The sequence below is a fragment of the Nonomuraea sp. NPDC049714 genome (genome assembly GCF_044465295.1).
In the GTDB taxonomy this organism is placed as follows: domain Bacteria; phylum Actinomycetota; class Actinomycetes; order Streptosporangiales; family Streptosporangiaceae; genus Nonomuraea.
Genome location: NZ_JBITLM010000005.1, coordinates 115,344 through 344,589, shown reverse-complemented (window position 1 = coordinate 344,589; position 229,246 = coordinate 115,344). Strand labels below are relative to the sequence as shown.

The window sequence follows — 229,246 nt, the reverse complement described above, 5'->3', positions numbered from 1 at the left end:
GGCTGACCGCCCCCGGCGATGTAGACGATCATCGTCTCGCCCGCGCCACGGGAGACCGCCAGGATGACGGCCGCCACGATGCCGGAGAAGGCGGCGGGCAGCACGACCCGCACCGAGGTGGTCATCTTGGACGCGCCCAGGGCGAACGATCCCTCGCGCAGCGCCCGGGGCACCGCCGTCATCGCGTCCTCGGAGAGCGAGGCCACGATCGGGATGATCATGAAGCCGACGACGAGACCGGCGCAGAGCGCGTTGAAGATCTCGATCTCGAACGGGAGGACGCTGCGGAGCAGCGGGGTGACGAAGCTCAGCGCGAAGAAGCCGAAGACCACGGTCGGGATGCCCGCGAGCACCTCGAGGACGGGCTTGCAGATCTGCCTGACGCGCGGCCTGGCGTACTCCGACAGGTAGATGGCGGCGCCGAGGCCCAGCGGCACGGCCACGACGACGGCGATGCCCGTGGTGATGAGGGTCGCGCTGACCAGCGGCAGCACGCCGTAGCCCGGCGGCTCGAACAGCGGGCCCCAGTTGGTGGAGGTGAAGAACTCCACCGGGCTGATCTCGCCGAAGAACCTGAGGGTGGGCTCCAGGAGGGACACCACGATGCCGACGGTCGTGGCGACGGAGACCAGGGAGGCCACCAGGAGCACGACCTTGATGACCTGCTCGCCGTAACGCGGGCGCGACCGCGCCAGGGACGGTGAGGTCCCTGGTGCGGTCGCGGAGGGCGGGGTGGCCATCAGCCCTGCGTCTTCAGGGCGGCGTAGTCGGACTTCAGCTTGGCCTCCTGCTCAGGGTTGAGCGGGATGTACTTCGCGTCGGTCGCGATCTTGCTGATGTTGCCGACGTAGAAGTCGAGGAACGCGACGCCCTCGGGCTTCTTGGTGATCGCGGCGGAGGGGTAGATGAACAGCGGCCTGGCCAGCGGCGTGTAGGTGCCGTTCTGCGCGGCCTCGACGCTCGGCGCGACACAGCCGTCGCCGGAGTCGATCTCGACGGCCTTCAGCTTGTCGGCGTTCTCCTCGAAGTAGGTGAACCCGAAGTAGCCGAGGCCGCCCTTGGAGCCGGTGACGCCCTGGACGGTGACGTTGTCGTCCTCGCTGGGGCTGTAGTCCTTGCGGCTCGCGCCCTCTTCGCCGTTGATCTCATCGGTGAAGTAGTCGAAGGTGCCCGAGTCGGTGCCCGCGCCGAACAGCTTCAGGGGCTCGTCCGGGAACTTGGGGTCGACCCGCTTCCAGGTCATGACCTTGCCCTCGGCCGCCGGCTCCCACATCTTCTTGAGCTGGTCGGTGGTGAGGCAGGATGCCCAGGTGTTCTCCTTGTTCACGACCACCGTGAGGGCGTCGGTCGCGACGGTCAGCTCGGTGAACTTGACACCCTTGGCCTCGCACGCGGCCTTCTCCTCGTCCTTGATCGGACGGGAGGCGTCAGAGATGTCGGTCTCGCCGTTGCAGAACTTCTCGAAGCCGCCACCGGTGCCGGAGGTGCCGACCGTCACGTTGATCTTGGGCTGCTCTTCGGCGAAGAACTCGGCCGCGGCGCTCGTCAAGGGGGCTACTGTGCTGGAGCCATCTGCCTTGACCTGGCCGCTCAGTTCGGCCCCCGCGCCCTGGGAGGCGGTCGCGCTGGCGGTGCCGTCCCCGGCCGGCGGAGTGGTGTTGGTGCCGCCACATGCGGCGGAAAGAGCCACAACGATGGCGGCCGTCGCCGCCGCGCTGAGGCGGCGCTGTCCACTGGTCACGGTGTGCGTCCTTCTCCGTAGTAAGAGCTGTTCTTTGCTTCACCCCGATACAAACGGCACAAGGTGAACAGACGGAAAACGGGTCGTGACCACGGATGGAAGGCGTGTGCGGAAAGGTGTGAACCCTTGGTATGGGGGGTTCTCACCAGGGCGGGGGCAAACGTGGACAGCCGACGTTCACGCGGATGTCATGAAGTCTTCAACGCTCGGGAAATGGGCCGGCCCGCGAGTCTCTGCGGACTCGCGGGCCGTGCCGTGGCGTTGGAGAGGGCTGTCGTCAGACGATCTGGCGGAGCAGGATGGTCGCGACGCACGCCGGCTTGGGCGCGTCCTCGACGGTGAAGACCATGGTGATGGTGAGCTGCACCCCGCCGGTGACGTCGGCGACGTTGTCCAGAGTCGCGGTGGCGCGCAGCTTGCTCCCGACGGGGACCGGCGAGGGGAACCGGACCTTCTCGCAGCCGTAGTTGATGGCCAGGCTGAAGCCCGTCAGCTTCATGATCTCCGGGAGGAGCCGGGGGACCAGGGACAGCGTGAGATAGCCGTGCGCGATCGGGCCGCCGAAGGGGCCGTCCTTGGCGCGTTCGGGGTCGACGTGGATCCACTGGTGGTCACCCGTGGCGTCGGCGAACTGGTTGACCGCCTCCTGGGTGACCTCGTACAGGTCGCTCTGCCCGAGGGGCTCCCCGATCGGCAGCGAGCGGACGCCCTCGACGCCGTTGACGATGATGGCCGCCATGTCAGAAACCTCCGAGGTCGAGCGGGGCCGGCTTGAAGTCCTGCAGCCGCCCGGCGTACGGGCCGGCGAACAGGTCGCTGACGGACTGCGGGCTCCACCCGCCGGCCTGGAACTGCTCGTCCACCTCGCCCGGATGGGTCCACAGGGCGATCCGGTCGCCGCCGGCGGCGATGGCCTGGCCGGTGACCGCGTCCGACAGCTTGGAGGCGAGGTAGACGATGACGGGGGCGACGTCGTCGGGCGAGCCGAGGCCCTGGCGCCTGGCCGCCTCGGGGACGGCCTCACCGGCGTCGACCTTGGCCACCAGGTCCGCCAGGCCGGGGATGGTCGCGACCATCCGGGTCAGGGCGGTGGGGACGATCGCGTTGACCGTCACGCCGATCTTGGCGTGCTCGACGGCCCAGGTCCGCATCATCGCCACGATCGCGCCCTTGGAGGCGGAGTACGCGGTCTGCCCGAAGCTGGCCCGCTGGCCGGCGGGCGACCCCACCAGGATCAGCCGGCCGCCCTCGCCCTGCTCCCTGAACCGTGCCGCGGCCGCCCGGCCGCAGGTGAAGGTGCCGCGCAGGTGGCTGTTCACGACCAGGTCGAAATCGTCGTCGGTGGTGTTGCGCAACGTCTTGTCCCGCAGCGCGCCCGCGTTGGTGACCATGACGTCGAGCCTGCCGAACTCGTCGACGGCGCGTCGTACCAGCGTGTCGGCCAGCTCCGCGCTGCCCACCGCGCCGACCACGGCCACCGCGGCGCCGCCCGCGTCGGCGATCGTCCTGACCGTCTCCTCGGCGACGTCGCCGTCCAGGTCGTTGACCACGACCGACGCGCCCGCGGCGGCGAGCGCGCGAGCGTAGGAGCGGCCCAGCCCCCGGCCCGATCCGGTGACCACGGCAACTCTGCCGTCGAGCATGTGTCCTCCCTTGGACCGGCGCTGGGGCGACGGTGAGCGTGTTGACCTGGTTCGACGGTATGGAGTAGCGGCGGCGCGGCGGATGCGGCCGATGACGGCACCGGCGCAGGGCCTCTGGCGTGTACGGGCTACGTCATTTGTCCCATATGGCGCGGGCTGAGACCGTGGATCCGATGCCCCCGAGAATCGATCTCACCGCGTTCCGGAATCCCGCCTTCCGACTGCTCGCCCTGGCGCAGATCGGGTTCGTGCTGGGCGAGCAGATCCTCGTGGTCGCCGTCACCGTCTCGCTGCTCGACGCCGGAGGCGACGCGGCCACGGTGGGGGTCGTGCTCGCCGCCAAGGGCATCGCGTCGTTGAGCCTGCTCCTGGTGGGAGGCGTCTGGTCCGACCGCCTGCCGCGACGGCGGATCCTGGTGATCATGCTGGGCGTCGACGCCGCGGCGGCGATCGTCCCGGTCCTGCTCCTCATGGGCCACCCGTCCGCCTGGTCGCTGGCCGCGGTCCTCTTCGCGGTCGGCGCGGCGGAGTCGTTCATCCGGCCGGCCTTCAACGCCATGCTGGCGAGCACACTGGCCGAGGACCAGCGGGTGTCCGGCCGGGCCCTGGTCAACATCTGCACCCGGGTGGGCGTCATCGCCGGACCGGTGATCGGCACCATGCTGGCGAGCGGCCTCGACATCCTCCCCTACCTGCTGGCGGGGCTCGTCTTCGCGGGCAGCGCCGCCGCGTTCCGCCAGGTGCGGGAGCCGGCGTGGACCCCGGCGGCCCGCCGGTCGGTGCTGAAGGAGGCGTGGGCGGGAGTCGCTGACGCGGGGCGCCGGCCGTGGCTGACGGCGCTTCTCCTCTTCTCGCCCATCAGCCTCATGTTCGTGATCGCCCCGAGCCAGGTCCTGCTGCCGCTGCTGAGCCGCGACACCTTCGGCTCCTACACGGCGTACGGCACGGCACTCGCGTGCTACGGCGCCGGCGGCCTGATCAGCAGCGTCACCATGATGACCTGGCAGCCGAGGCGGCCTGGGGTCGTGGCGATGTGGTCGATGTCCCTGTACGCCCTGGTCCCGCTGGGCCTGCTGTACGCCCCCTCCGTCGGAGTGCTCCTCTGCTGCTACCTGGTGGCCGGCTTCGGCGTCGAGACGTACGCCCTCACCTGGGACGTCGCGATGTACCGGGAGGTGCCCGACCACCTGATCGGGCGGATCACCTCGCTGGCCTGGCTCAGCACCTTCGGCCTCATGCCCTTCGGCCAGGCGCTGACCGGCCCCCTGACCACCCTGCTGGGCACCGACGTCGTCCTCCTGTGCGCGGCGGGGCTGGTGCTGGCGATCCCGCCCGGCCTGCTCCTTGTCCGGGGGATGGCCCAGCTGCGAGGCGCCCGACGTTAGGCGGGCTTCTCGCACAGGTGGTGGCGGAGGCCGGCGAGGGCGGCGTCCAGGAGCAGGGGGAGGGAGGCGTCCTCGCTGTCGAGCCACTGCTCGTACGCGGACAGCGCCATCCCCAGGCTCACGTGCCCCACCGTCCGGGGCAGCAGGTCGGTGGGGGACAGGCCGTACCTCTCGGCGGTGTAGTCGGCGATCACGCCGCGCCACGCGGCGTACTTCAGGGCGGAGTGCGCCTGCAGCGCGGGGGTGGTGAGCAGCAGGCGCATGCGCTCGCGGTGCTGGGGGATCGCGTCGTCGTCCAGGTGGTTGAAGTCGAGCACCGCCTGGTGCACCGCCCGGTGGACCGGGACGTCCAGGGGCGTGGCCCGCAGGAACTCGCGCAGGTGGGCGAGGCCGGCCTCGAACTGGCCCCAGGGGATGTCGTTCTTGGACGGGTAGTAGCGGAACAGCGTCCGTCTGCCGATGCCCGCCGCCTCGGCGATGGCGTCCACGGTGGTGTCCTCGAAGCCTCGGACGGCGAACAGCCGGAACGCCGCCCGCTCGATCGCGCCGAGGTCGGTGGCGGGGCGGCGGCCGGGCGCCTGCCTCTGCGCCTGCCTCTGCGTCTGCTTCGGTCGGCTGCTCACCATCACCAGAAGGTACTCCAAACAGGGCCTTCCTTTTTGGCCCTCGGTGTCATTAAGTAGTTAATGCACTCGGTGCCGCAATTGCGCCGCCCCCGACCGAGGAGTGATCATGGACGAGACGATCATCACCGCCGAGACGGACGAACTCACCGAAGAAGCGCTGCTGGAAGAGGTCTCCATCGACGGCATGTGCGGCGTCTACTAACCGGCGCGCGGACATGACGAGCCCGCTCGACCAGGCCTGGGAGCTCTCCCCCAGCGTCGCCCTGCGGCCGGAGACCTTCGGGGCGATGGCCTACCACTTCGGCAACCGGCGCCTGACCTTCCTCAAACGCACCGAGCTCGTCTCGGTCGTCCGCGCTCTCGCCGACCAGCCCGACGCCCGCGCCGCGCTGGCGCACGCCGGAGTCCCGGCCGCGCACTGGCCCGCCTACGCCGAGGCCCTGCGCGGCCTGGCTGCCACCGACATGATCAGATCACGTACGGGAGCCGTGCCGCCACCGGCGCCCACCCCGGTGAAGGGCGCGGCGACGAGCGGAGCCCTGGTCGGGCGGTTCGAGCGCGGCCTGGCCGCGCCCATCTGCCTGACCTGGGAGCTCACCTACGCGTGCAACCTGTCATGCGTGCACTGCCTGTCGTCGTCCGGCCGCCGTGACCCCGATGAGCTCACCACCGAGCAGTGCAAGGCGGTGATCGACGAGCTGCGCGACATGCAGGTCTTCTACGTCAACATCGGCGGTGGCGAGCCGACCGTGCGGCCCGACTTCTGGGAACTGCTGGAGTACGCCGTCAGCCAGAAGGTCGGCGTGAAGTTCTCCACCAACGGCGTACGCCTCACGCCGGAACGCGCCCGCTTCCTGGCGGACACCGACTACGTGGACGTACAGGTGTCGCTCGACGGCGCGACGGCCGAGGTCAACGACCGGGTGCGTGGCGCGGGATCGTACGACACGGCGCTGCGCGCGCTGGACAACCTCGCCGAGGCCGGGTTCCAGAACGCCAAGCTGTCCGTGGTCATGACCCGGGAGAACATCGGCCAGCTCGACGCGTTCAAGGCCATCGCGGACGTCAGGGGAGCGACCCTCCGGCTCACCCGGCTGCGCCCGTCGGGCCGTGGCGCCGACGTGTGGGACGAGCTGCACCCGACGGCCGCCCAGCAGCGCGAGCTGTACGAGTGGCTGCTGCGGGCGGGCGAGGACGTGCTCACCGGCGACTCGTTCTTCCACCTGGCCGGCTACGGCGAGTCCCTGCCAGGGCTCAACCTGTGCGGGGCGGGCCGGGTCGTCTGCCTGATCGATCCCGTCGGCGACGTGTACGCGTGCCCGTTCGCCATCCATGACCGCTTCCACGCCGGCAACGTGCTCACCGGCGGCGACTTCGCCACCGTGTGGCGCGAGTCGGAGCTGTTCAAGGAGCTGCGGTCGCCCCAGACCGGCGGCGCCTGCTCCGGCTGCGACTTCTACGACTCCTGCCGGGGCGGGTGCATGGCGGCCAAGTTCTTCACCGGACTGCCGCTGGACGGCCCCGATCCCGAATGCGTCCAGGGACACGCCGAAGGCGCGCTCGCCGCCCCCGGCCGTACGGCGCCCAGACCCAGCCAGGACCACTCCCACCGCACCCGTCCCGTCCCGGTGACCATCGGACGCCGGCCCAGCCGGCTCACCCCTGCCGCCCCGCCCGTGAGCGCGTGCGCGCAGAGCCCGCTGGCCGGGTTCCCCACGTCCGGCCGGGAAACGTTCGGCCGGGAAACGTTCGGCCGGGAAACGTTCGGCTAGGAAACACGTCCGGCTAGGAGAGAGGTTCCATGGCGAACGCGTGGTTCGAGACCGTGGCGGAGGCGCAGCGCAGGGCCCGGCGCCGGCTGCCGAAGTCGGTGTACTCGGCGCTGCTCGCCGGCTCGGAAAGGGGCCGGACCTACCGCGACAACCTGGCCGCGTTCGCCGAACTCGGCTTCGCGCCGCACGTGGCCGACCTGCCTGCCAAGCGGGACCTGGCCACCACGGTGATGGGTCAGCAGCTCTCGATGCCGGTGCTCATCTCGCCCACCGGGGTGCAGGCCGTACACCCTGATGGCGAGGTGGCGGTGGCGCGCGCCGCCGCGTCGCGCGACACCGTCATGGGGCTGAGCAACTTCGCGAGCAAGCCCGTGGAGGAGGTCGTGGCGGCCAACCCGCGGACCTTCTTCCAGATGTACTGGATGGGCGGCAAGGAGTCCATGGCCGGGCACATGGAGCGGGCCCGCGACGCCGGGGTCAAGGGGCTGATCGTCACCCTGGACTGGACGTTCTCCCACGGCAGGGACTGGGGTAGCCCATGGATCCCGGACAAACTGGACCTGAAGGCGATGGCCCGGTTCGCGCCGCAGACGCTGACGCGGCCGCGGTGGCTGCTCGGCTTCGCCAAATCCGGCCGGCTGCCCGATCTGACCGTCCCCAATGTGGCCGAGCCCGGCCGGCCGGCCCCGACGTTCTTCGGCGCGTACGGCGAGTGGATGCGGACACCGCCGCCGAGCTGGCAGGACGTACGGTGGATGCGCGAGCAGTGGGGCGGGCCGTTCATGCTCAAGGGCATCGGCCGCCTCGACGACGCCCGCCGGGCGGTGGACCTCGGGGCCACCGCGATCTCGGTCTCCAACCACGGCGGCAACAACCTCGACGGCACCCCCGCCGCGATCCGGCTGCTGCCGGGCATCGCGGACGCGGTCGGCCACGAGATCGAGGTGCTGATGGACGGCGGCGTACGACGCGGCGGCGACGTGGTCAAGGCGGTCGCGCTGGGCGCGCGGGCGGTGCTGATCGGCCGGGCCTCCCTGTGGGGGCTGGCGGCCAACGGGCAGGCGGGCGTGGAGAACGTGCTGGACGTCCTGCGCGACGGGATCGACTCGGCGCTGCTGGGGCTCGGCCGCGCGTCCGTGCACGACCTGGTGCCCGGCGACGTGGTGATGCCGCCCGGGTTCACCCGCGAGATCGGCTGACCACCCCATGAAGCGCCGGCCCACCCCGACGGACGCCGAACGGTCCCGGCTCGGGCCGGTTGAGCGTGGGCTGGCGGGCCTGGCTTGGCCTGCTCTGCCGGGGTCGCCGACCGTTCTGGTGCCGCTCGGCTCTACCGAGCAGCACGGGCCGCATCTACCGCTGGACACCGACACGTCGATCGCGACGGCGGTGGCGCAGGCCGCGGCCGTTCGGCTTCAGGGGGACTCTGTCCTGGTGGCGCCCGCCGTCGCCTATGGCGCGAGCGGGGAGCACCAGGACTTTCCCGGCACGATGTCCATCGGCACCGAGGCGCTGGAGCTCCTGCTGGTCGAGCTGGTCAGGTCGCTGTCCCACTGGGCCGGGCGGATCGTGATCGTCAACGGGCACGGCGGAAACCTGCGCGCCCTGGCCGCCGCCGTGGCGCGGTTGCGGTACGAAGGGCACGCCGTGGCGTGGGCGCCCTGTACGACCGCCGGCGCCGACGCCCACGCGGGCCACGCCGAGACCTCGCTCATGCTGCACCTGGCCCCGCACCTGGTGGACCTGGCGCGGGCCGAGCCGGGCAACCTCGCCCCGCTCGCCGAACTCCTGCCCACGCTCACGGCCGAGGGCGTCGCCGCCGTGTCCCCTTCCGGCGTTCTCGGCGACCCCACCACGGCCTCCGCCGGGGAGGGCCGCCGCCTGTTCGAGCAGATGACCGACGACGTGACCACCCGAATCCGTACCGGCCAGGCGGACCGCACCGGCCGCCTCCTGAAACCGGACGCGTCCGTATCAGGCGTGGAGAGGGGCCGAGGTGAGTGAGGTGACGGCGGTCGCCGGTGGAGGGCGGGTGGCGCTGGTGACCGGGGCGGCGCGGGGGATCGGGGCGGCTACCGTACGGGTCCTGTGCGCCAAGGGGTATCGGGTGGTCGCGGTCGACGGGTGCGCGGGTGATGGGCCGGACCGGGCTGCCGGGGTGACTTACCCGCTGGCGACCAAGGACGACCTGGAGGAGCTGGCGAACGACCATCCCGACGTGGTCGTACCGTATGTCGCGGATGTGCGTGACGCCGACGCTCTGGTGACAGCGGCGGCCCTGGCGGTGGAACGGTTCGGCCGGTTGGACGCGGCCGTGGCCGCTGCCGCGGTCATCGTCGGCGGGCTGCCGCTGTGGGAGACCCCGGCCGCGCAGGTGCGCACCCTGTGGGAGACCGACGTGCTGGGAGTGTGGAACACGGCCGCGGCGTGTGTCCCGCGCATGCTGGCCGGGCCGGAGCCGGGTGGGTGCCGGTTCGTCGCGGTGGCCTCGGCCGCCGGGTCCCACGGGCTGTTCCGCCTGTCGGCCTACACGATGGCCAAGCACGCCGTGGTCGGCCTGGTGCGCGGGCTCGCCGCCGACCTGGTCGGCACCGGCGTGACCGCGGCCGCCGTCTCTCCGGGCTCGACCCGTACGGCCATGCTCAGCGCCACCGCCGACCTCTACGACCTGGACACCATGGACGATTTCGCCTCCTCCCAGCTGCTGCGCCGCCTGATCGACCCCGCCGAGATCGCCGCGACGATCGCGTTCTGCTGCTCCCGCGAAGGAGCCGTACTGAACGGATCGGTGGTGTCTGCGGACGGAGGTTTCACCCCATGAGCGCCGCGATTCCCCCCGCGGCCGGCCCGCTGCCCGCAGGTTTCGCTGTCCGGCTGAACCGGCACGTCCGGGTCCGGGACGGCGGGCGTACCCTCGTCGGCGGTGCGCCGACGAGGGTGCTGTACCTCACCGAGCGCGCCAGGGCGCTGATCGTCGATCGGACCGTACGGGTGTCCGGCAGGGCCACGGCCGCACTCGCCGATCGGCTGCTCGAAACCGGCATGGCCGACCCCATCGTGGCCGAGCTGCCGGACGGCGATCTGTCGCAGGTGACGGTGGTGGTCCCGGTCCGCGACCGCCCCGCCGCGCTGGACCGCTTGCTGGCCTGCTTGGGCGACCAGCATCGGGCCATGTCCACCGCGCCGCCGTCCGCCGCGCCCCGAGCCGCCGCGCCCCGAGCCGCCGCGCCGCTTGCCACTGGGCCGCTCGCCGCTGGGCGGAGGAGGGTCGCGCAGCGGGTGATCGTGGTCGACGACGGCTCCGAGGATCCGAAGGCCATCGCGGGCGTGGCCGCCGCGCACCGGGCCGAGCTGGTCGCGCTGGCCGAGAACGGCGGGCCCGCCGCGGCCCGCAACGCGGGGCTGCGCCGGGTCACCACGCCCTACGTCGCCTTCGTCGACTCCGACGTGGTCCTCGACCCGGACGCGCTGCCGCTCCTGCTGCGGCACTTCGCCGACCCGCGCGTCGTGCTGGCCGCCCCGCGCGTGCTGGGGCTGCGCATGCCCGGCCGGGACCGGTGGATCCGCCGCTACGAGGACGCGCGGTCCTCGCTCGACCTCGGCGTGGAGCCCGGGATCGTCAGGCCCCGCGCGCCCGTCTCCTGGGTGCCGAGCGCCTGTCTCCTGGCCCGTGTGGACGCGCTCGGCGACGGGTTCAGCGCCGGTATGCGCGTCGCCGAGGACGTCGACCTGGTGTGGCGGCTCGCGGACGCCGGCCGCCGGGTCCGCTACGAGCCCACGGCGGTCGTACGGCACGAGCATCGCACGGACGTGCACGACTGGCTCGCCCGCAAGGCGTTCTACGGCACCGGCGCGCACCTGCTCGCCCAGCGCCACGGCACGAACGTGGCACCGGTCGTGCTGGCCCCCTGGAGCGCGGGCTTCGTCCTCGCGCTGCTCGCCCAGCGGCGCTGGTCCGGGCCCGTCGCCGCGCTGTTCCTCGGCGTCGCCGCCGCGCGGATCGCGCGCAAGGTCGAGCGGAGCGAGCACCCACGACGCCTGGGCCTGCGGCTGGCCGTGGACGGCGCGGTGGCCTCGGTGTGGCAGGCCGCCGCGCTGCTGCTGCGCCACTGGTGGCCGGTGGCGGCCGTCGGCTGCCTGTTCTCCAGGAGACTGCGCCGCGCCATGATCGCGGCCACCGTGCTCGACACCGTGGTCGACCTGCGCCGCACGAAGGCGCACCTGGACCCGGTCAGATACGCCGTCGCCCGCCGCCTCGACGACGCCGCCTACGGCTGCGGTGTCTGGTACGGCGCGATCCGCGGCCGCTCGCCCCGGGCCCTCCTGCCGGACGTCCAGTGGCGGGCCCAGGGTCGGCGGCGGGCGGTCAGTCCTCGTGCACGATGACCCCCCGGATGTTCTTGCCGTCGGCCAGGTCCTGGTAGGCGTCGTTCACCTGGTCCAGCCGGTACCGCTGGGTGATGAGCTCGTCGAGCTTGAGGTCGCCCGCGCGGTACAGCCCGAGTAGCCTGGGCACGTCGTACAGCGGGTTGCAGTCGCCGAACAGCGCGCCGCGGATCTGCCGCTGATAGCCGATCAGCAGTCCCGCGCGGAAGCGCACCGCCTGCTCGTCCTTCTTCCCGACGGCGGTGACGGTGACCTTGCCGCCCTTGCCGACCATCTCCGTCGCCGCCTGGACGATCTCCTGGGTGAGCACGCCCGGGGTGAGGATCGCGTGGTCGGCGAGCTGCCCCCAGGTGGTCCCCACCACGAACTCGCGCGCCTCGGCGGCGGTCGCGAAGGTGTGCGTGGCGCCGAAGGTCTTGGCCATGTCGCGCTTGAACTCGACCGGATCGACCACGACCACGTTCTTCGCCCCGGCGTACCGGGCGCCCTGCACCGCGTTGCTGCCCACGCCGCCCGCACCGAAGATCACCACGGTCTCGCCGGCGCGCACCCCGGCCGCGTACACCGCGGAACCCCAGCCGGTCGGCACGCCACAGCCGACCAGCGCGCCGATCTCGAACGGGATGTCGTCGGCCAGCGGGAGGCACGCGTACTCCGACACCACCGCGTACTCGGAGAACGTGCCCAGCGTGCAGAAGCCGCCGAGGTCCTCCTCGCCGAGGTGGAAGCGGAAGGTGCCGTCGAGGAACATGCCCGTGCCGGCGTTGAGGCCCTTGACGCACATGTTCTGGTGGCCGGTCGAGCAGGGCCGGCAGGCGCCGCACGCCGGGATGTAGGAGCAGATGATCCGGTCGCCGGGCTTGACCCGGCGCACGTCCGGCCCGACCGACTCCACCACGCCGGCGCCCTCGTGGCCGCCCACCACGGGGAAGCGCACGCCGGCGTCGCCCTTGGTGATGTGGTCGTCGGAGTGGCACAGCCCGGAGGCGTGGAACTTCACCCGCACCTCGTGCGCCTTGGGCGGGTCGAGCCGGAGCTCGGCCAGCTCCCAGCCGGTGTGCGGTCGGCGGGCGATGGCGGCCCGGGTGGTGAGGCTCATCGATCCTCCTTGAGCTTGGTCGGGCGAGCTCACGGCGCCGCGACCTTCATCGCCGTGACGTGGGGCAGGACCTCGGCGCCGATCAGGGCGATGTGGTCCAGGTCGTGAATGTCGTAGATGTGCAGGTAGACGGTGTCGACGCCGAGGCCGCCGAGCTCGGCGATCCGCGCGGTGAGCATCTCGGTGGTGCCGATGAGCGCGTTGGTCCGGATGAAGTCCGAGCCGATGACCGACCCCCGGCGCTCCCCCTCGGCCTGGGTGCCGCCGACGGCCGTCGGGACGACCGAGGACCGGCGCGGATCGGCCGGATCGCGGCCGATCGCCTCACAGGCCCGGCTGAAGATGTCCAGCCGCTCGCGCAGGTCGCCGCCGAGCGCGGTGTTGAACTCGGACGCGTACCTGGCCGCGATGGCCGGAGTGCGCTTCGGCCCCGAGCCGCCGATCAGGATCGGCGGGTGCGGCGACTGCACCGGGCGTGGCGGGTTGCGGTTGGCCTCGATCCGGTAGTGGGCGCCGTCGAAGGAGAAGCCGTCCCGGTCGCCGGGCGGCGTGCCCCACAGCCCGGTGATGACGGCCAGTTGCTCCTCCAGCCGGTCGAACCTCTCCCGCAGCGAGGGGTACGGGATGCCGAACGCCGCGTGCTCGCGCTCGTACCAGGCGGCGCCCAGGCCGAGCTCGACCCGGCCGCCGCTCATCTGGTCCACCGAGGCGACGATGGTGGCCAGCAGGCCGGGGTAGCGGAAGGTGGCCGCGCCCATCAGGGCGCCGAGCCGTACCCGCTGGGTGTCGCGAGCCAGTGCGCCGAGGGTCGTCCAGCAGTCGGTGGGCTGGTAGGTCAGGTCGTCGGGGACGACGCCGAGCAGGTGGTCGGAGCGGAAGAAGGCGTCGAAACCGGCGTCCTCGACGGCCAGCGCCATCGCCAGGAAGTCGGCGTAGGTCCCGCCGTGCCGGGGCTCGATCAGCACGCGGACCCGGATGCCGTCACCATGTGCCACGCAGCGACACCGCCTTCACCTGGGTGTAGTCCCGCACTGCCTCGGCGCTCATGGTCCGGCCGAAGCCGCTCTTGCGGTAGCCGCCGAAGGGCGCGCCGATCACGCCGGGGCCGAACGCCGCGTTCACCGAGACCTGACCCGCCTGCAGCCCGCGCGCCATCCGCACCGCGCGGCCGACGTCGGCCGTCCACACCGAGGCGACCAGGCCGTAGTCGGTGCCGTTGGCGACCGCCAGGGCCTCCTCCTCGTCGTCGACCGGGATGACCGACAGCACCGGTCCGAAGATCTCCTCCTGGGCGATGCGCATGTCCGGGTCCACCTGGTCGAACAGGGTGGCCTCGACGAAGTAGCCGCGCTCGAACTCCTCGCCCTGGGGCACGCCGCCGCCGAGGACCAGCTCGGCGCCCTCCTGCCGGCCCAACTCGATGTAGCCGAGCACGCGGTCGTGCTGCTTGCCGTTGATCAGCGGGCCCATCCGCACCGGCTGGTGCCACGGCCCGACGGTGACCTGGCGCATCTCCTCGGCCAGCCGGCGCACCACCTCGGCGTGCACCGCGCGCTCCACCACGACGCGGGAGCCGGCCGCGCAGATCTGGCCGGTGTTCAGCGTGATGCCGCGCACGATCGTCGGGATCGCCGCGTTCAGGTCGGCGTCGGCGCAGACGACCTGCGGCGACTTGCCGCCCAGCTCCAGGTGCAGCGGCGTGAGGTTCCTGGCGCAGGCCGCCATCACCAGCGACCCGGTCTCCGGCGAGCCGGTGAAGCTCACCCGGTTGACCCCCCGATGCGCGGGCACGGCCGCCCCGGCCTCGTGGCCGTAGCCGGTCACGACGTTGATCACGCCCGCCGGGATGCCCGCCTCCATCGCCAGCCTGGCCAGCGCCAGCGGGGTCAGCGGCGCGTCCTCGGCCGGCTTGACCACGATCGTGTTGCCCGCGGCGATGGCCGCGCCGACGTCACTGGCGAACATCGGGCCGGGTGCGTTCCACGGGATGATGCTGCCCACCACCCCGTACGGCTCCCGCAAGGTCATCCCCAGCACGTCGGGGGTGTGGGTCGGCATCGTGTGCCCGAGCACCTTGTCGGCCTGCCCGGCGATGAAGGTGAGGATGCGCGGCATCGGCGGCGGCCCCCAGTGCGGGCGGCCGACCTCCTGCGACTCGATCCGGTCGATCTCGGCCTCGTGCCGCTGGATCAGGTCGGCCCAGCGGGCGACCAGGGCGCCGCGCGCGGTGGCGTTGACGTCACGCCAGCCGGGGAACGCCGCTGCCGCCGCCCGGACGGCGTTGTCGACGTCCACGGCGGTGCCGCGCGGCACCCGGGCGATGACCTCGCGGGTCGCCGGGTTGATCACTTCGATGGTCTCGCCGCTTGCCGCGGGAACCCACTCGCCGCCGATCAGCTGCGCGTTCTCGATGATGAGGGGGGAGTTGGTCGCCGACTCGGAGAGGACACTTGTCATGGGAGATACTCCTCAGTGCTGGTGAGCGAATCAGTGCTCGTGCACGATGACGCCCCGGATGTTCTTGCCGTCCAACATGTCCTGATAGCCCTGGTTGACCTCGTCCAGGCGGTAGCGCCGGGTGATCAGCTCGTCGAGCTTGAGGTCACCGGAGCGGTACAAGCCCAGGAGGCGAGGCACGTCGTACAGCGGGTTGCAGGACCCGAAGATGGCGCCTTGAACGCGCCGCTGATAGCCGATGAGCATGCCCGCGCCGGTGTTCAGCTCGCCGCCGCCGACCGCGGTGATGGTCACCTGGCCGCTCTTGCCGACGACCTTGAGCGCGTGGTCGATCACCTCGTCGTGCAGGATGCCGACGGTGATGATGGCGTGGTCGGCCAGCTCGCCCCAGGTGGTGCCGACGATGAAGTCGTGCGCCTCGGCGGCGGTCGCGAAGGTGTGCGTGGCGCCGAAGACCTTCGCCATGTCCCGCTTGAACTCGACCGGGTCGACCACGACCACGTTCTTCGCCCCGGCGTGCCGGGCGCCCTGCACCACGTTGCTGCCCACGCCGCCCGAACCGTAGATCACCACGGTCTCGCCCGCCCTGACGCCCGCGGCGTACACCGCCGAGCCCCAGCCGGTCGGCACGCCGCAGCTCACCAGGGCGCCGACCTCGAACGGGATGTCGTCGTCGACCTTGATGCAGGACCATTCCGACAGCACCGCGTACTGGGAGAAAGTGCCCAGGACGCACAGCCCGCCGAGGTCCTCGCCGTCCTTGTGGAAGCGGAACGTGCCGTCGGGGAACATGCCCGTCCCCGCGTCCTTGCCGGCGTCGCACAGGCCCTGCCGTCCGGTCGAGCAGTACCGGCACGAGCCGCACACGGGGATGAACGAGCAGACGACATGGTCGCCCACCGCCACCCTGGTCACCCCTTCGCCGACCGCCTCGACGATGCCGGCGCCCTCGTGCCCGCCGACGACGGGCATCCGCATGGGGGCGTCGCCCTTCTGGATGTGGTCGTCGGAATGGCACAGCCCGGCGGCCATGAACTTGACCCGGACCTCGTTGGCCTTCGGTTCGTCCAGCTCGACGTCGGTGATCTGCCACGGCTTGCCGGGTTCGTGCAGAATCGCAGCCCGCGTGGTCATGCTCATGTGCGCCTCTTTTCGTGATCTTCACTGTCACTGGCGAGCGGGAAGTGGCAGGCGACCTGGTGGCCGGGGAACGGCTCGCGCATCGCGGGGGACTCCCGCGCGCACCGCTCCTGGGCGAACGGGCACCGGGTGCGGAAGCGGCAGCCGGAGGGCGGGTTGATCGGCGAGGGCGGCTCCCCGGCGGGCGGTGCGGGTCGGCGCACCCGGCCGGTGACCGGGTCCAGGCCGGGGATCGAGTTGAGCAGCGCCGAGGTGTAGGGGTGCAGGGGCCGCCGGTACAGCTCCCCGGCCGGGCCCACCTCCACGAGCCGGCCCAGGTGCATCACCGCCACCCGGTCGCTGACCTGCTTGACGAGCGCCAGGTCGTGCGAGATGAACAGGTACGACAGGCCGAGCTCGGTGCGCAGCCGCTCGAACAGGTTCAGCACCTGCGCCTGGATCAGCACGTCGAGCGAGGCCACCGCCTCGTCGCAGACGATCAGCGCCGGGTTCAGCGCGATGGCGCGGGCGATGGCGACCCGCTGGCACTGCCCGCCCGACAGCTCGTGCGGGCGCCGCCGGCCGTACACGCCCGGATCCAGCCCGACCAGGTCGAGCAGCTCGCGGACGCGCTCGCGGCGCCGCGCCGACGACCGCACGCCGTACCCGAGCAGCGGCTCCTCGACCAGCTCGGTGATCTTCCAGCGGGGGTTCAGCGAGCCGAACGGATCCTGGTAGACCATCTGCATCTGGCGGCGGGCCTCCGTCAGGCCGCGCCGCCCGAGCTTCATCAGATCCGTGCCGAGGAAGCGCACCTCGCCCGACTTCGGGCGGGGCGCCTGGATGACGGAGCGCGCCAGCGTGGACTTGCCCGACCCGGTCTCTCCCACCACGCCGAGCGTCTCCCCGGCACGCATGTCGAACGACACGTTCGACACCGCGTGCACCTTCGCGCCCTTCACTCCGCCAGGGCCGCGCACGGCGAACTCCTGTACGACGTCGCGCACGTCCAACAGCGGGCCGTTCGTCATCCCTGCACTCCGTCCTTGACCTGCGGCGAGAGGTCCTCGGCCGGATGCCAGCAGGCCCACCAGTGCCCCGGCTCGTGCTCCACGAAGGGCGGCGGCTCCGCGCACGCGTCGGTGGCGGCGGCGCAGCGCGGCCGGAACGGGCAGCCGGGCGGCAGCGCCGCCGGGTCCGGCGGCTGGCCGGGGATCACCGGCAAGAGCGCGTGCGGCTCCCGCTCCAGCAGCGGGATCGCGCCGAGCAACGCCTGCGTGTACGGCATCCGTACGTGCGCGAACAGCTCCTCGGCGGAGGTGTACTCCACGGCCCGCCCGGCGTACATGACGACCACGTTCTGCGCGTAGCTCGCCGCCAGCCCCAGGTCGTGGCTGATCAGGATGATCGCCATGCCGAGCCGCTGCTTGAGTTCGAGCAGCAGCTCCATGATCTGGGCCTGGGTGGTCACGTCGAGTGCGGTGGTCGCCTCGTCGGCGATGAGCAGCCGCGGCTCGCCCGCCAGCGCGATGGCGATCACCACACGCTGGCGCATGCCGCCGGAGAGCTGGTGCGGATACTCGTAGAACCGGCGCTCGGCGGCCGGCAGGTGGACCAGCTTGAGCAGCTCCACCGCCCGCTCCGCGGCCTGTTTGCGGCTGAGGGCGGAGTGCGCCCGGATCGCCTCGGTGATCTGGGCGCCGATCCGCATGGTCGGGTTGAGCGACCTGGCGGGGTCCTGAAAGACCATCGCGATCTCCGCGCCGCGCCGGCCGCGCATCTCCCGCTCGGGCAGGCCGAGCAGCTCGGTGCCCGCGAACCGGGCCGACCCGGTCACCTGGGCCGATGGCGGCAGCAACCCCATGAGGGTGCGGGCGCTGACACTCTTGCCGGAGCCGGACTCGCCGATGATGGCCAGGATCTCGCCGGCGTTCAACCGGTAGGACAGCCCGTTCACGGCGTGCACCCGGCGTCCCCCGCGCGAGAAGCGGACCCGCAGGTCGCGCACCTCCAGCAGTTCGGCGCCGGAGCCGGGCGGGGCGAGGGTGAGCACCTCGTTGTCGGTACGTTCTCCGCTCATCGGACACTCCCTTGGGTGCGCAGAGCCTCGCCGAGGAGGTTGAAGGCGAGTACGGAGACGAACAGGGCGAGGCTGGGCCACACCACCAGGTCGGGGGTCGCGGACAGGCTGGCCTGCCCTTGCGCGACCATGTTTCCCCAGCTCGGATCGGGTGCCGGGATGCCCAGCCCGAGGAAGCTCAGCGCCCCCTCGATGATGATCACGATGCCCATGCCGAGCATGCTGAAGGTGATCAGCTGCGGTCCGATGTTCGGTGCGACGTGCCGGAGCAGCACCCGCCACCACGGGGTGCCGCACAGCTGGGCGGCGGTCATGAAGGGCAGCTCGCGCAGCCCCAGCGTGGCCGCCCGGGAGACGCGGGCGAAGGCCGGGATGCTGAAGAACGCCAGCGCGAGGATCGTGTTGGTCAGGCTCGGCCCGAGGCTCTGCGCCACCGCGAGGGTGAGCACCAGCGACGGGAAGGCGATCAGCACGTCCAGCACCCGCATGATCACGGTGTCCAGCGCCCCGCCGACGTACCCGGACAGGGCGCCGAGCAGCCCGCCGACGGACAGGCCGATCAGGTTCACCGCGATCGTGACGATCAGCGACGCCCGCCCGCCGTACAGGATGCGGGACAGGATGTCGTTGCCGTTGGGATCGGTGCCGAGCAGGTGGCCGGGGGAGAACGCCGGGAGGGCCGACTCCAGCACGTTCCCGCCGGTCGGGGCCGGGATCGGCAGCACCAGCGGGCCCAGGAAGCAGCCGGCCAGCACGAACCCGACCAGGCCGACCGGCACGGCCAACGTCAGCTTGCGCACCCACGTCCGGCGGGCCGGGGCGAGGTCGAGCTCGGGTGTCAGTGTCTCAACCGCTGCCATGACGAATCCTCGGGTCGAGTACCGCGTACAGCAGATCGGTGACCAGGTTGGCCAGCACCGTCACGATGGCGAACACGATGACGCACGCCTGCACGACCATGACGTCACGGGTGTTGATCGCCTGCAGCATGAGCTGGCCGAGCCCGGGGATGGCGAAGATCGACTCGATGATCACCGTGGAGCCGATCAGCGTGCTCAGGTTCAGGCCGACCACGGTGATCAGCCCGAACGACGAGTTGCGGAAGGCGTGCCGCAGCAGCACCTGCCAGGGCCCGATGCCCTTGGCCTGCGCGGTGACGATGTAGTCCTGCCCCTGTAACTGGTCGACCAGATCACCCCTGAGAAACCTGGTATAGAAGCAGAACAGGGGGAACGCGATGGCCACGGCCGGCAGCACCATCCCGCGCAGGTTCTCCACCGGATCCTCCGAGAACGGGACGTACCCGATCGCGGGGAGCACGGCGAACCGCACGGCGAAGATCAGCACCAGCACCAGGGCGAGCACATAGCTCGCCACAGACAGCCCGCTGACGCTGACGACCATGCTGATCCGGTCGAACAGCCCGTTCGGCCGGCGGGCCGCCAGCAGCGCCACCGGCACCGCCAGCGCCACCGAGGCGAACAGGGCCAGGCCGGTCAGCTCGGCGCTCACCGTCAGCCTCTCGCCGAGCTGACCGGCCACCTCCTGGCCGCTGACGAACGACCGGCCGAGATCGCCGGTGACAGCGCCCCCGAGCCAGTCGAGGTACCGCGACACCGCGGGCTCGTTCAGGCCCATCTGCTCTTCCAGCGTGCGGATCTGCTCGGGGGTCGCCTCGGCGCCCAGGAGTTGCCGGGCCGCGTTGCCGGGGATCAGATTCAGCACCCAGAAGGCGAGAATGCTGACCCCCAGCATGATCGGGATCGCCATCAGCAGCCGCTTGGCCACCATCCGGAAGGCGGGCGAGCCGAGCAGGCGGGCCGGGACGGTCCGGTGACGCGGGGCTAAGGCGACCGTCAATTCTCCCTCCAGACCTTGTCCCACTCGACGGCCGTGTTGACGGCGAGCGACGGGATCTTCGTGGTCAGCCCGGGGCCGTGCACTCCCTTGACCGCGAGGTTCGCCGGGGCGAAGGCCAGGCCGAACGGCGCGTACGCCTTGTCGCTGACGTACTTGCCCAGCTCCACGTAGAGCGCGTCCCGCTCGGCGGCGTCCACGGTGGCCTCCGCCTTGGCCATCAGCTCGTCGACCTTGGGGTCCTTCACGCCGCTGAACGGCGAGTTGGACCGGAACCGGAAGGCGACGCCCACGCCGGTGGCCGGGTCCCACGCCCCGGCCGTCTGCAGCATGGACTGCCACTTGCCGGAGTTGAACTCCTCGACCAGGGTGGACAGCTGGTACTCCTTGATGGTGACCTCGATGCCGGCCTGCTGCCACTGCGTCTGCAGCGCCACCATCACCTGCTTGGCCACGTAGGCGCCGAGGGTGCCCAGCTCGACCTTGAGCCCGCCCATCTCCTGCACGAGCTGCTTGGCCTTCGCCACGTCATGGGTCCGGTAGCCGGCCACGGTCTCGTGGTGGAACAGGCCGCCCGGCGCGGTGAACGACTGGCTCACCGGGTAGGCGTCCTTGAACAGGCCCTTGGCGATGGCGCCGAAGTCGGTCGCGTAGTAGATCGCCTCACGGGCCTTCTCGTTGTCGAACGGCGCCTGCTGGGTGTTCAGCTGGACGACGTACGGCGACGTCGGCGGCTGCAGGGTCACGGTCAGCCGGTCGTTCTTGCCCGCTTGGTCGATCAGCGGCACGGTGCTCATGCCCTCGTACGCGTGCCCCTGCCCGGCCATCAGCGCCTGGAAGGCGGCCTGGTCGTCGCCGATCGACTTGAACGTCAGTTTGTCGAGGTAGGGCAGGCCCGGCTTGAAGTAGCCGGGGTTGCGCTCCAGTACCAGCTCGGAGCTCATCCGGTTCGTCACGATCTTGAACGGGCCGGCGCCGACCGGGTTCGCCCGGAACTGGTCCGGGCCCAGCTTCTCGACGGCGGTGGGGGAGGCCATCCAGTTGACGTTGGAGATGGGGAAGGCGTTGATGACGGAGGCGTACGGCCTGGTGAAGCGGAGGACGACCGTGTTCGGCTCCTCTACCGTGATGGCGTCCTTCTCCACCAGCGGCCAGCGTGGCGCGCAGGAGCAGGGGGACTTGACCCCGCGTTCGAAGTTGAAGGCGACGGCCTTGGCGTCGAGCGGTGTGCCGTCGGTGAACGTGAGGCCGTCCCGGATCTTGATCTTGACGACCTGTCCGTCTTCGAGGAGTTCGTAGCTTTCGGCCTGGTTGGGCACGACCTTGGCGTCACTGCCGTCGTCGTTTGCCGTGAGAGTGAACAGCCCGCCGTAGATCGCGCTCATCTGAGGGATGTTCGCGGCGCCGGTGGTGTTGGTCGCCGGGTCAAGGCCGGTCGGCCAGGAGCCGGAGAAGGCGCTGCTCTCCAGCACGGTGATCTCGCCGCCCTGCTGCGGGGTCTGCGCGGCGGCCGGCGAAGGGGAGACGGTGGAGGCGGTCTGCGTACTGCACGCGGCAACGCCCAGGAGCGCTGCCAGAAGGACTGTCATCCCTTGCTTCTTCAACGTCATCCGGGTCCTCCTGCTTTGGGATATCGCGACACGGTGACGGCGTCGCGAAGCGCTCCAGGCAAAGACCGAACACACAAGCCGTGGGCCCCCAACCACAACGGCGATGTGGCCTAGCTCACTCACTCATGAGCTAAGGACCTGCGATTCGCTGAGCAAAGCAGGCTTTCGTGAGACGGAAGACAAAAGATTGCCGGAACGCCCGCTGCGCACGGCCGGAACGCCCGCTGTGCACGGCGTCCGGCGGCAGGCTCAGGCGTACAGGCCGATCTGGCGGTAGACGGCCTTGAGATAGACCAGCATGCCGGCGGCGTCCGGCGGGTCCGGCTGGAGCACGCGCCACGTCACCGCCCCGGCCATCATGTCGATCAGCACGTCCAGATCGGCGTCCGCCGCCACCGCGCCGTCCGCCTGGGCACGCCGCAGCATCGCGGACGCCAGCTCGCGGCGGGGCAGGATGTGGTGCTCCCAGTAGACGGCCATCAGCTTCGGATGGCTGACCGCGGAGCCCATCATCCGGGCCACCAGCGCGCGGAACTCCGGGTTCGCGACCATCTCGGCCGCCGCCGGAAGGGCGCGTTCGATGATGTCCCGGGGTGACAGGGCCTCGACCTCGGCGGCGGAGGGGGTCACCTCGCCGCCGACCGACTCCTCGACGGCTTGGGCGATCAGGTCTTCCTTGGTGCTCCAGCGACGGTAGACGGTGAGCTTGCCGACCCCCGCCCGCTTGGCGATCTGCTCCATGCTGGTGCCCTCGACGCCGCGCTCGACGAACAGCTCCAGCGCCGCGCGCAGGATCGAGGCGTCCGTCTCGGGGGCGCGGGGACGGCCACGTCCTCGGGCAGCGGTCAAGCGAGTGCTCCGTCCAGCCAGCGGGTCAGCTCGGCGGCGCCGCCCTGGCAGGCCAGGTGCCCGTCCGGGCGTACGAGCATAGCGGGGAGCGGCCCGTCGGCGGGCCGCAGGAGCACCACGCGATCACCGAGGCGGCTCCGGGCCGCCGCCAGGGCGCTCTCGTCGCCGACGACCGCCCACCGGCCGCGCAGCTCGGCGTGCAGCCGGGTACGCGTGCCGTCGGGGCGCTCGCAGGCCGTGTCGGGAATCCGGTCGCCCGGCCGCGGCCGGCGGCCGCGACCGCCCAGCGGGCCGCGCCGGTAGCTCACCCACAGCTGAGAGGTCGTGTACGTGACCCAGCGCTGAAGCCAGGCGATGCCGAACAGCCGGATCAGCACCTGGTCACGCAGGAACCGGCCGACCGGCCCGGCGGCGATGTTGACCTTGGTGGCGGCGGTGCTGCCACGCAGGACCTGGGTGGCCAGCGGGCGGCGCTCCGCCTCGTACGTGTCCAGCAGGCGGTCGGCGGCCCGGCCGTGGACCACGAGGGCGAGCTTCCAGGCGAGGTTCTCGGCGTCGCCGAGGCCCGTGAGCATGCCCTGGCCGCCGAAGGGCGCGTGCGCGTGCGCGGCGTCCCCGGCCAGCAGGACGCGTCCTCGCCGGTAGGTGTCGGCCAGCCGGCGGTGCACGCTGAACAGCGATGCCCATGAGGCGTCGAGCAGTCGCACGTCACGCAGGCCGGTGCGCTCGGGCAGGATCTGCCGCATCCGCTCGACGATCCGCTCCTCACCCGGCTTGTCCTCGCCGAACGCCGGGTCGTACGCGAGCAGCCGCCACTGGCCGCCGGGCATGGGCATGGCGCCGAGCATGCCCTTGGGGTGCACCCAGCCGCTCGTCCCCGAGCGGTCGAGCGTCGTGTCGAGGCGGGCGTCGACGAGGAGGAAGCGCTCGCTGACCTTGACCCCAGGGAAGCCGATGCCGGCCAGCTTGCGCACCGTGCTGCTCGTTCCGTCGCAGCCGACGAGCCGGCCCGCCCGTACGGTACGGCCGTCGGCCAGCACGGCGTCGACGCCGTGCTCGTCCTGGTCGGCGGCGACCAGGGCGGAGTTCCATTCCGGCCGCACGCCCAGCTCGGCCAGGCGGTCGCGGAGCCGCGCCTCGACCCGTGCCTGCGAGATCACCATCGGGGCGGCGGCGGTCCGCAGGCCGGGGTCGCCGAACCGGATGCGCATCATCGGCCGGTCGCCCGCGTACGTGGTGATCGTCATCGCCCGCACCGACTCCTCGGGCAGGCCGTCGAGCGCGTCCAGCCGGTCCAGCACCTCCGAGCCGCGCGCGTGCACGAAGTTGGCTCTCGACGTGGTGGCCGGGCCCGGGGCCCTGTCCACCACGCGTACCGAGACGCCGTGCTGCAGCAGCGCGCAGGCCAGCGCCAGGCCCACCGGCCCGGCTCCGACCACCAGGACGTCGGTTTCCATGGGACCTCCTTATTTTCTTTACGGAACGGTACCGTAAACAAAATGGAAGGGCGATCCCCTGGCCGGTCAGATCAGCGTGAGGTGGCGCACTCCCGTCATGGTCGGGGTGGGCATGAAAACCACTGGATCATCCGGATCGGTGCCCAGATGGCGGAAGCGATCGAGCAGGATGTTCAGCGCGACCCGGCCTTCCAGTCGGGCCAACGGGGCGCCCAGGCAGAAGTGGATGCCGCGGCCGAAGCTGAGATGCGGGTTGGGGTCACGGCCGGGGTCGAAGACGTCCGGGTCGGGGAACTGCCGGGGGTCTCGGTTGGCCGCGGCCACCCAGGTCAGGAGCATCTGGTCGGCCGGTATCGTCACCCCGCCCAGCTCCACCTCGCGGGTGGTGGACCGGCCGACGGCGGCGAACGGCGTCAGGTAGCGCAGCGACTCCTCGATCACCGCCGGGACCGAGGAGCGGTCGGCCCGGACCTTGTCCTGCTGCTCGGGGAAGGCGTCCAGGCACAGCACGGTGTTGCCGAGCAGCATCGTCGTGGTGATGTGCCCGGCGAGCAGGAGTACGATCGCGAAGTTGACCACCTGGTCGTCGGGCAGGCGCTCGCCGTCCACCTCGGCCTCGACCAGCTTGGTGAGCAGGTCGGCGCGCGGCCGGCTCCTGCGCTCCTCCGCGTGGCCGGCGAGATACTCGGACATCTCCTTCCACGGGCGGAGCGTGGCCTGCACGTCCACGTCCTGGTTCTCGGCGGGCTCGGCGAGCGAGATCTGGGTGTCGCGCTCGAACAGCGCGTCGGCCCACCGCTTGAACAGGGCACGATCGCTGCTGGGCACCCCCAGCAGCTCGGCGATGACGATGACCGGAAGCGGATAGGCCAGATCGGTCACCAGCTCGAACCGGCCCCGCCCGGCCGCCGCGTCGAGCAGTTCGTGGGTGAGTGCGGCGATCCTCGGTTCGAGATCCGCGACGACCTTCCGGGTGAAGGCGCTGCTGACCAGCTTGCGCAGCTTGCCGTGCTCCGGCGGGTCGATCTGCGTGATGAAGCCCGCCATCGAGAAGTCCTCACCCCCCGGCATCAGGCTCTTGGGAACCAGGCGCATGGTGTCGGAGGAGAAGGTCGCCGGATCGCTGAAGACCTCATGCGCTTCCGGATGACCGTAGACGTTCCACATGCCGGTCCCGGCGTCGAACTCGACCGGCTGACCGGTTCGCGGACCGTGCAGCCAGAAGTGCTGCGGGTGAACGTTGTACCGCTCGACGAAGTCGGCCATCGCAACCCCCCATCAGGTCAACAAGTCACGTTACGCTTGTCATGCGCCCGTTCAAAGCATCGCGCCTCTACCTGATGGTGAGCTCCTCCACCAAGGGATCGTCGTGCAGGGCGGTGGCGGTGGCGTCCGGGTCGAGGGCCTCGGCCGCCAGGTGGACGCCGGGAGGCACGGAGCCGGTCAGCACCGCGCGGGTGGCGAGCGCCATCACCACCCCGCTGAGCGCGTACGAGTCCACGGCCGTGAGCAGCACCCGGGTGGGGCCGGGCGAGGCGCCGGGACGGGGCCGGCCGGTGAAGAGCATGACGTAGAAGGCGCCGAGGTCGGCGTTGTCCTGGAGGGAGGCGCGGACCACGGCGTCGGCGTGCGGGGCCAGGGTGGCGGGGCTCAGGGTCGCGGGGTCGGTGTCCGGCAGCTGGGCCCACGACGCGGTCAGTGCCTCGGGGAGGCGTTCTGTGACGAAGACATTGTAGGAGCGCACTTCGTCCGCGCCGGTGTCCATCGCCAGGGTCTGCGCCTCGGTGGTGAGATAGGGCCAGGCGTGGACGGGGACGGGGAAGCCCGGCAGCGTCACGCCGTTCAGCGGTGCCAGCGTGTTGGGCGCCACCCGGCCCGCCCGCCAGGCCGCCATCGGCGTGCCGAATTTCGGCCCCCTGGTGAGCAGCGCGTCCACCGCCGAGAGCGGGGTGAAGACGGCCGCGCCGCCGACGTAGAGATCCAGGCGGCGCAGCGGGCGGCCCTTGGCCAGCAGCCGGGGCAGCAGCCCGGACAGGCCCGGCATCACGCCGGCGGAGAACACCGCCGTCCTGCCTTCGGGCACGCCGCCCGTGCTGAGCGCGTCCTTGGCCGCCAGTTCGCCGCCGATGTCCACATAGTCGGCGCCGGCCGCGAAGGCGGCGCGGGCCACGGTGTCCAGGACCTGGTACGAGGGGCCCGCGCAGTTGACGACGACGCGGCACCCGTCGCAGAAGGCGGCCAGCCGGCCGGGGTCGTTCAGGTCCACCCGCACGGCGTGCGCCGTCCCGGGGAGCGTGGCCGCGAGGTCGGCGGCGCCCGCCAGGTCTCTGCCGCCAACCCGCAGCGGCCCGAGGCCGTAGGCCGTGATGCGCTGCGCGGCCGTCCGGCCGACCGCACCGGTGGCGCCGAGCAGCCCGATCACCGCTGACCCCCGAGCCGGTCACTGGGCTGGTCACTGGGTTGGTCAGTGGGCTGGTCGCCCAGGCGGGAGCGGACGGCGGACGCCACCCCGGCCACCGTCGAGTCGGACAGGAACTCGCGTACCGGCACGGGGATGCCGACCTCCTTGGAGAGCCGGACCACCGCCCGCACCGCGAGCAGTGAGTCGCCGCCGAGGCCGAAGAAGTCGGCGCCGCGGTCGAGCACGGGCACCTCCAGGAGCTCCTCGAAGACGTCGGCGATCGCCTGCTCCAGGTCGTCAGCGGGCGGCCCCTCCGGGTGGCTGACGGCCGATTCGAGCAGCAGGCCGAGACGCAGTCCCTCGTCGTCGGGTACGGGCTCGGCCGCCTCCGGCAGGCCGGGCATCCGGTCCCAGCCCGGCCCGTCGGCGAGGGCGTCGACCAGCTCGACGAACTCGGCGAACGCCGCCGTCACCTGGTCGGCCTCGAACAGCTCGTCCACCAGGGAGAAGACGGCGACCATCTCCGGCCCCAGCTCGAAGCAGCGCACCTCGATCGCGACCTGCGGAGTGCGCAGCTGGTGGAAGTAGTCGGAGGCGACCACCCGGCCCAGCGGCCCGGCGTCCGCCGGCGGGCGGCCGCCCATGGCGGCGTCGACGCCCAGCACGCTCTGGAACACCACCGGCCCGACCGGCCGCCAGCTCCCGCGACGGCGGGCCAGCTCCCGTCCGACCTCCACGCCGGTGATCAGGTTGTGCGCGGCGTGCTCGCCGGAGGTCGTCTGCACGGTGGCGGCGAGCTCGCCGAAGGTGGCGCCGGGGTCGAGGTCGAGCGGGAGCAGCATGGTGGCGGCGAAGGCGCCCACCACCCGCTGCACATCCGGGTGCAGCGGCAGCCGGTTGAGCTGCAGGGAGTTCAGCAGCATCCGGCGATGCCCGGCCCACCGGGCCAGGACCACGCCGAACGCGGTGAGCATGGCGGTCGACGGGGTGACGCCCCGGCCGGTGCACTGCTGCCGCAGCGCGGCCCAGCGGTCGGCGCTCCAGCGATGCTCCCGGTTGCCCATGGTGACCGGCCGCACCTGCTGGGGGTCGGCTGCCAGCGGCAGGGTGGGCGGGGTGGGCAGCGTGTCGAGCCTGGACCACCACCAGTCCCGGTCGGCCTGCCATGCCTCGGTCGCGGGCAGGTCGGCGACCGCGTTGACGTAGTCGCCGAAGTTGATCTCCAGGGGCGGCAGGGCGGCGTTCCAGTCGGCGACGAAGGTCACCAGGTCGCGGCTGAGCACGCTGGAGGACCAGCCGTCGAAGATGAGCAGGCTGAGGCCCAGGTGGAGCCGCCCTTCGCCGCCGGGAAGCAGGGTGAGCCGGATGTCCAGGCCGGGCCCGCGGGTGGGATCCGGTCCGGTGGTGCTCATCTGCTGCCGTACGTCCTGGAGTGTGTCCGCGATCTCCTCGGCGCCGGCCGCGCGCAGGTCGTGCACCCGCACCTGGGGGATGGCGCCCGGCGCGTCGGCGGGCAGGACGTACTGGCGGCCGTCGGAGGTGACGCGGGCGCGCAGGGTGGGCTGGTGCGCGGCGAGCCGTTCGACCGCGTCCGTCAGCGCGTCGGCGGCCTCGTCGCCGTCGACCCCGGTCAGGGCGTAGTCGAGGTAGTAGTGGGCCGAGTCGTAGGACAGCTCCCAGCCGTCCTGCTGGCCAACGAAGTAGCCCTGCTGCAGGGGGAGGAGGGGGAATTCCGCGTGCGGGTCGGGGCGCGGGGTGACCTTGAGCGGCAGGGCGCGGGCCGCCGGCTCGCCCGACGCGCGGCGTCGTACGAGCTCCGTCAGCTCGCCCAGCGTCGTCTCCACCCGCACGTCCGACAGGGCGAGCGCGACGCCGAGGCGTTTGCGCACCAGGGCGGACATGCGGACCGCGAGCACCGAGTCGCCGCCCAGGCGCAGGAAGCCGACATCGTGCGGGATCTCGTCGGGTGGCAGGTCGAGCAGCTCCGACCAGATCTCGGCCAGCTCCATCATGGGCACTCCCATCATCAGGTGATTCAACGGGTGGCGACGAACAGGCGCTGCGACAGCGCGGTCAGCGGGTCCCCCTGGCGGGGCAGGTCCACCTCGACGCGCAGGCCGGCGGTCTCCAGCGCGCTGAGCCACTCCGCCCGGCGCAGGTAGGTGCGGGTGGTGCCCGCGCGGCCGTCGTGCCGCTCGGGCGGGCCGTCCCCGGTGGACAGGGCGAACGGCATCGACGTGAGCGACTGCGGGTGCTCGCGGACGGTCTCGATGAGCAGCACCCGCCCGCCGGGCGCGAGCCGCGCGGCGACCTGGTCGAGCAGGCGGCCGGTGTGCGGGGCGTTGTGGGCCATGGTCGCCGCCACGACCAGGTCCAGGTCGTTCGGCCGGTGCGGCAGGTCGCGGGCGATGTCGAGCAGCTGGTACCGCAGGAAGCCCGCCCCGAACCGGCGGCGCGCGATGTCGAGGAAGAACGGCGACAGGTCCGTGAACAGGTAGAACTCGACCGGACTCCCGGCCAGCGCCGGGAGCAGGTCCGCCGTGGTGGCGCCGATGCCCGCGCCCAGTTCCAGGATCCGCAGCGGCCGGGTGGCGCGCTCGGCCAGGTCCGCGACGACCTCGGCGGCGGCCGTGTTGAGGTAGCGGCTGATCAGGTTGTCACGGTAGACGGCCTCGGCGGTGGCGGGCTCGCCGTCGGGGTAGAGCAGCGCCTGCACGCCGATCTCGTCGCGCAGCAGGGCGGGCAGCATCCGCAGCGAGCGCAGCATCATCTCGGCCAGCTCGGCGGGATAGCCGAGCGCCGGTCCCGCGGACTCCAGGTGCGCACGGGCGGCGGTCAGCTCGGCGCGGCGCGGGCCGTGCAGGTCGTGGTAGCGGCCCGTGTCGTCGCGGCTCACCAGGCCGGCCTCGTGGAGGGCGGCGAGCCAGTGGCCGGCGATCCAGCGGTGCCGCCGGGCCGCGCCGAGGTCGGTCGCGACCGCGTCGGCCTCGTGCGCCCCTGGGCCCCGCAGCCGGGTGCGTGAGCGCAGGTCGGCGGCTATGCCTAGGAGAGCCAGGCGGTCCAGGTGCGCGACCGCTTCGGCGGTGCCGCCGGTGTCGGTCCCGGTGGTCGTGGCCTGCCCTGCGCGGTCGGCTCGGTCGGTCAAGGACGACATAGGGCGAGATCGTACGAGATAACGGAAATCATTTTCAAGATCTAGACAAACACCATGAAAGTGTGTAGGAATGAAAACCGTTTCCATTCTGCTGTTCTGTGGAAGGGGTCTCCCTTGGGTTCCGCCACCGTCGAAGAAGTGCTCGCCTGCCTGGCAGACGTGCTGGAACTCCGGCCTTCGGATCTGGATCCCGACACCCCGCTCACCGCCCTGGGGCTGGAGTCCTTCACCGCCGTACGCCTGCGCCGACGGCTGCTGGAGGAGGCCGGGCTCGACCTGCAGCTGACCGCCTTCCTCGGAACGGCGACCGCGCGCACGGTCGCCGCCGGCATCGAGCCGGACGCGACGGACGTACTGGACGAACCGGCGGGTCAGCCCTTCCCGCTCACGCCCATCCAGACCGCCTACCTGGTCGGCCGTGACCCCGCGTTCCCGCTGGGTGGGGTGGCCACCTTCTACTACTACGAGTACGACCGCTCCGCCCAGGACCTCGATCGGCTGGAGAGCGCCTGGAACCGGCTGGTGCGACGCCACCCCATGCTGCGCATGGTCGTGGACGAGAACGCTCAGCAGCGGGTGCTCGACCAGGTGCCCGACTACGTCATCGCCCGCACCGACCTGCGCGGCGAGAGTCCCGGACGCGTCGAGGAGGCCCTGGACGCGCTGCGGGCCGAGTGCTCCCACCAGGTGCTGCCCGCCGACCGGTGGCCGCTGTTCGACCTGCGCGCCGCGTTGCTGCCGGACGGCCGTACCCGGCTGTTCGTCGGGGTGGACGTGCTGGCCCTCGATCTCATGAGCTGGATGCGGCTGATGCGGGAGTGGGGCACGCTTGTGGCCGACCCCGGCGCGGAGCTGCCGGCGCCGCCGCTCAGCTTCGCGGATCTCGTACGACGCCGCCTGGAAGACCCCGCCGAGCGGCGGCGGCGCGAGCTGGACGCCGCCTATTGGGCCGGCCGCGCACCGAACCTGCCGGACGGGCCCGCGTTGCCGTGGAGCCGAGGCCCGGCCGACCTCAGGGGGCAGCGCTTCACCCGGCACGCGGCCGAGCTGTCCGCCGAGGAGTGGGGGCAGCTGCGCAAGCAGGGGGCGGCGCACGGGCTGAGCCCCACCGGGCTGCTGCTGGCCGCCTTCGGCCTGGTGCTGCAGCGCTGGGGCGCCCGCGACCCCTTCTGCCTGAACACCACCCTGTTCGACCGCGGCGGCGCCGACATCCCGGGCCTGGACGGCGTCGTCGGCGACTTCACCAGCACGGTCCTGGTGGAGATCCCCACTGCGGACCCCGGCCGCTGGTACGGCTTCGCCGGGTATGCCGCGGCCGTCAACCGGCAGTTCTGGACGGACCTCGACCACCGGGCCGTCTCGGGGATGGAGACGCTGCGAACCGCGATCGAGGCGGGCGAGCGCTCCCGGGTGACCGACCCGGCCACCGGGCTGCCCCTGCCCACGCACACCGTGGTGTTCACCAGCGGCGTCGGACTCGCCGGACCGGGCGACGCGCCGGCCGCCTGGCTCGGCACGGAGGTGTTCGGCGTCTCGCAGACGCCGCAGGTGCTGCTCGACCACATCATCTGGGACGAGGAGGGCCGGCTCCGCATCGCCTGGGACGCCGTGGACGAGGCGCTGCCCGAAGGGTTCGTCGACGGGATGCTGGCCGCGCACGCCTCCCTGCTGCGGCGGCTGGCCACCGAGCCCGAGCTGTGGACCGACCCGGCGCTCGGCTGGGACCCGTCGTTCATCCGGGACGAGGAGCCGCCGAGCGGGGCGTTCGACGGCGCCGGGCCGTTGCTGGACGCTCCCCTGCGCGCCGCCGCCGAGCGGGACCCGTCCGCGCCCGCCCTGTTCGAACCGGCCGGTGAGGTGTCGGCGGGCGAGCTGGCCGAGCGAGCCGCGCGGACCGGCCGGGCGCTCGCCGCGCTCGGGGTCGGGCCCGGCGAGCTGGTGGCGGTGGCGGCGGACAAGGGTAGCGCGCAGGTCGCCGCGTTACTGGGGGTCTCGGCCAGTGGGGCCGGGTACGTGCCCGTCGAACCCGGGTGGCCTGCGAGCAGAGTGGCCTCGGTGTGTGAGCAGGCGTCCATCCGGCACGCGCTGGTGTCCCCCGAGGCCGATGTCACGCTCTGGCCGGACCAGGTCACGGCCCACCGGCTGGACGCCGACGGAGTGCTCGCCGACGGGGTGCTCGCGGACGAGGTGCTCGCGTCCGAGGTGCGGCGTGCGGAGCCGGACGATCTCGCTTACGCGATCTTCACCTCGGGCTCGACCGGACGGCCCAAGGGCGTGGCCATCGAGCACCGAGCCGCCCGCACCACCCTGGACGACCTCGCCGAACGCTTTCCGCTGGACGCCGGCGACCGGGTGCTCGCCCTGTCCGCGTTCAGCTTCGACCTGTCGGTCTACGACATCTTCTCGGTGCTCGGCTCGGGCGGCGCGATGGTGCTGCCCGAAGCGCCCCGCCAGCGCGACCCCGGGCACTGGCTGGAACTGATGGCCCGCCACCGAGTCACCGTGTGGAACACCGCTCCCGCCCTGCTGGAAATGCTGGTCGAGTACGCCGAGCTGGAGCCGGAGACGGTCCGCCGGGCGCTGTCCGCGCTCAGGCTGGTGTTCCTGTCGGGGGACTGGATCCCGGTGACCCTGCCCGACCGGCTGCGGGCGCTGGCCCCGCAGGCCGAGGTGGTCAGCCTGGGCGGGGCGACCGAGGCCTCCATCTGGTCCATCTGCCACCCCATCGGCCAGGTGGACCCCTCCTGGCCGAGCATTCCGTACGGCAGAGCGCTACGCGGCCAGTCCTTCCACATCCTCGACGAACACGGCACACCCTGCCCGGTCGGCGAACCGGGCGAGCTGCACATCGGCGGCGACGGGCTGGCCCGCGGCTACGTCGGCGACCCGGGACAGACGGCCGAACGCTTCGTCACCCACCCGATCCTGCGCCGCCGCCTCTACCGCACCGGTGACCTGGGGCGCTGGCGGTACGACGGGACGATCGAGTTCCTCGGCCGGCTGGACCGGCAGGTCAAGATCCGGGGGCACCGCATCGAGCTCGGCGAGATCGAGGCCACCCTGGACCGGCTCCCCACGGTGCGGCAGGCGGTGGCTCGCGCGGTACGCGGGCCCGACGACCGGCCCAGGCTGGTCTGCTACGTCGTGCCCGCCGAGCCGTCGGCGCCCCCGTCGGACGATGACCTGACCTCGGCGCTGCAGGCGAGCCTGCCCGCCTACATGGTGCCCAACCGGTTCCTGTTCCTGGACGACCTGCCGATCACGGACAACGGCAAGATCGACTACAGGGCGCTCACCAACCCGTACCAGCGATCGGCCCACCCACCCACGTCCACCCCGAACACCCGCCCCCTCGCTTCAGGTGGAGAGGGCGAAGCCGGCGGGCAAGCGCCGGACGTCCGGCCCCTCGCCTCGGGTGGAGGGGGCGTTGAGAAGGCGTTGGACGTCGGCCGTGTGTCGGTGGACGCGGTGGGGGCGCGGGCAGTCAGCTCGACGGTGACGCGCGGGTTGCGGCTCAGCATCACCGTGTCTCCCGACGGGGCGATGGAGCTGGTCATCGAGGGCGGCGCCGACGGTGGCGACCCCGCCCCGCGCGCCCTCGCGCAGCCCGGCGACCCGGCTGCCGCGTCCGTTCTGGCGCGGTCTGGCGGCTCGGCTGCCGCGTCCGTTCTCGTACGGCCTGGTGGTCCGGCCGGCGGGTCGGTTCTCGTACGGCCCGGCGGGTCGGTCGCTGAGGAGGCTGGGCTCGGGTCGGTCGCCGGGGGCGGGCCGGTCGTTGGGTCCTCGGTTCGGGAGCAGGGGCGGGTGGGCGCTGATCCGCAGGTGGAGCGGGTGGTGGCCCGGGTGTTCAGTGACCTGCTCAAGGCGCCGGTCGATGTCACCACGCCCTTCTTCCAGCTGGGGGCGTCGTCCCTGACCATCGTGCTCGCGCAGCGCACCCTGCGCGCCGAGCTGGACGAAGGGCTGGCCGTGGTGGACATGTTCGCCCGGCCCACGGTCCGGGACCTGGCCGCGTTCATCACCGCGCGCAGGCAGACGTCCGGGCAGGACCCGGCCGACCCACCACCGCCTGACGGCGCGCGACCGGAGCCCGTCGCGGGACGGGCGGGCGCTCGACGGGCGGCCCGAGCACACGCTGAGGAGCTGGCCGGATGAACGCCAAGCCGACCGATCCCGGCCCGACGGATGCCGGCCCGACGGATGCCGAGCCGATCGCCGTCGTCGGGCTGGCCTGCCGCTACCCGGGGGCGCCGGATGTGGACGCCTACTGGGAGCTGCTGCGCGACGGCCGCGAAGGGCTGACCAGGTTCGCCGACGACGAGCTGGCCGGTCGCGGCGTGCCCGCGCGACTGCGGGCCCACCCGGGTTTCGTACCCGTCGGAGGGCTCATCGAGGGCCAGGCGGACTTCGATCCGGAGCCGTTCGGGTTCAGTGACGCCGAGGCCGCCCTCCTCGACCCCCAGCATCGGTTGTTCCTCGAATGCGCCTGGCACTCCCTGGAACACGCCGGGCACGGCGGCGGACGCGGAGCCGGCGCGGTCGGTGTCTTCGCCGGCGCCATGCAGAGCGCGTACCTGGCCGCCAACCTCGCCGACCGGTGGGACCCGACCGGCGCGGGCCGCGATCCGCTCGGCAGCATGCAGACCGCGATCTCCACCCAGGCCGACTACCTGCCGCTGCAGACGGCGTACCGGCTCAACCTCACGGGACCGGCGGTCGCGGTGGCGAGCAGTTGCTCGACGTCGCTCGTCGCGGTGCACCTGGCCGCGCAGTCGCTGCTGTCCGGCGAGTGTGACACCGCGCTGGCGGGCGGAGCGTCGCTGATCGTGCCGCAGGGTCAGGGGTACGTGCACGTCACCGACGGGGTGTTCGCCGTGGACGGGACGGTACGGCCGTTCAGCGCGCACGGGACCGGCATCGTCTACACGCAGGGCGTCGGGGTGGTGGTCCTGCGCCGCCTGGCGGACGCGCTGGCCGACGGTGACCCCGTGCTCGCCGTGCTGCACGGCTCGGCGATGAACAACGACGGGGCCGACAAGGCGGGGTTCACCGCGCCGTCCGTACGGGGGCAGGCTCGGGCGGTGGCCGAGGCGCTCGCGGTGGCGGGCGTCTCGCCACGCGACATCGGGCTCGTCGAGGCACACGGCACCGCCACCACGCTGGGCGACCCCATCGAGGTCGCCGCGCTGAAGCGGGTGTTCGGGGAAACCGGCCCGGCGTGGTGCGGGCTCGGCTCGGTGAAGGGCAACATCGGCCACACGAACTCGGCCGCCGGGATCGCCTCCTTCATCAAGGCGGTCCTGGCCGTACACCATCGAGTGCTGCCCTCGTCGCTGCACGCGCGTCCGCTCAACCCGCTCCTCGCCCTGGAGGAATCCCCCTTCGAGGTGATCGCCGAGACCAGGGACTGGGACACCCCTCCGCTGGCCGGGGTCAGCTCCTTCGGCATCGGCGGCACCAACTGCCATGCCGTGCTCGGGCCGCCTCCGCAGCGACCGCCGACGCCCGCCGATCCGCGCCCCCAGCTGCTGGTCGTCTCCGCCGCCACCCCCGAGGCGGCGACCGCCACCGCTCAGGCTCTCGCGGCGGACCAGGAAACCGTGGCCGTTCAGGCTTTCCCAGCGGGTCAGGAGGCCGATCTGGCGTACACGCTGGCGGTCGGGCGCTCCCATCAGGCCTACCGGGTGGCGGGTGTGGGCCGGGCCGGGCTGGGCGCGGCGACGCCGGTCAGGGCTTCGGCCGCGCGGGTGGTGTTCGCCTTCCCCGGAGGAGGCAGCCCGTACCCCGGGATGGGCGGCGAGCTCTACCGGGACGAGCCGGTCTTCGCCCAGGCCGTCGACGAGTGCGCGGAACTGCTGCTGCCCCTGCTCGGCGCCGACGTCCGCGACGCCATGGATCCGAGGACAGCCGAGGAGCGCTTCCGCGACGTCGCCTTCGGCGTGCCCGCGCTCTTCGCGGTGTCGTTCGGGATGGCGCGGCTGCTGGAGTCATGGGGGGTACGGCCTGACGCGCTGGTCGGGCACAGTCTGGGTGAATGCACGGCCGCGGCGGTGAGCGGCGCGCTGCCCCTTCCCGAGGCGGCCAGGCTGGTCGCCGCCCGGTGCGAGGCCGCCGTCCGCGCGGCCGGCGGCGGCGCGATGCTGGCCGTGCCGCTGGGCGAGGACGAGGTTCGTGAGCTGCTGGACCGCCATCCCGAGCTCGACCTCGCCGCCGTGAACGCCCCGGAGGCGTGCGTCGTGTCCGGCGTCGCCTCGGCCATCGACGGGCTGGCGGACGAGCTGCGCGAGCGTCACATCAAGAGTACGAGGCTGCGGGTGGACGCCGCGATGCACTCGCGGGCAGTGGACCCGGCGTTGCCCGGCCTGGGCGCGGCCCTGGCCGGACTGACCGGTGGCGCCCCTGCCGTGCCGGTGTTCAGCACGGTCACGGGCGCAGCCATCGGCGCCGAGCTTGCGGAGGGCGCGCACTGGACGCGGCAGCTGCGCCGGCCGGTGCGGTTCTCCGCCGCGCTGCGGGCGGCCCTCGCGGACGAGGCCCTGCTCGTGGAGGTCGGTCCGGGCACCGCCCTGTCCTCCCTGGCCCGCAGCAACGCCCTGCCCGGCCTGCGGTCGGTGCTCACCACGCTGGTGCCTGACGAGCCGGAGACCGCAGGTGTACGGCAGGCGGTCGGCACGCTGTGGGCCCACGGCGTCCCGGTGAATCTGGCGGCCCTGTCCGCACCGGGCAGACGGCGGGTGCACGCGCCCGGCTACGCGTTCCAGCGCCGCCGCCTGTGGATCGACCCCCCGGACCCGGCGCTGTCGGATGGGCGGTCGGCCGTCGATGCGGACGAGCCGCTGCAGCTTCCCGTCTGGACCCAGGTTCCCCCGCTTCAGGCCGCCGAAGCACCGGAAGGCCGCTGGCTGGTGACCGGGTCGGGCGCCCTGGCGGACACGCTGCGCACCCGGCTGACGGCGGGCGACCCGTCCGAGCCGCTGACCGGCCTGGTGGTCATCGCCGCCGAGCAGGCCGAAGCGGCGGGACCAACCGCCGCCGTCGTCGCTGCTGAGCAGGGCGGGGTGGCCAGGGCGACTGCTGCCGTCTCCGCCGCTGTGCTCGCGTTCGGCGAGGTCGCGGCCGTGTCGGCTGCGCAGGCCGAGCAGCCGGCGCTGCTGCTGGTGACGCGGCACGGCGAACAGGTGGCCGGTGATCCGGCGCCGCACCCGGCTCAGGCGGCCTTGCGGGTACTGCCCCGGGTGCTCGGTCAGGAGCAGCCCGGATCGAGGTGGGCCACGCTCGACCTGGGAGCGCCGGCCGACCCCGACGCCGAGGCGCGATCCGTACTGCGCGAGCTCGGCACGCTGATGAGCGGGGAGAACCCGGGAGCGGAGACCGCCTTGCGGGGAGCCACCAGGTGGCAGCGCCGCCTGACCCCCTGGCGCCCGGCCGATGCCGGGGAACGCCCGACCCCTGGGCGCCCGGCCGGCCCTGAGGGGAACGCCGCGCCGCCCGGCAAGGTGCTGATCATCGGTGGACTGGGCGCCGTGGGTCAGGTGTTCGCGAGGCATCTGGCCCGGCGCGGACACCAGGTCGTGGTCACCTCACGCACGGCGGCCCGCCACGGGAGCACGCTCGACGAGGCCGGTGTGGACGTACGAGTCTGTGACGCGGCCGATCACGCGGACACCTCGGCACTGATCGCGAAGCTCTCGGCCGACGGGCCGATCGAGCTCGTCGTGCACGCGGCGGGCGTGGCCGCGGGGGCACGGCTGGACCCGCTGCGGTCCTTGGACCCCGACCAGGTCGCCGAGCACCTGCGGGCCAAGGCGGAGGCCACGATCGCGCTCCGGGACTCGATCGCCGCGCTGCCCGAGGACCGCCGCCCCCGGACCGTGCTCCTCATGTCCTCGGCGACCACTCTGGTGGGCGGCGTCGGCATGGGGCCTTACGCGGCGGCCAACGCCGCGATGGACGCGCTCGCGCTCGCCGCGCCCGGCCCCACCCGGTGGATCAGCGCCGTATGGGACGGCTGGCGCGTTGCCGAGGAGGCCGTCGTGCTCGCCGACGCGCTGGACGCCCGCACCGGCACCGAGGCGCTGGATCGGCTGCTGGCCGCCCGGAACACGGACAGCCTGCCCCCGGCCGTGGCGGTCGCGGCGACCGATCTCCATCCACGGATCGTCGCCGCCGGCCGGCCCCGGCAGGTCGTCGCCACCGGTGACGCCGCCGAGCTGAGCCCGGTGGAGCGGGCGGTGGCCGAGCTGTGGTCGGAGCTGTTCGGTGTCCCGGTGACCGATCCGGACGCCGACTTCTTCGCGCTCGGCGGCCACTCGCTGCTGGGCGTGCGGATGCTGGCCGCGCTGGGCGAACGGTTCGGCGCCCAGCCGGGGATGCGGGACCTGCTGGCCGCGCCCACCGTAGCGGGAGTCGCCCGGCTGATCGGGTCCGCGGACCTCCGGCCGGACCCGGCACCCGGGCCCGTGCCGGCCGAGGACCCCGTCGACGCCGACGGCACCTTCGCGATGACCCGCGTCCAGCACGCCTACTGGGTCGGCCGGGACGGCGGCTACCGCTGGGGGGACCTGCCCTGTCACTTCTTCCTCGAGTACGACTGTCCCGGCCTCGACCTCGACCGCTACGAGCGGGCGTGGAACCGGGTCGTGGCCCGGCATCCCATGCTCCGCGCCGTGGCGACGCCCGAGGGACGGTTCCGGGTGCTGGAGAGCCCGCCGCGTTACCGGATCCGGGTGCACGACCTCACCTCGATGCCGGAGGAGCGCAGGTCGGCGCGGCTGGCCGTACTGCGGGAGAGGTTGTCGACCAAGCCCGGGCCGCCGGATCGCTGGCCGCTCGCGCAGCTGCAGGCGGCCCGGCTGCCGGGAGGCGTGGTCAGGCTGTTCATCGGGGTCGACGTGCTCGTCTGCGACGCGGCCAGCTGGTGGATCATCGAGTCGGAGCTGCGCACCCTCTACGAGGACCCCGACGCGGTGTTGCCGCCGCTCGACCTTCACCCGGCGGCCTGCGTCCCGGAACGGGGCGGCGACCAGCGCGCCGCGCTCTACTGGCGGGAACGGCTCGACACGCTTCCCGGCCCGCCCGCCCTGCCGGTCAGCGACGAGGAGGCGTCCCCCCGGTTCGTCCGGCGCGCGACGCGGCTGAGCCGGGAGGAATGGGCCGGGCTGGTGACCGCCGCCGCCCGGCACCGGGTCACGCCGGGGGTGGTGCTGCTGACCGTCTACACGGATGTCCTGACCCGCTGGGCGGGCTCGGCCGGGTTCTGCGTGACGCTGACCCTGTTCGATCGCCCGCCCATCCACCCGCACGTGAACCGCGTCGTCGGCGACTTCACCTCCTTGATGCTGCACGAGGTCCCCGCCGCGCCCGCCGACACCTTTCTCGAACGGGCCGCCGCCGCGCAGGCCCGGATGTTCGACGACCTGGACCACCGCCGCTTCTCCGCCCTGGACGTGCTCGCCGAGCAGGCCACCAGAAAGGGAGAGGTGCGGTCGGTGCCCGTGGTGTTCACCAGCGCGCTCGCCGTGGCGGACATGGTGGAGAGCGGTGCCGGCCTGGAGTGGGCGGGCGAGCAGGTGTACGCGGTCTCGCAGACCCCGCAGACCTGGCTCGACCACCAGGTGCTCGAACACGACGGCGAGCTACGGCTGCAGTGGGACGCCCTGGACGGCGTCCTGCCCCGCGACGAGCTGGAGGCGGTGATCGCCGAGCACACGGCACGGGTACGGGAACTGGCCACCGAACCGGACGCCTGGACCCGGCCCGAGCCTTTGGCCACGGACGCCGGGACCAGGTCCGAGCCTTCGGCCACCGAGCCGGACGTCCGGGCCCGGCCCGAGGCCCTTTCCCCCGGCTCAGCCGGGTCTGCCGTCCAGGTCGGCGCCGCGCGGGACATCGTGCTGCCGCTGCGTGCCGAGCCCGGCGGATCGGCCCGGCCCACGCTCTACCTCGCCCACCCCTCAGGGGGTGACGTGCTCTGCTACGCCGAACTGTCCAGGCTGCTCGACCCCCGCGTGGACGTCATGGCGCTGGCCGACCCGGAGCTCGCCGGTGGCGCCGGGGCGGGCCCCGAGACCATCGAGGGGATCGCCGAGCAGTACCTGAGCGCGATCGACGCCATCGGCGGTCCGGGGGCGGGGCCCTGGCTGGTCGGCGGCTGGTCCATGGGCGGCACGGTGGCCCAGGAGATGGCCCGGCGGCTGCACGCCGGCGGGCGTCGCACCGCCCTGCTGGCGCTGCTCGACTCCAACGATCCGGCGCTGATCCGCGACGTCCCCGGCCGGGACGCCGACGAGGTCGCCTGGCAGGTGACGGTCCGGCACCTGCACGCTCTGGAGGCGTACCTCGGCATCGACCTGGACGCCGGTGACGCGCTGGCGGCCGTACCGGAACCACGCCGCATGAGCGCGGTCGCCGATCGCCTGCGCGCGCATCGGCTGCTGGGCCGTGGCGAGGACCTGCCGGGACGGCTGGCCGTGTTCGCCAGGCACCTGCGGGCGCTCGCCGCGCACACCCCGGGACGCCTGGCCGACCAGGACACCGCGACGCTGCTGATCCGGGCCGACCGGCCGTCCCCTCGGAACGCGGGCATCGGGATGGGCGTCGACGACACCCCGCCCGGCCAGGACGACCTCGGCTGGGGACGCCACCTGGCCGGGCCCGTCACGGTCGCCGGGGTCGACGCCCACCACTACGGCATGCTGCGCCCTCCCGCGCTGCCCGCCGTGGCCCGGCTGATCAACGCCGCGCTCGACAGAGCATTGGCGCCACGTTGAGAAAGGTCACCATGCACTCCCAGATCCGTCGCCGATCAGCGGCGGTCGTCGCCGCGGTCGCCCTCCTCGCGGGCTGCGCGAGCACCGCGCCCGCCGCCGCGCCCGCCACTGTGCCCGCCACTGTGCCCGCCACTGGCGCGCCTCCCGCCGGCTCCCCGCAGGCGGAGACCGCCACCGTGCGGTACGCCGCGCCCGGCTCCCCCTCCAACGCCGTCACCGATCCGCACGGTCTGCTGCCCGGCGAGAGCGACGTGGTCAGAATGGCGCTGACCTACGACGTCCTCACCCTCCCCGGCGCCGACGGCGTCACCAAGCCGCGCCTGGCGACCGCGTGGCGGCCCGACGCCACCCTGACCAAGTGGCGGATCACCATCCGGGACGACGCGACGTTCTCCGACGGCCGGCCGGTCAAGGCGGCCGACGCGCTGTTCTCGCTGCGCCGGATGGGCGAGAAGGCGGCGGAGAACTTCGGCCGCATGGCCATGTTCGACCTCGACGCCTCCAAGGTGATCGACGACACCACCGTCGAGCTGGTGACCAGGAAGCCGTACGCCGAAGTGGGCAAGGCGCTGGAAGGCGCGACCTTCGTCGTGCCGGAGGGCAGCGCCGACTTCAGTAAGCCGGTCCCCGGCTCCGGCCCGTTCCGGCCGACCGGCAAGGGCGGGGCGCAGGCGGTGGTGTTCGAGCGGAACGACGACTGGTGGGGCCCCGAACCGCCTGCCAAGGTCATCGAGGTACGCGCCGTACCCGATCCGCAGGCCCGCGCCCAGGCGCTGCTGTCCGGCCAGGTCGACCTGGCCGGAGGGGTGCCCGCCACCCTGGTCAAGCAGCACGAGGGCGACACCGCGACGCGCGTCGTCCGCAGGCCGGGCGCGACCTTGTACCCGCTCGTCATGCGGATGGACACCAAACCCTTCGACGACCGCAGGGTACGCGAGGCCGTACGGCTCGCCCTGGACCGCCAGCAGCTCCTGGACACCGTCTTCCTCGGATACGGCGAGCTCGGCAACGACCTGATCACCCCCAAGGACCCCTCCAGCCCGGCGAACCTGCCGCAGCGCACCCGCGACCTCACCCGCGCCAAGGCCCTCATGGCCGAGGCGGGCCTCGCCGGCGGCGTCGACCTGACCCTGCACAGCACCACCGCCTACCCGGGCATGGACAGCGCCGCCACGCTGATCGCCCAGCAGCTCGCCGAGATCGGCATCCGGGCGAAGGTACGCCTCGAACCGCCCGACACCTACTTCTCGGCGGTGTACGCCCAGAAGCCCTTCTACGTCAGCTACCTGGGCGGCATCCCGTTCCTCGACGTGGTCAGGGTGGCGCTCACGCCCGGTTCCCCCACCAACGAGACGGCGTGGAAGGACGCCGCCTGGTCCGCAGACCTGGACAAGGCCCTGGCCGAGCCGGACGACGCCGAGCGGCGCTCCCTGCTCGGTGACCTGCAAGTCCGGCTCCGCGACCAGGGCGGCTACGCGATCTGGGCGCTCAGCGACCGGCTCGACCTGGCCAGGGCCGAGCTGAGCGGCGTGCCCGAGGGGATCGGCTTCGCCTCAGGCTTCATCGACCAGGTGAGCCTGGACGGCTGACGTGCCACGGGTGCCGCGGCCGGTCGCCGCGCTGGCCAGGAGCGGGCTGCTGCTGGCCGCCGCCTCCGTGGTGATCTTCCTGTGCACGGCGGCGCTGCCCGGCGACGCGGCGGACACCCTCGTCGGCGGCCGGGCCACCGCGGCGGAGCTGGACCGGCTGCGGGCGGAGGCGGGACTCGACGATCCCCTGCCTCTCCGCTACCTCGACTGGCTGACCGGCGGGCCCGGGGTCTCGCTCATCACCGGGCGGCCGGTCGCCGAGGTGGTGGCCGAGCGGGCCGCCGTGACGCTCGCCCTGGCCGTCGCCGCGCTGGCGGTGGCCGTCCCCTTGACGGTGGTCCTGGCCTGGACCGCCGTACGCGGCCCCCGACGGCTGCGCCAGGTGGTGAACGCCGTGATCGTGGCCGGCGCCGCCCTGCCCCAGGCCGTGGTGGCCGCCGCGCTGGTCGCCTGGCTGTCGGCGGCGTGGGGGCTGTTCCCGCCGGTGTCGATGCTGCCCGTGGGCGAGCCGCCCTGGCATCGGCCGGATCTGCTGGCGCTTCCCGTGCTCACGCTCGCGCTGCCGACCGCCGCCTACGCCGCCGCCCTGCTCCGGGGGGCGATCGCGGACGTGGTGGACCGGCCGTACGTGCGCGACGCCGAACTGCGCGGCCTGTCACCGGGCGCGATCCTGTTCCGGTACGTGCTCCCGATGGTGGCCGCGCCCGCCGCCCGCCTGCTCGCGGTGAACCTCGGCGGGCTGGTGGCGGGGACAGCGGTGGCGGAGACCCTGTTCGGGCTGGCCGGGCTGGGGGAGCTGCTGGTCACGGCCATCTCGACGCGGGACGTGCCGGTCGTGCAGAGCGTGGCGCTGCTCGCCGCGGCGGTGGTGGTGGCCGGGCTCCTCGCCGCCGACCTGGTCGCTCCGCGCCGCCACCGGCAGGCGGCCCGCCCATGAAGCTGATCTTCGGTCTCGTCGCCGGGGCCGCGCTCCTGATGGCCCTCGGCGGCGAGATGCTGACCGCGCGTGATCCGATCGAACTCGCCGCGGTCCCGTGGGCCGAGCCCGCGCCCGGACTGCCGCTGGGCGCTGACGGTCTGGGGCGGGACGTGCTCGCCCGAGTGCTGGCCGGCGGCCGGGACCTGACCCTGACCGCGCTCGCCGCCGCCCTGATCGCGTCGGCCCTCGGGGTGGCGGGCGGGCTCTGGGCGGGATGGGGCCGTGGCCGGGCCGGCCGGGCCGTCACCGGGGCCGCCGACCTGCTGCTGGCCCTGCCCCTCCTGCTGCTCGCGCTGCTCGCGGTGACCGCCCTGCCGGGGCCGGCCGCGGTGATCGTCGGCACCGTGCTCGGCGGGACACCGCTGACCCTGCGCGTGGTCGCCGACGCCACGGCCGGGGCCAGGCGGGCCGGGTACGTCGAGGCGGCGCTGTCCCGTGGCGAGCGCGGACGCGCCGTACTGCTGCGTGAGGTCCTTCCGGCGCATGCCGGACTCGTCGGCGCGGACCTCGGCCAGCGGCTGGTGCTGGCCGTGCAGCTCGCGGCGGCGCTCGGCGTCCTCGGCTTCGGACCGGCGCCTCCCGCGCCGGACTGGGCCGCCATGCTCCGCGAGAACCTCCAGGGCCTCGGGCTCAACCCCACGGCGACGATCGCCCCCGCCCTCGCCCTCGCCGCCCTGACCGGCAGCGTCGCGGCACTCTCCCACGCCCTCGCCACCCGGGAGGCCGCCTCGTGAGCGGGCTGACCGTACGCGGCCTCACCATCGCCGACCGGGCGGGAACGATGATCGTCGACCGCCTGGACCTGCGCATCCGCCCCGGGGAGGTGCTCGCCCTGGTCGGCCCGTCCGGCACGGGCAAGACGACCATGCTGCGGGCCGTCCTGGGCGCGCTGCCCGACGGCCTGACCCGTACGGCGGGCGTCGTCGAGTGGCACGGCGCTCCGGTACGGGCTCCGCGTCGCTGGCGGCGGCGGACCGTCGGCTTCCTCGGCCAGGACCCGGCCTCCGCGCTCCATCCCCTGCTCGACGCGCGCTCAGCCGTGGGGGAGGGCCTGCCGCGAGCCGTCCGCGACAGCGCCGCGGACCGGGCGCTCGCCGAGGTCGGCCTGGACCCGGCCGCACTCGGCCGGCGCCGCCCGCACCAGCTCTCCGGCGGGCAGGCCCAACGGGTGGCGCTCGCCCGCGCCCTCGCCGCCGACCCGGAGCTGCTCATCCTCGACGAGCCCACCAGCGCCCTCGATCCCGCCGCACTCGCCCTGGTCCTGGAGCTGGTACGCCGTCGCCGCGGCGACGGCCGCTCCGTGACGCTCATCGTCTCGCACGACATGGGCGTGGTGGCCGAGCTGGCCGACCACGTCGTACGGCTGCCTGACCAGGCCGTGCGGCCGGCAGGGGTGGTGCGGTCGGATGAGCAGGTCGTACGGCTGCCCGGCCACGGGGGAGACGACGGTCGGGCCCGGAAGCCGGGTGGCCCGGAGCGGGGCGGTGTGGGGGTGCCTGGCCGGGTGGTGCTGGAGGCGCGTGGGCTGGAGGTCGCGCAGCCGTCCGGTGGTGCGCCGCTGCTGTCGGGCGTCGATCTCACGCTGTCGCCGGGGGAGGCCGTCGCCGTGCTGGGGCCGTCCGGCTGTGGCAAGAGCACGTTGCTGCGGGTGCTCGCCGGGCTGCATCCCGCCGAGCGGGGGCACGCGACCGTGCTCGGCGAACCGCTGCCCTGGGCGGTGGCGGAGCGAAGCCCGGCCGCACTCAGAGCGCTGGCCCTGGTCGGGCAGAACCCCCTCGACGCGCTGAACCCGGCGCGTACGGTGGGCGGCGCACTGCTGCGCCCCTCGCGCGCTCTGCACGGGCTCACACGGCGGGAAGCACGGACGCGGGTGTTCGGGCTGCTGGCCGCGGTCGACCTACCGGCGGAGCTGGCGCGCCGATACCCGGCGGCGCTGTCCGGCGGCCAGCGCCAGCGGGTCGCGCTCGCCAGGGCGCTCGCCGCAGGTCCGGCCGTGCTGCTGGCCGACGAGATCACCGCCGCGCTCGACGCCCGTACGGCCGGCCTGGTCCTGGACCTGATCGACGCCTTGCGCCGCGACACCGGCCTCGCGGTCCTCTCCGTCACCCACGACCCGGCCGTGGCCGCCCGCGCCGACCGCGTGCTGCGGATCGAGGACGGCCGGTCGCACCACGTCCCTGCCCACGTTCCTGCCCATGACGGTGCCCATCACGACGATCGGAGACCCTCTCTTGACGCCCTATGAATCCCTGCTCGCCCACCCGTGGATCGCCCGGGTGGACCACACCGAGGACGGCGGGCTCGTCGTCACCGCGGACCCGGCGGCGCTGGCCGTACGGCATGAGTCAGGACAGCCGCCCGTGCTGGGCGACCTGGTCGCCGAGCACCTGGAGCACTGGGGCGAGGTCTACGACTGGACCTACCGATCCGCGCAGGGCGGCCACCGGCCGGACCTCGACCTGTCGGGCTGGCGCGCCACCGACACGGGCGAGCCGCTACCCGCCGAGCACATGGCCGAATGGGCCGACCGCACCGCCGAGCTGGTGCTGCGCCACCGGCCCTCCCGGGTGCTCGAACTCGGCTGCGGGACCGGAATGCTGCTGCACCGCCTGCACCCGCACCTCAAGGGGTATGTGGGCACGGACATCGCCGACCACGTCGTGTCCCGCCTGGACGGGCTCGGCCTGCCCGGCGTCACGGTGGTGCGGGCCGCCGCCCACGAGATCAACGGCGCCGCGGTCCGCGAGGCGCTGGCCGGCCTCGGCGAACGGCCCGACTGCGTGCTGCTCAACTCCGTCACGCAGTGCTTCCCCAGCGTGGAGTACCTGGCGGCCGTGCTGGGCGACGCCATCGACGCCGTCGCCCCGGGCGGAACCGTGATCGTCGGCGACGTACGCCACTCGGGCCTGCTCGACGAGCACTACCGCCGCCTGGACTCGCCCGCCGAGCCCGTGCCGGGCGGCCGGGCCGCGCGGCGTACCGGGCCGCAGCAGGATGGACGGGCCGCGCAGCGTTCTCCGGCTGCCGACACTGAGCTGCTGTTCGACCCGGCGACCCTCGCCGCCTTGGCCGCGTGCAGCACGCGGCGGGTCACCGTCAGCCTCTTCGCCAAGACCCTCACCGCCGACACCGAGCTGACCCGCTACCGGTTCGATGCCGTTCTGCACGTCGATCCCCCGGTGAGTCCGGACGCCGTGGTCCACGCGTGGGACAGCGTCGGGGCCGATGCCCTGGCCGGACTCGCACGGCAGGGCGGCCCCATCCGGGTGGTCGGCATCCCCAACGGCCTGCTTCGGCCCGCCGCCGGAGCTCCGACGGCGGCGAGCCTTCGTGCGGTGCTGGAGGGAACCGGCGGGGTGGTGCTCCTCGACCCGGACGACCCCATGCGGCTGCAGGTCGCGGTGCCGGCCACGGCCGCCGCCACGCCCGCCGACGCACTGGCGGGCGTCGGCCGGCCGCACGAGCCGCTGGGCGCGTTCGCCCGGACCCGGCTCGCCGAGGTGACCCGCCGGGAGTTCAGGCGCGCGGGACTGCCCATCCCCGGCAAGCTGACCGCGCAGGTCCCGACCGGTGCGGGCCGGGACGCCGCCGCTCTGGCGCTGGACACCGTGGACGCCGACGACGCCGGGCACCTCGCCCTCGCACGCACCGGCGTCACCGCGTCCGCGCGTACCCCGTCCGCGCCCACTGGCGTCCGCGCGTTCGCGCGCAGCGGCGTCACTACGCTCGCCGACATCCCCGACGCCATCCGCCGGTTCGACGAGATCGCGCTGCGCGCGCTGGCCTCGCTGGTCGGCGGGGTCCTGGCTTCCGGCGATGCCCTGACGGCCGACGAGATCGTCGCTGCACTCGGCGCGGCCCCCCGGCACGGCTGGATCGTCCGGCGCTGGCTGGAGGTGCTGCGGGCCGAAGGGCTCGTACGGGTGGACTCCGGCGGCCGGTTCCTCGGCGGCGAGGCTCCGGCGGGGGACGACAATGCGGGACGGGATCCTGTCCGCGCGACGCTCGGCTCGGTGGAGGGTGGCGGGGAGGGCGACAGCGCTGTGCTGGATCGCGCTTGCGCGACGCTCGGGTATCCGCCCGAGATGGCGGTTTTCTTCCGTACGGCTCTCGCTCACCTTCCCGAGCTGCTGCGGGACGAGATCATGGCGCAGTCGCTGCTGTTCCCCGACGGGGATCTGCTGACCTCGCTCAGCAAGGACCAGAAGAACGTGAGCAACACCTACCTGAACGCAGCCATGGGGCACGTCCTGGCGCGGGCGGCGGCCACCCGGGCGACGCCGCTGCGGGTCGTGGAGCTCGGGGCGGGCGCCGGGGGCAGCACCGATGCCGCGCTGGAGGGGCTCGGTGACACGGATGTGGACTACCTGTTCACCGACGTATCCAGATTTTTCACCATCACGGCAGAGGAGCGGTTCGGTGACCGGCTCCGGTACGGCCTGCTGGACATCAACGCCGACTTGGTCGCCCAAGGAGCGGTCCGAGGTGGCGCGGACGTGGTGATCGCCGCCAACGTCCTACACTGCGCGCGGCACGGGGGACGGTCGCTGCGCTGGATGAGGGAGCTGCTGGCCCCCGGCGGGCTGGTCGTGGTGACCGAGGCGATCCGCGAGCACTACCTGGTCCTCGCCACCATGCAGTTCCTGCTGTCGCCGCGGGAGGGGGAGCCGGAGCTCGGCGCCGGTGATCGGCGCGGTGGTACGGGCCGGGTGTTCTTCACCGGCAGGGAGCTCACGGCCGAGCTGGCCGAGGCGGGCCTGCGCCCGATCCTGGAGCTGCCGGGGGCCGATTCCCCGCTCGCGGCGCCGGCCCAGCACCTGTTCGTCGCGGCCGGGCTCTGACGTGCTGGTACGGCGGGCGGATCACCGCCCGCCGTACCCGGCCGGGTCAGCCCAGGGTCACCGGCAGACCGGCCCGGAAGAGCTCCTGCTCCAGCCAGACCGCCGCGCGCACCCCGTCGGCGGCACTCGGCCCCACCAGCGTCACCGGCTCCGGCACCGCCTTCAGATGGGCCGCGTCCCCTGCCGCGTAGACGCCGTCGACGCTGGTCCTGCCGTACTCGTCCACCTCGACACAGCCGTCGGCCAGCAGCGCGCAACCGAGCTGGACGGCCGCCTCGGTGTTCGGCCGGGTGGGCGCCCGGTGATAGATAGCCTCGCGGGTCAGCGTGGTCCCGTCCGTGAAGCGCAGGGTCAGCGCGTCCAGCGCCCCTTCGACGCCCGCCAGCGGAGTCTCGATCACGCGGATGCCACCGGCCTTGACGACGGCGGCCACCGGTTCGGGCATGACGCTGGGTCCGTTCGTGCACAGCACCACGTCGTCGCTGTAACGGTCGGCCACGTACGCCGCGAGCATCGCGTCGGGGCCGTTGCCGATGACGGCGAGCACCTTCCCGTTCGTCTCGTAGCCGTGGCAGAAGGGACAGTGGAACACGCTCGCGCCCCACCGTTCGGCCAGGCCGGGAACGTCGGCGGGTTCGTCGGTCAGCCCACTGGCCAGCAGCAGCCGGGACGCCGCCACGCGATCCCCGTCGTCCAGGGTGATCGTGAAGTCGCCGGACCCGCCCTCCGCCGCGACCACGCGCCCCTGCCTGAACTCGACCGTCGGGTAGGCGGCCAGCTCCGCGCGGCCGTCGGCGAGCAGGCGGGCGGGGGAGCCGCCGTCCCGGCCCAGGTACATGTGCATCTCGGCGGCCGGCGCGTTGCGCGGCCGCCCGGCGTCCACCACCAGAGCACGCCGCCGCTGCCGTCCCAGCACCAGCGCCGCGCTGAGCCCGGCGGGCCCGCCGCCGACCACGATCACCTCGTACATCACGCGTCTCCTCTGTCGACGGCGTACACGCCGGGCTCCACGAGGGCCGGCACGAGGCCGTGACCGTCGAGCTCCACCTTGAGCCGCTGTTCGCTGAGCACCCACCAGTCGTAAGCGACCTGCAGCTCGTCGGCGAGGCGGTCGTCGTGGTAGGTGCGGTAGGTCATGTGCCAGGTGATCCGGCCGGGTCCGGCCGGCTCGGCGCGGGCCCATCCTTCGTACCTGCGCCGGCCGATGCGTACGTCGGCCATCCGGGACTCCGGCACCGCGACCGGTTCGGCGGGCGGCTGCAGGTTCAGCACCGCCCGGCCGCCGGGGGCGAGCCGCTCGCCGAGGAGGGCCCAGATCTCCTGCCGGGCGGCCGGGTCGAAGTGGCCGATGACGTTCATGGCGACGACGGCGCCCAGCCGCTGCGGCAGTTTCGCCTCCAGGAGACCCTCCGGCAGCACGGTCACCCGGTCACGCAGCGCCGCGCTCTCGTGCACGCGGGTCAGCAGCACGGACCGTAACGCCGGTGAGGGCTCGACGGCCACGATCTCGGCGGCGGGCACGGCCTCCGCGATCACTCGCGTGCCGTGCCCGCCACCGGCGCCCACGTCCACGACCGGGCCGGTCACCCCGCGCAGCGCCTTCGCCAGCGGCGGGCCCAGCGCCGCCCAGTGCGGCGCGATCATCACATCGACGAACTCCGCTGATCGCTCGTATTGGTCGGCCATCCCACTCTCTCGTCTTAAAGTGATAATCATAACCATTTTGAGACTAAAGAGAAGAAGGGGAGATCGTCAAGGGCTCAGGGGGGGGGTCGCCGCCATCCGCCGAAGAAGTCCGCCGGGAGGTCCGGCAGCGCACCGCAGGGCTGTGACGGGGGCGGGTCAGTCGTGCCGGGGGATGCCGGAGACCTCATGGTCGGCGTGGAAAAGGGCCTCGTTGATCACGGCTCGGACGTGCGCGTCCCTGGCCCGGTACAGCACCCGGCGGCCCTCGCGGCGGGTCTGCACCAGTCCGGCGAGTCTCAGCTTGGCCAGATGCTGGGAGACCGAGGGCCGGGCCACCCCGATCGCCGTGGCGAGGGAGCCGACGTCGTACTCGCCGGTGGACAGCAGCCACATCAGCCGCAGCCGGGTGGCGTCGCTGAGCATGCGGAAGGCGTCGACAGCGGTCTGCACCTGCGCGCTTGTCGGTTGCTCCTGCGAAGGGGTCGTAGGTGATTCGTTGTCGCGTGCGTACATGACTACATATAATCCACCCAAAGAGGTCAGCGGCAAGCGAGGCACACCGAATGGCGCATCAGGATCCTCCACAACACGGCCACGGACACGGACACGGACACCACCACAGCCACGGGCTCAGGCGGCTGCTGGCGAGAGTCGGCCACGCCGTCACCCCGCACAGTCATGACAGTGCCGACAAGACCGACACCGCGTTGGAGTCCAGCAGCCGTGGCATGCGGGTGCTGGCCATCTCGTTCGCCGTGCTCATGGTGACCGCCGTGGCCCAGGCGGCCGTGGTGGCCGTGTCCGGCTCGGTGGCGCTGCTCGGCGACACCCTGCACAACTTCGCCGACGCGCTGACGGCCGTCCCCCTGGCCATCGCCTTCTCGCTGGGCCGGCGGGCGGCCACCCGCCGGTTCACCTACGGCTACGGCAGGGCCGAGGACCTGGCCGGGGTCGTCATCGTGCTCCTGATCGCCGCTTCGGCGGGCCTGGCCGGCTACGAGGCCGTACAGCGGCTGATCGACCCGGAGGACATCCGGGCGCTCGGCCTGGTGGCCGCGGCCGGGGTGATCGGTTTCCTCGGTAACGAGTGGGTGGCCCGTTATCGGATCAGGGTGGGGCGTGAGATCGGCTCGGCCGCGCTGGTGGCCGACGGCCTGCACGCCAGGACCGATGGGTTCACCTCGCTGGCTGTGCTGCTGAGCGCCGGGGGCGCCGCGCTGGGGCTCCCGCTCACCGACCCGATCGTGGGCCTGCTGATCACCGTCGCCATCCTGTTCGTGCTGCGCGACGCCGCCCGGGAGATCTACCACCGGCTCATGGACGCGGTCGACCCCAAGCTGATCGCGCAGGCCGAACGCATCCTGGCCGGCGTGCCCGGGGTCGAGAGCGTCGGGGCGGTCAGGTTGCGCTGGATCGGTCACACGCTGCGCGCGGAGGTCGAGATCGCGGTACGGCACGACATGTCGCTCATCGAAGCGCACGCGGTGGCGGTGGCGGCCGAGCATCGGCTGATCCACGATCTGCCGCGACTGCGGGCCGCCACGGTGCACGCGGACCCCGACGGCCCGGCCGGCGCCGATCACCACGCCGTTCTCTTCACCCACCGGTAGCCGGGCGCCCGGGCGTCACACCTGGGCCAGGACCGCCTCCACACCGGGAGTCACCGCCGCGCGAAAGGCCAGGTCCAGCTCGGCCGGGGTGGCGGTGATCTCCCCGTCCGCCCATCGGGTCAGCAAGGCCATGAGCGCCCCGACGACACAGGTCACCACGAGGTCGAGCGAGGTCGACGCACGCGCGCCGCGTGCGAGCAGTTCGTCACGGACGAGGGCGTGCAGCAGGCGCTCGCCGTGGGCCATCACCGCCCGGCCGCTGCGCCGCCCGATCAACGCCCGCACCAGCCTGCGCTGCTCCCGCACATGCTCGAACATCGCCGGGCTGAAGGCGAACAGCGGGCCGTCGGCGCTCGCCGCGGGGCGCAGAAAGGTGATCTCGTCCAGGTTGGCGAACAGCACCTCCTGCTTGCCGTCGAAGTGCGCGTAGAAGGTCGAGCGGCCGACGTCGGCGCGGTCGATGAGGTCGGTGACGGTCACCGACTCGTAGCCCTTCTCCAGGATCAGCTCCACCAGGGCACGCTTGATCGCCTGCCGGGTGCGTCGCACCCGCCTGTCCACGTTTCCGGGCAATGCGCCGCTCCCTGTTCGGTAACGCACAGTGGGTCGGAACTGTTGATTGACCCTGGCGAACACACCATACATAACTGAACAGAGTGTTCCGGAAAAGGGAGATGCGATGGGACTGGGCAGACTGCTGCACGATCATGCAGAGCACGCCGACGAGGGAGGGACGATCGATCGCCCTCGCCTCTACGAGTTCGCGGCGGAGGCCGGATTCTTCGGACGGCGGCGCGAGATCTTCACCCGGATGGCCGCCCTGTCCGGAGCCCGGCCGGGTGACCGGGTGCTCGACGTCGGCTGCGGCACCGGCTACCTCACCCGGATCCTGGCCCCTCTCATCGGCCCGGCCGGGCAGGTGACCGGCGTCGACCCGTCGGCGCCCGTGATCGACTACGCCCGGCGCCGCGCCCCGGGCAACTGCACCTATCGGGTAGGAGCGGGCCAGGCTCTCGATCTTCCTGACGCCGGCTACGACGTGGTGGTCTCCAGCCTGGCCGTCCACCACATGCCGGCGGGCGAGCGCGGCACCGCCGTGCGGGAGATGTTCCGGGTGCTCCGGCCGGGTGGCCGGCTGCTGATCGCCGAGTTCCGGCCGCCGGCCCAGCCGCTGCTCGCCCACCTGGTCGCGATGCTGTCGGGCCCGGCGATGCGGCACAGCCCGCAGGAACTGCTCGGCGACCTGCTCCCGCAGGCCGGGTTCCAGGTAGAGGACGAGGGCGACCTGCCGGTCATGCTCTCCTACGTACGGTGCTCGCGCCCTGCCTCTTGATCAGCCCTACCGGCGTTGATGGGAAGCTGGCAGTCCACACCCCTGATGGGAAAGGGACCGAGGCATCATGTCGCGCGCCATCACCTTGATCCGCTCAGCCTCTCTGTCCGCCGCCGAGTACGCCTACGCGGCCACGGCGCCTGCCGAGTCGCGGCTCATCTTCCTCGCCGGCGCGTGCCCGCTGAACGAGGACGGCTCGACGGCGGCGGTCGGGGACTACGCGGGTCAGGCCGCCAAGGCCGTCGAGAACATGCGGGTGGCTCTCGCCGACGCGGGCGCATCGCTGCCGGACGTCATCAGCACGAGGGTGCTCGTCGCGTCCACCCGGCGCGAGGACCTGGTGGCCGCCTGGGAGGTGGTCCGGGAGTCGTTCGGTGAGCATGACGTGCCGAGCACTCTGCTGGGTGTCACCGTGCTCGGCTACGCCGACCAGCTCGTCGAGATCGAGGCCGTCGCCGCCGTGCTCGACTCCTGAGCCGCCCTGTGGGCCGTCACAAGGAACGGCCCCTCAGCGTTGGTGCGCGGGCCTAAGACACGCGTTGAGCGCTCTGGCAGCCTCGATCTCAGCGGTTGAACGACATTCACCGGCGTCGACGGTGAGCCGTTCAGCCAGAGGGAGTGATCGTGGGCTTCGGCGAGCAGCGTGCGGGCGGTGGCGGTCGGCCTCGCCCCGTGGTCCCCCGGGTCGGGGCTCGGCTCAGTTACGGCCTGCACCGTGTCCTCGCCGCCAACCCCCTGTACCGGAGGCTCGCGGCCTGGCTCGAACGCAGGCGGCCGGCCTACCGGTGGTTCACCCGGGTGGAGCGGGTGGCGAAGGAGCAGCTGTACGGATGCCGCATGTGCGGTCAGTGCGCGCTGCCCGACACCGGCTACACCTGCCCGATGACCTGCCCGAAGCAGCTGCGCAACGGCCCCTGCGGCGGCGTGGCGGCCGACGGCCGCTGTGAGGTGCATCCCGATCTGGTCTGTGTCTGGGTGACCGCGATCGAGCGGGCGCAGGGCGCGGGGCACGGCGCCGACCTCGATCTGCTGCAGCGCCCGGTCGATCATCGCGAATGGGACCGCAGCTCGTGGGTGAACTACTGGCAGGGGCGTGACGACGGGCTGGGGGTCGCGTACAGCGAGGACGATCCCCGCCCGCTGCTGCGACGCGAGCTGGGGTTGAGTCCGCGATGAGCGGGCTGCGTGCCGCGTTCGAGGCCGGCAGGTTCGCCGTCACCGCCGAGATCGGGCCGCCCAGAGGGGCCGACGCGGAGGCGGTCACGCGTAAGGCGGACCTGCTGCGCGGCTGGGTCGACGCCGCGAACGTCACCGACAACCAGGGGGCGAACGTCCGGATGTCGAGCCTGGCCGGCAGCCTGCTCGCCCAGCGCGCCGGCGTCGAGCCGGTGATGCAGCTGACCTGCCGCGACCGTAACCGCATGGCCCTGCAGTCGGACCTGCTCGCGGCGGGCGCCCTCGGCATCCCGAACGTGCTGCTGCTGACCGGCGACCACCCCCGGTTCGGCGACCATCCCGAGGCCAAGCCGGTCTTCGATCTCGATGGGGTGCAGCTCGTCTGGACCGCGCGCACCCTGCGGGACGACGGCGTGCTCATCTCCGGCAAGGCCGTCTCCGCCCGCCCGGCCTGGCTGATCGGCACGGTGGAGAACCCGTTCGCGCCTCCGCTGAAGTTCCGGGCCCGCCGGCTGGCGAAGAAGGTGAGCGCGGGCGCGGAGTTCGTCCAGACGCAGTACGTGTTCGACTTCGAGGTGTTCGAGCGCTGGATGGCGGGCCTGCGGGATTTCGGCGTGACCGACCACTGCAAGGTCATCGCCGGCGTCGGCCCCATCCGTTCGCTGCGGGCCCTGGAGTACATGCGCACCGCCGTGCCCGGCGTGCACGTTCCCGACGAGGTCGACCGGAGGTTGCGCGGGGTCCCCGCCGACCGGGTCGCCGAGGAGGGGATCCAGATGTGCGTGGAGGCCGTGCAGCGGCTCGCCACGATCCCCGGTGTCGCGGGCGTCCACCTCATGGCGCTCGGCTTCGAGCACGGCGTGCCCGACATCCTGCGGCGGGCCGGCATCCCCCGGCCGCCGGCCGCGCTTCCCGACCACAACCGCCACCACCCCATGGAGGGCATCGGTCATGCTCGTTGACTTCCGGCCCCACGCCAAACTCAGCGGTACGAGTCCCCTGGACCTCATGACCTCGCTCGCGCCCGTCGTCGAGGCGTTGCGGGAGGTCTCCACGGACCTCGGCAAGGTCCGGCTCGTGTGCGACTGGGTCCAGTACAAGTCGAACTTCCGCGAGGTGGTCGACGTCAGGCCGATCCTGCTGTGCCCGCAACTGAGCGCGGGACCCGGCCCCGCCATCGTGCCCCTGGGCGTCCGGGACGACGCCATCGAGATCGCGGTCGACGTACGACGCAGTGCCGGCATGTCCCTTGAGGAGGTCACCGCCGCCCTGCGGCGGGAGCGGGAGAGCGGCCGGGTCCCGCTGGAGGACTGGGGGCCGGGCAGCGGCAGCTGCGTCTGGGAGTTCAACGCCCGCTACTGGAAGGACCTGGACCTCTGGGAGAAGTCCACCGGCCGGGGATACGAGCAGGCGCTGCCGGGCGGGGAGAGCGACGCGCACAACCACGACGCCGCGCGGGACGTGATCCGTGACCTCTTCGAGGTCTGGGACGCGCTGGCCGACGGCGACGCCCTGCCCGAGGAGCTCTACGTCGTCGAGCTCGGGGTGGGCAACGGCAGCCAGGCGAAGGTCTTCCTGGACGAGTTCCGCGCCCTCGACGCCGAGCACGGGCGCGACTACTACCGGCGCCTGCACTACATGATGTGCGACTACTCCCAGCATGTGCTCGACCTGGCCCGCGAGGCGGTGGGCGAGCACCGGGCGCGGATCAGCTCGTTCGCGCTGGACGCCACGGCGCCGTGCACCTCGCTCGGCTTCCTGAAGTACAAGGTCTTCCTCGTCTACGTCTCCAACGTCTACGACAACCTGCCGACCGACGAGGTCGCCCAGCTGGGCGGGCGGACCTACTGCGTGCAGGTCCGCGCCTACCTCGACGACGCCGGGGTGGCCGGGCTCGCCGAGTCGGCAGGGGTCACGGTGGCCGAGCTGCCGGCTCTGGTGCACAAGCTGCTGCGGCTCGGGCCGGGGCTGCTGGCCGAGGCTGATCCGGCCCGGTTCGCCGACGTGGACGCCGCCGTCGCCTTCTGGCGGGCGGTGTGGGACCTGGTCAGGCTGGAGGAGAGGTACGTCCCGCTGGCCGGGCTCGACCTCTACGCCCTCGCACCGGAGATGAGCGGGGAGCTGCTGCGGCCGCTGCTCGAATCCGGCGCCGACATCCGCATGCACGTCAACAACGGGGCGGTGGCGAGCTTCGCCGACAGCCTGAGACTGCTGCATCCGTTCGGCAGGCTCGTCTGCCATGACCTGTTCGTCACCGATGTGCAGGCGTACCGGACCAACTTCCGGGGCCCCGGCAAGTACGAGGGGTCCGTCGTCAACTGGGTGAACGGACCGCTGCTGGCGCACGTGGGCCGGCGCAACGGCTTCGACGTGCACTACGCGCCCTTCGCCCACCGGGTGGGCGGGAACATCATCACGATGACGGCGCAGGTGAGGGACTGATGTCCGACCTGATGAGCGGGCTGCCGCTGCTCCCCACCAGCGTCGTCGGCTCCTACCCCGTCCCTGAGTGGATGGAACGATTGAAGACCGACTACTACCGCGGCCGGATGAGCTACGCGCAGCTCCGGGACCTGCACGACATGGCGATCAAGGCGGCGCTCCGGGACCAGGAGCTGGCCGGCATCGACATCGTGTCCGACGGCGAGCTGCGCCGCGACAACGACATCGACTACTTCCTCGCCAGGATGCCGGGCATCGACATCCCGCAGACGTCGAAGGACTTCTACTTCGACTACTACGACGCCAGGGTCGCCGAACGGCTGCCGGTCACGGACACGGCGCCGCTGATGCTGGCCGACGACTTCTCCTTCACCGCCGAGCAGACCTCGGGCCCGGTCAAGTTCTCCTTCACCGGGCCGTTCTCGCTGTCGCGGCGGGTGCGGAACGAGGCGTACGACGACCCCGCCGAGCTCGTGCTGGCCATCGCGCGCGTGCTCAACGCCGAGGCGCGCGCCCTGGCCGCGCGCGGTGCGCGGCTGCTGCAGATCGACGAGCCCTTCCTGGCCGGCTACCCCGGCGAGGTGGAGACGGCGATCAAGGCCGTCAACATCGTCACCGAGGGCGTCGACGTCACCTGGGCGCTGCACGTCTGTTACGGCAACCGCTACGCGCGCCCCTCGTGGGAGGGGCACTACGACTTCCTGTTCCCCGCCGTGCTCGACGCCGAGGTGGACCAGCTGGTCCTGGAGTTCGCGCGCAAGGGCTACGCGGATCTGCCGGTGATCGACAAGTTCGGCTGGGACCGCACGATCGGGCTCGGCGTCATCGACGTCAAGTCCTCCGACGTGGAGACCCCCGAGGCGGTCGCGGCCAGGATCCGCAGCGCGCTCGGCCTCGTCCCGGCCGAACGGCTGGTCATCAACCCCGACTGCGGGCTGCGCAACCTCTCCGCGCCCGTCGCCAGGGCCAAGCTCGCGGCCATGGTCGCCGGAGCCGCCGCCGTGCGGTCCGAGCTGACCGGCGCCCGCCCCCTGAACCCGCTCAACCCATCGCACGAGGAGCCTGCGCAATGACCGACGACGACTACGTGTTCACCTCCGAGTCCGTGACCGAGGGCCACCCCGACAAGATCGCCGACGCGATCTCGGACGCCGTGCTGGACGCGGCCCTGACCCTCGATCCCTACTCCCGGGTCGCCTGCGAGACGCTGATCACCACCGGCATGGTCGTCCTGGCAGGGGAGATCACCACGCCGAAGCTGCTCGACTACACGCAGATCGTCCGGGACACCGTCAACAGGATCGGCTACGACGACGGCGCCTACGGCTTCGACGGACACTCGTGTGCCGTCCTCGTGGCGCTCGACAAGCAGTCGCCCGACATCGCGCGGGGCGTCGACCTGGCGCACGAGCATCGCAGCGACCGCTCGGGCGACGAGTTCGACCGCGCCGGGGCCGGTGACCAGGGCATGATGTTCGGCTACGCCACCGACGAGACGCCCGAGCTCATGCCGATGCCGATCGCGCTGGCGCACCGCCTGTCCCGCAGGCTCGCCGCCGTGCGCAAGGACGGGACGCTCGGCTACCTGCGCCCGGACGGCAAGACCCAGGTGTCGGTGCGCTACCAGGGTGACGTCCCGGTCGCCGTGGAGCAGGTGCTGATCTCGACCCAGCACGCCGAGGAGGCGACGCTGGAGCGGATCCGCGAGGACCTCTGGCGGCACGTCGTCGTCCCGGAGCTGCCGGCCGAGCTGTACGACGCCGGCGCGCTGCACCGCAGCCTGCTGGTCAATCCCACCGGCAGGTTCGTGATCGGCGGCCCGGTGGGTGACGCCGGACTCACCGGACGCAAGATCATCGTGGACACCTACGGCGGATTCGCCCGGCACGGCGGCGGCGCCTTCTCCGGCAAGGACCCCTCCAAGGTCGACAGGTCCGCCGCCTACGCGGCGCGTCACGTCGCCAAGAACGTGGTCGCCGCCGGCCTCGCCCGCCGGGTGGAGGTGCAGGTCGCGTACGCCATCGGGGTGGCCAGGCCGGTCTCGGTGCTGGTCGAGACGTTCGGCACCGAGCGGGTGAGCCGGTCGCTGATCCGGTCGCTGGTGGCCGAGCACTTCGACCTGCGCCCCGCCGCGTTCCGCAAGTATCTCGGACTGCACAGCCCCATCTACAGCCAGACCGCCGCCTATGGACACTTCGGGCGTACGGACCTCGACCTGCCGTGGGAGCGGACCGATCGGGCCGACGTGCTCCGCCGGGCGGCAGCGCTGTCCGCCGACGCCGTCCCCGCCACGCTGTGACCGGAACGGCCCCCGACGTCGGCCGGCTGGTCGTGTCCTGCACCGACCGGCCGGGCATCGTCGCCTGCGTCTCGTCGTTCCTGTATCGGCGTGGAGCCAACATCGTGCAGTCCGACCAGGACTCCACCGGGCCCGCCGGCGGCCGGTTCTTCCTGCGCGTCGTGTTCCACCTGCCCGGACTGGACAAGGAGCTGCCCCGGCTGGAGCGCGAGTTCCGGGAGGAGGTCGCGGTCCGCCTCGGCGCGGACTTCCGCTTCCGCGCCGCCTCCGCGCCGACCCGGGTGGCGCTCTTCGTGTCACGGTACGACCACTGCCTGCTGGATCTGCTGTGGCGGGCCCGCCGGGGTGAGTTGCCCATCGAGGTGTGCCAGGTGGTCTCCAACCATCCGGACCTCGCCGACGAGGTGGCCGCGTTCGGGGTGCCGTTCGAGCACGTCCCGGTGACCAGGGCGACCAAACCGGAGGCCGAGCGGCGCCAGCTCGACCTCCTGCGGGGCCGGGTCGACCTGCTCGTCCTGGCCCGCTACATGCAGGTCCTCTCGGGCGACTTCCTGGACCGGATCGGCGTACCGGTGATCAACATCCACCATTCCTTCCTGCCCGCGTTCGTCGGCGCCGGGCCGTACGAGCAGGCGAAGGAGCGCGGCGTGAAGCTCATCGGGGCGAGCGCGCACTACGCCACCGAGGAGCTCGACGAGGGACCGATCATCGAGCAGGACGTCGTCCGGGTGTCGCACCGCGCGAGCGTGCGCGAGCTGACGCGGCGCGGCGCGGACATCGAGCGGACCGTGCTGGCGCGAGCCGTGGCCTGGCACTGCGAGGACCGCGTCCTGGTGAACGGCCGCACCACGATCATCTTCTGACCACATCCACTGAGGAGTAACCGTGCCCGCAGGGACGACCGCGGTGATCGGATCGATCGCCACCGACCACCTGATGCACTTTCCGGGCCGCTTCGCGGACCATCTCGTGGCCGACCGGCTCAACCGGGTGTCACTGAGCTTCCTGGTCGACGATCTCGTCGTCCACCGGGGCGGCGTCGGCGCGAACATCGCCTTCGGCATGGGAGTCCTGGGACAACGCCCGGTGCTCGTGGGAGCCGTCGGCGCCGACTTCGCCGACTACCGGGCGATCCTCGAACGGCACGGCGTCGACTGCGGCGGGGTCCTCACCGTGGAGTCGGCCCACACCCCGCGCTTCACCTGCACGACCGATGACGACCAGTGCCAGCTCGCGTCCTTCTACCCAGGGGCGATGACGGAGACGAAGAACATCGCACTCGCCCCGATCGTGGAGCGGTACGGCATCGACCTGGTGCTGGTCGGCGCGAGCGATCCGGACGCGATGGTGGCGCAGACCGAGGAGGTCAGGTCGCTGGGCGTGCCGTTCGCCGCGGACCCGTCACAGCAGCTGCCCCGCCTCGACGGCGACCAGTGCCGGGCCCTGGTCGACGGCGCCCGCTACCTGTTCACCAACGAGTACGAGCTGGAACTGCTGATCCGCAAGACCGGCTGGGACGCCGACGAGATCACCGGCCGGGTCGGCCTGCGGGTGACCACCCTGTCCGACCGAGGCGTCGACATCGTCGGCCGCGACGGCACCGCGCTGCACGTCGGGGTGGTGCCGGCCCGGACGATCGCCGACCCGACCGGCGTCGGGGACGGGTTCCGGGCCGGATTCCTGGCCGGTGGGAACGGGGGGCTGGGGCTGGAGCGGGCCGCCCAGCTCGGCGCGCTCGTCGCCACGCTGGTGCTGGAGACGAACGGCGCCCAGGAGTGGGTCATCGACGCCGACACCGACGTGGCCCGGCTGCGCGCGGCCTACGGGGAGGAGGCGGCGGCGGACATCGAGCCGGTGCTGCGCGCCGCCCTGACCTGAGCGGCGGTGCCGTGTTTCCCCGGCCGCGTATTCTTGTCGTGGCGCACCCTGTGCGCCGCGAAGTGCGAGGAGATGCGGCATGCGAAGCATCGGATACATCGGCGTGCGGTCCGCGTCGGGGGAGGATTGGCTGGGCTTCGGCCCGCGCGTCTTCGGCTTCGAGACCTACCGGCTGCCGGACGGCACGGTCCGGGTGCGCTGGTGCGACCGGTCCCACCGCCTCGCGATCCACCCGGGCGACTCCGACCGGCTGCTCTACCTCGGCTGGGAGATCGGTGCCGAGGAGTCACTGGAGGGCGTCGCGGCCCACCTGACCGCCGCCGGGTTCGAGGTGACGGCGGGCTCGGCCCAGTTGGCGGCCGAGCGCTCCGTCGAGCGGCTCATCTTCTTCGACGACCCCTTCGGCCTGCGGCACGAGTTCTTCGTCGGCCAGGAGGAGACGGCGGGCTCCTACCAGGGCCGGCGGCCGACGTCGCGGACGGTCACCGGGGCGCTCGGCCTCGGCTTCGTCGTGCTGCGGCTGCCGGACCTCCAGCGGGGGCTCGACTTCTACGCCGGCGTGATGGGCATGAAGGTGTCCGACGCGATCAACCTCGGCGCGCACCTCGGCGAGATGTGGTTCCTCCGGTGCAATCCTCGCCACCACAGCATCGCCCTGCTCGAAGGGGGCGACGCCCTCCGGCTCGAACACCTGATGATCGAGGCGACGACGCTGGAGGAGGTGGAGATCGCCTGGGACCTGGCCAGGAGCGAGATGGACGCCTTCGTCAGCCCCGGACGCCGGCTGTCGGACAACATGTTCCTGTTCCGGGTCCACACCCCGACCGGCTTCAACGTCTGTTACGGGTGGGGTGCGACCCCGGTCGACGACGAGGAGAGCTGGATCCCGCGTTACATAGACTCGTCGACCGGCGCCGGCATCGTCTACTCCGCCGCCGCCGTCGTGACGGCGGGCGATCCTTCCCCCGAGGTCAAGCGCTGACGTCGAGGGCGTCGATGATCTCCAGAGCCACCTGCGCGGCGAGGCGGTCGCGATAGGTGTTCAGGTCCAGGCCGGTGATCTCCTCGATCCGGTGGATCCGGTAGGTGACCGTGTTGGGATGCACGTGCAGCAGCTTCGACGCCCGTTGCGGGCTGTTGTTCTCCCGGAAGTAGCACATCAGCGTGGCGATGAACTCCGAGTGGTGCTTCCTCTCGTGGCGCAGCACCTCGCCGAGGATGTCCGTGGCGAACTCGCGCAGCGTCTCGATGTCGGGCACCTGGAGCAGCAGGCGGCTGATGCCCAGCTTGTCGAAGGCGACCACGGCGCCGCGCTGGCCGAGCCGCCGGATCACCTCGGTGGTCCGCCGCGCCTCCTCGTACGAGCGGGCGATGTGCGCCGGTTCGCGGAACGCGCCGCCGACGCCGATGGACACGCCGACATCGGGGAAGAGCGCCCCGAGGCGTTGCACGCACAGGGTGCCGAGCTGCTCGGCCCTGGTGAACGAGCCCGTGGTCGAGCCCGTCGTGGTGCTCTCGGTCAGCACCACGACCACCTCGTCCGTGCGCACGGAGGTGATCGCGTCCGGGGACTGGGCGATGAACAGGCGCGCCGTCGCGCCCGCGGCGCGTTCGGCGACCAGGGCGCTGCGCTGGGTGTCGCCCGCGGGCGGTTCGAGGATGATCGACAGGACGCGGTGGTCGCGCTCGGTGTCGTAGCCGAGATGCTGCGCCCAGCGGACGACCTCGTCGTTGTCCCGGCCCGACCCGGACAGCAGCCCTTCGACGAGGTCGTCACGCACCTGGCTGGCCGCTGAGAAGATGACGCGCTCGCGGGCCAGGATCACCCCGCAGATCGTCGCGGCATGCTCGGCGATCAGCAGGTCGATGTCCTCGCCCTGGTCCGGGGCCGCCGCGACGAGCGAGACGAGATAGGCGGGCACGGTGTCGCCGACAAGGATCGGGGCCACGATGCGGGCCCGGCCGCGCGCCGGGTCCGGCAGCCGGAGCGGGTGGCGGGACTTGCCGGCGTTGGCGAGCATGTGCGCCAGCCGGGGGTGGATCAGATGGTCGTGGACGTACTGGATGGCGCTTTCGTAGCTCTCGCCGGGCGAGGCCGCGGCGAGGATGCCCATTTTCTGGCTGATGACGGCCACCGTCACGTCTGTCCGGTGGGCGACGAGATGGGCGACCGTGCCGATGTCGGCGTCCTGGAGAGCCAGGCCGGACAGGTGGCGGTAGATCTCCACCAGGTCGCGGAGGTTCCGGTTTTCCTGGGTGATTTCGGTAGAGCCGCTGGTGACACTGGTCAGGCCGGTGAACTGTGACTCTGCGGCCATGAGCGAATCCTAAGGTCGAACGCCGGGGTTGCCATGTGTGTGACGACAAAGAGTACGTCCCCATGCTGTGCTGTGGCCCACAGTGCTACCTCGTCCTGTCGGCTATACGTGGTAACTGACCTGTGCCCGCCGCCGTCTGACCGTGACGGCATTTCGGGTGGTCACCGCCTTGCGACGGGTGTCCGGTAACGATCCCGAAACCGCCCATTTACGCAACGGCTCCCTCTTGACGCCCACGTAGCCGCAGGGCAGCATTGCGTTTACAACTATTGCACATTTTGTCCCATTATCGGACAACGGCGCGGTGGATCGATGTGACACGGACGGAGCCGGCGAGTGTCTCGCCCGGCTCCGACACAGTCTTCGTTCCGCGCAGTGCTGGACGGAGGTGGCGGTGAGCGCAGGCATGGTAATGCGCCGGCTCGGCGGCGGTCTGCTGGTCTTGTGGCTTGTTTCGATACTCACCTTCTTGCTGGTGCAGCTGATTCCCGGCGATGTGGCCGAGGTGATCGCAGGTGAGAACGCCACTGTGGCCGAAGTGGCCAGGATCCGCGCCGAGCTCGGCCTGGACAAGCCCGTCCTGGAGCAGTACGTCAGCTGGTTCTCCGGCGTGCTGCAGGGAGATCTCGGTGACTCGCTGTTCACCAACCGGTCGGTCTCCTCGACGATCCTCGAGGCGGCGCCCCCGACCGTGATCATCACCCTGATGGCGATCGGGGTCGCGGTCGTGGTCGGCGTGACGGCCGGGATCGTCGCGGGCCTGACCCAGGGCAGCTGGATCGACCGGGCCGTGTCGGCCCTGGCCACGCTCGGCATCGCGATGCCCAGCTTCTGGCTCGCGATGGTGCTCGTATCGCTGTTCGCCCTGGCCAACCCCTGGCTACCGGCGACCGGATACGTCGACATCAGGGAGGGATTCGGGGTGTGGCTCTCCCACGTGATCCTCCCGGCCACGTCACTCGGCCTGGCCACCTCGGCGGAGCTCGCCAGACACACCCGGGGCTGCGTCGCCGACGTGCTCACCCGCCCGTACGTGCGCACGGCACGGGCACGGGGCGCGTCGGGAGCCTGGCTGGTCCGCAGGCACATCCTGCGCAACGCGGCCATCCCTGTCGTGACAGTACTCGGCCTGCAGGCCGGACGACTGCTCGGGGGGGTCATCGTGGTGGAGGCCGTGTTCGGCATCTCCGGCCTCGGCTCCCTGGCCATCAACTCGGTGCTGCAACGGAACTACCCGATGATCCAGGGCTACGTCCTGTTCAGCGCCGTCATCGTGGTGGCGATCAACCTCATCGTGGACCTGGCCTACGGCTGGATCAACCCGAAGGTGCGTACGGCATGACCACCACGACGACCACGCCCCCCACCGCCGCCGTCAAGAGCTCGCGCCCCGCGCGTCACGTTGTCCTGACGATCCTGCGCCGGCCGGCCAGCGCCACCGCCGTCGCCTTCATCGCCCTCCTCGTCTTCCTGGCGATCGCCGGCCCGCTCGTCTCCCCGCACGACCCGGAGGCGCAGAACCTCGGCAACAGGTTCGCCGAGCTCAGCTGGACGCATCTGCTCGGCACCGACGAGTTCGGGCGCGACGTCGCGAGCCGGATCATCCAGGCCTCGCGCATCGCCGTCATCGCCCCGCTCATCTCGGTGGGCGTGGCGCTGCTCATCGGCCTGCCGCTCGGGCTGTGGGCCGGCCTGCGCCGCGGTGTCGTCGACGCCGTCGCGGGCCGGCTGGCCGACACGATCCTCAGCCTCCCGGCGCTGGTCGGGGCGCTGGCCATCGTCGCGGTGCTCGGCCCGGGGCTGGTCAACGCCATGCTCGCGGTCGGCATCATCTTCGCGCCCGGCCTGTTCAGAGTCGTACGCGGCGCGACGCTGGCCGTCGCGGAGGAGACCTTCGTCGACTCGGCGGTGGCCATCGGCTCGTCCACCCGGCGCACCCTGTGGGTGCACATCCTGCCCAACATCGCCGCTCCGCTGCTGGTCCAGGTCACGATCCTGATGGGTGTCGCGCTCCTGGCCGAGGCGAGCCTGAGCTTCATCGGCCTGGGCGTCCAGCCACCCGACGCCAGCTGGGGCTCGATGCTCAAAGCCGCGTACACCAACCAGTTCCACTCGCCCTTCTCGGTGGTGCCGTCCGGAATCGCGATGGTGCTGACCGTGCTCGCGTTCAACACGATCGGTGACTCGATCCGTGACGCCGTCGGACTCAGGAGGCGGACATGACAGCAGGACCGGGACAGCGAAGCGACGCCGCCGAGCCGTTGCTGTCCGTCGAGGGCCTCACCATCGATCTGCCCGGCGGTGTCGGGCAGCCCGGACTGGTCGAGGACGTCACCTTCGAGGTGCGCAAGGGGCAGGCGGTCGCGCTGATCGGCGAGTCCGGCTGCGGCAAGTCGCTGACCTCCATGGCGATCCTGGGCCTGCTGCCCGCGGCCGTCCGGGTCTCGGCGGGCTCGATCCGCTTCGACGGGGTCGACCTGCTCACCTGCAGCCGGCGGGAGCTCCGCCGGATCCGGGGCGGGCCGGTCGGCATGGTGTTCCAGGAGCCGATGAGCAGCCTCAACCCGACGATGACCGTCGGCGACCAGATCGCCGAGGTGCGCCGGCTGCACCTGGGCGAGCGGCGGTCGGTGGCGCTCAAGCAGGCGGGAAAGCTGCTGAGCCGGGTCGGCATCCCGAACGCCGAACGCAGGCTCGGGTCCTACCCGCACGAGATGAGCGGCGGCATGCAGCAACGCGTCATGATCGCGGCCGCCATCGCCTGCGACCCGAAGCTGCTGATCGCCGACGAGCCGACCACCGCCCTGGATGTCACCATCCAGGCCGAGATCCTGGAGCTGCTGCGCGATCTGCGACGGGACCTCGATCTGGCCGTCCTGCTGGTCACCCACGATCTCGGCGTGGTCGCGGACTTCTGCGACGACGTGGTCGTCATGTACGCCGGTCACATCGCCGAGCGGACCCCCGTCGACCGGCTCTTCTACGAGCCGCGGCACCCGTACTCCAGCGCGCTGCTCGCCGCCGTGCCGCAGGCGGGCCGGGCCAGGACCAGCCTGACGGTCATCCCGGGCAGGGTCCCGTCCGCGGGGCAGTTCCCCGGCGGCTGCCGGTTCGAGCCCCGCTGCGGGCACAGCGTCGACGACGTCTGCCGGCGACCACAGGCCGACACGACCATCGGCGACGATCGCCGCACCCGGTGCGGGCGCGTCGCCTCCGGCGACCTGATTCTGAAGGGGACCGTCCGTGGCTGAGGATCATGTGGTCTTGCGCGTGCGCGGCCTGACCAAGTCGTTCCCGCTGCGCCGCAGCATGCTGGGCCGGACGCTGGAGAGCGTCCGCGCCGTCGACGGAGTCGACCTGGAGGTACGGGCCGGCACCACGGTCGGCATCGTGGGCGAGTCCGGATCGGGCAAGACGACGGTGGGCCGGCTGATGGCCCGGCTGCTCAAGCCCGACCAGGGCACGGTCGAGGTGGAGGGCAAGGACGTCAGCAGGGCGCGCGGCAGCGAGCTCAAGGAGATGCGCAGCCGGCTCCAGGTGATCTTCCAGGATCCGTACGGCGCGCTCGACCCGACCAAGACGATCGGCCACGCCATCGCCGAGCCCCTCCTGGTCCACGGCAAGATCGGCCGGGGTGAGATGCGTGAGCGCGCCGCCCAGCTGCTCGGCCGGGTCACCCTGGATCCGGCGTTCGTCGACAGGTATCCGGACGAGCTGTCCGGTGGGCAGCGGCAGCGGGTCTGCATCGCCCGCGCGCTGGCGCTCTCGCCGAGCGTCCTCGTCGCCGACGAGCCGACCTCCGCGCTGGACCTGTCCACCCGCTCGGAGATCCTCAACCTGCTGCTGTCGATCCAGCAGGACACCGGGCAGGCGATGGTCCTCGTGTCCCACGACTTCGCCACGGTCAGGCACCTGTCGCACCGGATCGCGGTGATGTACCTGGGCCGGATCGTCGAGGAGGGCACCGCGGAGCAGATCGCGACCGACCCGCGGCACCCGTACACCAAGGCGCTGCTGTCGGCGGTGCCCGTGCCCGACCCGGAGGTGCAGCGCTCGCGCCGCCGCACCGTGCTCAGCGGCGAGCTGCCCGATCCGGCGAACCCCCCGTCGGGCTGCCGCTTCCGCACCCGCTGCCCGGTCGCCCAGGACGAGTGCGCGCACCAGGACCCGCCGCTACTGCGGATCGGCGTCCAGCACAGCGTGGCCTGTGTCCTGCACCAGCCGGACGACGCGCCGGTCAACGAGCCCCAGGAGACATCGCGATGAGCACCCCTGAGCAACGGCCGGGAGCTCTCCGAGGGATCCGCGTCGTCGACTTCGGTCACCACGTCGCCGGGCCGCTGGCCGCGGTCATGCTCGCCGACCAGGGAGCCGACGTGGTGCACGTCGACCGTCCTGGCGTCACACCCCCGGCCCACGACGCGTTCTTCAACCGGGGCAAGCGGCGCATCAGCCTCGACCTGAAGGACGCGGCGGACCTGAGCGTCGCCCGCGACCTCGTCCAGCGGGCCGACGTCCTCATCGAGAACTTCCGGCCAGGGGTGATGGACCGGCTCGGGCTCGGCTGGGAGGAGCTGCGCGCCGCCAACCCGCGGCTCGTCTACTGCTCGCTGCCGGGCTTCGCGGCCGACGATCCGCGCGCCGGGGTCCCCGGCTGGGAGGGCGTCATCGCGGCCGCCACCGGCAACTGCCGGATCCGGGCCGGTCACGCGCCGGACGGCTGGGACGACACCCGGCCGACCTACACCGCGATTCCCGTCGCGTCCAACTTCGCGGCGTTCTGCGGCGCCTTCGCGATCGTGGCGAGCCTGACCGCCCGGCAGCGGACCGGGCGTGGCGACCGGGTCGAGGTCCCGCTGTTCGACGCGATGTTCGAGGCCATCGGGGGGAGCGGCGCCTACCCGGTCGCGCAGGGGCTGCCGCCGGAGCGGGCGATCAGCTCCAACGGCAGCGGCACGTACCGCTGCTCGGACGGCAGGTACGTGCAGTTCAACCCGATCGGCGCGACGCCCCGCTTCCTCGCCTGGTTCCTGGACGCGGCCGGGGTGACCGCCTGGGTGGGCGAGGGTCTGACCGACCGCGCCCGGCTGGATCGCGACCCGGAGCTGCGCCGGCTGCTGCACGACCGGCTCACCGCGCTGTTCCTTACCCGCCCGGCGGGCGAGTGGGCGGAGCTCGCCGGCGTGGCGGGCGTCCCGCTCGCCGCCGTCCGGACGTTCGCCGAGTGGCTGGAGAACGACCACGCGCTCGCCTCCGGGCAGGTCGTCGTGGTCGACGATCCGGAGCTGGGCGCGACGGCGATGCCCGGTTCGGCGGTGTGGCTGTCCGCCACCCCCGCGCTGCCCGGCAGGCCCCGGCACCTGCCCGACGCGGACCGTGCCGAGATCCTCGCCGAGCTCGCGTCACCGGCCGGCTTGTCGAGTGCTGAGCTCGGGTCGCCCGCCGACGCGTCCCCCGCCCGCCCGCTGCGCGTCGAGGCCGATCCGATCGCGCTGCCCTACGCGGGGCGGCGGGTCGTCGACCTCACCCAGATCCTGGCCGGGCCGAGCGCGGGACGGATCCTGGTCGAGTTCGGGGCCGACGTCGTGAAGATCAACTCGCCGCAGCGGCGCGTCGGCGCGCACGGGTTCGTCAACCGCGGTAAGCGGACGATCCTCGTGGACGTGAAGTCGAGCCAGGGCCAGCAGATCCTCTGGCGGCTCATCGACGAAGCGGACGTCCTGACCCACAACTTCCCCGAGCGGACCGCCGAACGCTACGGCCTGGGCTACGAGCACGTCCGGGCCCGCCGCCCGGACATCGTCTACGTCTCCGTCAGCTGTTACGGCTACGGCGGGCCATGGGCGGGCCGCCGGGGGTACGAGACCCAGGGCCAGGCGGCGACCGGGATCATGACCAGGGCGGGCGGCGACGGCCGGCCGGCCGTGCTGGGCCCCTACAACCTCCTGGACTACGGCACCGGCGCCATGGCCGCCTTCGCCGCGGCGGTGGGCATCTACCATCGCGAGCTGACCGGCGCCGGCCAGCAGGTGCGCACCTCACTCACCCAGACGGGCGGCTACCAGCAGGCGAGCTTCGCGGTGCGCCCCGCACGCGAGCTCCCGGCCGTCACGCCAGGTGGGAACGTTCCCACGGCTGAGCCGAGGGGGCCGTCGGCTCTGGGAGTGGGCCCGTGGCACCGGTTCTACCAGGCGGCCGATCGGTGGTTCTTCCTCGGGGCGGCCCGGCGGTCCCTGCCGGTGCTCCGTGAGGTCACCGGCCTGGAGCAGGCGCTGTCCGGCCTCGACGGGTCCGACGACGACGCGGTGGCAGCGGCCCTGGAGACCGCCTTCCGCACCGCCACCGCCCGCGAGTGGACCGACCGCCTCACCGAGGCGGGGCTGGGCGCGCATCCGGTCACGACCCTGGCGGAGCTGATGACCGACCCGTGGGCCCGGTCCAAAGGGCTCACCGTCACCCAGATCTCCGAGGAGGTCGGCGAGGTGGTGATGCCGGGCATCGCCATCCGGGTGCACGGCAACCCGCCGCGCCTGGGCCATCCGGTACGCCGGCCCGGCGCGGACGCGTACGAGGTGCTGGACCGGATCGGGCTCGCCGGCTCGGCCGAGACGCTCGAACAGGCCTGGGCCGTGCAGATGTCCGCGTTGCCCGCGGGCTGGGACCACTTCTGACCCCGAGCCGTCTCCGACCCCAGCCCCTTCCCCACCGCGCCCATTTCCCACCGTGCCCGTTTCCCACCGTGCCCGTTTCCCACCGCGACGAGCAAGCCAACAGCACATCCCCGGCCCGCTGAGCGGGACGCGCCGCGATCCGCGGCACTGACAGGAGGACTGATGAGCGACGACCAGGCCACCCGGTGCGACCTGTTGATCAAGGGCGGCCGGGTCCTGGACCCAGGGCAGGGGCTCGACGGCGTCATGGACATCGCCGTGACCGGCGGCCGGGTCACGGCGGTGGGCAAGGACATCCCGGCGGACTCGGCCCGCCGGGTGATCGACGCGAGTGGCTCCGGGCGCTACGTCGTGCCCGGCCTGATCGACATCCACACGCACGTCGCGCACGGGGCGATCACCCCCGGCGTGGGCATGGAAGGCTGCGACCCCGACGACATCGGCGTGCGGTCGGGAGTCACCACGCTGGTCGACGCCGGATCCGTCGGCGTCGCCAACATCGGCGTCTTCTCCGCCTACATCCAGCCGAACGCCAGGACGCGGGTCATCCCGTACCTGAACATCGGCAGCTACGCGCACACCATGCCCACCATGGTCGACGTCAACGACCTGGCCGAGATCGACCCGGTCGCGATCGCCAAGTGCGTCGCCGCCAACCCGGGGCTGGTCCAGGGGATCAAGCTGCGGCTGGTCGGACCGCTGGTCGCCACGCACGGCAAGGACATCGTGTCCGCGGCCAAGGCGGTGGCCAGGGAGCACGGAGTCCCGCTGATGGTGCACATCGGCGACCTGTCCGCGCGGCGGCGGCCCGATCCGCACCTGCTCGAACCGGCGACCCGCTTCGCCATCGAACAACTCGACGCGGGAGACATCCTCACCCATCTGTGCACGCCGAACCACGGTGGCGTGATGGACGCGGCGGACCGGATGATGCCCGCCCTGCTCGCCGCCCGCGAGCGCGGCATCACCCTGGACTCGGCGCTGGGCAGGGGGAACTTCGGCTACCGGGTCGCGAGCGAGCAACGCGCGCTCGGTCTCCTCCCCGACACCATCAGCAGTGACCTGACGGCGGCGGGCGAGACCTTCCACTCCCTGCTGGAGTGCATGGCCAAGTTCATGGCCGTGGGCTACACCCTGTCCGAGGTGGTCCGGATGACCACGGCGAACGCGGCGCGGGCGATCCGCGCCGAGCATGAGCTCGGTGCGATCGCGGTCGGCCGGGAAGCCGACCTGACGGTGCTCGACCTGGTCGAGGGCGACTTCGAGTTCGTCGACACCAAGCAGGAGGTCTTCCACGGCGGCTTCGGCCTGCGGCCGGTGCAGACCGTACGGGCCGGCGCGCTGGTCTCGCCCGGCTGGGGGACGCACCCGTGGGGCTGGCTGCCGGCGCCGCGTTCCGGGGCGGCGTCATGACGGCGGTGATGCGCGGGCACGGGCGCCGGTTCGAGGTCGACGGTGACTGGGAGCGGCTGCCGGGCGACCTCCAGCACGCGGACGTGGCCGCGGTGGACGTCGACGCCGCCGACCGTGTCTACCTGTTCACCCGCTTCGACGGCCAGGTCATCGTGTACGAGCGCGACGGCACCTTCGTCCGCAGTTGGGGGAAGGGCCTGTTCACCACGCCGCACGGGCTGACCGTCGGGCCGGACGGTGGCGTCTACTGCGTCGACGCGGGCGACCACACGGTCCGCAAGTTCACCCCCGAGGGCGACCTGCTCATGACGCTGGGCACGGCCGGCGTGGCGTCGGACACCGGGTTCGTCTCCGGCCGTCCGGTGCGGGTGCACAGCGTCGAGGGCGTCCGGTACGCGGGCGGGCCGTTCAACCGGCCCACCAACCTGGCCGTCGCCCCGGACGGCGACCTCTACGTGACCGACGGGTACGGGAACAGCCGGGTGCACAGGTTCACCGCGTCCGGTGACCTGATCGGCTCCTGGGGCGAGCCCGGCACCGGCCCGGGGCAGTTCCACCTGCCGCACTGCCTGGACATCGCGGCGGACGGGCGGGTGTTCGTCGGCGACCGGGAGAACGACCGGATCCAGATCTTCACCCCGGACGGCCGCTTCGTCGAGGAGTGGACCGACATCCGGCGCCCGTGCGACCTCACCATCGCCCCGGACGGCTCGGTGTACGTCGTCGAGCTGTGGCGGCCGGAGGGCAAGAGGTCCTTCGTGCACGGCGAGGCGGAGCAGGACCAGCCCGCCCGGCTGACCGTGCTGGACCCGCACGGCCGCGTGGTCGAGCGGTGGGGGGACTCCACGACGGATCGCACGGCGGTCGGCAACTTCATCGCACCGCACGGGATCGCCCTGGACTCCCACGGTGACCTGTACGTCGCGGAGGTGACGTACAGCTTCGCCATCAGACCCGGCTGGGTCGCGCAGTCGAGCGCCCGGCACCAACTGCAGAAGTTCCTGCGCGTCGGCGCGGGAGAAGACATCGTGGCTAGGAGACTCGCATGAGGCGCGAAAACCGGATCCTCACCTCGCACGGCGGCAACCTGCCGCGTCCCAAGGACCTGGACGAGCTGATCGCCCAGGGCGACCGGGAGGCCATCGACGCGCGCCTGCCGGGCGCGGTGGCCGAGGTCGTCGCCCGTCAGATCGAGTGCGGCATCGACACCGTCAACGACGGCGAGTACGTCAAGGCCGCGAACATGGCCGGCTACAGCGGCTACATCCACGCACGGGTGACCGGCTGGGAGACGCTGCCCATCGACCCGAGCGTCCCGCCGAAGCGCGAGTACGTCGCCGCGCGCGACAAGGCGGACTTCCCGGGCACCTACGCCTCCGGCCTGTGGCTGTCGGGAGCCGGTGGGCCGGTCAGGCCCGGCTTCGCGACCCCCGGCGCCGTACCGAAGATGCCGACGTCGGGCCGGGTGTGCACCTCGCCGATCACGTACATCGGCCAGGACGCCATCGCCGCCGACATCGCGGCGATGAGGACGGCCGTCGACGGCAAGGAGGTGGACGGCTTCATCGCCGCGCTGGGGCCGCTCAGCCTGGGCGCGGGCGCGAGGAACGAGCACTACGCGAGCGAGGAAGAGTACATGTTCGCCGTCGCCGAGGCGCTCCGCGAGGAGTACCGGGCGGTCACCGACGCCGGACTGGTGCTGCAGATCGACGAGCCCGAGTTCGCGACCACCTGGCAGTTCCACCCCACGTGGACGGTCGAGGACCTGCGCCGCTACCTCGAGTTCGCGGTCGAGGTGATCAACCACAGCATCGACGGGCTGCCCGCCGAGCAGATCCGGATGCACACCTGCTGGGGCAGCGGTCACCGGCCGCACACGCACGACATCGGCCTCGAACACATCGCGGATCTGCTCATCAAGGTCAACACACAGGCTTACGCCATCGAGTCAGGAAATGTCCGGCACGCGCACGAGTGGCGGGTGTGGGAGGACGTGAAACTGCCCGAGGGCAAGATCCTGGTGCCCGGCGTGGTCAGCCACGCCACCGACCTGGTCGAGCATCCGGAGCTGATCGCCGAACGGCTGGCGAACTTCGCCGGCGTGGTGGGAAAGGAGAACCTGCAGGCGGGGACCGACTGCGGAATCGGATCGCGCGTGGGCCACGAGGAGATCGTGTGGGCGAAGCTCGCCGCGCTCTCCGAAGGCGCCGCGATCGCCAGCAGCCGCTTGTGGGCCGACTAGCCCGCGGCTCAAGACCAGGACCTGGTGGGGGCGGAGTTCAGCGTCACGGCTGAAGACAGGTCGCCGAGAACAACGGGACACGCGGATACGGGCCGGCACGTCGACGACGGAGCCGGGGAGCACCGCGGGTCGCCAGTCAAACCAGCCAAGCTCGCTTCTGAAATATGGAGGCAAAAGCCGTGAAACGAGCAGCAGTCAAATCGGCCAGTGTGGTCCTCGCCACCGGTCTCGCCCTCTCCGGCTGTGGCGCCGGAACGACCGACCAGCCGTCGTCGAGCGCTGCCGGCGCTCCCGACGGTGCGGCCGTCCTGCGCTGGGCCGTGCCGGGCAACCCGACCTCCTTCGACCCCCGTAAGGCCGCCCCGCTGGACCCGGTGTTCCTCGACGTGGTCTACGAGAGCCTGGTCGGCCGGAGCGCGGCAGGCGAGATCGAGCCAGGCCTGGCGACCGAGTGGGAGTTCTCGGACGAGAACAAGGTGATCACCTTCAAGCTGCGCGAGGGGGTGAAGTTCCACAACGGTGAGGAGTTCAACGCCGAGGCCGTCAAGGCGTCGCTGGAGGCGTACAAGAAGAGCGGCGCCCTCGTGTCGTCGCTGTCGGTGCTCGACAAGGTCGACGTGGTCGGCCCGACCGAGGTGAAACTGACCTTCTCCGAGCCTGCCGGTTACATGATCAACCTGCTCGCCGGTGAGGCCGGCATCGTGGTCGCGCCCGGCGCGCTCGACGACCCGACCCTGCCGTCCAAGCCGGTCGGCACCGGAGCCTTCGAGCTCGCCTCGCTGCAGGTGGGAAAGGTGGCCTTCAAGAAGTTCGAGGGCTACTGGAACGCCGCTGAGACGACCATCGGTGGCGTGGAGATGACGGTCTACTCCGACGAGTCGACCCGGCTGCGGGCGGTGGTGTCCGGGCAGGCCGACGGCACCTCGATCACGCCGGGCCAGATCAAGGAGGCCGAGGCGGCCGGCATGACCGTGATCAAGGCCCCCAACACCACCTTCAACGGAATCCTGCTGAACACGGGCGCCGGAAAGCTCGACGACCCGAAGGTCAGGCAGGCGTTGATGTACGCCATCGACCGCGAGTCGATCAACAAGAACCTGTACGAGAACTCCTGCGCCGGATTGGTCCAGCCGTTCCAGGAGGGCTTCTGGGCGAACGTGCCCGAACTGAACGACGTGTCCTCCTACTACGACCCGGAGAAGGCCAAGAAGCTCCTGGCCGAGGCCGGCCTGCCGAACGGCATGGAGCTGACGCTGGAGGTCGGCCCCAACACGTCGTACCAGGTGCTGGCCCAGGCGCTGCAGGCCCAGCTGCAGCAGGTCGGGATCAAGGCCACGATCAAGGTGCTGGAGTTCCAGCAGATGATCACCGCTCGCCGGACCGGCAAGTTCACCGCCACGGTGGCGCTGGTACAGTCCGGGCGGCCCGACCCGAGCCAGTTCGTCAAGGACTTCTACATGAAGGGCGGCTCGTACAACCCGGGCGGCTTCTCCCTCGACGGGGTCGGCGAGCTGCTGGCCAAGGCGCGGGCCAGCGAGGACGTCGCGGAGCGTACGGCCCCGATGCAGGAGATCATCAAGAAGGTCACGGAATCCGGACCGCCGGTGATCCCGGTGTGCGGCGTGACCTACGTGGGTGCCTTCCGTAAGGGCGTCACCGGCCTGGACGTGCCGGTGATCGGTGACTACCACTTCAACACGGTGAAGATCAGCGGATAACGGAGAAAGGAAGCCCATGCGGCTCAACGACAAGGTGGCCATCGTCACCGGATCAGGGCGTGGCCTCGGCCGCGCGTACGCCGAGGCGCTGGGCGCGGCCGGTGCCGCCGTGGTGGTCAACGACATCGACGCCGATGTCGCCAAGGAGACCGTCGAGGCGATCACCGCGGCCGGAGGTCGTGCCGTCGCCGAGGTGTGCGCGGTCGGTGCCACGGAGTCGGCCGACGCGCTGGTGCGGCGGGCGGTCTCCGAGTTCGGCCGCCTGGACGTGATGTGCACGAACGCCGGCGCGCTGCGTGACCGGACCCTGGCCAAGGTCACGGACGAGGAGTTCGACCTCGTGGTGGACAGCCACGTACGTGGCACCTTCACCTGCGGTCGCGCCGCGGTGCGCCAGTTCCGGGAGCAGGGCGGCGGTGGCCGGCTGATCCTGGTCGGCTCACCGGCCGGTCAGTACGGCAGCTTCGGGCAGACGGCGTACGCCGCGTCCAAGGCGGCCATCATCAGCATGGTGCGGGTGTGGTCGATCGAGACGGCGAAGCTGGGCGTGACCGTGAACGCGATCGTGCCCACCGCGCTGACCAGGATGGCCGCGACCATCCCGGCGCTGACCGAGGTCGTCGCCGCGGTCGAGGCCGGCGGGCCGGTCCCGGCCGACCTGCGCCGGCGCGGCATCGGCAAGGTCGAGGACGTGGCGCCGCTCGTCGTCTACCTGGCCTCGGACGAGTCGGCCGGCGTCACCGGGCAGTACATCGGGTTCGGTGGCGACCGGTTCGCGATCTGGGCGCATCCCAAGGAGGCGTTCGTCACGCATCGCGACGGTGGGTGGAGCGCGGAGCAACTCGCCGCCGACTTCGCCGGGTTCTCGGAGCATCTGCAGAGCCACACCCCGCCCCCGAAGTGACCGGCGAGAGCCGCCCCAGCCGGTGCTGGGGCGGCTCGGCCCGTTCGGCGCGGGTGCCGTAGGAGACCTGGTGGTCAGCCGAAGTAGAACGCGTGCGCGGCCAGTGAGATCCGGCGGCGCAGGGCGGGGTCGGGCACCAGGTGGGCGAAGGAGCCGACGGCGTCGCGGTAGGTGACCGGGCGGCGCGCGCCGACGAACGGGGCGTCGCTGCCCCAGAAGACGTGCTCCGGGCCGGCTGCCCCGAGCAGCGTCGCCGCGTGGCCCGCCAGGGTGTCCGGGCTGATGTCGAAGCGGTAGCCCGCGGACAGCTTCACCCACACCCTGCCGGTGTCGAGGGCCCGCAGCAGCGCCGCGCCACCGGCTCCGGTGTAACCGGCGGCCCGGTCCGGATCGCCGAAGTGGTCGACGACGACCTTCACCCCGGAGGCGGTCAGCCGGTCGAGCACCGGCGGCAACCGGTCGCCCTCGATGTTCAGCTCGACGTGCCAGTCGAGGTCCGCGACCCGGAACAGCAGCCGCCGGTACGCCGGGTCGGTGAGGTCCGGCAGGTCGGCGAGCCGCCGCCACTGGAACCGGACGCCCACCACGCCGTCCGCCTTCATCCGTTCCAGGACGTACCGATCGGTGGTGGGCTCGACGATGACGGTCCCGCGCAGCCGCTCGTGCCTGCGCAGCGCGTCGATCGTGTAGTCGTTCAGGTCGCCGAGCAGGCTCATCGCGGAGAGCACGCCGTAGTCGACGCCGTGCTCGTCCATCATCGACAGGAACGTCTCCGCCGTCAGCTCGCCCTCGGGCCGGGTCCACGCCCGCGCCGCGAGAGGCAGCGCGCGGGTGAACAGGTGCACATGCGTGTCCACGAGCGGCACCCCGCCCGACAGATCGCCTGTCACAGTGCCTGTCACGGTGCCTGTCACGGTGCCTGTCCTGGTGCCTGTCACGGTGTCGTGATGCGGTAGAGCGCGGCGGCCGTTCCGCCGAGGACCTGGGCGGCGTCCCGGTCGGACAGGCCGGAGACCGACTCGCGGGCGATCCGGACCATGTCCGCGTACGCGCCGGGGGTCTGGGTGACGTCCGACCCCCACAGCACCCGCTCGGCGCCGAACCGGGACACCAGCCACTCGACCACCACCGACGGCTTGGCGCCCGCCGCGATGATCCGGGCGAAGTTGAGCGTCGTCACCTTGACCAGGACCTGCGGCAGGTCGGCCAGCGCGAGCAGCCCGTCGGCCCCCGGGTAGGGGGCGGCGCGGTCCGTCTCGACGCTCGCGATGTGATCGAGGACCACCGGCGTGCCGGGGAACTCGCGGGTAACCGCGGCGAGCGCCCGCAGGCTCTCGTCGCGGTTCCAGCGGTAGATGTGCAGGCACATCGACAGCCCGAGCTCGCTCGCCTGCCGCCACACCTGGCGGGCCTCCGCACCGGCGAACCAGTCGGTGCCCGGCGTGCCGCCGTGCTGGTTCCCGCCCGGCGAGGTGAGGCGGACGGCCACGGCACCGCGCTCCGCCCAGTGGCGCACGCTCTCCGCCGCGTCCGGCGCCTGCGCGTCGAGGACGCACATGGCGGCGAGCCGGCCGGGGTGCCGCGAAGCCGAGTCCACGACGTAGCTGTTGTCGTAGCCGTACACGTGCGCGCGCTGGACGGCGACCGCGCCCGACAGCCCGTGCTCCCGCAGCGCGGCGAGCAGCCGCTCCGCGGTCATCGGGTCGTTCCGTACAGCCTCGCTGACCGTGCCGCCGGGCGGGTTGAACGGGTAGGCCGGGTCGTCGGTCACCAGGTGCGCGTGGGCGTCGATCATGGTCATCGGATGCGCTCCCAGGTGAGGATGGGGGTCGGCGGCCGGCCGGGGGTTCGCTCGGCGCGCAGGATCAGCCGGTCCCCGTCCACGACGGCGAGGCGGACCAGCTTGGCGCCGATCCAGTTGGGGTAGATCGCGGTCTCCACCTGGTGGATGACGCGGTCGCCGGACCATTCGTAGCGTCCGCCGTACGCGCCGAAGGTCCGTACGGCGGCGAGCTTCTCCGCGTCGGTGGCCCAGCGCCAGTTGTCCGACCGCAGGGGCGGACGGTCGCCCGCCATGTACTGCACCGACATGTGGCCGTCGGGCCCGTAGATGAGCAGGCCGAGCGGGGTGTCCCCGAGGGGGCGCGCGCCGTCGTCGGGCGCCCCCTCCATCACGTAGTCGACCAGCCGCCAGCTGCCGACGATCATGAAGCGCCGCCGATCTGCTCCCGGAACGCCTGCGCCATCGAGTGGGCCGTGCGGGCGAGCATGGTGGCGTCGTTGCCCATGATGAGGAACTGGTGGCCGAGAGCCGCGGTCCGCACGGCCGAGGGCGCGTCCACGCAGGCCGCGCCGCAGGGCTTGCCCGCCGCCGCCGCGGCGGCCCGGGCTCGGTCGAGCGACTCCTTGACCACGGGATCGTTCACGCGGACCCCGAGGGAGACGGACAGGTCGCCGGCGCCCAGGAACACCGCGTCGATCCCCGGCACGGCGAGGATGCCGGCGGCGGCGTCGATGGCGGCCGGGCTCTCCAACTGGGGGATGCAGACGACGTCCTCGTTGCCGATCCGGATGTACTCGTCCCGGGGCGTCAGCCCCCATCTGCCCGCCCGGCTGGTTCCGCCCGCGCCCCGGTGGCCGAGGGGCGGGAAGCGGGTGGCCGCGACCACCCGTTCGGCGTCGGCCACCGAGTCGACGTGGGGGACCAGGATGCCGCGGGCACCGGCGTCGAGGACCCGCTGGATGGTCGAGCCCTGGTGGTCGGGCACCCGGACCAGGGGGTCGACGCCGTAGGCCGTGGCGGCGCTGATCATCCGGGCCGCGAGGGTGAGGTCGAGCGGGGAGTGTTCGAGATCGATGACCACGAAGTCGAATCCGGCGCTGGCCATGATGTCGACGCTCTCGGTGGTCGCCAGCTTGATCCAGGTGCCCAGCCGTGGCGCCTGCGCGGAGGCGTTCGCGAAGAAGGTCATGCCGTCGTGATGTGCTCGGGGGCGGGGTACTCGTCGGCGTTGAGCACCCATCCGGCCTTGGCGGAGAAGTCCGCGCGCGGTGGGCTGAAGATGTCGATGAGCATGTGCGTGCCCTCGCCGACCGCCTGACTGGTGTGCACGGTGGGCGGCGGGATGATCGCGACGGCGGGGCTGCCGACGGCCGCGTGCTCGTCGGCGCGCCACTGCGAGCGCTTCGACGTCCAGGGCGTCCGGACGTGATGGATGTAGTCGCCGGCGACGGTCAGCGAGCACTGCTCGAAGTCGTCGTGGTGATGGGGGGAGAGCCGGTCGGGATCGCGCGGGCCGTTCTTGGGGTCGCCGAAGTTGACCATGAAAGCGCTGGACCGGAAGATGCGGCCGAACCGGCCGGGCTTCAGCGGGAAGTCGGCGTTCCGGTAGACGCGCAGGCGGTGGCCGGCGGGCGGGTCGGGCCACGGCTCCAGCAGGGCGACGCGCGGGTGGGGCTCGGCGTACGCCGAGGCGTTGCCGCAGCGGGCGAGGAGGTCGGTGGTCCGTACGTCGAACAGGCGGACCAGGTCGGCGTCGCCGTGGGCGCTGAGCCGGCTGTCGCCGGGCGGCACGATGACCACGCCGCTCCCGCTCACCTCCTGGCTCTCGGCGCCGGCCGTCACGTCGATCGTGATGTCGTCGTGGGGCAGGATGATGACGTACTCCTCCCGCTGCGCGGCCGCGTCGCGGCGGAGTGTGTCACCGGCGATCAGGCGGGTGAAGGCGAGCACGAAGTTCTGGGCGCGCACGTACCAGGTCCTGCTGCCGAGCTCCGTGACCTCGTCCGGCGGCAGCGTCAGGAACTCGTAGGCGGCGAGCGCGGCGATGGGGGCGTGCGGATCCGTCGTGCTCGTGCTCGTGTTCGTGTTGAGCGCCGCGCGAGGATCGTTGGGGCTGTACATGTGATTCGTCCTTACGGTCAGTCGTCCAGGCCGAGCAGGTACGACGGGTTGACGCGGACTATCTGCCGCAGGTCCTTCTCGGGCAGCCCGAGATCCAGCAGGGCGGACCCGACCCGGATGAAGGAGTCGACGGGCATCGGGCGGCCGACCTGGCCCAGGTCGGAGGCGAGCACGGTGTGCTCCGGCCCGATCCGCTCGATCCAGTCCATCAGCATTTCCGGGCCGCCGCGAGCCTGGGCGACCTCGGAGTCGTACATGCTGGTCTCGTGCTCGATGTAGGCGCCGAGTTCGATGAAGTCCCTGCACTGCGCGGGGTCGGAGCCGATCACGAAGTTCGGATGGCTGACCACCAGTCGCCGGACTCCCGCGTCACGCGCGGCGGTGAAGACCTCCCGGATGTCGTCGGGAGCCATGTGCCCGGCGGAGAGCAGCGCCCCGGTCTCGGCGATGACCTCGATGACCTGGCCGACCTCGGGGAGGAGCGCGCCGTCCGGGCCGCGGACGTCGACCTGGGTGGTGGTCAGCGGAATCGTCGGCTTGGGGAAGCCGCCGCCGGAGTTGTGGTGCGCGACGTGCGCGCTGGAGGAGATGGTGGGGAACCAGACGCATCGTCCGCCCATCCGCAGGCACATCTCCACCGCGTACGGGTTGATGCCGCCGACCTGGTTGTTCAGCGCGATGCCGCCGTAGACGGCGGTGCTCACGCCGGCCAGGCGGTCGCCCATCGCGAGGATGTCCATCACCGTGTTGTGGTGATGGGACTTCGCCAGGAAGGCGCGCATGCCCAGCCGCTCGCCGTCCTTGGCGGCCTGGACGTGGTCGAACGCGCGTGGCAGCGGGTTGGGCCCGGAGTGGCAGTGCAGGTCGACAAGGCCGTGCAGGACTCGCTCGATAGCGGGTCGGGTCATCGTTGTTCCTCCTGCGCGGTAGCCACCGGCCAGGGTGCGATGACCCTTGACAGAAACACCGCCACGATAGCATTGTTACAAATTACGGACTTACTGTACGATAAATGCGACTCGCTGTTCTGACAAGTACTTGTCCCGGCGAGATGTCCAGCGCGATGACCTGCGCTGTCGCTCGAACCCGATTGGGGGCCACGTGCCGGAGGCGACCTATACCTGGGCGGAGATGATGGCGATCTCCATCTCGCACGAGATGGCCGACGGTGCCTTCGGCTCCGTGGGCGCCGCATCGCACATTCCCGCCGCCGGGCTGCGCCTGGCGCAGCTCACGCACGCGCCCAACCTGTCCTTCTTCTGTGGAGGCAGCGGCGCGATGAACCCGAAGATCCAGCGGTTGACCGAGTCCTCGGCCGACTACCGCAACCTCGTGACCAGCGAGTATCACTTTAGCCTCGACGACGTCGTGGACTTCGAGACCGCGATGCGCTTCGACTTCGCGTTCCTCGGCGGCATGCAGATCGACAAGCACGGCAACCTGAACATGGCCATGATCGGCGACTGGCACAAGCCCAAGGTGCGCGGCCCCGGCACCATCGGCCTGATCTTCACCGGCGGCTTCAAGACCAGCTACATCTACACCCAGCACCACACGCCGAAGATCTTCGTCGACAAGGTCGACTTCGTCAGCGGCGCCGGCTGGCTCGACGGCGGCGACGCCCGCTCCAAGGTTTACCGCCCCGAGTCCGACGGCCCCCGGCGGGTGTTCACCCCCTTGGGCGTGTTCGACTTCGAGCCGGAGAGCAAGCGGATGCGCGTGCTCAAGGTGCACCCGTGGAGCAGCATCGAGAAGATCCAGGCGGCGACCGGATTCGAGCTGCTGATCGCCGACGACGTGCAGACCGTCGGCGCCCCCAGCGACGAGGAGCTCACCCTGCTCCGGACCCAGGTCGATCGCGACGGTGTGCTGCGCCGCTACCCAGCCGTGGTCTGAGCGCTCATGAGCTTTCACGATCGGTACGTCGTCGCCGACGGCTGCACGACCCACTATCTGGAAGCCGGGGACGGTCCGCCGCTGATCCTCCTGCACGGCGGCGAGTACGGCGCCTCCGCCCGGCTCGCCTGGGAGAACTGCGTCCCGGCGCTGGCCGAGCACCATCGCGTGCTGGCGCTCGACTTCGTCGGCTTCGGGCACAGCGACAAGCTCCGCGACTTCGGCGGCCAGCGCCGGCTCATGCTGCGGCAGGTCGCCGGCGTGCTGCGCACCCTGCGCATCGACTCGGCCGACTTCATCGGCACCTCACTCAGCGGGCGGATGCTGCTCGACGTCGCCAACCGGCCGGCACCCCAGTGGCCGATCCGCTCGATGGTGGTGGTGGGCACCGGCCTGGCCGCCCCGGTCGCGGAGGCCCGCGCCGTACTGGAGGACTTCGACGGCACGCTCGACGGCCTGCGCCCGTCGATGGACGTCCTCTTCCACGACCCGCGCTGGAAACACAGCGAGGACTACCTGCGCCGCCGCCATGAATACTGCATGGTCCCGGGCGCGTGGGAGACCGCCGCGGCGGGCAGCCTGCGCGCGCCGGGTCGTGACAGCGGCGAACGACGGCCGCACGTGCGCCCGCCCGCCCGCGACTACGGGCGCGTCGCCGTGCCCACCCTCCTCGTCCGGGGGCAGCACGACCGGCTGGTGCCGCCGCTGACCTGGCAGGAACTGGCGGCACAGATCCCGGGCGTGCGGACCGAGACGATCGACGGCAGCGGTCACTATCCGCAGATCGAGCGCTCGGCCGAGTTCGTCGAGGCGGCGCTCGGGTTCCTCGCCCGAACGAAGGCGGAGGCGTGATGGCTGACGTATACCTGGAGTCCGGCGGCGAGGACGGCGGCGCGGACACCCCCGCGGTGCTCTTCCTGCACGGCTCGGGCGCGTCCGGAGCCGTCTGGAAACCTGTGCTGGAGCGGCTCCGCGAGCGCGGCACCCGATGCCGGTGGCTGGTCGCCGACCTGCCGGGGCACGGCCGCTCGGGCCATCGTCAGGACTACTCGCCCGAGGGCTACGCCGACGCGGTGGCCGCCGCGCTCACCGGGGTCCAGGGCCCGGTCACCGTCGTGGGCCACTCGCTCGGCGGGATGATCGGGATGACCCTCGCGGACGGGACTCGCGGCATCACCGTCGGCTCCCTGGCGGTGGTCGCGATGAAGGTCGCCTGGACCGAGGAGGAGCTGGCCCGGCGGGCCGCGACGGCCGAGCGGCCGGTCCGGGTCTTCCCCGGTGAGGAGCAGGCGCGCGAGCTGTTCGGGCGGGTGTCCGGGATGACCGGACCCGCGTTCACCGACGAGGATCGCGCCACCGGGGTCACGGCCCGCGACGGCGGCTACGGGCTCTCCGGCGACCCGGGCATCGCCAAGGCCGGCCCGGCCACCGGTCCGGAGCTGGCCGCGCGCATGCGCCGGGTGACCTGCCCGGTCGAGCTCGCCTGCGGTGACCACGATCCCGGCATCGAGCCGGCGGACATGGCCGAGGTGCTCGGGCACCCGGTCACCGTGCTGCCCGGCGCGGGGCACAACGTCCACATCGAGCGCCCCGACCTCATCGCCGACCTGGTCGAGCGGGCACTCGGCCGCTGACGACCGACGAACGGACACGCATGCGAATCGAGAACCTGCTGCGGCAGAACGCGGTACGACGAGGCCCGCTGCCCGCAGTCATCTGCGACCAGGCCCAGCTGTCCTGGGCCGAGCTGGACATCGAGACCAACCGGCTGGCCAACGCGCTGATCGGGCTCGGATACCGCGCGCAGGAGAGGGTCGCGCTGGTGATGTCCAACTGCCATCACATCGTGACGGCCTTCCACGGCGCGTGGAAGGCCAACCTGGTCACCGTGGGGATCAACACCCGGTTGACCGCGCCCGAGATCGCCCGCATCCTCACCCACTCGGGCGCGTCCGTCATCATCTGTGACACCGCCGCCGCGGTCGAGGCGGCCAGGCAGGTGCCGGGCATCCGCGGCATCTACACCATCGGCCTGGGCGACGACGAGCAAGGATCGGACGAGCAAGGATCCTTCGTGCACCTGGTCGCCTCGGGCGATCCGGGCGAGGTGCCCGAGACGGGCACCGGCGACGAGCTGCGCTCGCTGCGTTACACCAGCGGCACCACCGGCGCGTCCAAAGGCTGCATGGCCACGCACGACCAGCAGCTCGCCAGCACGGTCAACTACCTGTGCGAGGTCAACGTGCCGCGCGGCGGCCCGACCTGGATCTCTGTGCCGCTGACGCTGGGGGTCGGCGCGTCCTTCGTGACGACCACCGCCTACCTCGGCGTCCCGCTGCTGCTGCGCAGGCGCTTCGACCCGGCCGCGTTCGTCGAGGACATCGACAGGTTCGGGGTCGAGCACGCCTTCCTGGTGCCGACCATGCTGGTCGACCTGGTGCGGGCGCTGCCCGAGCTCGACCTCACGCGCGCGAGCGCGCTCAAGCTGGTCGGGTACGGCGGCGCGTCGGTGTCGTGGAGCCTGATCAGGTCCCTGGCGGAGGCGTTGGACCTGGAGTTCTACCACGCGTTCGGGGCGACGGAGGCGGGGGGTTTCGTGGCGTTGCTCACCCCGGACGACCACCGTAACTTCCTGCGCACCGAGGCCGCCTCCATCGTCCCGGTGGGCCGGCCGGCCGCGTTCGCCGAGGTCAAGATCTTCGACGCCGAGGATCGTGAGGTGGCCGTACGGGAGACCGGCGAGATGCGGATCCGGGCGGCGAGCGTGTTCTCCGGCTACTGGAGTCAGCCGGAGGTGACCCGCGCGGTGCTCAAGGACGGCTGGCTCCGGCTCGGCGACATGGCCTGGCGGGACGAGCGCGGCTACATCTACCTCGCCGACCGGGCGCAGGGCGTCATCCGGTCGGGGGCGCAGAACGTGTACGCCGGTGAGGTCGAGGCGGTGCTGCAGGCCTGCCCTGGCGTGGCCCGCGCCGCGGTGATCGGCGTGCCGCACGAGCGGTTCGGCGAGTCGGTCAAGGCGCTGGTGCAGCGGGCGCCGGATGTGGAGCTGACGGAGCAGCAGGTCCTCGACTACTGCGCCGAACGGCTGGCCGGCTACAAGCGGCCACGCGAGGTGGAGTTCGTGACCGACCTGCCGGTCGACGAGGGCGGCAAGATCAGGAGGGCCGAGCTGAAGCGCGTCACTGGGACGCGGCTGCTCGGCGAGGTGACCACCGGCGGCGACGCCGCGGCTAAGGAGTTCAGGCGATGAGCGCGAACAAGGTGACGACCCCCGAGGAGGCGGTCGCCGGCATCCCCGACGGAGCCACGATCGCGCTGGGCGGCGTGCACTCCCACAACGGCCCGATGGCGCTGGTGAACGCGCTGATCCGGCGCGGGGTCAGGGATCTGGAGCTGATCCCGACGCCGAGCGCGGGCGCGCCCGTGGACATGCTCATCGCCGCCGGCTGTGTCAAGCGGCTGCACGTGTCCTATGTCGGGCTGGAGTTCCTCGGCATGGCGCCGAACTACCGCCGGGCCGCGGAGAGCCAGTCGATCGAGATCGTCGAGGGGGATGAGGCGTACATCGTGTACGGCTTCCGCGCCGGGGCGAGCACGCTGCCGTTCCTGCCGCTTCCCCCGCTGTACGAGGGCACCGACCTGCCCAAGGTCAACAAGAACGTCCGGACGACGATCGACCCGTACACCGGGCGTACCGTGACCACGATTCCCGCGCTGCGGGCCGACTATGGGCTCTTCCACGCGCAGGTCACCGACCGGAAGGGCAACGCGCAGATCTTCGGCCAGCGGCGGTTCGAGGACGTGATGGCGAAGGCGAGCGACCACGTCATCATCAGCTCGGACGAGATCCTGGACGAGTACGCTCCGGCCCCCGACCCGCGTCTGGTGTCCATCCCCGGCGCGATCGTGGACATCGTCGCCCACGCGCCCTACGGCTCGCATCCGCTGTCCTCGCCGGGGCACTACGCCTACGACCGGGAGCGGCTGGTGGAGTATCGGGATCTCGCCGTCCAGGACCGGACCAAGGAGTACCTGGACGAGTACGTGTTCGGGGTCAAGGACCACCAGGAGTATCTGGACAAGATGGGCGCCCGGCGTCTGCTGGGTCTCCAGCAGACGTTCCGCTGAGCGGGCCGGTCACCCCGGGGGCCTACCAGGAGTAGGCCTCCGGCGCGGGGCCCGGGCCGGGGAAGATGGTGTCGAGGCGGTCGAGCGTCTTGTCGTCCAGGGTCACCTCGAAGGCGTGGGTGGCGGCGTCGAGCTGGGCCAGGGTGCGCGGGCCGATGATCGGCGCGGTCACGCCGGGGCGGCCCAGCAGCCAGGCCATCGCGACGTCGGCGGGGCTCTCGCCGAGCTCGTCGCACAGGTCCTCGAAGGCCTGGACGGCGGTGCGGTGCCGGTCCAGCTTGATCAGCCGCTTGCCCCGGTGGGTGGCCACGTTGGCGCCGGGCAGCGGGGTGCCCATCTGGTTCTCCCGCTCCTTGCGCAGGATCCCGCCGAGCAGGCCGGCGTCGAGCGGCGACCACGGCATCATGCCGACGCCGTAGTGCGCGCAGGCGGGCAGCACTTCCAGCTCGGCGGTGCGTTCGAGCAGGTTGTAGATGGTCTGCTCGCTGACCAGGCCCATCTGACCGCGCCGGGCGGCGGCTTCCTGACCGGCGGCGATGTGCCAGCCGGGGTGGTTCGAGGACCCGACGTAGACGATCTTGCCCTGGGTCTTGAGGACGTCCATCGCCTCCCAGATCTCCTCCCACGGGGTCGATCGGTCGATGTGGTGCATCTGGTAGATGTCGATGTAGTCCGTGTTCAGCCGCCGCAGCGACGCCTCGCAGGCGCGCCTGATGTGCAGCGCGGACAGGCCGGCGTCGTTCGGCCAGGTGGACATGCGGCCGTACAGCTTGGTGCTGAGCACCGTGCGCTCGCGGCGGCCCCCGCCGGTGGACAGCCACCGGCCGATGATCTGCTCGGTCAGCCCTTCGCCGAACTGCCAGCCGTACACGTCGGACGTGTCGATCAGGTTGATCCCCAGCTCGTGGGCGTGATCCATGATCTGGAACGCGTCCTCCTCAGCGGTCTGGGTGCCGAAGTTGTCCGTGCCGAGCACCAGACGGCTGACGGTCAGACCGCTGCGACCGAGGTGGGTGAACTCCATGGGGTCTCCAGATTCCATTTATCGGACTATGAGTCCTATATTTGAATTTTGATGGTAGCGTTCCGGTGCAGACGAGGTAAAGAGCGCTGGTCCGGCAGGCAGTCACGGTTCTGGCCGCATGTGTACCTGGGCCACGGCACAGATCTGCCCAAGGAGACTCCTCGATGAGCACGAACCCGTCCGAGCACATCGCCGTCCACATCGCCGTCGCGGAGTTGCCGGCGGCGCACAGCTTCGCCGGAGGGGCGCTGCGCGGTGGCGGCGGGGCGGCCTTCCCGACCTGTCATCCGGGCGACGGCTCGCTGATCGCGCAGGTCGAGGCGGCCACGGCCGGGTTCGTCGACGAGGCCGTCGCGGGCGCCGTCGCGGCTCAGCCTGCCTGGGCGCGCACCTCCCCGCACGAACGCGCGCGGATCCTGCGCACGGCCGCCGACCTGATCGAGGCGCAAGCCGCACGACTCGTCCACCTGGTCGCGCTGGACAACGGCAAGACACTGGCGGAGGCGCGTGGCGACGTCTTCGTGGCGGCGGCCCACCTGCGCGCCGCGGCGGGGTGGGCCGCCACCCTCGAAGGCAGCACCCTGCCGGCGGACGGCTCCACGCTGCGGATGACCTTCCGGGAGCCGGTGGGGGTGGTGGCGGCGGTCATCCCGTTCAACACCACGTTCATGTTCGCGGCGCAGAAGGCCGGCCCGGCGCTGGCGGCGGGCAACGCGATCGTGATCAAGGCCCCCGAGCTCAGCCCGCTGGCGGCGCCCGTGTTCGCCGAGATCCTCACCGCCGCCGGACTCCCGGGCGGCCTGGTCCAGGTGCTCCAGGGTGCGGGGGAGGTCGGCCGTCAGCTGGTCGAGCATCCCGGAGTGAGCATGGTGTCGTTCACCGGCAGCACCGCGGTCGGCCGGCAGGTGATGAGCTCGGCGGCGGACGGGATGAAACGGGTGCTGCTGGAGCTCGGCGGCAAGTCCGCGAACATCGTCTACGCCGACGCGAACCTGGACGCCGCCCTGCACGCCACGGTCGGCGGCATCTTCCGCAACGCCGGGCAGCGATGTTTCTCCGGCTCCCGGCTCCTGGTCGAGGAGCCGATCGCGGACGCGTTCGTCGAGCGGGTCGCCGACGTGGCGCGCTCGATCAGGGTCGGCGACCCGTTCGCGCCGGACACCCAGCTGGGCGCGCTGATCTCGACCGGCGAGGCCGCCAGGGTCCGCGCGATGATCGACACGGCGGTGAAGCAGGGAGCGCGCGTCCTGGCGGGCGGTGACCGGCCGCCCGGCGTCCATCCCGGCGGCGCGTTCGTCGCGCCGACCGTGCTGGAGATCCCCGCCGGGCTGCCGCGCGTGCCCGCCATCGTGTACGACGAGGTCTTCGGGCCGGTGCTCACGGTCCAGCGGTTCAGCGGCGCGGAGCAGGCCGTCGCGCTCGCCAACGACTCGCCCTTCGGCCTGGTCGGCGGCTGCTGGACCCGGGACCTGGACCGGGCGCTGACGACCGCCAGAGCAGTTCGATCGGGCTATTTCTGGATCAACTCGTACGGGGCGCTGGCGCTGGACGCCCCCATCGGCGGCGTCGGCCTGTCAGGCGTCGGCCGGGAGCTCGGCCGGGTGGGTCACGAGGCCTACACGGAGCTCAAGACGGTGATCGTGGACACCGCAGCGGCCGACGCGCCCCGCTGGTACTGACCTTCAGCCCGACCTTAGGAGTGATCCATGTCCGAGCACTACCGAGGCGCCGTCGTCCGCGAGGCGCACGGGCCACTGAGCTTCGAGGACATCCCGCTGCGGGACCTGATCGGCGACGAGGTGCTGATCAGGGTGACCGCCTGCGGGCTGTGCCACAGCGACGTGCACTTCATGCACGGCACGTCAGGAACGGACTTCCCCTACCTGGTCGGCCATGAGGTGGCCGGCGTCGTCGAGGCCCTGGGGCCGGCCGCGACGGGCGTCGCGCCGGGTGAGAGCGTCGTCGTCGCGCCGATGGTGGCCTGCTGGGACTGCAAGCACTGCCGCTCGGGACGGCCCGAGGCGTGCGCGTCGAAACTGCCGCGCCGGCCGAAGGTCACCCTCGGCGACGGCGCCGCCGCCACTCCGGTGCTCGGCGTCGGCGGCCTGGCCGAACGGGTCATCGTGCCCGCCCGGCAGGCGATCGCGATCGACCCGAGGGTGCCGCCGCCCATCGCCGCGCTGCTCGGCTGCGGCGTGCCCAGCGGCTTCGGCGCGGCCGTCAACACCGCGGAGACCGGGCCGGCCGACGACGTGGTGGTCATCGGCTGCGGTGGCGTGGGGATCGCGGCCATCGCCGGGGCCGAGTACGCGCGGGCGCGGCGGATCATCGCGATCGACACCAATCCCGGCAAACTCGCCGTCGCCGAACGGTTCGGCGCCACCCACCTCATCGACGCGTCCCAGGAGGACCCCGGCGAACGCGTCCGCGAGTTGACCGACGGCCTGGGCGCGGACGTCGTCCTGGACGCGGTCGGCGGCCCTGCCACCTTCGCGACGGCCGACGGCCTGCGGGCCCCCGGCTCACGGCTGGTGATCGTCGGCGCTCCCAAGCAGGGGGACGTGGCCGAGGTGCCCCTGCGACGGCTGTTCCTGACCGGAGGCTCGATCAGGGTCTCCATCTGGGGAGACTGCGTCGCGGCACGGGACCTGCCGCTGCTCGCGAGGCTCTATCTGGAGGGCCGGCTCCCGCTGGACGAGTACGTCTCGGGGACGTTCGGCCTCACCGACGCGCAGGAGGGTTACGACCGGCTGCTGGCCGGAGAAGCACTGCGCAGCGTGGTCGTTCCCTGAGGTCGTAGTTGACAAGTTGACATCCACCGCCGGACAATCAATTCAAATTCCGGACTACTTGTCCGATAATTGACACACACTGAGGATCAGATGATGGCGACAGCCGATCTCCGCGCACCGCGCTCGCTCAACCACATCGCCTATCCGACGTGGGACTCCCAAGCCACGCACGACTTCTACACCGAGGTCCTCAAGTGCGAGCTGCTCACCGCGATCCAGCTGGACGAGGTGCCTTCCAACGGAGCCCGCACGCCCTACCTGCACACCTTCTTCGGGCTCGGCGACGGCAGCGCCATCGCCTTCTTCGAGGTCGACGACATGCCCAACCCCGGACCTGACTCGGTGCCCTCCTGGGTGCGGCACATCGCGCTCAACGTCGACTCCATGGAGGAGCTCCACGAGTGGAAGGCGCACTTCGCGGCCAAGGGCGTGGAGACGGTGGGCATCGTCGACCATGACGGGGTCTGGGAGTCGCTGTACATCTTCGACCCGAACGGGGTCCGGATCGAGCTGACGCTGCAGACCCGCCCGCTCGACGACGCCGACGCGCGCGCGGGCGCCGAGACGCTGCGGAAGTGGACCGCGCGCCGGTAGCGCACGGCCTGCCGATCCCCACCCTGTCCCCATCCGCGCTGATCAGGAGCCGCCCCGTGCTGTCCCGCGAACTACTCCCCATACCGATGACGCCTGGCGGACGCCTGGACATCAACTCCGGCGTCGCCCGGATGAGCGGGAAGATCTGGGCCACCCTCTGGAAGAACGATCTGCGGCCGCCGTCGACCGCCGTGCTGATCGTGCACCCAGCGTCCAACTTCATCGGTCACTACGCCCTGGAAGAGCTCGCCGCCCGCGGGGTGGCCGCGGTCGGGCTCGCCACCCGCTACGTCGGCAACGACTCCGCGCTCATCATGGAGAACTGCCTCCTGGACATCGGCGCGGCGATCCGCCACCTTCGCGAGCTGGGCTACCAGCGGGTCGTCCTGGTCGGGAACTCCGGCGGCGGCGGCCTCGCCGCGCTCTATCAGGCGCAGGCGGAGAACCCCACCATCACCCACACCCCGGCCGGCGACCCCGTCGACCTGGCCGGGGCCGGGCTCATCCCGGCTGACAAGATCGTCATGGCCATGGCGCACCCCGGGCGTGCGGTCGTCTACACCGAGGGGCTCGACCCGGCCATCACCGACGAGCAGCGGCCCTTCGACCGGGACGCCTCGCTCGACATGTTCGACCCCGCCAACGGCCCGGCCTACAGCGAGGAGTTCGTCGAGCGTTACCGCCTCGCCCAGATCGACCGCAACCGCCGGATCACCGCCTGGGCGACCGAGCAGATAGAAGCGCTGCGCGGGTACGTCCGCGAGTCGGCGGCGGGGGAGAAGGTGGCCCCCGACGACCTCCCCTTCGTCGTGCACGGCACGGCCGCCGACCCGCGCTTCCTGGACCTGGCCCTCGACCCCTCCGACCGGCAGGCCGGCACCCTGTGGGGCAGCCCCTGGGCGGCCAACTTCCAGCCGGCGTCGCTGGGCCACCTCACCAGCCTGCGGTCCTGGCTGAGCCAGTGGAGCTACGACCACAGCCGGGCGAACGCCTACGTCGCCCTCCCCGAGGTGCAGGCGCCGGTCATGGTCGTCTACGGATCAGCCGACTGCGCGGCCTTCCCCAGCCACGCCCGCACCATGTACGAGGCCGTCGCGCACGACAGGCGTGAGCTGGTCGAGATCAAGGGCGCGGACCACTACTTCCAGGGCCGCCCCGATCTGGCCAGGATCATGTGCGACCACATCGCCGAGTGGAGCAAGTGATGGGCATCCTCGACGTGGCCGTGGTCGGCGCCGGCCCGGTCGGGCTCACCGCGGCGCTCGCCCTGGCCAGGCGCGGCGCGTCCGTCACCGTCTTCGAGGAGGCCGACCGGCTCAGCACCGAGTGGCGGGCCTCGACCTTCCACCCCCCGACGATCGAGATCGCCCGCGACCTCGGCGTCGTCTCCACGATGCTGGAGGCCGGCATCGTCGCGCGGAAGTACCAGGTGCACGATCGCCGCGACGGGCTGATCGCGGAGTTCGACTTCGGCATGCTCGCCGACGAGACCGCCTATCCCTTCAGATTGCAGCTCGAACAGTACAAGTACACTCAAATCATCAAGGACGCGATCAACGACTGCCCCGCCCCGGTCGACGTACGGCTGGCCACGGGTGTGGCGGACGTCAGCCAGGACCAGGACGGCGCGGTGCTGACCACCGCCTCGGGAGAGCGGGTCGCGGCCCGCTGGGTGCTCGCCGCCGACGGCGCGCGCAGCACCATCCGCAAGGCGCTCGGGAGCTCGTTCGAGGGGCTCACCTACGAGCACCGCTACCTCGTGCTGAGCATCGACTATCCGGTGGAGACGCTGCTGCCGGGCATCTGTGACGTCAACTACATCGCCGACCCCGTGGAGCACCTGCTGATCCTCCGGGTGCCGGACGTCTGGCGGATCGTCGTCTCGGTGCCGCCGCACGTCACCACCGAAGAGGCCCTGTCCGACCAGTACGTCGCGGACCGGCTGCGCGGTGTCTTCGGCGACCACCCCGAGCTGCCGCTGCGCGAACGGAAGATCTACTCCGTGCACCAGCGGGTGGCCGACACCTTCCGCCGGGACCGGGTGTTGCTGATCGGCGACGCGGCGCACGTCAACAGCCCGATGGGCGGCATGGGCCTCAACGGCGGCATTCACGACGCCTTCGACCTGTCCATCCAGCTCAGCGCGGTGCTCCGCGGCGAGGCCGGCACCGACGTGCTGGACGCCTGGGCGCATCGCAGGCGCAAGGCCGCCGTCGAGGCGGTGCAGGAGCTCACGCACCGCACGACCACCGCCATGGCGGAGCAGGACGAGTCGGAGCGGCGCAAGTTCCAGCTTCAGATGTCGGAGATCGTGGCCGATCCGCTGCGGGCGCACGACTGGATGATGGACGCCGCGATGATCTCCAACGTGCGCGCCCACGACCTGCCGCCGCGAGCCGGATGACCGGCGTACCGAAGGAGAGCCGATGGACTTCGAGCTGAGTGACGAGCAGCGGGACATCCGCGACACCGTGCGCGCCTTCGTCACCAAGGAGATCCTCCCGCTGGAGGAGGACTTCCTCCGGCTGGTGCGCGAGGGCGGCGCGCGGCTGCCCCGGGACGAGGAGCGCCGGCTGCGCGCCAAGGCGCGCGAGTTCGGCTTCTGGGGGCTCAGCACGCCCGAGGAGTACGGCGGGATGGCGCTTCCGGCGGTCACCCAGTCGCTGATCCACGCCGAGCTGGCGAAGACCTGCGTGCCCTTCCGCTTCGGCGGGGAGGCCGACAACATCCTGTACGGCGCGGACGCGGCCCAGCAGGAGGAGTACCTGAAGCCGACGATCGAGGGCGAGCGCCTCGGCTGTTTCGCGCTGACCGAGCCGGGCGCGGGGTCCGACGCCGGGGCGATCAGCACCTATGCGCGACGGGACGGCGACGACTGGCTGATCAACGGCGAGAAGACCTTCATCAGCAACGGCCACGAGGCCGACTACGCGATCGTCATCGCGCTCACCGACAGGGACAAGGGCGCCCGCCACGGCGCGACCGCGTTCCTCGTCGACCGGGAGGCCGGCTGGACCTCCTCGCCGATCAGCACGATGGGCAGCTGGCACCAGCCCGCGTCGCTCTCCTTCGACGACGTACGGGTGCCGGCCGGCAAGGTCCTCGGCGAGGTCGGCGGCGGGTTCCAGCTGGCCATGCGGTGGGTCGGCAAGGGCCGCTACGTCATCTCCGCGCAGTGTGTCGGCATCGCCGAGCGCTGTCTGCGGATGGCGGTGGACTACGCCGGCCTGCGCGAGACCTTCGGCCGCAAGATCGGCGAGAACCAGGCGATCCAATGGATGATCGCCGACTCCGAGACCGAGCTCGAAGCGGCCCGCTGGCTGGCCCTCCGGGCCGCCTGGGACGTCGACCGAGGGGCCGACGCCAGACACGCGTCGGCCATGGCGAAGCTCTTCTGCACCGCGATGGTCGGCCGCGTCGTGGATCGGGCACTCCAGATCCACGGCGGGATGGGCTATACCAAGGAGCTTCCCCTTGAAGGCTGGTATCGCGCCATCCGGGCGATGCGCATCTTCGAAGGCACCGATGAGGTGCAGCGGCTCATCCTTTCGCGCGACCTGTTGCGCGGCCATACCCGAATCGGAGGCCACCTTGCCTGACTCCACCGATCGCAAAATGAGCGTTGCCACGGCCCTGCGCGCCGCGGCCGAAGTGGTGGGCGACCGGCCCGCGATGATCCAGGGTGACCGGTCGGTCGGCTACGCCGAACTGGACGCCCGCTCGTCGCGGCTCGCCGGGGTGCTGGCGGAGCGCGGGGTCGGCCCCGGCTCGACCGTCGCGATCTCCCTGTACAACTCGTTCGCGTACCTGGAGATCATGTACGCCGTGTTCAAGCTGGGCGCGCAGCCGGTCAACATCAATTACCGCTATCTCGCCCCAGAGTTGCACTACGTGCTCAACTACACCGATGCGGCCGCTTTCGTCTATGACACCACCTTGGCCGCCCAGGTTCAGCAGATAGACGGCGACCTCCCCGCGCTGGGCCTGCTCATGGAAACCGGATCGGCTGCCGAGCCGCTCGCACCGGCGGTGTCCTTCGAGTGGGCGGCCGAGCACGGCCCGGTCCACGATGAGGTCGACACCGACTCGCCGCACGGCATCATCCTGCTCACCGGCGGCACGACCGGCCGGCCGAAGGGCGTCATCTGGGACCGTGACGGGCTGCTGGGCATCATCGCCTCGGTCTTCCGCCAGCACGACCTCGCGGTGCCGGAGACGCCGGGCGACGTGCGGGCGCGGGTCCGCGAGCTGCACGAGAGGGGCCTCGCCCCCACCGTGCTGCCGATGTCGCCGCTCATCCACGGCACCGGCCTGCTGCAGACGCTGCGCAGCCTGTACGGCGGCGGCACGATCTGCTTCTGCACCTCCAAGTCCCTCAACGCGGACGAGGTGTGGCAGACCGTGCAGCAGCACGCGGTCACCGACATGGTCATCGTCGGCGACGCGTTCGGCCGCCCCCTGGTGGACTCCCTGGCCGCCGCCGAGAGCTCCGGGCAGCCGTACGACATCAGCAGCCTGCGCAACATGACCAGCTCCGGCGTCATCTGGAGTGCCGACGTCAAGCGCCAACTGCTGCGGCACGGCGACGACCTGACTTTGATCGACAACATCTCCGCCTCCGAAGGCGGCCCGTTCGGGCTGGCCGTGGCGCGCTCGGAGGCCGACCTGGCGGACGGGCGGTTCACGCTGGCCCCCGTGGCCCGGATCCTCGACGAGAACGACCAGGACATCAAGCCGGGCACCGGTCAGATCGGCATCCTGGCCAGCGCCGGAGCGCAGCCGGTCGGGTATCTCAAGGACCCGGAGCGGACGGCCAGGGTCTGGCGGGTCATCGACGGCGTCCGCTACTCGGTGCCGGGGGACCTCGCCTCGCTGGACGCGGACGGCAAGCTGATCCTGCTCGGCCGGGGCGACGGCGTGATCAACACCGGGGGCGAGAAGGTCTTCCCGGAGGAGGTCGAAGAGGCGTTGCTGACCCACCCGAAGATCACCGACGCGGTCATCGTCGGCGTCCCGGACCCGCGCTGGGGCCAGATCGTGGTGGCCGTCGTCGCCCCGGCGAGCGCGCTCGCCGACGTCGAGGACGAGACGCTGAGCGCCCTCGTGGCCGAGCGGCTCGCCGGCTACAAGCGCCCGCGCCGGATCGTCCGGGTCGACTCGCTCCCCCGGAGCCCGGCCGGCAAGATCAACCGCGCGTCGGCCCGTGATGTGGCGACGCGCTACCTGCAAGCAGAGGAGACAGCGTCTTGACCGGCATACCGTTCCCGATCGAGCAGGGCCACGTGCGGGCCTTCGCCCGCGCCCTGGGCGAGGACGCCGACGTGGTCCCGCCGACCTTCCCGATCGCCTTCGCCCAGTTCGACCCGGACTGGGGGCTGCGAATGCGCCCCGGCGCACCCTGGAACGGCTCCGGGGCCGGGCCCGGCGAGTCATCGGGCGGAGGCGGCGGCCTGCACGCCGAGCAGGAGTTCGAGTACTTCCGCCCGATCCGGGTCGGCGAGACGCTGACGGCCCGCAAGCGCGAGGGCCGGACGTGGAGCAAGACCGGCGGGCGCGGCGTGCTCAACTTCGCCGAGCGGCACGTCGACTTCTTCGACGCCGACGAAGAGCTGGTCGCCCGCTCGACCACGGTCTCGGTTACGGTCACCCCCAAGACCGACGACACCCCGGAGGCAGGCCGATGACCGTGACAACCGACCAGGAAGTACGTCAGGTCGTCGTGACTGACCTCAAACGCACGCAGATCGTGATGTACGCCGGCGCCGGCGGCGACTTCAACCCGCTGCACACCGACGAGCCGTTCGCCACCCAGATCGCCGGCCACCCGACCGTCATGGCCCACGGGATGCTCACCATGGGCCTGGCCGGCCGCGTGCTGACCGACTGGTTCGGGCACGAGAACATCCGGCGTTACCGGGCCCGGTTCAAGGCGCCCGTCTGGCCCGGCGACACCATCACCGCGACGGCGACCGTCACCTCGGTGGACACGGTCGACGGGCAGCGGCGCGCCGAGCTCACCATCTCGGCGGTGAACGCGGCGGGCGTGGAAGTGCTGTCCGGCAGCGCCACCGCGATCGTCGCCGACCAGGGAGAGACGGCCTGATGGACATCACCGCGCTCGACGCGATCGACGTGCACACCCACGTGCAGATCTCCGTCCACGACACTCCAGAGTCCGGCGACGACAAGTTCTCGGCGATGGCCGACTACTTCAAGGCCGGGGCGGTCCGGAAGTTCACCGTGCCCATGATCGCCGAGTACTACCGCGAGCGGAACATGGCGGCGATCGTCTTCGGCGTCGACTCCATGCACGTCAGCGGCAAGGAGCAGTCTCCCGGCAACGAGGAGATCGCCGAGCAAGCGGCACTGCACAGCGACGTGCTCATCCCGTTCGCGAGCATCGATCCGCATCGCGGCGCGGCGGGCGTGCGGGCGGCCCGGCGGCTGATCGAGGAGTACGGCGTCCGCGGCTTCAAGTTCCACCCCACCTCGCAGGGCTTCTTCCCGAACGACCGGATGGCCTATCCGCTCTACGAGGTCATCGCCGAGCACGGGCTGACCGCGCTCTTCCACACCGGCCAGACCGGCGCGGGCGCGGGCACCCCGGGCGGCGGCGGGCTGCGGTTGAAGTACTCCAACCCGATGCACATCGACGACGTGGCCGTCGACTTCCCCGACCTGCAGATCATCCTCGCGCACCCGTCGTTCCCCTGGCAGGACGAGGCGCTGTCGGTCGCCATGCACAAGCCGAAGGTGTACATCGACCTGTCCGGATGGTCGCCGAAGTACTTCCCGCCGCAGCTGGTGCAGTACGCGAACACGCTGCTCAAGGACAAGGTGCTCTTCGGCTCGGACTTCCCGATGATCACCCCGGAGCGCTGGCTGGCCGACTTCGCCAAGATCGACATCCGGGACGAGATTCGCCCGAAGATCCTCAAGGAGAACGCGGCCAGACTGTTCGGGCTCGGTTAGGGGAGGTCGCGATGCATCACACCGGTCCCTTCGACAGGACCGTCGACGTGGTCGTGCTCGGTCTGGGCGACGCCGGCGCGGTCGCCGCGGTGACCGCGCACGACGACGGCGCCGAGGTGCTCGTCATCGAGAAGCAGCGGGCCGACGACCACCGGCCCAACAGCCGCTACGCCGCCGGCTTCTTCCTCGTGCCGGAGGACGTGGCCGGCGCGGTGGAGTACCTGTCCGCGATGTACGCGGTCAACGGCGAGCTGCCCCTGATCGATCCCGGCCTGATCCGCACCTGGGCGGAGGAGACGGCGGCCAACCCGGCCTGGCTCGACGCGCACGGCGGCAAGTACCAGAAGCTGAACATCCGCGGCGAGCACCCCTCCCTGCCCGGTCACGAGTCGATCAGGGTCTACAAGGCGCAGCCCACGAGCGGCCCCGACGGCTACACCGGCTGCCCGATGCACGGCTTCCTGCGGAGCCTGGTGGCCGAGCGCGGGATCGAGGTCCGGTACGCGACGGCGGCCAAGAGGCTGCTCACCGACGACCGCGGCGCGGTCGTCGGGGTGGAGACCGAAGGCGCGGGCGGAGTCCAGCGGATCGGCGTGCGTCGCGGCGTCGTGCTGGCGGTCGGCGGTTACGAGGCCAGCGAACGGCTCAAAAAGCACTACCTGCCGGTCACTCCGGTGCATTTCTACGGCACCGAGCACAACACCGGGGACGGCATCACCATGGCCGCCGATATCGGCGCGGAGCTGTGGCACATGAATGTCTGGCCAGGTCATTTCGTGGCACGATTCCCCGATGCCGGATACACCGGGGGAACGGCCGTCGACCTGTGGGGATCAGGCCGGTTCGGACCGGCCGAGGGCGTGACGGCACCCGGCTCGATCTTCGTCGACGGGTCGGGCCGGCGATTCATTCGCGAGCCGGGCAAGCAGCACGCCGCCCATCTGGCGCTTTTGGCGATGGACGCCGATCAGCTCACTTACCCCCGGATTCCGACGTGGTGGATATTCGATCAGGCCCGTTTCGAGCGGGCGACGCTGGTCCCCACCTACTCGGGCCCCGCCGGACCGGTCCAGGACTACACCTGGAGCGCGGACAACGTGGCCGAACTGCGGCGCGGCTGGATCCAGTCAGCCGAGTCGATCCCCGAGCTGGCCGTTGCCTGCGGGCTCGACCCGGACACGCTGGAGCGGACGGTCTCCCGCTACAACGAGCACTGCGCGGCGGGCGTCGACGCCGACTTCGGCCGCGACCCCGGCACGCTCACGCCGATCGGCGGTGATCGCTATTTCGCGGTTCCGCTATGGCCGGGCGGCTCGCATACCGTCGGCGGGCCGCGCCGTGACGCGAAAGCGCGGGTGGCCTCGATTCACGGAGGTTGGATAGACAATCTGTACTCCGCCGGTGAGCTAGGATCATTGCACGGCCTGCTTTATCCGACAGGTGGCGGCAGTATCGCCGAATGTCTCGCGTTCGGCCGGATCGCTGGGCGTAATGCCGCAGCAGACCGGACTGTCGGAAGTTGACTCTCATGCGACGAGTGAAATCAGGCCTGATCAATATCGGCATAATGCGCGTTGTGAAAACCGACAGCGGTAGGGATGGCTTGACGTGAGCACTGGTGATCGCGCCGGGGACGGCGGGAGTCAGGGCAACGGGTCCCAGACCTTGGATCGGGGTCTGAAACTGTTGGAGTTGCTCGCCGTGGAGGACCGCGACATGACCGTCGCGGAGCTGGCCACGTCGTTGGGCATGCACCGCCAGGCGGTCTATCGGCTGCTCACCACGCTCCGCAACCACCGCCTCGCCGCCGAGGGCAGCTCTGGCCGCTACCGGCTCGGCCTGGGCGTGATCCAGCTGGCCAGACAGGCCAACCCGCAGCTGCGGCGCGCGGTCGTCCCCTACCTGCGGACGCTGGCCGAGGAGCTCGGCGTCACCACGCAGTGCGTCGTGTCGGAGGGCGCCGACGCCGTGGTGCTGGCGGTGGTCGAGCCGTCCGACGCGGTCTTCCACCTGTCCCAGCGCAGCGGCGCCCGCCATCCGCTCGACCAGGGGGCCAGCGGCCTGGCCATCATGCTGGCCCGCCCGCCCGAGGCCGACGACCCGGCCGGGGTCGTCGAGGCGCGGGAGCGCGGATACGCGGTGTCACGCGGAAACCTGACACCGGGCGCGGTCGGCATCGCCGTGCCGCTCTACGACGGTGACGGGCAGTCGCTGGAGGCCAGTCTCGGCATAGTGTCGATGGTCGACCTGGACGTCGAGCGCACCGCCAGACGCCTGCTCGCCACCGCGGAGCAGATCACCGCCCGCGAGTAGCGTCGCCTGGAGGAACGGTCGCTCACGAGCGACGATTTCGCCCTGCCGTGGGAGTCACTACTGTGACCAACGGCAGGCGAAGCCCGTGAGCGGCTTGGCCGAGCCGCCACGACCGGCCGCTGCGGACTCGACCGCGGCCAAGGTCACGCACGTTGACGGGACTTCATTCGACATGTCCACAGCAGACCGCCGCACCGCGATATGGGCCCTGATCCACGCCGAGCGCGCCGCGCTGGCGGCCGACCTCACCCAGCTGACCGACGAGCAGTGGGCGACGCCGTCGCTGTGCGACGGCCTGACGGTGCGCGAGGTGCTCGCCCACCTCACTTCCGGGGCCGGCCTCACCCCTGTACGGTGGCTGGCCGGCGTGATCCGCTGCCGGTTCGACTTCGACAAGCAGGTGGCCATGCGGCTGGCCGAGCAGCTCGGCTCGACCCCGGCCGAGACTTTCGAGAGATTCCGCCGCATCATCACCAGCACCACCAAACCACCACTCCCCGTCCTCGCGATGCTCGGCGAGACGATCGTGCACGGGGAGGACATCCGGCGTCCGCTGGGCATCCACCGGGACTACCCGATCGACACCCTGACGCGAGTAGCTGACTACTACCAGGGCTCCGACATGGTGGTGCTCGCCAAGGGGCGCATCGGCGGCCTGCGGCTCACCGCCACCGACGGCACCTTCACCACCGGCGCGGGACCGCTCGTGTCCGGCACCACCCTGGCCCTGACCATGGCCATGACCGGGCGTACCGCTTACTGCGACGAACTGGAGGGCGACGGCGTCGCCCTCCTCCGCGACCGCGGCCAGGCCCCCGCACGATGACCGGGCCGTATTGCCGGCAGTTAGTCCGATGGCGACACTGCGGCGTGCGCCTCGAAGACCATGCGGAACTGATGGGCCATGATTCGCCTGGGCAGGAGTCTTCTCCGTGCCGCCCACAGGACGCTCAGCAGGCGCTTGTGGCGGTCGCCGATTCCGTCCAAGAAGTGATCATGGAGTTGGTCTGGATGGTCTGGCCTGCCTGCGCCACCCACGACCGTGCAGGGCGACGAACGTGATCGTGCCGGCATGGTCCGGGCTACCGATTCATCGCGCTCGGACGACGTACGATCCGTCATGTCTTCATCGCAGCGTGCTCGGTACGCCGAACCAGGGAAGCAAGTCCTCCTTGCCGAACACGGTGATCCGGCTGATGCCGCCCGGCGTGACGGTGAGGACGGCGAGGCCGAAGGCCTCGTAGGTGCCATCGGCACGGCGTAGGTAGGCAGCGGCGGCGGGCTGCCCGCTGGCCCGGACCGGGACCATCCTCCAGGTGCCGGGAGAGCCCAGCACCGGGGCGAGGTAGCGCAGGCAGGTGTCCAATCCTGAGAACCAGGTGGAGTACCCGACCAGCTCCAGCGCGGCGTCCTTGCGCAGGGCCCGCTCCAGAGCCGCCAGATCCGCCTTCTCGAAGGCGGTCATGTACTGCTCCAGCAGGTCCTGGGCATAGAGCTCGGTGGGTTCCTCGTGGATGGTGCCGACCTTGGCCAGGGCCGCGCGAGCGCGTTGCAGCGAGCTCTTGACCGCGGCCGCCGAGGTCTCCAGCATGGCCGCCACGTCCGTGGCAGGGAATTCCATCACCTCGCGCAGCAGATAGACCGCCCGCTGCCGCGGCGTCAGCTTCTGGAGACTGGCCATGAGCGCGAGGCGCAGTTGCTCCCGTGAGGTGACAATGGCTGCGGGGTCACCCGGGCCCGGGGTGACCATCATGTCGGGGATCGGCTGCAACCAGAGCACGTCTCTGCTCGCCGCTTCGAGCGGGGCGTCGGGGTCGTCGCTCGCCGGCCCGAGACCAGAGGGCAGCGGACGCCGGCTGCGTCGCTTCCGCTCGGTCAGGCAGGCGTTGGTGGCGATCGTGTAGAGCCAGGTGCGCAGGGACGAGCGGCCTTCGAACTTCCGGTAGCCGCTCCAGGCGCGCAGGTACGTCTCCTGCACCAGGTCCTCGGCTTCGTGCACCGAGCCCACCATGCGGTAACAGTGTGCCAGCAGTTCGCGACGGTACGGCTCCGCGAGTGCGGCGAACTCCTCGAGCGTGCTCACGGTGGTCCTCTCCCGCCTGTTGTGTGTCGGCTCCTTCTGAGCCGCACCCATGTGGACCATCCAGGGCGGCGAAAGGAATCGCTGCGAACCCGCCCGTGCGCTGCCGGATGGCGCGGATGAGCTTCAGGTGTGCGACCCAGTGCGCCTGGCCCTACGGGTCGAAGCCGCTTCGGGCGCCTCGCGGCGCAGCGATTCCTTCTCAGCGTGAGGCTTGTCTCCCTTGGCGAAGGCATCGACGGAACAGCGCCCGCCCGGGCGAGAAGCCACCACTCAAGGAAACCGATGCCGTCCCCTGACACGCATTCAGGTGGTACGGCTCATACCGGAAAAGGAACTCTGGACATGACCGGCAAGACCGATTGGCTGACCGAGCACTACCGGCAGGTCAACGCGGCGTTCGCGCAGAACCCGCCGATCTCACTGGCAGAGTCCCGCGACCTCAATGACCATTGGAGCGACGCGACCACCGAACCTGGCGGGGTCGACTATGTCGAGGTGGACGCGGGTGGCGTGCCGGCCATGTGGGCGACGCCCAAGGCCGGTGTGGCAGATCGGGTGCTTCTGTGCCTGCACGGAGGTGGGTTCATCGGCGGTTCGATGTACACCCATCGCAAGATGTTCGCGCATATCGCCAAGGCCGTCGGTGCGAGGGCCCTCATCGTCGACTACCGTCTGACGCCCGAGCACCAGCATCCCGCCCAGGTCAACGACACCACCGCAGCCTACGGTTGGCTGCTCGATCAGGGCATCAGGGCCGAGCACATCGCCGTCACCGGCGACTCGGCAGGCGGTGGGCTCAGCGTGCAGACCATGCTGCACGCCCGCGACCGAGGCCTGCCCGTCTCGGCGGCCGTGATGCCGCTGTCGCCCTGGTTCGACATCGAGAACGGCGGCGAGACCCGCACGACCAACCGGATGACGGACACCCTCTTCGGCGGCGAGACACCGATGGACTTGGAGTTCCTGGCACAGATCCTGCTGGGCGAGCACGGGGACCCCAAGGACCCGGCCATCAATGCCCTCTACGCCGCCCTGGCCGGCCTTCCCCCGCTGTACATCCAGGCCAGCAGCACCGAGATGATCCTCGATGACAGCCACAGGCTCGCCACACTCGCCGAGAAGGAGGGCGTGGAGGTCAAGGTGGAGATCTTCGAAGACCAGCAGCACACCTGGCACATGGGCGCCGGTCGTGCCCCGGTCGCCGATGAGGCGATCAGGAAGCTGGCGGAATGGGTGCGCCCCCGGCTCGGCCTTGCCTGACGCCACCTACATGTAAGCCCTGGGCGGTCGTCTTCGCCGGCCGGGATGCCCGCCCAGGCTCCCTCCCCTCTCCGTGAACCGTCCATGACGACAGCAACCGTACGCACGCCGATGCGATCGTCGTCAGTTGATCATGACGGCGCGTCTGACGCTCTCGCGGAGGAAGGCGCGGCGTCGGTCGTGGGTTTCCGGTGGTTCCTCGGCGGTCGCGGTGTAGACGTTGCTGACCGGGGACCAGGTCATGGACATCGCGATGACCAGGGCCATCACGTCGAACGGGTCGCCCGGGACCACCATGCCGGCGGCCTGGGCCTCGGCGATGGCCCGGAGTTTGTGGTCGTTGCGGTGGTCGGCCTCGGCGACGAGGTGGCCGGTCGGGCGTCGCTCCAGGCGGGTCCAGGTGGCCAGCCGGATGAGGTCGGGGCGGCGGAGGTACTCGTCGTAGAGGCGTACGGCCCAGTCCGAGAGGTCGGTGGCGTCGATCGGGACGACGTTGACGATCCGCTCCAGCGAGGCGAAGAAGATGGCGTCGAACAGCCCTTCCTTGTTGCCGAAGTAGGCGTACAGCTGCGCCTTGTTGGTGCGGGCGGCGGCCACGATCCGTTCGATGCGCGCTCCGGCGATCCCGTGCTCGGCGAACTCCCGGGTGGCGACGTCGAGGATGCGAGCGCGGGTGGCGGCGCCACGGGAGGTCAGCGGCTGATCGTCCATACCGGTCAGCCTAGCCAAACAGAACAGTTGGTCTGCTAGGCTGCGAAACAGACCGACTGTTCTGTTTGTTAGGGAGCCAGTATGAGAACCACAGTGGGATGGCGCGCGGACGGCCCGGCGGCGGCGTTGCGGCGGGCGACCGTAGAACGTCGCGACCTGCGCCCCGACGACCTCGCCGTGCGGGTGGACTACTGCGGCGTCTGCCACACCGATCTGCACGCCGTCCACGCCCACACCGGCGGGACGAACCTGGTGCCGGGCCACGAGTTCACCGGGGTGGTGACCGAGGTCGGGCCCGAGGTCACCGGGTTCGCGGTCGGCGACCCGGTCGCGGTCGGCAACATCGTCGACTCCTGTGGCGTGTGTGCCATGTGCCGGGCCGATCAGGAGAACTTCTGCCACGAGTTCCCGACCCTGACCTACGGCGGCACCGACCGCCACGACGGTTCGACCACCCTGGGCGGCTACTCCCGCGAGTACATCGTCCGCGACCGGTTCGCCTACCTTCTGCCCGCCGGGCTCGACCCCGCCGCCGCGGCCCCCCTGCTCTGCGCCGGGATCACCGTGTGGGAGCCGCTGCGCGCACTCGGCGTGGGTCCGGGCAGCCGGGTCGCCGTGGCGGGACTGGGCGGCCTGGGCCACCTCGCGGTCAAACTCGCCGTGGCGCTCGGCGCCGACACCACGGTCATCAGCCGATCACCGGACAAGGCCGGCGACGCCCGCCGGCTCGGCGCCCACGACCTCGTCGACTCCACGGACCCGGATCGGATGGCGGCCGCCCGCGACCGGTTCGACGTCGTCGTCGACACCATCTCCGCCCCCCACGACGTGGGCCCCTACCTGCGACTCGTCGCCATGGACGGGACGCTCAGCCAGGTCGGGTACCTCGGAGAGCTCACCGTGGACACCATGGATCTGCTCGTCGGACGTAAGAAGCTCAGCTCCGCGGGCAGTGGCGGCCGCGCCGCGACCGCCGCCATGCTGGCCTTCTGCGCCGAGCACGGCGTCACGGCCGACATCGAGCTGCTCGCCTCGGCGCGCGTGAACGAGGCCCTCGACCGCCTCCAGCGCAACGACGTCCGCTACCGCTTCGTCCTCGACATGTCCGATCTGTCGTGACCGGTTACTCCGCTTACTCCGCTTACTCCGCGCGGAGCCGCGCGGCGTCCTGGCCGGGAGGGGCGCCGAACAGGCGGCGGTACTCGCGGTTGAACTGCGACGGGCTGTCGTAGCCGACGAGATGGGCGACGCCGACGACATCGCCCGCGCGGGCGACCAGCAACGAACGGGCCTCCTGGAGGCGGATGCGTTTCTGGTACTGCAGCGGGCTCAGGGTCGTGATGGCGCGGAAGTGCCGGTGGAACGCGGACGCGCTCATGCCGGCCAGCCGGGCGAGTTCGGAGATCCGGATGGGCTCGGCGTAGTTGTCGCGGATCCACTGGATGGCCCGGCTGACCTGGGTCAGGTTGCTGTCGGCCAGGCCGATCTGGCGGATCATGGCGCCGTGCGGGCCGGTGAGCAGCCGCCAGAGGATCTCGCGCTCGATCAGCGGGGCGAGCACCGGCGCGTCCTCGGGGCGGTCGAGCAGCCGCAGCATCCGGGCCACGGCGTCCAGGAGGTCGGTGTCGGCCTCGCTGGTCGCGATCGCGGGCTGACCGGCCGGGGTACGGGACCAGCGCCCTGCCGGGATCTCCAGCAGCAGCGGGGTGATGGCGGCCGGGCGCAGCACCAGCGCCATGGCCAGCGACGGGGACTTCGGGCCGGTGTCCAGGAAGTGGCCGGTGACGGGCAGGTTGGCGGTGACCACCAGGCAGTCCCCGGCCCGGTACTCGTAGACCTGGTCGTCCAGCAGGATGCGCTTGCCGCCCTGGAACATGACGACCAGCAGCGGCTCGGTCAGCGAGTGCTCCGGCGCCACCGTTTCGATGCTGGACACCGTCAGCCCGGCGATCGGGGTCGAATAGTCCGGCCGGGCATGGGCCGCGACGATGCCGCGGCATTCGTCCACCAATATGGGGATGGTTCGCACACCTCACGAAACCATCCCCGTCCGTGCCGGGCAAGCGATCACGTCAGAGGCTGCTCCTCCAGTACGCGATCGAGCCGGATCGGAAGTGACCGCTGCCGCGTCCCGGTGGCGTGCCAGACGGCGTTCGCGATCGCGGCCGCGGTGCCGACGTTCCCGATCTCTCCGGCGCCCTTGATACCGAACGGGATGCCGGGCTCATAGTCCGGTACGAAGTCCGCCTCGATGTCGGGCACATCGGCGTGCGCGGCGATGTGGTAACCGGCGAAGTCCGCGTTGACGTGCCGGCCCGAGACCCGGTCCCGTACGCCCTCCTCGTGCAGCGCCATGGACAGCCCGCCGATCATCCCGCCGATGACCTGGCTGCGTGCCATGAGCGGGTTGACCACCTGGCCCACCGCGAACATCCCGAGCAGCCGCCGCACACGAACCTCGCCGGTCGCCGGATCGACGGTCACCTCGGTGAACACGGCGCTGTAGGCGTGCCGTTCCATGGACGGCAGGTCGTTGAGCAACTCGGAGGTGTCGACCGTGACGGTCACGCGTCGCGACGGATCGCGCGGCCGGTCGCGCAGTTGCGCCGCCGCCTCGGTGATCGCCCAGGCCCAGGACGTCGTCCCCCGGGAACCGCCTGCGCTCCAGGCGGGGCCGAGCTCGCTGTCGGAGATGCGCAGCCATACCCGCTCGATGTCGACCGCCAGCGCGTCGGCCGCGATCGCGGTCAGCGCGGTGCGTGCGCCGGTGCCGAGGTCGGTGGCGGCGATGACCACGGTGAACGTGTCGTCCGGCTCGGCGGTGATCGACGCCACCGAAGGAAAGGCCCCGGCACTGAAGGACGTGGCGGCCATCCCGGTGCCGACGAGCAGGTGTCCTTCCCGCCGCATCCTCGGCTTGTGATCACGCGTCGCCCAGCCGAACCGGCGCGCGCCCTCACGCAGGCACGCCACCAGGTTGCGGCTGCTGAACGGCAGGCCGGACACCGGGCCGACGGCGGGCTCGTTGCGCAGCCGGAGTTCGAGCGGGTCCATGCCCAGCCGCTCCGCCAGCTCGTCCATGGCGGATTCGAGCGCGAACGAGCCGGGCGCGGCACCTGGCCCGCGCATCGAGTACGGCGGCAGGATGTCGAGGGGAACCGCCCTGAGCCGGGTGCGGATCGCGGGCGCCGCGTAGAGCGTCTTGGTGAGCTCGGTGCAGCCCTCGATGTAGTCCGCGAGCGGGGAGAGCTCGAACGCCGGCTCGTGCTGGATCGCCCGCAGGCGGCCGTCGGCGTCGGCGCCGATCCGGATCGGCTGATCGGTCGCCGGCCGCATCGCGGTCATCAGGAACACCTGATTGCGGGTCAGCGTGACGCGTACGGGCCGCCGGAACAGTGTCGCGCCCATCGTGGCCAGCACCAGCTGCGGGCCGCACATCCCCTTGGAGCCGAAACCGCCGCCGACGTGCTCGGTGCGGACCCGTACCTGCTCGAAACTCAGGGAGAACAGCGTGGCCAGGACGGTGGCGATGAAGAACGGGCCCTGGTTGGAGTCGATGGCCTGCAGCCGCTCGCCCTCCCACCACGCGGTCGCCGAGTGCGGCTCCATGGCGCTGCAGTGCTCCTCGGGCGTGCGGTAGCGCTCGTCGACCATCACGGCGGACGCGGCCAGCTCCGCCGCCACGTCACCGACGTCCGCCGGCCCGTCGAAGAGCGTCGGCGCCGGCCGGGCAGCCGGGTGATCGGCGGAGAAGTCCGTGTCGTGCGGCTGCTCGTCGTAGGTCACCGGCAGCGCGTCGGCCGCCGCCTTGGCCTGCTCCGGCGTCTCGGCCACCACGAGGGCGACGGGCCGGCCGGCGAAGGGGATCACGTCGTCCTGCAGCAGCTGCAGTCCGCCGTCCGGGCCGAAGAAGTGCCCTGCCTGCGGGTTGAGCCGGGGCGCGTTCCGGTGGTCGATCACACCGAGCACGCCGGGCATGTCCATGACGGCCGAGACGTCGATGTCGACGATGCGCCCCCGGGACACCGTGGATCCGACGACCGAGCCGAAGACCAGGTCCCGCATCGGCTTGTCGGCGGCGTACCGTGCGCTGCCGGTGACCTTGGCCCGCCCCTCGACCCGGGGCCGTGCGACCCCGATGTTGTTCGGGACCGTGCTCCCAGCGCCTGTGCTTCCCGTGACCGCGTTCATGCGTGGATCTCCTTTACTGCGGTCCGCCGGTTCACGACCGGGCCCGATCGGCGAGTTCGGTCAGGACGGCCACGATCAGGTTGCGCGCCAGCGTCACCTTGTATCCGTTGCCGGGCAGCGGCTCGGCGGCGGACAGCTCCGCGTCGGCGGCGGTCCGGAACCTGCCCGCCGTGACGGGACCGTCCAGCAGCACGGCCTCGGCGCGCCGGGCGCGCCACGGCCGCGAAGCGACCCCGCCGAGCGCGATCCGGGCCGCCCCGGTGCGTACGTCCAGGTCAGCCGCGATGGACACGGTGGCGAAGGCGTACGACGCCCGCTCGCGGACCTTCCGGTACCGCGACCGTGGGGAGATCGCGGAGCCCGGGAGGGAGACCGCGGTGATCAGGGCTCCTGGCGGCAGCGCCGTCTCCCGCTCCGGCGTGTCTCCGACCGGCAGGTAGAACTCCGACAGCGGGATCTCGCCGGCGCCGTCGAGCGTCTCGTAGTGCACGACCGCGTCGAACGCGGCCAGCGCCACCGCCATGTCCGAGGGATGGGTGGCCGCACAGTGCTGAGACCAGTCGAAGATCGCGTGGTTGTGGTGCTCCCCGGCGACAGCGGCGCATCCGCTGCCGGGCACCCGCTTGTTGCACGCCTGTGAGGGGTCGGCGAAGTAGGCGCACCGGGTCCGCTGCAGCAGGTTGCCGCCCACGGTGGCCATGTTCCGCAACTGACCCGACGCGCCCGCCAGCATCGCCTCGCTCAACGCGGGATACCGGCGCCGCACCTCGGGATGGGCCGCCGCGTCGCTGTTGGTCGTCGTCGCGCCGATGACCAGCCCGCCGTCCGCCGCCTCACGAACACCGTCAAGCGGCAGGAACCGTACGTCCACCAGCCGTCCGGGCGTCTCCACCCCGTCCTTCATCAGGTCGACGAGGTTCGTGCCGCCGCCGAGGTAGCGGGCGCCGTCGTGCTCGGCCACCAGGGTGAGCGCGTCTCGCACCTGCGTCGCGCGCCGGTAGGCGAACTCCTTCATCCTGCGACCTCCTCGTGAGCACGTCCTGCGACTTCCTCATGCATGGCCGGTCCGGATTCCTCATGCGCGGCCGGCCCGGGTTCCTCATGCGCGGCCGACTCCAGGACGGCGCGCACGATCGACGGGTACGCGCCACAGCGGCACAGGTTGCCGCTCATCCGCTCGCGCACCTCCGCCGCGTCCAGCTCGGGCGCCGGGGCGTCGGGGGAGACATCGGCGGTGACCGCGCTCGGCCAGCCCGCCGCGTGTTCGGCCAGCATCCCGACGGCCGAGCAGATCTGCCCCGACGTGCAGTAGCCGCACTGGAAACCGTCGAGCCGCACGAAAGCCCGCTGTATCGGCCGCAGCTCACCGTCGTCGGCCAGACCTTCGACGGTGGTGATCTCGGCGCCCTCGGCGGCGACCGCCAGTGTCAGACAGGACACCACCCGCCGGCCGTCGCACAGGACGGTGCAGGCGCCGCACTGCCCGTGGTCACACCCCTTCTTCGAGCCGGTGTGGCCGAGCCCCTCCCGTAACGCGTCCAGCAGGGTCGTGCGGTTGTCGACGAGCAGTCGGTGTGTCACGTCGTTGACGCGGAGCGCGATCTCGCCATGGGTGTCGTCGGTCAAAGTCTCGCCTTTCTCGCCACGCGGCCGATCCGCGTGTGTACGGCTGGACGGCAAGGGGGGACAGCCTCTGACCAGCCATGTAAACAGCACGACGAAAGGGATGGTGAGACCAGAACTCGCGCACTCTTGCACGATCCTGCTCGCGTCGGGGCAGGACGGGCGTCACTCGGGGTCGGCGGACGGCTCCTCGGCCGGGAACAGGATCGGGCTGAGCAAGTAGCGCGCCCTGTCGGGGGCGGGCTCGTTCGCCAGCAGGGGCGCGATGGCGGCGCGCAGCTCGATGATCAACGTGTGCAGCTCGTCCTGGCTGAGCCAGACCGCGTGCTGCCGGTAGCCCACGAGGTCGGCCGCCGGATCGGCGTGCTCCCGGTCGAGGTAGGCGTTGAACTCGGCGAGCAGGGCGGCCATGGCGATGGCGAAACCGCGCCGATGATCGTCGCGTGACAGCGACCCGATCGTCTCGGCGTCGAGCGTGGCCCGATCCTGGCGCAGGCGGTAGCGGCGCTCCACCGCGCCGCGCACGCGCCGTTCGTCGGCCACCTCCAGCACGCCGCCGGTCGCGAGCAGGTCGATGTGCCGGTAGAGGGTGGCCTTCGAGACATCGCGGATGCGGGCGCACAGCTGGGAGGTCGTCAGCGTCCGCCCCCCGCGCATCACGTGCACGATGCGCAGCCGCACCGGATGTCCCAGAAGCTCCAACATGTTCACTCTCGTACGATCTCACGACGTGCTACCTTTCGCAAAAGATGAGAAAGGTGGAAATTCATGACCATGGAAACAGACCCGGCGGTGACGGCCGTCGCGGTCGCCGAGCTGGCGCAGCAGGGGCGCTTCGCCGAGATCGCGGAGCTGTTCGCCCCGCCGCTGCGCGCGGCCCTGTCGGCTGAGACGCTCGGAGCCGCCTGGGCGGCCGGGAGCGGGCCGGTCACCGCCATCGGGGAGCCGGTGAGCGAGCGGATCGACGCCGCGCTGGTCCGGGTGAGCGTCCCGGTGCGCGAAGGGCTCGCCCTGGTGATGGTGGTCGGCCGCGACGGCCTGCTGCACGGATTGTGGCTCGCCGCGCCCACCCCGCCCTGGGAGCCGCCGCCGTACGCCGACCCGGCGGCGTTCGCCGAGCATGACGTCACGGTCGGCGACGGGCCTCTCGCCGTGTCCGGCACGGTGACCCTGCCGCACGGGCCTCTCGCCGTGTCCGGCACGGTGAGCCTGCCGCACGGGCCTGGCCCTCGTCCGGGCGTCGTGCTGCTCAGCGGGGGCGGGCCCTTCGATCGCGACGCCACCAGCGGGGCCAACAAGCCGCTCAAGGACCTGGCCTGGGGGCTGGCCAGTCGGGGCGTGGCGGTGCTGCGGTTCGACAAGGTGACCCACACCCACAGTGACCAGGTGGCGGACACGCCCGGATTCACGATGGCCGACGAGTACGTGCCGCACGCGGTCGCCGCCGTCCGCCTGCTCCAGCGGCAGCCGGGCGTGGACCCCGGGCGTGTCTTCGTGCTCGGCCACAGCATGGGCGGCAAGGTCGCCCCGCGAGTCGCGGCGGCCGAGGCGTCCGTCGCCGGGTTGGTGATCATGGCCGGTGACACGCAGCCGATGCACCAGGCCGCCGTCCGCGTGGTCCGCTACCTCGCCGCGCTCGATCCCGGCCCCGCGATGGCAGCCGCTGTGGAGGCGGTCACGCTGCAGGCCGAGGTGATCGGCGGCCCCGGTCTGACGCCCTCGACGCCGGCCGAATCGCTGCTGTTCGGCTGGTCCGCGGCCTACTGGCTGGATCTGCGCGGCTATGACCCGGTCGCGACCGCGGCGGCGGTGGACAGGCCGATGCTCATCCTTCAGGGCGGGCGCGACTACCAGGTGACCGTCGAGGACGACCTGCCGGGGTGGCGGGCCGGTCTCGGGCACCGGAGGGACGTCACGATCCACGTCCACGACGCCGACGATCACCTGTTCTTCCCCGGCGAGGGGCCGTCGACGCCGGCGGGGTACGAGCCCGCACAGCACGTGGACCCGGTCGTCGTCGCCGAGATCGCCAAGTGGCTGGTGCAGATGACGCCATGATGTCACGATGACGCCATGGACGTTTCCTCGTAGAGCTGGAGGCCGTGACGCCACGAGGGCTTGCAATGACGTCAATATAGCGTCATAGTGGCGTCATGGACCTCACGCCATACATCGACGCTCTCCGCCGCGAGCTGATGCTCGCCGCCGAGGCAGGCGATCCGGACGCTCGTGAGCTCGCCGAGCGTCTCACCGCGCCACTCGAATCGGCCGTCCGTCTCACCTTGCTGGAGGCGCTGTCGGCAGCCGCCGGGGAGATCACCCGCGAGCTCGCGCCCGGCTCGGTCGACCTGCGGCTGCGCGGACGCGACCCCACCTTCCTCGTGACCCCCGCGCCGGCCGGCCGGTCGACCGAAGCGGCGCCGAAGGGCAGCTTGCGGAGCGCCCTGGCCGGCGCGGTCGAGGTCGCGATGGGGGTGCGGGCGCCCATGTCCGAGTCAGACGAGGGCGGCATGGCGCGGATCTCGCTCCGCGTCCCCGACCACCTCAAGGCGCGCGTCGAAGAGGCGGCCGGCCTGGAAGGGCTCTCGATCAACGCCTGGCTCGTCCGCGCCGTGTCCGCCGCGCTCGAACCCGGCTCCCACGGCTCCGACCGGCACTACACCGGTTGGACGCGCTGACCCCGCACCCCGCCGCCCATTCCCACGCATTCCCGTACGTCCCCGCGCATCCCCCCAGAAGGAGAAGACCCATGCCCCCCGCGATAGCGGCCGAAGGACTGGTCAAGAAGTACGGCGACGTGATCGCCCTGGACGGGCTGGATCTGTCCGTCCCCGAGGGGACCGTGTTCGGGCTCCTCGGGCCCAACGGCGCCGGAAAGACGACGACGGTGCGGATCCTGACCACACTGCTCAAGCCGGATGCCGGCCGCGCCACCGTGGCCGGGTTCGACGTCGTCGGCGACGCCGAACGGCTGCGGTCCCACATCGGCGCGTCCGGGCAGTACGCCGCCGTCGACGACCACCTCACCGGCGCGGAGAACCTGGAGATGGTCGGCCGCCTCTACCACCTGGGCACCAGGCGCAGCAAGGAGCGCGCCCGCGAGCTGCTGGACCGCTTCGACCTGAGCAAGGCCGCCGACCGCCCGGTGCAGGGCTACTCCGGCGGCATGCGACGCCGGCTCGACCTCGCCGGAGCGCTGGTCGCCAACCCGCCGGTGCTGTTCCTCGACGAGCCCACGACCGGTCTGGACCCCCGGGCCCGCGCGGGACTGTGGGACGTCATCTCCGAGCTGGTCGCGGGCGGCACGACACTGCTGCTCACCACGCAGTACATGGAGGAGGCCGACCGGCTCGCCGACCGCATCGCGGTGGTGGACCACGGCCGCGTGATCGCGCTCGGCACCGCCGACGAGCTCAAGGACCAGATCGGCGGCGACCGGATCGAGCTGACGGTGACGAACGCGGCCGACCTGGAGACCGTGCGGCACGGCCTGGCGCCCCTCGCCGTCGGCGACGTACACCTCGACACCACCGCGTTCCGGGTGACGATCCCGGTCAGTGACGGCGCGGCGTCGCTCACCGCCGCCCTGGGCCACCTCGCCGCCGAGCGGATCACCGTACGGGACGCCGGTCTTCGGCGGCCGACCCTGGACGACGTCTTCCTGACGCTCACCGGACACGAGAGCACCGAGACCACCAAGGAGCCCAGCCGATGAACACCCTCCAGATCGCGATCGCCGACGGCATGACGATCACCAAACGCAACGCACTCAAGATCAAGCGGGCACCGGACCTGTTGGGCGGTGTGGTCATCCTCCCGATCGTGTTCGTCCTGCTCTTCGTGTACGTCTTCGGCAGCATGATCGAGCTGCCCGGCCTGTCCTACCGCGAGTACCTGCTCCCCGGGATCTTCGTCCAGACGATCGTCACCAGCGCCCAGATCACCGGCTACACCCTCACCCAGGACCTGCAGAAAGGCATCTTCGACCGCTTCCGCACCCTGCCGATGTCACCATCGGCGGTGCTGACCGGCCAGACCGTCAGCGACCTGCTGATGAACGTCACCAGCATCGCCACCATGGCACTGGTCGGCCTGCTCGTCGGCTGGCGGATCAACTCGGCCCCGCACGAGGCCGTCCTGGGCTTCCTCCTGCTGTTGCTGTTCGCCTACGCGTTCTCCTGGGTGACGGCCACGGTCGCGCTGGCCCTGCGCACGCCCGAGTCCTTCAACAACATCGCCACCGTCGTGTCGATGCCGCTGGTGTTCACGTCCAACGCCTTCGTCGACAGCGCCCGCCTGCCCGGACCGCTGAAGGCGGTCGCCGAGTGGAACCCCGTCTCGACGTTCGTCCAGGCCGTGCGCGAGCTCTTCGGCAACACCAGCGCGAGCATGCCGGTTCCCGCTGCCTGGCCGCTCCAGCACGCGGTGCTCGCTTCACTGCTGTGGTCGCTGCTGCTCCTGGTCGTGTTCGTGCCGTTGGCCACCCGGCTCTACAAGCGGGCCGTCAGCCGCTGACCCTTTCGCGGGTCAGGACCCCACCGCCAGCGTCCGGACCGGGCCGCCGATGCGCAGCCAGTCGCCGGTGTCGAGGGACCAGCGGCGAACCTCCGAGCGATCCTCGGTGAGGACGTACACCTCCCGCCGGCCGACCCGCACCTCTGCGCCCGCTGGTCCGATGTCGCGCCAGTCCTGTTTTCCGTCGATCCCCGGCTCGCCGAGGATTCGCAGCCGGGTGCGGGACGAATCGGTGGAGAAGAGGCCGGCGGCGCCTCCGTACAGGTCGCCGGCCGGGCCCGCCACGGTGACCCAGGGCAGACCTTCCTTCGGTCGCTCGCCCGTCAGCCGGCGATTGACCCAGGCCCGGTCCGGGGTGAGGCCGTACAGGTGCCTGTCGGTGACTGCGAACGAGGCGCCCGGCGTGCCGACGAAGCTCCAGGGCTTGCCGGGGTCCTCGTACCTGAAGATCGAACCGTTCGGGCCGGTCGCGAACAGCCCGGGGTCGCCGCCGTACAGCCGGGTGGCCGGGCCGCCTATCCGGGTCCATGACGTCCCTTTTCCGTCCCAGAGGTGGACGCTCTGAAGGTCGGTGGCGAGCCGGTAGACGTGGGAACCGCTGATCGCGAAGTCGGCTCCCGGTTCGCCGATGGGGGACCAGACGCCGGGGCGTCCCCCGTACACATAGAACCGGTCGTCCAGTCCGGTCGCGAACAGGCCCATGGAGCCGGCCCAGAGGCGCTTGCCGACGTCGCCGATCTTGGTTCATGGCCAAGAAGCAGGACGTGGGAGACTTCAAGTATTACGCGGGCCCAGTGAAGGTACGGGCCAAGGGCCCGTGCGTCGCCTTCCACGGGTCGATCGCCGACAAGCGAGCGAACCTGCTCCCGTCGCCCTTCGGCGCGCGTGCCGTTGTCGCGAGGGGACACGGCGGTTACGGCGACTGCAGCGGGGAGGCCGGCCGCCGTCGGGCCTCCCGCTGATCCGGAGCTTCTTTCGGCGACTCAGGCCGGGTGTTCCCGTCACGGGCACCCGGCCCGGTGTCACGCGAGTTGCGCGGCCGCCGTGCGCGCCGCCATCCGCCGCTCGAACCACAGCGAGGTGAACGGCGGCACCGCGCAGGCCAGACCCAGCACCACCGCGCCCCGGCTCCAGCCGGCCTCCCGTGCCGAGAGCACCACCCCGACCGCGTACAGCACGAACAGCGCCCCGTGGATCGGCCCGAACACCTTCACCCCGAGCTCGGTGGTCGAGGTGACGTACTTGAAGAACATCCCGATCAGGAGCCCCGCCCACGAGCACGCCTCCGCCACCGCCACGACCCGGAACCAGCGCAGCATGCTCTCACCCTTTCGCCCGAATTGTCGCGCAAACTCTACAGGCTGTAGAGGACGGCGCGAGATGGGGGACCGCTCTGCGCCTGGAATCGTGTCGGCGGCATTCGCGCGACGGCGAGGCGACGTTCCCCGAACGGGTCGGCTCGGCGCGGATCGCCGGGCCGGCGGGGATGCCGCCGTCGCTCAGCCGTCGTCGGATTCGCTGGTCGAGGTCTCGCTGGTCGAGGTCTCACTGTAGGAGTCGACAGGACGGCTCTGAGTGACGCGCGTCGGCCCCAAGAAGTCCCGGTAGGCGTTCACGAACAGCTCGGTCACCTCCGCGCTGACCGGGATCCCGATGAGGTCCGTGACGACCTTGGCGTGGTCGATCGGCGCGCCGGCCTGGCCCTGGCTGCTGATCCACAGGTCGAAGGCGTCAGAGACGTCCTCGTTGGCCATGACATAGGCGTCCTTCGCGGTGGACGTCCAGGCCTTGAAGTAGGCGGCGGTGTGTCCGGTCGTGACCTGGTCGGTCAGCCGCACGATGGCCGTATCCGGATATCGGTAATCGGGAGCCTGGCACGGCAGCCACTGCCCTTGGGCGTGGAGGACGGTGCAGCAGTCCACGTCGGCGCTCAACTTCGCCCAGAGATCGTTGAACAGCACGCAGGACTGGTCCTCCCACACCTCGACCGCGAGTGCGAAACTCACGCAGTCGAGCTTGCCGCTGTTGCCCTCCTGGGTGATCCGTCGGCTGACGCCCGCATGCGCGGCGTTGCACAGCTCGAACAGCGCGCGGTGCAGCATCTCCCAGTAGTGGTTCACCTCAGGATCGAAACCGAAGTCCCCCAGGAGCACCCGGCCGATCTCGATCGTGCCCAGCGCGGGGTTGAAGAAGGCGACCCGGTCGATATCGCTGTCGTCGATGGTCGTGTACTCGCGGTCGATCACCATGACGCACACGCCGGGCGCGAGCGCGCCTTTCAAGGACGCGATGACCATCGGTGGCAGATATGCGTCCTCCGAGTCGAGCGCCGCCAGCATGTCCTGGTACGGCATGGCGTTGCGGGCCACCTGGTCGAGCAGGTCACGGAAGATGTCCTTGGTCACGATGTGATGCAGGGCCTGCGCCAGCGGGTCGTTGTTGCGCGCCGCGATCGGCGTCCGCTTCCCGTTCTGCAGGAGCATCACCCCGCGTGTCCTGGCCGGGTCGCTCAGGTCGGCGCCCGGCCCGATCGCCACACGCTGGTGCTTCGCCGGGGGGCCGCTCTCCTGGTCGGGCGAGTGCTCCGGGACGCCCGGCCTCTGACGAAGCGTGTCGCGCTTGTTCTTCTTCAAGGGCTCGGATGGCTCGGTGGAGCCCCGGTCATTGCCGGCGGCAGGCTTGTTCCTGACCGTCCTGGACTGCGTTCTCCGCGGGGAATCCATCGGACCACCTCTCACCATGACGGCACACGCCTGTGCAGGATAGTTCGATGGGGAACCCGCCACCCCCTGCTGACGTCAGCTGGTGCGGCAGGAGACCGACGGCCAGGTCCAGTTGCCGTTGTGCTGGATGGTGAGGCCGAAGGTGTTGCCGTTGCCGTTCGGGCGCATCGTCAGGACGTTGCCGCTGGGCCAGGACGGGGTGCCGTTCCAGGTGGCGATGACCCGCTGCGGCGAGGTCAGGGTGACGGTGACGATCCATGCGTTCGTGCCCGAGACCGCGACCGACAGGTTGAAGCGGTCGCCCCACTGCTGGCCCTGCGAGATGGTGGCCGTGCAGGTGCCGCCGGTCGGTGGGTCGGTGGGGCCCGCGCCGCCGTCAGGGGCGACGGCCCGGCCGGTGGCGGGGGAGATCATCCCGGCGCACAGGTTGCGGTCGCGCAGGTTCGTGGCGATCTGCGGGATGGCGTTCAGCGTCGTGGCGTACTGGTCATGCATGAGGATGACCTGGCCGTTCTGCAGGCGACCGGCCGCCTGGACGATCTGGGCGGTGCCGGCGCCGTTCCAGTCCTGCGAGTCGACGTCCCAGAGGACCTCGGTGAGGCCGAGCTGCTGCTCCACCGATCTCAGGGTGGCGTTGGTCTCGCCGTACGGCGGCCGGAACAGGCGGGGCGCGGCACCGGTGGCCTGCTGGATGATCTGCTGGGTGCGCTGCAGTTCCGACGTCATCTGCGCGCTGCTGAGCTGGGTGAGGTGCGGGTGGGACCAGCTGTGGTTGCCGATCCACATGCCCGCGTCGCGCTGCGCCCTGACGAGGGACTGGTTGTTCTGGGCGTTCTGGCCGGTGTTGAACATCGTGGCTCGAAGGCCGTTCGAGGTCAGCGCGTTGAGCAGGTTGGCGGTGTTGCCGCCGTTGGGCCCGTCGTCGAACGTCAGCCCGACATAGCCGGCGCTGCAGTCGGCGGCGGCCTGGGAGCGGTTGGCGGCCACGGCGGAGGTGGCGGTGGCGGCCAGGCAGACGGCGAGGATCGCGCCCAGGAGCGCGGCGGTGAGGGCGGAAGTGCGTTTCCGATCGACCATTGCTGATCCCTTGATCGTTGAGGGGTGGCTTCGCCTGCGGTCATTGTGAGGAGGCGGCCGAAACGTGTCAACGATGACCAGAAAGCTTTCGTGTGAGGCAGCTTTGAATGGCCAATGAGAAGCTCTCTACATGCCCTTATGTCGTCCGAAAGATTTCTGGAGGGCAGAAAGTTTCAGCCGTTCCGGCAGTGTCGGCAGCCTCTGGAAGTTCATGAAAAACTTCATGAACTGCGGCGGTAAGCTGGGATTATGGCAGCGAACGAGTTGGCGGCCGTGGTGCTCCGGCAGTTGGTCGACCTCGCCTCCGGGGTGATCAGCGGCATGCGGCCCTGGCTTGAGGAGCTCGACCTGAGCCAGCCGCTCGCCGAGCTGATCTGGACGGTGCCGCCCGACGGGGATCCGATGCCCCTGCGAAAGCTCGCCGCGCGACTGCACTGCGACCCGTCCAACGTGACACTGCTCAGCGCCAAGCTTGAGGAACGCGGGCTCGCCGAGCGCCGTCCGCACCCGCGCGACGGCCGGGTGCGCACCCTCGTGCTCACCGACGCCGGCCGCGACGTCCGCGAGCGCATGGTGGAGATCGCCACCCGGCGCTCCCCGCTGGCGGTGCTCGACGAGGCCGAGCAGCGGCAGCTGCATGAGATGTTCACCAAGGCCCTCGCCGCCCGCTGAGCCGGCTGCACGCCACCTCGTGCCAGGGGTGGCACGAGGTGGTGGTTCAGGACGTCACCGCGAGGCGGGGCAGCCGCGTACGGCGTAGGCGAGGAACTGGGTCACTTCGCGGTCGTCGAAGTTGTCGTCCGAGCCGATCACGAGCGTGCACTCACCGGTGCGGAGGCGGGGGCCCCACGCGAGGCTCTCCAGGTTCTGCGTCGGGCCGTGCCGTTCGCTCAGGTCGAGGAGGAGTCGCTTCCTCACCGGCCGGTACGGCCCGCCGGACGCCAGGCTCTCCCTGTTCAGCACGTTCGTGGCGGGTCGCAGGTCGATCTCGTACAGCTTGACCCGGTAGTTCACGCCCTCGATCCAGGAACGTTCCAGGGCGAGGTAGCGGAAGTCGTCGATGGCCAGGATTTCCGAGACGCCGGTGTCGGTGTGGCCCGTCGGCGGGACGGGGGCGGCGGGGAGCGGGTCGATCGGGTACGCGTACTGGCCCCGGGTGCTGCCGTCGCGGGACCAGACGGTGAAGCGGGCGGGGGCGCCGTGGTCGACCGTGGGGGATTCGCCGTCCTCGAACCGGGGGCCTTCGACGACGGCGGCGATGGATCGCCGGGTGAGGGTGACGCCTTCGAAGCCGAAGTTGCGGCGTGGTCCGGCGTTGGTGCCGGTCAGCTGGAGGTTGCGGGGGATCGGTAGCTCGCCGAGGTGCCGGCCGTTCGCGGTGGTCCAGCGTACGAACAGGTCGGAGACGGGAATGTCGGGATTCCGGGTGTCGGGGCGGTCGCCTTCGTGCGCCCACAGGAGCCGGTGGCTCCAGGGGTCGTACCGGATGCTCTCCGGATCGGCCGACTCGGGTTTTCCGTACGCGGGGTACGGGGTGCCGTCGGCGCGCCGCAGCGTGGTGACGCCCTCGACGCGGACGCCGGTGAACGCGCCCGATCCGTCGAAGTCGAGGCGTCCGGTGTAGAAGCGGGCGGGCTGGTAGCGCCAGCGGTCATCGGAGATGAAGTACCAGGTGCCGGTGTCCGGGTCCTGGTCGATGCCGGACAGGCCGCCGAGGGTGGTCCCGTCGACCTGCATCTTGTGCGGGAGCCGTTGCTCGCCGAGGAATCGGGTGACGCGCAGGCTGGGCTGGTCGGGGGTGGCGGTGGCCGCGCTGCTCCCGATTCCGCCTATTCCGACCGCGGCCACGAATGCGACGGCGATTCTTCCAAATTTTCGCGGAATGTGCATGCGAATCTCCTGTCCCTGAATGGTTGGGCCGGGAATATGAGATCGCGTATTCGCGCTAATGTCACGCCACCTCGAATGTGGCGCTTTTTATGGGTGGGAAAACTTTGGATATCCCCGCATATAAGATGATCCGCATGATGGTGTCTTCGCCTGTCTTTCGGTCTGCCAATGGTTCTCGGCCGACGTTTATGCGAGGGCGCTGCGATTGGCCTGGCCGGCCTCGGTGGCGTACACCGCGATCTTCTGCCTGGTCGAATGGCCACGGCGGCGCTCGGCTCCGCCACATCGGGCGCCCCTGGCACGACCTGGCCGACAGAGGTGACACGCCCGCCGGCGGGCGGAAAACCGTTCGCTCCTCCTGGCCTCCCTGCGGCAGCATGGCGACGGCGGTGTCGGCATTCGGGGAGGGGCGGACGGCTGTGCACGCAACACACGAGGACGCCGGCGACGGTTCGTCCCCACGCAAGTCGGCGGTTCTGCTGGCCCTGCGCCACTACTGCGGTGAGCTGAGACGTCAGTGGCCGGTCGCGGCGCCCGCGCTGATGATGCCCGCGATGGGGAACATCTTCCTGTTCTACCTGGCGCCGCTGATGGTGGCCGCGCTGGTGGGGCGGCTGGCCGCCGGCGGGGACGTCCCCCTCACCGCGCTCCTGCCCTATGTGCTCGGCTTCGGCGCGTTGCTGCTGACCGGCGAGGTGCTGTGGCGGATCGGACTGCACTTCCTGAACCGTACGGACGCGCGGGGCATCGAGCGGCTCGGCGTGGTGGGCATGGACGAGTTGCTGACCAAGGACGCCGCGTTCTTCCATGACAACTTCGCCGGTTCGCTGACCAAACGGGTGCTCGGGTTCTCCTCGAGGTTCGAGGATTTCGTCGACACGCTCACCTTCTCGATCATGGCCAAGCTGGTGCCGCTGATCTTCGCCTCGGTGGTGCTGTGGCAGTATCACCCGCTGCTGGTCCTCGTCCTCGTGGGCCTCATCGTGGTCACCGGATTCCTCATCGCCCCCCTGATCCGCCGTCGCCAGGCGCTGGTCGACCAGCGTGAGGCCGCCAAGGTGCTGGTGTCGGGCCACGTCGCCGACGTGCTGGCCAACATGGAGACGGTCCGCGCGTTCGCCGCCGAGGATCGCGAGGCCGCCGAGTATCGGGCCAGGGTCGCCGAGCAGCGCAGGCTGTCGCTGCGTTCCTGGGACTACGGCAACCTCCGGGTGGACACCGTCGTCGCCCCGATCACGGTCCTCACCAGCACCGTGGGCCTGCTCCTCGCCGTGGCGCTCCGAGGCGGGCTGGGCGTGGAGGCCATCGTGGTGACGTTCACCTACTACGCGAACGCGATCAACATCATGTTCGAGTTCAACCAGGTGTACCGGCGCATCGAGACCGTGCTCACCGAAGCCGCCCAGTTCACCGAGCTGCTCCTCGTCCCGCCCACCGTGGTCGATCCGGCCGATCCGCAGCCGCTGCGCCCGGCCGACGCGGGCGTCCGCTTCGAGCGGGTGAGGTTCGCGCACGGCCATGGCCCGGCCCTGTTCGAGGGTCTGGATCTGGACATTCCCAGCGGCACCAAGATCGGTCTGGTCGGCCGGTCCGGCGGCGGCAAGACCACCCTCACCCGGCTGTTGCTGCGCCTCATGGACGTCGACGGCGGCCGGATCCTGATAGGCGGCCAGGACATCAGCCGGCTGCGCCAAGTAGACCTGCGAAGTCTCGTCTCCTACGTCCCCCAGGAACCCGCCATGTTCCACCGGTCGGTGCGTGACAACATCGCCTTCGCCCGGCCGGGCGCCACCGAGGCCGAGATCCTCCAGGCGGCGCGGGCGGCGCATGTCACGGAGTTCGTCGAATCGCTGCCGGACGGATTCGACACCCTGGTCGGCGAGCGCGGCATCAAGCTCTCCGGCGGCCAGCGGCAACGCCTCGCCCTGGCGCGGGCCATCGTCCGCGACGCCCCGATCCTGCTGCTGGACGAGGCGACCAGCGCCCTGGACTCCGAGAGCGAGATCCTGGTCCAGGAAGCCCTGTGGAACCTGATGCGGGACCGTACCGCGCTGGTGGTCGCGCACCGCCTGAGCACCGTCGTCCGGATGGACCGGCTCATCGTGCTCAACCGGGGACACATCGTGGAGCAGGGCACCCACAGCGACCTGATGCAGGCCGAGGGGCCCTACGCCCGGCTCTGGCGGCACCAGTCGGGTGGCTTCCTGGTCGATGACGACGCCCCGGACGCGCTCCACCGCTGAGACATCGGGACGAAGCTGCGACATCGCTCGGACGCGGCTCGGACACGGGGCGTTGATCGTCGTGGCATGAACGTTGTCGAACAGAGCGGTGTGGCACGCGATACCGGGCGCAGGCAGCACCTGGCCGCGCTCGACGGGCTTCGCGGGGTGGCGATCCTCGGGGTCCTGTTGTTCCACACCGGTCACCTGGCCGGGGGGTTCCTCGGGGTGGACCTGTTCTTCGCCCTGTCCGGCTATCTGATCACTGATCTGCTGCTACGGGAGGTCATCGCGACCGGCTCGGTGTCGCTGGTCGCCTTCTGGGGGCGGCGGATCCGGCGGCTGCTTCCGGCGCTGGCGCTCATGCTGGCCGTCGTCACGCTGCTGGTCACGGCCGTGGGGCCGCCGGACCTGGTCCGTACGACGCTGTCGGACGGCCCGTGGGTGCAGCTGAACCTGATCAACTGGCACCTGCTCGCGGAGTCGGCCGGCTACTGGGACCGGTTCGGCGCGGACCGGGTGTTCGGGCACCTGTGGAGCATCGCCGTCGAGGAGCAGTTCTACCTGGTGTGGCCGGCGCTCGTGCTGGTCGTCGCCAAGATGGGGCGGCGGGTGGCGGGCCGGGTCGCGGTGGTCGCGGTCCTGGCCTCCGTCCTCTCGCTGATCCTGATGATCGCGCTCGTCGACGCGGCGGACCCGACCCGGGTCTACACCGGCACCGACACGCGGGCGTTCTCGCTGCTGCTGGGGGCCGCGGTCGCGACCCGGCCGGTGCGCGACGCACTGGCCCGCGCGCTCGGCGCGGTTGGCGCAGCCGGCACAGGCGGCGCAGGCGTGGGCGGTGCGCGGGCGGGCGGCGTGCTGGTGCTGCTCGCGGCCGGGATGGGCGCGGCGTGGTGGTTCACCGACGGGGTGCGCTCGGGGTGGTTGTTCACCGGCGGCCTCTTCCTGCACTCACTGGCCGGCGCCCTGCTGGTCGGGCTCTGCGTACAGGCGCCGCACGCGCTGGTCGCCAGAGCCCTCGCCTGGCGGCCGCTGCGGTGGCTGGGCCTGATCTCCTACAGCGTGTACCTGTGGCACTGGCCGATCCTGGTGCTGTTCTCCCCAGAGCGGACCGGACTCGACGGCTGGGGTCACACGCTGATGGTGTACGCGGCCTCGATCGGCCTGGCCGCGCTGTCGAAGTACCTGGTCGAGGACCCGATCCGGTTCCGCGCCCGGTGGGCCAGGGGGCATCGCGGGCTGCTGGCGTTCGTCGCGCTCATGCTCGCACTGGTCGTGCTGTGGCTCGCCGTGCCCGCCCCGGCGCCGGTGACCATCGACATCACCGAACTGGGCTGATCACCTGATCAGCGGGCAGGTCCGCAGCTTGTCCGACCCCGGCGTGGCCAAGGTGAAGGTCAGCCGCACCTTGGTGGTCCTCGAACCGCCGCTCTGCACCCACACGCCCAGCGCCGTGCACACGATCTGGTCGATGCCCAGGGGCGTCACCTCGTAGGTCGCCAACGGCACCCGCAGGTGGATCACGTCGGGCGTGGTCTCCATGAAGACCCTGGTCACCCCTGCCGTCGAGGTGATCTCGGTGCGCAGGCCCCCGCCGGGGCCGGTCAGCAGCAGTGCCAGCGCCTCGGGGATCGTGCCCAGGTGATGGGTTCGCCGTCGCTGCGGCCGAAGCCGGTCGTTCGCGTCGACGAAGTACAGGGTCGCCCCGGGTGCCACGCCCGTGGGGGCCTGACCCGCGTCGATGACGCCGGTCGGCTGGATGCCGCAGCCCGCCACAAGCAAGGCCAGCAACGCCGTCAACCAGGTTCGTCGCATTCGTCCTCCAGGGTCCGTGGTAGTCGCAGGACGAAGCGCGCGCCGGCGCCGGGGGCGTTGCCCGCGGTGAGGTCGCCGCCGTGCAGGCGGGCGCTCTCCAGCGCGATGGCCAGCCCGAGCCCGCTGCCAGGAGTCCGGGTCCGGGCCGAGTCGTGCTTGTAGAAGCGGTCGAACACCTGCGGCAGCACGTCCTCGGCCAGGCCGGGCCCGTGGTCGGTCACCACGATCCACACCTGGTGCCGGTCGGCAGAGACGTGCACGAGCACCGGCGGTTCGCCGTGTCGCAGGGCATTGCCGACCAGGTTGGCCACGATGACGTCGAGTCTGCGCCGGTCCAGCCGCAGCCGGATGTCGTGCCGCACCACCAGCTCGACCCGCTCCGCCCAGCCCCGCGCGCGCAAGCAGTTCCACACGGCGCCGGCCAGGTCGACCTCCTCCGCCACCAGCCGGACGGTGCCGGCGTCGAAGCGGGACACCTCCAGCAGGTCCTCCACGAGCCGGACCATCCGATGAACCTCGGTGATCGCCAGCTGCGCGGACTCGCGGGCGTCCGGCTCCATGCCGTCGGCCGTGGTCGCCAGCACCTCCACCACCGCGGTCAGCGTGCTCAGCGGGGTGCGGAGCTCGTGCGAGGCGTCGGCGGCGAACCTCCTGGCATCGGCCTCCATCCGCTGCATCGCCGCCATCGACGACTGCACCGATTCGGCCATCTGGTTGATCGTGACGGTCAGGTCCGCCAGCTCGTCCGCACCTCGGGGCGGTGACCTCGCGTCCAGGTCACCGGCGGCCAGCCGGCGCGCGGTGTCGCGGAGCCTGCGCACCGGGCGCAGCACACTGCCCGCGGCGAGCACGGCCAGCAGCACCGCCAGCGGCAGCGCCAGCGCGGCCGTGCCGACGGCGGCTCGGGTGAGGTCGTCGATCTGCCGCTGCACGCCGGTGAGATCGCGGACCGCGTACACCTCGATGCCGGACGGGGTGCGCTCGCCGTCCAGCGCGGTGATCGTGACGGGCGTGCCGATGAGCAGCCATGCCCGGTCATGGGCGGTGATCCGCTGCACGACGATCCGGTTCTCGTTCCGTACGGCGCCGCGCAGCGCGTCGGTGACCAGTCCGGTGTGGGCGCCCTCCGCGGACCGGAGAGCGCGGTAGGCCACCAGCGTGTCCGGCCCGACGGCGGCGCGCAGCCGATCGAGCGTTTCCTGGTCCGGCGGATAGGTGAGCTGCGGGGCGATCGCGCTGACCTGGTCGGCGATGGTATCGGTGAGCCCCTGCTGCGTCACGGTGACCAGCGCGGCGCTCGCCGACCGGGCGCTCGACCAGGCCGCCGCTGCGGCGCCGAGCAGGGTCACCAGCACGAACGCGACCAGCAGCCGGGGGCGAAGCCCGCGCGGCCACAGCCGCCAGGTCACAACGGCCCGAACCGGTAACCGAACCCGCGTACCGTCTGCACGTACTCCGGGGACGCCGGATTCGTCTCGATCTTCGCCCGCAGCCGCTGAACGCAGTTGTCGACCAGCCGGGAGTCGCCGAGGTAGTCGTGCTCCCACACCTCCTCCAGCAGCTGCTGCCGGCTGAACACCCGGCCCGGAGTGCGGGACAGGGTCAGCAGCAGCCGCATCTCGGTCGGCGTCAGCGGCACCGGCTCGCCCTGCCGCGACACCGTCAGCGCCACGGTGTCGATGCGCAGGTCGCGGTGCGTCCGTACCCCGTCGGGCGGGCCGGGGCTGCGGCGCAGGACGGCGCGGATCCGCGCGTCGAGCACCGCGGGCTGCGCCGGCTTGATGACGTAGTCGTCGGCGCCCGCCTCCAGACCGCCCACGACGTCGAACTCGTCCCCACGCGCGGTCAGCATGATCACCGGAATCTCGGTGATCGACCGGACCCGGCGGCACACCTCCAGCCCGTCGATGCCGGGCAGCATCAGGTCGAGCACCACCAGGTCCGGCATGGACGCCTGCAGCTCGCGCAGGCCGTCCTCGCCGGTCTCGGCCGTGCGCACGTCGTGACCGTGCCTGCCCAGCGCGAGCTGGAGCCCGCGCCGCACCAGCGGATCGTCTTCGATGAGCAGAATCGCCACCACACGTCCAGTATGGAGAACGCCGGCCGGCAGGACGGGGGCGACGGTCGTTGCGACACAGCTGCGACACGGCGGCGGAGATCCTGGGACATGCCGGCGGCACGGTTGAGGCCATGACCAAGACATCAAGTCTCGTACCCGGCCTGATCGGGCTGCTCATGCTGACCACCGCGTGCGCCGCCGCCCAGCCCACCGCGAGCGCCGAGCCCGCCGGCGCCGAGTCCGCCGCGACGGCGGCCGCGGACGGCGAGGGACTGTCCAACGTGCTGTTCCTCGGCGACTCGATCGCCATGGGCGAAGCGCTGCCCCTGACCGAGGCCTTCGCCGCCAGCGACGTCCATTTCAAGTCCCTGGCCGCCGAAGGAGGCGGGAACGTCGTGGGACCGTTCTCCGACAAGAGATGGCAGAAGCTGCCCAAGGAGATCAGCTCCGCCGATCCGTCCCTGGTCATCTACCAGATCACCACCTTCGACTGGGGCAGCCAGAAGGAGCAGCAGGCCGCCTACAGGAAGCTGCTGACCACGGTCACCGGCGCCGGCGCGAAGCTGATCTTCGTCAGCATGCCGCCGATCAAGCCCGACGACTTCTACAAGCCGCACATGGCCGAACTGGAGCGAGCCGGCAGCGCCGCCCGAGCAGTGGCGAAGGCCTCCTCGGGGGAGGCCTTCATGCTCGACGCCAGTGCGGTGTGGGGCAGCGCCTACCAGCAGAAGAAGAACGGCAAGCCCGACCGCAGCGCCGACGGCATCCACACCTGCCCGCAGGGCGCCGCTCGCTTCGCCGCCTGGCTGCTCGACGAACTCGCCGGACGGTTCCCCGGCTTCACCCCCGCCGACCCGCAGTCCTGGGCCAACACCGGCTGGGCCGACGACAAGCACTTCAAGGGCTGCTGACCCCGCTCAGTCCGGGATCCGGAACGGCAGGAAGCACACCACCGCGTCCGTGTGGTCACGCAGGGCGGCGGCCAGGAGCAGGTCCCGCTGCGTGTGCAGGACCCGGTAGCGGGGATGGGGCGGCTGGACCCCGGGGATGACCGCGGCGATCCACCTGCCGTCCGCCTCCTGGCGCCGGACGTACTCGACGATCGGGCGGACCACCGTGTGGCTGGGACCGTCCAGCACCTTCAGGCCGACCCCCGGCGTCCACCGGTCCCATTCGGCGCGCAGGCCGTCGAGTTCCCCGGGGGCGTCGGACACGATGACGGCGGTCACCTCGCCGCCGATGGCCAGCGCCGCGCTGATCGCCCGTTCGGACAGGGCGCTGATCGCGGTGGCCGGGCTGAGCGGCACGATGACCAGCCGCGCGGCCGGGTCGGGGCTGCGCGGCACCGGCTGGGGCCGCCCCAGCCCGAGCGCGCCGCCGACCTTGGCGTAGTAACCCTCTACCCAGGTGAACAGCAGGATCAGCAGCGGAATCGCGACGAGGATCACCCACGCGCCCTCGGTGAACTTCGTGGTGAGCAGCACCAGCGTGGCCACCGTCGTGGCCGCCGCGCCGACGCCGTTCAGCAGCGCCTTGCCCGCCCACTTCGGCGGGCGCAGCCGCACCCAGTGCCGGACGAGCCCGGCCTGGGCGATGGTGAACCCGGTGAACACCCCGATGGCGAACAGGGGGATCAGCCGATGGGTCTCCGCGTCGACCGCGATCAGCAGCGCGGCGGCCAGGACGGCCACCGCGACGACGCCGTAACGGTGGACGGGCCGTTCGGAGCGCAGTGCGAACAGGTGGGGCAGCCGATGGTCCTTGGCCAGCAGGCTCATCAGCACCGGCAGACCACCGAAGCTGGTGTTCGCGGCCAGCCCGAGCGCGAAGGTGACGATGATGTTGGCCGCGTAGTAGAGCCAGCCCGTGCCGTAGGCGCCGGCGGTGAGCTGGGCGAGGATGGTGACGTTCGCCCGGGGGACCACGTCGTCGCGCCGGATCAGCAGGGCTATCCCCACCAGCATCGTCCCCAGCAGCAGGCCCAGCATCAGCTCGGTTCGCTGGGCGTGGCGGACCCTCGGCTCGCGGAACATCGGCACGCCGTTGGCGATGGCCTCCACCCCGGTCAGCGCCGAGCAGCCGGACGAGAACGCCTTGAGGATCAGCAGGACGCTGAGCGCCTCGTAGCCCGGCAGCGGCATGGCCGTCCCGACCACCGCCGCCGGGTGGCCTCGGGCCAGCCCGGCGACGACGATGCCCACGATGCTCACGATGAACAGCAGGGTCGGCAACGCCAGCACCCGCGCGCTGTCGGCGATGCCGTACAGGTTCAGCGCGGTGAGCACGGCCAGTCCCACCAGGCAGGCCCCCAGCAAGTGCGGGCCGAGGGCGGGAAAGGCGGAGGCCAGGCTCGCGGCGCCCGCCGCGAGGCTGACCGCCACGGTGAGCACGTAGTCCACGACGAGCGCGGCGGCGGCCAGGAGGCTGACCTTCGGGCCGAGGCTCTGCTTGGCCACGGCGTAGGAGCCGCCGCCGTCCGGATAGGCGGCGATCACCTGGCAGTAGGAGATCACCAGCAGGATGAGCAGCGCGGCGATGGCGAGCGTGATCGGCAGGGTGTGGCCGACGGCGGCGCTCCCGGCGGCGACCAGGACGAGGGCGATCGCCTCGGGGCCGTAGGCGACGGAGCTGAGTGCGTCCAGGGACAGCGCGACCAGCCCCTGCAGGCTGGTCAGGTGGTGTTTGTCGCCCTCGCCGTGTCGCAGTTGGATCTTCGGCGCCCGCCTGCCGGACAGGGGGCCGCCCGTCGTGGCGACCGCGCGGTCCGCCTGGATGGGGCCCGACGACCGCATGCGTTGTCCCCCCGGTGGATGAGCCGTCCTGCTCGCAGTCCTGGCCTCGGCGTCGGGGAGACAAACGCGGAGTTACCGAGCCTTGCCACTATCCGGGGACGAGGCGACCTGCGGCCGGATGTGGTGACGGCCGATGGGGAGCATCAGGGGGCGGCCGGAGACGGGGTCCTCGATGATGCGGCTGTCGAGGCCGAAGACGGTGCGGACGCTCTCCTCGGTGAGGACCTCGGCCGGGGGGCCCGCGGCGTGGCAGCGGCCGTCGGCGATGGCGATGAGGTGGTCGGCGTAGCGGGCGGCGAGGTTGAGGTCGTGCAGGACCATCACGATGGTGGTGCCGCGGCTGCGGTTCAGGTCGGTCAGCAGGTCGAGGACCTCCACCTGGTGGGCGGCGTCCAGGAAGGTGGTGGGCTCGTCGAGGAAGAGCAGGTCGGTCTGCTGGGCCAGCGCCATGGCGATCCAGACCCGCTGGCGCTGGCCGCCGGACAGCTCGTCGACGGCGCGGGCGGCGAGATTCGTCGTCTGCGTGGCCTCCAGGGCGGCCGCCACCGCGACGTCGTCCTGCTCGCTCCACCGGGAGAACAGCTTCTGGTGGGGGTGGCGGCCCCGGCCGACGAGGTCCAGCACGGTGATGCCCTCGGGCGCGACCGGCGACTGAGGGAGGAGTCCGAGCGTGCGGGCCAGTTTCTTGGCGGGCATCCGGTGCACCTCCTTGCCGTCCAGCACGACCCGGCCCTCGCGGGGGGTGAGCAGCCGGGACAGCGAGCGCAGGAGCGTCGACTTCCCGCACGCGTTCGCGCCGACGATGACCGTGATCTCGCCGGGCGGCACGACCAGGTCGAGCGACTCGACGACCACGCGGTCACCGTAGCCGAGCGTGAGCCGCTCGGTCACGAGGGAGTGGGACGTGGTCATAGCGACCCTCCGGCTCGATGCGTACGAATGATCAGATAGACGAGGTACGGCGCGCCGAGGACGCCGGTGATGACGCCGACCGGGAAGCGGGCGTCGAACGCGAACTGGCCGGCGAAGTCGGCGACGAGGACCAGGAGGGCGCCGACGAGCCCGGCGGGCACGAGCAGCGAGCCGCCGGCGCCGACCAGCCGGGCCGCGATCGGGCCGGACAGGAACGCCACGAACGCGATCGGCCCGGCCGCCGCCGTGGCGAAGGCGATCAGGCCCACGGCGGCGACGATCACCGTGATGCGGGTGCGCTCGACGCGGACCCCGAGCGCCGAGGCGGTGTCGTCGCCGAGCTGCATCGCCGACAGGTCCCGCGCCCGCGACAGCAGGACGGGGGTGAGGACGACCAGCGCGACGAGAGCGGGTAGGACCTGCTCCCACGCGGCGCCGTTCAGGCTGCCGGTCAGCCAGCGCATGGCCTCCTGCAGGTCCCATTCGGCGGCCCTGGACAGGACGTAGGAGGTGATGCTGTCCAGGATCGCGGCGATCCCGATGCCGATCAGGATGAGCCGCGTGCCGGCGACGCCGTCCCGGAACGCCAGGGTGTACACCAGCATGGCGACGACGAGGGCGGAGACGATGGCGAAGACCGACACCTGGGTCCCGCCGAGCGACAGCGACACGATCGCGATGGCGGCCGCGGTGCTCGCCCCCGAGCTGATGCCGATGATGTCGGGGCTGGCCAGCGGGTTGCGGAGCATCGTCTGGAAGGTGACACCGGCCAGGCCGAAGCTGAAGCCCGCGACCACGGCGAGGACGGCACGCGGCAGCCGGAGCCGCCCCACGGTGAAGGAAGCTCCCGGGACCTGCTCGCCGAGGATGACCCGGAGCACGTCGCGCGGCGGGTAGAACGTCTGCCCGGCCATCAGCGTCACGGCGAACGCGGCGACGGCGAGCACCGCCAGCACCAGGATGATGAGGCCGCGCCGGGAGGCACGCCGGCGGCGGCTGCGGGCGACGGCCTGCACGACGGACGGCCGCACGGCGACACCCACCTGTCCGCCCTGCTCGCTGTCCCTACTCACAGGTCACGCACCTTTTGCCGACGGACGATGTGGATGAAGAAGGGCGCGCCGATCAGGGCCGTCACGATGCCCACCTCGAGGTCCTCAGGGCGCGCCACCATGCGGCCGACCACGTCGGAGGCGGTGAGCAGCGCCCCGCCGACCAGGGCGGAGAACGGCAGCAGCCAGCGGTGGTCCACACCGACCAGCAGGCGGCACGCGTGTGGGACTACGAGCCCGACGAAGCCGATCGGCCCGGCGACGGCCGTCGCCGCGCCGCACAGCACGACCGCGCCGAGCGCGGCCGTGGCCCGGATCACGGCCACGCGCTCGCCGAGCCCGGCCGCGAGCTCGTCGCCAAGGGCGAGCGAGTTCAACGCGCGCGCGGACAGCAGGCACACGACGAAGCCGACGGCGATGAACGGCAGGACCTGCCCGATACGCTCGTACGACGCGCCGCCGACCCCGCCGATCTGCCAGAGCCGGAAGCTGCCGGCGATGTCGTTGCGGGGCAGGACGACGGCGCTGACGAGGGACGCGAAGGCCGCCGACGTGACGGCGCCGGCGAGGGCGAGCTTGAGGGGGGTGGCGCCGCCCCGCCCGAGGGACCCGATGGCGTACACGAACACGGCCGAGGCGGCGGCCCCCGTCATCGCGACCCAGATGTACCCGGTGGGCGAGGTGAGGCCGAAGAACGCGACGGCGGTGACGACGGAGAGCGACGCGCCCATGTTGACGCCCAGGATCCCCGGGTCGGCCAGCGGGTTGCGGGTCACGCCCTGCATGACGCCGCCGGAGAGGCCGAGTGCGGCGCCGATCAGCACCGCGAGCAGGGTGCGCGGGATCCGCTTGGTGACCGCCGCCTGTTCGAGTGAGCCGTCCGCGCCGCCGAGGGCGGCCCAGACGTCGGCCCAGGCGACATCGCGCGAGCCGAGGGCGACGGAGGCCACCATGAGCACGGCCAGGACCGCCAGCACGACGAGCAGCCACAGGACCCGGACGCGCGCCGGACGCCGCACGATGGCGGCGTCCGGCAGGCGGTCGGTGCCGACCGCGGTTTCGGGCAGGGTCACTTGACCTTGTCCGCGGCCTCGGCGAGCGCCTTGACGTAGTCCTCCAGCACCCACGAGATCGACAGGGGGGTCGGGTTCGCGGCGGTGCCGAGCGGCTTGCTGTCGGGCAGCAGGTACACCGAGCCACGCTTGACGGCGAGGATCTTCGACAGCAGCGGGTCCTTGCTGATCTTGGCGAGCAGCTCGCCCTTCTCGTCGCCGTACCCGGTGATGATGTCGACGTCGTCGAACAGGTCGATCTGCTCCGCGCTCCGGGTCAGGGAGAACTTGTCCGTGCCCTTGGACGCCTCGGTGATGCTGCCCGGGATCGTCAGCCCGAGGTCCTCGAAGAACAGCGTGCGGGTGTCATGCGTGGTGTAGAAGCCGATCTGGCTCACGTCGTTGGGGTCGACGTGCGTCATGAACATGATCGACTTGCCCTTGAGCTGCGGGTACTTCGCGACGACCGTGCTGATGTCGCCGTCGATGCCGGCGATGAGCTTGTCGCCCTCGGCGGCCATGCCGATGGCCTTGCTGTTCAGCCGGATGATCTCGCGCCACGGGGTGGCCCACGCGGCCTTCGGGTAGGCCACCACGGGAGCGATGTCGCTCAGGGTGTCGTAGTCCTGCTGGGTCAGGCCCGAGTAGGCGGCCAGGATCACGTCCGGCTTCGTGTCGGCGACGGCCTCGAAGTCGATGCCGTCGGTCTCGTCGAACAGCACGGGCGTCTCGGCCTTGAGCTCCGTCAGCCTCTCCTCCACCCAGGGCAGGAGGCCGTCGCCGTCGTCGTCACCGAAGTTCGCGGCGGCCATGCCGACCGGGACGACGCCCAGGGCCAGCGGCGCCTCGTGGTTGGCCCAGTTGACCGTGGCCACCCGCTGCGGCTTCGCCGGGATGGTGGTCGTGCCCAGCGCGTGCTCGATCGTCAGGGGGAAGGCGCCCGCGCTGCTGCTGGTGGTGGTGGCGGTGCTCGTGGCGCTCGCGCTCTCGCTCTTGGTCTCCGACGTGCCACCGCAGCCCGCGACGGCCAGCAGGGCGGCCGCCACGGTCAGGATGCGAAGGCTGTGTGGACGCTTCATCCGTACTCCACTTTCAACGATTGCGACGGTGCCGGCCGTATGCCACAAGCCCCCGACCTGGTTAGGTAAGGCTTGCCTTTGCTGCACTTTAGGAGAAATGGACGAGTTGTCGCAATCATCGCTTTGAGACATCCACTGTCGAGATCGGGACATTCACCGGGAACCTCACCGAGCCCGGAACGCCCCCGGGGTCATCCCGGTCGTCCGTCGGAAGGCCGCGCCGAACGCGCTCGCCGACCGGTAGCCGACCTCCTCGGCCACCACGTCGACCTCCCAGCCCCGGGTGAGCAGCGCGACCGCGTGCTGGGCGCGCACCGCCGCGACCCAGCGCGCGAAGCTGGTGCCCGTCTCGGCGTTGAAGGCGCGGGTGATCGTACGGGCGCTCACGCCGAGGTGGGCCGCCCAGTCCGCCAGCCGGCGCTGATCACCCGGATCGTCGCGGACCGCGTCCGCGATCGGGCGCAGCAGGTCGGAGGTGGGCATGTGCAGGAGCAGCTCGCGGGAGGAGGGGGTGAGCACGTCCAGCACCATCGCCTCGGTCACCACCCGCGAGTACGAGGACAGGCTCGTGTCGCCGAGCCGCTCCAGCAGCAGCCGGAGCAGCGGGGTGATCTCGACGCCGACGGGCGTGGCGGAGATCGAGGTCGTGGTGCCGTAACCGAAGAAGCTGGCCCGGCACCAGGTGCCGGCGATCGCCGAGCCGGAGTGCAGCGTGCCCGCGGGCATCCACAGGCCCAGGGCGGGGGTGACGGTCCAGACCTGCGCCCCGACCACGGCCGTGGACGCGCCCCGCTCGTTCCAGAGCAGCTCGTGGAACCCGTGGGAGTGCTCGTTCCAGGTGGTGTCGCGGGCGATGACCTCGCTCCAGCTCAGGATCACGAACGGCGTCTCGTCCGGCCCCGCCGCGAGGGCGGGCAACGTGCGGGTCTCCCTGGTCATGAGGGTGAAGACTCGGTACGGCGCGACACGAGGGGCATTCCCAGACCCTAGTACTGCCTCGGTCGTGCCCTGGCGGGGGGTTTGCCGGTATTTTCGGGTGGTGAACCATTCTGAGATCCGTACGGTGACGACCGAGGCCGAGCTCCGGGAGATCGTCAAGGAGCCGTCGCAGGGCATCTGGGACAAGGACATCGGCCGGATCGACGAGCACGCGCGCACGATCATCGCCCACTCGCCGTTCATGCTGCTGGCGACCTCGAACCCGGACGGCACCTGCGACGTCTCGCCCCGGGGCGACCCCGCCGGGTCGGTGCTGGTCCTGGACGACCACCGGCTGGTGTTCGCCGACCGGCCCGGCAACCACCGGCTCGACAGCTTCCGCAACATGCTTCGCAATCCCGGCGTCGGCCTGCTGTTCCTCGTGCCGGGGATGAACGAGACCCTGCGGGTGAACGGGCGCGCGACGCTCGTGTCGGACGCGCCGTTCTTCGACGACCTGACGGTCCAGGGCAAGCGGCCGCGGCTGGCGGTCCTCATCGACGTCGAAGAGCTCTACATGCACTGCGCGAAGGCGTTCCTGCGCTCGTCGCTGTGGCAGCCCGGGACCTGGCCGGACCGCGGCAGCCTGCCGACGCTCGGCCGGATCGCCAAGGACCACCTGGGCCTCAAGGACGTGTCCGCGGAGAAGATCGACGCGGACCTCGCCCTGGACTCCGAGAGAAACCGTTACTGACCCGAGGAGACCCCGTGTCGTATCCGCCGCCCCGCTACGAGGGCGACACCGGAGAGGTCAGCGCGGTCTTCCGGGCGCACACGCAGCCCCCGGACCTGTCCTACGGTGGCCGCGACATCCACTACCTCGCCACCGGACGGACCACCCAGGGGGCCTACGGCCTGTATCGCTGGGACTTCGGGCCCGATGAGAGCGGGCCGGGCCCGCACTTCCACAAGACCATCAGCGAGTCGTTCTTCGTGCTGCGCGGAACCGTACGCCTGTATGACGGGCGGGGATGGCGCGAAGGTCGGGAGGGGGACTTCCTGCATGTGCCGCCCGGCGGCGTCCACGGCTTCCGCAACGTCGTGGGGGAGCCGGCCTCGATGCTGCTGCTGTTCACCCCCGGCGCGCCTCGCGAGGAGTACTTCGAGACGCTGGCCGAACTCGCCGCCGGCAGGGAACTGGGCGAGGAGGAGGCCGCGGCCTTCTTCTTACGCCACGACAACTACGAGCCGTGAGCCAGGAGGCGGCGCGGTCACGCGCCGCCGGGCTCGGCGGTCTGCTCCCACATCGACTTGATCTCGGCGAACCCCTGCTCCATGATCCCCACCATGGCCCTGCGGGCCCGCTCGCCGTCGCGCCGCTGGATCGCCTGGGCCACATCGGTGTGCAGCTGTAACGCCAGCTCGTCGGGGTAGTGCGGCATCAGGTGGTAGTGGTGCCGGCCGGCGAGCACCTCGGCGACGATCAGTTGCAGTTTGGCGAACATCTCGTTACCGGAGGCGACCAGCATCCGCCGGTGGAAGTCGATGTCCAGGGTGAGGAAGCGCGCCTCGTCGCCGGCCTTCCCGGCGGCCCACATCTTGGCCGCTATCCCGACCAGCTCGCTCGCCTCGTCGTCGTCGATCCGCTGGGCGGCCAGCCAGGCGGCGTGCGGCTCGATCGCCGTCCGGAGCTCGGTGATCGAGCGCATCTGCGCCATCCGCCCCTCCGAGGCGAGGCGCCAGCGGATCACCTGCGGATCGAAGACGCTCCACGCCTCGGGGGGCTGGATCATGATCCCCACCCGGCGCCGCGTCTCGATGAGCCCCATGGACGCCAGCACCCGCAGCACCTCGCGGATCACCGAGCGGGACACCTGATAGAGGTCGACCAGGTCGTCGATGCTCAGGACCGCGGCGGCGGCCACCTCACCGCTGCAGATGGCGGTGCCTAGGTGATCGAGGACGCGCGCGTGCAGCCCAGCCTCGACAGGGGCGTGCTGGGAGGGCGCGGCCCCTGGGGATGGCTGAGTCACGGCAAAGAGCATATCAGTGAAGACTTCACCTTGAATAAGTCAGCTTTATTGCTCTAGCATCCTCACATTAAGCAGACGTTAAGTGAGTGTGGCGCTCTTCCGGGGGGCGGCGACCATGACAGAGAGGAGAGATGACGTGCGAGGTCGATCGATAGTCGGTGCGTCTCTGGCCGTGGTTGTCGCCATGAGCCTGTCCGCCTGCGGCGGTGACGACAGCGGAGCGTCCAACACGGTCCGGGTCACCCTGGCCAACCATGTGTGGACGGAGAACGTCAAGAAGGCCCTGCCCGCCTTCGAGAAGGAGACCGGGCTCAAGATCGAGGTCACCCAGCTCGGCGAGGATCAGCTGTCCGACCAGTACAACGTCAAGCTGAACGCCGGCTCGTCCGACATCGACGTGATGATGTATCGCCCCTTGCAGGAGGGGAAGCTCTTCGCCAAGAACAAGTACCTGGCCGACCTGTCGGACCAGGTGTCGGCCAACAAGGACTGGAACTTCAGCGACTTCCAGGCCGGCCCGGTGGAGGCCACCACGTACGAGGGCAAGCCCGTCGGCGTCCCGATCATCACCGAGCAGGAGGTCCTCTACTACCGCAAGGACCTGCTCGAGAAGGCCGGCATGGACGCGCCGCCGAAGACCCTCGACGAGCTGAAGGCCGCCGCCGCCAAGATCAAGGAGGCCGAGCCGGGCGTCGCCGGATTCGTCGCCCGTACCGGCAAGTCGGCCGCGGTCACCCAGTTCTCCAGCTTCCTCTACAGCTTCGGCGGCGACTTCGTCGACAGCAGCGGCAAGTCCACGGTCAACAGCGACGCGGCCAAGCAGGCGTACGCCTACTACGGCGGGCTGATCAAGGACTCCGGCCCGGCGAACGTCAGCACCGACATGGGTTGGCCCGAGGCGATGGCCATCTTCACCCAGGGCCAGGCCGCCTTCTACACCGAGGCCAACTCGCTCTACAAGAACGCCACCGACCCGGCCAAGTCCAAGGTCTCCGACCAGGTCGGCTTCGCGCCGTTCCCGGCGGGTCCGGCCGGATCGAAGCCGTACAGCATCCCGTCGTGGGCGCTGGGGATCAACGACAGCTCGGAGAACAAGGCCAACGCCTGGAAGTTCATCGAGTGGGCCACCGGCAAGGACCAGACGCTCGCCCAGCAGAAGTCCGGCGTGCCGGGCGCCCGCAGCTCCGTCTGGGCCAACCCAGAGGGCACCTCGACCTTCCCGAAGGACATGGTGGAGGCCATCGAGGCCAGCACCAAGGGCGGCGTGGGTCATGACCGGCCGGTCGTCGTGCAGGTCGCCGAGTCCCGGGAGATCGTCGGCCAGCCGATCGTCGACGCGATCACCGGCAAGGACGCGGCGGCCTCCGCTGACGCGGCCAACGCCGCCTTCCAGAAGTTCCTGGACGACGAGGCCAAGTAAGCGGCGCACGCGGGTGGCGGGCCGAGTGCCCGCCACCCGCGTGCCGCCCACCCCTGGAGAACGTCATGGCAACGATCACCACCACCAAGGCGCCGCGCAACGCGCCCGCCGCCCCCGAGACACCCGGCTGGGTGCGCTGGGCCAACGCCCACCGCAAGTGGCTTCTCGCCGCACCAGCGATGATCTTCGTCAGTGCGCTGATCGTGTTCCCGTTGGTCTGGACCGGCTACCTGAGCCTGACCGACACCGAGGGATCCGTCCGCGCGGAGAGCGAGTTCGTGGGCTTCCAGAACTACCTTGACGTCCTCTCGGACGTCGACCGGTTCTGGCCCGCCGTGGGGCGGACCGCGACGTTCACCATCGTCGCGCTGCTGTTCGAGCTGGTCCTCGGGATGGCGATCGCGCTGCTGCTCTGGCGGCCGTTCAGGGGGCAGAAGTGGGTCCGGGTCGCCATCCTGATGCCGCTCGTCGCGACCCCGGTCGCGGTCGGCATGATGTGGCGGCTCATCTTCGACCCGAACATCGGCATGGCCAACCAGATCCTCGGCTGGTTCGGCATCGGGCCGCAGCCATGGCTCGCCGGCCAGCACACGGCCCTGCCGACCACGATCTTCATCGACGTGTGGCAGTGGACGCCGATGGTGGTGCTGATCCTGCTCGCCGGGCTCACCTCCCTGTCGGATGAGCCGCAGGAGGCGGCGCGGATCGACGGCGCCAGCACCTGGCAGCGGTTCCGGCACGTCACCCTGCCGCTGCTGATGCCCACCGTGACCGTGGCGATCCTGCTGCGCGGCATCGACGCGCTGAAGACCTTCGACATCCTCTACGCCACCAAGGGGCGCGGCGGCGGCTCGTTCCACGAGGTGGAGACCCTCAACGTGTACGCCTACGGCCTCAGCTTCGACTACAACGAGTACGGCGTCTCCTCCACCGTCCTCATCCTCTTCTTCCTGATCATCATCGGCTCGATGTGGGCCCTGACCGCCCGGCGCAAGGAGGCAAAGCGATGAGGTCCCGTCCCGCGTACCGGGTGTTCCGGGTCGTGGCGCTCGCCGTCGTGGTGCTCTCGCTGCTCGCGCCCCTGCTCTGGATGATCTCCGCGTCGTTCAAGACCAATGTCGACATCTACGACACGAGCAAGGCGCTGGTCTTCTCGCCCACCACGGACAACTACTTCAAGGTGCTCCAGCAGGCGAACTACGTCCAGTTCATCGTCAACAGCCTGTGGGTAGCGGTCGCCGCCACCGTGGCGTCGCTGGTCCTCGGCGTGCCGGCCGCGTACTCGATGAGCCGGTTCAACATGAAGAAGTCCGCCCTGGTGGTGCTGATGGCCCGGGTCATCCCCGGCGTCTCGCTGCTGGTGCCCTGGTACTACGTCTTCGCCAACCTGAAGATGGTCGGCGGCTCCGGGGTGCTGATCCTCAGCCACATGTTCGTCGCGCTGCCGCTGGTGGTCTACATCATGATGGGCTACTTCGACAGCGTGCCGGCGGAGCTGGAGGAGGCGGCGCTGGTCGACGGGACGACCCACCTCGGCGCGTTCCGCCGCATCATGCTGCCGCTGTCCGTGCCGGGCATCGCCACGGCCGGGATCCTGTCCGTCATCTTCTCCTGGAACAACTTCATGTTCGCCCTGGTGCTCTCCGACGCCGACACCAAGACCCTGCCGGTGGCGATCTTCGACTTCGTCGGCTACGCCAGTATCGACTGGGGCGGCCTGATGGCCGCGGCCACCGTGGTGACCGTGCCGATCATGCTGATCGCCCTGTTCGTGCAGAAGTACGTGGTCTCCGGCCTCACCGCCGGCGCCACCAAGGGCTGACCGGCATGCCGGTCATCGCACGCGTCGAGACCTTCCTGGTCGCCCCCCGCTGGCTCTTCGTCCGGGTGGAGACCGACACCGGGATCGTCGGCTGGGGCGAGGCCACCTGCGAGGGGCGCTCCGAGACCGTCCGCGCCGCCGTCGGCCAGCTCGCCGAGCTGCTGATCGGCCGGCCCGCGCTGCGCGTCGAGGACCACTGGCAGGTGCTGACCAAGGGCTCGTTCTACCGGGGCGGCCCGATCCTGGCGAGCGCCGTGGCGGGCCTCGACCAGGCCCTGTGGGACATCGCCGGCAAACACTTCGGCGCCCCGGTGCACCAGCTGCTCGGTGGCCCGGTCCGGGACCGGATCAGGGTGTACGGCTGGGTCGGCGGCGACGAGCCGGGCGAGATCCGCGACCACGTCGCCGCCCAGGTCGAGGCCGGGCTCACCGCGGTGAAGATGAACGCCTCCGGCAGGATGAGCCCGCTCGCCACGGTCGCCGAGCTGAACGGCGTGGTCGCCCGGGTGGCCGCCGCCCGCGAGGTGCTCGGCGACGACCGTGACGTCGCCGTCGACCTGCACGGGCGCTTCACCCTGGCCAACGCCCGCCGCGTGGCGCCGCTGCTGGAGCCGTACCGGCCGCTGTTCCTTGAAGAGCCGGTCGTCCCGGAGAACTCGCACCTCATCGGCGAGTTCGTCCGCTCGACGACCATCCCGGTGTCGACGGGGGAGCGGCTCTACAACCGGCAGGAGTTCCTGCCCGTCCTGCAGGCCGGCATCGCCGTCGCCCAGCCGGACCTCTCGCACGCGGGCGGCATCACCGAGGTACGCAAGATCGCCGCGCTCGCCGAGGTGTACGACGTGCAGCTCGCCCCGCACTGCCCGCTCGGCCCGATCGCTCTCGCGGCCTGCCTGCAAGTCGGCTTCGCCACGCCGAACTACCTGATCCAGGAGCAGAGCATCGGCATCCACTACAACCGGGGCGCCGAGGTGCTCGACTACCTCCTCGACAAGACCCCGTTGACGTTCAAGGACGGGCACATCGAGCGGCTCACCGCGCCCGGCCTGGGCATCGAGGTCGACGAGCAGGTGGTCCGCGCCGCCGACAAGGCCGGGCACGCCTGGCGCGGGCCCATCTGGCGGCACCCGGACGGCTCCTTCGCGGAATGGTGAGCACCGCACCGCTTCCACCTGTAAGAAAGGCACCTGCGTGAAGATCATCGCGGCGGACGTCATCGTCACCAGCCCCGACCGCAACTTCGTCACCCTCAAGATCACGACGGACGAGGGGATCACCGGGCTGGGGGACGGCACCCTGAACGGGCGGGAGCTGGCGGTCGCGTCGTACCTGGCCGACCACGTGGTCCCGCTCCTCATCGGCCGGGATCCGCACCGCATCGAGGACACCTGGCAGTTCCTCTACCGCTCGGCCTACTGGCGGCGCGGACCCGTCACCATGGCCGCCATCGCCGCCGTGGACGTGGCGCTGTGGGACATCAAGGCCAAGGCCGCCGGGCTGCCGCTCTACCAGCTGCTCGGCGGCGCCTCCCGGACCGGGATCATGGCGTACGGGCACGCCTCCGGCCGGGACCTGCCGGAGCTGTTCGACTCGATCCGCCTGCACCTGGAGATGGGGTACCGCTCGATCCGGGTGCAGACCTCCGTCCCGGGCATCAACGCGGTGTACGGCGTGGCCGCCCAGCCCGCCGTCGACGGCAAGCGGTACGACTACGAGCCGGCCCAGCGCACCGCGCTGCCCGCCGAGGAGGACTGGGACACCCGCGCCTACCTGCGTCACCTGCCCGGCGTCTTCGAGGCGGTGCGGGGCGAGTTCGGCCCCGAGCTGCCGCTGCTGCACGACGGCCATCATCGGATGACGCCCATCCAGGCCGCCAAGCTCGGCAAGGCGCTGGAACCGTACGACCTGTTCTGGCTGGAGGACTGCACGCCGGCCGAGAACCAGGAGGCGCTGCGCCTGGTCCGCCGGCACACCACCACCCCGCTGGCCATCGGCGAGGTGTTCAACACCGTGTGGGACTACCAGACGCTGATCAGCGAGCAGCTCATCGACTACGTCCGGTCGGCCGTCACCCACACCGGGGGGATCACGGCCATGCGGAAGCTGCTCGACTTCGCCGCCCAGTACCAGATCAAATCCGGCATCCACGGCCCGACCGACATCTCACCGGTCGGCATGGCCGCCGCCCTGCACCTGGACCTGGCGATCCACAACTTCGGCATCCAGGAGTACATGAAGCACGGCCCGTCGACCGACGAGGTGTTCCAGCAGTCGTTCAGCTTCAGCGACGGCTACCTGCACCCCGGTGAGAAGCCGGGGCTCGGCGTGGAACTCGACGAGGACGCCGCGGCGCGGTTCCCGTACCAGCCGGCGTACCTGCCGTTCAACCGGCTCAAGGACGGCACCGTCCACGACTGGTGAGCACCGCCCCCGGCTAGGCGAGCGCCCAGGCGACGTCCCTGAGCAGGGCGTGCCGCCAGCCCGCTCGATCGTGGCCGGAGGCCGACCGTGCGACCCGCACGGTCGCCCCGGCCTGTTCGGTCAGAGTCTCGACCAGCTCGCAGTGCGGCAGCATCCGCGTCTCGTGCTCGCCCACGTCGAACGCGACCCGCAGGCCGGACAGGTCGGGGCGCTCCCGCAGGCGCGCGGCGACGGCGCCGCCGACCGGGCCGCCCATGGGGTCCGCCTGGCTCGCGGCCTCGGGCGTCCACCAGAACGACGCCGACTGGCAGGCGACGTGCGACACCAGGTCCGGGAACTCCAGGGCCGCGTACAGCGCGCTCAGCCCGCCGAGGCTCTGCCCGGCGACCACCAGCCGGTCCGGGTCGGCGGGGACGCCGCTCCCGGCGACGAGCGGCAGCAGCTCGTCCCGGATCGCCTCCCACAGCTCGGGCCGGCACCCGAACTCGGCCTCCCTGGCCTGGACGGGCACGAAGACGAGCGTGACGGCGGGCATCTCGCCACGGGCGACGGCCGCGTCGAACGCGGTCATGGCCGGGTGCAGGTACAGCCAGTCGTCCCCGTCGAGCAGCAGGACCACCGGCCCGCCGCCGCCCGCCGGGTGGACCCGCACGGTGCGCCGCCCGCCGAGCCGGCCGCCGGTCCAGCGCAGGCGGGTCCGTGGGAGAGGCAGGACGTCGGCAGGGCCGACGGCGGGCCAGTGCGGCTGCGCGGGTGCGTCCGGGGTCGCGGCGATGGACCGGTCGCCGCCCGCGCCGTCCGGGTTGAGCGGGTCGGCGTGGACCGCGTCCTCGGTGCGCATCTGGTACGTCACCCGCAGCCGCGCGGGCATGGCCACCTCGGCGTACCAGCAGTCCGTGTCGCCCCACCGGCGCAGGGGGACCGGCTCCGACCAGCTCTCGAAGTCGATCGTCGCCGGGGACCCGCGCCACAGGAACAGCGTCACCCAGCCGTCGCCGGCGGGCACCGACGCGGGAGCCCCCGCCGCCGCCCAGAACTCGTCGGCGCCGGGTTCACCGGCAAGCCCGAACCGGGCGAAGGTGTTCTCCATGCGCAGTCCCTACTCCATCGTCAGCGGACTAAGGATAGCTTTACCTAAGCGCGGGCAGCCGCTCGCACCGGTGGCCGGTGGCCATGCAACGCAGGCGGATCAGAGAGATAACGTACGTCGACATGGGCACGACTGTGGAGATTCATCCCGCGCCCGGGATCACAGAAGCCCGCGGGAGGCGGGTCGCGGGGCTGAGCACGCTGGTCGTGGTCCTCGTGGTCGCGGCGGCGGTGTCGCTGGCCGTCGGCGCACGCGCGCTGAGTCCCGCCGAGGTGTGGCAGGGGTTGTTCGCGACCCCCGGCTCCGACCAGCGGCTCACCGAGATCACACTCATCGTGCAAACCGTGCGGATACCCCGGACCGTGCTCGCCATCGTGGCGGGCATCGCCCTGGGCATCGGCGGGGCCCTGATCCAGGGGTACACGCGTAACCCGATCGCCGACACGGGCCTGCTGGGGCTGAACGCCGGCGCCTCGTTCGCCGTGGTGATGGTGATCCTCGTGTTCGGGCTCGCCAATCCGTACCAGTACGTCTGGTTCGCCTTTCTGGGGGCGGCGGTCGCCGGTGTCATCGTGTTCGGGCTGTCGAGCATCGGCCGGGGGGCGGGCAGCCCGTTGACGCTTGTGCTGGCCGGGCAGGGGATCGCGGTGTTCCTGGCGGCGATGACCAGGGCGGTCGCGCTGACGGACCAGGCGTCACTGGACGCGCTGCGGTTCTGGAACGCGGGCACCGTGGCCGGGGTCGGGTTCGACGTCATCTGGCCGGTGGTCGCGTTCGTCGTGGCCGGGCTGGTGCTGGCGCTGATCACGCTGCCTGCCGTCAACCTGCTCAACCTGGGTGACGACGTGGCCCGTGGGCTGGGGGTGAACATCGCGCTGACCCGGACCATCGGGGTCGTCGCCATCACCCTGCTCGCGGGCGCGACCACGGCGGCGTGCGGTCCCATCGCCTTTCTCGGGCTCATGGTGGCGCACGTGGCGCGGTACCTCACCGGGCCGGACTATCGCTGGCTGGTGCCGTACGCGGGCCTGCTCGGCGCGGTGATCCTGCTGGGTTGTGACATGGTGGGGCGCGTGGTGGTGCGGCCGGGAGAGCTGGACGCGGGCATCGTCGTCGCTCTGGTCGGCGCCCCCTTCTTCGCGGCGCTGGTGTGGCGCGGAAAGTTCAGCAAGGCATGAACGAGAGAACTGTGGCGCCGGGTGTGCGGCTCGGCCGGGCGTCGTTCGTGTGGCGGCCCTGGATGGTGTTCGTCACACTGCTGATGACGGCGGCGGGCTTTCTGCTGTTCTGCGTGTCCCTCGGCGTCGGGGACTTCCCCATCGGCCTGCCCCAGGTGATCGCCACGATCTTCGGCCAGGGGGAGCGGGTCGACGAGTTCGTGCTCATGGACCTGCGGATGCCGCGCGCCCTGGCCGGGCTCATCGTGGGGATCGCGCTCGGGGTGTCCGGGGCGATCACGCAGTCCATCGCGCGCAACCCGCTGGCCAGCCCGGACATCCTGGGGATCACCGGCGGAGCGAGCGCGGTCGCGGTGTTCCTGGTGACAGTGTCGGGCGGGGCCGCCGCGGCGATCGTCAGCTCCGTGGGCCTGTCCGCGGCGGCGCTCGCGGGCGGCCTCGGCACGGGCCTGCTGGTGTACTTCATGGCCTGGCGGCGCGGGATCGACGGCCTCCGGCTCATCCTCATCGGCATCTCGGTGAGCGCCGTGATGGAGGCGATCACCGTCTGGCTGCTGGTCACGGCCGACATCCGGGACGTGGCACGGGCGCAGGCGTGGCTGGTCGGCTCGCTGGACAACCGGTCGTGGGGCGAGATCTGGATCGCGCTGTGGTGCACGCTCGCCCTCATGGCCGTCGTGGCGTACGTCGCCTTCCACCTCAGGCCGATGCACTTCGGTGACGAGGTCGCGGCGGGGCTGGGGGTCCGTTACTCGATGGTGCGGGCCGTCCTGCTGCTGTGCGCGGTGCTGCTGGCCGGCGTGGCGGTGAGCGCGGCGGGCCCGGTCCCGTTCGTCGCGTTGGTGGCGCCGCAGGTGGCGATGCGGCTGACGCGGTACCCGACGCCGCCGCTGCTGGCCTCCGGGCTGGTGGGCGCGCTGCTGCTGATCGGCGCGGACCTGGTGGCGCGTACGGCACTGCCGGTCACGCTCCCGGTCGGCGTGGTCACCGCCGCGATCGGCGGCCCCTTCCTCGTCTACCTTCTGGTACGAGCCAACCTCAGGAAAGAGATGTAAAGTAAGGCTATCCTAAGCAAAGTGGGGCCTTGTGATCGTGCGAAACACCGAGGTCGCCTCGCGGCTGTCAGCCGAGGGCGTCACCGTCGGATACGGCGGCCGGGTCGTCCTCGACGACCTCGACGTGACGATCCCGCCGGGGGTGATCACCACGATCATCGGCCCCAACGGCTGCGGTAAGTCCACCCTCCTGCGCGCCCTGTCGCGGCTGCTCAAGCCGACCAAGGGGACGGTCGTGCTGGACGGCGAGGACATCGCCAAGCTGAAGACCAGGGACGTGGCGAAGAAGCTCGGCCTGCTCCCGCAGGCCCCCATCGCCCCGGAGGGGCTGACGGTGGCCGACCTGGTCGCCAGGGGCCGCCATCCGCACCAGAGCTGGCTGCGGCAGTGGTCGTCGGACGACGCCGCCGTCGTGGAGCGCGCGCTGGCCATGACCGGCGTCTCCGACCTGGCCGGCCGCCCGGTCGACGCGCTGTCCGGTGGGCAGCGTCAGCGGGTCTGGATCTCGATGACCCTGGCCCAGGGCACCGACCTGCTGTTGCTGGACGAGCCGACCACCTACCTGGACCTGGCGCACGCGATCGACGTGATCGACCTGGTGGACGACCTGCACGAGTCGGGGTGCACCGTGGTCATGGTGCTGCACGACCTCAACCTGGCCACGCGCTACAGCGACAACCTGATCGTGATGAGGTCGGGATCGATCCTGGCGCAGGGGCACCCCCGTGACGTGATCACCTCCGAGCTGCTGCACGAGGCGTTCGGATTACAGGCCAGGGTGATCGACGACCCGGTGAGCGACAGGCCGCTCATCGTGCCGATCGGACGTACCCATGTCCAGGTCAATGAAAGTAAGGTTAGCCTAACCTAATCTGGGCGTGTTACGGTTTCCCTGCCCGTAATGAGGGTTTGCAGCGGATAGTGCGAAAGCAAGGGATTCCCGGATGTTTCTCCAACGAACGACAGTTACCTTGCGACGGTTAACGGTGGCCCTGTCCGCCGTGACCCTCGGCGTCGGCCTCCTCGCGGGATGCGGCAGCGGCCCGGCGGAGCAGCCGAGCGCCACCACCGCGGCCACTACCGGGGCCACCACGGGCGGCCCGTTCCCGGTCACCGTGGAGCACGCGTTCGGGTCCACGCAGATCACCAAGGCGCCCGAGCGGGTCGTCTCCGTCGGCTACACCGACGACCAGCACATCCTGGCCTTCGGCATCAAGCCGGTCGGCATGGTCGACCAGTACCCGAACCCGCCGGGCAAGACTCCCGACATCAACACCCAGTGGCCCTGGGTGAAGGACAAGTGGGGCGACACCCGCCCCGAGGTCATCATGAACAACGGGGACTCCGGTCCCAACTACGAGAAGATCGCCGCCCTGCGGCCGGACCTGATCATCGCGGTCTACTCCGAGATCGACCAGGCCGCCTACGACAAGCTCTCCCAGATCGCCCCGACGGTCGGCCGTACCAAGACCGAGAAGGAGCCGTTCAGCGCCCCCTGGCAGGACAACGCGGTGCACATCGCCAAGGCGCTCGGCAAGGAGGCCGAGGGCAAGGAGCTGGTGCAGGGCATCCAGGACAAGCTGGACGCGGCCAAGGAGGCGCACCCGGAGTTCGCCGACCAGACCGCCGTGGCGGTGTCCTGGTACAAGAACTCGGTCGCGCCGTTCACCACCACCGACGTTCGCGGACGCATGGTGACGGGCATCGGCTTCAAGGGCACGACGGCCATCGACGAGATCGCGGACGGCAGCTTCTACACCGTGCTGTCGCCTGAGCGCATCGACCTGGTCGACGTCGACCGCATCTTCGTCATCGCCGACAAGGCGGACCAGGACGCCCTGAAGAAGTTCAAGTTGTTCGCCAACCTGTCCGCGGTCAAGGAGGGCAAGGTGTCGTACCTGCTGGACAGCGAGGGCCCGGCGATCGGCGCGGCCATGTCGCAGGGCACCCTGCTGTCGCTGCCGTACGCGATCGACGAGCTCGTCAAGTCGGTCGGCTAGGCATCGGTGAACGACTGGTCCCAGGTGTGAGCACAGGTGTGAGCACCACCGACACGCGCGTCACCTCGGCCATCCTGCGCACCGCGACCGGAGGCGAAGCCACCCGATGGGTCGCCGCGCACTGCCGCGAGGTGCCGGGGTTGACGCTCGCCACCGTCCTCACGACGGTGGCGGGGGCGGCGCTCCAGGTGTTGCCGGTGTTCCTGCTCGGCCAGGTGGTCGACGGGGTGGTCGCGGGCGAGCCGCAGTCGATCCTGGTCACGATCGGGGTGCTGCTGGTGGCCGCCGCGCTGCTCGGCGCGGGGGCCACGGCGGCGTCCACGTACCTGATCGGACGGCTGGGCGCGGAGCTGCTCGCGCGGCTGCGGGAGGGCGCCGTCCGGGCGGTGCTCGGCATGCCGAGCGCGCGGATCGAGCAGGTCGGCCGGGGGGACGTGCTGTCCCGGGTCGGTGACGATGTGGCCGTGGTGTCCAAGGGCATCCGGGCGGCCATCCCCACGGTGTTCTCGTCGGGGGTGCTCGTCGTCATCGCCACGGCCGGCATGTTCGGGCTGGACTGGCGGCTCGGCCTGGCGGGCGCCGGCGCACTGCCCGCGTACGCGCTGGCCCTGCGCTGGTATCTGCCCAGGTCCGCGCCGCTCTACCAGCAGCAGCGGCAGGCCCAGGCCGAACGCGCGCAGGCGTTGATCAGCGGTCTGAACGGGATCGGCACCGTCCGGGCCTACCGCCTGGAGGGCGCCTTCCGGGAGAAGGTCACCAGCGAGTCGTGGCGGGTGCGCGATCTCGGCGTCGAGGTGTTCCGGTTCTTCGGCCGGTTCGTCGGCCGGGAGAACCGCGCCGAGTTCATCGGACTGGTCCTGATCATCGTGGTGGGATACGTCCTGCTGGAGGCCGGCGCGGCCACCCTGGGCGAGGCGGCGGTGGCTCCGCTGCTGTTCCACAGGCTGTTCACCCCCCTGGGCGCCATCATGTTCACCTTCGACGAGGCGCAGAAGTCGGGCGCGAGCCTGACCCGGCTGGTCGGGGTCCTGAGCGAGGCCCCGGACGAACAGCTGGTGGGCGATGCGGCCGTCGCGCGGCCGGACGCCGAGGCGTACCCGGTGACGGTCGCTGGGCTGACGTTCAGCTATCCCGAGTCCGAGCGGCCGGTCCTGCTGGACGTCGACCTGATGATCCCGGCGGGCGGATCGCTCGCGCTGGTGGGGGCGACGGGCGCGGGCAAGACGACGCTGGCGGCGCTGATCGCGGGCATCGGGACCCCGCAGGCCGGGTCGGTGCGCATCGGATCGACCGATCTGGCCGAGCTGAACGAGGCCGAAGCGCGGGCTCTGGTGAGCATCCTGACGCAGGAGACGCATGTCTTCTCCGGCGCGCTCGCCGAGGACCTGCGGCTGGCCGCGCCGACGGCGACCGATGCCGAGCTGATCGCCGCGCTGCGCACGGTCGGCGCCGACGCGTGGGTGACGGCGCTGCCCGACGGCCTGGAGACCGTGGTCGGCGAGGGCGGTGAGCGCCTGGACGGCACCAAGGTCGCCCAGCTCGCCCTGGCCCGGCTGGTCCTGGGCAGGGCGCCGGTGGTGGTGCTGGACGAGTCGACCGCGGAGGCGGGCAGCCAGGGCGCGGCCGAGCTGGACCGAGCCGTGTCGGCCGCGTGCCAGGGCCGCACCACGCTGTTCGTGGCGCACCGGCTGACGCAGGCGATGGTGGCGGACCGCATCGCCGTGCTCGACGCGGGACGTGTTGTGGAGCAGGGCACCCACGAGGAGCTGGTCGCTCTGGGAGGCCGGTACGCGCGGTTGTGGCGTGCCTGGCAAGAAGGCAGTTAGAAAACTGACTTATGTGTGGAAGGGACGGCTTCGATGACGGAATCCAGCGTGGCGGAGCGCCTTGCGACCCTGGCCGAGTGGAACGACACCCATGTCGACAGGGTCCGCCCGACCATCGTGGAGATGTTTCACGAGCAGGCTCGGGCCAGGCCGGACGCCGTCGCCATCGTTGACGAGCATCGGTCGCTGACCTACCGGGAAGCGGCCGAGCTGTCCAACCAGTTGGCCCACCACCTGATCGACCGCGGGCTCACCGCAGAACAGGTCGTCGGCATCTCGCTGGGCCGCTCCGCCGAGATGGTGATCGGCCTGCTGGGCGTGCTCCAGGCCGGGGGCGCGTTCGTGCCGCTCGACCCGCAGTGGCCCGCCGCCCGGCGCGCGGTCGTCATCGACGACGCCCGCGTCGTGCTGCAGCTCAACGACTCCGGCGAGCCCCCTGCGGGTGAGCCGGAAGCCGTGGCCGTCGACCTCGGCGACTGGCGCTTCGGTGCGTACCCCACCGAGCCGGCCGAGGTCGCCATCCCCGGCCCCGCCCTGGCGTATGTGATCTTCACGTCCGGCTCGACCGGGCGGCCCAAGGGCGCGATGATCCGGCATGAGGCGATCAGCGAGCGCCTGCTGTGGCAGAGCCAGGAGATCCTGGGCTTCGGCCACGACGACGCGTCGCTGTTCAAGGCGCCGCTGTCGTTCGACATCTCCATCAACGAGATCTTCCTGCCGCTGGTGCGCGGCGGCAGGCTGGTGATTCTGCGGCCCGGCGGCGAGCGCGACCCGCACCACCTGCTGAGCGTGATCGCCGAGCAGCGCGTCACCTTCACCTACCTGGTGTCGTCCATGCTGGACGTGCTGCTGGAGATCGCCGGCGACTCCGGGCGGCTGGACAGCCTGCGGCACGTGTGGTGCGGCGGCGAGGTGCTGACCCCCGAGCTGTACGAGCGGTTCCGCACCCGGCTCGACATTCCCATGTACCACGGCTACGGCCCGGCCGAGACGACGATCGGCGTCTCCCACGTCATCTACCGGGGCGCGGCCGAACGCCTGTCCACGTCGATCGGCAAGGCCAACCCCAACACACAGCTGTACGTACTGGACGAGAAGCTGCGCCCGGTCCCGGTCGGCGTCGGTGGCGAGCTGTACGCGGGCGGGTTCCTGCTGGGCCGCGGGTACGTCAACGCGCCCGGCCTGACGGCGTCCCAGTTCGTGGCGAACCCCTTCGCCACGGACGGCTCCCGGCTGTACCGGACCGGTGACCTCGCCCGGTTCGCCCCGGACGGGTCGCTGGACTTCCTCGGCCGGGCCGACAACCAGATCAAGATCCGCGGCATGCGGCTGGAGATCGAGGACGTCGAGATCGGGCTCGCCGAGCACCCCCGGGTACGGCACACCTGCGTCGTCGCGAAGAAGAACGCGGCCGGCGGCACCTACCTGGTGGGGTACGTCATCCCGGCGGCCGGCAGCGAGGACCTGCGGGCGGACGAGGTCAGGGCGTGGGCCGCCGAGCACATGGTCGAGTACATGGTGCCCGCGCATCTCGTCGTGATGCGGGAGTTCCCCCTCACCGCGAACGGCAAGCTGGACCGGCGCGCGCTGCCGGAGCCGGTGATCGAGACCTCGCTCGTCCCGCCCGCCACCGAGAACGAGCGCGTGGTGTGCGCGGCGGTCGCGTCGGTGCTGCGGCGGGCCGAGGTCGGTGTCGACCAGGACTTCTTCGCGCTCGGCGGCGACAGCATCCTGGCGATCTCACTGTTGAGCGCGCTGCGGGACGCCGGCCTCTACGTCACGGCGACGCAGATCTTCACCCACAGCACCGTGGGCGCGCTGGCGGCGGTGGCGAGCCGTGACGACGTCTCCACCGTGGACCACGGAAATGTCGCGACCGGCTCCGTCGCCGGGTCGCCCATCGTGCGCTGGCTCGGCGAGACCACGGACGCGATCGACGGCTTCGTGCAGTCGGTGGTGCTGAACACCCCGGCCGGCCTGACCGCCGACGCCCTCGACGACATCCTCGCCGCCCTGGTCAGGCGGCATGACATGCTCCGCGCCAAGCTGGTGCGCGGCGACCGCTGGAGCTTCGACATCCCGGAGCCGGACCAGGCCGTCGCAGGATGGCAGGAGAGCGACCGGCCGCTCGGCGAGTGCGTCGCGCTCGCCACCGACGCGCTGGACCCGGACCGCGGCGTGATGCTGCGTGCCGTCTGGCGGCGCGAGGCGCGGCAACTGGTCCTGGTCGCCCACCACGTGGTGATCGACGGCGTGTCCTGGCGGGTCCTGATGGACGACCTGGCCACGGCGTGGCGGCAGCTCACCTCGGGCACACCGATCGAGCTGCCCCCGGTGGGCACGTCGTTCCGGCGCTGGACGCAGGTGCTGGAACGCGCGGCGCTCGACGCGGACCCCGGCTACTTCCAGCGTCCCCTGCCGGGGCCGGACGGCCCGGTGGGCAGGCGTCCGCTGTCCGAAGCCGACACCGTCGCGTCCGAGAGGGTGCGGGCCGTCCCGGTCGACCCCGAGGTCACGGCGGCGCTGCTGGGAGAGGTTCCCGCGCGGTTCCACGCGGGCGTCAACGACGTGCTGCTGACCGCGCTCGCCGTCGCCCTCGCCCGGTGGCGGCGCGACCTCGGGCAGGATCAGACGTTCGCGCACATCGAGCTCGAAGGCCACGGCCGCGAAGGACGGTTCGTGGCGGGCGCCGCCGGCTTCGAGCCGGAGCTGTCGCGGACCGTGGGCTGGTTCACCACACTGTTCCCGGTCATCGTGGACCCCGGCGCGGCGGCCGACCCCACCGCCCCCGAGTACCTGACCGCCGCGCTCAAGGCGGTCAAGGAAGACCTCGCCCGGGTGCCGGGCAACGGCGTCTCCTACGGCGCCCTGCGCTACCTGGCGGGCGTCGAGTTCGACACGTCAGCGCCGCAGGTGCTCTTCAACTACCTGGGCCGTTTCGACGCGGGCGGGGCCGGGGACTGGCAGCTCGCGGGCGCCACCGGGCAGCTGGGCGAGAAGCGCGACCCGAGGATGCGCCTGCCGCGCGCCCTGGAGTTCAACGCCATCGCCGAGCCCGGCCCGACCGGCGAGTACGAGCTGGTCACCACCGTCTCGTGGCCGGCCGGGGTGTTCACCGACGAGGACATCGCGACGATCAGCGCGTACTTCCGCACGGCCCTGACCGGGCTGGCCGCGCTCGACCAGGGCGGGCACTCACCCAGCGACTTCGGCGCGGTGTCCCTCACCCAGGCCGACGTCGACGCCCTGGACGGCCCGGCGCTGCGGGACATCCTGCCGCTGACCCCGTTGCAGGAGGGCCTGTACTTCCACTCGGTCTTCGACGACGACTCGGCCGGCAGCTACGTCGAGCAGCAGCTGCTGACGCTGGACGGCGAGGTGGACGCCGACCGGCTCGCGGCGGCGGCCACCCGGTTGCTCACGCTGTACCCGAACCTGGCCGCGCGGTTCGTGGCACTCGCCGACGGCCGCGTGGTCTCGGTGCTGGAGAGCGGGGTGGCGGCGCCCTTCACCACGCTGGACCGCCCCGGCATCACCGACGAGGAGATCCGCGACCACGCCGAGCGGGACCGCCGCGCCGGGTTCGACCTGGCCACCGGCCCGCTGATGAGGTACACGCTCATCCGCGCGGGCGACCGGAACGTCCTGGTGCAGACCGTGCACCACATCATCGCCGACGGCTGGTCGGTGCCCCCGATGCTGCGCGCGCTGCTGACCGAGTACCACGCGCCGGGGACCGCGTACCCACGCGGCGGCTTCCCCGACTACGTGCGGCGGCTCGCCGGGCGCGACGAGGCCGAGAGCGACCGGGTGTGGCGCGACCAGCTCGCCGGTCTGCCCGGCCCCTCGCTGGTCGCCGAGGGGCACACCCCCTCCGACCGGTTCGCCGACACCGCCGTGCAGCCGGACGACGACATCGACATCGACGCCGCCGTCCGGGCGGCGGGCGTGCCGCTGAGCGTCGCGGTGCACAGCGCGTGGGCGGTGACGCTGGGCGGCCTCGTGCACGGTGACGACGTGGTGTTCGGTTCGACCGTGTCCGGGCGGGACGCGGACGTGCCCGGCATCGAGGACATGGTGGGCCTGCTCATCAACACGATCCCCGTACGCGCCCGATGGGCCGCGACCACGACGGCGCGTGAGCTGCTCGCCTCGGTGCGGGAGCACCAGAGCGCGGTGCTGCCGCACCAGCACGTCTCGCTGACCAGGATCGGCCGCCTGACCGGCAGCGGCCCGCTGTTCGACACGCTGGTGGTGTTCGACGTCGCGACCGATGTCGCCGCCCTGCGCGGGCCCGGCGACGAGCTCGTCATCACCGGGATCGTGAACGAGGGCGCTCCGCACTACCCGCTGACGCTGGTGGTGGAGCGCGCGCTCGACGGCCGCCCGCGCTTCAACCTGATCTACGACAGCGAGCTGCTGCGGGAGACGAGCGCCCGGGCGATCCTGCGCACCTTCGACCGGATCCTGACCGGCCTGCTCACCCGGCCGGACGACCTGGTCGGCGACCTGCGGCCCGACCTGCTGCCCGGCGGCGGTCGACGCCCCGCGCGGGTCATCCCGACGACCCTGGGCAACCTGTTCGACGCCGCCGCGAAGCGCGACCCGGCCGCCACCGCCGTCACCCAGTGCGGTCTCGACGGCGGCGGCCGGTCACTGACCTACGGCGAACTTGCGGGCGCCAAGGACGAGCTCGCCTCGGCGCTGCGCGCGGCCGGGGTCGGACCCGGCCGGCGGGTCGCCGTCGCCGTCCCGCGCTCGCTGGAGCAGGTCGTCGCCCTGGTCGCGATCGTCAGCGCGGGTGGCGCGTACGTGCCGCTGGATCTGGCGTACCCGGACGAGCGGCTGGCGTACATCCTCGCCGACGCCGCCCCGCAGGTCGTGCTCGTGGACCGGGACCAGCGGGACCGCTTCACCGAGCTGGCGGCCAGGGCGGGCGTGGCCGCCCGCGTGCTCGTGCAGGGGGACGAGCCGCAGGGAGAGCAGCTGCAGGGGGACGTGCTGCAGGGAGACGAGCCGCAGGGGCGCGAGCTGCCGATGGACAGCATCGCGCCCGAGGCCGGCCCGCACGACCCGGCGTACGTGATCTACACCTCCGGATCGACAGGCCGGCCCAAGGGGGTCGTCGTCCCGCACTCCAGCGTGGTGTCCCTGCTCGCGAACACCCAGCCGGACATGGACTTCGGCCCACAAGACGTGTGGGTCCAGTTCCACTCCTACTCCTTCGACTTCGCGGTGTGGGAGCTGTGGGGCGCGCTGGCGTACGGCGGTGAGCTGCTGGTGCCGGAGTACGGGCTGACCCGGTCCCCGGTCGACTTCCACCGGCTGGTCCGCGAGCGCGGAGTGACCGTGCTCAACCAGACCCCGTCGGCGTTCTACCAGTTCATCGAGGCCGACCGGCACGCCGGCGAGCCGGTCACCTCGCTGCGCCGGATCATCTTCGGCGGCGAGGCGCTGGACCTCGGGCGGCTGCGCGGCTGGGTCGAGCGGCACGGCACCGGCTCGCCCGAGCTGGTCAACATGTACGGCATCACCGAGACCACCGTCCACGTCACGCACCGGGTGCTGACCGGCGCGGACTTCGCCTCCGGCGACGACGTCAGCCCGATCGGCGGCCCGATCCCCGGCCTGGCCACCTATCTGCTCGACGACCGGCTCCGGCCGGTGCCGCCCGGCCGGGTGGGCGCCATCTACGTCGCCGGCGACCAGGTGTCGCTCGGCTACCTGGGCCGAGCCGGGCTCACCGCGAGCCGGTTCGTGGCGAACCCGTTCGCGGGCGACGGCTCCCGTATGTACCACACGGGCGACCTGGCCCGCCGCACGCTCGCCGGCGAGCTGGAGTTCGCCGGCCGCGCCGACGACCAGGTGCAGCTCAAGGGGTTCCGCATCGAGCTCGGCGAGGTGGAGGCCGCGATCAGGGAGCTCGACGGCGTGGTCGACGTGGCCGTCACCGTGGCTGTCACTGTGGCGGGCGGCGTGGCCGACGGTGGGGATCACCTGGTCGCGCACGTCGTGGGCCGGGTGCCCGGCGACTTCGCCGACCGGCTGTCGGCGAAGCTGCCCGCGCACATGGTGCCCGGCCGGGTGCTGCCGGTCGACGCCCTGCCGCTGACGGTCAACGGCAAGCTCGACCGCAAGGCCCTGACCGACCGCGCCGCCCAGGACGACACCCCGGCGGCGACCACGCTCGCCGCGCTGGTCGGCATCTTCGCCGAGACGCTGCCCGGCTCCGACGCCGATGGCGACACCGACTTCTTCAGGGCCGGGGGCGACAGCATCGTCGCCATCACCGTGGTCAACCGGGCCAGGTCGCTCGGCCTGCCGCTCGCCCCGCGCGACGTGTTCCTGCACAGGACGCCGCGCGCGCTCGCCCAGCACCTGGGAACGCACGCCGCGCTGGATCAGGCGGCCACGCCCGCCCGCCGGGAGGACGGCCCGACGCCCGTCCGCCGCGAGGACGGTCCCCTGCCCCCGACGCCGATCATCTTGCGGCAGCGGGAGCTGGGCGGCTCTCTCGCCCGGTTCGCCCAGGCCAGGACGCTGGTGGCGGCCGAGGGCACCGGGTTCGCCGACGCCGAGCGCGCCGCGAACGCCGTCGTCGCCGCACACCCGGCCCTGCGGCTGCGGCTGCGCGTCGAGCACGGGGTGTGGGCGCTGCGCACCGAACCCGCCCGCGAGGTCACCGTCGTCCGCTCGGACGCGGCCGACGCGACGACGGCGGCGAACGAGGCCGCCGGACGGCTCGATCCCGAGGCCGGGGAGATGATCGCGTTCTCGTGGCTGGCGGCGAGCCGGACCCTGGTGATCACCGCGCACCACCTCGCCGTCGACGCGGTGTCCTGGCTGATCCTGCTGGACGACCTGGCCGCCGCCCTGCGCGGAGTGCCCCTGGCGCCACCGACCACGTCGTACGCCGACTACGCCGAAGCGCTGGCCACCCGATCCGCCCAGGAGATCGACGACCTGGAGCACTGGATCACCACACTCGACGCCCCCGCGCTGCTGCCGACGCTGGAAGAGCCGCGCGACACATCGGCGCGCGAGAGCGCGGCGCGTGAAGTCGCGGTGCGCGAGATCATGGTGGAGGTCGGGGCCGACGTGACCGCCCGCGTGACCCGTACCGCGCCCACCGCGCTCGGCGTCGGCCTCACCGAGCTGCTGTGCGGCGCGCTGCGGGCCGCGTTGACGCATATCCAGCCGTCGCCCACCGATCTCGCCGTCGAACTGGAGCGCCACGGCCGGGTCCCGGTGCTCGAACAGCACGACTACACCCGCACGGTCGGCTGGTTCACCGCCATCGCGCCCGTACGGCTCACGGCGCACACCGATCCCGTCGCGGCGGCGCGCGAGGTCGCCGAGCGCCAGCCGGACGAGCGCGGGCACGTCGCCTACGGCCGGCTCAGGTACCTCAACCCGCAGACGGCCCCCCTACTGAACGTGCGCCCGCAGGTGCTGTTCAACTACCTCGGCCGGGGCAGCGAATCCCAGGCCGTGAACGTCACCGGCGGCGATCCGGGCCGCCCATACGCCGTCGAGGTCAACGCGTGGATCGACGCCGGAAGCCTGCGCGCGACCTTCACCCTCGCCGAGGGCGTCCCGGACGAGCTCACCGAGCACTGGCGGCGCGCCCTGGAGCAGATCGCGGACGCCGCCTCGACCGCCGAGCGGACGGCGCCGGTGACCCCGCTCCAGAAGGGCCTGTTCTTCCAGGCCCAGCTGGCAGGCTCGGCCGGACACTACGTCGCGCAGAGCTACTTCACCTTCGACCGCCGTCTGGACACCGACTCCCTGGCCGAGGCGATGGCGTACGTGATCGCCCGGCACCCGGTCGCAGGCGCCGGGTTCGCCACCGACGCCGACGGAAGCCCGGTGCAGGTCCTCGGGGCGGGCCGGCGCGTCGAGGTCCGTACGGTCGAGCTGTCGACGGGGACGGACGGGAGGACTGACGCTGAGGCGGACGCGAGGGCGGACGCTGAGGTCGAGGCTCTGCGCGCCCGGGACCGTGACACGGGCTTCGACCCGGACGAGCCGCCGCTCATCCGGTTGACCGTGGTGCGGCTGCCCGGCGGCCGCGACGGCCTGCTGCTCAGCTACCACCTGCTGCTGTGGGACGGCTGGTCGCGCGAGATCGTGCTGCGGGATTTGTTCGACGCCTATGAGGCCGCCGTCGCGGGCGAGCCGCTGGATCCGGTCCCGGCCACGCCGAGCTTCGAGGACTACGCCCGCGCGCTCGACGCCAAGGACTTCGCCGCGTCCGAGCGCTTCTGGGCGGAGCACCTGACCGGCCTTCCAGGGCCGACGCTGCTCGCCGGGCCGGCACCGTCGCTCACCGACGCGCTGCCGCGCACGCTCGTGCACACGCTCTCCGCCGGGCGGTCGGAGCTGCTGCGGGAGGCGGCCAAGGCGCACGGCGTCACCCTGAACTCGGTGCTGACCGGCGCGTTCGGTCTGCTGCTGGGCGCGCACACGGGCCGGAGTGACGCGGTGTTCGGCGTGACCGTCTCCGGCCGGGAGGGCGAAGGGCTGGCGGACATCGTCGGCGTGCTGCTCAACACCGTGCCCATGTGGACCCGGGCACGGCCGGACGACACCGTACGCGAGTATCTGTCGGCCGTGCAGGCGGCCAGGGTCGCCGCGATGGAGCACGAGCACCTGGGGCTCGGCGAGATCCAGCGGGCCAGCGGGCACGACACCCTGTTCGACAACCTGTTCGTGCTGCAGAACTTCCTGGACATGGACGCGTTCGCCGAGATGAACAGCAGGCACGGCATCACGTCGGTGCGGGCCGACGACTCCACGCACTACCCGTTCACCTGGGTCGTGACGCCCGGCGACCGGCTCACCGTCAAGCTGGAGTACCGCGACGACGACACCGACGGCGCCCGCCGGCTCCTGGACGACTACCTGCGCGTGCTCGACGACCTGGCCCGCTCGACCGGGCCGGTGGGCGCGCTGCGCGGGCTGGGGCCGGAGCCCGAGCCGGGCGAGCGCACGGAGGTGGGCACGGACACCGTGGTCGACCGGTTCGACCAGGCGGCCGAGCGGGGCCCGGAGCGGGTGGCGCTCGTCGCCCACGGCCGGACCATGACGTTCGCCCAGCTCCGGGAGCGCAGTCGCGCGGTCGCGGGGGTGCTCGCCCGGCGCGGCATCGGCCCGGAGACGACCGTGGGGCTGGCGATCCCGCGTTCGCTCGACTCGATCGTGGCGCTGTTCGCGGTGCTGCGCGTCGGCGCCGCGTACGTGCCGCTGGAGCTGGACCACCCGGACGAGCGGATCGCCGCGATCGTCGCGGACGCCCGGCCGGACGTGATCCTCACCGTGAGCGCCGTCTCTCCCCGGCTGAGCGGCGACCTGATCGAGCTGGATCGCCCGCTGCCGGAGGCCGAGCCGTTCGTGACGTTCGCGCCGGACGACCCGGACCGGCTGCGCCACCCCGCGTACACGATCTACACCTCCGGCTCGACGGGGAAGCCCAAGGGCGTGGTGACCGAGTACGCCGGGCTCACCAACATGCTGATCAACCACCAGCGCCGGATCTTCGAGCCGGTGCTGGCGGAGCACGACCACCGGGTCTTCCGGATCGCGCACACCGTGTCGTTCGCGTTCGACATGTCGTGGGAGGAGCTGCTGTGGCTGGCCGACGGCCACGAGGTGCACATCTGCGACGAGGAGCTGCGCCGCGACGCGCCCCGGCTGGTCGAGTACTGCCTTGAGCACGGGATCGACGTCATCAACGTGACCCCCACGTACGCGCAGCAGCTGGTCGCCGAGGGGCTGCTCGACGACCCCGCGCGGCGGCCCGCGCTGGTGCTGCTGGGCGGTGAGGCGGTCACCCCGACGTTGTGGCAGCGGCTCACCGAGACCGAGGGGACGGTCGGCTACAACCTGTACGGACCCACCGAGTACACCATCAACACCCTCGGCGTCGGCACCTTCGAGTGCGAGGATCCGGTGGTGGGCGTGGCGATCGACAACACCGACGTGTACGTGCTGGACCCGTGGCTGCGGCCGGTGCCGGACGGGGTGCCCGGCGAGCTGTACGTGTCGGGTGTCGGCATCGCGCGCGGCTACCTCGGGCAGCCCGCCCAGACCGCGCACCGGTTCGTCGCGTGCCCGTTCGGCGAACCGGGCGAGCGCATGTACCGCACCGGGGACCTGGTGATCCGGCGGCCCGACGCGAACCTGATGTACCTGGGCCGCACCGACCAGCAGGTCAAGATCCGGGGCCACCGGGTCGAGCTGGGCGAGGTCGAGGCCGTGTTCGCGGCGCACCCGGCGGTCCGGTTCGCCGCCGCGGTCGCCCAGCCGGACCCGCAGGTCGACGGGGCGTACCGGCTGGCCGCGTACCTCGTGCTGGACGGCTCCGACCTGGCGACGGTCGCCACCGAGGTGGGCACGGGGCTGCCGGACTACCTACGCCCCACGCACTACGCCCAGGTCGACACCATCCCGCTGACCGTGAACGGGAAGGCGGACACCGAGGCGCTGCCGGAGGCCAAGCCGCTGGGCGCGCTGACCACGGCGGGCGAGCGCGGCCCGGCGACCGAGACCGAGACCGTGGTGTGCGAGTTCTTCGCCGAGGCGCTGGACCTGGATGATGACGAGGTGAGCGCGGTGAGCGACTTCATGTCCCTCGGGGGACACTCCATGCTGGCGGTGCGGCTGATCGGGCTGCTCCGCCGCGAGTACGGTCCCAGGATCACCGTCCGCGACCTGTTCACCCTGCGCACCCCGGAAGCGATTGCCCGGCACCTCGATGACTGACGAGCGGCGGCCCCGTAGGGGGTCCGACATCCTCTGGACCGCACTGCGGCGCAACGCGGGCCCCATGGCCGGGGGCACCGCCCTCATGGGCATGTACCAGGCGGGGGAGACGGCCTTCCCCATCGCGCTCGGCCTGATCGTCGAGCACACGCTGGCGGACCGCAGCCTCGGCTCGCTCGGCCTGTCCATCGCCGCGCTGGCGGTGATCATCACGACTGTGTCGCTGTCGTGGCGGTTCGGGATGCGGATCCTGCAGAAGGCCAACACGACCGAGGCGCACCGCTGGCGGGTGCTGGTCGCGGCCTGCGGACTCCAGCCGGTGGCCAGGAACGTCGACCTCAAGTCCGGCGAGGTCCTGACCATCGCCACCGAGGACGCCGACCAGACCGCCGACATCATCGAGGTGGTGCCGCTGCTGGTCAGCTCACTCGTCGCGGTGCTGATCACGGCGGTGGCGCTGGGCCTGGCCAGCGTCCAGCTCGGCCTCCTGGTGATCGTGGGCACGACCGCGATCCTGACGATCCTGAGCGTGATGTCCCGGCGGATCGGCGCCAGCACCGGCGAACAGCAGGCCCGGGTGGCGCGGGCGGGCGCCAAGGTCGCCGACCTGATCAGCGGCCTGCGCCCGCTGCACGGCTTCGGCGGCAACCACGCGGCCTTCCTGTCCTACCGGAAGGTCAGCACGGAGGCGAAGACCCAGGCGATCACCGTCGCCAGGGTGAACGGCGCGTACGCGGGCACCGCGCTGGCCCTGAACGCGATCCTCGCCGCCGCCGTGACCCTGACGGCGGGCTGGCAGGCGTTCAACGGCCAGATCACCATCGGGGAGCTCGTCATGGCCGTGGGGCTGGCGCAGTTCATCATGGAACCGCTCCGGCTGTTCTCCGAGATGCCCAAGTACGTGATGATCGCGCGCGCGTCGGCCGAGCGGATGGCGCTGGTGCTGGCCGCGCCGCCGGTGATGACCCCGGGGGAGGAGCGCCCGGCCCCCGGCGGCGACCTGGAGGTGGACGGCGTCCGGTACGGGACCCTGCGCGAGCTGAAGTTCCACGTGTCCGCCGGCGAGTTCGTGGCCATCACCGCCTACCAGCCGCGCGCGGCGGCCGACCTCGCCTCGATCCTCGCCGTGCACGTGCCGCCCGACGCCTACGACGGTGTCGTCCGGGTCAGCGGGCGGGAGCTGGCGGACCTGTCGATCGAGGCGGTCCGCGAGCACATGCTGGTGAACCCGTACGACGGGGAGATCTTCGCGGGCACCCTCCGCACGAACATCGACCCCGCGGGCGTCAGCCGCACGGTCCCCGAGGCCGTCGAGGCGTCCATGCTGACCGACGTCGTCGCCCTCCATCGCGAAGGGCTCGACCACGGCGTCCGCGACCGTGGCGCGAACCTCTCCGGCGGGCAGCGCCAACGGCTGTCCCTGGCCCGCGCCCTGGCCGCCGACACCGACATCCTGGTCCTGCACGACCCGACGACGTCCGTCGACGCGGTCACCGAGCAGCTCATCGCGCGCAACATCGCCGAACTGCGCCGGGGCCGCACCACCGTGGTGCTCACCAGCAGCCCGGCCCTCCTGGACGCCGCCGACCGGGTCCTCGTCCTGGACGACGGCGTCATCACCGCCGAGGACACCCACCGCAACCTCCTCACCGCCGACGAGAACTACTGCCTGGCCGTGGCCCGGTGACCGCTTCCTGACCTGAGGTTTTCCGCAGGGCAAGTGGGTGGGGCGCCGCATTCTGCCGACCGGGCGGCCTTCCATAGCGTTGCGCCCATGATGCAGACGATGATGAACGTGCTGGTGGCGGCGGCCGTCGCGACGGGCGGCCAGGGGCCGGGCGTGCGCCCCGAGCTGGAGAAGATCGTGGCGGGCGACGCGGCGACGGCCGCTCTGGCGCGGGTCAGCGACGGAAAACGTACCTGGTCCGGCGCCGTGGGGGTGCGCGACGTCAAGCGCGGCGGGCGGCCCTCGCCCGGCGGGCACTTCCGGATCGGCAGCGTCACCAAGACGTTCGTCGCGACCGTGGTGCTCCAGCTCGTGGACGAGGGCAAGGTGCGGCTCGACGACCCCGTCGACCGCCACCTGCCGGGCCTCGTACCGGGCGGGGAGCAGATCACCGTCCGTGCGCTCCTCAACCACAGCAGCCATCTGTACGACTACATGAGCGAGCCCGGCCATTCGACCAACCGGTGGCGCGGCGACGCCCGGTTCCGTTCGTACCAGCCGCGTGAGCTGCTGAAGGTGGCCTTCGCCAAGAAGCTCCCCGACGACGGCCGGTGGCACTACTCCAACACCAACTACGTGGTGCTCGGGCTGCTGGTGGAGAAGGTGACGGGCAGGGCGTACGGCGAAGAGGTCAGGCGCCGCATCCTGCGCCCGCTGGGGCTGCGTCACACGGTGGTGCCGGGCGATCGGGCGGGCCTGCCGTCGCCGCACGCCAAGGGGTACGAGCCGATGCCCCGCCTGGTGGACGCGACGCGGATGAACCCCTCGCTCGACTGGGCGGCGGGAGAGATGATCTCGACCACAGCGGACCTGGAGCGGTTCATGTCCGCCCTGCTGGACGGCAAGCTGACCAGCGCCGCCTCGCTGCGCGCCATGCGCACGACCGTCGACACCAAGGTCGGATTCGGCTACGGGCTCGGCCTGCAGGCGTACCCGCTGCCGTGCGGCAAGGTGTGGGGCCACAGCGGCGAGCTGATCGGGTACCTGACGTTCGCGTTCCGCTCGGACTCGGGCAAGTCGCTGACCCTGTCGATCAACCCGTCGACCCGCAACCCTTCCACGGCGGAAGTGATGGGCATCGCCACCAAGGTGTTCTGCGGGTCCGCAGGCTAGGCGCGGGACGGCGCGTGTCCGTACGGGCTGATCGTACGGACACGCGCCGAGATGAGGACCGTCAGTCGCTGCTGTCATGTGTCCAGTTACGCACCGGCGGGGCGTATCGGGCTGGCTTGTCCGCCACCTTGACGTCGGGGCTGATCAGCCAGGCCTGATAGTCGGGCGTGAACATCCGGTAGACCGACGGAGGCGGCGTCGAGCTTGCCTCGTCGAGCCGGGCGCGCAGGTCGGCCGGGAGGTCGAAGTCGAGCGCGGTCAGGTTGGCGTCGAGCTGGGCGACGCTGCTCGCCCCGATGATCGCGGCGGCGACTCCGGGCTGGGTGGCGACCCAGTTGACCGCGACCTGGGCCATCGTCACGCCGAGGCTGCCGGCGACGCTCTCCAGTGTCGCCAGAAGCCGCCACTGCTCGTCCGTCCACGAGCGGCCGGCCGAGCCTCCGTCGCTGAGCCGGCCCTCCCCGACCAGGCCTCGGTCGGCCTGCCGGTACTTGCCGGTGAGGAAGCCGCCGCCGAGCGGGCTCCACGCGGTGATGCCGAGCCCCAGGCTCTGCCCCATCGCGACGTGCTCCAGCTCGATCGCCCGCTCGATGAGGGAGTAGGGCAGCTGCAGGCTGACCGCGGGCACGAGGGAGTGCGCCTCGGCGTAGGTCTGGGCCCGCGCCGCGTACCAGCTGGGCACGTCGGACAGGCCCGCGTAGCGGATCTTGCCGGCTCTGGTGAGGTCGTCGAAGGTCCGCATGACCTCCTCGACGGGGGTGATCCGGTCCCAGGTGTGCAGCATGAACAGGTCGATGTAGTCGGTGCGCAGGCGGCGCAGCGAGGCCTCGACCGCTCTGATCATGTGCTTGCGGCCGTTGCCCCCGGCGTTCGGATCTCCGGGGTCGACGCTGTTGGTGAACTTGGTGGTGAGCACGACCCGGTCGCGCACCTTGGCTTCCGCGATGAGGTTGCCGAGGATGGTCTCGCTCTCGCCGGCGGTGTAGAAGTCGGCGGTGTCGATGAAGTTGCCGCCCGCTTCGAGGTAGCGGTGGAAGATGGGACGGGCCTCCTCTTCGGTCTTGCCGTAGGCGGCGTGGAAACCGCCGGTGCCGAAGTTCATGGTGCCGAGCGCCAGTCGGCTGACGCGCAGCCCGGAACGTCCGAGCAGGTAGTAGTGGTCGAGAGACATGAGGGTGTTACTCCGTTCGGAGGCGCGTTCTTGCCGTTTGAACCTTTCGGTCCATTCAGCTTGCGCATCCTAAATTGGACTGTCAAGTCCAGAAACGTCCTTCACCGCAGGAGTGAGCCTGTGGGCGCGCAGGTGGGCGAGGCCCAGGTCCAGCGCCGCCTCCAGATGCGTGGTCCGGCCGGTGGACAGCTGGAGCAGCACGCCGCCCTGGATGCCGGCGAGCAGGGCGGCGGCCGTGCGGTCGGGGTCGAGGCCGGGGTCGATCTCGCCGATGTCCTGCATGTGTCGTACGCCGGTGGCGATCTCGGCCTGCCAGCGGCGCGTCAGCTCGGTGACCACGGCCTGCGCGCCGGGCGTGGTGTCGCCCAGCTGCGACATGACGGAGTTGAGCGGGCACAGGCGGCCCTGCCTGCGATAGCGGTCGACGACCGTGTCCCGCCACAGCTGCCAGGCGGGCCAGGAGGTGAGGTCGCCGAGCTGGGGTTGCTGGTCCTCCAGCACGCGATCGGCTTCCAGGCGGGCCACGGCCAGCAGCAGTTCCTCCCGCCCGCCCGGGAAGTAGTGGAACAGCTGGCTCTTGCTCGTCGCCGTCCTGGCCAGCACGTCGTCGAGGGTGGTGGCGGGCACGCCGTGCTCGCGGATGTGCGCGGCCGCGCCCTCGAGAATGCGCTGCCGCGTCGCGGCTCCCTTGCTGGTCAGTGAACGCATGGAAGCCTCCATTTCCCTCGTAGGTCGACTTTATGGTGTCAGGCCGACCTCGCTCGTCGTCGGCCAGGCTCTTTGAGGTGATTTGGCAGTACAGATCACTGATCCTCCGTATCGACGGCGCAGGGTCAGTAGGTTGATCCCGTGGCTGACAACGGGGGACCACGGGCGCTTTCCGACCGGTACGTGCTGCTGGATCGGCTCGGCAGCGGCGGCATGGGGACCGTGTGGCGCGCGACCGACCGGCTCCTGAACCGCACCGTCGCCGTGAAGGAGATGCATCTCCTGGCCACCGGCCGGGAACTCACCGAGCAGACGGCCCGGATGCTCCGGGAGGCCCACACCGTCGCCCGGATGTCCCACCCGAACGTCGTCAACGTCTACGACCTCGTGGACCAGGACGGGCGGCTGTGGCTGGTGATGGAGTTCGTGGACGGGCCCTCGCTGCAGGAGCATGTCGCCACGACCGGCCCGATGAGTGCCTCCGCCGTCGCCGGGATCGGGCTGCAACTGCTGTCCGCCCTGGAGGCCGTGCACGCGGCCGGCGTGCTGCACAGGGACGTCAAACCGGGCAACGTCCTGCTGCGCCGCGACGGCAGAGCGGTCCTCTGCGACTTCGGCATCGCGGCGCTGAGCGGGACCGATCCGCTGACCGCTTCCGGCGCGGTGGTGGGGTCCTTCGAGTACATCGCCCCGGAACGGCTGAGCGGCCGGCCCGTGGGGCCGCCGAGCGATCTGTTCTCGCTGGGCGTCACCCTGTGCGTGCTGCTGTCCGGCCGTTCGCCGTTCGCCCGGCCGGAGATCGCCGGCGTGCTGAACGCCGTCATCTGGAAGGACGCCTTCGGGAGCCTGGCGGACGACGGCATCGACGCTGTGATGCGGACGCCGGACGACCCGAAACAGTACTGGGTGTTCTCAGGTGACCAGTATGTCCGGACCACGCTGGACGGCGAAGGACCCGGCGGCGACGTCACCTACGGTCCGGCGAACCTCGACGGCTGGCCCGGCACCTTCGGCAAGGTCCCCGCGTTCAGGCTCAGGGAACGCGGTCGACGACGACCATCATGTCCGGGTCATCCGGCTTCTGCAGCACGTCATCGATCCAGCCGTCCCCGGGGCGGATCCGATGGAAGCGGAACACGACACTGGTGTCGTTCGCCCCGATGACACAGCGAACGGGAACCGGCTCCGGCAGCGCCCGGACCAGGCCGAACACCCTGTCCGCCACGACCAGCCCCAGCCTCAGCAGCCCGGCCTGATCCTCCTGGCTGATCAGAGGCCGGTCATCAAGGCTCGTCACCTGTACGGGCGCGTAATCCTCGAGGTGGAAGGCGTTGACGAACCACTCATAGCCGGACAGGTCCTGCCACCCCATCGTGGCGATCGCCGCCGAAGCGGACTCCGGCATCCCCACCCACTGGCCGACGTGATCGGCGAACACCCAGGCGCCCTCGTTGTACGTCAGCCCGGCCGCGAACTTGTCGAGGAGAGCCTGGCCGAGCTCAGTGACGGGGAAGGGCTGGAGCAAGGGCTGAAGGGCGGATGCCGCCGCTTCGTTCATCCGCATGGCAAGCACCACGGAACGGTACCGTTCCCTCGGCCCCGGGAGGTCACGTACAGGTGCCGTCGATCGAGCAGGCGCCCGGCGGCGTCGCCACGGCCTCGGCGCGTGCGGTGGCCGGGCTCGCGTCGAGCAGGCGGTGCCAGGCGGCGTCAAGCGGTGGCCGGCTGGTGCTCGGGGCAGTCGGTCCGCAGGTCCGTCAGCGGCAACGGCGTCCGCAGCAGGTGGCAGTGATGGGGTGCGGCCGGGTCGGCGTGCGCGCGACCTCCTCGCCGCTCTCGGTCAGGGTGAGCAGCCGCCGGCGCCCGTCCGCGCCCGGCGAGCGCGTCACCAGCTGCTTGCGCTCCAGCGCGCCGACGGCGTGGTGCTCAGGAGCCGGGCGTGGAAGGGCGCCGGGTCGGCTGGTGTGACACCGACCCAGGCGCAGGCGCTGGAGTCGCTGCGCGGGAGGCCGACGAGTCTCGGCGCGCTGGCCGCTCGCCTGGGGTCTCGGCCGCGACCGCGAGCAACGCGGTGAGCACCCTTGTGGACAAGGGGCTCGTGGTGAAGGAGCCCGGCGCGAACAAGCGATCCGTGACGCTGCGTCTCACCGAGGCGGGCGAATCGATGGCGGATCGGGCGAGCGAGTGGCCCGACTTCCTGAGCGGTGCCGTCGAAACGCTCGACTCCCGCGAGCAGGTCGTCATGCTGCGGGCGCTGGTCAAGCTGATTCGCACGTTGCAGCAGAACGGCGACATCCCGCCGCAACGCATCTGCGTGACCTGCCGCTCGTTCCGGCCGCGCGTCCACGCGGATTCCGTGAACCCGCACCACTGCGACTACCTGGACGCGGCCTTCGGGGACCGGGACCTGCGCCTGGACTGCCCCGAACAGGTCGACGCCGCACCCGAGCAGCAGGACCTCGCCTGGCGACGCTTCGCCTCCACGTAACCGCCCTCGTGGCGCTCGCCGGAGCGGCGGGGCGTTCAGTACGCGGCGTCGAGCTTCGCCCGCTGTTCCGCCGTCAACTCCAGGTCCACCGCGGCCAGGCTCTCCTCCAGCTGCTCGACCGAGGAAGCGCCGACCAGCGGGATCATCGGGATCTCGCCGCCCATGAGCCAGGCGAGCACCACCTGGTTCACGGTCGCGCCGGTCTCCTGCGCCACCTCCCGCAGCGCCGCGAGCCGCCGAGGGGTGCCCGCGTGGTCGAACGCGCCGTCGAGCGGCTTGTCCTCGCGTACGTATCCGCCGCCCAGCAAGGGCGAGTAGGCGACGAGTGTGAGCTCGGGCTCGGCTCGCAGATAGCTGAGCAGGTTGCCGCCGACCACGCCGAGGTTGCCGTCCTCGGAGCGCAGCGTCGGCAGATCGGTGCGCGGGCGCAGGTAGGTGTGGTGATACTGCAGGACCTCGTACCCGGGCAGCCCCGCCGAGGCCGCCAGGCTCCGGGCTCGCTCCAGCCGCCACGCCCAGTGGTTGCTCGCCCCGAGCAGACCCACGACGCCGTCCTCGACCAGGCCAGCGAAGGCCTCGACGGTCTCCTCCAGCGGCACCTGTGAGCCTTCGACGTACGTGTGGGCGTACAGAAGGTCCAGTTTCTCCACGCCGAGGCGCTCTCTGCTGCGCGCCGAGGATTCGCGGATCACGGGGGCGGACAGGCCTTCGAGGTCGCGGCTGAGGGTGGTCGCGGGAGCGGTGGGGCGGCCGCCGAGCTTGGTGGCGATGACGATCTCATCCGTGAGGTCGCGACTGCGCCGCCAGCGGCCGAGCAGCGCTTCGCTCTCGCCTCCCTGGGTGCCGTTGACCCAGTAGGCGTAGTTGTTGGCGGTGTCGAGGAAGTTGCCGCCGGCTTCGACGAAACGGTCCAGGATGGCGAACGAGGTCGCCTCGTCGACGGCGGTGCCGAACAGCATGGCGCCCAGGCTGAGTGCGCTGACGCGGCGGCGGGTCTTCGGATCGCTGCCGATCGTACGGTATTTCACGAAAAATCCTTTTTCACGGCCATTGTGGGTGTTAGGTGGGATTTCTTCACCTTGGAGTCCACCCGGCCGCATGTGAAGATCGATAACTGCCATTTATGCTCGTTTATCGGCCAACGGGCCCCAGAGCGTCTAACGCTCACCTGGAGTGACGACACCCGACTCGTAGGCCAGGACCACCGCCTGCACCCGGTCACGCAGCCCGAACTTCGTCAGGATGCGCCCGACATGCGTCTTGACCGTGGTCTCCGACAGGAACAGGTCGGCCCCGATCTCGGCGTTGGAGGCGCCCCGGGCCAGGCCGAGGAAGACCTCGCGCTCACGCTGGGTGAGCGCCTTGAGCACGGCGTCCGGGTCGCTGCCCGCCCTGGCCACGAGCTGCCCGATGAGCCGCCGGGTCGTGGCGGGCGCGATGATCGAGTCGCCCCGGTGCACGTGCCGGATCGCGGCGATGATCTCCTCCCCGGACGCGTCCTTCAGCATGAACCCGCTCGCACCGGCGCGAAGCGCCGCCAAGGCGTGCTCGTCGAGGTCGAATGTGGTCAGCGCCAGCACCTTCGGCGGGTCGTCCAGCCGCTGGATCTCCCTGGTGGCGGTGACCCCGTCCATCCGGGGCATGCGGATGTCCATCACCACCACGTCGACGCGCCGCGCCTCCAGCGCCTTCAGGGCCTCCAGCCCGTCACCGGCCTCGGCGACCACCTCCATGTCGGGCTGGGACCTGACGACCATGGTCAGGCCGTTGCGCAGCAGCTCCTGATCGTCGACGATCATGATCCTGATGATGGGAGACTCCTCGGCTCATAGGGCAGGGCGGCCGACAGTAGGAAGCCCGCGCCGGGCCGCCCGCCGGTCTCCAGGGTGCCGCCCACCATGCTGAGACGTTCGCGCATCCCGGTCAGCCCGACACCGGCCTCTTCCACGGCCGGCCCGGCGCCGTCGTCCGCGATGGTGATGTGCAGTCCGTCCGGGCGCCACGCGAGCGTCATGTCGGCCGTGGCCGTCGCCCCCGCGTGCTTGATCACGTTGGTCAGCCCCTCCTGGATGACGCGATAGGCGGTCAGGTCGACGGCCGGCCGCAGCGGCCTGGCCTCCCCGACCTCCTGTACGGCGACGCGGACGCCCGTACCGCGCACCTGGTCGAGCAGGTCGGAGAGGTCACCGAGGCCCGGTTGCGGCGCGGTGCCGCCGTCGGCGCGCAGCACGCCCAGGAGCCCGCGCATGTCGCGCAGGGCGTCGCGCCCGACGCCGGCGATGGTGGCGAACACGCCCGCCCCTGGTGCGTCCGGATCGGACAGCCTGCCGCCCTCCGCCTGGCTGACCATGACGGCGAGCGAGTGGGACACCACGTCGTGCATCTCGCGGCTGATCCGGTCGCGCTCCGCCCGCGTCGCGTCCGCCCGCTCCCGTGCGCGGTCGGCCTCGGCCCGCTCCGCCTTCGCCCTGAGCTCGGCCAGGAACAACGTCCGCACCCGGCTGAGGCGGCCCAGCGACCAGAGGCACGCGGTCACGGCGACCAGACCGGTCGACAGCCCGATCCGCCAGGGGACCAGGTCGTAGCCGCCCGACGAGCCTCCCCACGAGGCCGGATCCCAGAACCGGGCCACGACCAGGACCACCCCGGCCAGGGCGACGCCCAGGCAGGCCAGGCCGGGCAGGAGATCGAGCCGGCCGGACACCGTATAGAGCAGCAGCCCGAAGACCAGCGAGCTCGGCAGCAGCACCGCCGGATAGTAGGCGCCGGCCGGGTCGTGCAGGGGCGGCAGCAGCACCAGCAGCAGCATCGCCGCGGCGGCCAGGCCGTACGCGGTCCGCGGGCGCAGCCGGCGCGGAACCACGCAGCCGTGCAGCACCAGCAGCCCGAGCCCCGCGAGCAGGCGAAGAGGCAGCGGGCTGTCCGAGGCCCGGAGCAGGCCGACCGAGACCAGGCCCAGGGGCAGGGCGAGCAGGACGGCGAGCACGGCGTCGCCGCTCACCGGATGCCGGCTGAGAAACGAATCCACCGCGGCCTCGGCCGGAGACGGGGACTCTTCCACACCTGACATTATGGTCAGCCCCCGTCAGCGAGGCTCCGGCGGCGGGCGAGGTACGCCAGGGCGGCCACCGCCAGGGCCGCGCCCCACAGCGGCCACAACATCTCCGGCAGCCAGGCGCCCAGCTCCTCGCCGGCCCCGGCCGGGCCGACCTGCTCGCCGCTGACCTTCTTGCGTACGTACATCAGCCCGGCGGACGTGATCGGGAGGGATACGGCCAGTGCCGAACCGGCTGGGAGGCGGGCCGGAATCGGCCGCCCGCGCAGGAACGGCACCCAGCGCGGCCAGGTCTCGCCCCATGGCCGGATCAGGCCGACGGTCAGGACCGCGCCGAGGAGGCCGAGTGCGCTGAGACCGGCGCCGATCGGGGTGATCTCGGCGATGTAGGCGAGGAACTCGTCGCTGACGCCCACGGGAACGCCCAGCAGCCAGCCGAAGCGGGTGACGGCGTACACGACGGGGACGGCGACCGCGACGGCGACCGCGTAGCGCCCGGCCCGGAGCGCGCCCGCGGCGCTGCCGGGCCGCCCCTGTCCCGCGAGCAACGCGCGCGTCCCCAGGACCATCAGGCTGACGCCGGCCGCCATCAGGATCAGCAGGTTGACGCTCGGCCAGGTCAGCATGGACGCGATCATCGAGAACTCGACCTGGCCGGCCAGCGCGGCGGCGAGCATCACCGGCAGGTACCCGGCGGTCATCATGACGCGTACGTCGGGCAGCAGCACCGCCAGGCCGACGCCGGTCACCACGGCCACGACGGCGGCGGCCCGGTTGAGCCGGCCCCCGGCGGCGAGCGCGGCGACGACGCCGGCCACCAGCGCCGCCACCGCCAGCACACTCCCGCCGACCGCCGCCGGATGAGGGTCGAGCAGCGTGTCGCCCGCGCCCGCGCGACCGGCGTCGAAGGGGTATCCGGGCGCTCCGAGAGCCCAGAGAAGGGCGAGGACCAGATAGCTCGCCGACCAGACAGAGATGATCACGACCGTACGGCGGATTCGTGGATGAGAGGTGTTCACCCGGCTCAATCTGCCGCCGAGGCGGTGCCCCGCACATCGTCACCAGGTCTCGGCCGGGTCCTCCGGAGGTCGTGACGCCGGGTCCGCGCGGTGGACGCCGGCAGCACGGATCCGGTGAAGTAGGCGGCGCTCTCCGCGTCCGTCGGGTAGTACGACTCGATCGAGACCTCGTCCAGGGTGATGTCCATCGGGGTGCCGAACGTGGTGGTGGTCGAGAACAGCCGGAGTTCTCGGTCGCCGAAGCGAAAGATCATCGGGACCGCGATCTCGGACTCGATCGGCTGGCTCGCGTCGTCGGAGCCGGGTGCGAGGAACTCCTCGTAGAGCGTGGTGAGCTCGAGGTCGGGAGCCGTGGCGAGCTGGCGTGTGATCCGCGTGCGGAGCACCGAACGCACCTCGGCCAGGTTGACGATCCGGGAGGCGAGCCCGCGCGGGTCCAGTCCGAGCCGCACCAGGTTGATCGGCGGCCGGAGCAGGTCGGGATCGACGTCCGCGAGGAACGGGTCGATGGCGCGGTTGGTCATCACGAGGTTCCAGCGGCGATCGATGACCAGCGCCGGGTACGGCTCGTGCGCGCGCAGCACCTTGGCGATCGCGTCCCAGGCGGCCGACAGCGCGTCCCCGTCGAGCGGCCGTTCGGCGTAGCGGGGTGCGAAGCCGGCGGCGAGCAACAGCCGGTTGCGCTCGCGTAACGGCACGGCGAGCTGATCGGCCAGCCGGAGGATCATGTCGGCGCTCGGGTTGGACTTGCCGGTCTCCACCAGGCTGACGTGACGAGCCGAGACGTCGGCGGCGATCGCGAGATCGAGCTGGCTGAGCCCCCGGCGATGCCGCCACTGCCGCAGCAGTTCCCCCACCGTGTGCATGGCCGCCGATGCTACTCCTCGGCGAGCGGGACGCCATGACATGCGAGTTCATCGACAGCCGTCGCGACGGCGGGAACACTGCTCCGCATGACTGCGAAGAACATGACCACGGACAACAAGAGCATCGTCCAGCGAGCGCTGACCGCACTCGTCGCGACGGGCGACGTCGATGCGCTCGCGCCGTTGTTGAGCGACGATTTCGTCCATCACCGGCCGGATTCCTCCTCGACCAAGGCGGAATGGCTCGCCGCCGTAGGGGCCGCGCTCATCCCGCTCGCCGGCATGCAGGTCGAGATCGGGCACGTGCTCGCCGACGGTGATCACGTGATGATGCGCTCACGGCGTTGGCTGCCCGGCGCCGAGCCGGGGATCGTGGTCGTCGACATCTGGCGGCTCGACGACGGGCTGATCGCCGAGGCGTGGGAGATCATCGAGCCGGTGTCCCAGGCGGCCGCCCATCTGACGTGGTGGGAGCCCGCCGAGCGCTGACCCCGTCCAAGGATCTTGCCGAAAAGGAATTTTTGCATTTTCGGCAAGATCCGTTATGGTGGGGGACATGACGGGAAATGTCGACATCGGGCTGCGGGAGCGCAAGAAGCGGGAGACCCGCGCCGCGCTGAGCCGGGCCACGATCCGCCTGTGCCTTGAGCGCGGGCTGAGCAACGTGACCGTGGAGGAGATCGCCGAGGCGGCGAACGTGTCCGTGCGCACCTTCCGTAACTACTTCTCCAACAAGGCCGAGGCGGTCGCCGCCGGCCACCTGGAGCGGGCGCTGCGGATCGCCGACGAGCTGCGAGCGCGGCCGGTCGACGAGCCTCTGTGGGACTCGATCGTGAGCGCGGTGCAGGCCCAGCTCGCACCGGGCGAGGGCGACGGTGAGGGTGCCGGTGGCGGGTCTCCCCCCGACCGGCGCCGGCAGGACGCGCTCCGGCTCCTGCTGGCCGAGCCGGCGCTGCAGGGCGAGGTCCTCAAGGCGGACGTGGCCGCCCGGGACGAGCTGGCCAAGGCGATCGCCGAGCGCACCGGCACCGACGTGACCCATGACGTCTACCCGAAGCTGGTCGCGGCGGTGGTCGGCGCGGGCAGCGCCGTGGCCGTGGAGCACTGCCTGAGCGCCGACCGGCCGACGCCGCTCGGGCCGCTGCTGCGCGAGGTGTTCGACCGGCTCACCGCGGGCCTTCCCGCCCCCTGAGCCGGCTGAGCCGGCTCACCCCGTCCCCTGAGAACGTGCGAACGAAGGAAACACCGATGATCAGAGATGTCGTCATCGCCGGCGGCGGTCCTAACGGGCTGATGATGGCCTGCGAGCTGAGCCTGGCAGGAGTCCGGCCGATCGTGCTGGAGCGGCTGCCGGAGCCGAGCGAGGAGCCGAAGGCCAACGGACTGCTGGGCCAGGTCGTGATCATGATCGACCGCCGCGGGCTGTACGAACGACTCGGCGGCAGCCCGTCGCCACCGCGGCCGAACTCCGCGTACTTCATGTTCGGCGCGCTGGGCCTGGACCTGAGCCTGCTGGAGGACAGCCCGATCCACACCCTGCCGGTGCCGCAGCGCCGCTTGGTCCAGGTCCTTGAGGAGCGCGCCATCGAGCTGGGCGTGGAGATCCGGCGGGGCCACGAGGTGGTCGGCCTGTCGCAGGACGACGACGCGGTCACCGTCGACGTCACGGGTCCGGGCGAGGCGTACCAGCTGCGGGCCCGGTACCTGATCGGCGCGGACGGAGCCCACAGCACCACGCGCAAGCTCTCCGGCATCGGGTTCCCCGGCGTCACCTACGACCGGATGACCCTCCGCTCGGCGCACGCGACGGTCCCGGCGGACTGGGTCGATCCCGTGACCGGTGCGCTGAACGTGCCCGGTCATGGCGCCGTCCTGCCGTTCCTGCCGCACCGCACCGAGCACGGCGGGTTCTCCTACGCGCCGATGCCGGGCCACCCGCCGCTGATCAGCGTCACGGAGTGGGACCAGCCCGCGACCGACGCCCCGATGAGCCTCGATGAGGTACGGGCGAGCATCCGCCGCGTGCTCGGCGTCGACGTGCCCCTCGGTCCGCCCGACGGCGCAGGGCCGCACGCGCTGCGCCGGCTGACCGGCGGTAACACCCGGATCGCCGAACGGTTCGCCGACGGCCGGGTGTTCCTGATCGGTGACGCCGCCCATGTGTACGCCGCCACGGGAGGCGGCCCCGGCCTCAACCTCGGCCTGCAGGACTCGGTCAACCTCGGCTGGAAGCTCGCCGCCGAGATCCGGGGCAGCGCCCCGCCCGGACTGCTGGACAGCTACGAGACCGAGCGGCGATCAGCCGCCGAGCGCATGGTCCTGAACGCGCAGGCGCAGTCGGCCCTGATCGCCCCCGGCGGCGACGTCACCGGGCTGCGCGAACTGTTCACCGAACTGCTCCGCGACCCGGACACCGTACGACGCCTGGCCGAGCTCACCGCGGGCGCCGACGTCCGCTACGACATGGGCGGGCCCGAGGCGCACCCGCTGGTCGGCCGGTTCGCCCCGGACCTGGAGCTGCGTACCTCGGCCGGGCCGGTCCGGCTGGCCGAGCTGACCAGAACCGCGCGCCCGCTGCTGCTGGACCTGACCGAGGACGCGTCGCTCGCGGAGACGCTCGCCCCGGTGGGGGACCGCGTCGAGATCGTCACCGCCCGACCCCAGCCCCACGCGCCCACGGCCCTGCTCCTTCGGCCGGACTGCTACGTGGCCTGGGCATCGGCCTCACCTCGGCCGGATCCTGCGGAGCTGGCAGCGCTCCGGGCAGCCTTGCAGCGGTGGCTCGGCGCCGTCGAACCGGCCCGAGCCTGACGCGTGCCTACGATCGCCCGGCCGACCCCCGAGCGATCACGAAATGCCGGGCGGATACGGGAAATTGTCGAACATGTCGTCCATCTCCGCCGGAGACGCGTGACGCCACATCTTCACCACGTCGCGGACGCTCCTGTCGTCCAGGTAAGGATTGTCGGCCCCGGCGGCCGGCTTGGTGATCGACTGTATCGTCCAGCCGATTCCGACAAGACGGTTCAATTCAATCCACCGACGTACGTCGATCCCGAGGAACACCGTGGCCCTGACGATCGGGTGCCAGGCGTGCCAGTTCTGCGGCGGCTGGCCGGGCCGGACGTTCATCATGTGCGTACGCGACCCGTACGGCATGCGCGGATCGAACAGGACGCCCTCTCCGAACCAGACGAACGCCGCCGTGAGCCCGCGCCTGTCATGCCCGTAGAAACGGTGGTAGATGTCGAGCTGTAAACGCGACAGATAGGCGAAGGCGTCCCTGGCAGGCGCCATCTCGGCGATGAAGCCGTCGGGATACGTGCCCGCCTGGCGATGCCGCTGATAGAGGGGATAAAGCTTTTCGGGAGAGCCGCCGGCGACTGCCCCGATGGCGGTGTACGCCTCGATGATCTCGGCGGTCGCCTGATATTGGAAGACGTTTTCGTAGGTGTACCACAACTCGTTCGCCCGGCGGTCGCCGCGCATTCCCTCGACGTCCGGGAATTCGGGATCGTGCGGCTGCGGGCGGTAACCTCCGGCGAACGCCGGAGCGGTCGTCGAAAGGCCTGTCCCGAGAGCTCCTAGTGTCACCACGGAGGCCCTCAGAAGGGCGCGACGGCTGGGCTGGCGCATTCCTACCTCATTCTTCCGGTGATTGTCCCAAGGGTTGATGGGGCACGTCATTCGCGATGGCGACGCAGGAACGCGTACCCGGCGATTCCCACGGCGGCCCAGGCCAGGCAGCGCAGCGTGATGCCGGGGAGCGCGGCGAGCAGCGCGTCCAGCCCTTCGTTGGCCGCGGCGGCTCCGGACAGGATCGGCGGGCCGAACCGGGGTTCCTCGACGGCGTCCAGCCGGCCGGCCAGCAGGAGCGCCCCCAGGAACAGCAGGGTGGATCTGCCGGTGGACGGAACGAGCGCGCGGCTGGTCAGGATGGCGAGCACGAGCGCGACGGCCGGTTCGACGACCAGCAGCACCACCCCGCCGAGCAGGGCGCGCGGGTCGACGCCCGCCTGGACGGTCATCCACAGCGGCGGCAGCAGGACGACCACCGAGAACAGCAGGCTCACCCCGTAACCGGCCAGCAGGCGGCCGGCCAGGAGGGCGGCGCGGGAGCGCACCATCGTGGCCGACACCAGCCGATGGGTGTCGGGCTCGGTGTCGAGGACCTGGCGGGCCGCCCACGCCCAGACCGGGATCATGAAGATGCTGAGATATCCCAGAGTCTCCAGGACCGCGCCCTGGGCGGCGCCCGGCGTGTTCGGCGGCGCGCCGGACAGGATCGCCAGCAGGATCAGCGTGGGAACGAGCGGCTGAACGAATCGGTAGGAGTTACCGTACGCTCTGACATAGAACCAGCTCAGGGCCGTGACGCTCACGTGCCGACCTCCGCCGCCCCGCCGATCTCCACGTCATAACCCAGCTCGCGCAGCTGATCGGCAGTGGTGTCGGCGTCCCTGGGGTCGACCCGCACCCGCAGGATCACGCTCGGCCTCTCCTCGCGGTGCGGGGGCGGGTCCGCCGACACGGAGACGGTGCCGCCGCCGACCTCCCACCGCTGTCCCAGGTCTATCCCCCTGAGATAGTTCTGATGGTCGCTCACGATGACGCCGCTGCCCTGCTCCGCCGCCTTCGCCACCGCGCCGGAGACCGCGTTCATGGCGGCCGCGTCAAGCCCGGCGAACGGCTCGTCGAGGACGAGAAGCGCCGGCTCGGCTACGAACGCCTGGATCAGCCCGACCTTCTGCGCGCTGCCCTTGGACAGGTCGCGGAGCCGGGTGGCTGCCAGGTGCTCGCACCGCAGGCGCTCCAGCCAGGCTCCGATCACGCCGCTCCGCTGGGCGGAACGTATCCGTCGGACGCGGCAGACGTGTTCGAGATATTCCCGGACGGTGAAGGAAAGCCCGGTGGGAAAACGCTCGGGTGCGTAACCAACGGTATCCGGCCGCTGTGCTATTTCGCCGCCTGACGGCCGCGCCAATCCGGCGACCAGCCGCAGCAGCGTCGATTTACCGACGCCATTCGCTCCGGTCACCTCGATTATCTGACCTAATGGCAGATCCACGTCTACGCCGCGGAGCACCCACGGGCCGCTGCGTCGATAACGATAGGCGACGTTCCGCAGCCGCACCTGCCGACCTCCATGGAGAGTGCTCCGGTATGCGATGCGCACCGTATCACGCGCGCCTTTCCGGGGCGTCGAGCGTCAGCACGCACGGGACCAGCGCCGGATGGGCGACACGCAGATAACCGAGCCCTATGCCGGCCAGCCCCAGCAGCAAACCAGGAGTACGCAGACCGCGCGGAACGCCGCAGATCCAGCCATAATTCCGCTGTACGGACAGGACCGCGGACGTGACGTTTTCCGCAACCCGGCGGACGCGATATTCGCCGGTTCTCCGGGCGACCGACCAGAGAAAATCCACATTTCCCAGCTCGCCATGGCAAAGTGACAGATTGCGCACCGGGTAAGGGGATACCGCCGTCTCGTAGTAGTCCATGGTCATGGACGCCGCGAGGTCGAGGTCGGCGTCGGTGTCGGTGTCGGCGCCCGGCATGTCCGCCAGTGCCAGCCGGGCGAGGCCGCCTCCCGGCGCTCCGTGGCACCAGGCGACCATCGTCTCCCAGGGGATGCCGGGCCGCAGATCCGGCCAGGCCCGGCCGTGCTCGTCGCGCAGCGACCGCTCGAAACGCAGCGCGGACCGTACGGTGTCGAGGAGCGCGTCGTCACCGGTCACCTGCGCCGCCCTGGCCAGGGCCAGTGCGACGCCGGACGCGCCATGCGCGAAGCCACTCAGCGCGAGGCCGCCGAAGGGTGCCGTCGGCCAGCTGACCCGGTCGCCGTCGCGGACGCCGCGTCCGGCCAGCTGGGTGCTCATCCGGCTGATCAGCCCGGCGAGTTCTCCGGAAGGGGAGACCCGCCAGGCCGCGCAGAGAGCGAGGATGTGCCCGGCGGCGCCGCCGATGACGTCGAGCGCGTCGTCGGCCCGGTAGATCTTCTCCATGTGCGGGGCGATCTCGTCCAGCAGGTCGCCGAGGGGAGTGGTGTCCGCGGTGAGAGCCGCCCAATGCGTCAGAAAGTAGATCGAACCGGTAAGGCCGCCTGACATGCCGAGGGCGAGGAGGGCATTGCCGCGTCCGTCGCGGCGCAGGACTGAGATCGCCCGTCTCATCCGGTCCGCCACGCCATGGGAGATGTCCCGTGCCAGTTCGTGGAACCGCTCCTCGCCTGACACGCGCGCCAGGTAGGCGAAGAACAGTCCGATGCCGCTGTCACCGGAGTACAGGTCCAGCCCCGTCGGGACGATCTGCCAGCCCTCGTCGCCCGTGGCGGAGAGGCCGAGCCAGCCGATCCTCCCCCTGTGCCGCAGCGCGGACCGGATCAGCTCGTCGCCGACGTCGACGGCGTGCCCGGTGAGCGTCCCGCTGTCGAACGCCTCCCGAGGGCCCGTTCTCCGGTGGACCTGGGTGGCATGCGGATCATCGGGAACCGCCGTGGCCGCCGTGGCCGCCGCGGATTCGATGACCCAGCGCTGACGCCGGAGGTCGTCGTCGCCGAAGCCGGTGATGCGCTCGCGTACGGCGCTCATCCCGTCGTGACCGAGCGCGCCGGGCATCACCCGTCCGTCACCGCCGATCAGGCGGGTTCCGTCCGACTCCGCCACGAACACCGGGATGTCACCGGCGGCGAGCTGTGCGCGCTCGGCCGCTGCGATCTCCGCCCCCAGGGCAAGCCCTTGATGACGGGACAGGGCCCGGTCGAGGTACCCGTCCCGCTGCTCGGCGCCGCGCAGGAGATGCGGATGGTAGCTCGACCAGAGGAAGGCGTTGTACGTCTGCGTCGCGCCCAGGACGTGACGGGATCGGGCGCCTCGGAAGGACTGCAGGGGGCCGTCCTCGGCGAGCAGTTCCCCGGCGTTCTCGCGGATGAGCTCGTACATGTGCTCGAAGCCCGACAGGAAGACGTCGAGGTGGTCGTCGAACGGCCGTACCTCGCCACCGAGCCGCGGCAGGTTCGCCGACGGCGGGACGGGGGCGCGAGCGTGCGTCAGCCGCATCGTGTCGGTGCCGACGTCCACCCAGACCGGCATCTCGTCCGCGCCCGACCGCTGCCCGCCGCCGTTGAGCCCGCTGGCGTCCGCGCGCGTCTGCCTGCCGGCCGCGTCCGTCCGGGGCCGGGAGAAGGGCAGCATCCCCACCGCGAGCACGGTCGCGTTGAACAGGCCGCGCATCAGGGCCTCGTCTCCGGCCGAGTCGGCCGGTGCGGGTCTCAGCTCGCCGGTGAACAGGCACTCGAGATCGACATAGAAGGGGTGCTCACCGGCCGCGATGATGTTGTCCATGTGCAGGTCCCGTGCTTGGAGCGCGTGCAACAGGGCCAGATAGCCGCCCTGCCGGCGATAGAACCGGTCGACCGCGGCGGGCGTGTCGCACGGGCCGCTGTGCACGCGCTCCAGCCATCCATGGTCACCGCGGTCGAGGACGCCCATCGTGCGTAACCGTGGTGCGAACCCTTTCTCGTTCACCCACTCGACCAGGGGCTGGAAGCGGGCCTCCATCGACACCGCCCTCGGTTTGTACACCACGCCCCGCGCGCCGAAGCCGACGATCGCCACCGTACGGCCGCCTTCGTGGCCGTCGCCGGCCTCGAAGGACAGCTCGTCGATCTCGCGGATGCCGGCAGGGACGCCAAGGTCCCGCAGACGGCCGATGTCCGCCAGGAGGTGCTCGGCGAACGCGTACCGCGCGCTCACCCAGTGGGAGAGCAACCGGCGGCATTCACCGAGCATCACCGGATAGTCGCGCCAAATGCGCTCGGTGAGGTCCGTCTCCGCCAACAGCCGCAGGAAGGAATTGAAGCGTTCGGCGGGTGTGGCGCCGGGCAGGAGTTCTTCGACCCGGTGCACATTGAGCTCCAGCACGAGGACCCTGAGAATGGTCCTGGCGAGTGCGCGGCGGGGCGGCGCCGAGATGAGGTGTTGGAGGAGCGACTCGATGTCCCGGGAATCGGCGGCGGGGCCGAGACGGGATCTCACTCGTTCGGCGAGATCGGCGCCGGCGGCATCGAGAAGGTCTCCGGGAAATCGGAGTAATGAATCCATGGCATGCTCAGGCGCCATTCTGACCCCGCATCTGAGAAAGCTCGGAGAGCCTGGACGGACAGGTGGCGAGGCGCGGGCATCCGCGCATCGCGGACGCCCGCTCGAGTGTCTCCGCGCATCGTCAGTAGGCGCAGCACTCCGTGTCGCTGCTCCAGGTCACCCAGCACGGGACCCAGGACAGCATGATGGGCTGAACCTGGCCGTCGGCGGCGAAGTCGGCGACCTCCACCAGGTCACCGGCCGGGTTGGCGGGAAGCGCGGACACCTGCTCCGCGGTCAGCGTCGCGGTGAACGCCGGGTCCTTCCACGCCTTGGCGACATCGATCATGTTCGTTTCCTCCTTCTTGAGTGGTCATTCCGGACTATCACATCGAAACCCTTATTCCGGCAAGGCGTTCAACGGCTCGTCACGGTGAGTTCCGGAAAGCAGCCTTCCGTTCACCTCCCCGGAATTTGACGGCGGCGGAGTAGATGGAGTATCGCGTCCTGAGATATTTCCATTACCCGGCGCCCTTTCGAGGCCGGCGGCACCCGTGATATTGCTGAAGTCCGGCGCCGAAGGGAGATTTCCGTGGGTTGCGCCCCCAGGGTCATCGTGGTATCGCCGCCCAAAGCGGGCACCCATGTCATCAAGGAATTAATGCGCGCTCTCGGATACGGCCTCCAAGGAGAGGTGAAAACAGCACCCGGCGAACGGACGGCGCTTGATGAGGACACCTCGTGGAATCTCCTCTCCCAGGTTTACTCCCACGAGGAGTTGCTGCGGATGCGGGTCGCCGACGATCCCGAGCGCTTCGCGGGGCTGGTGGACGTGGCGCGGACATCGGTGATGTGGGCCTGGCTCCACCGGCTGGGCGTTCCGCTGGCCTCGCGCTACCCGCACGAGACGATGCTCAGCGAGCTCGTCGCGCAGACCCTGTGGCGCACCGCCACCCGCACCTTCTCCGACACCCCGCCGAACACCTGCTGGTTCGTGCATGAGATGGATCTCTCGCGCGTCTACGGCAAGTTCGTCAACGACTGGCGCACCACCGGGGAGCCGCGCATCCTGTTCCTGTACCGCGACCCGCGCGACAGCCTTCTCTCCATGGTGCGGTTCCTTACCGACGCGCGCCCTCAGGGCATCGGCAAACTGGTCCGGTTCGGCCTCTACAGCGACATCCTGCGCTCCCTGGAGGGTCTCGACGAGCAGCTCTCCTACGCGCTGCACGACGACCGCTTCCCCGGCCTCGGCGAGCTCCGCAGCAGCCGCTGGCTGGTCGCGCACCCCGCGGTGTGCAAGGTCTCCTTCGAAGACCTGATCGGCCCCGACGGCGGCGGGAGCGCCGAGCTGCAGGAGGCGACGGTCGCCCGGGTGGTCGCGTTCCTGGACGCCGAGGCGGATCCGGCGACGTTGGCCAAGTCATTGTTCAACCGGGACTCCTTCACCTTCCGCGACGGCCGGGCGGGCGCTTGGCGGGCCGCGTTCTCCGAGGCCAACGTGCGGGCCTTCGAGCGCCGCCAGGGGGACCTGCTCGATCAGCTCGGATACGAGCGCCGATGACGGCCTCCCCTTCGGGCACGGCCGCCACCGTCATGGCCGCCCTCAAGCTCAGCAGGCAGGCGGACCCGCGGTTGTTCTCCGTGGCGGTGATCCTGCTTCCGGCCGTCGAAGGGCTGCTCGGCGTCGGCATGTTGCTGCTGTTCCGCGCCGGCATGGGCGTCTTCCTGCAGGTCCCCGGTGGCCCCGAGCAGACGACCCGGTCACTTGTTCCGTGGCTCGCGGGCGCCGTCCTCGTCACCCTCCTCACGCTCCTGCTCGCCAACCTGCGCCACACGCTGAACGAGCTGCTCGTCGAACGGGTGCGCCAGTTCAGTGGCCGCAGGATGCACGCCGCGATCGCGCTGCTCGACCTGGCCGACTTCGACCAGCCGCAGGTGCACGACCGCATCAGCCGGGCCGAGGAGACCGCCGACGCCAAGCCGCGGCAGGTGGTCAGAGGGGTCAACGGACTGGTGGCCTCCGCCTTCCAGGCCACCGGCTTCACCCTGCTGCTCGTCGCGCTGGAGCCCTGGTTGCTGCCCGTCATGGCCGTCGCTGCGGCGCCGATCCTGATCGTCAGCTCCAAGCTCGCCGGCGACCGCTTCACGTTCTTCACCCGGATGACCCCGCTGGAGCGGATGCGCAGGTACGTCGGCATGCTGATCACCGGGCGCGAGGCCGCCGCGGAGGTGCGCTCCTTCCGGCTGACGGAGCACTTCGCGGAGAGGTACGACCAGCTGACGCGCCGCCGGTACACCGAACTCCGCGAAACGCTGCGCGGACAGTGGTGGAGACAGTTGCTGGGGCTGCTCGTGTTCGGCCTGATCCTGTGCGTGATCGTGAGCGTTCTGGCCTGGTTCTACGCCACCGGGGCGATGGACACGGCCACGATGCTCACCACCGTGCTCGGTGTGAGCAGACTGGCCGGCGCGATGGCCGGCATGGGCGGTCCCATGGCCGAGCTGTCGGAGGCCGGGCTGTTCCTCGACGACCAGCGCGCCTTCTACACCCAGCTCAGCCACAGGAGCCTGACCAGAAGCCAGGGCGAGCGGCCCGGCCCCCTGCGCGAGCTGATCGTGCGGGATGTGTCCTTCGCTTACCCCGAGTCCACCCGCCCCGCGTTGCGTGACGTCAACGTGACGATCCCGGCCGGCCAGCTCGTCGCGTTCGTCGGTCAGAACGGGTCGGGCAAGACGACGCTGGCGAAGATCCTCGCCTTCCTGTACGAGCCGTCATCCGGCAAGGTGCTGTGGAACGACGCCGACACCGCGACGCTGTCCCGTGACGGGCTGCGCGACCAGGTGACGACCGTCTTCCAAGACCACATGACCTACCACTTCTCCGCTGGCGAGAACGTACGACTGGGAGACGTGAACCGGACCGCCGGGCAGGCGGAGATCGGCGCGGCCGCCGAGCAGGCGGGCGTCCGCAGCGTCATCGACAGGCTGCCGGACGGGTACGAGACCCCGCTCGGCCCCGAGTTCGGCGGCGGCAGCGCGCTGTCGGGCGGCGAGCGGCAACGTCTGGCCATCGCCCGTGCCTTCTACCGCGACCGGCACCTGGTCATCATGGACGAGCCGACGTCGGCGCTGGACCCACAGGCGGATCACGAACTGCTGGCGAACCTGCGGAGGCTGCTGCGCGGGCGTACCGCGATCGTGGTCTCGCACCGCTTCTCCAATGTCCGGCACGCCGACCAGATCCTCGTGTTCAAGGACGGGCGCATCCTGGAGCGGGGCACGCACGAAAGCCTCATGGCGGACAAAGGCTTGTACGCCGAGATGTACACGTTGCAGGCCGCCGGGTACCTGAGCCCCACCGCGCCGGGCCACGCCTGAACGCCGCCGGGGGACCGCCCCGGCGGCGGACGACCTAACGGCCGACGCGCACCGTGGCTTCGTCGAGGGTGCGCGCGATCCACTCAGGCAGCGGAATGGCCGCGTCCCGCGCCGCGGTGTTCCAGCGCTGTTCCTGCGCGGAGGAGACCTCGACGGAGATCGTCACGCTGGCCTCGTCCGTTTCCTTGATCTGCGCGCGGCCTGCCTGGATCTCCCTGCGTAACCTGCTCTGGGGCCAGCCTTCGCGCTCCGCGCGCGAGAGCCAGATCTCCTGCTCGGCCTCAGGAAGGGCGGCCACTTCGGCGTGATGCTGCAGACTCAGCTTGTCCCGTCGACGGGACACCGGAAACTTGCGGGCCACCCACGCGTAATTACGAAGTGTCTTGTACGACAGCGAGGTCTTGGCGAGGGCAATCCGGTACCGGTCGGGAAAGGACTCCTCCCCGTAGACGAGCCAATCGCCCAACCACCAGGTGGAGGAGTCGGCGATCACACAGAGCTGGTCGCCGATTCGCTGCCACGATTCGAATGACATGTCCTCGGGAAGCCGCAGCCCGAGCCTCTTGGCCTGTACGTGTGAGCCGAGCCCCAATCTTTCCTGCGAAGGGTGCGTGCGCATGCAGCCACCATCCCGGCGGGTGGTGTCACGCGTGTCTCCCTGCGCTGGGACAGCATCGAAAATCGGCATCGCCATTGAGCATCATCCCCTGGTTTCGAAACCCCGTAGAAGAGAGCCGACGCCTGCCCGGCCTCGGCTCCGATGCTTGTGCGTTTGGGCCGGCCTCTGCCGGCCACGACCATGGAGTGCGGGAGAGCTCCGCCCCGCTCCCCGAAAACCGTCACCGTGTGTAGTCATTCATGCTTGGGTCGGATACGCCTTTGTGTGACCCGTCGCGTTTCGCGTGCTGAAGATATGTCGGCGGCAAAGAGCGAATCGATCACCTGCCGGCTCTCCTGAGTGGGCCTTCTGCGAACGGAAGTCAGCAAACACGCCTCGTATAATTTCTATCCATGTCTTACGATGTCAACCTTTGACATGGTAGACGTCGCCGCTGTCGACGGCACGGCTGAGAGGCCGGGAACCAGCGTGGGCGCAGGAGCAGCGTGGGCTCGCCCTGTCAAGCCACAGGCCTTTCATCGCGGCATGTATGTGGAAAGACCGCTACCGTGATCAGGCGTGCCATGGGAATTCCTTCCTTATTGTCAAGGGCTGACAGGTCGGGCGTGCTGTGATATTCGCGCGGGCGAGATGTCATTTGTTTCGGCGTGAATCAATGGCAGTCAACGGCCCGTCGGCCATTAGTTTTAATTCGCCTTGACTGCCAAATGTCGTGTTAGCGTGACGTCGCGACCCCACGGGTTCGAAACCGTTTCCCATTGCGGCTTCAGCAGGCGTGGCTGCGCCTGGGCTGTGGGGTCGGCCCATGAGGAGGAGGTGAAAGACATGACGAAGCAGGCTTACGTCGCTCCGGTCCTGGAGAAGGTCGGCGGTTTCCGCGAGGTGACCAACGGTTACCCCTGGTGGGACTACCGCGACATCTTCGGTGGACGCACGTTCATCGCCCCGTAAGGCGCGATCCCCAGTGTGGGTGAGGCGAGTCACCTCGCCTCACCCACACTGTTTCCCCGCCTCAATTCGCCGGCCGCGTGAGACTCGCACATCAACGATTAGGTGACGTCACGTGAAGTTCTTGACCTTGCCGGACCGAGACGTCGATCAGCGCTTCGCCGACCGGCTCGGCTGGGGCGTGGATCCGCACATCATCCGGCACCCTTCGGGTAAGCCCTGGATCCTCACGGACCACCTGTCGGGCTGGATCGTCCGGGACTTGTCGGACGGTACGCGGATCGCCGTGCCTGGCGCGAGCGAGCAGGCGCTCCCCGCGGCCGAAGGTCTCGCGTCCGGCACGCGTGACGACGACATCGCCGATTCCGGCAGCTTCGTTCTCGCCTCGGCCCAGGGGCAGCAGCGTCTGCAAGGCTCGCTGAGCACCGAGCGGCAGCTCATGTGGGCCGTGGTCGACGGCGTCGCCCTCGCCTCGAACAGCCCCCAGGTGCTGCGGGAGGTGGCGCGACCCCCGGTCGACGAGCGCTGGCTCGCCCTCTCCCTGGTGAAGTCCCTGCCCATCCACGCGTTCGCGTCGCGGACACCGTGGCAGGGCGTGTCCTCGGTGGGCATCGGTGAGTGGCTGAGGATCGATGCTCAGGGGTCCGCCCGATCGGTTCGATGGTGGTCTCCTCCGGCTTCCGGCGAAGATTTCGCGTCGTCGACCGAAGCGGTTCGCGCGTCCCTGCGGGAAGTGCTCCGCGAAGCCGTCCGCGACAGTGGCAGGCGCGTCAGCGCGGATCTGTCGGGCGGCCTGGACTCGACCAGCCTGTGCTTTCTGCTCGCGGACCTGGGCGTCGAGTTCACCACCTACAGAACCTCGTCCATGAGCTCCTGGAATGACGAGACGACTCGCGCCCGCGAGGTCGCGCGGGAGTTCGGGCTGCCCTTGCACGAATTCCCGCCGCTCGCCGACCAGAGCACCGCATTCGACCTGGACCCCGACCCGAACCCGGCGTCCGTCTCCGAAGGTCCGCTCGTCTGGGCCGCCTCCCGCGGCTACCTGGACCTCTTGATGGACGAAGTCGGCCGGACGGGTGCCCACGTTCACTTCACAGGACTCGGCGGCGACGAGCTCTTCGACCTGGTTCCCGGCCTGTTCCGGTCCCTCTGGCGAGAGAGCCCGAGGGCGGCACTGCGATGGATGCGGGGTTTCCAGCTCGGTCAGAAACGGCACCTGGCCCCACTCCTCAGGGGTGCCATGGCCCGCGAGAGCTACCGGCGCTACTTCGCCCGCGTCGCCCGATCGATCGAGCGCGACATCCCCGCCCGGCCCGAGGACGCGTACTCGTGGTTCCCGCCGGTGGTCCTCCCTCACTGGATCACGACGAAGGCGAAGAACCTGATCGTCGAGGCCTTCTCCGACGTGGCGAAGTCGACGCCGGAGCCGTTGGGGCGCGATCCGCTCGCCCACCAGACCGTGGAGTCGATCGCCTTTCAGGGGAAGATCCTCCGCCAGTTCGCCGAGGTCTATCGGCAGCACGACGTTCGCTGGTGCGCCCCCTTCACCGACATCCGGGTCGTGCGCGCGGTGCTCCGGGCCCCGGCCTCCGCGCGGCTGAGCGACTCTGTGGACAAACCACTGCTGGCCGCCGCGTTGAATCGCATCGCGCCCTCCGGCTTCTATGACAAGAGAGGACGAGGAGACTTCACCTCGGATATCTACGCCGAGCACAGAAACCGTCGGGATCGGCTCCTCACCGAATTCAGGGACAGCCGCCTGGTGGAGCGTGGACTCGTGGAGCGCGACCAGATCGAACCGGCCCTCCTTGAACCCCCGGCATCCGACATCGGGCTGCTGGAGCTGGAGAAATTGGTCACCTCGGAGCGATGGCTGCGTGCGGTGGATTGATCGCCGGTGAACCATTTCTCTCGACCCAGGAAAGGAAACGACGTGGCCATTCGCTTGAACAAGGGCGTTGTGCTTCGGGAAGTCGACGGGCAGGCGGTCCTGGTCGGGACCGGACGTGACGCGGCATACTGGCGGATCAACGGCACTGCGCTTCTCATGCTGAAACAGCTGCTTGACGGCGGCAAAGTCGGCGAGGTGATCGACGCGGTCACCCAGGCTCATGACATCGATCGCGATCGGGTGAAAGCGGACGTGGACCAGCTGGTGGGAGCCCTGGTCGAATCCAGGCTCATCGTCGCCGATTCCATGGACTGACCGTGTCGACAACGGTTCATCCCCTCGGATACCGCGTTCAGGCGCGGGTGGCCATCGCCGTCGCACGGATGCTGATCATGCTTTCGCCGGATCGTCTCGCCGCCGTGCTGTCGCGTTTCTGCCGAGGTGCCGTCCACGCCTCGGCGAGGGACGCCGGCGAGGCGCGCGACCTGGTCTGCGCGCTGAGCCGGCGCTGTGCGGGCCAAGGGTGCCTCCAGCGTTCGGTCGCGGTGGTGATCTTGTGTCGACTCCGGGGGAGCGTCCCCGACTGGTGCGCCGGATTCGCTCTGCACCCCTTCACCGCGCACGCCTGGGTGGAGGTGGACGGTCTGCCCATCGGTGAGCCCGGCAAGGTGTCGACCTACCAGGTCGTGCACGCGGCACGCGTACGGCCCCGGCCGGTGAAGCCCGGGTGAAGGCGCCGTTCCGTGAGCCTCAGTCGTGGCCGTCCATCAGCTCAGGCGGGTTCAGCGGGTCTGCTCGACGAGGTTGCTCTCGTAGGCCGCGATGACGAGGTGGGCGCGATCTCGGGCCTGCAGTTTGCTCAGCAGGTTGCCGACATGCGTCTTCACGGTCTTGATCGAGATCTTGAGTCCCGTCGCGATCTCGCTGTTGGAGAGTCCGCGGCCGACCAGGGCGAGGACCTCGGTCTCCCGCTCGGTGAGAGCCGCCAGGCTCGCCGGCCTCTCGCCCGTGGGCTTGGCGATGTAGGCCTCGATGAGGCGGGTGAGGACGCTCGGCGCGAACAGCGACTCACCTTCGTGCACTCGGCGGATCGCGTCCAGGAGCTGGTCAGGGTGGGCGTCCTTGAGGAGGAAGCCGCTGGCGCCGGCCTGGAGGGCGGCGCGTACGTACTCGTCGAGCTCGAACATGGTGAGCACGATGACCTTCACCGATCCGCCGCCCACGTCGGCGACGATGCGGCGGGTGGCCGCGATGCCGTCGGTGCCCGGCATGCGAATGTCCATGAGAACGACGTCAGGACGCAGCTCGGCGTTGAGCCTGACCGCCTCGTCGCCGGTGCCCGCCTCGCCGACCACCGTCATACCGTCATGGGCGTTGATGACCGCGGCGAGGCTGTGGCGCAGCAACGGCTGGTCGTCGGCGATGACGACGCAGATGGCGTTCATGACGGCGTGGTCTCGGGGGTGCGGGCGCCGGCGTGGATGATGTTCATGACGGCGTGGTCTCGGGGATGCGGGCGCCGGCGTGGATGGCGTTCATGACGGCCTCGTCTCGGGGATGCGGGCGGTGACGCGGAACCCGTTCTCGACGTGCTCGGCCCGGAAGGTGCCGCCGATGGCGGTGACGCGCTCCCGGAGGCCTTCGATCCCGTGCCCCGCGCCCGGGTGAGGGGTCCATCCGGGCACGGGACCTTCGTCATGGACGCTGGTGACTATCCAGTCGCCGTCGCGGCGGACGCACACGCTCGCGCCGGTGGGCCCGGCGTGCCGGGCGGTGTTGGTGAGGGCTTCGCGCACGACGGAACAGACCGCGAGCTGCGCTCCGGGGCTGACGTCGTCGACCTCGTCGAGCCTGAGAGTGACGATCGGGCCCGCCCGCTCGGCGTCCTCGACGATGGCCGGCAGGTCATGGAAGGTCTCCGCGGGCCGCAGTGGCGCTGAGGCGTCGGATGAGTCACGCAGCACGTTGAGCATGCGGCGTAGCTCCGTCGTGGTCTGCCGTCCGATGCGCTCGACATCCGACAGCGCCGCGGCGCTGTCGTCCGCCGCGCCGAGGTGGCGGGCCGCGCTCGCCCGGACGGTGATCAGGCCGAGGCCGTGGGAGACGATGTCATGCAGCTCGCGGGCGATCCGGAGCCGTTCGGCCTGCGTCGCGCACGCGCCGGCCCAGGCCGTCAGCCGCGCTTCGTACGCGATCCGCTGGCGGCGTGCGCTGAACACCGCCCACACAGTGGCCGTCAAGGCCAGAACCGCGATGATGACCGGGCCGGCGACCGCGGCGCTGCCGCCGTCGGTGACAGTGAGGAGGGCGAGCAGGAGCACGATGTGAACGGTGATGGCCAGCGGCCAGACCAGCCGCCCGCGTCTCGGAAGTGCCTCGTCGACCTCCACGCTGTGATTCTAAGGAGTCGCCCGCGAATGGCGCATCAGCCCAGGGTCTGAGAGACCGGGGTCCGAGTTGCGCGGACGAAGTCCGGACCCTGGGCCGATGCGCCCGAGGCCGTGGTTCCGATTCCCTTGTCACGTGCTCACGATCGACGATCTCGTCAAGCGGCGAGGCTCCAAAGAGATCCTGACCGGCATCACCTTCCGGGCCCGCCCCGGACGGGTGACCGGATTCCTCGGCCCCAACGGGGCGGGCAAGAGTTCCACGCTGCGCATCCTGCTGGGCCTGGACCGGGCGACCGCCGGCACCGCGCTCATCGACGGGGTCCCGTTCGCCGAGCTGCGTGACCCGCTCGCCACGGTCGGCGCCATGCTGGACGGCTCCGGCGCGCACCGGGCGCGGACGGGCAGGGCGCACCTGCGGTGGGTGGCCCGCTCCGCGGGGTTGCCACGGTCACGTGTCGACGAGGTGCTGGAGGTCGCCGGGCTGACGGACGCCGCGTCCAAGCGGGTCGGCGGCTACTCGATGGGCATGGGGTGCCGCCTCGGGCTGGCGACGGCACTGCTCGGCGACCCCCGGATCCTGATCCTGGACGAGCCGGTCAACGGGCTGGACCCGGACGGCATCCGGTGGATCCGGACCTTCCTCCGCGAGCGGGCCGCCGCCGGCCGGACCGTGCTGCTCTCCAGCCACCTGATGGGAGAGCTGGCGGAGACGGTGGACGACGTCGTGGTCATCAACGAGGGCCGGATCGTGGCCGACGGCACCCTCGGCGAGGTCACCGGCTCACACCGCACTCTCGAGGACGCGTTCTTCGCCCTCACCGCCGGTGGCGGAGCACGATGAGGGCGCTCACGGCGGAGATCTCCAAGCTCGCCTCGCTGCCGACGGTGTGGCTCGCCGCGGCGACCGGCGTGCTCGTGCCGAGCGCGGTCGCCGCGATCACCTCCTTCTCGGCCCGGGGCGGCGAGACGGCGGCCGGGATCGACACCGGCTATCGGGAGCTGGCCTTCGGCGTGGTGGGAGTGATCATCCTCGGCGTCGTCGGCATCAGCAGCGAATACTTCACCGAGAGCGCCGAGTCCGGCGGCGGCCGTCAGATCACCACCAGTCTGACCGCGGTCCCCTCCCGCCTCAGGTTCCTGTACGCCAAGATGTCCGCCATCGCCATCACCGGCGCGCTGCTCGCTATCGTCGCCGCGGTGGCCACCATGGGCGTCGTCCAGGTGGTGCTCGGCGCGCACGCCCCGGCACTGGGGGCGGACGATGTCCCGCGACTGGCCGGTGTGGTCTGCTACTGGGTGTTCACCGCGCTCCTCGCCTTCGGGATCACCGTGCTCACCCGCCATGGGGTCATTCCGCTCGCGGTGCTCATCGCGAACACCTCGGTCGTGACCGTCACCTATCTGCTCACCAGGATCACGCCACTGGCCAACTATCTGCCTGACATGGCCGGAGTGCGGATGTTCATCCGGGAGCTCGACGACACCGGCGTCGAGATCAGCCCGCTCGTCGGATGCCTGGTCATGAGCGCCTGGGTGGCCGCGCTGCTCGTGATCGCCGGCATCACGTTCACCCGGAGGGACGCATGAGCACTGCGACGCGCGCCCGTGGCCGGGAAGCGGCTCAGGCACTCGCGGCGGAGCTGTCGAAACTCAGGTCCCTGCCGGCGACCTGGCTCACGCTCGCAGGCACCCTGGCCGTCAACCTGATCCTCGCGGCCGCCTTCACGGCTGCCGGGCTCAGCGGCTCGACCGGTACGAACCGCGCCACCGACATCGGACTCGCCTCGATCAGTTACGCCCAAGCCGGCTTCGTCATCCTCGGCGTCCTGGCCACCTGCTCGGAATACTCCGGCGGGCAGATCCGCACCACACTGATCGCGATGCCGCGCCGGGGCCTCCAGCTCACCGCCAAGCACCTCGCGCTGGCGATCGTCGTGCTTCCCGCAGCCGCGGTCACGGCCGCGTCCGGAGTCGTGCTCACGACCGTTGTGCTCGGTGACACGGCCGTGCCCACGACCCCGGGCCATGTCGCGCGTGTCCTCACCGGGGCGACCGCGTATCTCGCCTTCATGACGTTGATCAGCGCGGCCGTCGGCGCCCTGGTGCGGCGGACTCTCGCGGCGGTGGTCGTCCTGTTGGGGTACTTCTTCATCGTCGGGCCGCTCCTGCGCGATCAAGCCGACGCGGCGAGGTATCTCCCGGACACAGCCGGGTTCGCCATGTGGTTCCCGGTGGCCGACAGCACGAGCGCGGTGACACCGGCGCAGGGCGCGTTACTGCTCGCGGCGTGGACCGTCCTCCTGATCGCCGGTGCCGTGCTCGGATATCGCCGACGGGACGCCTGAGGCGTCGTCCTCATTCCGCATGCAGCGACCGAACCAACAGATCGGATGGTCAGTATGGGACGTGACAGCGTGGTCCGTTCGTCGTCCCGTGAGCTGCTGGGCCTGCTGAAAGGCAACGGCCGGCTGCTCGCGGCGGCGATCGTGGTCAGCCTGCTGGGGGCATCCGCGTCGCTGCTGCTTCCCATCATCGTCAACCAGCTGGTGAATCAGGTGAGCAGCACCGGCGGCGGCGGAAACCTGTCCCCGCATGTGCTGGTGGCGTGCGCCCTGCTCCTGGCGACAGGACTCCTCAGCGCACTGCAGCAGTACCTCCTCTACCGCATGGGGGAGGGCATCGTCTTCAACGCCCGGCGAAAGCTGATCCGCTCATTGCTGCGGCTGCCGATCCGCGAGTTCGACGAGCGCCGCAGCGGAGACCTGGTGTCTCGCGTCGCCAACGACACGACCGTCATCCGGCTGGCATTGACCCAGGGGATCCTTGCGGGCGCGGGCGGGATCATGACGATGGCCGGGGCGCTGGTCGCGCTGCTGCTGCTCGACGCCTTGCTCTTCGGACTCACCCTGGGCATCGCCGCCCTCTTCGCGGTGATCACCACGGGGATGTCGCTCGCGGTCAGAAAGGCGAGCCGGGACCTGCAGGGAAGTGTCGGCCGGCTGGCATCGGCGCTGGACAGGGCGATCGTCGGCATCAGGACCATTCGCGCCGGGAACGTGACGGACACCGAGGAGAAGGCGATCGTCGGCATCGCCGACGACGCGCGCAAGGCGGGGCTGCGGGTCGCGAGGATCACCTCGTTCCTGGAGCCGATGTCACTTCTGACCATGCAGGCCGCCGTGCTGGTCGTGCTGGGGGTGGGCGGTTTCCGGGTCGCGGCGGGCCAGCTCGCCATCGGCGACATGGTGTCGTTCCTCATGTACGTGTTCCTGCTGATCGCGCCGCTCGGGCAGATCTTCTCCGCTCTGGGGACTCTCGGCTCCTCGATGGGCGCGATCGACCGCATCCGGGAGATCACCGAACTCCCGGGCGAGTCGATGGGCCGACCGGTAACGCGGCCATCCGAACGGCGCGACGGCGCGGCGAGCACGACCTTCAGGAACGTCTGCTTCGACTACGGGGACACGGCGCCCAACGGCTCCGTACGGCAGGGCACCCTTTCGGACGTGTCCTTCCATGTCGAACCAGGCCAGCGAGTCGCTCTGGTCGGTCCTTCCGGGGCCGGCAAGACCACCACGCTCAGCTTGATCGTGCGCTTCTACGAGGTGACCTCCGGCCAGATCCTCATCGACGGAATGGACACGGCACAGCTCCCACACGAAGTCGTACGTGACCGGGTGGCCTACGTCGAGCAGGACTCACCGGTCTTACCGGGGACGATCCGCGACAACCTCATGCTCATCGCGCCGCAGGCGACCGATGCCGACTGCTGGGACATGCTGGACGCCCTGGAGCTCGGGGCCAAGGTCCGGGAGTCGACAGCTGGGCTGGACACGCCAGTCGGCGAACTGGGCGCAACGCTGTCGGGCGGAGAGCGTCAGCGGCTCGCCATCGGACGCGCACTGCTCGCACGGCCCCGGCTCCTCCTCCTCGACGAGTCGACGGCGAATCTCGACGGCCGGACCGAGGCGCTCGTCCGCCAGGTGATCGCCTCGGCGGCGAACGACTGCACCCTCGTGATCGTGGCCCACCGTCTCGCCACCGTACGGGACGCCGACTTCATCATCGTCTTCGACGAGGGGCGGGTCCTGGCACAGGGCAGCCACGACGACCTGATCAAGGAAAGCCCGCTTTACCGGGAGCTCGCACACAACCAGCTACTTGTCGACTGATCCACGAGTTGGCAGGCGATCCAGGCCCCGCGACTTCGGCATGCCTACCACCCTACGAAGGAGAGCCGGGCGGGAAGGCGCGCGACGACGATCGAGACGATGGCGTAGGCTCGATCCTCAGCGGGCTCGGCTACCACCACGCTTAGCGGGTCCGCGTCAACGACAAACGGTGAGGTCGATCGACGACCCCGTCCGTGGCGGGTCCGCCGCATTCTCCATGACCGGCCTGCCGTACGCGGCGTTCGGGCCGCTGTCGGCAGCACCGGCGGACCGGGGCATCCCCCGGCTGCCCGTCTCCGTCAAGCGCGACAGGGACGGCACTTGCACTGCCAGGACCCCACTGCCCCGCCATCGACGCCACCGGAGGCGCCGTGACCCTCAATGCCGGGCAGCAAAGGGGGCGCCCCTCAAGGAGCGCCCCCTCAGTCCATCCCCGCTGTCGGCCCTTGCTAGGCCAGGGGGCGATCAGCGGTAGTTGTGGTAGCCGCCCCAGCCGTAGTGGTTGCTCCAGCCGTAGCCGCCCTTGAACCTGATGTCGTCCACGTTCCGCGGGAAGACGATGGGGCTGCCCTTGTCGAAGAAGCTCTTCGTGGAGTAGCGCTTGTAGTGGTGCCAGTCACCGTCTCGCTTGTAGAAGATGTCGAAATAGGTGAACCCGCGGTCGTGGCGGTCACGGTCCCACAGCTTGAAGTCGAGCCAGTAGTGGCCCCCCTTCCGGCCCCACTGGTACCCGATGCGGCCGTCGCCGCCGCCGGTGTGGAAGTACTTCCAGCCGCCCGAGAACGACTGGGAGGCCACCGAGGTGCTCGCCGTCGTGGCCGTCGCGGCCGAGGCGGCCGGAGCGGCGATGATCCCCGTGGCGAGGGCACCGGCGATGGCGGTGCCTACGAGCAGCTTGCGAAGGTTTTGCACAGTTTCCTCCGTTGTGTGGGCGCCCTCGGGACAAGGACGCCGGATTCCCCGTACCGGACGAGCTTCCTCGTTCCGGACAACGCTGACGCTAGAGGGATCTGGCGTGCCGTTCTGTGGAGGAAGACACACAAGGAGCGAACGTGCACTACTTCACATAAGAGTCGTGACCCGGCGCCGGCATCGCGTGGAGGTCCGCTACCACCAGGCGAAGGCGAGCCAGGCGAGGAGGGGCGCGACGAAGATCGAGATGATGCCGTAGGTGAGAAGCTGGCGGAACAGGCGGGGCCTGGCCGATGGTGCGGCGGCGCCGAGGATCAGCCCTCCGGTGATGCCGAGGGGGTTGATGTCGACCAGCACCGAGGCCAGGGCGAGGGCCAGCACGCCGCCGACCGGGGAGAGACCGCTGGCCACCAGCGGGGGCAACAGCGGCATGGCGGTCACGAACACCGCGATGGAGCTGGCGGCGAACGACGTGACGCCGGCGATGTAGCACAGCACGAGCAGGCTGAGCGCGGTCGATCCCTCGACCTGGAGCAGCTCGCTGATCTCCTTGAACGCGCCCAGATGCTGCATCAGGCCCACGTACGTCAGCAGACCACCGATCAGCAGGACGACGCCCCACGGGATCATCGAGACGATCGCGCCGGGCTTCAGGCCGAGCACCAGTTGCAGGATCATCGCCGCGGTCAGGCCGAGGTAGCCCACGTTCATGTCGAAGCCGACCGAGAGGGAGACGACGGCGAGCAGGCAGAGCACCGTGAGCACGCGGGCCTTGCGGCTCCCCGCCGCCCCCGCCGTCCCCGTCGCCGCGGGCACGGTGGTGACGACAGTCGCCGATCCAGAGCTCCCGGAGCTTGCGGTGCTTTCGGCGCTGCTCGTGGTGCCGGATACGTGGGTCGCGTCCTGAGGGTCCGGCGAGGTGCCGTGCAGCTCGGTGTTTCGGGCGGATTGGGTGGCGGGGCTGTCTGGGGCGGGCTCGGTGGGTGGGGTTGGGGTGGGGGCTCGGCCGGTTGGTATGGCGCCGGTGCGGGAGCCGATGAGCAGGCAGGCCGCGCATACGGCCAGGCCGGTGAGCAGTCCGCCCAGCAGGAAGGTCATCGGGGCCGTGCCGGGAAGGTCGATGCCGAGTTTGGTGCTCAGCTCGCGGGCGGTGACGCCGTACACGGCGAGCGGTGAGAGCAGTCCGCTGATGATGCCGGTGACGCCGAGGACGGCGGCCAGCAGCGGCGAGATCCCGTACCGCGCGGCGAGGCCCAGCGCGATGGGGGCGACGATCGCCGTGGCGGCCGCGGGCAGGGTGCCGACCGCGGTCAGCACGGCGCCGACGATGAAGGGCACCAGCGCCACCAGCAACAGCCGGCCGCCGACCAGGCGCAGCAACAGGTCGAGCAGCCAGTCGAGAGTCCCGTTGAGCTTGGCCGCGGCGAACAGGGCGGTCACCCCGACGATGAGCACGAAGAAGTCGGCCGGGAAGAACCCCGTCACCTCGTTCGCCGGCACACCGGCGGCCAGACCGAGGATGAACGCCGCGGACAGGGCGGCGAGCCCGAGGTCGAACCCGGGTCTCAGGGTCGCCACGAAGAGAGCGACCAGCACGATGATGGATAAGACTGCCATGGTCATGTCAGACCACTCCTCGGTGGCGCAGGTCGTCGATCTCGGGGTCCGTCAGTCCGACGAGATCCCGCAGTACTTCGGTGGTGTGCTCTCCGAGAGCGGGCGCGCCCCGGCCGATGGTGCCGTCGAAGCCGGAGAAGCGGCCGGCAGGCGCCTGCATGAGGCGTGGCCGCCCCGAGCCTTCGTCCGCCACCTCCACCACCGACCCGCGGGCGCGGATGTGCGGGTCGGCGCAGATGTCCGCGGCCGAGTTCACCGGTCCTGCGGCCACGCCGGCCTGGAGCAGCACGGCCATCAGCGGTTCCAGGTCGTGAGCCGCGACGAAGGCGGCGACGCGCGCCTCGATCTCCTCGCGGTGCTTCAGCCGGGCGGTCATGGAGTCGTGGACGGCCAGGTCGGGGGCGTCCATGACCTCGACCAGCCGTCGCCACATCTGCTCGGTCGAGGCGGGCAGGGCCAGCCAGCGGCCGTCGCGGGTGAGATAAAGGCTGTTGGGGCTGATGTGCGGATTCTGGTTCCCCTGACGCTCCCGGCTCGTACCGGTCGCGCCGTACTCGACGACGAAATCCTCCATCATCCGCAGCAACGGCTCGTACAGGGGGATGTCGGCCAGCTGGGCCTCGCCGGTGAGATCCCGTTGACGCAGCGCGAGCAGGGCGGCGAACGCGGCGTAGATGCCGGTGACGCCGTCGGCGACGGGGTAGCCGGCGAAGACCGGCGGCTGATCGGGGTCACCCGTGCGGTAGGTGAGACCGGCGAAGGCCTCCGCCACGCGGGCGAAGCCCGGTCGCTCGGCGTAGGGACCGGTGCGGCCGAAAGCACTGACGTGCACCATCACCAGGTCGGGCCGGTACGCCCGCAGGTCGTCGAAGTCGATGCGGAACCGGCGCAGCGTCGCCGGGCGGAAGTTGGTCACCACGATGTCCGCGGTCGCGGCCAGCCTGCCGACCAGGTCGGCCGCATCGGGGTGGTGCAGGTCGATCGTGACGCTCCGCTTGGTACGGCCGAGCATCGTCCAGGCGGCCGACACGCCGTCCTCCAGCGGTGGGTAGGACCGTGCCGGGTCGCCCTCGGCGGGATGCTCGACCTTGATCACCTCGGCACCGAACTCGCCGAGCAGCGAGGAGGCCAACGGGCCGGCCAGGATCGTCGACACGTCCAGGACGCGTACTCCGCTCATCGGGCCGTTGGACACCAGGTATTCCTTTCACGTCGTGGACCTCGAATCAGGTTCGCATGAGACTCACGTCACTATCTCCCCGTCGTCGGAGCACTGGGAAGGCATGATTAGAGCTCACGGGTGAAAGGTTTTACTTCTATAGTGGGCCGATGCGGGTGGAGCGAGCGCGCTACTTCCTGGCCGCCGTCGAGACCGGGTCGCTGCGTTCGGCGGCCGACCGGTGCGGGGTCAGCCAGCCCACCATCGGCCAGCAGATCGCGCTGCTGGAGGAGGAGCTCGACGTCGTCCTGCTCACGCGCAGCCGGCGCGGCGTGCGGCTGACCCCGGCCGGTCAGGCCCTTCTTGAGCCGCTGGGTCAGCTGGTCGCGGCCGAGGAGGCGGTGCGCGAAGCGGCCATGCGAGCCAGCGGGGTGTACCACGGCCGGGTGCAGATCGGCGGGGTCTCGGTGTCAGCGGAGACGATCATCGCCCCTGTGGTGGGCCATCTCCGGGCGCACCATCCCGGACTGCGGTTCACCGTCCGCGAGGGAGCCTCGGCCGACATCGAGGCCGCCGTGCTCGACGGGGAGCTGGACCTCGGGGTGATCACCATGCCGATGAGCCCGGCTGCGGCCGGGCTGCACCGCGTGCCGCTCGTCTCGGCGCCCGTCGGGGTCTACGCGCGCACCGATCACCCGCTCGCCGGTCGCGACCAGGTCGAGTGGCGCGACCTTGAGACCTGGCCGCTCGTCACCATGCGGGCGGGCACCGTGATGTGGGAGGTGCTGCACCGGCACCTGGCCAGTCCCGGCATCGTCGTCCAGGCCATGTCGGCGCGCACCGTCAAGGTGATGGTCGGCCAGGGCGCCGGGCTCGGCATCCTCGCCCAGTTCGACACCTCGGCCGACATCTCCGACCTGGTCTGGCTTCCCCTACGCGACACGGACCCCGTACACCTGTGCCTGACCCAGCGTCAGGACAGCCGTCCCTCGCAGTCCGCCCTCATCGTACGGAGACTCATCCGGGCCAAGGCCGACGAGCTGAAAGCACGCGCACATCAGGCGTGAACGTGCCCAGGTGGCAGGTCAGGGTTCCGTTTGCCGGGAGATGCCGAGCGTGGCGATGAGGTCTTCGTGCAGCTCGAACCAGACACGATGGCAGGAATCCACGTCAGTACGGTCGACCCAGGCGCTTTCGCCGGCCCGAGCGCGCGCCAGGGCCGCGGCGAATCGCCCGTCGTAGCCCAGGAACCGCGTGAGAACACTCCCGAGCCGGTCCACGAGCGGCGCGAGCGCGCGGTCGATGTCGGCGAGCTCGTGCAGAACCCTGGCGTCCCAGCCGGCATCGGAGTGGTCGTTGACGGCGAGCCGATCACCGGCGGTGGGCCGGAGCTGCCAGTCGGTGCAGGCTCGTAGCAGCAGGGCGTTCAGCGGGAGGAAGTCGCGGTGAACGGCACGGACCTCCTCGACGCCGCCGACGCGTGCGAGCTCGGCCCCGAGCAGGCGCTCGTTCTCGGCCCGGCCGCGTTCGGTCAACGACCAGCCTCCGGAGCCGGCGAAGGCGGCGTGCTCGACCCAGCCGTACGCCTCGGCGTCGTAGAGCAGCTCTTTCGTCTCGGCCGCGTCGAGCCCGAACCGATGCGCGATCACCGGTGTGTCCGCGTAGCCGGTGATGCGCACGGCGTGCAGGACGAGCAGGCCGGGTGCGGAGTCCCGCGTCACGAGCCGGCGTCCTGTCGTGCCGTGAGGCGGGTGTAGCGCTGCTGGCATGCCTGCGGAGAGTTGAACCCCATCGCGTGCGCCATCTGCGCCCAGGTCAGTCCCGCGCTCCGGGCGGTGAACAGCAGGGCGGCCTCGATCCCGTCGACCTCGGCGCGGGCGGCGGGCAGGAGGGTGAGGGCGCTCAGGATGCCCTCCTGGTCCAGGTCGGCCCAGCGCCAGACGGCGAACTGCGTGAGGTCGACCGCCGACAGCGGGGCGGGCGGGGGACGCCACGGACGGGCGTCGAGCGTGTCCGCGCCCAGGCTCAGCAGGCGCTGACGCGCGTCCCGTTCGAGGTGGGCTTGGACGTGGTCAGCGCGCGAGGCGTGAGCGGTGTCCTGCTTGCGTGGCATGCGACTCATGCTCCACAATCAACGAAATGTTGTCAACAATCTGTTGAAAGGCAGGGTGGATGATCGTACCCCTCAGGGAGGCTGCGGCCGATACCTGCGGCGGCAAGGCCGGCGCGCTCGGCGCGCTGCTCCGCGCGGGTCTGCCGGTTCCTGACGGCTTCGTCCTCCCGTTCGCCGCCTACCTCGCCGCCGTCCGCGACCTGGGCCACCGCGACCTGGGCCACCAAGACCTGGGTCACAGCGGCCTGGACCGCCGCGGCCTGGACCACCGTGAGCAGGACGCGACGCGGCGGGGGATCGAGGCCCGCCCGGTCCACGTGAGCGTGATCGACGCGCTGGGACGCGCACTCGGCGAGCTCGGCGACCCGCCCGTGGCGGTGCGATCATCGGCCTCGGACGAGGACACCGGCCGGGCCTCGGCGGCCGGTCAGTACGAGAGCTTCCTCGCCGTGCACGGCATCGGCGACGTCGCCGATGCCGTACGTGCCTGCTGGGCCTCGCTGTTCGCTCCGCGTGCCGTCGGCTACCGCCGTGACGACCGAGTCGATCCGCTGATGGCCGTCATCGTCCAACGCCACGTGGACGCCGAGGTGTCCGGCGTCATGTTCACCCCCTCGGGCCCGGACGACGCCACCCGGATCGAGGCGTCCTGGGGCCTCGGCCCCAGCGTCGTCGGAGGAACGGTCACCCCCGACGCCTACCGCGTCGCCGGCGACGGGCCGGTCAGCCGCACCATCGCAGACAAACGAACCCGCCTCGACCGGCACGGCACGCGGCTCGTCACGCGCGACGCGCCCACCCACACCCGGAACCGGCCGACGCTCGACGACGCCACCGCCACCCGGCTGGCCGAGCTGGGCAAGGAGATCGCCGCCCTGCTCGATGGCCCGCAGGACATCGAGTGGGCGATCGCCGGCGGCCGTACCTGGATCCTGCAAGCACGACCGGTCACCGCCGCACCCCCGGCACCGGCAGCCCGGGCACCGGCAGTCCCGGCACCGGAAGTCCCGGCACCGCCCGACGGCGACTCGGCCGTCCCAGCGGCCACGCTCACCGGAACGCCGGGCAGCCACGGGACCGTGACCGGCGTCGCGAGGATCGTCCGCGGTCCCGGCGACTTCGCGCGCGTGCGACCGGGTGACATCCTCGTCTGCCCTTTCACCGACCCCGCCTGGACGCCGCTGCTGCGCATCGCCGGCGGCGTCGTCACCGAGACCGGAGGCGTGCTCTCCCACGCCGCGATCGTCGCCCGCGAGCAGGCCATCCCGGCGGTCCTCGGCATCGCGAACGCGACGCGCAGGCTCCACGACGCCACCGTCATCACCATCGACGGCACCACCGGGACTGTCACGCCGGCGCACGCGTAATCGATCACTCGTCCCGCAGCTCGAAAGGAGAGGGGACCGGGTCCGTACGGACACCGCGCCCCTGACCACCTATGACGACGCGACACCTCTACCTGGCCCGCCACGGCGCGGCCGACGCGTTCGGGCAGCTCACCGCGATCGGGCACCGGCAGTCGGTCCTTCTGGGCGAACGGCTCGCCGGCGTACCGGTCGACGCCGTGTGGCACTCTCCGCTTCCACGCGCCGTGGCGAGCGCGCAGGAACTCGCCCGGCGTCTCCCGGACGTGCCCGTGGCCGAGGCCGCCGAGCTCGTCGACCACGTGCCCTACGTTCCCAGCGCGGCGGAAGTACCCCCTTCCTGGGCCGGCTTCTTCGACGGCTACGACGACGCCGAGGCCGCCTCGGGCCAGAGGCTCGCCGAGGCTCTGGTCGCCCGGTTCGCCGAGGCCCCCGGCCCGGCCACGGAAGACACCCACGAGGTCCTGGTGACGCACGCCTACCAGATCGCGTGGCTGGTGCGCCACGCACTGGACGCGCCGCCGCCCCGGTGGCTCGGACTGAACAGCGCCAACACCGCGCTGACGGTCATCGAGTACCGAAGCGGCCTGCCGCCCACGATCGTGATGTTCAACGACATGAGTCATCTCCCGCCCGACCTGCGCTGGACCGGGTTTCCCGCAGGCACGAGGCCATGAGAGCTTTCCGTCTGCCCGAACAGGCGCGCCTCGGCCGCGCGCGTCGCGACCGGTGGCGCAGTATCGTGCCCAATAGCGCCAAGATCGAACTGGTCGAGCACGGGGTGCGGGCGCATGGTCGGTAAGTTCACTGTCGATAATCACGGGGTGGTTCGATGCGGATCGGGTTAGTCGTAGATGAGATGGGACCGTCTTTGGAGACGGTCATCGATCAGTCCCAAGCCGCGGCCGAGGCGGGCTTCGCCGGGGTGTGGCTGGCTCAGCGGACCGGCCGGGACGCGCTGACCACGCTGGCGGTGGCCGGCCGGCAGGTGCCCGGGATCGAGCTCGGGACGGCGGTGGTGCCGACCTATCCCCGGCACCCGCTGGCCCTGGCCGCGCAGGCGCTGACCGTTCAGGAGGCCGTGGGGAACCGGCTCACCCTGGGCGTCGGAGTCAGCCACCAGTTCATCATCGAGGACCAGTACGGGTACTCCTTCGACCGCCCCGCCCGTCACCTGCGTGAATACCTGTCCGCGCTGGCCCCGCTGCTGCGCGGCGAGAGCGTCAGCTACCAGGGGGAGACGCTCAAGGCCGTGGGCGCGGTCGACGTGGCGGCGGCCACGCCGCCGTCCGTGCTGGTCGGCGCGCTCGGCCCGGCGATGCTGCGGGTGGCCGGCGAGCTGGCCGATGGGACGATCACGACCTGGGCCACCGCGGCCTCCCTCGCCGATCATGTCGTGCCGGCGATCACCAAGGCGGCGGGCGGGAGGACGCCTCGCGTGGTCGCCAGCACCATCGTGTGCGTCACCTCCGACGAGGACGAGCGCCGGGCGTGGGTCGCCGAGAACTTCGGGATGGTCGGGCAGGTGCCCGTTTACCGTGCCATGCTCGACCGCGGTCACGCCGCCGGCCCCGAGGACACGGTGGTCATCGGTGACGAGGCGGGCGTCGAACGCCAGCTGCGCCGGTTGTTCGACGCGGGTGCGACCGAGCTCGTGGTGGTGCTTCTCGGTTCGGACGAGGAGCAGGCGCGGACCACCGCGCTCCTGGCCGATCTGGCCGGATAGGGAGATCCGGCCGGATAGGGATCGGCCGGGCCACTTCGGCGGTGCTCAGGAGTCGTCGCACAGCACCGCCAGGACCAGCGCCGTCAGGCTTTCGGGGAAGGATTCGTAGCGGGAGACTCGCGGGTTGCGGTAGAGGTCGGTGACGAGGAACAGACCGAGCTGTACGCGCAGCCGGGCCGTTCGGGCGTCGAGGTGCGGCAGGAGGCGTGCCACCAGGGTGCTCCATTCGCCCACGTACTCCCGCTGGGCGGCGAGTGTCGCTGCCACGACTCCCGCTTCGGCGGTGGGGTCGTCCAGGATCGCTGACCATGTTCTCGCGATCCGCACGAACGAGCGCACCACGGCGGTGAGCGCTTCTCCGGGAGAGTCGGCGCTGGTCAGGGCCTCGTCGAGGCTCAGCCACAGGGTGTGGGTGCCGCGTTCGTAGACCGCCTGCAGGAGGTCGGCCTTGCTCGCGAAGTAGCCGTAGAGATTCGGCCCGGTTACGTCGGCGGCGGCGCCGATGCTCGTCATCGACGTCTCGTGGTATCCGTTGCGGGCGAACTGCTCGATGGCGGCGAGCAGCAGCCGTTCCCGGCGCGACACCGGCAGCAGTCCGGCCCGGGGCGTCACCGTCTCCGCTCCCGTCGGGGGCAGCACGGCTCGGGTCAGGGCGTGGATGCCGGCGCGTACGACGGGAAGTCGTACGGACTGAGGGGCGTGGATCGCGCGCCGGCCGACACAGGACGTCAGTGACGGGATGGCCCAGGCGAGCAGTTCCTCCTGCCCCGCGTCGAGCCCCGGCCGCGCTCGCCGCAGCGGGGGGATCAGGCTGCCGGTCCACCGCCGCATCCGGCGCCGCAGCAGCCGCGCCTGCTCGGCGGGCAGATAGCGGACCTCGTGGATCCACAGGTCCGACAGATAGGGCCGGTCGGTCACCCTCGCCAGGACGTCGTCCACGACCTCCGCGAAGCCGGTGGTGTTCAGCGGCTCGTCGATCCAGCCGAAGTTGTCGGCGATGACCGACTCGAGCAACACCGCCTTGGTGTCGAAGTGCCGGTACAGCGCGCCCGCGCGGATGCCCACCTTCGCGGCGATCGTGGACATGGACACGTTGGGGTAGCCGTGCTCGACGAAGAGGTCCCGCGCGGCCACGAGGATCTGCTGCTTGCGGTCGCGTGGACGGCGTCGAGGCTCGTCGGCCGGTCGCACGGTGGCTGTCGACATGGGACTCAGCGTAGGTGGCGCCGGGCCGAAACCGGCCATTGCATTTAAGTGAATGTTGAGTAAGCTCGCGGATGAGCCGCATGGTTAAGACTCCCTGCTAAATGGATCACCAAGCGGCGTTAGGTTCATTTCTGAAGTGGATCGAGGTGGGTGTATGCCCGGGTCCTATACATCGGCGTGGAAGACCGAAAGCGTGCGGGCGGTGTACGACCTCGCCTCGGCTTTCGTGTCGTCGGAGCTTCTGCCCAACCGGGAGAAGTGGGAGGCACAGCACCACGTCGACCGCGACGTCTGGCTCAGGGCGGCGGATCTCGGACTGCTCTGCTGCTCCATCCCCGAGCAGTACGGCGGCGGCGGGGGCACCATCGCGCACGACCTCGCGGTCTGCGAGGCGCAGGCCCGGGCCGGCGAGACCAGCTGGGGCAACATGGTGCACAGCGGCATCGTCGCCCACTACCTGCTGGCCTACGGCACCGAGGACCAGAAGCGACGCTGGCTGCCCCGGCTCGCCGCCGGCGAGATGATCGGCGCGATCGCGATGACCGAACCGGGCACCGGGTCCGACCTGCAGGGCATCCGGACCAGAGCCGTGCGCGACGGCGAGGCGTACGTCATCGACGGCGCGAAGACCTTCATCTCCAACGGACACCTGGCCGACCTCGTCCTGGTGGTGGCCAGGACCGACCCGGCCCGGGGCGTGAAGGGCATCTCACTGATCGTCGTGGAGACGGCCGACTGCCCGGGTTTCGTCCGGGGGCGGATCCTGGAGAAGGTCGGTCAGCACGGCGCCGACACCGCCGAGTTCTCCTTCGAGCGGACGCGGGTGCCTGCGGACCACCTGCTCGGCGGGGTGGAGGGACAGGGCTTCGCGCAGTTGATGAACCAGCTGCCGCAGGAGCGGCTGCTCATCTCGGTCCTCGCGGTCGCCGGCATGGAGGCCGCGATGGAGCAGACCGTCGACTACGTCAAGCAGCGGCAGGCGTTCGGACAGACCATCTGGGACTTCCAGAACACCAAGTTCACCCTCGCCGAGGGAGCGACGGCGACGCGGATCGCGCGCGTCTTCCTCGACAGCTGCGTCGATCTGCACCTTGAGGGCCGGCTCGACACGGCCACGGCCGCGATGGCGAAGTGGTGGCTCACCGAGCAGCAGGTGACGTTGATCGACGAATGCGTGCAACTGCACGGCGGCTACGGCTACATGCGGGAGTACCCCATCGCGCGCATGTACCAGGACGCCCGGGTGCAGAAGATCTACGGCGGAGCCAACGAGGTCATGAAGGACCTCGTCGCACGATCCCTCTGAACCTCAACGAAAGGCAGAAGGACATGACCGAACCAGTGGTCATCTCCGGTCGTCGCGTCTTACCGGTGGCCAGGATGAAGGAGCGCGCGGCTCGCCTCGCGTCGGGCCTGCGACGGATGGGAGTCGAACCCGGCGACAGGTACGCCATCGTGATGCGCAACGAGACGAGCATGCTGGAGGCCACGTTCGCCGCGTCGCTCATCGGGGCGGTTCCCGTGCCGGTGAACTGGCACTGGACCGGCGCGGACCTGCGGCATCTGCTCAGTGACAGCCAGTCCAAGGTGGCGGTGGTCCACTCCGACCTGGTGCCGATCGTGGAGGCGCGGAAACCGGAGCACCTGCGGATCGTCGAAGTCGCGGTTCCGCCGGAGGTGGCCGAGGAGTTCGCGCTGGGCACGGTGGCGCCGACCGGCCGCTACCCGATGGCCGAGCAGCTCATCGAGGACAACGACCCGCCGACGGAGTCGGTGCTCGCCCCGCCCATGTCGGTGATCTACACCTCGGGCACGACAGGGCTGGCCAAAGGCGTGCTGCGCGACCCGATCGCCCCGGACAAGATCGGTGGGGTCGCCGAGATCATGCGCCAGGTGGTGGGCTTCCGGCCAGGCGGCACGGCCGTGATCCCCGCGCCGCTCTACCACACGGCCCCCAACGTGGCCGCGACCTACGCCCTGGCCATGGGGATGAACGTGGTGATCATGCCGAAGTTCGACGCGGAGCAGTTCCTCCGGGTCGTCGGGGAGTACCGGGTCACCGCCGCGCAGATGGTGCCGACCATGTTCGTGCGGCTCCTGCGGTTGCCGCAGGAGGTCCGGACGAAGTACGACCTCTCCTCGCTGGAGAACGTCTCGCACTCCGCCGCGCCCTGCCCGCCGGACGTCAAACGGGCGATGATCGACTGGTTCGGTCCGATCATCACCGAGTACTACGGCGGATCCGAGGGCGGCGCCTGGACCGTCTGCACGAGCGATCAGTGGCTGGCCCACCCCGGCACGGTCGGCGCGCCGGTCGGCGACGCGGCGATCAGGATCTTCGATCCCGACATGGCCGAGGTCCCGGTCGGCGAGACAGGCGTCGTCTACGGCCGGTCCCCGTCGGCCTGGCCGGACTTCACCTACCTCGGCGACGACGCCAAGAGACGCGCCATCGACGCCGGCGACGGCTTCTACACCATCGGCGACGTCGGCCATGTCGACGAGGACGGGTACCTCTACCTCAGCGACCGGCTCAACGACATGGTGATCTCCGGCGGGGTGAACATCTATCCCACCGAGATCGAGAACACCCTGCTGGGGCTGGACGGTGTCGCCGACGTGGCGGTGTTCGGCATCCCGGACGCCGACTTCGGCGAGGCGCTGGCGGCGCATGTGGAGCTGCTGCCGGACGCCACGGTGACCGAGGAGCAGGTGCGCGAGCACGTCGGGCGCAACCTGGCCAAGTACAAGGTGCCCAAGGTGGTGGTGTTCGAGGAACGGCTGCCCCGCGAGGACTCGGGCAAGCTGTTCAAGCGGCGCCTCCGGGAGCAGTACTGGCCGGCCCGTGGCTGACGGGCCGCTCGCGGGCCTGCGGGTGCTGGAGCTCGCCGGCATCGGACCGAGCCCCCACGCGTGCATGATCTTCGCCGACCTCGGCGCCGACGTGATCCGGGTCGAGCGCCCCACCAGGACGGTGGGGGACACGGACCACATGCTGCGCGGCAGGCGGGTCGTCGGGGCGGATCTGAAGGATCCGGCGGACGTCGCCCGTGTACGGGCGCTGGCCGACGAGGCGGACGTGCTCGTCGAGGGGTATCGGCCCGGTGTGGCCGAACGGCTGGGCCTCGGCCCTGACGTGTGCATGGTCAGCAACCCTCGCCTGGTCTACGGCCGGATGACCGGCTGGGGCCAGGAGGGCCTCCTCGCGCAGACCGCCGGGCACGACATCAACTACATCTCGCTGACCGGCGTCCTGGAGAGCATCGGCCGCGCCGGCGAGCGACCGGTCCCGCCGCTCAACCTGGTCGGCGACTTCGGCGGCGGCTCGATGTTCCTCGTCGCCGGCGTCCTCGCCGCCCTGTGGGAACGGGAACGCTCCGGGCTGGGACAGGTCGTGGACGCGGCGATGTGCGACGGGGCCAGCGTCCTGGCGCACATGATGTGGTCCCTGCGCGGCGAGGGCCGCTGGTCGAGCAGACGCGGGACGAACCTGCTCGACGGGAGCCGACCGTACTACGACACCTATGTCTGCGCGGACGGTCGCAGTGTGGCGGTCGGCTGCATCGAGCCGCAGTTCTTCGCGACGATGACGCGGATCCTGGGGCTGGATACCGCCGCGCTCCCCGGGCAGTACGACGACGCGCGCGCCGACGAGCTGCGCGAGGCCATCGCCGGCGTGTTCGGCACGCGGCCCATGGCGGAGTGGGCCGAGGTGTTCGCCGGCACCGACGCGTGCGTCACCCCGGTCCTGACCTACGAGGAGGCGCTGGAGAACCCCCACCTGGTGGAGCGCGGGGTCTTCACCTCGATCGACGGGGTCGACCAGCCCCGGCCGGCGCCACGGTTCTCCAGGACCCCGGCGGCCGAGCCGGTCGCCGCCCGGCGGGTGACCGAGGCGGCCTGGCAGCACACCACTGTCGCAGCGTACGAGATGTGAGGAGCACGTCATGAGCGGCAAGGTCATCGTCGCGGGAGTCGGCATGATTCCCTTCACCAAGCCCGGGAGGAGCGATACCTACGACGTCATGGGCGCGGAGGCGGCACGCCGCGCGCTCGCCGACGCGGGCGTGGAGTACCCAGCGGTGCGGCAGTCCTATGTCGGCTTCGTCTACGGTGACTCCACCTCGGGGCAGCGGGCGCTCTACCACCTGGGTCACAGTGGCGCGCCGGTCGTCAACGTCAACAACAACTGCTCGACCGGGTCGTCGGCTCTGTGGCTCGCCCGTCAGGCGGTGGCGAGCGGGCAGGCGGACGTGGCGCTCGCGCTCGGCTTCGAGCAGATGAACCCCGGCGCGCTCGGCTCGGTGTGGTCCGACCGGCCGGACGTACTGGGCTCCTTCACACAGGTCCGGGACCAGGTGGCAGGGGTCCCGGAACCGGGCACGCCGCCCGCGGCCACCTATTTCGGCGCGGCGGGCCAGGCCTACGTGGACGAGCACGGGATCGACCCGGCGACGTTCGCCCACATCACCGTGAAGTCCCGCAGGCACGCGGCGGCCAACCCGTACGCGGTGTTCCGTGCTCCTCTCACGGTCGAGGACGTGCTGGGCTCACCGCACATCTACGGCCCGCTCACCCGCTACCAGTGCTGCCCGCCGACCTGCGGGGCAGCGGCGGCGGTGCTGGTGTCGCCGGAGTACGCCAGGAAGCACGGCCTGCGCGCCGACGTCGTGATCGAGGCGCAGTCGCTGGTCACCGACCAGCCGGCCACGTTCGAGGGTGACCTGCGCAAGCTGGTCGGCTACGACATGACGGTCGCCGCCTCGCGCCAGGTCTACGAGGAGTCCGGCATCGGCCCTGAGGACATCGGGGTCGTGGAGCTGCATGACTGCTTCACGACCAACGAGTTCCTCACTTACGAGGCCCTCGGGCTCACCCCGGAAGGCACCGCCGAGAAGTTCGTGCTCGACGGAGCCAACACCTACGGCGGCAAGGTCGTCACCAACCCCTCCGGCGGACTGATCTCCAAGGGGCATCCGCTCGGCGCGACCGGGCTCGCCCAGGCGGCCGAGCTCGTGTGGCAGCTGCGCGGCCGGGCGGAGGGCCGTCAGGTGGACGGCGTCGACGTCGCGCTGCAGCACAACCTGGGACTGGGCGGCGCCTGCGTCGTCACGCTGTACAAGAAGGTGAGCGGCTGATGGGACTGGACCGGTCGCTCATCGGCGCGGAAAGGGCCGGGGGCACGCTGCTCGTCACCCGCAGCCGGCTGCGGATGTTCGCCAAGGCCACGGGACAGACCGACCCGGTGTTCGTCGACCTCGACGCCGCCCGGCGCGCCGGGCACCGCGACCTGCCCGTGCCTCCGACGTTCTTCTTCGGCGTCGACCTCGAAGTGCCGGACCCGTTCGGCCACCTCACCGAACTCGGCGTCGACCTGCGCGCGGTGCTCCACGGCGAGCAGGAGTTCGCCTACCACCGGCTCGCCTACGCCGGTGACGAGCTCCGCTCGTCGTCGAAGGTCGTCGACGTGTACGAGAAGAAAGGCGGCGCACTGCGGTTCCTGGTGACCGAGCTCCCGATCACCGACCAGGACGGGACGGTCGTCGTGACGATGCGGAACACGCTCGTGGTCCGCGCACTGCCGGAAGTGAGCTCCTGAATGGCCTTGGACATGCAGCCGGGCAGCCGGCTCGACGACCTGACCGTCCCCCCGATCTCCCGCACCACCCTCGCGCTCTTCGCGGGCGCGTCCGGTGACCACAACCCGATCCACATCGACCTCGACGTGGCCAGGTCGGCCGGTCTGGACGACGTCTTCGCCCACGGCATGCTGTCCATGGCCTACCTCGCGAGGCTCCTGACGGACAACTTCCCGCTGGAGCGGCTGCGGTCGTACAAGGTACGGTTCGCCGCCGTCACGCCGATCCACGGCCGGCCCACCTGCCGGGCCGAGGTCACCGCCGTCGACGACGTCGACGGCGAACGGGTCGCCACACTCGACCTCACGGTGGCACTCGCCGACGGCACGGTGACCCTCACCGGTGAGGCCGAGATCGCGCTCGACTGATCCCTCTGCACGCACAACCTGAGGATGGCAATCATGGGAAAGCTGGACGGCAAGTCCGCCCTCGTCACCGGCGCCGGGCGGGGGATCGGCCGGAGCATCGCGCTGAAGCTCGCGAGCGAAGGCGCCGGCGTCGTCGTGAACGACCTCGACGAGGACCCCGCCCGCGAGGTGGTCGAGGAGATCCGCAAGAACGGCGGCACGGCGGTGCCGTTCCCCGGCAGCGTCACCGGTGACGGCTTCGCGCCGGCGTTCGTCGGCGTGGCGGTCGACACCTTCGGCGGCGTCGACATCATCATCAACAACGCCGGGTACACCTGGGACAGCGTGGTGCAGAAGATGACCGACGAACAGTGGCACGCCATCGTCGATCTGCACCTGAAGGCGCCGTTCGACATCCTGCGCGCCGCCCAGCCGGTGATCAGCGCGGCGGTGCGGAAGGAACGGGCGGACGGGCGCACCGTCCACCGCAAGGTCGTCAACATCTCCTCGGTCGCGGGCCTGTTCGGCAACGCGGGGCAGGCCAACTACTCGGCCGCGAAGGCCGGGATCGTGGGGCTGACCAAGACGCTCGCCAAGGAGTGGGGCCGCTACAACGTCAACGTCAACTGCGTCGCGTTCGGTTTCATCCAGACCCGGCTCACCGAGGCGACGGCGGACGGTGACGCGTACATCGACGTCGAGGGGCGGCAGATCAAGGTCGGCGTCAACCCGCACCTGCTGGAGATGCTCAACCGGGCGATCCCGCTGGGCCGCGCCGGCACGCCGGACGAGGCCGCCGGCTCTGTCGTCATGTTCACCTACCCGGAGTCGGACTATGTCAGCGGCCAGGTGATCGTCACCGGCGGCGGGTTCGAGGGCTGACGGCGTCGAGGACGCGTATCCGGTCAGGGGGCCGGTTCGACCAGCGTCTGGGTGCCGAGAACGAGGGCGAGGGCGAGGCGCTCGGCGTCCTCGGTGCCGGGCTCGGCGGTGTAGACCAAAATGCGGAGATCGTCCAAGGCGACGATGAGCGCGTCGCAGTCGAGCGTGATCCGGCCGACCGCGGGGTGGTCGACGACCTTGCGTTTCCCCGGGTCCGGGAGCGAAGGCGGGGCGTCGGCGTCCCAGAGTTCGGCGAAGCGCCGGCTCTGGTCCGTGAGCTGCGCGATGAGCTGCCGGAGCGCTCGATCGGCGGGATACCTGAAGGCGGTCAGTCGCAGGTCGGCGACGAGCCGCGCCTCGTGCTCGGCCTGTTCCGCCGCGGTCTGCACGGTGCGGGTGCCGGGGCCGAGGAGGTTGCGCCAGATGGCGTTGCGTTCGATCCCGTGCCAGGTGGACGTCTCGCCCATGAGCGCGTCGTACGGCGCGTTGGCCAGGACGAGCGTCCAGGTCGCGTCGTACACGACGACCGGCGTGTGCGACAGCCGGTCGAGCAGCCGCTGCACGCTCGGCGTGACGCGCGACGGAACGACGTCCGGACCGGGCGCGCTGTGCCCGGCCAGCCGGTAGAGCAGGGCACGCTCGGTGTCGGACAGGCGCAGCGCCTGCGCGAGCGCCTCCACCACCTGCGCGGAGGGCGCGGTCGCCCGCCCCTGCTCCAGCCGGGTCAGATAGTCGGCCGAGATCCCGGCGAGCCCGGCCAGCTCCTCGCGCCGGAGCCCGCTCGCCCGGCGTCGCCGGCCGACCGGAACGCCGACGGTCTCGGGCGTCACACGATCACGCCAACGGCGCACCATCCGGCCGAACTCCCACGACTCCACGTGTCCAGTGTGCGGGAAGATGCACCCGTTGTCGTGGCCCCGGTGGTCCTATGACAACAGGACGGCTGGCTGACCGGCCCGCGTTCGCCGAAGCTCGATCCATGACGAGCACACTGATCACCGGCCCGACCCGGGGTCTGGGCCGGGCCGCCACCCTCGCCATGGCGGACCGCCCGGACGGCGAACGCCCCGACCTGCTGCTGGTGGGCCGTGCCGGAAAGGCGCTCACGGAGGTCGCCGCCGAGGCCCGCGCGCGCGGGGCGAACGTCCACGAGATCGGCTGCGACCTGGCCCGGCTCGCCGACGTGCGGGCCGCCGCGGCGGCCGTTCGGGACCTGCTCGACACCCGGACGGTACGGCCCCTACGGGCGCTGATCGCCAATGCCGGCCACATGTCGGTCGACACCCGCGTCGCCACCGCCGACGGCTACGAGAAGACCTTCGCGGTGAACTACCTCGCACACGCCCAGCTCATCGGCGACCTGCTCGGCTCACTCACCGAGCCCGCCCGTATCGTGCTGCTCGGCTCGAACGTCTACAGCGCCAACCTCGGCCGGCGGATCATGGGCGTGCCCGCCGCGAAGTGGCGCGACCCCGTCGAGCTCGCCCGGCCCGCGACTGGGGACAAGCACCCGGGCCTCAACGCCGCCGGCGTCGCCTACGCCAACGCCAAGCTGGCGATCCTCTACTACGCTCACGAGCTCCAGCGCCGCGCCGGGTCCGGCGTCAATGTCTCGGTGTTCGAACCCGGCTGGATGCCCGGCACCGGACTGGGCAGGGAGGCGCCTCCGGCCCTCCAGGCGATCGGACGCGGCGTGGCGCGCCTGCCCGGCGTGGCCACCCCGGAACGCTCCGGGCCCGCGCTGGCCTCGGTCGCACTCGACGACAAGTGGGCGGACCTGCGCGACGGCGCGTTCGTGGTGATCGACAAGGTGACCGAGGTACGGCCCATCGCCCGTGACCAGGAGCGGGAACGCCACCTGTGGGAGGCCACCGCCCGACTCCTCCAAGGAGCGGGCACGCCCGGAGGGAGGTGAAGCCCGCTGCGCCAGGTGCGCCGTCACCGCGAAACGTTCGGCCGTCTCGTCGTCACAGGTTCTGGTGTCATGACGTGGCGGGGTCGAGATCGCTGACGTCCTGGAATCCGGCCTTGCGGTTGAGGCCGCCGGTGATCCGGGCGACCGTGGTCCGGGGCAGCAGGCGCGATGCCCAGGTCCCGGCGCGGTTGAAGGCGCGACCGGGATAGGAGGCGGACCGGCCGCGTGCGAAGTCGTCGAGCGTGTTCGCCGCGACGCTTTGCGGGGTGTCCGCCTTCGGGTCCATGGAGGCGGTCGTACGGCTGAAGAATCCGGTGTCGGTGGCCCCTGGATGCGCTGCCATCACGCGCAGGCCGGTACCTCGGAGTTCTTCGGCGAGCCCCTCGGTGAACGAGAGCACGAACGCCTTGGTGGCGGCGTAACTCGCCTGATACGGCATGGGCTGGAAGGCGGCCGAGGAAGCGACGTTGATGACGCCGCCCTGACCGCGTTGGAGCATGTCGGCGCCCAGAAGGTGGGTCAGGCCCACCAGCGCGGTGATGTTCACGTCGACTGACTGCAGATTGGGTTCGAGGGGGCGGGTCAGGAAGGGGCCGACCGATCCCAGCCCGGCGTTGTTGACCAGGAGGTCGACGTCCAGGCCGAGACGTTTGATCTCGTCGGCCACCGCCTGCGGGGAATGCCGGTCCGAGAGGTCGGCGGCGATCACGTCCACCCTGACGTGGTGCGCGGCCTGGATCTGCCCGGCGAGATCGCGGAGCACATCGGCCGAGCGGGCGACGAGGATGAGGTTCGCACCTCGGCGGGCGAGCTCGCGCGCGTATGCCTCGCCCAGTCCCTTCGAGGCGCCGGTGACCAGGGCTGTGGTGTTCGCGTAGGCGTGCATGAGCGGTCGCTTCCTGTTGGATGCTTCGAGACTCGAATCAAGTTAACACTTCGAGTCTCGAAGTACCAAGTTAGGATGGGCTCATGACCCGAAGCGTCCTTGAAGCGGTAGTGGTGGCGAACCATAAGACGTTCATGCTGACCAGTGACGGGATGGAAGCCGCGCTGGCCGAACATGGCCTGACGCACGCGACCGCTCAGGCCCTCTGGATGATCGATCCGCACGAGCCGCCGCCGTCGATGAAGGTGATGGCCAATCGGCTGTTCTGCAACGCGCCCAACCTCAGCTTCGTCACGAACCAGCTGGTCGACCGGGGGTTCGTCGAGCGGTCCGTCGACCCCGACGACCGCCGTTCACGCGTGCTGACACTGACCGAGAGCGGGCGGCGCGCACGGGCCGCAGTGATCGCGAAGACGCTGGCCACGAGCCCGTTCGCCCGCCTCGGCCCCGAAGACCTGCTGCAGCTGATGAACCTCCTGGACAAGGCGCTCCCACCCGCCGAGCGGTGAGAGATTCAGGACATCCGCCGCGCGCCGGGCTCCGCCGTCGCCTGCTTCGCCAGGGTGACGAGCAGCTCCTTCACCTCCGTCGCGGCGTAGGAGTCGCCGTCGAAGGGGCCGAGGAGCACCGGGCCGTCGGCGGGGTCGTCGGGCAGGCGGCCGTGGCTGCCGCGCACGGGCGCCGGGTTCAGCGGCACCACGTTCATCAGGTAGCGGAAGCCGAGTTTCTTACGGGCCAGGGCCAGCCCGGCGCGGGCCTTCACCAGTGGATCGGCGGGGTCCATGAACAGCTCGGCCGGGTCGTAGCCGGGCTTGCGGTGGATGTCCACGAGCCGGGCGAAGTCGGGCGCGCGGTCGTCGGTGAGCCAGTAGTAGTAGGTGAACCAGGCGTCGGGCTCGGCCACCGCGACCAGTTCCCCCGCCCGCTCGTGGTCCAGGCCGTATCTCGCCTTCCCGCCGCCGTCGAGCACCTCGTCCACCCCGGGCAGCTCTCGCAGGACGTCGCGGGCGCGGTCCACGTCGGCCGGGTCGCGTACGTACACGTGGGCGATCTGGTGGTCGGCCACGGCGAACGCGCGGGAGGCCCACGGGTCCAGATACTCCATCCCGGCCTGGGTGTGCACCTCCAGCAGCCCGGCCCGGCGCAGGGCCCGGTTGACGTCGACCGGCCGCGCGGCGGCGGTGATGCCGTACTCGGAGAGGATCACGAAGGTGGCGTCCTCGGCGAGCAGGGGCGCGAGCGCGGCGTCCACCTCCTTGGCCGCCGCGATGGCCTCGGGGCCGTCGGGGCCGTACCGCTGGAGGTCGTAGTCGAGGTGCGGCACGTAGACCATGAGCAGCCCCGGGCGCTCCTCGCGCAGGATGTGCCGGGCGGCCGAGACGATCCACCGCGAGGAGGTGATGCCCGCGGTCGGCCCCCAGTAGCTGAACAGCGGGAACGTGCCGAAGCGCGACTCCAGGTCGTCGTGCAGCGACGGCGGGCGGGTGTAGCAGTCGGGCGACTTACGGCCGTCGGCGTGGTAGATCGGGCGCGGCGTGACGAGCAGGTCGCTGGCCGCGCCCATCGCGTACCACCAGCAGACGTTGGCGGTCTTCAGACCCGGGACGGCGTCCCAGAGCTGGCCGCCCTGGACGAGGGCGTTGTGCTGGCGCCACAGCAGCACCTCGCCGAGGTCGCGGAAGTACCAGCCGTTGCCGACGATCCCGTGCTCGCGCGGCATTTCGCCGGTGAGCAGGGTGGCCTGCATCGAGCAGGTGACGGCGGGCAGCACCGGCCGCAGGGTGGCCGCGGCCCCGACGGCGGACACGTTGGGCATATGCGCGAGAAGACGCGGCGTCAGGCCGACCACGTCGATGACGACGACGGGGGTCATCACAGCTCCTTCAGTCCGAGGGCGAGCAGTTCCCGCCGGGTCCAGTCGAGCTCCGCGGCCATGCCCTCGGCGAGGTTTCCGCTGCCGCCGCCCTCGGAGGGCAGCACCGACCAGGTGTAGGTCTCGACCTCCAGGTGCCGGGTGCGCGGCGTGGCGCCGCCCAGCAGCGTGCCGAGAAGCCCGCGCAGATAGGGCGAGGTGGTGGTGAGCGGCGGCGGGGCGGCGGCGTGCAGCGGCATGTGGAAGTGCACCCGCCAGGTCTCCTCGGACGGCAGGCCGCCCGCCAGCGCCTCGGCCAGGTCGTCGGTGAAGCCCGAGGCGGAGCGGGACTGGTGCAGGAAGCGCGGCTCGTCGAACGACGCCAGCGCGGCGTGCGCACCGGGCGGGGCCTCGATCGCGCACGACACCTGGAGCTTCACGATCGGCAGGTCCAGCTCGACCGCCGGGTCCTCGAAGCCGACGGCGAGATGACAGGCGTCGAGGCAGACGCCGAGGAAGTCGCGGTCCACGTCCCGCAGGTGACGTGCGGCCTGGGCGGTGGTCTCCACGATGCAGCCCGGTTCCGGCTCGAACCCGACCCTGATCACCTTGCCCGCCCGTCCGGACAGCTCGCGCAGGCCGCGCGCCAGCTCCGTCAGCATGCGCGCCGTCGTGTCCGCCTTGGCGTCCGTCCAGCCGGTACGCCAGGCCAGGGGCAGCGTGGAGATCGTGCCTTCGGTGACGTCGTCCGGAAGCAGGGCGGCGAGGATCTCGGCCAGGGCGAGGGTGTAGCGGAGGCGGTCGGCGCACGCCCAGTCGGGGGAGTAGACTCGATATTTCACGACCTCCTGGTGGAAGCCGCGATAGGGGAAGCCGTTGAGCGTCACGACCTCCAGCCCGAGATCGGTGAGCAGGCCGCGCAGCCGTACCAGCTCGGTGCGATCGGCGAGCAGCGCGTGCGCCGCGTCGTACGGCAGCCACAACCCCACCCCCAGCCGCTGGACGCCGAGCAGGTCGCGCACCCGTGCCGCGAAGCCGGAGAGCTGGGCGCGGATGCCGGGCAGGTCCTCGGCGGGATGGACGTTCGTGCAGTAGGCGAGATGGACGAGCGACCCGTCCGGATGCAGCAGGCGCATCGGCGTCAGCCCCGCTTGATCGTGTTGCCCGCGTACTCGGCGGGGGCCTCGGCAGGGTGATCATCGAGGGCCAGTTTGCCGCTCTGGCCGTAGAAGGCGACCGGGTTGTGCCACAGCACCCGTTCGACGTCGTCGGCGGTGAACCCGGCGGCCGACATTGCGTCGGCGACCTGCCTGGTCTTCAGCGGGTCGCTGCGGCCCCAGTCGGCGGCCGAGTTCACCAGCATCCGCGCGGTGCCGTACTCCTTGAGGATCGCCACCATGCGGTCGGGGTCCATCTTCGTGTCGGGGTAGATGGAGAAACCCATCCAGCAGCCGGAATCGGCGACCATGCCGACCGTCAGCTCGTTGAGATGGTCGACCAGGACGCGCTCGGGCGGCAGGCCCGAGGCGGCCACGACGTCGAGCGTGCGGCGGGTGCCGGCCGTCTTGTCCCGGTGCGGCGTGTGCACCAGCACCGGCAGGTCCGCCTCGGCCGCCATGGTGAGCTGCGCCTCGAAGACCTCCTCCTCCCGCGCGGTCATGGAGTCGTAGCCGACCTCGCCGACCGCGACCACCGCGTCCTTCAGCAGGTAGCGCGGCAGCTCCGCCAGCACGCCCGCGCACCGGTGGTCACCGGCCTCCTTCGGGTTGAGCGCCAGCGCGCAGCGGTGCTGGATGCCGTACTGCGCCGCACGGTACGGCTCCCAGCCCAGCAGGGCGTCGAAGTAGTCCAGGAAGCTGCCCACGTTGGTGCGCGGCTGGCCCTGCCAGAAGGCGGGTTCGACCACGGCGCGCACGCCCGCGGCGTACATGCGCTCATAGTCGTCGGTGATCCGTGACGTCATGTGGATATGGGGGTCGAAGATTCTCATCGGAGCCTCTCCAGCACGTCCTCGGGGACTGTACGGCCCGCCGCCCGCCGTTCGGCGGCGTGGTCGGCGAGCATCCGGGCGAGCTCGGCGTCGTAGCGCCGGTCCAGGCCGGCCACCTCGGCGAGGGGGATCGACATGAACACGCACTTGAGCACGCCCTGGCGGAACGCGTGATCGTCCAGCCAGCGCGAGCCGTACGGGCCCAGCGCGGCGGCGATCAGGCGGGTGTCGTTGGTACGCAGCGCGTCCTCGACGATCGGCAGCGCGGCCGGGCCGAGATCGAGGTCCGGCAGCGCGCGCAGGATCGACAGGCGCTCGCCCGCGTCGCCGTCCCGGTAGAGCGTCATGATCGTCTCGGCGTCCAGCAGGGCCAGCAGCGCCGGGCGCGCCTCCGGCCCGCCCTTCCGCTCGGCCTGGGGGAACAGGCGGCGCACCGACTCAGGGTCTTCCCGCGCCTGCCGTACGGCCCAGGTGGTCCATTCGTTCATGCGCCCTCCTCAGGAAGTCGATCGATCGGCGGGCCACGTCAGGCGCCGCGTGGCCGTGCCGTCCCAGCTCGACCGCGACCTGTCCCCGGTAGCCGTCGAGCGCGGCGAGCGCCGGCGGGAAGTCGATCTCGCCCTCGCCGAACTCCAGATGCTCGTGCACGCCCCGGCGCATGTCCTCGATCTGCACATGCACGAGGTACGGCAGGGCGCGGCGGACGCATTCCGGCACGTCGTACGGCTCCACGCAGCGGCAGTGCCCGACGTCGAGCGTCAGCCCGAGCCTTTCGGGGCCGCCGAGGGTGTCGCGGAGCCGTTCGTAACCCGCGAGGTCGGCCACGAGCATGCCCGGCTCGGGCTCGAACCCGAGCACCACGCCGCTGCGCTCGGCCTCATGGAGCAGGCGCTCGCAGCCGCGGGCCAGCCGCGCCCACGCCTCGTCCGGGGGCAGACCCGCCGGGTTCGCGCCGCTCCACAGGTGCACCACCGGGGCGCCGAGATCGGCGGCGACCCGCATCGCCCTGGTCAGGTAGTCGATCCGGAGATCGGCGGCGTCGTCCAGCAGCGTGGGATGGTGCTTGCGCCGGGGGTCGAGCGTGTAGCGGCCGCCGGTTTCGACGACGGCGTTCATGCCCAGGCGGCCGAGGAGCTCGCCGATCGCCGCTACCTCCCCGGGCAGGCCGGGGGCGTACGGGTCGAGGTGGCCGTGATCCAGGGTGATCGCCGCCCCGCTGTACCCGAGCTCGGCGAGCACCTCCAACGCCTCCGGCAACCGGTGCCCGGAGAACCCGTTGGTGCAGTACGACCAGTTCAGGGCACCGCCCGGGGTGGGTGTGCGGTGGTCGGGCCGGGCGTTCATGAGGTCGCCATCCGGGCGGACAGGGCGCGGCCCGCCGGGAGGGCGGCGAGCAGGGCGGTCGCCTGGGCGATCCGGCCCTGCCGGGCGATCACCGCCGCCTGTAACGGGATCAGGGCGAGGATCGCCGTCCGCACCGCCTCCCGCACGCGTTCGGGACTCGGATCGGCGCGCAGCCCCGCCTGGGTCCGCGCGGCGGCCCCCGCGTACCCCGCCAGCAGCACCCCCGCCACCACCGTGCCGACACCCTCCGCCGTTCTCCCGGAGCGGCCGGCCACGCCTGCCCCTTCCGAGCCGGTACCGGGTCCGGTCCCCTGGCGGGAGCGTACGCAGGCGAAGGCGGTGAGGGTGGCGGCCGTGGCGGTGGCGGTGAGGGCGGCGTTGACGGTGCCGCGCTCGGCGCCCTTCACCTCGGCGCGGCCGAGCACGCTGATCCCGTACGTGTGCGCGCCGATCGCCAGCGCCATCGGCGCGGCTCGTCGGGTTCGTTCCCCGGCGCCGAGCAGCACGTCGAGGGCGCGGCAGGCCGCCATCGCCGCCGGGGCGGCGGCCGTCCCCTTGAACAGCAGGTCATAGGACCAGACGCAGCCCGCCAGCAGGCCCGCGAGCGTCAGGCTCCGACGCCCGCCCGCGAGCGCGGCGGCGGCCAGGCCCCCGGCCGTCAGGCCCACCGCCACACCCAGCGCGGCGCCGGGCGCGACCCGCTCCGACGGGATGGGCCGCTCGGGCCGCTCGACGGCGTCGACCTCCCGGTCGGACCAGTCGTTGAGCGCCATCCCGGCCCAGTACAGCAGCGTCGAGGCGAGCGCCAGCCCGTACACCGCGGGCCGCCGCGCACTGGCCGCCCCCGCCATGGTGTCCCCGGGCACCGACACCGCCGCCGGCGCCCGTACCAGCTCCAGCAACGCCCGCACGTCCGGTCCCGCCCTCAAGCCAGCTCCCCGGCGAACACGCGGAGCCGTTCGTACTGCGTGGCCAGGCCGTGCTCGCTGGAGCCGAGTGGATCCTTGAAGAAGTAGCCCAGGTCGGGGAGCACGCCGACATGGCCCTTCTCGTGTGCCCGTGCCACCAGGCGGGCCAGGTCGAGGACGAGGGGGGCGGCGAGTGCGGAGTCGCAGCCCTGCCAGGTGAACTGCAAGGACATCCGGGTGCCGAGGAAGCCGTCGAAGGTCACGTGGTCCCAGGCGGTCTTCCACTCGCCGAGGTCGGCGACGTAGTCGATGTGGGTTCGTCCCTCGACCTCCTCGCCGAGCACGGCGGGGACGGCGCGTGCCTTGGAGATCTCCTTGCTCGCGCGGGCGGCCGGGTCGGCCAGGGTCGCCCCGTCGCCGCCGCCGAGCAGGTTCAGGCCGGACCAGGAGCGGACCCGCAGCGAGCGGGCGGCGAACATCGGCACGAGCGCGCTCTTGACCAGGGTCTCGCCGGTCTTGCCGTCCCGTCCGGCGTAGGGCACGGACTCGCGGGCGGCGAGCTCCGTGAGCGCGGGGAGCGTCGGTCCGGGGGAGGGGGTGAACTCCACGTAGCCGCAGCCCGCGCGGAAGGCGGCATAGGCGTAGCGGCTGCTCGACGGGAGGATGTCCGCGCCGGCGGCCTCCAGCAGGGCCAGGTCCTCGAACTCCGGGCGGGAGACGGCGGGAGGCTCTGTAGAGGAGACGTTGATCACGACGATCCGGGAGAGGCGGTGCCGTTCGCGGAACTCGACGAGGTCCTCGATGAGCCGGGCCACCGGGACGCCGCCCGGCCTGATCTCCGCGTCGGCGGCGTCGAGATCCCGGCCGAGCCGGGCGGGCAGCGTGGCCGGGACGACGCCGGACTCGCTGAGCCGCTCGGCCCGTTTGCGCAGTGAGATGTCGGTGATGTCGTGGCCGCCCAAGACCAGGTCGGCGATACGAGGGAGAGTGCCCGGGAAGCCGGGTAACTCGGTCACACAGCCTTGGGACGGGACTAACGCCGACCTGATGGCGGCGGCTCCGATCGCGACGGTCGTCGCGACGGAACCGCGCGCGCCGACAAGCCAGACACCAACGGTCACGGGCACCTCCGGACATATGTTGATATTCGGTGTATAGACCCGCTTTTGCCGGAAGTAAAGAGCATTTTGTCATTAGAGATACTTACATGTGCCGATTTCCGCCAAAAGTCGGTTGCGGGAGAGCGGAACGGCAGGGTGCGGCGGTCAGCGCTGGACGGACTGGTCCACGGCGTCGGGGGCGAGGACGTGGTCCACGACCATGGCGGCGGCGCCGGTGACACCCGCCCGCGCTCCCAGGGCGCTGGGGCGGATGTCGAGGCGCTGGGTGGCCAGGGGGAGGGAGCGGCCGTAGATCACCTCGCGGACCCCGGCGATCAGGTGTTCGCCGGCGTCGGCGAGGTCGCCGCCGATCACGATCTGGGACGGGTTGAAGAAGTTGACGATCGAGGCCAGGACCAGGCCCAGCTCCCGGCCGCTCTGCCGCACCAGCCGGATGGCCCGCGTGTCGCCCGCCCTGACCAGCCGTACGACATCGCGCGCGTCGGCCGTCTGGAGCCCTTCCCCGCGCAGGCGCGCGGCCAGCGCGCCGCCGCCCGCGACCGCCTCCAGGCAGCCGATGTTGCCGCAGCGGCACACCACGTCGGACCCGGGCACGCCGATGTGCCCGATGTCGCCCGCCGCCCCCCGGGCGCCGCGGTGCAGGCGGTCGTCGGCGATGATGCCGCAGCCGATACCGGTGCCGACCTTGGCGAACAGCAGGTGACCGGCCTGCGGGCCGGCGGCGGTGTGCTCGCCGAGCGCCATGATGTTCACGTCGTTGTCGACCAGCACGGGAGCGCTGATCCGGGAACCGAGCCAGGTGGTGACGGAGAAGCCGTCCCAGCCGGGCATCAGCGGGGGGTTGACGGGACGGCCGCTCTGGTGGTCGACGGGACCGGGCAGGCCGACGCCGAGCCCGCAGACGTCGGCCAGGCCGTGGCCGCACTCGGCCAGCAGCTTGGTGAAGTTCTCGAGGAGCCAGCCGAGACAGGGCTCGGGGCCCTGGTCGATGGCGAGGTCGCCCGCGTGTTCGGCGAGTATCGCGCCGTGCAGGTCGGTGATGGCGAGGTGGGCGTGGGTGACGCCGAGATCGGCGGCGAGCACGATGCGGGCGAGCGGGTTGAAGGCGAACGCGGTGGAGGGCCGGCCTCCCGAGGAGATCGTGTCTTCGGCGGGCACGATCCAGCGCTGGAGCAACAACGCGTCGAGCCGCTGCGAGACGGTCGATCGGGCCAGGCCGGTGAGCTGGACCAGCTCGGCCCGGGTGCGGGCCTGGCCGTCGCGCAGGATGGAGAGCAGTGCCCCTGGCGAGTCTGCCAACTCCGACCCCTTCCGTCCGCGGTCGAGGGTTACGGCGAATTCTAACTCACTTTTGCTTGACCATCGTCATATGACGGATTTACCATCCCGAAATATGGAGGACATTAGCCGATATTCGGCTGATAACTGTCGGATGTGTATTTCATACGTCCGTCACACCCCCCACCTCCACGGCTGTCCCGCCTCGTTCCCTGTTTCGGCTCCGCCGGCTGTGTCGGCTGTGTCAGCAGGGGAGGAGGCGGCATGCTGAGCATGACCGGCATCGGGAAGAGCTTTCTCGGTGTCCGGGTGCTCGAAAGCGTGAATCTCGCGGTGACCGCGGGCGAGGTCCACGCGGTGGTGGGAGAGAACGGCGCGGGCAAGTCCACTCTGATGAAGATCCTCACCGGGGTCCACTCACCGGACGAGGGCACCATCGAGATCGACGGCCGCCGCGTGTCGTTCGGGCATCCGCTCGACGCCCAGCGTGCCGGGGTCGCGATCATCTACCAGGAGTTCAACCTGCTGCCGGAACGCAGCGTCGCCGAGAACGTCTTCCTGGGCCGCGAACCCGTACGGCGCGGCATCGTCGACCGGGCCGCCATGGACGCGGCGACCGCCCGGCTGCTCACCGAGATCGGGGAGGACTCCTTCGGTCCCCGCCGGCCGGTCAAGCGCCTGTCGGTGGCCCAGCAGCAGGTGGTCGAGATCGTCAAGGCGCTGTCGCTGGACGCCCGGATCGTCGTGATGGACGAACCGACGGCGGCGCTCGCCGAGCACGAGGTCGCGCTGCTGTACCGGTTGGTGCGGCGATTACAGGAGCGGGGCATCGCCGTGCTCTACATCTCCCACCGGTTGCGCGAGGTGTTCGACCTGGCCGGCACCGTCAGCGTCCTCAAGGACGGCAGGCTGGTCACCACGGTCCCCACCCGCGACGTGACCTCCGACGACCTGATCAGGCTCATGGTCGGGCGCGACCTCAGCAGCTACTTCCCGCCCCGCTCCACCTCACCTGGACAGACCCGCCTGCGGGTCAGCGGCGGCGGCAACGACCGATTGCACGACATCGACCTGGAACTGCGCGCGGGAGAGATCCTCGGCGTCGCCGGGCTTCAGGGATCCGGCCGCTCCGAGCTGGCCAAGGCGTTGTTCGGCGCCGAGCCGTTCACCAGGGGCGAGATGACGCCGGTGCGCCCCCGATCGGTCCGCGAGGGCGTGCGCGCCGGGATCGGCCTGGTCACCGAGGACCGGAAGGCCGAGGGTCTGGCCCCCCGCCAGTCCGTACGCGACAACGCGCTCCTGGTGGCCCGCGCGGTGGGCGGCGGTGGCGGCCGCGACGGCATCCGCGAGCTGCTGGACCGGGTGCAGCTCAGGCCGCCCAGCCCCGACCAGGAGGTCCGCTACCTCTCCGGGGGGAACCAGCAGAAGGTCGTCCTCGCCAAGTGGATGACCGTCGCCCCGAAGGTGCTGCTGTTCGACGAGCCCACCCGCGGCATCGACGTCGGCGCCAAGGCGGCCATCCACGATCTGATGCGCGAGCTCGCCGGGGAAGGCGCCGCGATCATGATGATCTCCTCCGAGTTGCCCGAGCTCATCGGTATGAGCGACCGGATCATCGTGCTCAGGGAGGGCCGCGTCGCGGGCGCCCTGCCGGCGGGCGCGTCGGAGGAGGCCATCATGCACCTGGCCGCCGGGGAGGTCGCATGACAGCGCTTCCCGGACGCGGGGCCCGGCTGTCCGCGCTCACCGACCCGACCCGGGTGGTCTTCCTGGCGCTCGCCGGGGTGATCCTGATCGGCTGGGTGCTGGTCGCCATGGCCGGCGGGCAGTTCCTCACCCTGGAGAACATCGTCGGGGTGCAGCAGCGCTCGGCCGCGCTCGGCATCGTCGCCGTGGGCCAGACGCTGGCCATCCTCGCCGGCAGCCTCGACCTGTCGGTCGCCTACCTGATCAGCCTCACCTCGCTGGTCGCGGCCGAGATCATGGCCGGCCAGGATGCGGGCGTCGTGCCCGCGGTGGCCGCGGTGGCGGGGATCAGCGCGCTGGTCGGGCTGGTCAACGGCCTGGTGATCACCAAGCTGCGGGTGCACGCCTTCATCGCGACGCTCGGCGTCGCGCTCATCATCAAGGGCATCGTCGATCACCTCTACGACGGCCCCGCCGGGCGGGTCCCGGAGTCCTTCCAGCATCTCGGCTACGACCGGATCGGGCCGGTGCCGGTCTCGGCGCTGCTGTGGGCGGCGGTCGCGCTCGCCGCCTGGTTCCTGCTCAGCCGGACCAGGTACGGCTACCGCGTGTACGCCGTCGGCGGCGACCCCGACGTGGCCAGGCTCTCGGGCATCCGCACCGACCGGGTAGTGATCGTCACGCACGTGCTGTGCTCGTTGTGCGCGGGGATCGCCGGGCTGCTGCTGGCCAGCAGGCTCGGCGCCGGAGCGCCGACCGTGGGCACCGACGGCGGGTACGACCTCGAGTCCATCGCCGCCGTCGTCCTCGGCGGCACCGCGTTGGCCGGAGGCAGGGGCGGGGTAGCGGGCACGGTGGGCGGCGTGCTGCTGCTCGCCGTCCTGGACAGCCTCTTCAACCAGCTTGAGGTGAACTCCTTCGTCAAGGACGTCGTGCGTGGCGTGGTCATCGTGGCCGCGGTGGCCGTCTACGCGCGCCGTACCGGCATGCTCGGAAGGAGGCGGGCGTGAGACGCGCGCTGCCGATTCTCGCGGTGCTGGCCGTCCTCCTGGCCGCCATCGCCATCGCGAACCCGTTCTTCCTCGAACCGGCGGGATTCCTCGCCTTCGTCCGCCGCGCCGCGCCGCTGGTGATCCTCGCCGTGGGCCAGTACCTCGTGATCGTCTCCGGCGAGTTCGACCTGTCGGTCGGCTCGCTGGTCACCGTCGAGGTGGTCGTCGCCGCCCGGCTGATCGACGGGAACGAGGCGGCCACCTGGCCGGTCCTGGCCCTGCTGATCGCCTTGGGGCTGGTCGTCGGGCTGGTCAACGGTGTGGTGACGACCCTGCTGAAGGTGCCGTCGTTCATCACCACGCTCGGGATGATGCTGGTGCTGTCCGGCGCGGTCTTCCTGTGGACGGGCGGCGCCCCGCGCGGAGCGCTGTCGCAGGGCTTCCGGATGTTCGGCAGGGAGACCGGCTGGGCCGTGCTCATCCTCGGGCTGGTGGCCGTCGCCGCCGTCCTGCTCATGCGGGCGAACTTCGGCAGGACCCTCATCGCCACCGGGGACAACGAGCGGGCCGCAGCGCTGTCCGGGGTGCGGGTCGCCCGGGTGCGGATCCTCGCGTTCGCCCTGTCCGGCCTGGCCGCGGCCGTCGCCGGGATCCTGCTCGGGGGGTTCGCCGGTGTCTCGGCCCAGGTCGGCCAGGGGCTGGAGTTCCAGGCCATCACCGCCGTCGTCCTCGGCGGTGTCGTGCTGGGCGGCGGACGCGGCACGGTCGTCGCCGCCATGGCCGGCGCGTTCACCCTGGAGGCCCTGTTCACCCTGCTCAACCTGTACGGCATCTCCGGGGCCCTGGAGTTCACCGTGCAGGGGGTCATCATCATCGCAGCCGTGGCTGCCGGAGCCGTGAGACTCCCCTCCCTTTTCCGAGCCAAAGGAGACGCACATGCCGCGTCCTAGCCCGCTCGTCCACGCCGCCGTGGCGCTGACGATGCTCGCCGCCGCCGGATGCACCAGCGACAGGCCCGCGACCACCGCGAGCCAGGCCCCCGACGCGTCCTCCTCGGCGGGACCGGCCGCCGGCACGGGGGAACAGTCGAAGTTCTTCGTCCAGGCGGACTACGACGCCCAGCTCGCCATGCGCGGGCAGGCGGCGCAGGGGCCGGCGGACAAGCCGTGGGAGCAGGCCATCGACCCGAAGATGGTCGACACCGCCACCCACAAGAAGGACGGGCCGTACGAGATCTGCTTCTCCAACGCGGCGGTCAACAACCCGTGGCGGCAGGTCGGCTGGCGCAGCATGCAGGCCGAGGTGGCACTGCACAAGGACATCGAGAAGTTCACCGCGCTCGACGCCGAGGGCAAGGACGACAAGCAGATCTCCGACATCGCCGAGCTCCAGGCCAAGGGCTGCGACGCGCTGATCATCTCGCCCAACACCACCGCGACGCTCACGCCGGCCGTGAAGGGCGCCTGCGACGCGCTGCCGGTGATCGTCTTCGACCGGGGCGTGGAGACCGACTGCCCGGTCACCTTCATCAAGCCCATCGGCGGCTACGCCTTCGGCGCCGACGCCGCGGAGTTCCTGGTGGAGAAGGTACCGGCGGGCGGGAAGATCCTCGCCCTGCGGATCAGCCCCGGCGTGGACGTGCTGGAGACCCGGTGGTCGGCGGCGAAGGTCGCCTTCGACGCCAGCGAGCTGGAGGTCGCCGGCGTGGAGTTCACCGACGGCGACGCCGCCAAGAGCAAGGGGATCGTCAGCGACTACATCCAGCGGCACGGCAAGATCGACGGCATCTGGATGGACGCCGGGGCGACGGCGGTGGCCGTCGCCGAGGCGTTCGAGGACGCCGGGCTGCCCGTCCCGCCGATCACCGGCGAGGACCAGCAGGACTTCCTGCGCAAGTGGAAGGACGACGGCCTCACCGCCATCGCCCCCACCTACCCCACCTACCAGTGGCGCACGCCGATCATCGCGGCCCTCAAGATCCTCAAGGGTGAGGAGGTGCCGGAGGTGTGGAACCTGCCCCAGCCGAAGATCACCCAGGAGACCCTCGACGACTACCTCCAGCCCAACATGCCGCCCCTGCACTACGCGCTGTGCGGCTGCGAGGACCTGCCCGGCTTCCCCGAGAACTGGGGCGGGAAGAAGGGATGACGCCGTGTTCCCCATCGGAGTGAACACCTGGGTGTGGACCTCGCCGCTCACCGACGAGGACCTCGCCCGCCTGGTCCCGCGGATCGCCGGTTGGGGATTCGACGTCGTCGAGCTGCCGGTCGAGCGGCCCGGCGACTGGGATCCCCACCGCGCCGCGGACCTGCTGGCGCGGCACGGGCTGGCCGCCTCGGTGGTCCTGGTCATGCCGCCGGGCCGTGAGCTCGTGGCCGCGTCGCCGGACACCGTCGGCGAGACGCAGGACTACCTGCGGCACTGCGTCGACGTGGCGGTCACCGTCGGCTCGCCGGTGATCGGCGGCCCCGCGTACTCCTCGGTCGGCCGCACCTGGCGCATGTCCGCCGACGAGCGGCGGGCCGTCTACGCCGAGCTGCGGCGGAACCTGGAACCGGTCGCGGACCACGCCGCCGGGCGCGGCGTGCGCGTGGCCGTCGAACCGCTCAACCGCTACGAGACCAGCCTCGTCAACACGGTCGAGCAGGCGCTCGACGCCCTGCCCCCCGGGTGCGACCTCTGCCTGGACGTCTATCACCTGAACATCGAGGAGAAGGACCCGGCACGGGCCGTGCGGGCGGCGGCCGGGCGGGTCGCGCACGTGCAGGTCTGCGGCACCGACCGGGGCACGCCCGGCGCCGACCGGTTCGACTGGCCCGCCTTCGTCAAGGCCCTGCGCGACACGGGGTACGACGGGTCGCTCGTCATCGAGTCGTTCACCGCGCACAACCGGACCATCGCCACCGCCGCCTCCATCTGGCGGCCGCTCGCTCCCACCCAGGACGAACTCGCCACGGAGGGCCTGGCGTTCCTGCGCACCCTGTAACCAGCCTGTACAGCTCATCTCCTGCACCCCCCTCTCACCTGGAGATGCGACATGCGTCGTCTGCTTGCCGTCCTTTTTCTCCCGATCCTCTTACTCACCTCCCTGGCGGGGACCGCCCGGGCCGACACCGCGCACCATGAGCCCTTCCGGGCCCTGCTGTTCACCAAGGCCGTCGGATTCGTGCACGGCTCGATCCCCGCCGGTATCCAGATGGTCCAGCAGCTCGCCACCGAGCACGGCTTCACGGTGGTGCAGAGCGACGACTCCAGCGTCTTCAACGACGCCGACCTGGCGACCTTCGACGTGCTGATCATGCTGCAGAACTCCGGCATGATCTGGGAGAACGACGCCCAGCGCCAGGCGATGCAGAAGTACGTGCGCTCCGGCAAGGGCGTCGTGGCCGTGCACAACACGCTCGACATGGGGATCGAGAACGAGTTCCCCTGGTGGGACGAGCTCGTCAACGGCGGCGCCCACATGCCGGCACACTCGCCCGGCACGCTCCAGGGCACGGCGAAGGTCATCGACCGCGTCCACCCCTCCACCAAGACCCTGCCGCTGCGCTGGCAGCGGGCCGAGGAGTGGTACAACTTCGCGCCCAACCCGCGCGGCGACGTGCACGTCCTGGTGACGGCCGACGAGACGACGTACAACCCCGGCGGCTCGGCGATGGGCGCCGATCACCCGATCTCCTGGTGCCGCAACGCCGAGGGCGGCCGGGTCTGGGCCACCGCCATGGGCCACGAGTCCGCCGCCTACTCCGAGCCGCTCTTCCGCGAGCACGTGCTCGGCGGCATCGGCTGGGCCGCCGGCGTCGAGACCGGTGACTGCGGCGGCACGGTGTACGGCAGCTACGAGAAGATCACGCTGGACGACAACACCGCCGACCCGATGGAGCTGGACGTCGCCGCCGACGGCCGGGTGTTCTACATCCAGCGCCGGGGCGAAGTGAAGATCCACAAGCCCGACACGCACACCACGGTCACCGCCGCCACCCTCGACGTCTACACCGGCGGCGAGGACGGTCTGGTCGGCATGGAACTCGATCCCGACTTCGCCGACAACGGCCACATCTACCTCTACTGGTCACCCGCCGACAGCGACGAGGACGTGAACCGGCTCTCCCGCTTCACGGTGAACGGCGACAGCATCGACCCGGCCACCGAGAAGACGATCATCGAGGTGCCCGCCTACCGGGGCAGGACCTACCCCGAGCCCGGCCACACCGGCGGCGCGGTGGAGTTCGGCCCGGACGGCACGCTCTACCTGAGCACCGGCGACGACGTGCCGCCGAACCTCTCGCCCGACTGGCAGGGCTACGCCCCGATCGACTGGCGGCCCGGCCAGCACATGCTCGACGCCGCCCGCACCGCGGGCAACACCAACGACCTGCGCGGCAAGATCCTGCGGATCAGGCCGAAGGCCGACGGCGGCTACGACATCCCCGAGGGCAACCTGTTCGCGCCGGGAACGGAGCGGACCAGGCCCGAGATCTACGCCATGGGCTTCCGCAACCCGTTCCGGTTCACCGTGGACCAGGAGACCGGCCACGTGCACGTGGCCGACTACGGCCCCGACCGCGGCGGGCCCACCACCGACCGGGGACCGGAGGGCCTCGTCGAGTACAACGTCATCGAGGAGCCGGGCAACTACGGCTGGCCGTTCTGCCACGGTGACAACCAGGCCTACGCGCCCTACAACCCCGACACCAAGGTCATCGGCCCCAAGTTCGACTGCGCCGCCCCGGTGAACGACTCGCCGAACAACACCGGCCTGACCGAGCTGCCGCCGCTGAAGCTCCCCGCCCTGTGGTACGGCTACGACACCTCGCCGGCCTTCCCCGAACTCGGCTCGGGCGGCGCCGCCCCGATGTTCGGCCCCGTCTACCGCTACGACGCGGACAACCCGTCCGCGACCAAGTTCCCGCCGTACTTCGACGGGGTCGGCTTCTTCTACGAGTGGTCGCGCAACTACATCAAGGAGATCCACCGCGACGCGGACGACAAGGTCCTGAAGATCAACGACTTCCTGCCGAACGTGCCGTTCGTCAAGCCGATGGACCTCACCTTCGGCCCCGACGGCTCGCTGTACCTGCTGGAGTGGGGCAGCAACTTCGGCGGCGGCAACAACGACTCCGGGCTCTACCGGATCGACTACTCCGCCGGCGCCCGGGCCCCCGTCGCCAAGGCCGCCGCCTCGCGCACGAACGGGCCGGCTCCGCTCACGGTCGAGTTCGACAGCGCCGGGACCTTCGACCCCGACGGCGACCCGATCACCTACGCCTGGGACTTCGACGGCGACGGCGACTTCGACTCCGACCAGCCCAGGGCCACCCACGTGTACGAGAGCGCGGGCAGGTTCACCGCCCAGCTCAAGGCGACCGACTCGACGGGCAAGGAAGGCTTCGCCAACATCGAGGTGACGGTGGGCAACACGGCGCCGACGGTCACCCTGGAGACGCCGATCGACGGAACGCTGATCGAGTTCGGCACCGACGTGCCGTACACGGTGAAGGTCACCGATCCCGAGGACGGCACGATCGACTGCGACGACGTGTTCGTCAACCCCGCGCTGGGCCACGACGACCACGAGCACGAGACCACCGAGATCCCCGGCTGCCAGGGCTCGGTCTCCACCAGCGGCCTCGGCGGGCACCCGGCGGGCGCCAACCTCTACTACGTCATCAACGCGCACTACACCGACAAGGGCGGCGACCCGCTCACCGGCTACGCCAAGGCGATCCTGCAGCCCAAGCGCAAGCAGGCCGAGTACTTCACCTCGATGTCCGGCGTGCGCGTCATCGACCAGGGCGGCGCCGAGAGCGGCAAGCGCATCGGCGACGTCAGCGACAATGACTGGGTCGCGTTCACCCCGATGGACCTCAACGGGATCGACGTCGTCAGTTACCGGGTGTCCACGCCGTTCGGCGGCGGCTCCATCGAGCTGCGCGCCGACTCGCCCACGGGCACGCTGTTG

199 protein-coding genes (2 of these 199 only partly in view) are annotated in these 229,246 nt (G+C 71.1%); 113 read left to right on the top strand and 86 right to left on the bottom strand.

The window, feature by feature from the left end:
* From pstC to ACIBQX_RS22280, 4 genes are all read right to left on the bottom strand, one after another.
* Positions 1-740, bottom strand: partial view of a phosphate ABC transporter permease subunit PstC gene (gene pstC / locus ACIBQX_RS22295; protein WP_397007365.1) — the 5' portion only. It extends 199 nt beyond the left edge of the window; 740 of the gene's 939 nt are visible here — the first part of the coding sequence; its start codon is at positions 738-740; its stop codon lies beyond the left edge, outside the window.
* Entirely contained in the window at positions 740-1,741 is a 1,002-nt protein-coding gene (locus ACIBQX_RS22290) for a PstS family phosphate ABC transporter substrate-binding protein (RefSeq protein ID WP_397007363.1), read from the bottom strand. The genes pstC and ACIBQX_RS22290 overlap by 1 nt, the downstream gene beginning before the upstream one ends.
* A gap of 277 nt (positions 1,742-2,018) precedes the next feature.
* A complete protein-coding gene (locus tag ACIBQX_RS22285; protein WP_397007361.1) occupies positions 2,019-2,480 on the bottom strand; it encodes a MaoC family dehydratase in 462 nt (153 codons plus the stop codon).
* A gap of 1 nt (position 2,481) precedes the next feature.
* Complete coding sequence (locus ACIBQX_RS22280; protein WP_397007359.1) at positions 2,482-3,384, bottom strand: SDR family NAD(P)-dependent oxidoreductase; 903 nt, start codon at positions 3,382-3,384, stop codon at positions 2,482-2,484.
* Between the two features lie 173 nt (positions 3,385-3,557).
* Here ACIBQX_RS22280 and ACIBQX_RS22275 point away from each other — a divergent pair, with 173 nt between their 5' ends.
* Positions 3,558-4,769 carry an MFS transporter gene (locus tag ACIBQX_RS22275; RefSeq protein ID WP_397007357.1) on the top strand — a complete coding sequence of 404 codons (1,212 nt, stop codon included), beginning with the start codon at positions 3,558-3,560 and terminating at the stop codon, positions 4,767-4,769.
* Here the strand turns inward: ACIBQX_RS22275 and mftR are convergent.
* Positions 4,766-5,395: a mycofactocin system transcriptional regulator gene (gene mftR, locus ACIBQX_RS22270; RefSeq protein ID WP_397007355.1), complete on the bottom strand. Its 630-nt coding sequence runs from the start codon at positions 5,393-5,395 to the stop codon at positions 4,766-4,768. The genes ACIBQX_RS22275 and mftR overlap by 4 nt on opposite strands.
* 106 nt (positions 5,396-5,501) lie before the next feature.
* Here mftR and mftA point away from each other — a divergent pair, with 106 nt between their 5' ends.
* Genes mftA through mftF form a run of 6 tightly spaced genes read left to right on the top strand, consistent with a single transcriptional unit; the run spans position 5,502 to position 11,553 of the window.
* Positions 5,502-5,597, top strand: coding sequence for a mycofactocin precursor MftA (mftA, locus tag ACIBQX_RS22265; protein WP_397007353.1), 96 nt, complete (start codon positions 5,502-5,504; stop codon positions 5,595-5,597).
* Positions 5,598-5,610: 13 nt separating this feature from the next.
* Entirely contained in the window at positions 5,611-7,167 is a 1,557-nt protein-coding gene (gene mftC / locus ACIBQX_RS22260; protein ID WP_397007351.1) for a mycofactocin radical SAM maturase, read from the top strand.
* A 29-nt stretch (positions 7,168-7,196) separates the two neighbouring features.
* Positions 7,197-8,366 (top strand): pre-mycofactocin synthase MftD, encoded by a 1,170-nt coding sequence (gene mftD, locus ACIBQX_RS22255; protein WP_397007349.1) that lies wholly within the window; start codon positions 7,197-7,199, stop codon positions 8,364-8,366.
* A 7-nt stretch (positions 8,367-8,373) separates the two neighbouring features.
* Complete coding sequence (mftE, locus tag ACIBQX_RS22250) at positions 8,374-9,171, top strand: mycofactocin biosynthesis peptidyl-dipeptidase MftE (RefSeq protein WP_397007347.1); 798 nt, start codon at positions 8,374-8,376, stop codon at positions 9,169-9,171.
* Positions 9,164-9,988 carry a mycofactocin-coupled SDR family oxidoreductase gene (locus ACIBQX_RS22245; RefSeq protein WP_397007345.1) on the top strand — a complete coding sequence of 275 codons (825 nt, stop codon included), beginning with the start codon at positions 9,164-9,166 and terminating at the stop codon, positions 9,986-9,988. Before mftE ends, ACIBQX_RS22245 begins: the two co-directional genes overlap by 8 nt.
* Positions 9,985-11,553 (top strand): mycofactocin biosynthesis glycosyltransferase MftF, encoded by a 1,569-nt coding sequence (mftF, locus tag ACIBQX_RS22240; protein ID WP_397007343.1) that lies wholly within the window; start codon positions 9,985-9,987, stop codon positions 11,551-11,553. The genes ACIBQX_RS22245 and mftF overlap by 4 nt, the downstream gene beginning before the upstream one ends.
* On the opposite strand, the gene ACIBQX_RS22235 is transcribed toward mftF, so the two are convergent.
* The 15 genes from ACIBQX_RS22235 to ACIBQX_RS22165 all read right to left on the bottom strand — a co-directional run bounded on the left by ACIBQX_RS22235 (position 11,534) and on the right by ACIBQX_RS22165 (position 29,636).
* Positions 11,534-12,652 (bottom strand): NDMA-dependent alcohol dehydrogenase, encoded by a 1,119-nt coding sequence (locus ACIBQX_RS22235; RefSeq protein WP_397007341.1) that lies wholly within the window; start codon positions 12,650-12,652, stop codon positions 11,534-11,536. The genes mftF and ACIBQX_RS22235 overlap by 20 nt on opposite strands.
* Before the next feature lie 29 nt (positions 12,653-12,681).
* The gene (locus tag ACIBQX_RS22230; protein WP_397007339.1) at positions 12,682-13,647 is read right to left on the bottom strand and encodes an LLM class F420-dependent oxidoreductase; all 966 of its coding nucleotides are present in this window, start codon (positions 13,645-13,647) and stop codon (positions 12,682-12,684) included.
* Positions 13,634-15,109, bottom strand: a complete 1,476-nt coding sequence (locus tag ACIBQX_RS22225) for an aldehyde dehydrogenase family protein (protein WP_397007337.1) — start codon at positions 15,107-15,109, stop codon at positions 13,634-13,636. The genes ACIBQX_RS22230 and ACIBQX_RS22225 overlap by 14 nt, the downstream gene beginning before the upstream one ends.
* Before the next feature lie 30 nt (positions 15,110-15,139).
* A complete protein-coding gene (locus tag ACIBQX_RS22220) occupies positions 15,140-16,249 on the bottom strand; it encodes an NDMA-dependent alcohol dehydrogenase (protein WP_397007335.1) in 1,110 nt (369 codons plus the stop codon).
* Positions 16,246-17,259 carry an ABC transporter ATP-binding protein gene (locus tag ACIBQX_RS22215; RefSeq protein ID WP_397007333.1) on the bottom strand — a complete coding sequence of 338 codons (1,014 nt, stop codon included), beginning with the start codon at positions 17,257-17,259 and terminating at the stop codon, positions 16,246-16,248. The genes ACIBQX_RS22220 and ACIBQX_RS22215 overlap by 4 nt, the downstream gene beginning before the upstream one ends.
* Entirely contained in the window at positions 17,256-18,308 is a 1,053-nt protein-coding gene (locus ACIBQX_RS22210) for an ABC transporter ATP-binding protein (protein WP_397007331.1), read from the bottom strand. Before ACIBQX_RS22210 ends, ACIBQX_RS22215 begins: the two co-directional genes overlap by 4 nt.
* Positions 18,305-19,168 (bottom strand): ABC transporter permease, encoded by an 864-nt coding sequence (locus ACIBQX_RS22205; protein WP_397007329.1) that lies wholly within the window; start codon positions 19,166-19,168, stop codon positions 18,305-18,307. Before ACIBQX_RS22205 ends, ACIBQX_RS22210 begins: the two co-directional genes overlap by 4 nt.
* A complete protein-coding gene (locus tag ACIBQX_RS22200) occupies positions 19,155-20,168 on the bottom strand; it encodes an ABC transporter permease (RefSeq protein WP_397007327.1) in 1,014 nt (337 codons plus the stop codon). Before ACIBQX_RS22200 ends, ACIBQX_RS22205 begins: the two co-directional genes overlap by 14 nt.
* Entirely contained in the window at positions 20,165-21,754 is a 1,590-nt protein-coding gene (locus ACIBQX_RS22195) for an ABC transporter substrate-binding protein (protein ID WP_397007325.1), read from the bottom strand. The genes ACIBQX_RS22200 and ACIBQX_RS22195 overlap by 4 nt, the downstream gene beginning before the upstream one ends.
* A gap of 270 nt (positions 21,755-22,024) precedes the next feature.
* Positions 22,025-22,624, bottom strand: coding sequence for a TetR/AcrR family transcriptional regulator (locus ACIBQX_RS22190; RefSeq protein WP_397007323.1), 600 nt, complete (start codon positions 22,622-22,624; stop codon positions 22,025-22,027).
* Positions 22,621-24,081, bottom strand: coding sequence for an FAD-dependent oxidoreductase (locus tag ACIBQX_RS22185; protein ID WP_397007321.1), 1,461 nt, complete (start codon positions 24,079-24,081; stop codon positions 22,621-22,623). The genes ACIBQX_RS22190 and ACIBQX_RS22185 overlap by 4 nt, the downstream gene beginning before the upstream one ends.
* A 66-nt stretch (positions 24,082-24,147) precedes the next feature.
* A complete protein-coding gene (locus tag ACIBQX_RS22180; protein WP_397007319.1) occupies positions 24,148-25,347 on the bottom strand; it encodes a cytochrome P450 in 1,200 nt (399 codons plus the stop codon).
* Between the two features lie 67 nt (positions 25,348-25,414).
* Complete coding sequence (locus ACIBQX_RS22175; RefSeq protein WP_397007317.1) at positions 25,415-26,503, bottom strand: saccharopine dehydrogenase NADP-binding domain-containing protein; 1,089 nt, start codon at positions 26,501-26,503, stop codon at positions 25,415-25,417.
* Entirely contained in the window at positions 26,500-28,509 is a 2,010-nt protein-coding gene (locus ACIBQX_RS22170; RefSeq protein WP_397007315.1) for a phosphopantetheine-binding protein, read from the bottom strand. The genes ACIBQX_RS22175 and ACIBQX_RS22170 overlap by 4 nt, the downstream gene beginning before the upstream one ends.
* 8 nt (positions 28,510-28,517) lie before the next feature.
* A complete protein-coding gene (locus tag ACIBQX_RS22165) occupies positions 28,518-29,636 on the bottom strand; it encodes a class I SAM-dependent methyltransferase (protein ID WP_397007313.1) in 1,119 nt (372 codons plus the stop codon).
* A 114-nt stretch (positions 29,637-29,750) separates the two neighbouring features.
* On the opposite strand from ACIBQX_RS22165, the gene ACIBQX_RS22160 reads away from it, so the two are divergent.
* From ACIBQX_RS22160 to ACIBQX_RS22130, 7 genes are read left to right on the top strand one after another with little or no spacing between them, the layout of a single operon-like run.
* Positions 29,751-33,791: an amino acid adenylation domain-containing protein gene (locus ACIBQX_RS22160; RefSeq protein WP_397007311.1), complete on the top strand. Its 4,041-nt coding sequence runs from the start codon at positions 29,751-29,753 to the stop codon at positions 33,789-33,791.
* Positions 33,788-40,405, top strand: coding sequence for an SDR family NAD(P)-dependent oxidoreductase (locus ACIBQX_RS22155; protein ID WP_397007309.1), 6,618 nt, complete (start codon positions 33,788-33,790; stop codon positions 40,403-40,405). The genes ACIBQX_RS22160 and ACIBQX_RS22155 overlap by 4 nt, the downstream gene beginning before the upstream one ends.
* A gap of 11 nt (positions 40,406-40,416) precedes the next feature.
* Entirely contained in the window at positions 40,417-41,994 is a 1,578-nt protein-coding gene (locus ACIBQX_RS22150) for an ABC transporter substrate-binding protein (RefSeq protein WP_397007307.1), read from the top strand.
* Position 41,995: 1 nt separating this feature from the next.
* Positions 41,996-42,931 (top strand): ABC transporter permease, encoded by a 936-nt coding sequence (locus tag ACIBQX_RS22145; protein WP_397007305.1) that lies wholly within the window; start codon positions 41,996-41,998, stop codon positions 42,929-42,931.
* Positions 42,928-43,707 (top strand): ABC transporter permease subunit, encoded by a 780-nt coding sequence (locus ACIBQX_RS22140; protein ID WP_397007303.1) that lies wholly within the window; start codon positions 42,928-42,930, stop codon positions 43,705-43,707. Before ACIBQX_RS22145 ends, ACIBQX_RS22140 begins: the two co-directional genes overlap by 4 nt.
* The gene (locus tag ACIBQX_RS22135; RefSeq protein WP_397007301.1) at positions 43,704-45,218 is read left to right on the top strand and encodes an ABC transporter ATP-binding protein; all 1,515 of its coding nucleotides are present in this window, start codon (positions 43,704-43,706) and stop codon (positions 45,216-45,218) included. The genes ACIBQX_RS22140 and ACIBQX_RS22135 overlap by 4 nt, the downstream gene beginning before the upstream one ends.
* Entirely contained in the window at positions 45,205-47,814 is a 2,610-nt protein-coding gene (locus tag ACIBQX_RS22130) for a methyltransferase (protein WP_397007299.1), read from the top strand. The genes ACIBQX_RS22135 and ACIBQX_RS22130 overlap by 14 nt, the downstream gene beginning before the upstream one ends.
* 46 nt (positions 47,815-47,860) lie before the next feature.
* Here the strand turns inward: ACIBQX_RS22130 and ACIBQX_RS22125 are convergent, their stop codons facing one another.
* The 3 genes from ACIBQX_RS22125 to ACIBQX_RS22115 all read right to left on the bottom strand — a co-directional run bounded on the left by ACIBQX_RS22125 (position 47,861) and on the right by ACIBQX_RS22115 (position 49,950).
* On the bottom strand, positions 47,861-48,784 hold the full coding sequence (locus ACIBQX_RS22125) for an NAD(P)/FAD-dependent oxidoreductase (RefSeq protein ID WP_397007297.1): 924 nt from the start codon (positions 48,782-48,784) through the stop codon (positions 47,861-47,863).
* Positions 48,784-49,500 carry a class I SAM-dependent methyltransferase gene (locus ACIBQX_RS22120; RefSeq protein WP_397007295.1) on the bottom strand — a complete coding sequence of 239 codons (717 nt, stop codon included), beginning with the start codon at positions 49,498-49,500 and terminating at the stop codon, positions 48,784-48,786. The genes ACIBQX_RS22125 and ACIBQX_RS22120 overlap by 1 nt, the downstream gene beginning before the upstream one ends.
* A 156-nt stretch (positions 49,501-49,656) precedes the next feature.
* A complete protein-coding gene (locus ACIBQX_RS22115; protein WP_397007293.1) occupies positions 49,657-49,950 on the bottom strand; it encodes an ArsR/SmtB family transcription factor in 294 nt (97 codons plus the stop codon).
* Between the two features lie 113 nt (positions 49,951-50,063).
* Between ACIBQX_RS22115 and ACIBQX_RS22110 the strand changes: the two genes are divergently transcribed.
* A complete protein-coding gene (locus ACIBQX_RS22110; protein WP_397007291.1) occupies positions 50,064-51,110 on the top strand; it encodes a cation diffusion facilitator family transporter in 1,047 nt (348 codons plus the stop codon).
* Positions 51,111-51,125: 15 nt separating this feature from the next.
* On the opposite strand, the gene ACIBQX_RS22105 is transcribed toward ACIBQX_RS22110, so the two are convergent.
* Positions 51,126-51,683: a TetR/AcrR family transcriptional regulator gene (locus tag ACIBQX_RS22105; RefSeq protein ID WP_397007289.1), complete on the bottom strand. Its 558-nt coding sequence runs from the start codon at positions 51,681-51,683 to the stop codon at positions 51,126-51,128.
* Positions 51,684-51,789: 106 nt separating this feature from the next.
* Here ACIBQX_RS22105 and ACIBQX_RS22100 point away from each other — a divergent pair, with 106 nt between their 5' ends.
* From ACIBQX_RS22100 to ACIBQX_RS22055, 10 genes are all read left to right on the top strand, one after another.
* Positions 51,790-52,443 (top strand): class I SAM-dependent methyltransferase, encoded by a 654-nt coding sequence (locus ACIBQX_RS22100; protein WP_397007287.1) that lies wholly within the window; start codon positions 51,790-51,792, stop codon positions 52,441-52,443.
* Between the two features lie 67 nt (positions 52,444-52,510).
* Positions 52,511-52,918, top strand: a complete 408-nt coding sequence (locus tag ACIBQX_RS22095; protein ID WP_397007285.1) for a RidA family protein — start codon at positions 52,511-52,513, stop codon at positions 52,916-52,918.
* A gap of 149 nt (positions 52,919-53,067) precedes the next feature.
* A complete protein-coding gene (locus ACIBQX_RS22090) occupies positions 53,068-53,619 on the top strand; it encodes a methylenetetrahydrofolate reductase C-terminal domain-containing protein (RefSeq protein WP_397007283.1) in 552 nt (183 codons plus the stop codon).
* Positions 53,616-54,581, top strand: a complete 966-nt coding sequence (locus ACIBQX_RS22085; RefSeq protein ID WP_397007281.1) for a methylenetetrahydrofolate reductase — start codon at positions 53,616-53,618, stop codon at positions 54,579-54,581. Before ACIBQX_RS22090 ends, ACIBQX_RS22085 begins: the two co-directional genes overlap by 4 nt.
* Positions 54,571-56,061: a hypothetical protein gene (locus tag ACIBQX_RS22080; protein WP_397007279.1), complete on the top strand. Its 1,491-nt coding sequence runs from the start codon at positions 54,571-54,573 to the stop codon at positions 56,059-56,061. The genes ACIBQX_RS22085 and ACIBQX_RS22080 overlap by 11 nt, the downstream gene beginning before the upstream one ends.
* Entirely contained in the window at positions 56,061-57,134 is a 1,074-nt protein-coding gene (locus tag ACIBQX_RS22075; protein ID WP_397007277.1) for a hypothetical protein, read from the top strand. Before ACIBQX_RS22080 ends, ACIBQX_RS22075 begins: the two co-directional genes overlap by 1 nt.
* Positions 57,131-58,360 carry a methionine adenosyltransferase gene (gene metK / locus ACIBQX_RS22070; RefSeq protein WP_397007275.1) on the top strand — a complete coding sequence of 410 codons (1,230 nt, stop codon included), beginning with the start codon at positions 57,131-57,133 and terminating at the stop codon, positions 58,358-58,360. The genes ACIBQX_RS22075 and metK overlap by 4 nt, the downstream gene beginning before the upstream one ends.
* Positions 58,357-59,223 (top strand): formyltetrahydrofolate deformylase, encoded by an 867-nt coding sequence (gene purU, locus ACIBQX_RS22065; protein ID WP_397007273.1) that lies wholly within the window; start codon positions 58,357-58,359, stop codon positions 59,221-59,223. The genes metK and purU overlap by 4 nt, the downstream gene beginning before the upstream one ends.
* Positions 59,224-59,296: 73 nt before the next feature.
* A complete protein-coding gene (locus ACIBQX_RS22060) occupies positions 59,297-60,238 on the top strand; it encodes a PfkB family carbohydrate kinase (RefSeq protein WP_397007838.1) in 942 nt (313 codons plus the stop codon).
* A gap of 79 nt (positions 60,239-60,317) precedes the next feature.
* A complete protein-coding gene (locus ACIBQX_RS22055; protein WP_397007271.1) occupies positions 60,318-61,220 on the top strand; it encodes a VOC family protein in 903 nt (300 codons plus the stop codon).
* On the opposite strand, the gene ACIBQX_RS22050 is transcribed toward ACIBQX_RS22055, so the two are convergent.
* On the bottom strand, positions 61,210-62,556 hold the full coding sequence (locus ACIBQX_RS22050) for a PucR family transcriptional regulator (RefSeq protein ID WP_397007269.1): 1,347 nt from the start codon (positions 62,554-62,556) through the stop codon (positions 61,210-61,212). The two genes, ACIBQX_RS22055 and ACIBQX_RS22050, sit on opposite strands and share 11 nt — an antisense overlap.
* 406 nt (positions 62,557-62,962) lie before the next feature.
* Between ACIBQX_RS22050 and ACIBQX_RS22045 the strand changes: the two genes are divergently transcribed.
* The 10 genes from ACIBQX_RS22045 (at position 62,963) to ACIBQX_RS22000 (ending at position 75,504) form a co-directional block, all read left to right on the top strand.
* Complete coding sequence (locus tag ACIBQX_RS22045) at positions 62,963-63,898, top strand: ABC transporter permease (protein ID WP_397007836.1); 936 nt, start codon at positions 62,963-62,965, stop codon at positions 63,896-63,898.
* Positions 63,895-64,779, top strand: a complete 885-nt coding sequence (locus tag ACIBQX_RS22040; protein WP_397007267.1) for an ABC transporter permease — start codon at positions 63,895-63,897, stop codon at positions 64,777-64,779. Before ACIBQX_RS22045 ends, ACIBQX_RS22040 begins: the two co-directional genes overlap by 4 nt.
* The gene (locus tag ACIBQX_RS22035) at positions 64,776-65,807 is read left to right on the top strand and encodes an ABC transporter ATP-binding protein (protein WP_397007265.1); all 1,032 of its coding nucleotides are present in this window, start codon (positions 64,776-64,778) and stop codon (positions 65,805-65,807) included. Before ACIBQX_RS22040 ends, ACIBQX_RS22035 begins: the two co-directional genes overlap by 4 nt.
* Entirely contained in the window at positions 65,800-66,822 is a 1,023-nt protein-coding gene (locus ACIBQX_RS22030; protein WP_397007263.1) for an ABC transporter ATP-binding protein, read from the top strand. The genes ACIBQX_RS22035 and ACIBQX_RS22030 overlap by 8 nt, the downstream gene beginning before the upstream one ends.
* Positions 66,819-69,227 carry a CaiB/BaiF CoA transferase family protein gene (locus ACIBQX_RS22025; RefSeq protein WP_397007261.1) on the top strand — a complete coding sequence of 803 codons (2,409 nt, stop codon included), beginning with the start codon at positions 66,819-66,821 and terminating at the stop codon, positions 69,225-69,227. The genes ACIBQX_RS22030 and ACIBQX_RS22025 overlap by 4 nt, the downstream gene beginning before the upstream one ends.
* 162 nt (positions 69,228-69,389) lie before the next feature.
* Positions 69,390-70,640: an amidohydrolase family protein gene (locus tag ACIBQX_RS22020; RefSeq protein ID WP_397007259.1), complete on the top strand. Its 1,251-nt coding sequence runs from the start codon at positions 69,390-69,392 to the stop codon at positions 70,638-70,640.
* The gene (locus ACIBQX_RS22015; RefSeq protein ID WP_397007257.1) at positions 70,598-71,689 is read left to right on the top strand and encodes a peptidyl-alpha-hydroxyglycine alpha-amidating lyase family protein; all 1,092 of its coding nucleotides are present in this window, start codon (positions 70,598-70,600) and stop codon (positions 71,687-71,689) included. Before ACIBQX_RS22020 ends, ACIBQX_RS22015 begins: the two co-directional genes overlap by 43 nt.
* Entirely contained in the window at positions 71,686-72,882 is a 1,197-nt protein-coding gene (locus ACIBQX_RS22010) for a cobalamin-independent methionine synthase II family protein (protein ID WP_397007255.1), read from the top strand. Before ACIBQX_RS22015 ends, ACIBQX_RS22010 begins: the two co-directional genes overlap by 4 nt.
* 179 nt (positions 72,883-73,061) lie before the next feature.
* The gene (locus ACIBQX_RS22005) at positions 73,062-74,600 is read left to right on the top strand and encodes an ABC transporter substrate-binding protein (protein ID WP_397007253.1); all 1,539 of its coding nucleotides are present in this window, start codon (positions 73,062-73,064) and stop codon (positions 74,598-74,600) included.
* A gap of 16 nt (positions 74,601-74,616) precedes the next feature.
* The gene (locus ACIBQX_RS22000) at positions 74,617-75,504 is read left to right on the top strand and encodes an SDR family NAD(P)-dependent oxidoreductase (RefSeq protein WP_397007251.1); all 888 of its coding nucleotides are present in this window, start codon (positions 74,617-74,619) and stop codon (positions 75,502-75,504) included.
* A gap of 74 nt (positions 75,505-75,578) precedes the next feature.
* Here ACIBQX_RS22000 and ACIBQX_RS21995 read toward each other — a convergent pair whose 3' ends face one another.
* Genes ACIBQX_RS21995 through ACIBQX_RS21970 form a run of 6 tightly spaced genes read right to left on the bottom strand, consistent with a single transcriptional unit; the run spans position 75,579 to position 80,316 of the window.
* Complete coding sequence (locus ACIBQX_RS21995) at positions 75,579-76,406, bottom strand: amidohydrolase family protein (RefSeq protein ID WP_397007249.1); 828 nt, start codon at positions 76,404-76,406, stop codon at positions 75,579-75,581.
* Positions 76,407-76,438: 32 nt separating this feature from the next.
* Positions 76,439-77,305 (bottom strand): amidohydrolase family protein, encoded by an 867-nt coding sequence (locus tag ACIBQX_RS21990; RefSeq protein WP_397007247.1) that lies wholly within the window; start codon positions 77,303-77,305, stop codon positions 76,439-76,441.
* The gene (locus ACIBQX_RS21985) at positions 77,302-77,712 is read right to left on the bottom strand and encodes a lipocalin-like domain-containing protein (RefSeq protein ID WP_397007245.1); all 411 of its coding nucleotides are present in this window, start codon (positions 77,710-77,712) and stop codon (positions 77,302-77,304) included. Before ACIBQX_RS21985 ends, ACIBQX_RS21990 begins: the two co-directional genes overlap by 4 nt.
* Complete coding sequence (locus ACIBQX_RS21980; protein WP_397007243.1) at positions 77,709-78,476, bottom strand: HpcH/HpaI aldolase/citrate lyase family protein; 768 nt, start codon at positions 78,474-78,476, stop codon at positions 77,709-77,711. The genes ACIBQX_RS21985 and ACIBQX_RS21980 overlap by 4 nt, the downstream gene beginning before the upstream one ends.
* Entirely contained in the window at positions 78,473-79,408 is a 936-nt protein-coding gene (locus ACIBQX_RS21975) for a hypothetical protein (protein WP_397007241.1), read from the bottom strand. The genes ACIBQX_RS21980 and ACIBQX_RS21975 overlap by 4 nt, the downstream gene beginning before the upstream one ends.
* Before the next feature lie 17 nt (positions 79,409-79,425).
* A complete protein-coding gene (locus ACIBQX_RS21970; protein ID WP_397007239.1) occupies positions 79,426-80,316 on the bottom strand; it encodes a DUF6282 family protein in 891 nt (296 codons plus the stop codon).
* Positions 80,317-80,509: 193 nt separating this feature from the next.
* Between ACIBQX_RS21970 and ACIBQX_RS21965 the strand changes: the two genes are divergently transcribed.
* Genes ACIBQX_RS21965 through ACIBQX_RS21945 form a run of 5 tightly spaced genes read left to right on the top strand, consistent with a single transcriptional unit; the run spans position 80,510 to position 85,435 of the window.
* Positions 80,510-81,304 carry a CoA-transferase subunit beta gene (locus ACIBQX_RS21965; protein ID WP_397007237.1) on the top strand — a complete coding sequence of 265 codons (795 nt, stop codon included), beginning with the start codon at positions 80,510-80,512 and terminating at the stop codon, positions 81,302-81,304.
* Between the two features lie 6 nt (positions 81,305-81,310).
* Complete coding sequence (locus tag ACIBQX_RS21960; protein WP_397007235.1) at positions 81,311-82,156, top strand: alpha/beta fold hydrolase; 846 nt, start codon at positions 81,311-81,313, stop codon at positions 82,154-82,156.
* Positions 82,156-82,938, top strand: coding sequence for an alpha/beta fold hydrolase (locus ACIBQX_RS21955; protein WP_397007233.1), 783 nt, complete (start codon positions 82,156-82,158; stop codon positions 82,936-82,938). The genes ACIBQX_RS21960 and ACIBQX_RS21955 overlap by 1 nt, the downstream gene beginning before the upstream one ends.
* A gap of 20 nt (positions 82,939-82,958) precedes the next feature.
* Positions 82,959-84,557 carry a class I adenylate-forming enzyme family protein gene (locus ACIBQX_RS21950; RefSeq protein ID WP_397007231.1) on the top strand — a complete coding sequence of 533 codons (1,599 nt, stop codon included), beginning with the start codon at positions 82,959-82,961 and terminating at the stop codon, positions 84,555-84,557.
* Positions 84,554-85,435 (top strand): CoA transferase subunit A, encoded by an 882-nt coding sequence (locus ACIBQX_RS21945; protein ID WP_397007229.1) that lies wholly within the window; start codon positions 84,554-84,556, stop codon positions 85,433-85,435. Before ACIBQX_RS21950 ends, ACIBQX_RS21945 begins: the two co-directional genes overlap by 4 nt.
* A 22-nt stretch (positions 85,436-85,457) precedes the next feature.
* Here the strand turns inward: ACIBQX_RS21945 and ACIBQX_RS21940 are convergent, their stop codons facing one another.
* A complete protein-coding gene (locus tag ACIBQX_RS21940) occupies positions 85,458-86,459 on the bottom strand; it encodes an aldo/keto reductase (protein WP_397007834.1) in 1,002 nt (333 codons plus the stop codon).
* 164 nt (positions 86,460-86,623) lie between these two features.
* On the opposite strand from ACIBQX_RS21940, the gene ACIBQX_RS21935 reads away from it, so the two are divergent.
* The 13 genes from ACIBQX_RS21935 to ACIBQX_RS21875 all read left to right on the top strand — a co-directional run bounded on the left by ACIBQX_RS21935 (position 86,624) and on the right by ACIBQX_RS21875 (position 99,956).
* A complete protein-coding gene (locus ACIBQX_RS21935) occupies positions 86,624-88,138 on the top strand; it encodes an aldehyde dehydrogenase family protein (protein ID WP_397007227.1) in 1,515 nt (504 codons plus the stop codon).
* A 27-nt stretch (positions 88,139-88,165) separates the two neighbouring features.
* Positions 88,166-89,251 carry a zinc-binding dehydrogenase gene (locus ACIBQX_RS21930; protein ID WP_397007225.1) on the top strand — a complete coding sequence of 362 codons (1,086 nt, stop codon included), beginning with the start codon at positions 88,166-88,168 and terminating at the stop codon, positions 89,249-89,251.
* A 90-nt stretch (positions 89,252-89,341) separates the two neighbouring features.
* Complete coding sequence (locus ACIBQX_RS21925) at positions 89,342-89,845, top strand: VOC family protein (RefSeq protein WP_397007223.1); 504 nt, start codon at positions 89,342-89,344, stop codon at positions 89,843-89,845.
* Complete coding sequence (locus ACIBQX_RS21920; protein WP_397007221.1) at positions 89,827-91,050, top strand: alpha/beta hydrolase; 1,224 nt, start codon at positions 89,827-89,829, stop codon at positions 91,048-91,050. Before ACIBQX_RS21925 ends, ACIBQX_RS21920 begins: the two co-directional genes overlap by 19 nt.
* The gene (locus ACIBQX_RS21915) at positions 91,050-92,249 is read left to right on the top strand and encodes an FAD-dependent oxidoreductase (protein WP_397007219.1); all 1,200 of its coding nucleotides are present in this window, start codon (positions 91,050-91,052) and stop codon (positions 92,247-92,249) included. Before ACIBQX_RS21920 ends, ACIBQX_RS21915 begins: the two co-directional genes overlap by 1 nt.
* Positions 92,250-92,271: 22 nt before the next feature.
* Positions 92,272-93,444 carry an acyl-CoA dehydrogenase family protein gene (locus ACIBQX_RS21910; RefSeq protein ID WP_397007217.1) on the top strand — a complete coding sequence of 391 codons (1,173 nt, stop codon included), beginning with the start codon at positions 92,272-92,274 and terminating at the stop codon, positions 93,442-93,444.
* 16 nt (positions 93,445-93,460) lie between these two features.
* Entirely contained in the window at positions 93,461-95,095 is a 1,635-nt protein-coding gene (locus tag ACIBQX_RS21905) for an AMP-binding protein (protein ID WP_397007215.1), read from the top strand.
* The gene (locus ACIBQX_RS21900; RefSeq protein WP_397007213.1) at positions 95,092-95,529 is read left to right on the top strand and encodes a MaoC family dehydratase N-terminal domain-containing protein; all 438 of its coding nucleotides are present in this window, start codon (positions 95,092-95,094) and stop codon (positions 95,527-95,529) included. Before ACIBQX_RS21905 ends, ACIBQX_RS21900 begins: the two co-directional genes overlap by 4 nt.
* Positions 95,526-95,948: a MaoC/PaaZ C-terminal domain-containing protein gene (locus ACIBQX_RS21895; RefSeq protein ID WP_397007211.1), complete on the top strand. Its 423-nt coding sequence runs from the start codon at positions 95,526-95,528 to the stop codon at positions 95,946-95,948. The genes ACIBQX_RS21900 and ACIBQX_RS21895 overlap by 4 nt, the downstream gene beginning before the upstream one ends.
* Positions 95,948-96,817 (top strand): amidohydrolase family protein, encoded by an 870-nt coding sequence (locus ACIBQX_RS21890; RefSeq protein WP_397007209.1) that lies wholly within the window; start codon positions 95,948-95,950, stop codon positions 96,815-96,817. The genes ACIBQX_RS21895 and ACIBQX_RS21890 overlap by 1 nt, the downstream gene beginning before the upstream one ends.
* An 11-nt stretch (positions 96,818-96,828) precedes the next feature.
* Complete coding sequence (locus ACIBQX_RS21885; protein WP_397007207.1) at positions 96,829-98,340, top strand: FAD-binding protein; 1,512 nt, start codon at positions 96,829-96,831, stop codon at positions 98,338-98,340.
* A gap of 85 nt (positions 98,341-98,425) precedes the next feature.
* Entirely contained in the window at positions 98,426-99,130 is a 705-nt protein-coding gene (locus tag ACIBQX_RS21880) for an IclR family transcriptional regulator (protein ID WP_397007205.1), read from the top strand.
* 172 nt (positions 99,131-99,302) lie between these two features.
* Complete coding sequence (locus ACIBQX_RS21875) at positions 99,303-99,956, top strand: maleylpyruvate isomerase family mycothiol-dependent enzyme (protein ID WP_397007203.1); 654 nt, start codon at positions 99,303-99,305, stop codon at positions 99,954-99,956.
* Positions 99,957-100,256: 300 nt separating this feature from the next.
* Here the strand turns inward: ACIBQX_RS21875 and ACIBQX_RS21870 are convergent, their stop codons facing one another.
* Positions 100,257-101,264 carry an RNA polymerase subunit sigma-70 gene (locus ACIBQX_RS21870; RefSeq protein WP_397007201.1) on the bottom strand — a complete coding sequence of 336 codons (1,008 nt, stop codon included), beginning with the start codon at positions 101,262-101,264 and terminating at the stop codon, positions 100,257-100,259.
* 291 nt (positions 101,265-101,555) lie between these two features.
* Between ACIBQX_RS21870 and ACIBQX_RS21865 the strand changes: the two genes are divergently transcribed.
* On the top strand, positions 101,556-102,473 hold the full coding sequence (locus ACIBQX_RS21865; protein ID WP_397007199.1) for an alpha/beta hydrolase: 918 nt from the start codon (positions 101,556-101,558) through the stop codon (positions 102,471-102,473).
* A 123-nt stretch (positions 102,474-102,596) separates the two neighbouring features.
* On the opposite strand, the gene ACIBQX_RS21860 is transcribed toward ACIBQX_RS21865, so the two are convergent.
* The gene (locus ACIBQX_RS21860; RefSeq protein ID WP_397007197.1) at positions 102,597-103,184 is read right to left on the bottom strand and encodes a TetR family transcriptional regulator; all 588 of its coding nucleotides are present in this window, start codon (positions 103,182-103,184) and stop codon (positions 102,597-102,599) included.
* Positions 103,185-103,265: 81 nt separating this feature from the next.
* Between ACIBQX_RS21860 and ACIBQX_RS21855 the strand changes: the two genes are divergently transcribed.
* On the top strand, positions 103,266-104,303 hold the full coding sequence (locus ACIBQX_RS21855; RefSeq protein ID WP_397007195.1) for an NAD(P)-dependent alcohol dehydrogenase: 1,038 nt from the start codon (positions 103,266-103,268) through the stop codon (positions 104,301-104,303).
* A gap of 22 nt (positions 104,304-104,325) precedes the next feature.
* Here ACIBQX_RS21855 and ACIBQX_RS21850 read toward each other — a convergent pair whose 3' ends face one another.
* The 5 genes from ACIBQX_RS21850 to ACIBQX_RS21830 form a co-directional block, all read right to left on the bottom strand.
* A complete protein-coding gene (locus ACIBQX_RS21850; RefSeq protein WP_397007193.1) occupies positions 104,326-105,192 on the bottom strand; it encodes an AraC family transcriptional regulator N-terminal domain-containing protein in 867 nt (288 codons plus the stop codon).
* 59 nt (positions 105,193-105,251) lie between these two features.
* Complete coding sequence (locus ACIBQX_RS21845; protein ID WP_397007191.1) at positions 105,252-107,375, bottom strand: xanthine dehydrogenase family protein molybdopterin-binding subunit; 2,124 nt, start codon at positions 107,373-107,375, stop codon at positions 105,252-105,254.
* A gap of 31 nt (positions 107,376-107,406) precedes the next feature.
* Positions 107,407-108,390, bottom strand: coding sequence for an FAD binding domain-containing protein (locus ACIBQX_RS21840; protein ID WP_397007189.1), 984 nt, complete (start codon positions 108,388-108,390; stop codon positions 107,407-107,409).
* Positions 108,387-109,001: a (2Fe-2S)-binding protein gene (locus tag ACIBQX_RS21835; RefSeq protein ID WP_397007187.1), complete on the bottom strand. Its 615-nt coding sequence runs from the start codon at positions 108,999-109,001 to the stop codon at positions 108,387-108,389. The genes ACIBQX_RS21840 and ACIBQX_RS21835 overlap by 4 nt, the downstream gene beginning before the upstream one ends.
* A gap of 162 nt (positions 109,002-109,163) precedes the next feature.
* Positions 109,164-109,703, bottom strand: a complete 540-nt coding sequence (locus ACIBQX_RS21830) for a helix-turn-helix domain-containing protein (protein WP_397007185.1) — start codon at positions 109,701-109,703, stop codon at positions 109,164-109,166.
* 63 nt (positions 109,704-109,766) lie between these two features.
* Between ACIBQX_RS21830 and ACIBQX_RS21825 the strand changes: the two genes are divergently transcribed.
* The 4 genes from ACIBQX_RS21825 to ACIBQX_RS21810 all read left to right on the top strand — a co-directional run bounded on the left by ACIBQX_RS21825 (position 109,767) and on the right by ACIBQX_RS21810 (position 113,513).
* Complete coding sequence (locus ACIBQX_RS21825; RefSeq protein WP_397007183.1) at positions 109,767-111,056, top strand: alpha/beta hydrolase family protein; 1,290 nt, start codon at positions 109,767-109,769, stop codon at positions 111,054-111,056.
* Between the two features lie 95 nt (positions 111,057-111,151).
* Positions 111,152-111,676 (top strand): hypothetical protein, encoded by a 525-nt coding sequence (locus ACIBQX_RS21820; protein ID WP_397007181.1) that lies wholly within the window; start codon positions 111,152-111,154, stop codon positions 111,674-111,676.
* Between the two features lie 71 nt (positions 111,677-111,747).
* A complete protein-coding gene (locus ACIBQX_RS21815; RefSeq protein ID WP_397007179.1) occupies positions 111,748-112,713 on the top strand; it encodes an ATP-binding cassette domain-containing protein in 966 nt (321 codons plus the stop codon).
* On the top strand, positions 112,710-113,513 hold the full coding sequence (locus tag ACIBQX_RS21810; protein WP_397007177.1) for an ABC transporter permease: 804 nt from the start codon (positions 112,710-112,712) through the stop codon (positions 113,511-113,513). Before ACIBQX_RS21815 ends, ACIBQX_RS21810 begins: the two co-directional genes overlap by 4 nt.
* A 12-nt stretch (positions 113,514-113,525) precedes the next feature.
* Here the strand turns inward: ACIBQX_RS21810 and ACIBQX_RS21805 are convergent, their stop codons facing one another.
* Positions 113,526-114,215, bottom strand: coding sequence for a hypothetical protein (locus ACIBQX_RS21805; protein ID WP_397007175.1), 690 nt, complete (start codon positions 114,213-114,215; stop codon positions 113,526-113,528).
* A 44-nt stretch (positions 114,216-114,259) separates the two neighbouring features.
* On the opposite strand from ACIBQX_RS21805, the gene ACIBQX_RS21800 reads away from it, so the two are divergent.
* A complete protein-coding gene (locus ACIBQX_RS21800; protein ID WP_397007173.1) occupies positions 114,260-114,475 on the top strand; it encodes a hypothetical protein in 216 nt (71 codons plus the stop codon).
* 60 nt (positions 114,476-114,535) lie between these two features.
* Here the strand turns inward: ACIBQX_RS21800 and ACIBQX_RS21795 are convergent, their stop codons facing one another.
* The 3 genes from ACIBQX_RS21795 to ACIBQX_RS21785 form a co-directional block, all read right to left on the bottom strand.
* A complete protein-coding gene (locus ACIBQX_RS21795) occupies positions 114,536-114,832 on the bottom strand; it encodes a DUF3817 domain-containing protein (RefSeq protein ID WP_397007171.1) in 297 nt (98 codons plus the stop codon).
* A 180-nt stretch (positions 114,833-115,012) separates the two neighbouring features.
* The gene (locus ACIBQX_RS21790; RefSeq protein ID WP_397007169.1) at positions 115,013-116,236 is read right to left on the bottom strand and encodes a hypothetical protein; all 1,224 of its coding nucleotides are present in this window, start codon (positions 116,234-116,236) and stop codon (positions 115,013-115,015) included.
* A 75-nt stretch (positions 116,237-116,311) separates the two neighbouring features.
* Positions 116,312-117,313: a polysaccharide deacetylase family protein gene (locus ACIBQX_RS21785; protein ID WP_397007167.1), complete on the bottom strand. Its 1,002-nt coding sequence runs from the start codon at positions 117,311-117,313 to the stop codon at positions 116,312-116,314.
* Positions 117,314-117,562: 249 nt separating this feature from the next.
* Between ACIBQX_RS21785 and ACIBQX_RS21780 the strand changes: the two genes are divergently transcribed.
* Positions 117,563-117,985: a MarR family winged helix-turn-helix transcriptional regulator gene (locus ACIBQX_RS21780; RefSeq protein ID WP_397007165.1), complete on the top strand. Its 423-nt coding sequence runs from the start codon at positions 117,563-117,565 to the stop codon at positions 117,983-117,985.
* Between the two features lie 54 nt (positions 117,986-118,039).
* Here the strand turns inward: ACIBQX_RS21780 and ACIBQX_RS21775 are convergent, their stop codons facing one another.
* Positions 118,040-119,203 (bottom strand): esterase-like activity of phytase family protein, encoded by a 1,164-nt coding sequence (locus tag ACIBQX_RS21775; protein WP_397007163.1) that lies wholly within the window; start codon positions 119,201-119,203, stop codon positions 118,040-118,042.
* Positions 119,204-119,622: 419 nt separating this feature from the next.
* Between ACIBQX_RS21775 and ACIBQX_RS21770 the strand changes: the two genes are divergently transcribed.
* Positions 119,623-121,446 (top strand): ABC transporter ATP-binding protein, encoded by a 1,824-nt coding sequence (locus ACIBQX_RS21770; protein WP_397007161.1) that lies wholly within the window; start codon positions 119,623-119,625, stop codon positions 121,444-121,446.
* A gap of 66 nt (positions 121,447-121,512) precedes the next feature.
* Positions 121,513-122,766: an acyltransferase family protein gene (locus ACIBQX_RS21765; protein ID WP_397007160.1), complete on the top strand. Its 1,254-nt coding sequence runs from the start codon at positions 121,513-121,515 to the stop codon at positions 122,764-122,766.
* On the opposite strand, the gene ACIBQX_RS21760 is transcribed toward ACIBQX_RS21765, so the two are convergent.
* Genes ACIBQX_RS21760 through ACIBQX_RS21750 form a run of 3 tightly spaced genes read right to left on the bottom strand, consistent with a single transcriptional unit; the run spans position 122,767 to position 125,323 of the window.
* Positions 122,767-123,243, bottom strand: a complete 477-nt coding sequence (locus ACIBQX_RS21760) for a hypothetical protein (RefSeq protein ID WP_397007159.1) — start codon at positions 123,241-123,243, stop codon at positions 122,767-122,769. It lies immediately after the preceding gene.
* Entirely contained in the window at positions 123,225-124,652 is a 1,428-nt protein-coding gene (locus ACIBQX_RS21755; RefSeq protein WP_397007158.1) for an ATP-binding protein, read from the bottom strand. The genes ACIBQX_RS21760 and ACIBQX_RS21755 overlap by 19 nt, the downstream gene beginning before the upstream one ends.
* Positions 124,649-125,323, bottom strand: a complete 675-nt coding sequence (locus tag ACIBQX_RS21750; RefSeq protein WP_397007157.1) for a response regulator — start codon at positions 125,321-125,323, stop codon at positions 124,649-124,651. The genes ACIBQX_RS21755 and ACIBQX_RS21750 overlap by 4 nt, the downstream gene beginning before the upstream one ends.
* A gap of 110 nt (positions 125,324-125,433) precedes the next feature.
* On the opposite strand from ACIBQX_RS21750, the gene ACIBQX_RS21745 reads away from it, so the two are divergent.
* Entirely contained in the window at positions 125,434-126,213 is a 780-nt protein-coding gene (locus ACIBQX_RS21745; protein ID WP_397007156.1) for an SGNH/GDSL hydrolase family protein, read from the top strand.
* Between the two features lie 6 nt (positions 126,214-126,219).
* On the opposite strand, the gene ACIBQX_RS21740 is transcribed toward ACIBQX_RS21745, so the two are convergent.
* From ACIBQX_RS21740 to ACIBQX_RS21715, 6 genes are all read right to left on the bottom strand, one after another.
* A complete protein-coding gene (locus ACIBQX_RS21740; RefSeq protein ID WP_397007155.1) occupies positions 126,220-128,094 on the bottom strand; it encodes an APC family permease in 1,875 nt (624 codons plus the stop codon).
* 72 nt (positions 128,095-128,166) lie between these two features.
* The gene (locus tag ACIBQX_RS21735; protein WP_397007154.1) at positions 128,167-129,006 is read right to left on the bottom strand and encodes an ABC transporter ATP-binding protein; all 840 of its coding nucleotides are present in this window, start codon (positions 129,004-129,006) and stop codon (positions 128,167-128,169) included.
* Positions 129,003-130,079, bottom strand: coding sequence for a FecCD family ABC transporter permease (locus ACIBQX_RS21730; RefSeq protein ID WP_397007153.1), 1,077 nt, complete (start codon positions 130,077-130,079; stop codon positions 129,003-129,005). Before ACIBQX_RS21730 ends, ACIBQX_RS21735 begins: the two co-directional genes overlap by 4 nt.
* The gene (locus tag ACIBQX_RS21725; RefSeq protein ID WP_397007152.1) at positions 130,076-131,131 is read right to left on the bottom strand and encodes a FecCD family ABC transporter permease; all 1,056 of its coding nucleotides are present in this window, start codon (positions 131,129-131,131) and stop codon (positions 130,076-130,078) included. The genes ACIBQX_RS21730 and ACIBQX_RS21725 overlap by 4 nt, the downstream gene beginning before the upstream one ends.
* Positions 131,128-132,189: an iron-siderophore ABC transporter substrate-binding protein gene (locus ACIBQX_RS21720; RefSeq protein ID WP_397007150.1), complete on the bottom strand. Its 1,062-nt coding sequence runs from the start codon at positions 132,187-132,189 to the stop codon at positions 131,128-131,130. Before ACIBQX_RS21720 ends, ACIBQX_RS21725 begins: the two co-directional genes overlap by 4 nt.
* Before the next feature lie 165 nt (positions 132,190-132,354).
* The gene (locus tag ACIBQX_RS21715) at positions 132,355-133,128 is read right to left on the bottom strand and encodes an AraC family transcriptional regulator (protein ID WP_397007148.1); all 774 of its coding nucleotides are present in this window, start codon (positions 133,126-133,128) and stop codon (positions 132,355-132,357) included.
* 100 nt (positions 133,129-133,228) lie between these two features.
* Here ACIBQX_RS21715 and ACIBQX_RS21710 point away from each other — a divergent pair, with 100 nt between their 5' ends.
* Positions 133,229-133,861, top strand: a complete 633-nt coding sequence (locus ACIBQX_RS21710; protein ID WP_397007146.1) for a pyridoxamine 5'-phosphate oxidase family protein — start codon at positions 133,229-133,231, stop codon at positions 133,859-133,861.
* 14 nt (positions 133,862-133,875) lie between these two features.
* On the top strand, positions 133,876-134,361 hold the full coding sequence (locus ACIBQX_RS21705; RefSeq protein WP_397007144.1) for a cupin domain-containing protein: 486 nt from the start codon (positions 133,876-133,878) through the stop codon (positions 134,359-134,361).
* Between the two features lie 17 nt (positions 134,362-134,378).
* Here ACIBQX_RS21705 and ACIBQX_RS21700 read toward each other — a convergent pair whose 3' ends face one another.
* On the bottom strand, positions 134,379-135,140 hold the full coding sequence (locus tag ACIBQX_RS21700; RefSeq protein WP_397007142.1) for a FadR/GntR family transcriptional regulator: 762 nt from the start codon (positions 135,138-135,140) through the stop codon (positions 134,379-134,381).
* 184 nt (positions 135,141-135,324) lie between these two features.
* On the opposite strand from ACIBQX_RS21700, the gene ACIBQX_RS21695 reads away from it, so the two are divergent.
* The 5 genes from ACIBQX_RS21695 to manD all read left to right on the top strand — a co-directional run bounded on the left by ACIBQX_RS21695 (position 135,325) and on the right by manD (position 140,803).
* Complete coding sequence (locus tag ACIBQX_RS21695) at positions 135,325-136,560, top strand: ABC transporter substrate-binding protein (protein WP_397007140.1); 1,236 nt, start codon at positions 135,325-135,327, stop codon at positions 136,558-136,560.
* A gap of 65 nt (positions 136,561-136,625) precedes the next feature.
* Complete coding sequence (locus ACIBQX_RS21690; protein ID WP_397007138.1) at positions 136,626-137,570, top strand: carbohydrate ABC transporter permease; 945 nt, start codon at positions 136,626-136,628, stop codon at positions 137,568-137,570.
* The gene (locus ACIBQX_RS21685) at positions 137,567-138,382 is read left to right on the top strand and encodes a carbohydrate ABC transporter permease (RefSeq protein ID WP_397007136.1); all 816 of its coding nucleotides are present in this window, start codon (positions 137,567-137,569) and stop codon (positions 138,380-138,382) included. The genes ACIBQX_RS21690 and ACIBQX_RS21685 overlap by 4 nt, the downstream gene beginning before the upstream one ends.
* Before the next feature lie 5 nt (positions 138,383-138,387).
* The gene (dgoD, locus tag ACIBQX_RS21680; RefSeq protein ID WP_397007134.1) at positions 138,388-139,536 is read left to right on the top strand and encodes a galactonate dehydratase; all 1,149 of its coding nucleotides are present in this window, start codon (positions 138,388-138,390) and stop codon (positions 139,534-139,536) included.
* Between the two features lie 37 nt (positions 139,537-139,573).
* On the top strand, positions 139,574-140,803 hold the full coding sequence (manD, locus tag ACIBQX_RS21675) for a D-mannonate dehydratase ManD (protein ID WP_397007132.1): 1,230 nt from the start codon (positions 139,574-139,576) through the stop codon (positions 140,801-140,803).
* 13 nt (positions 140,804-140,816) lie between these two features.
* Here the strand turns inward: manD and ACIBQX_RS21670 are convergent, their stop codons facing one another.
* Positions 140,817-141,893: an alpha/beta hydrolase-fold protein gene (locus ACIBQX_RS21670; RefSeq protein ID WP_397007130.1), complete on the bottom strand. Its 1,077-nt coding sequence runs from the start codon at positions 141,891-141,893 to the stop codon at positions 140,817-140,819.
* A gap of 122 nt (positions 141,894-142,015) precedes the next feature.
* Here ACIBQX_RS21670 and ACIBQX_RS21665 point away from each other — a divergent pair, with 122 nt between their 5' ends.
* The 8 genes from ACIBQX_RS21665 to ACIBQX_RS21630 all read left to right on the top strand — a co-directional run bounded on the left by ACIBQX_RS21665 (position 142,016) and on the right by ACIBQX_RS21630 (position 161,555).
* Positions 142,016-143,071: a FecCD family ABC transporter permease gene (locus ACIBQX_RS21665; protein ID WP_397007128.1), complete on the top strand. Its 1,056-nt coding sequence runs from the start codon at positions 142,016-142,018 to the stop codon at positions 143,069-143,071.
* A complete protein-coding gene (locus tag ACIBQX_RS21660; RefSeq protein ID WP_397007126.1) occupies positions 143,068-144,126 on the top strand; it encodes a FecCD family ABC transporter permease in 1,059 nt (352 codons plus the stop codon). Before ACIBQX_RS21665 ends, ACIBQX_RS21660 begins: the two co-directional genes overlap by 4 nt.
* Positions 144,127-144,163: 37 nt before the next feature.
* A complete protein-coding gene (locus tag ACIBQX_RS21655; protein ID WP_397007832.1) occupies positions 144,164-144,997 on the top strand; it encodes an ABC transporter ATP-binding protein in 834 nt (277 codons plus the stop codon).
* A 100-nt stretch (positions 144,998-145,097) separates the two neighbouring features.
* The gene (locus ACIBQX_RS21650; RefSeq protein WP_397007124.1) at positions 145,098-146,126 is read left to right on the top strand and encodes an iron-siderophore ABC transporter substrate-binding protein; all 1,029 of its coding nucleotides are present in this window, start codon (positions 145,098-145,100) and stop codon (positions 146,124-146,126) included.
* Positions 146,127-146,164: 38 nt separating this feature from the next.
* Positions 146,165-147,952 carry an ABC transporter ATP-binding protein gene (locus ACIBQX_RS21645; protein WP_397007122.1) on the top strand — a complete coding sequence of 596 codons (1,788 nt, stop codon included), beginning with the start codon at positions 146,165-146,167 and terminating at the stop codon, positions 147,950-147,952.
* A 33-nt stretch (positions 147,953-147,985) separates the two neighbouring features.
* Positions 147,986-158,716 carry an amino acid adenylation domain-containing protein gene (locus ACIBQX_RS21640; protein WP_397007120.1) on the top strand — a complete coding sequence of 3,577 codons (10,731 nt, stop codon included), beginning with the start codon at positions 147,986-147,988 and terminating at the stop codon, positions 158,714-158,716.
* On the top strand, positions 158,709-160,403 hold the full coding sequence (locus tag ACIBQX_RS21635; RefSeq protein WP_397007118.1) for an ABC transporter ATP-binding protein: 1,695 nt from the start codon (positions 158,709-158,711) through the stop codon (positions 160,401-160,403). The genes ACIBQX_RS21640 and ACIBQX_RS21635 overlap by 8 nt, the downstream gene beginning before the upstream one ends.
* 87 nt (positions 160,404-160,490) lie before the next feature.
* On the top strand, positions 160,491-161,555 hold the full coding sequence (locus ACIBQX_RS21630) for a serine hydrolase domain-containing protein (RefSeq protein ID WP_397007116.1): 1,065 nt from the start codon (positions 160,491-160,493) through the stop codon (positions 161,553-161,555).
* Positions 161,556-161,616: 61 nt separating this feature from the next.
* Here the strand turns inward: ACIBQX_RS21630 and ACIBQX_RS21625 are convergent, their stop codons facing one another.
* Together ACIBQX_RS21625 and ACIBQX_RS21620 are read right to left on the bottom strand one after the other, a co-directional pair.
* Positions 161,617-162,726, bottom strand: a complete 1,110-nt coding sequence (locus tag ACIBQX_RS21625) for an aldo/keto reductase (protein WP_397007114.1) — start codon at positions 162,724-162,726, stop codon at positions 161,617-161,619.
* A 69-nt stretch (positions 162,727-162,795) separates the two neighbouring features.
* Positions 162,796-163,434, bottom strand: a complete 639-nt coding sequence (locus tag ACIBQX_RS21620) for a TetR/AcrR family transcriptional regulator (protein ID WP_397007112.1) — start codon at positions 163,432-163,434, stop codon at positions 162,796-162,798.
* Positions 163,435-163,575: 141 nt separating this feature from the next.
* Between ACIBQX_RS21620 and ACIBQX_RS21615 the strand changes: the two genes are divergently transcribed.
* Both ACIBQX_RS21615 and ACIBQX_RS21610 read left to right on the top strand, forming a co-directional pair.
* Positions 163,576-164,598 carry a serine/threonine-protein kinase gene (locus ACIBQX_RS21615; RefSeq protein ID WP_397007110.1) on the top strand — a complete coding sequence of 341 codons (1,023 nt, stop codon included), beginning with the start codon at positions 163,576-163,578 and terminating at the stop codon, positions 164,596-164,598.
* Positions 164,599-165,505: 907 nt separating this feature from the next.
* Positions 165,506-165,922 carry a hypothetical protein gene (locus tag ACIBQX_RS21610; protein WP_397007108.1) on the top strand — a complete coding sequence of 139 codons (417 nt, stop codon included), beginning with the start codon at positions 165,506-165,508 and terminating at the stop codon, positions 165,920-165,922.
* Positions 165,923-165,957: 35 nt separating this feature from the next.
* Here ACIBQX_RS21610 and ACIBQX_RS21605 read toward each other — a convergent pair whose 3' ends face one another.
* From ACIBQX_RS21605 to ACIBQX_RS21585, 5 genes are all read right to left on the bottom strand, one after another.
* On the bottom strand, positions 165,958-166,950 hold the full coding sequence (locus ACIBQX_RS21605; RefSeq protein WP_397007106.1) for an aldo/keto reductase: 993 nt from the start codon (positions 166,948-166,950) through the stop codon (positions 165,958-165,960).
* 129 nt (positions 166,951-167,079) lie between these two features.
* Entirely contained in the window at positions 167,080-167,721 is a 642-nt protein-coding gene (locus ACIBQX_RS21600) for a response regulator (protein ID WP_397007104.1), read from the bottom strand.
* Entirely contained in the window at positions 167,718-168,983 is a 1,266-nt protein-coding gene (locus ACIBQX_RS21595; protein WP_397007102.1) for a sensor histidine kinase, read from the bottom strand. Before ACIBQX_RS21595 ends, ACIBQX_RS21600 begins: the two co-directional genes overlap by 4 nt.
* Before the next feature lie 14 nt (positions 168,984-168,997).
* Positions 168,998-169,960, bottom strand: coding sequence for a hypothetical protein (locus ACIBQX_RS21590; RefSeq protein WP_397007100.1), 963 nt, complete (start codon positions 169,958-169,960; stop codon positions 168,998-169,000).
* A gap of 41 nt (positions 169,961-170,001) precedes the next feature.
* Positions 170,002-170,862 carry a helix-turn-helix domain-containing protein gene (locus tag ACIBQX_RS21585; RefSeq protein ID WP_397007098.1) on the bottom strand — a complete coding sequence of 287 codons (861 nt, stop codon included), beginning with the start codon at positions 170,860-170,862 and terminating at the stop codon, positions 170,002-170,004.
* An 87-nt stretch (positions 170,863-170,949) separates the two neighbouring features.
* Here ACIBQX_RS21585 and ACIBQX_RS21580 point away from each other — a divergent pair, with 87 nt between their 5' ends.
* The 3 genes from ACIBQX_RS21580 (at position 170,950) to ACIBQX_RS21570 (ending at position 173,673) form a co-directional block, all read left to right on the top strand.
* Complete coding sequence (locus tag ACIBQX_RS21580; protein WP_397007096.1) at positions 170,950-171,351, top strand: nuclear transport factor 2 family protein; 402 nt, start codon at positions 170,950-170,952, stop codon at positions 171,349-171,351.
* 67 nt (positions 171,352-171,418) lie between these two features.
* Positions 171,419-172,054 (top strand): TetR family transcriptional regulator, encoded by a 636-nt coding sequence (locus ACIBQX_RS21575; protein WP_397007094.1) that lies wholly within the window; start codon positions 171,419-171,421, stop codon positions 172,052-172,054.
* 56 nt (positions 172,055-172,110) lie between these two features.
* Complete coding sequence (locus tag ACIBQX_RS21570; protein WP_397007092.1) at positions 172,111-173,673, top strand: FAD-dependent oxidoreductase; 1,563 nt, start codon at positions 172,111-172,113, stop codon at positions 173,671-173,673.
* A gap of 36 nt (positions 173,674-173,709) precedes the next feature.
* Here the strand turns inward: ACIBQX_RS21570 and ACIBQX_RS21565 are convergent, their stop codons facing one another.
* From ACIBQX_RS21565 to ACIBQX_RS21545, 5 genes are all read right to left on the bottom strand, one after another.
* Positions 173,710-174,498 (bottom strand): hypothetical protein, encoded by a 789-nt coding sequence (locus ACIBQX_RS21565; protein ID WP_397007090.1) that lies wholly within the window; start codon positions 174,496-174,498, stop codon positions 173,710-173,712.
* Positions 174,499-174,545: 47 nt separating this feature from the next.
* Positions 174,546-175,244 (bottom strand): hypothetical protein, encoded by a 699-nt coding sequence (locus ACIBQX_RS21560; RefSeq protein WP_397007088.1) that lies wholly within the window; start codon positions 175,242-175,244, stop codon positions 174,546-174,548.
* On the bottom strand, positions 175,241-175,948 hold the full coding sequence (locus ACIBQX_RS21555) for an ATP-binding cassette domain-containing protein (RefSeq protein ID WP_397007830.1): 708 nt from the start codon (positions 175,946-175,948) through the stop codon (positions 175,241-175,243). The genes ACIBQX_RS21560 and ACIBQX_RS21555 overlap by 4 nt, the downstream gene beginning before the upstream one ends.
* Positions 175,949-176,042: 94 nt before the next feature.
* Positions 176,043-178,901, bottom strand: a complete 2,859-nt coding sequence (locus ACIBQX_RS21550) for a type 2 lanthipeptide synthetase LanM family protein (RefSeq protein ID WP_397007086.1) — start codon at positions 178,899-178,901, stop codon at positions 176,043-176,045.
* Positions 178,902-179,088: 187 nt separating this feature from the next.
* Positions 179,089-179,295 carry a mersacidin/lichenicidin family type 2 lantibiotic gene (locus ACIBQX_RS21545; RefSeq protein WP_397007084.1) on the bottom strand — a complete coding sequence of 69 codons (207 nt, stop codon included), beginning with the start codon at positions 179,293-179,295 and terminating at the stop codon, positions 179,089-179,091.
* A gap of 345 nt (positions 179,296-179,640) precedes the next feature.
* Between ACIBQX_RS21545 and ACIBQX_RS21540 the strand changes: the two genes are divergently transcribed.
* Both ACIBQX_RS21540 and ACIBQX_RS21535 read left to right on the top strand, forming a co-directional pair.
* The gene (locus ACIBQX_RS21540) at positions 179,641-180,510 is read left to right on the top strand and encodes a hypothetical protein (RefSeq protein ID WP_397007082.1); all 870 of its coding nucleotides are present in this window, start codon (positions 179,641-179,643) and stop codon (positions 180,508-180,510) included.
* Positions 180,507-182,327, top strand: coding sequence for an ABC transporter ATP-binding protein (locus ACIBQX_RS21535; RefSeq protein ID WP_397007080.1), 1,821 nt, complete (start codon positions 180,507-180,509; stop codon positions 182,325-182,327). The genes ACIBQX_RS21540 and ACIBQX_RS21535 overlap by 4 nt, the downstream gene beginning before the upstream one ends.
* Before the next feature lie 34 nt (positions 182,328-182,361).
* On the opposite strand, the gene ACIBQX_RS21530 is transcribed toward ACIBQX_RS21535, so the two are convergent.
* Positions 182,362-182,946, bottom strand: coding sequence for an LmbU family transcriptional regulator (locus ACIBQX_RS21530; RefSeq protein WP_397007078.1), 585 nt, complete (start codon positions 182,944-182,946; stop codon positions 182,362-182,364).
* An 825-nt stretch (positions 182,947-183,771) separates the two neighbouring features.
* Here ACIBQX_RS21530 and ACIBQX_RS21525 point away from each other — a divergent pair.
* From ACIBQX_RS21525 to ACIBQX_RS21510, 4 genes are all read left to right on the top strand, one after another.
* Positions 183,772-183,897 (top strand): keywimysin-related RiPP, encoded by a 126-nt coding sequence (locus ACIBQX_RS21525; RefSeq protein WP_397007076.1) that lies wholly within the window; start codon positions 183,772-183,774, stop codon positions 183,895-183,897.
* A 112-nt stretch (positions 183,898-184,009) separates the two neighbouring features.
* On the top strand, positions 184,010-185,785 hold the full coding sequence (locus ACIBQX_RS21520; RefSeq protein WP_397007074.1) for an asparagine synthase-related protein: 1,776 nt from the start codon (positions 184,010-184,012) through the stop codon (positions 185,783-185,785).
* A gap of 42 nt (positions 185,786-185,827) precedes the next feature.
* Positions 185,828-186,100: a PqqD family peptide modification chaperone gene (locus tag ACIBQX_RS21515; protein ID WP_397007072.1), complete on the top strand. Its 273-nt coding sequence runs from the start codon at positions 185,828-185,830 to the stop codon at positions 186,098-186,100.
* A gap of 2 nt (positions 186,101-186,102) precedes the next feature.
* Positions 186,103-186,516 (top strand): lasso peptide biosynthesis B2 protein, encoded by a 414-nt coding sequence (locus ACIBQX_RS21510; RefSeq protein WP_397007070.1) that lies wholly within the window; start codon positions 186,103-186,105, stop codon positions 186,514-186,516.
* 51 nt (positions 186,517-186,567) lie between these two features.
* Here the strand turns inward: ACIBQX_RS21510 and ACIBQX_RS21505 are convergent, their stop codons facing one another.
* A complete protein-coding gene (locus tag ACIBQX_RS21505; RefSeq protein WP_397007068.1) occupies positions 186,568-187,230 on the bottom strand; it encodes a response regulator in 663 nt (220 codons plus the stop codon).
* Positions 187,231-187,320: 90 nt separating this feature from the next.
* Complete coding sequence (locus ACIBQX_RS21500) at positions 187,321-188,175, bottom strand: sensor histidine kinase (RefSeq protein ID WP_397007066.1); 855 nt, start codon at positions 188,173-188,175, stop codon at positions 187,321-187,323.
* 133 nt (positions 188,176-188,308) lie between these two features.
* Here ACIBQX_RS21500 and ACIBQX_RS21495 point away from each other — a divergent pair, with 133 nt between their 5' ends.
* The 4 genes from ACIBQX_RS21495 to ACIBQX_RS21480 are packed head-to-tail and all read left to right on the top strand — an operon-like array spanning position 188,309 to position 192,347.
* Entirely contained in the window at positions 188,309-189,016 is a 708-nt protein-coding gene (locus tag ACIBQX_RS21495; RefSeq protein WP_397007064.1) for an ABC transporter ATP-binding protein, read from the top strand.
* Positions 189,013-189,762 (top strand): ABC transporter permease, encoded by a 750-nt coding sequence (locus tag ACIBQX_RS21490; protein WP_397007062.1) that lies wholly within the window; start codon positions 189,013-189,015, stop codon positions 189,760-189,762. Before ACIBQX_RS21495 ends, ACIBQX_RS21490 begins: the two co-directional genes overlap by 4 nt.
* On the top strand, positions 189,759-190,520 hold the full coding sequence (locus tag ACIBQX_RS21485) for an ABC transporter permease (RefSeq protein ID WP_397007060.1): 762 nt from the start codon (positions 189,759-189,761) through the stop codon (positions 190,518-190,520). Before ACIBQX_RS21490 ends, ACIBQX_RS21485 begins: the two co-directional genes overlap by 4 nt.
* A gap of 54 nt (positions 190,521-190,574) precedes the next feature.
* Positions 190,575-192,347 (top strand): ABC transporter ATP-binding protein, encoded by a 1,773-nt coding sequence (locus ACIBQX_RS21480; protein WP_397007058.1) that lies wholly within the window; start codon positions 190,575-190,577, stop codon positions 192,345-192,347.
* A 465-nt stretch (positions 192,348-192,812) separates the two neighbouring features.
* Here ACIBQX_RS21480 and ACIBQX_RS21475 read toward each other — a convergent pair whose 3' ends face one another.
* The 3 genes from ACIBQX_RS21475 to ACIBQX_RS21465 form a co-directional block, all read right to left on the bottom strand.
* Positions 192,813-193,259: a hypothetical protein gene (locus ACIBQX_RS21475; protein ID WP_397007056.1), complete on the bottom strand. Its 447-nt coding sequence runs from the start codon at positions 193,257-193,259 to the stop codon at positions 192,813-192,815.
* Between the two features lie 195 nt (positions 193,260-193,454).
* Positions 193,455-194,882: an SLC13 family permease gene (locus ACIBQX_RS21470; RefSeq protein ID WP_397007054.1), complete on the bottom strand. Its 1,428-nt coding sequence runs from the start codon at positions 194,880-194,882 to the stop codon at positions 193,455-193,457.
* A 1-nt stretch (position 194,883) separates the two neighbouring features.
* Positions 194,884-196,071 (bottom strand): CaiB/BaiF CoA transferase family protein, encoded by a 1,188-nt coding sequence (locus tag ACIBQX_RS21465; RefSeq protein ID WP_397007052.1) that lies wholly within the window; start codon positions 196,069-196,071, stop codon positions 194,884-194,886.
* A 134-nt stretch (positions 196,072-196,205) separates the two neighbouring features.
* On the opposite strand from ACIBQX_RS21465, the gene ACIBQX_RS21460 reads away from it, so the two are divergent.
* Positions 196,206-197,102: a LysR family transcriptional regulator gene (locus ACIBQX_RS21460; RefSeq protein ID WP_397007050.1), complete on the top strand. Its 897-nt coding sequence runs from the start codon at positions 196,206-196,208 to the stop codon at positions 197,100-197,102.
* An 18-nt stretch (positions 197,103-197,120) separates the two neighbouring features.
* Here the strand turns inward: ACIBQX_RS21460 and ACIBQX_RS21455 are convergent, their stop codons facing one another.
* Together ACIBQX_RS21455 and ACIBQX_RS21450 are read right to left on the bottom strand one after the other, a co-directional pair.
* Positions 197,121-197,756: a transcriptional regulator gene (locus ACIBQX_RS21455; protein ID WP_397007048.1), complete on the bottom strand. Its 636-nt coding sequence runs from the start codon at positions 197,754-197,756 to the stop codon at positions 197,121-197,123.
* Positions 197,753-198,148: a DNA-binding protein gene (locus ACIBQX_RS21450; protein WP_397007046.1), complete on the bottom strand. Its 396-nt coding sequence runs from the start codon at positions 198,146-198,148 to the stop codon at positions 197,753-197,755. Before ACIBQX_RS21450 ends, ACIBQX_RS21455 begins: the two co-directional genes overlap by 4 nt.
* Before the next feature lie 59 nt (positions 198,149-198,207).
* On the opposite strand from ACIBQX_RS21450, the gene ACIBQX_RS21445 reads away from it, so the two are divergent.
* The 3 genes from ACIBQX_RS21445 (at position 198,208) to ACIBQX_RS21435 (ending at position 201,238) form a co-directional block, all read left to right on the top strand.
* On the top strand, positions 198,208-199,515 hold the full coding sequence (locus ACIBQX_RS21445; RefSeq protein WP_397007044.1) for a PEP/pyruvate-binding domain-containing protein: 1,308 nt from the start codon (positions 198,208-198,210) through the stop codon (positions 199,513-199,515).
* Positions 199,516-199,586: 71 nt separating this feature from the next.
* Entirely contained in the window at positions 199,587-200,189 is a 603-nt protein-coding gene (locus ACIBQX_RS21440) for a histidine phosphatase family protein (RefSeq protein ID WP_397007042.1), read from the top strand.
* Positions 200,190-200,344: 155 nt separating this feature from the next.
* Entirely contained in the window at positions 200,345-201,238 is an 894-nt protein-coding gene (locus tag ACIBQX_RS21435; protein WP_397007040.1) for a TIGR03564 family F420-dependent LLM class oxidoreductase, read from the top strand.
* A 45-nt stretch (positions 201,239-201,283) separates the two neighbouring features.
* Here the strand turns inward: ACIBQX_RS21435 and ACIBQX_RS21430 are convergent, their stop codons facing one another.
* Positions 201,284-202,444: a TetR/AcrR family transcriptional regulator gene (locus ACIBQX_RS21430; RefSeq protein ID WP_397007038.1), complete on the bottom strand. Its 1,161-nt coding sequence runs from the start codon at positions 202,442-202,444 to the stop codon at positions 201,284-201,286.
* Positions 202,445-202,598: 154 nt separating this feature from the next.
* Between ACIBQX_RS21430 and ACIBQX_RS21425 the strand changes: the two genes are divergently transcribed.
* Genes ACIBQX_RS21425 through ACIBQX_RS21395 form a run of 7 tightly spaced genes read left to right on the top strand, consistent with a single transcriptional unit; the run spans position 202,599 to position 209,312 of the window.
* Positions 202,599-203,750 (top strand): acyl-CoA dehydrogenase family protein, encoded by a 1,152-nt coding sequence (locus ACIBQX_RS21425; protein WP_397007036.1) that lies wholly within the window; start codon positions 202,599-202,601, stop codon positions 203,748-203,750.
* A gap of 23 nt (positions 203,751-203,773) precedes the next feature.
* The gene (locus tag ACIBQX_RS21420; RefSeq protein ID WP_397007034.1) at positions 203,774-205,297 is read left to right on the top strand and encodes an AMP-binding protein; all 1,524 of its coding nucleotides are present in this window, start codon (positions 203,774-203,776) and stop codon (positions 205,295-205,297) included.
* A complete protein-coding gene (locus ACIBQX_RS21415) occupies positions 205,290-206,381 on the top strand; it encodes a CaiB/BaiF CoA transferase family protein (RefSeq protein WP_397007032.1) in 1,092 nt (363 codons plus the stop codon). Before ACIBQX_RS21420 ends, ACIBQX_RS21415 begins: the two co-directional genes overlap by 8 nt.
* 10 nt (positions 206,382-206,391) lie before the next feature.
* Complete coding sequence (locus tag ACIBQX_RS21410) at positions 206,392-207,582, top strand: lipid-transfer protein (RefSeq protein WP_397007030.1); 1,191 nt, start codon at positions 206,392-206,394, stop codon at positions 207,580-207,582.
* Entirely contained in the window at positions 207,582-208,043 is a 462-nt protein-coding gene (locus tag ACIBQX_RS21405) for a MaoC family dehydratase N-terminal domain-containing protein (protein WP_397007028.1), read from the top strand. The genes ACIBQX_RS21410 and ACIBQX_RS21405 overlap by 1 nt, the downstream gene beginning before the upstream one ends.
* The gene (locus ACIBQX_RS21400) at positions 208,044-208,451 is read left to right on the top strand and encodes a MaoC/PaaZ C-terminal domain-containing protein (RefSeq protein ID WP_397007026.1); all 408 of its coding nucleotides are present in this window, start codon (positions 208,044-208,046) and stop codon (positions 208,449-208,451) included. It abuts the gene before it with no gap.
* A 33-nt stretch (positions 208,452-208,484) separates the two neighbouring features.
* Positions 208,485-209,312, top strand: a complete 828-nt coding sequence (locus ACIBQX_RS21395; RefSeq protein ID WP_397007024.1) for an SDR family NAD(P)-dependent oxidoreductase — start codon at positions 208,485-208,487, stop codon at positions 209,310-209,312.
* A gap of 23 nt (positions 209,313-209,335) precedes the next feature.
* On the opposite strand, the gene ACIBQX_RS21390 is transcribed toward ACIBQX_RS21395, so the two are convergent.
* Entirely contained in the window at positions 209,336-210,190 is an 855-nt protein-coding gene (locus ACIBQX_RS21390; protein ID WP_397007022.1) for a helix-turn-helix transcriptional regulator, read from the bottom strand.
* A 101-nt stretch (positions 210,191-210,291) separates the two neighbouring features.
* On the opposite strand from ACIBQX_RS21390, the gene ACIBQX_RS21385 reads away from it, so the two are divergent.
* The gene (locus ACIBQX_RS21385) at positions 210,292-211,227 is read left to right on the top strand and encodes an SDR family NAD(P)-dependent oxidoreductase (RefSeq protein WP_397007020.1); all 936 of its coding nucleotides are present in this window, start codon (positions 210,292-210,294) and stop codon (positions 211,225-211,227) included.
* A 67-nt stretch (positions 211,228-211,294) separates the two neighbouring features.
* On the opposite strand, the gene ACIBQX_RS21380 is transcribed toward ACIBQX_RS21385, so the two are convergent.
* Positions 211,295-212,113, bottom strand: coding sequence for an SDR family NAD(P)-dependent oxidoreductase (locus tag ACIBQX_RS21380; protein WP_397007018.1), 819 nt, complete (start codon positions 212,111-212,113; stop codon positions 211,295-211,297).
* Between the two features lie 83 nt (positions 212,114-212,196).
* On the opposite strand from ACIBQX_RS21380, the gene ACIBQX_RS21375 reads away from it, so the two are divergent.
* Complete coding sequence (locus ACIBQX_RS21375) at positions 212,197-212,622, top strand: MarR family winged helix-turn-helix transcriptional regulator (RefSeq protein ID WP_397007016.1); 426 nt, start codon at positions 212,197-212,199, stop codon at positions 212,620-212,622.
* Between the two features lie 5 nt (positions 212,623-212,627).
* Here ACIBQX_RS21375 and ACIBQX_RS21370 read toward each other — a convergent pair whose 3' ends face one another.
* From ACIBQX_RS21370 to ACIBQX_RS21335, 8 genes are all read right to left on the bottom strand, one after another.
* Positions 212,628-213,986: an alkaline phosphatase family protein gene (locus tag ACIBQX_RS21370; protein WP_397007014.1), complete on the bottom strand. Its 1,359-nt coding sequence runs from the start codon at positions 213,984-213,986 to the stop codon at positions 212,628-212,630.
* A complete protein-coding gene (gene eboE, locus ACIBQX_RS21365; RefSeq protein ID WP_397007012.1) occupies positions 213,986-215,101 on the bottom strand; it encodes a metabolite traffic protein EboE in 1,116 nt (371 codons plus the stop codon). The genes ACIBQX_RS21370 and eboE overlap by 1 nt, the downstream gene beginning before the upstream one ends.
* A gap of 5 nt (positions 215,102-215,106) precedes the next feature.
* A complete protein-coding gene (locus ACIBQX_RS21360; protein ID WP_397007010.1) occupies positions 215,107-215,955 on the bottom strand; it encodes a TatD family hydrolase in 849 nt (282 codons plus the stop codon).
* A complete protein-coding gene (locus ACIBQX_RS21355; RefSeq protein ID WP_397007008.1) occupies positions 215,952-216,443 on the bottom strand; it encodes an EboA domain-containing protein in 492 nt (163 codons plus the stop codon). The genes ACIBQX_RS21360 and ACIBQX_RS21355 overlap by 4 nt, the downstream gene beginning before the upstream one ends.
* A complete protein-coding gene (locus ACIBQX_RS21350; protein WP_397007006.1) occupies positions 216,394-217,299 on the bottom strand; it encodes a sugar phosphate isomerase/epimerase family protein in 906 nt (301 codons plus the stop codon). The genes ACIBQX_RS21355 and ACIBQX_RS21350 overlap by 50 nt, the downstream gene beginning before the upstream one ends.
* Complete coding sequence (locus ACIBQX_RS21345; RefSeq protein WP_397007004.1) at positions 217,296-218,228, bottom strand: SCO3242 family prenyltransferase; 933 nt, start codon at positions 218,226-218,228, stop codon at positions 217,296-217,298. The genes ACIBQX_RS21350 and ACIBQX_RS21345 overlap by 4 nt, the downstream gene beginning before the upstream one ends.
* Positions 218,225-219,223: an inositol-3-phosphate synthase gene (locus tag ACIBQX_RS21340; RefSeq protein ID WP_397007002.1), complete on the bottom strand. Its 999-nt coding sequence runs from the start codon at positions 219,221-219,223 to the stop codon at positions 218,225-218,227. The genes ACIBQX_RS21345 and ACIBQX_RS21340 overlap by 4 nt, the downstream gene beginning before the upstream one ends.
* Positions 219,224-219,472: 249 nt before the next feature.
* Positions 219,473-220,627, bottom strand: a complete 1,155-nt coding sequence (locus tag ACIBQX_RS21335; RefSeq protein WP_397007000.1) for an ROK family protein — start codon at positions 220,625-220,627, stop codon at positions 219,473-219,475.
* 243 nt (positions 220,628-220,870) lie between these two features.
* On the opposite strand from ACIBQX_RS21335, the gene ACIBQX_RS21330 reads away from it, so the two are divergent.
* The 6 genes in view from ACIBQX_RS21330 to ACIBQX_RS21305 are tightly spaced (at most 51 nt apart) and all read left to right on the top strand, a layout consistent with a single transcriptional unit that may run on beyond the window.
* Complete coding sequence (locus ACIBQX_RS21330) at positions 220,871-222,313, top strand: sugar ABC transporter ATP-binding protein (protein WP_397006998.1); 1,443 nt, start codon at positions 220,871-220,873, stop codon at positions 222,311-222,313.
* Entirely contained in the window at positions 222,310-223,302 is a 993-nt protein-coding gene (locus ACIBQX_RS21325; protein WP_397006996.1) for an ABC transporter permease, read from the top strand. The genes ACIBQX_RS21330 and ACIBQX_RS21325 overlap by 4 nt, the downstream gene beginning before the upstream one ends.
* Positions 223,299-224,234 carry an ABC transporter permease gene (locus ACIBQX_RS21320; protein WP_397006994.1) on the top strand — a complete coding sequence of 312 codons (936 nt, stop codon included), beginning with the start codon at positions 223,299-223,301 and terminating at the stop codon, positions 224,232-224,234. The genes ACIBQX_RS21325 and ACIBQX_RS21320 overlap by 4 nt, the downstream gene beginning before the upstream one ends.
* Positions 224,221-225,432 (top strand): substrate-binding domain-containing protein, encoded by a 1,212-nt coding sequence (locus ACIBQX_RS21315; RefSeq protein ID WP_397006992.1) that lies wholly within the window; start codon positions 224,221-224,223, stop codon positions 225,430-225,432. The genes ACIBQX_RS21320 and ACIBQX_RS21315 overlap by 14 nt, the downstream gene beginning before the upstream one ends.
* Before the next feature lie 4 nt (positions 225,433-225,436).
* The gene (locus tag ACIBQX_RS21310) at positions 225,437-226,270 is read left to right on the top strand and encodes a sugar phosphate isomerase/epimerase family protein (protein WP_397006990.1); all 834 of its coding nucleotides are present in this window, start codon (positions 225,437-225,439) and stop codon (positions 226,268-226,270) included.
* 51 nt (positions 226,271-226,321) lie between these two features.
* Positions 226,322-229,246 carry the 5' portion of a ThuA domain-containing protein gene (locus tag ACIBQX_RS21305; RefSeq protein ID WP_397006988.1) on the top strand. 1,674 nt of this gene lie beyond the right edge of the window, so only the first 2,925 of its 4,599 coding nucleotides appear in the window; it begins with the start codon at positions 226,322-226,324; its stop codon lies off the right edge, out of view.

What these genes read in the sequence shown, in the direction of transcription:
- ACIBQX_RS21690 (WP_397007138.1), top strand. Translation starts at nt 136,626, where the DNA reads ATGGCAACGATCACCACCACCAAGGCGCCGCGCAACGCGCCCGCCGCC.
- ACIBQX_RS22125 (WP_397007297.1), bottom strand. Translation starts at nt 48,784, where the DNA reads ATGTACGAGGTGATCGTGGTCGGCGGCGGGCCCGCCGGGCTCAGCGCG.
- ACIBQX_RS21440 (WP_397007042.1), top strand. Translation starts at nt 199,587, where the DNA reads ATGACGACGCGACACCTCTACCTGGCCCGCCACGGCGCGGCCGACGCG.
- ACIBQX_RS21800 (WP_397007173.1), top strand. Translation starts at nt 114,260, where the DNA reads ATGGCCAAGAAGCAGGACGTGGGAGACTTCAAGTATTACGCGGGCCCA.
- ACIBQX_RS21865 (WP_397007199.1), top strand. Translation starts at nt 101,556, where the DNA reads ATGACCGGCAAGACCGATTGGCTGACCGAGCACTACCGGCAGGTCAAC.
- ACIBQX_RS21570 (WP_397007092.1), top strand. Translation starts at nt 172,111, where the DNA reads ATGATCAGAGATGTCGTCATCGCCGGCGGCGGTCCTAACGGGCTGATG.
- ACIBQX_RS21530 (WP_397007078.1), bottom strand. Translation starts at nt 182,946, where the DNA reads ATGCGCACGCACCCTTCGCAGGAAAGATTGGGGCTCGGCTCACACGTA.
- ACIBQX_RS22035 (WP_397007265.1), top strand. Translation starts at nt 64,776, where the DNA reads ATGACAGCAGGACCGGGACAGCGAAGCGACGCCGCCGAGCCGTTGCTG.
- ACIBQX_RS21600 (WP_397007104.1), bottom strand. Translation starts at nt 167,721, where the DNA reads ATGATCGTCGACGATCAGGAGCTGCTGCGCAACGGCCTGACCATGGTC.
- ACIBQX_RS21915 (WP_397007219.1), top strand. Translation starts at nt 91,050, where the DNA reads ATGGGCATCCTCGACGTGGCCGTGGTCGGCGCCGGCCCGGTCGGGCTC.
- ACIBQX_RS21545 (WP_397007084.1), bottom strand. Translation starts at nt 179,295, where the DNA reads ATGATCGATGTCGCCAAGGCGTGGAAGGACCCGGCGTTCACCGCGACG.
- ACIBQX_RS21580 (WP_397007096.1), top strand. Translation starts at nt 170,950, where the DNA reads ATGACTGCGAAGAACATGACCACGGACAACAAGAGCATCGTCCAGCGA.
- ACIBQX_RS21860 (WP_397007197.1), bottom strand. Translation starts at nt 103,184, where the DNA reads ATGGACGATCAGCCGCTGACCTCCCGTGGCGCCGCCACCCGCGCTCGC.
- ACIBQX_RS21765 (WP_397007160.1), top strand. Translation starts at nt 121,513, where the DNA reads ATGAACGTTGTCGAACAGAGCGGTGTGGCACGCGATACCGGGCGCAGG.
- eboE (WP_397007012.1), bottom strand. Translation starts at nt 215,101, where the DNA reads ATGCGCCTGCTGCATCCGGACGGGTCGCTCGTCCATCTCGCCTACTGC.
- ACIBQX_RS21930 (WP_397007225.1), top strand. Translation starts at nt 88,166, where the DNA reads ATGTCCGAGCACTACCGAGGCGCCGTCGTCCGCGAGGCGCACGGGCCA.
- ACIBQX_RS22205 (WP_397007329.1), bottom strand. Translation starts at nt 19,168, where the DNA reads ATGGCAGCGGTTGAGACACTGACACCCGAGCTCGACCTCGCCCCGGCC.
- ACIBQX_RS21395 (WP_397007024.1), top strand. Translation starts at nt 208,485, where the DNA reads ATGGGAAAGCTGGACGGCAAGTCCGCCCTCGTCACCGGCGCCGGGCGG.
- ACIBQX_RS22110 (WP_397007291.1), top strand. Translation starts at nt 50,064, where the DNA reads ATGGCGCATCAGGATCCTCCACAACACGGCCACGGACACGGACACGGA.
- ACIBQX_RS21410 (WP_397007030.1), top strand. Translation starts at nt 206,392, where the DNA reads ATGAGCGGCAAGGTCATCGTCGCGGGAGTCGGCATGATTCCCTTCACC.
- ACIBQX_RS21890 (WP_397007209.1), top strand. Translation starts at nt 95,948, where the DNA reads ATGGACATCACCGCGCTCGACGCGATCGACGTGCACACCCACGTGCAG.
- ACIBQX_RS21720 (WP_397007150.1), bottom strand. Translation starts at nt 132,189, where the DNA reads ATGAAGCGTCCACACAGCCTTCGCATCCTGACCGTGGCGGCCGCCCTG.
- ACIBQX_RS22220 (WP_397007335.1), bottom strand. Translation starts at nt 16,249, where the DNA reads ATGAGCATGACCACGCGGGCTGCGATTCTGCACGAACCCGGCAAGCCG.
- ACIBQX_RS22195 (WP_397007325.1), bottom strand. Translation starts at nt 21,754, where the DNA reads ATGACAGTCCTTCTGGCAGCGCTCCTGGGCGTTGCCGCGTGCAGTACG.
- ACIBQX_RS22140 (WP_397007303.1), top strand. Translation starts at nt 42,928, where the DNA reads ATGAAGCTGATCTTCGGTCTCGTCGCCGGGGCCGCGCTCCTGATGGCC.
- ACIBQX_RS21470 (WP_397007054.1), bottom strand. Translation starts at nt 194,882, where the DNA reads ATGACCATGGCAGTCTTATCCATCATCGTGCTGGTCGCTCTCTTCGTG.
- ACIBQX_RS21315 (WP_397006992.1), top strand. Translation starts at nt 224,221, where the DNA reads ATGCCGCGTCCTAGCCCGCTCGTCCACGCCGCCGTGGCGCTGACGATG.
- ACIBQX_RS21975 (WP_397007241.1), bottom strand. Translation starts at nt 79,408, where the DNA reads ATGTACAGCCCCAACGATCCTCGCGCGGCGCTCAACACGAACACGAGC.
- ACIBQX_RS21325 (WP_397006996.1), top strand. Translation starts at nt 222,310, where the DNA reads ATGACAGCGCTTCCCGGACGCGGGGCCCGGCTGTCCGCGCTCACCGAC.
- ACIBQX_RS22075 (WP_397007277.1), top strand. Translation starts at nt 56,061, where the DNA reads ATGTCCGACCTGATGAGCGGGCTGCCGCTGCTCCCCACCAGCGTCGTC.
- ACIBQX_RS21380 (WP_397007018.1), bottom strand. Translation starts at nt 212,113, where the DNA reads ATGCACGCCTACGCGAACACCACAGCCCTGGTCACCGGCGCCTCGAAG.
- ACIBQX_RS21855 (WP_397007195.1), top strand. Translation starts at nt 103,266, where the DNA reads ATGAGAACCACAGTGGGATGGCGCGCGGACGGCCCGGCGGCGGCGTTG.
- ACIBQX_RS22095 (WP_397007285.1), top strand. Translation starts at nt 52,511, where the DNA reads ATGTCGCGCGCCATCACCTTGATCCGCTCAGCCTCTCTGTCCGCCGCC.
- ACIBQX_RS21960 (WP_397007235.1), top strand. Translation starts at nt 81,311, where the DNA reads ATGAGCTTTCACGATCGGTACGTCGTCGCCGACGGCTGCACGACCCAC.
- ACIBQX_RS21635 (WP_397007118.1), top strand. Translation starts at nt 158,709, where the DNA reads ATGACTGACGAGCGGCGGCCCCGTAGGGGGTCCGACATCCTCTGGACC.
- ACIBQX_RS21400 (WP_397007026.1), top strand. Translation starts at nt 208,044, where the DNA reads ATGGCCTTGGACATGCAGCCGGGCAGCCGGCTCGACGACCTGACCGTC.
- ACIBQX_RS22055 (WP_397007271.1), top strand. Translation starts at nt 60,318, where the DNA reads ATGCGAAGCATCGGATACATCGGCGTGCGGTCCGCGTCGGGGGAGGAT.
- ACIBQX_RS22050 (WP_397007269.1), bottom strand. Translation starts at nt 62,556, where the DNA reads ATGGCCGCAGAGTCACAGTTCACCGGCCTGACCAGTGTCACCAGCGGC.
- ACIBQX_RS22120 (WP_397007295.1), bottom strand. Translation starts at nt 49,500, where the DNA reads ATGGCCGACCAATACGAGCGATCAGCGGAGTTCGTCGATGTGATGATC.
- ACIBQX_RS22280 (WP_397007359.1), bottom strand. Translation starts at nt 3,384, where the DNA reads ATGCTCGACGGCAGAGTTGCCGTGGTCACCGGATCGGGCCGGGGGCTG.
- ACIBQX_RS21360 (WP_397007010.1), bottom strand. Translation starts at nt 215,955, where the DNA reads ATGAGAATCTTCGACCCCCATATCCACATGACGTCACGGATCACCGAC.
- ACIBQX_RS21450 (WP_397007046.1), bottom strand. Translation starts at nt 198,148, where the DNA reads ATGCCACGCAAGCAGGACACCGCTCACGCCTCGCGCGCTGACCACGTC.
- ACIBQX_RS21745 (WP_397007156.1), top strand. Translation starts at nt 125,434, where the DNA reads ATGACCAAGACATCAAGTCTCGTACCCGGCCTGATCGGGCTGCTCATG.
- ACIBQX_RS22040 (WP_397007267.1), top strand. Translation starts at nt 63,895, where the DNA reads ATGACCACCACGACGACCACGCCCCCCACCGCCGCCGTCAAGAGCTCG.
- ACIBQX_RS21445 (WP_397007044.1), top strand. Translation starts at nt 198,208, where the DNA reads ATGATCGTACCCCTCAGGGAGGCTGCGGCCGATACCTGCGGCGGCAAG.
- ACIBQX_RS21405 (WP_397007028.1), top strand. Translation starts at nt 207,582, where the DNA reads ATGGGACTGGACCGGTCGCTCATCGGCGCGGAAAGGGCCGGGGGCACG.
- ACIBQX_RS22165 (WP_397007313.1), bottom strand. Translation starts at nt 29,636, where the DNA reads ATGTCGTCCTTGACCGACCGAGCCGACCGCGCAGGGCAGGCCACGACC.
- ACIBQX_RS21815 (WP_397007179.1), top strand. Translation starts at nt 111,748, where the DNA reads ATGCCCCCCGCGATAGCGGCCGAAGGACTGGTCAAGAAGTACGGCGAC.
- ACIBQX_RS22180 (WP_397007319.1), bottom strand. Translation starts at nt 25,347, where the DNA reads ATGGCCGACTTCGTCGAGCGGTACAACGTTCACCCGCAGCACTTCTGG.
- ACIBQX_RS21620 (WP_397007112.1), bottom strand. Translation starts at nt 163,434, where the DNA reads ATGCGTTCACTGACCAGCAAGGGAGCCGCGACGCGGCAGCGCATTCTC.
- ACIBQX_RS21370 (WP_397007014.1), bottom strand. Translation starts at nt 213,986, where the DNA reads ATGACCCCCGTCGTCGTCATCGACGTGGTCGGCCTGACGCCGCGTCTT.
- ACIBQX_RS21775 (WP_397007163.1), bottom strand. Translation starts at nt 119,203, where the DNA reads ATGCACATTCCGCGAAAATTTGGAAGAATCGCCGTCGCATTCGTGGCC.
- ACIBQX_RS22285 (WP_397007361.1), bottom strand. Translation starts at nt 2,480, where the DNA reads ATGGCGGCCATCATCGTCAACGGCGTCGAGGGCGTCCGCTCGCTGCCG.
- ACIBQX_RS21885 (WP_397007207.1), top strand. Translation starts at nt 96,829, where the DNA reads ATGCATCACACCGGTCCCTTCGACAGGACCGTCGACGTGGTCGTGCTC.
- ACIBQX_RS21985 (WP_397007245.1), bottom strand. Translation starts at nt 77,712, where the DNA reads ATGATCGTCGGCAGCTGGCGGCTGGTCGACTACGTGATGGAGGGGGCG.
- ACIBQX_RS22225 (WP_397007337.1), bottom strand. Translation starts at nt 15,109, where the DNA reads ATGACAAGTGTCCTCTCCGAGTCGGCGACCAACTCCCCCCTCATCATC.
- ACIBQX_RS21870 (WP_397007201.1), bottom strand. Translation starts at nt 101,264, where the DNA reads ATGGGTGCGGCTCAGAAGGAGCCGACACACAACAGGCGGGAGAGGACC.
- ACIBQX_RS21350 (WP_397007006.1), bottom strand. Translation starts at nt 217,299, where the DNA reads ATGAACGCCCGGCCCGACCACCGCACACCCACCCCGGGCGGTGCCCTG.
- ACIBQX_RS21685 (WP_397007136.1), top strand. Translation starts at nt 137,567, where the DNA reads ATGAGGTCCCGTCCCGCGTACCGGGTGTTCCGGGTCGTGGCGCTCGCC.
- ACIBQX_RS21420 (WP_397007034.1), top strand. Translation starts at nt 203,774, where the DNA reads ATGACCGAACCAGTGGTCATCTCCGGTCGTCGCGTCTTACCGGTGGCC.
- ACIBQX_RS21565 (WP_397007090.1), bottom strand. Translation starts at nt 174,498, where the DNA reads ATGCGCCAGCCCAGCCGTCGCGCCCTTCTGAGGGCCTCCGTGGTGACA.
- ACIBQX_RS21430 (WP_397007038.1), bottom strand. Translation starts at nt 202,444, where the DNA reads ATGTCGACAGCCACCGTGCGACCGGCCGACGAGCCTCGACGCCGTCCA.
- ACIBQX_RS21660 (WP_397007126.1), top strand. Translation starts at nt 143,068, where the DNA reads ATGAACGAGAGAACTGTGGCGCCGGGTGTGCGGCTCGGCCGGGCGTCG.
- ACIBQX_RS21535 (WP_397007080.1), top strand. Translation starts at nt 180,507, where the DNA reads ATGACGGCCTCCCCTTCGGGCACGGCCGCCACCGTCATGGCCGCCCTC.
- ACIBQX_RS22235 (WP_397007341.1), bottom strand. Translation starts at nt 12,652, where the DNA reads ATGAGCCTCACCACCCGGGCCGCCATCGCCCGCCGACCGCACACCGGC.
- ACIBQX_RS22010 (WP_397007255.1), top strand. Translation starts at nt 71,686, where the DNA reads ATGAGGCGCGAAAACCGGATCCTCACCTCGCACGGCGGCAACCTGCCG.
- ACIBQX_RS21330 (WP_397006998.1), top strand. Translation starts at nt 220,871, where the DNA reads ATGCTGAGCATGACCGGCATCGGGAAGAGCTTTCTCGGTGTCCGGGTG.
- ACIBQX_RS22210 (WP_397007331.1), bottom strand. Translation starts at nt 18,308, where the DNA reads ATGAGCGGAGAACGTACCGACAACGAGGTGCTCACCCTCGCCCCGCCC.
- ACIBQX_RS21950 (WP_397007231.1), top strand. Translation starts at nt 82,959, where the DNA reads ATGCGAATCGAGAACCTGCTGCGGCAGAACGCGGTACGACGAGGCCCG.
- ACIBQX_RS21735 (WP_397007154.1), bottom strand. Translation starts at nt 129,006, where the DNA reads ATGACCACGTCCCACTCCCTCGTGACCGAGCGGCTCACGCTCGGCTAC.
- ACIBQX_RS22000 (WP_397007251.1), top strand. Translation starts at nt 74,617, where the DNA reads ATGCGGCTCAACGACAAGGTGGCCATCGTCACCGGATCAGGGCGTGGC.
- ACIBQX_RS22085 (WP_397007281.1), top strand. Translation starts at nt 53,616, where the DNA reads ATGAGCGGGCTGCGTGCCGCGTTCGAGGCCGGCAGGTTCGCCGTCACC.
- ACIBQX_RS22100 (WP_397007287.1), top strand. Translation starts at nt 51,790, where the DNA reads ATGGGACTGGGCAGACTGCTGCACGATCATGCAGAGCACGCCGACGAG.
- ACIBQX_RS22275 (WP_397007357.1), top strand. Translation starts at nt 3,558, where the DNA reads ATGCCCCCGAGAATCGATCTCACCGCGTTCCGGAATCCCGCCTTCCGA.
- mftA (WP_397007353.1), top strand. Translation starts at nt 5,502, where the DNA reads ATGGACGAGACGATCATCACCGCCGAGACGGACGAACTCACCGAAGAA.
- ACIBQX_RS21625 (WP_397007114.1), bottom strand. Translation starts at nt 162,726, where the DNA reads ATGTCTCTCGACCACTACTACCTGCTCGGACGTTCCGGGCTGCGCGTC.
- ACIBQX_RS21785 (WP_397007167.1), bottom strand. Translation starts at nt 117,313, where the DNA reads ATGGTCGATCGGAAACGCACTTCCGCCCTCACCGCCGCGCTCCTGGGC.
- ACIBQX_RS21480 (WP_397007058.1), top strand. Translation starts at nt 190,575, where the DNA reads ATGGGACGTGACAGCGTGGTCCGTTCGTCGTCCCGTGAGCTGCTGGGC.
- ACIBQX_RS21805 (WP_397007175.1), bottom strand. Translation starts at nt 114,215, where the DNA reads ATGGGCCTGTTCGCGACCGGACTGGACGACCGGTTCTATGTGTACGGG.
- ACIBQX_RS21845 (WP_397007191.1), bottom strand. Translation starts at nt 107,375, where the DNA reads ATGAACGCGGTCACGGGAAGCACAGGCGCTGGGAGCACGGTCCCGAAC.
- ACIBQX_RS21490 (WP_397007062.1), top strand. Translation starts at nt 189,013, where the DNA reads ATGAGGGCGCTCACGGCGGAGATCTCCAAGCTCGCCTCGCTGCCGACG.
- ACIBQX_RS22155 (WP_397007309.1), top strand. Translation starts at nt 33,788, where the DNA reads ATGAACGCCAAGCCGACCGATCCCGGCCCGACGGATGCCGGCCCGACG.
- ACIBQX_RS21825 (WP_397007183.1), top strand. Translation starts at nt 109,767, where the DNA reads ATGACCATGGAAACAGACCCGGCGGTGACGGCCGTCGCGGTCGCCGAG.
- ACIBQX_RS21375 (WP_397007016.1), top strand. Translation starts at nt 212,197, where the DNA reads ATGACCCGAAGCGTCCTTGAAGCGGTAGTGGTGGCGAACCATAAGACG.
- ACIBQX_RS21925 (WP_397007223.1), top strand. Translation starts at nt 89,342, where the DNA reads ATGATGGCGACAGCCGATCTCCGCGCACCGCGCTCGCTCAACCACATC.
- ACIBQX_RS21780 (WP_397007165.1), top strand. Translation starts at nt 117,563, where the DNA reads ATGGCAGCGAACGAGTTGGCGGCCGTGGTGCTCCGGCAGTTGGTCGAC.
- ACIBQX_RS21715 (WP_397007148.1), bottom strand. Translation starts at nt 133,128, where the DNA reads ATGACCAGGGAGACCCGCACGTTGCCCGCCCTCGCGGCGGGGCCGGAC.
- metK (WP_397007275.1), top strand. Translation starts at nt 57,131, where the DNA reads ATGACCGACGACGACTACGTGTTCACCTCCGAGTCCGTGACCGAGGGC.
- ACIBQX_RS21630 (WP_397007116.1), top strand. Translation starts at nt 160,491, where the DNA reads ATGATGCAGACGATGATGAACGTGCTGGTGGCGGCGGCCGTCGCGACG.
- mftE (WP_397007347.1), top strand. Translation starts at nt 8,374, where the DNA reads ATGAAGCGCCGGCCCACCCCGACGGACGCCGAACGGTCCCGGCTCGGG.
- ACIBQX_RS22150 (WP_397007307.1), top strand. Translation starts at nt 40,417, where the DNA reads ATGCACTCCCAGATCCGTCGCCGATCAGCGGCGGTCGTCGCCGCGGTC.
- mftD (WP_397007349.1), top strand. Translation starts at nt 7,197, where the DNA reads ATGGCGAACGCGTGGTTCGAGACCGTGGCGGAGGCGCAGCGCAGGGCC.
- ACIBQX_RS21425 (WP_397007036.1), top strand. Translation starts at nt 202,599, where the DNA reads ATGCCCGGGTCCTATACATCGGCGTGGAAGACCGAAAGCGTGCGGGCG.
- ACIBQX_RS21790 (WP_397007169.1), bottom strand. Translation starts at nt 116,236, where the DNA reads ATGGATTCCCCGCGGAGAACGCAGTCCAGGACGGTCAGGAACAAGCCT.
- ACIBQX_RS21820 (WP_397007181.1), top strand. Translation starts at nt 111,152, where the DNA reads ATGGACCTCACGCCATACATCGACGCTCTCCGCCGCGAGCTGATGCTC.
- ACIBQX_RS21575 (WP_397007094.1), top strand. Translation starts at nt 171,419, where the DNA reads ATGACGGGAAATGTCGACATCGGGCTGCGGGAGCGCAAGAAGCGGGAG.
- dgoD (WP_397007134.1), top strand. Translation starts at nt 138,388, where the DNA reads ATGCCGGTCATCGCACGCGTCGAGACCTTCCTGGTCGCCCCCCGCTGG.
- ACIBQX_RS21760 (WP_397007159.1), bottom strand. Translation starts at nt 123,243, where the DNA reads ATGCGACGAACCTGGTTGACGGCGTTGCTGGCCTTGCTTGTGGCGGGC.
- ACIBQX_RS21945 (WP_397007229.1), top strand. Translation starts at nt 84,554, where the DNA reads ATGAGCGCGAACAAGGTGACGACCCCCGAGGAGGCGGTCGCCGGCATC.
- ACIBQX_RS21670 (WP_397007130.1), bottom strand. Translation starts at nt 141,893, where the DNA reads ATGGAGAACACCTTCGCCCGGTTCGGGCTTGCCGGTGAACCCGGCGCC.
- ACIBQX_RS21505 (WP_397007068.1), bottom strand. Translation starts at nt 187,230, where the DNA reads ATGAACGCCATCTGCGTCGTCATCGCCGACGACCAGCCGTTGCTGCGC.
- ACIBQX_RS21640 (WP_397007120.1), top strand. Translation starts at nt 147,986, where the DNA reads ATGACGGAATCCAGCGTGGCGGAGCGCCTTGCGACCCTGGCCGAGTGG.
- ACIBQX_RS22215 (WP_397007333.1), bottom strand. Translation starts at nt 17,259, where the DNA reads ATGACGAACGGCCCGCTGTTGGACGTGCGCGACGTCGTACAGGAGTTC.
- ACIBQX_RS21485 (WP_397007060.1), top strand. Translation starts at nt 189,759, where the DNA reads ATGAGCACTGCGACGCGCGCCCGTGGCCGGGAAGCGGCTCAGGCACTC.
- ACIBQX_RS21665 (WP_397007128.1), top strand. Translation starts at nt 142,016, where the DNA reads ATGGGCACGACTGTGGAGATTCATCCCGCGCCCGGGATCACAGAAGCC.
- ACIBQX_RS22060 (WP_397007838.1), top strand. Translation starts at nt 59,297, where the DNA reads ATGCACTTTCCGGGCCGCTTCGCGGACCATCTCGTGGCCGACCGGCTC.
- ACIBQX_RS21940 (WP_397007834.1), bottom strand. Translation starts at nt 86,459, where the DNA reads ATGGAGTTCACCCACCTCGGTCGCAGCGGTCTGACCGTCAGCCGTCTG.
- ACIBQX_RS21385 (WP_397007020.1), top strand. Translation starts at nt 210,292, where the DNA reads ATGACGAGCACACTGATCACCGGCCCGACCCGGGGTCTGGGCCGGGCC.
- ACIBQX_RS21910 (WP_397007217.1), top strand. Translation starts at nt 92,272, where the DNA reads ATGGACTTCGAGCTGAGTGACGAGCAGCGGGACATCCGCGACACCGTG.
- ACIBQX_RS21980 (WP_397007243.1), bottom strand. Translation starts at nt 78,476, where the DNA reads ATGACCTTCTTCGCGAACGCCTCCGCGCAGGCGCCACGGCTGGGCACC.
- ACIBQX_RS22020 (WP_397007259.1), top strand. Translation starts at nt 69,390, where the DNA reads ATGAGCGACGACCAGGCCACCCGGTGCGACCTGTTGATCAAGGGCGGC.
- mftC (WP_397007351.1), top strand. Translation starts at nt 5,611, where the DNA reads ATGACGAGCCCGCTCGACCAGGCCTGGGAGCTCTCCCCCAGCGTCGCC.
- ACIBQX_RS22170 (WP_397007315.1), bottom strand. Translation starts at nt 28,509, where the DNA reads ATGATGGGAGTGCCCATGATGGAGCTGGCCGAGATCTGGTCGGAGCTG.
- ACIBQX_RS21990 (WP_397007247.1), bottom strand. Translation starts at nt 77,305, where the DNA reads ATGACCATGATCGACGCCCACGCGCACCTGGTGACCGACGACCCGGCC.
- ACIBQX_RS21525 (WP_397007076.1), top strand. Translation starts at nt 183,772, where the DNA reads ATGACGAAGCAGGCTTACGTCGCTCCGGTCCTGGAGAAGGTCGGCGGT.
- mftR (WP_397007355.1), bottom strand. Translation starts at nt 5,395, where the DNA reads ATGGTGAGCAGCCGACCGAAGCAGACGCAGAGGCAGGCGCAGAGGCAG.
- ACIBQX_RS21355 (WP_397007008.1), bottom strand. Translation starts at nt 216,443, where the DNA reads ATGAACGAATGGACCACCTGGGCCGTACGGCAGGCGCGGGAAGACCCT.
- ACIBQX_RS21830 (WP_397007185.1), bottom strand. Translation starts at nt 109,703, where the DNA reads ATGTTGGAGCTTCTGGGACATCCGGTGCGGCTGCGCATCGTGCACGTG.
- ACIBQX_RS21695 (WP_397007140.1), top strand. Translation starts at nt 135,325, where the DNA reads ATGAGCCTGTCCGCCTGCGGCGGTGACGACAGCGGAGCGTCCAACACG.
- ACIBQX_RS21895 (WP_397007211.1), top strand. Translation starts at nt 95,526, where the DNA reads ATGACCGTGACAACCGACCAGGAAGTACGTCAGGTCGTCGTGACTGAC.
- ACIBQX_RS21585 (WP_397007098.1), bottom strand. Translation starts at nt 170,862, where the DNA reads ATGCACACGGTGGGGGAACTGCTGCGGCAGTGGCGGCATCGCCGGGGG.
- ACIBQX_RS21435 (WP_397007040.1), top strand. Translation starts at nt 200,345, where the DNA reads ATGCGGATCGGGTTAGTCGTAGATGAGATGGGACCGTCTTTGGAGACG.
- ACIBQX_RS21740 (WP_397007155.1), bottom strand. Translation starts at nt 128,094, where the DNA reads ATGCGGTCGTCGGGCCCCATCCAGGCGGACCGCGCGGTCGCCACGACG.
- ACIBQX_RS21810 (WP_397007177.1), top strand. Translation starts at nt 112,710, where the DNA reads ATGAACACCCTCCAGATCGCGATCGCCGACGGCATGACGATCACCAAA.
- ACIBQX_RS21935 (WP_397007227.1), top strand. Translation starts at nt 86,624, where the DNA reads ATGAGCACGAACCCGTCCGAGCACATCGCCGTCCACATCGCCGTCGCG.
- ACIBQX_RS21840 (WP_397007189.1), bottom strand. Translation starts at nt 108,390, where the DNA reads ATGAAGGAGTTCGCCTACCGGCGCGCGACGCAGGTGCGAGACGCGCTC.
- ACIBQX_RS21795 (WP_397007171.1), bottom strand. Translation starts at nt 114,832, where the DNA reads ATGCTGCGCTGGTTCCGGGTCGTGGCGGTGGCGGAGGCGTGCTCGTGG.
- ACIBQX_RS21905 (WP_397007215.1), top strand. Translation starts at nt 93,461, where the DNA reads ATGAGCGTTGCCACGGCCCTGCGCGCCGCGGCCGAAGTGGTGGGCGAC.
- ACIBQX_RS21460 (WP_397007050.1), top strand. Translation starts at nt 196,206, where the DNA reads ATGCGGGTGGAGCGAGCGCGCTACTTCCTGGCCGCCGTCGAGACCGGG.
- ACIBQX_RS22045 (WP_397007836.1), top strand. Translation starts at nt 62,963, where the DNA reads ATGGTAATGCGCCGGCTCGGCGGCGGTCTGCTGGTCTTGTGGCTTGTT.
- ACIBQX_RS22185 (WP_397007321.1), bottom strand. Translation starts at nt 24,081, where the DNA reads ATGGAAACCGACGTCCTGGTGGTCGGAGCCGGGCCGGTGGGCCTGGCG.
- ACIBQX_RS22025 (WP_397007261.1), top strand. Translation starts at nt 66,819, where the DNA reads ATGAGCACCCCTGAGCAACGGCCGGGAGCTCTCCGAGGGATCCGCGTC.
- ACIBQX_RS21970 (WP_397007239.1), bottom strand. Translation starts at nt 80,316, where the DNA reads ATGACCCGACCCGCTATCGAGCGAGTCCTGCACGGCCTTGTCGACCTG.
- ACIBQX_RS21875 (WP_397007203.1), top strand. Translation starts at nt 99,303, where the DNA reads ATGTCCACAGCAGACCGCCGCACCGCGATATGGGCCCTGATCCACGCC.
- ACIBQX_RS21955 (WP_397007233.1), top strand. Translation starts at nt 82,156, where the DNA reads ATGGCTGACGTATACCTGGAGTCCGGCGGCGAGGACGGCGGCGCGGAC.
- mftF (WP_397007343.1), top strand. Translation starts at nt 9,985, where the DNA reads ATGAGCGCCGCGATTCCCCCCGCGGCCGGCCCGCTGCCCGCAGGTTTC.
- ACIBQX_RS22080 (WP_397007279.1), top strand. Translation starts at nt 54,571, where the DNA reads ATGCTCGTTGACTTCCGGCCCCACGCCAAACTCAGCGGTACGAGTCCC.